The following is a 224544-nucleotide window of genomic DNA, read 5'->3' on the forward strand; positions in this document are numbered from 1 at the left end:
GCACCTCGATCCTGGTCAACGTCGGCAACGTGAAGACCGACGGCGTCGACGCCGCCTTTACGCTGCGCTTCGGCCGCATCCTGTCACTGTACAATGCCGCGTCGTACAATCTGTCCAAGTACAAGCGCGACTATACCTCGACCGCCAGCGGTATCGGTGCGGCGACGGACACCTGCATCGGCGGCTATCTGGTCAGCGGCGGCATTGTGCCCACCTGTGGCAAGCAGCTGCCCGGCATCCCCAAATGGATGAACAAGTCGGTCGCCACCCTCTCGCTCGACCCGGTCGAGGTGCAGGTGATCGGCGATTATGTCGGCGCGCGCTACGCGACGTTCAGCAATGATGCGAAGGTGCCCTCCTACTTCCTCACCTCGCTGCGCGTCGCGGCGCGGGTGCCGGATGGCGTCATCCCGCTGCGCAAGGCGGAGCTGGCGCTCAACGTCACCAACCTGTTCGACAAGAAGGGCATTTCGACCCTCGGCGTCGGATCGGCGACGAACAATTACTCGGGCTTCCCGATCCCGCCGCGTCAGTGGTTCCTAACACTGTCGGCCGCCTATTGAGGCCGCCCGCCAGCCAACATCACGCCGTCCTCAGCAGCGCCGATGCACCCATCGGCGCTGCTTTTCTATGGGCTGCATGCCCCACCAACCCGACATAACGATATAAAGATATCTTTATATCGCGCTTGACAAATGCCGCGCGATCCTGCCTAAGACGGGTGTCGAGGTTCCCCATCCCAGGCATGGCGATGGGGCTAAGACGGGAAGCCGGTGATGCCCCCTGCGGGCAAAATCCGGCGCTGCCCCCGCAACTGTAAGCGGCGAGCGGCGGTTCCAATTCGTGTCACTGGGCGCTGCACCCGCGCCCGGGAAGGCCGGAACCACCGCGTTGACCCGTGAGCCAGGAGACCTGCCTCCGACGCCATAACGTTCCTCGGACGGGGGTTCCTCCGGTGGATCGCGCTTGACGCGGACGGTCCACGGCGCACGCCATCCGGGCCTCGCTTACGCCTTGCGCGCTCTTCCATGCCCCTGTTCGTCAACAGCAGGTGAGTCATGACGAATAGCGGCTTTACGTTCACCACAAGCAGCATCCCGTTCGACGAGGACTATCGCCCCGCCGACACCACGCGCATCACCACCAATTTCGCCAACCTGGCACGCGGGGAGAGCCGCCGGGACAATCTGCGCAACACGCTGGTGATGATCGACCGGCGCTTCAATTCGCTGATGCATTGGGACAATCCGACGGGTGACCGCTACACCGTGGCGCTCGACATCGTGTCGGCCGCGCTGCGCATCGGCCCCGATGCGCAGGACGAGGCGTTTCCGCTGATCGAAATCCTGCACACGCGCGTCACCGACACGCGCAGCGGCGCGTGCATCGCCGGCATGGTCGGCAACAATTTCTCGTCCTACATCCGCGATTACGACTTCAGCGTCGTGCTGCCCGATCATCTGCGCCAGTCGGGCAACACCGGTGCGCCCGCCCAGTTCGGCGACCTGCACGGCAATCTGTTCAAGCATTTCCTGTCGTCGGACGCCTATCGTGAGCAATTCGACAAGCCGCCGGTCATCTGCCTCAGCGTGTCCAGCAAGCAGGTCTATCACCGGACGACCAACGTCCACCCCATCCTGGGGGTGGAATATGCGGCCGACACGCGCTCGCCCACCGATCTGTATTTTGCGAAGATGGGGATGACGGCGCGCTACTTCATGCCGCCGCACAGCGTCGCGCCGCTCGCCTTCTACCATATCGGCGATCTGGTCGACGGCTACACCAACCTCGAACTCGCCAGCACAATCAGCGTGATGGAGACCTTCCAGAAAATCTATCGCCCCGAAATCTACAACGCCAATTCGGCGGCCGCCGCCCGCTATCAACCCAGCCTGGACGAGCAGGATTATTCGCTGACCCGCATCGTCTACGATCGCGAAGAGCGCAGCCGCCTCGCCGTCGAGCAGGGCCGATTTGCCGAAGCCCATCTCATCAAACCGCATGGCCCCGCGCTGCAGCGCTGGTCCGCGACCTGCGGCCTGTGATCGCCCCGAACGCGAAGGTATCCTGATCATGACGACACTCCTGCCGACGACCACCGCGGGCAGCCTGCCCAAACCCGCCTGGCTCGCCCAACCCGAAACGCTCTGGTCGCCGTGGCGGCTGGAGGGCGACGACCTGATCACGGGTAAGCAGGACGCGCTACGCCTCGCGGTCGACGACCAGCGACAGGCGGGGATCGACATCGTCGGCGACGGCGAACAGACGCGCCAGCATTTCGTCACCACCTTCATCGAACATCTGGACGGCGTCGATTTCGAACAGCGCGAGACGGTGCGCATCCGCAACCGATACGACGCCAGCGTACCGACCGTCGTCGGTGCGGTGTCGCGCCCCGCGCCGGTCTTCGTCGATGATGCGCGCTTCCTGCGCGCGCAGACCCGCCAGCCGATCAAATGGACGCTGCCCGGGCCGATGACGATGATCGATACGCTCTACGACGCGCATTATCGCAGCCGCGAGAAGCTGGCCTGGGAATTCGCGTGCATCCTCAATGAGGAAGCCCGCGAGCTGGAAGCGGTGGGCGTCGATATCATCCAGTTCGACGAGCCTGCCTTCAACGTCTTCTTCGACGAAGCGAACGACTGGGGCATCGCCACGCTGGAACGCGCCGCACAGGGGCTGAAGGCCAAGACCGCCGTCCACATCTGCTATGGCTATGGCATCAAGGCGAACACCGACTGGAAGAAGACGCTCGGGTCCGAATGGCGGCAATATGAGCAGACCTTCCCCAATCTGCAGGCCTCGACGATCGATATCGTCTCATTGGAATGCCAGAATTCGCGCGTGCCGATGGACCTGATCGAGCTCATCCGCGGCAAGACGGTGATGGTCGGCGCGATCGACGTCGCGACGGATCGCGTGGAAACGCCCGAAGAGGTCGCAGACACGCTGCGCAACGCGCTGCGCTTCGTCGATGCGGACAAGCTCTACCCCGCCACGAATTGCGGCATGGCCCCCCTCGCGCGCAGCGTCGCCCAGGGCAAGCTGCACGCGCTGGCGGCAGGCGCCGCGATCGTCCGCGCGGAAGTGTCGGCCTGATCCTCCGGCACCGGGCTGACGGCGTTCGTCAGCCCAGTCCCTGCGACATCGCCCACTGCCGGAACAGCTCCGGCCACGCCGCCGCCGGCTTGCCGGCCGCGCGGCGCAGGCCGAAGCCGTGGCCGCCTTTCGCAAACAAATGGGTTTCCACGGAGACGCCCGCCGCCTTCAGCGCCGCGCGCATCGCCAGCGTGTTGTCGACGGCCACCGCGTCGTCGTCTTCGGCATGGACCAGGAAACAGGGCGGCGTATCGCGACGGACGTTCGAGGCCGGACTGTGCGCCGTCTCGAGAGCGGGCGAGGGATCGGGCCCGAGCAGGTGCGTCCGCGACCCCGCATGCGCGAGCGGCGGCGTCATCGACTGGACGGCATAGAGGAGCGCGGCGAGGTCGGGCCGTGCGGACAGCCGGTCCGCCGCATCGACCGGCGCGTAGGTCGACCGGGCGAAGCGCGTCGCCAGGTCGCCGCAGACGTGGCCACCCGCCGAAAAGCCCATCGCCGCGACGCGATCCGGGCGGATACCATAGGAATCGGCCCGCGCGCGGATCAGGCGCATCGCGCGCTGCGCATCGGACAGCGCGACATCGGGTCCTGCCGCCCACCCCTCGCCCGGCAGGCGATAGAACAGGACGAAGACCGTATAGCCTCGCTCCGCCAGCCAGCGGCCGATCTCATAGCCTTCCTTGTCGACCACGACCCAGCGATAGCCGCCGCCGGGCATCACCAGCACCGCACTGCCATTCGGCACGCGGGGCCGGAAGACCACGAGCCGCGGCCGGGTGATGCCATGGACCGCGCGGTCGCGGACCGCCGGGTCCGTGCTGCGCTCGTCGATCACCTCTTTGGGCGGAGAGGTGGGCATACCGGGGGCGCCGCCCGGCCACAGCAGGATGGTTTCGGACGGATCGGCGGGGACCGCCCCCGCCGCGGGGCTGCGCGCGCGCGTCGCTGCCGCCATGCCAGCCGCCGCAAGCGTTCCGAGCAATGCCTGACGGCGATCGATGCCAGCCACCCGCATGTCCTCCATCAACGCGTGCGCCGGCGTTGATGACCGGCGCACCCACCCCCTCACATCTTGAAGCGCGCGCCGATCAGCACCGTTCGACCGAAGTGATTGTATTCGTAGTTCCGGTTGGCATCGAGATCGGTGTAGCGATCACGATACTCGTCGGTCAGGTTGGTGCCCTCGAGCGACAGTTCGACATTCGGCGTCAGCTTGTAGCGGACGGAGGCATCGACGTTGATCGTCGAATTATAACCTTCGAAGATGTTGCCGGTGCCGCTGTTGGCATCGATATACGGCCCGCGATAGCTGATCGACCCGCGCGCCGAGAACTTGGCGTCCTCATAGTAGAGCGTGCCGTTATACTGCCGCTTCGACAGACCGAACAAGGTCGCATTGCGCGTCGAGCTGACGAGCGGCCCGAACGAGCAGGCCGCCGCCGGCGTGGCTCCCGGCACGCAGGCCGACACCGCCGGACCCTGTACCAGATAGTTCGCGTTCGAATCGACGAAGGTCGCGTTGGCGAGCACGCCGAAATTCTTGAGGAAGCCCGGCAGGAACTTGAACGTCGCCTGCAGCGCGATCTCCGCGCCCTTCAGCGAAGCGCCCGTGCCGTTCACCGTGGTGGTGATCGTCCAGATCGGCTGCGCCTGCTGCGCCGGATTGAGCGCCGCGGGCGAAGACGCCGCGAGCACCGAGGCCGGCAGGCCGGTCGAGGTGAAGGTCGCGTTGGTGATCGACTGCGAGACCGGGAAACTTTCGACGTTCTTTTTGAACAGCGCCACCGACAGGATCGACTGCGGCGCGAAATACCACTCCGCTGCGAGGTCGTAGGCGGTGGCACGGAACGGATTGAGCTGCGGATTGCCGAAAGACACGCGATAGTTGAAGCCGTCGGCCGAACCGCCGGGCGTCAGGTTGCCGAGCGTCGGGCGCGTCATCACCTTGGCGGCGGAGGCGCGCAGGATCAGCTTCTCGGTCGGGAACAGCGCGAGGTTCACCGCCGGCAGCCAGTCGTCATAGTCGCGCTTCACCGTCACGACCGCACCCGAGTTGATGCCCGTCGATCCCTGGGCGGTGTGCGCGTAGCGCATGCCCGCGTTGAGCGCGTAGCGGAGGCCGGCGAGTTCGCCCTTCGCATCGACCTGAAAATAGCCCCCGCTCACCTCTTCGGTCACGCTGCGGTTGTCACCGACGACCAGCGTCGGCGTACGGCTATAGAGCTTGGTGTAGGCGGTGGCGGCATCGAGATTGGGAACCAGCCATTGCGTCGTAGTGCCCGACGGCTGGCCCGCATTGCCGAGCGTGAACAGCTCGCTGAGTGCGGGCGTAACCTGATAGCCGTAGACGGCGTTGGGACCGAACGCGCTGGTCGGCGAACAGGTGATGGTGCCCAGCACCAGGTCCGTTCCGCCATTGCCGCAGATCGCCGTGTCGCGCTGGAACGAGACGCTGTCGAAATCGAAACGACGGTACATGCCGCCGAGCTTCAGCGTATAGCCTTCGGCGACGTCCCATTCGGTCCGCAGCTGCGCGGTGCGGAACTTATTGGTCACGGTGGACGGGCGATCGCGGATTTCGGCGAGCTGGAAGTTCGCCGGATCGGTGACGCTCGTGCCGAAGCTGAGCAGCGGCGTGCGGCTGTTGGTGTAATCGAACTTGTAGCCCTGCGCGTCGCGATCGTCGAACACGACGGTGGTTTCCACCGGAATGTCGGCGGTCGACTTCGAGAAGCCGCCGAGCACCGTGAAGCGGAACGTGTCCGTCACATCCTGATCCCAGCTGCCGCCGAGCTGGTAGAATTCCGTTTCCGATTGACGCTTGTAATGCTCGGTCCGCACCCACGCGTCATTGAGCGTGCCGGAGACGAGGTTGTTCTTCGAATCGTACACGGGGTTGATGAGATCGATCGAACGCTCGTTGGAACGCAGCAGCACCTCCGCCCATTTCTCCTCGCGCGTTTCCTTGAAGCGCGAATAGAGGCCGTCGATCGAGACCTTGGTTGCCTCCGACGGCGCCCATTGGACGCTGCCGGTGACACCGAGACGCTCGCGACCATGGAATACTTCGCCATAGCGCGGGATGCGCGGGTGGAAGGCGAGCGCCGCCTGGTCGCACGCTGCGCTGGAGCGGTAGAAGCCGCCCGCATTGGCGACCAGGGTCGTGCCGGTATTGCTGTTGTAGAAGCACGGCGTGCCGTTGACCGAATCGAACCGCGCCTGCGCCCAGCGCACCGTGTTGTTGCCGAGTTCGAGATTGTCGGTCTTCTGATACGCCGCCGATACCGACGCGCCGAAGGTGCCGTCGGGCGATTTGTACGACAGCAGCCCGGCGAGGCGCGGCCGCGTGTTCTTGCTCAGATCGTTGTAGCTCGCCTGCGCCGACAGCACGCCGGTGAAGCCCGTCTTGCCGCCCAGCGGGTTGCCGGTGTTGAGGTCGACGACCGCACCGAGCGAACCTTCGTCGAGGCTCGCCTCGGCGGTCTTGTGGACGACGATCGAGTTGAAGAGCTCGGAGGCGAAGACGTTGAAGTCGAAGGCACGATCACGGTTCGATGAGGCGCCGTCGGTCGAGGTCGCCACCGTCTCCAGGCCGTTGACGCGCACGCGGGTGAACTGCGCGCCAAGACCGCGGACGGTGATCGCGCGGCCTTCGCCGGCGTCGCGCTGGATCGAGATGCCGGGAATGCGCTGCAGCGATTCCGCGAGGTTCTGGTCTGGGAACTTCGCGATGTCTTCGGCGACGATCGCATCGACCGAAGACACCGATTCGCGCTTAACATTCAGCGCGGCGTCGAGGCTGCGGCGGAAACCGGTGACGACGATATCGGGCGCGGCGCCGTCGCCGTCCTGCTGCGGTGCGGTCACCGCCGCGCCGTCCGCGGCCTGCGGCGTCGCTTCCGTCGTCGTCGGCACGACGGCGGTCTGGGCGGGGGACGGATCGGTGTGGGTGGGCGTTCCCGGCGACGCGGTGGCCGGGATCTGCGCCGCCTGCGCCAGCGCTGCACCCGGCATCGCCAGCGCCAGGATCAGCGCGCCCGCCGAAATCCCGCGCAACTGCCCTGCGCGCACCGTCTTCCGTATCGCAACACCGTTCGCCATCTTGCTCTCCCCTGCGGCGAAACCGCACTGACACCGGTTACGGACACGAACGGTGCGACCGGAACCGAATTCATGATGAGGAGGGCCTTTTGCCGCGGATTTTCCGCGCGCCGTGTCGATCCTCCCCGGACATCGCAGGTCTTCGCCTGCTGATCCATGTCGTGTGTGCGTCCTGTGGTAACCGGTGTCAACAGCCTTTTTGGCTGATGCCTGTTAGTCTTGCGCCGATGTGGCGCGGTCGCCTCAGGTGCCGGGCTGGATGTAGGGCACGCGCGCGAACAGCTCGCGCTGCCAGCGGCGGGGATCGTTCTCGACGCGCGATTCGGCATCGAAGATCATCGTCGCGCGGCGACCCAGGTCATAGGCCGGCCAAGGCGCCAGGCCGGCGCGATTGGGCGTGCCGGTATGTGCAAAGGCGACGAAACGCTCCTGTATCGCCGCACTCGCCGCACGGGCGTCGGCAGCCTGCCCTGTCTGCGATCCGGTCGCCCCCAGCGTGCCGAACACCAGCGGGATGTCCATCGTATGGAAAGCACCGCGACGCGGATCGGTCCGCGAAGTGAAATCGACCTGGTAGACGAACCCCGGCACCCCCGCCGCCGCCCGCGCCTCGGCCTCGATCACCTGCCCGCGCCAGCTCCGCCCCGCGGTCGTCGCATCGTAGAAGACCTGCGTTGGCGACCAGGTCGGAAAATGCGCGCGATATTGCGCGACGACCCATTCGGGCAGGATGTCGATCTTCAGCTCGGGCGCCATCCGATCGGCGAGATTGTCCCAGCTCAGCCCGCGTACCGTTGGCGAGTCGGGCGACAGGAAGCCGCGCGTTTCGTCATGGACGTTGCCGAGCATCATCGGGATGACGTTGCCGATCGGATTGGCGTCGGGCCAGAACGGGTGGCGGGTCAGCCAGTGCATGTCGAGCACCGGTCCGAAATAGAGCCCGCCGCCCAGGATCGGATCGCGCGTGTCCAGCGCCTCCACCAGCCGCTGCGTCGGCACCGCCAGCACCGCCGACAGGTCGCGTTCGGGCACGCGCAGCGCGGCCAGATAGGCGCGGGCGCGCTCGGTCGCATGCAGCGGCCCCGAGGCGGTCACCTGCTGTCCGCTCATCGTCGCGGCGCGGTGGAACAGGCCGCGTGCGGCGGGCATCCCCATCAGCGTCGCGATCTTCGCGCCGCCACCCGACTGGCCGAAGACCATCACCCGCCCCGGATCGCCCCCGAAGGCGGCAATATTGTCGCGCACCCATTGCAGTGCCAGGATCAGGTCGAGCTGCCCGACATTGCCGCTATCGGCAAAGCGCGGGTCGAACCGCGCGAGATAGAGATAGCCCAGCGCGTTGAGGCGGTGGTTGACGGTCACGACCACCACATCGCCGCGCGCCGCCAGCGCCTGCCCATCGTTGAGCGGATCGGTGACGCTGCCGTTCGAATAGGCCCCGCCGTGGATGTAGAGCATCACCGGCTTGCGCGCGCGGGGATCGGCCTCCGCGGTCCAGATGTTGAGGTACAGGCAGTCTTCGTCCTGCGGGCCATAGGGGCCACGTTGCGGACAAACGGGCCCGAAGGCGTCCGCCGCGACGGTCTGGCCGGGTGCTGCGAAGGCGACCGGCGCGCGGAACCGTGGCGCGGTGCCGTAGCGGATACCGCGAAAGGCGCGCACCCCGCCGTCGCGCGTGCCGATGAAATTGCCTACGCGCGTACGAACCGCGCCCGGCGGCGCGGCCCCGGCCGCCGCGCTCGCGAGCAGAGCGGCGCCCCCGCCGATCGCCGCCCGCCGCGTCCAGCCCTCAGCGCCGGACATCGAGCCCGCCGGCGAGATAGGCGTCGAGATCGGCTTGGCGGAACAGCGCGGCGTCACCGGGCAGCGAATGTTTGAGCGCGGCGAGCGCCAGTCCCGTGCGCGCGGCGTCAGCGATCCCCGCGCCCGTCTCCAGCGCGTGCAGCACGCCGGCGGCAAAGGCGTCGCCGCCGCCGATCCGGTCCACGATGCCAGCAAGCACCACCGTCTCGGTCTGCGCCGTGTCGTCGCGCGTATCGATCCGCGCTGACAAGTGGTGCAGGTCGACATGCTCGACCTCGCGCGCGGTCGATGCGATCGTCTGAAGGCGGGGGAAAGCGGCAAAGGCCGCCTCGCTCGCGGCGCGGCGGCGATCCTCGCCCTCGCCCGCAAAATCGTCCCGGCCCAGCAGCAGCGCGATGTCGCGATGGTTGCCAAACATCAGGTCGGCGTGCGCGACGATGCCCGACAGGATCGCGCGCGGATCACCGTCCCAGCGCGCCCACAATTTGCCGCGCCAATTGCCGTCGAACGAAATCGCGATCCCACGCGCCGACGCCGCCTCGACGGCGGCAAGCGCGCTCCGCGCCGGGACCGGGCCGAGCGCAGGGGTGATGCCCGACAGATGCAGCCGGGTGACACCGGCGAGCAGCATGTCCCAGTCCCAATCCGTCGCCGACGCCTCGGCGAAGGCAGAGGCGGCGCGGTCGTACAGCACTTCGGTGGCCCGCAGACCCGCGCCCGACGTGACGAAATACAGCCCCATCCGGTCGCCGCCGCAGGCGATGCCGGACGTGTCGACGCCATGCCCGCGCAGGGTGGCGATCGCCGCGCGCCCCAGATCGTTGTCCGGCACCCGGCTGGCGAACCGCACGTCGTGCCCCAGCCGCGCGAGCTGGGTCGCGACATTGGCCTCCGCCCCCGCGACCCAGACGTCGAGCCGCGGCGTCTGCATCAACAGCTCGCGCCCCGGGGGCGACAGGCGCAGCATGATCTCCCCGAAGGCGAGCAGCCGGTTCATCGCGCCAGCCACCCGCCATCGACGGCGAGGATATGGCCCTGGACATAGGCTGCGGCGTCACTGGCGAGGAACACCGCCGCGCCGCCGAGGTCCGCGGCATCACCCCAGCGCCCCGCCGGGATGCGATCGAGGATCGCGGCATTGCGCGCTTCGTCGGCTTGCAGCGCGGCGGTGTTGTTGGTCGCGATGTATCCCGGCGCGATCGCGTTCACGCTCAGCCCATGCTTCGCCCATTCGTTGGCGAGCAGCTTGGTGAGACCACCGATCCCCGACTTCGATGCGGTATAGCTCGGCACGCGGATGCCGCCCTGGAAGGTCAGCATCGAGGCGATGTTGATGATCCGCCCCCTGCCCTGTGCGATCATGTGGCGCCCGACCGCCTGGCAGAGGAAGAACACCGACTTCAAATTGGTGTCGACCACCGCATCCCAATCCGCTTCGGTGAAGTCCACCGCATCGGCGCGGCGGATGATGCCGGCATTGTTGACCAGAATGTCGAGCCCGCCCAGCCCCGCCACCGTCTCGTCGACGATGCGCTGTACCGGCTCGATGCTCGACAGGTCGGCCGAGACGATCAGCGCGCGGCGGCCGAGGTCGCGGATCGCGGTGGCGGTGTCCTCGGCCGGCGTGCGGCCGACCAGTGCGACGTCCGCGCCCGCTTGCGCCAGCGCGATCGCGATCGCCTGCCCGATGCCGGTGTTCGCACCGGTCACGACCGCCACGCGGCCCGAAAGATCGAAGGGGTTCATCGTTATTCTCCTCCCCTCCCTGGAAGGGAGGGGCCGGGGGTGGGTAGGGTCCGGGGATACGGTGGCCGGCAGTGCTCGCCCGTCCGTACCGCGAGCACGCCACCCCTCCCCGATCCTCCCCTGTCAGGGGAGGGAGGATCGGCTTACGCCAGCTGGCAGATATCCAGCACGTTCATGTCGGTATAATCCTGGTTCTCGCCCGCCATCGCCCAGATGAAGGCATAGGCCTTGGTGCCGGCGCCCATGTGGATCGACCAGGGCGGGCTGATCACCGCTTCCTCGTTCTGCATCACGATGTGACGCGTCGCCTCGCCCTCGCCCATGAAGTGCATCACACGGTCGGTGTCGAGATTGTCGAGCTCGAAGTAGAAATAGATTTCACTGCGGCGGTCGTGGATGTGCGGCGGCATCGTGTTCCACACGCTGCCGGGCTTCAGCACGGTGAGGCCCATCACCAGCTGCGCGCTGTCGCAGATGCCGGGGATGACGAGCTGGAAGATCGTGCGCTCGTTCGACTCCGCCAAGCTGCCGCGCTCGAGCGCATTCGCATCGGCGATCCCGAGTTTGCGCGTGGTGTATGCCTGATGCGCCGGGCACGAGGCGAGGTAGAAGCGCGCGCCGTCACCCGAAAACTGAACGTCCTTCGCCCCCATCGTGACGTACAGGCAGTCCTTGTTGCCGAGCTCGAACGTCTCGCCATCGACCGTCACGGTCCCGTCGACCTTGCCGACGTTGACGATCGCCATCTCGCGGCGTTCGAGGAAGGGATGGCCCGCCGCCGATGCCGGCTCGGTCTGGTCGGGCAGCTTCACGCTGCCGCTCGCCACCGCGACGCCGCCGATCACGAAGCGTTCGGCGTGCGTGTAGTTCAACACGCACTCGCCGTCGCGGAACAGCCCCTGGATCAGATACCGATCGCGCAGTTCGTCGTTCGACACGCACTCCATCATGTCCGGATGCGTCGCGTAATAGGTCCGGTCGTACATGGTCACTCCTTCGGGCCGCGCGCGGCGGCCGTGCTCTGGTCGATACGATAGGCGCGGCGGACGAGGCCGGCGGTCAGTTCCTGCGCGAGGTCCGCCGCCTCCCAGTCCGCGATGCGATGTTCGGCGACGAGTCGCGCCAGGAAGGCACAGTCGACACGGCGCGCGACATCGTGCCGCGCGGGGATCGACAGGAAGGCGCGCGTGTCGTCGTTAAAGCCGACGGTATTGTAGAATCCGGCGGTCTCGGTCGTCATCTCGCGGAAGCGGCGCATGCCTTCGGGACTGTCGTGGAACCACCAGGACGGTCCCAGCTTCAGGCACGGATAATGGCCGGCGAGCGGCGCGAGTTCGCGCGCATAGGCGCTCTCGTCCAGCGTGAAGAGGATGATCGACAGATCGGTCGAGGTGCCGAACCGGTCGAGCAGCGGCTTAAGCGCGCGGACGTAATCGGTGCGCGTCGGAATGTCCGCGCCCTTGTCGCGGCCGTGACTGGCGAACAGACCGGCATTGTGGTTGCGGAAACTGCCGGGATGGATCTGCATGACCATGCCATCCTCCGCGCTCATCGCCGCCATTTCGGTCAGCATCTGCGCGCGGAACAGCTCGGCGTCCGCCGGGGTCCAATCGCCGCCGACGATCCGCGCGAACAGTGCTTCGCATTCCAGCGGCGTCAGATTGGCGGTCGCTGCCGTCGGATGGCCGTGATCGGTCGCGGTCGCGCCCGCCGCGCGAAAGTGGGTGCGGCGCTTGCGATGGGCGGCGAGATAGCCCCGCCAGCCATAGACGTCCTCGCCGGTCAGTTCGGCGAAGCGCGCCATCGCCGGCACGAACGCCTCATGCTCGACGTCGATCACGCCATCGGGGCGATAGGTGGTGACGACGCGCCCGCCCCAGCCCGATGCGTGGATCGCATGATGCGCATCGAGGCTGTCCTGCGCGCCCTCGGTCGTCGCGAGAAAATCGATGCGGAAGCGATCGAAGAGCGCGCGTGGACGAAACGCATCGGTGGCGAGCGCCTCACCGATCGCGTCGAAATACAGGTCGGCGGTCTCCGCCTCCAGCGCCACCTCGATCCCGAACACCTGGGCAAAGACATGATCGAGCCACAGGCGCGAGGGCGTCCCGCGGAACAGGTGATAATGGTCCGCGAACAGGCGCCATGCCGCGCGCGGATCGGTGGCAGGCACGCCGCCCTTGTGCGGGATCGCCAGCGCGTCGAGTGCGATGCCCTGGCTGTAGAGCATGCGATACAGATAATGATCGGGCGCCAGCAGCAGCGAGGTCGCGTCGGTCCAGTTCGCATTCTCGGCGAACCAGCGCGGATCGGTGTGGCCGTGCGGGCTGACGATCGGCAGGTCGGCGACACCTGCATAAAGCGTGCGCGCGATGCCGCGTGTCGTCGGATCAGCCGGAAACAGGCGGTCGGGGTCGAGGCGCAAAGCCCGGGCCATCTCTATCCTCTCGAAGCGCCCTTCGTCAGGCGGCTGGCAGCTTGGTAACCGGTGTCAAATCGCGACGCAACCCCCAGCCTCATTCGCGGGGCGCCGCGACCGACGCACGACGGATCAGCGTCGACAGGAAAAGCGAGGGTTCTTCCACGTCCGGCTCCTGCTCCATGCCGCCTGCGATCAGTTTCAGCGCCGCCGATCGCGCCATGGAGGCGATCGGCCAGCGCACCGTCGTCAGCGGGGGCCAGACATGCGCGGCGATCGGCGTGTCGTCGAAGCCGATGATCGACAGGTCGCGCGGAATCTCCAGGCCGCGCTGGCGGGCGGCATGGATCACGCCCGCCGCCATCTCGTCGTTCGAGGAAAAGATCGCCGTCGGGCGCGGCACGACATCGAGCAATCGCTCTGCCGCGACCAGCCCCGAATCGAACGTATAATTGCCGTCGGCGATCATCGATCGCGGCAGCGCGATCCCCGCCTCCGCCAGCGCATCCTCGAAGCCCTGCCGCCGCTCGCGCGCCGAGCGGAAGCCGTGCGGGCCCGCGACCAGGCCGATGCGCCGATGCCCCTGTTCGATCAGATAGGCGACCGCGCCCTGCACTGCCTCGCGGTCGTTGGAGGCGACCATATGGTCGGCCGCATCCAGCACCGCCGACCCCATGCGCACGTAACGGCAGCCGATATCGTCGCACAGTTTCGCCACCGAATCGTTCTCGCTGATCGGCGGCATCAGCAACACGCCGAACAGGCGCTGGCGTTCGAGGAAGTGGCGCAGATCCTCCAGCATCGTCGCCGAGCCGCGATCGAGCGGGCGCACCACCATTTCGAATTCGGTATCGTGCAGCGCCTCCAGCATACCCTGCTGGACGTTCATCACCGTCTGCGCATTGGGATTGTCGTGGACCAGGCCGATCAGGAAATTGCGGCGCAGCGCCAGCGCCCGTGCCTGCGGGTTCGGGATGTAGCTGAGATCCGCGATCACCTCTTCGACGCGCTTGCGCGTCTCTTCGTTGAGCAAGGGCGAGCGGTTGATGACCCGGCTGACGGTCTTCTTCGATACGCCGGCGACGCGCGCCACATCGTTGATCGTCGGCTGGCCGGTCTTCTGCATGGCACCGGGTGTAAAGCGGGCGAAACGATCCCGCCAGTCCCACGCCCTTGCAAAGATCGTCCGGACAGGACACATCTGACACCGGTTACCGAAACGAATGTCGAGAGGATGGCATGGCGAGGGCATGGAAGGTGGCGCCGACCGATACGGTCGCCACGATGCTGGACGATGCACGCGCCGGCGACACGCTGACGGTCGACGGCGCCGCCGAGGACGCGATCGGCAGCGCGATCACGCTCGCCGAGGATATCGCGCGGGGTCACAAGGTCGCGCTGCTGCCGATGGGCATCGGAGCGCCGGTCCTCAAATACGGCTTTCCGATCGGCCATGCCACGGCCGCCATCCGGCCCGGCGCGCATGTTCACAGCCACAATCTGTCGACCGCGCTCGATGCGACGCTAGACTATCGCTACGCGCCGGCGCCCGCGGCGACTTTGCCAACGGCGGAGGCGCCGACCTTCATGGGCTATCGTCCTGCGGACGGGCGGGTCGCGACGCGCAACGAGATCTGGGTGCTGCCGACGGTCGGTTGCGTCGCGCGGACGGCGCAGCGGATCGCGGCGGGCGCCTCGGCGCAGGTCGGCGATGCGGTGGATGGCGTCCATGCCTTCACCCACCCGCACGGCTGTTCGCAGCTGGGCGATGACTTGGGCGGCACCCGTGCGATCCTAGCCGGACTGGCGAGCCATCCCAATGCCGGCGGCGTCCTGATCGTCGGGCTGGGCTGCGAGGAGAATCAGGTCGCGGCGTTGCTCGATGCGGTTCCGGCGGCACATCGCAGCCGGGTTCGCACGCTGACCGCCCAGCTCAGCGCCGACGAGGTCGAAGAGGGCATCGCTGCGGTCGTCGCGCTTGCCGAGGCGGCAAGCGCGGACCGCACGCCGTGCCCGCTCAGCGATCTCGTCCTCGGCGTGAAATGCGGTGGATCGGACGGCCTGTCCGGCCTGACGGCCAACCCGCTGGTCGGGCAGATGAGCGACCGCGTCGTCGGGGCGGGCGGGCGCGTTGTCTTCACCGAAATTCCCGAGATTTTCGGCGCCGAACAGACGCTGATGGATCGCGCCGCCGCGCCGCAGGTGTTCGACCGGATCGTCGGCGTGGTGAACGGCTTCAAACGCTATTTCCTCGATCACGGCGAGCCGGTGTCGGAAAACCCCTCCCCCGGCAACGTCGCCGGCGGGATCACGACGCTGGAGGAAAAGTCGCTCGGTGCCGTGCAGAAGGCCGGGCGTGCGCGCGTCGGCGCGGTGATCGATTACGGCGAGGAGGCGACGCAGACTGGCCTGACCTTGCTGGAGGCGCCGGGCAACGATGCGGTATCCTCCACCGCCCTTGCCGCCGCAGGGGCGACGGCGATCCTGTTCACCACCGGACGTGGTACGCCGCTGGGTTTCCCGGTGCCGACGATCAAGATCGCATCGAACAGCGACCTTGCCGCGCGCAAGCCCGGCTGGGTCGATTTCGATGCGGGCGCGGTGCTCGACACCGGGTTCGACGCCGCATCCGAGGCCCTGCTCGCGCGCATCGTCGCGGTCGCGTCGGGCGAGACCACCGCCGCCGAACGCAATGGCGAGCGCGAGATCGCGATCTGGAAACGAGGCGTCACGCTATGAGACTATCCCGCGCCACCCTGCCCCAAGTGCCGGACGCCATCGCCGCGCCGCGCGAGCGGCCGGAGGGCAAGATCGGCATCGTACATTTTGGCCCCGGCGCCTTCCACCGCGCGCATCAGGCGACCTATATCGACGATCTGCTGGCACGCGACCCAGCCTGGGGCATCGCAGCCGTGTCGCTGCGCAGCGCCGGCACGGTCGAAGCCTTGGCCGCGCAGGACGGCCTGTATACGCTCGCGGTGCGCGACGCCGAGCCGGCCATGCGCATCATCGGGGCGCACAAACGCTTCCTGGGACCCGACGATCATGCGGACGTCGCGGCGCTGCTGGCCGACCCTGACGTCCGGCTGGTGACGATGACGGTGACCGAAAAGGGCTATTGCCTGCAGGCCGATGGCACGTTGGACGTGACCCACGCCGATATCGTCCACGATCTGGCGGGCCAGCCGCCGCGCAGCATCGTCGGCTGGCTGGTGGCGGGGCTCGCCGCGCGCCGGGCCGCCGGCGTCGCTCCGTTCGTGGCGATGCCGTGCGACAATCTGGCGAGCAACGGGCGCAAGCTGCACGCCGCGCTCGTCGCCTTCGCCGCCGCCCGCGATGCGGACCTGGCGGCATGGATCGCCGAGACGGTGCGCGTCCCGTCCACGATGGTCGATTCGATCACGCCGGCAAGCGATGCGACGTTGCTGACCGACGTGGCCAACACGATCGGCGTGGACGACGACGCTCCCGTCCAGCGCGAGGCCTTCGTCCAATGGGTGATCGAGGACGTCGGGGCGGACGCCATCACGGCCTTGGGCAGCGTGGGTGCGACGCTGACGCTGGATGTCGCCAGCTATGAGCGGGCCAAGCTGCGTATCCTCAACGGCGCGCATTCGACCCTTGCCTATATCGGCCTGCTGCGCGGCGCGACGAGTGTGGCCGAAGCGATGGCGGACGGCCCGCTCGCCGCGTTCGTCGCCGCGATGATCCAGCAGGATATCGCGCCGATGCTGACCCCGGTGCCGGGCTTCGACCTCGACGCCTATGCGGGTGCGATCCTGACGCGGTTCCGCAATCCCGCGATCGTCCACCGGCTGGACCAGATCGCGCAGGACGGTTCGCAGAAACTGCCCTATCGCCTCGGCGATACATTGGTCGCCAACCGGCAGGCGGGGCGCATGCCGGCCCATGTGGTCCGCGCGCTCGGCGGTTGGGTCGCATTCCTGATGGCGCGCGCACGCACGGACACGGCGATCGTCGATCCGGCGGCCGAAACGCTGCGGTCGATCGCGCGGGAACAGGACGTCGCGGCGGTGGTCGACACGCTGATCGCGGCCGGACATCTCGTGCCGTCCGCCATCGCTACCGACACCGAGGTGCGCGCGGCGATCGCCGCCGCTGCGGCTGCCGCCGCATCGGCGGACTGGCCGCGATTTTTCGCGTGAGGACGCTTGCGATGCTTGCCAATGACACCGGTTTCCCATATCGATCCGATAACGACGAATGACATGGGAGGGGCTGCGGTGAAGCCGGACAGCGATATCGCGCAGGTTGCGCAGGCGTTCGTGGAGGCGCGACGGACCGCCACGGCGTTGCCGGACTATCCGGGGACTATTCCGCACGATCTGGCGAATGCCTATGCGGTGCAGGATGCCGCGCTGGCGCTCAGCGATCGTCCGGTCGCCGGCTGGAAGGTCGGCCGGATCAACCCACCCGCCGAAGGGTTCGACCGCCTGGCCGGCCCGATCTTCGCCGATCAGGTCACCGACACCGAACATGGCGAGATGCCGATCTTCGCCGATGGCTTCGGCGCAGCGGAGGCGGAATTCCTGTTGCGCATCGGCCGCGCACCCGATCCGGCGCAGCGAGACTTTTCCATGGCGGACGCCCGCGCGTTGATCGATGCGGTGCATGTCGGCATCGAGATCGCGAGTTCCCCCTTCCCCGGGATCAACACCAACGGGCCGACCGTCACCATTTCGGATTTCGGCAACAACAACGGCCTCGTCATCGGCGCCGCGATCGACGGCTGGCAGGATACCGACCTCAATTGCTGGCCGGTCGCGCTCTACATCAACGATGCGGAGATCGGCACCGGCATCGCCGCCGACATGCTTGACGGCCCCTTCGGCGCGGCGCGCTTCCTGTTCCAGCATCTCGCCGCACGCAATATCCCGGTTACGGCGGGACAGTGGATTTCGACCGGTGCGGTCACCGGCGTCCATCAGGTCGCCGTCGGCGACCGGGTGGAGGCGCGGTTCGACGGCCGCCTGTCGATCCACTGCACGATCACCGCGCAATAACGCGCCATACCACGACGAACGGCCCGCCAAGAGGCCGCTGACACAGGAGAGACAGACCGATGGCTACGATCGAAGCGCCGGAGGTCACGGCCGCACCCGCCAGCGTCGGCCGCTATCGCTGGGTGATCTGCGGCCTGCTGTTCGCAGCGACCGCGATCAACTATGTCGACCGCCAGATGATCGGGGTGCTGAAGCCGACGATCTCGGCCGAACTCGGCTGGTCGGAAACGACCTATGCCGACGTCATCTTCTGGTTCCAGGCCGCCTATGCGATCGGCTATCTCAGCTTCGGGCGGATCGTCGACGCGGTCGGCGCGCGGATCGGCTATTCGATCGCCTTCGTCATCTGGACGCTCGGCCATACGCTGTGCGGCTTCGTCGGCTCGGCGTTCCAATTCTCGGTCGCGCGCTTCATTCTGGGCATCGGCGAAAGCGGCAATTTCCCCGCGGGCCTCAAATCGGTGACCGAATGGTTCCCGGCGAAGGAGCGCGCGCTCGCGACCGGCATCTTCAACGCCGGCGCCAATGTCGGCGCGGTGGTGACGCCATTGATCGTGCCGGTCATCACGCTCGCCTTTGGCTGGCGGATGGCGTTCATCGTGACGGGCGCCGTCAGCCTGTTGTGGCTGGTCGCCTGGATCGTGCTGTACCGCCGCCCGCGCGAGAGCACGAAGGTGTCCGCCGCCGAGCTCGCCTATATCGAAAGCGATCCCGCCGACCCGGTTCAGAAGATCGGCTGGCTGAAGCTGCTGGGCTATCGCGAAACCTGGGCCTATGCGCTCGGCAAGTTCCTGATCGATCCCATCTGGTGGCTGTTCCTCTTCTGGACGCCCGATTTTCTCGCCAAGACCTATCACCTCGACCTCGTCAGCTTCGGGCCGCCGCTGGTCGTCATCTATCTGATTTCCGACTTCGGCAGCATCGCGGGCGGCTGGTCGTCGTCGCGGCTGATGAAGCGCGGCTTCACCGCCAATGCGGCGCGCAAATGGACGATGTTCGCCTGCGCACTGCTGGTGACGCCGATCTTCTTCGCGCAATATGTCGACCATCTGTGGCTGGCGGTCGCGATCGTCGGCCTCGCCACCGCGGCGCACCAGGCCTTCTCGGCCAACCTCTACACCATCCCGTCGGACATGTTCCCGCGGGCGGCGGTCGGATCGGTGGTTGGCATCGGCGGCACGGTCGGGGCAATCGGCGGCATGATGATGGCGAAGTTCACCGGCTATATCCTGCAGACGACGGGCAGCTACACGATCATCTTCGCGGTGGCGGGCAGCGTCTATCTGATCGCGGTCGGCGTCGTCCATCTGCTCAGCCCACGCCTGGCGCGGGTCGACGCGTTGTGAGGGGCGGCAGGCGCTCGCTGACCTCCGCGCTCGCACTGGCGACCGCCGCCCTTACGGCAGCGACGGCGCAGGCGCAGGAGACATCGCCCGGCCTGCTGTTCCACGCGCCGCTCGACACCGGCTTCGACGCGACCGTCGCGCACGGGGAAGCGGTGCCCAACTTCCGCGCCAACGTGCGCATCGTGCCCGACGGCGCGATCGGCGGTGCGGCGCATTGGGCGGACGATGGCTATGTCGCGTGGCGGGCGCCGGGCAATATGCGAGGCACGCGCGGCACCCTCTCCTTTTTCTGGCGTGCGCGTGAACCGCTAGGCGAGGCGCCGTTCGTCATCTTCCGCGCCGGCTTCGCCGATCACACCAGCTGGGACATGGCGTTCCTGCGTATCGACTGGAACGGCCACGGCTTCGACGCTTTCGTCACCGACACGAACCTGTCGCGCATCCGCGTCTCGTGGCGCATGCCGACCATCCCCGATGCGAAGGCGTGGCAGCATATCGCCTTCGCCTGGGACGAGACGAAGGGCGTGACGCTCTACGTCGATGGCAAGGAGGTCGCGCGCAAGGATCAGACTGCCGACCTCGACACCGGCCTCGACCAGTTCGGCCTGGCGGGGCGCGTGCTGGCGCCGCATCAGGTGCAGAGCCGCTACAATTTCATGCGCGGCTCCGACGTCGACGATATCCGCGTCTATGACCGGATGCTCTCCCCCGCCAACATCGCCGCGCTGGCGGTGAAAGCGGAACCCGGGCCCCTGCCCGCTGCCGACCCGCAAGGGGAGCGGCAGGCATGGCTACACCGCTACGGCTGGGCCAAAGGCTTGCCGCCGCTGCTCGACGCGCCGGTTACCCGCGTGCGCAAGGTCGAATTCGCAGATGCGAAGGACCTGAAGGAGTGGATGTGGAAGGGCGTCGACGGCATCGCCGAAACGACGTGGCCCGGCGTCTACAACCGGTCGCGCCTGCCCGGTCGCGACGATTATTTCGAGCTGCCCGACTGGAACGTCTATGTCGAAGGCGGCAAGCGCTACGACCTGACCGTCCCGGCGGGCGAGAGGTTCAACCGCGTCGAACTGCGCGGCGCAGCCTATGGCAGCCTCAGCTGGACGGGTGACGGCAAGGACACGCTTCTCGCCACCCGGCCGAAGGGTGTTGTGCGCAGCGTCGACCAGTTCGCGCCCCGCACCGGTGGCACGCTGCACTTCACCAACGTGATGCAGGAACAGCCGATCCAGGAGCTGTGGGCCTATGACATCGGCGCCGGCACCGAACCGGCGGGCAGCTTCAAGCTCGACTATACGATCCGGGCCGACATGGCGCCGACGCTCGCGGCGCTGGCACCGCTCAACGGCTTCATCGCCGGCCGCTACGCCCCCGACGAGCGGGCGACGGTCGTCGCGATGCCGACCGCGGGCGTAAAGGCTGCGGTGGGCGCCGGCGCGGCGGGCGGTGGCGGCACCGTGGCGCGCCCCGCCGGCATGGCGCCGATCGTCCATATCCTGATCCCGGCGACCCTGGGCGATGCGCTGCCCGACCAGCCGGTCGCCCGCGCCTTCGATTACGGCTGGCAGAATCTGCGCGACGGGCTGGACGGCATCGCGATCGACCTGCCCGCGCTGCCCGGCACCAAGCCGGTCGCGCTCGACATCCGCGTCAAGGACCCGATCTGGCCCGAGCGTGACATGATCGACCTGTCGGTCACCGTCCCGCCGGGGCAGAAGCGCACGCTGTGGCTCGACCTGCGCGATCGCATCCTGCCCAACGACAGCCTGTACCTGTCGATCGCGGCGTCCGACCCCGCCTTCTCTGCCAAGAGCCTCGACGGCGCGCGCATCCGGTTGGTGTTCAAGCCCCGCGCGCAGGCGATCACCGAACATGTCGCGGACCGCTTCAACCAGGTGAAGGACAATTGGGCCTTCCTGGTCGAGGAGCATACTTCATCGAAGCGCATGGCGCTGTATCGCCGCCTGTTCGCTGACATCACCGACCTGCTGCGGGTCGATCCGGACCATAAGGAGGCGCAGGCCTATTGGGCGGATATCGACTATCGCCCCGAAAACCTGCCGCCCTTCACCCAGCCCGTCCCGACCAAGGGCGAGCCGCTGTGGGCGTTCCGCCAGCTCGAGGACCTGAAATACGTCCGCCGCTTCGTCGACTGGTGGATCGATCACCGCCAGGTCCCCTATGGCGACTTCGGCGGCGGCATTTCGGACGACACCGACCTGACGCAGCAATGGCCGGGCTTGGCGCTGATGGGGGTCGAGCCCGACAAGGTGAACGCCTCGCTGCGCGCGCTGTCCGATGCGGTCTACACCAACGGCATGCGCGTCAATGGCCTGGGCTATATCACCACCGACGAGCTGCACGCCTATGAGGAGGGGCTGAACTCCGACGCCGAACGCCTCTACCTCAACTGGGGCGAGCCCAAGGCGGTCGAGCGACTGATGGAAACGACGCGCGCCTTGCAGGGCGTGATCCTGAAGAATCCCGCCGGCCACCTGCATTTCGCCTCCAGCTGGTACGGCGGGCGCAAGATGTATCGCGACGCACCCTGGGCGTGGCAGAAACCCTATGCCTTCACCGTCATGCACGCGCCGATCCTGATCGGCCTGTACAACGGCAATCCCGCCGCGCGCGGGCTGGTGACCGGCGTGATCGACGGCTGGATGGCGCACGGCAAGCAGGATGCGAAGGGCGTCTGGAGCTATCCCAACGAAATCCACTGGGACAGCGACTCCGAGCGGGCCGGCGACGGCGGCGGCATCTCGACGCCGTTGCAGAGCGCGTGGAGCGCATGGCGCTTCACCGGCGATGCCAAATACCTCCGCCCGTTGACCAGCCGCATGGCCAAGTCGGGACCGGCATCGCTGGCCGAAATGAACGAAAATGCCTTCGCCGTCCTGCCCGAAGGCACGCGCTATCGCGACGCCATCGCCGCAGCGGCAAAGGACGATCCGTTCGCGCTCTACACGCGCTGGGATGCGACGGGCGACGTCACCGCGCTGGAACGGCTGCATGCCGACGCCATCGCCGACAAGGCGCAGCACGAATATATGTACACCGAAGGCCATTGGTGGTCCGACCGCGTCGAACAGCCCAATGAGATCCTGCAACGCGAACGGCTGGGTGGCATCGCGCTGCGCCGGAACCAGACGTGGCCGGGCAATACGGTATCGTGGCGCTTCGCCGAGCCAGACGCCGCCGGCGACGTCGCGATCCTGATGCCGAACGCGACGCCGAACCACTTCCGCGTCATCGCCTACAATCGCACCGACCGCGTGCAGCGGGCGGAGATGACGACGTGGAACGTCACCGCGGGCCAATGGACGATGCAGCGCGCGACGAGCAGCGACGGCGGCAAGACGTTGGTCCCCGATGGCGGCGCGGCCACGCTGCCGCTCGAACGCAGCCTCGGCACCACCGTCGCCTTCGCGCCGCACACCACCACCGTCTACGACGTCACCCTCGCCAAGCCGACCGGGCCCGTCGAGCAGCGTCCCGATATCGGCATCGGCCGCGACGACGTGGTGCGCAACGGCCGCGGCCTGACGGTGACCGTCCATAGTCTCGGCGCACAGCCGACCACCGGGGGCAGGCTGACCGTGCGCGGCGCCGACGGCGCGGTGCTGGCGACGTCGGCGATCCCGCCGCTCGCCGCGCCGACCGATCTGCGCCCCCGCACCGCCACGGTCCGTATCGCCGCCCCGGCCAAGGCGACGAGCGTCGAGATCGCCTTGCCCGGTGACGCCCCCGAAGTGACGCGGCTGAACAACCGGGTGGTGCTGGAGCCCACGCGATGATGCGGCGGCGGCAGGTCCTCGCGGCGCTCGGCACGGGGGCAGCCTCCGCCCTCGCCGCGCCGGTCTTCGCCCGAACGGATGACGACCAGACGATCGGCGTCGCGCTCGACACCGCGACGACGCTGCCCGCCGCCCAAGCGCTGGACCTGCTCGCCCCGCTCTCCGCCGCTGGCGCCAGCACCGGCCGCCGCCTCGACCTGCAGGCCGCCCGCGCCGGCCTTGCGATCGACGTCGCCCTGACGAACGCGAGCGACGCGGCGACGCGCTTTTCGTTGCAGACGCAGCGGGTCGCGGGCAACGACGCGCGGCTGGATATCGTCGCGCGCGACCTCGCCGCCGCCAAAGCCGCGCTGGACGCGCGCGCGACGCGCCTGTTCGACCGGCTGGGCATCGCAGGTGGCACGACGGGTGCCCGGTTCGAGACGCTGTGGCGCGATCCGCGCTGGCTGTTCGCCGACGATGCCGCCGGGCGCGAGGCGGCGGTGGCGGCGATGCGGGCAACGCTGGCGACGATCCGCCCGCAAATGCCCCGCCTGATCGGCCCCTTGCCCGCGGCCTGCCTGTCGGTCGACGTCCGCCCGCTCGACGCTGCCGAGATCGCCGCGGGCAAGGGCGGCTACCGCATCCTGCCCGCCACGGGCGTGCAGGGCCTGTACGTCGTCGACCTCAAGGACATCCGCCGCCGCCCGCGCTTTTCCCTCCCCAGCGTCGTCGCGCATGAGCTTCTGCCCGGCCATATGGCGCAGATGCCGCTGGAGGCGCTCGCCCACCCCCACCCGCTGCGGCTCCGCTATGCCGCCGGCTTCAGCGAAGGCTGGGGCGTCTATGCCGAAATGCTGATGGCCGACGCCGGCCTGTTCGGCGATCCGGCGACCATGCTGGGGCATATTCACTGGATGCTGTTCCGGGTGACCCGCGGCCTCGCCGACATCGACCTGCACGTGCGGGGCATCGACACGGACCGCGTCGCGGCCCGGATCCGTGAGAGCCTTGGCGAATCCGTTTATTTTGCCCCCATCGACCGCGACGTGGTGCGGATCGCCAGCGACCCCGGGCTGCGCGCCGCCGATGCGTGGGTGCCCTTGCGCATCACCGCGGCGCGCCCGCGCGCGCGCCAGCGCTGGCCGCAATTCCATACGCCCCTGCTCGCCTTCGGCCGGCGCAGGACCGAACAGATCGCCGGATAAGCGCCGCGGCGCGCGCGCGTTACAGCGCGCGGAACCGGAAATCGCGGAAGCGCGCCTCGCCCGCGCCGGCGGCATACAGCCCCGGCCGCAGCATCAGGAAACCGCCGCGGACATTGTGGTGGTAGCCCGACACCTCCATCCCCCGATCGAACCGCTGCCAGGTCGCGCCGCCGTCTCCCGAGGTGTGGATCGCCACGATGTGCCGTGTGTTGGCGATGCGGATCAGCATGCGGCGTCCGTGCGGATTGGCGGGGCGCCCGCGTTCGTTGCCATATTGATGGGTGACGAAGCGCTTTTCGTCGAAGCCGAGCCCGCAATAGAGCTTGTCGTCGTAGAACAGGATCAGACCCGCCGTACCACCCGGCGCAATCTCCACATCGCACTGGAATTCGTAGGCCTGATCGCCGGCGATCAACAGCAACGGCGCGGAATCCACAGGCGCCGTGCCGCGTGCCGTCAGATGCAGCGTACCTGCCTCGACGCGCACTCGCGCGTGTTCGGCAGGGCCGGGACGGAAGAAATTCCAATGCGCGCCGAGCGCCAGCGGCCGGGTGAAATCGTCCGACAGCGGCTGCCCGTGCGGACCGCCCTCGCCGCCTTTCGGTTTGGGCAGCGGCGTCGACAGGTCGCCGCCCGTCATGCGGAACCAACCGTCAGCGGTCCAGCGGACGGGATCGAGCAGCACCTGCCGCCCCAGCGTCCAGAACCCGTTCTCATAGCCGTGATACACCGACCACCAGCTGCCTTCCGGCCCCTCGACGAGGCTGGCATGGCCGCGGGACCACCATGTCTCGTCGTTGGAGACGGTGCGGACGACGGGATTGCCCGGATCGTTGACCCAGGGGCCGTGGATCGACCGCGATCGCGCGACGATCACCATATGCCCCGTCGGCGGCCCGGCGGTGCCGCCCACCGCGGTGATCATGTAGAACCAGCCGCCATGGCGATGGATCTTGGGCCCTTCGGGGCTGAAGCCCTCGACGTCCCAATCGTCGGGATAACGCCAGGGATCGTAGACATGCTCGACCGGTCCGACCGTCGACAGGCCATCGTCGGCCAGGCGGATGCGGTCGCCGCCGGACAGGAACAGCCAGCGCGAACCGTCCTCGCCCACGGCGTGGCAGGGATCGATATGGTCGTGGATGCCGAGGCTGATCGGGTCGGACCAGGGGCCATCGATATGATCGGCATGGATGACGTAGATGTCGTTCCGGGGGCTCGCCTTGACCGGGATATACAGGACATAGCGGCCGTCATGCTTGTCGAGGCTGACCGCCCAGACCGACCCGATGTTCCGGGTCAGCGCCGCCGTCCGCGGACGCCAGTTGACCAGGTCGCGGCTGTGCCAGATCGTCAGCCCCGGATAGCTGTCGAAGCTGGAAAAGGTCATGTAATACTCCGCGCCATCCTTCAGGATCGCGGGATCGGGCCGGTCGCCGCCGATCAGCGGATTGAGGAAGCGCCCATCGCCAAGGTCGGCGATCCGCTGCCCTTCGTACCCGCGGCGCCACGGCGAGGGCCTGGCGGCCGCACCGGCTGCGGCGGTCGGAGTGGCGGGGATCAGCGCACCGCCACTCGCCAGCGCGGCAAGGCCGAAGGCATCGCGCCGACTATATTCGGTCATGCCGCATCCCGGATCAGGCGGCGGAGCGACACGTCATACCGTTGCATGGGCACGCCTTTTTCCGAATAAAGCGACTCCGCATACCGTTACCGGTACACGGAGCCGAAGTCGCCCCCGGGGAGATGGGGAATGTCAGAAGCTGAAGCGCGCGCCCAGGCGATAGACGCGACCCGAGCTGCCATATTGCGACACCGCCTCCTGCCCGGAATAGGCGTAGCGATTGCTGGTCTGGTTGGTCAGGTTCAGCCCCTCGGCCGAAATCGACAGCCCCTTCATCAGGTTGATGTTGAGCGAAGCGTCGACGTTGGTCGTCGCCCGGCTGTAGGCGAAGTCGTTGATCAACGGGCTGTCGCAGCCGACGCTTTCAACGCTGCCACCGCCGACGGTGATCAGGCCCGGGCTGCACGATCCCGCCGCCAACGGATAGGTCGTGCTGTAGCCCGCCCGCTGCGCCAGCGACACGCGGGCGCGGAACCCCTTGGTTTCGTAGAACAGGGTGGCGTTGACCGCGTCCGGCGACACACCCAGGAACGGCCCCTTCCCCAGCAGTTGCGGCCGGATGGTCACGCCGGTCCCGGACACCGCGCCCGGATCGAGGATATAGTTCAGCTCCGATTTGATATGCGTGTAGTTGAACAGCACGCCGAAGTTGCGGAACACCCACGGCAGGAACGTGAGGTTCTGCTGAAAGTTGATCTCGATCCCCTTGATATACCCGCCCGGCGCATCGCGATACTGGCGGGCGATGAAGGGATTGTTGTTGTCGAGATAGGCGAGCTGATTGACATTGGTATATTGCGCGCGGATCGCGGCGCGCGTCGCATCGTCGACGAATTGCGACAGCGGCGCGGCGAACAGCACCGTCTGCGGGAAGTTCTCGACGTCCTTCTTGAACACCGCGACCGAGAACAGGCTGCTGCGCGTGAAATACCATTCGGCGCTGAGGTCGATGTTGGTCGAACGGAACGGCGCGAGCTTGGGATTGCCGATGGTGAACGACGCACCCTGATTATCGCCGTTGCTCGGGATCGAGATCGAGGTGATCGTGGGGGACAGATTGCCCAGCAACGGGCGCGCCATCACCTTCGACGCGCCGATCCGCAGGATGAGGTTGTGGACGATCTCGTAATTGAGGTTCATCGACGGCAGCCAGTCGGTATAGCTGTTCCGCCCGATGATCGGACGCCCGGCCTGCGAGGTCCCGGTCGACGTCACGTCGGTGAAGGCGACGCGCGTGCCCGCATTGCCGCGCAGCGATCGGCCGAAAATCTCCGTGTTGAAGTCGAACTGGAGGTAGAGCCCCTTGTCATATTCGTCGACGCCATAGCTCGCCGACCCGCCGTTGCGCTTGGTGGTCAGACGCCAGTCGCCATATTTGTTGATACAGTCGCACTGGAAGCCGAGCAGGTCGTTGAACTTCGCAAGGTCTGGCACGAGGAAGCGCGACACGGTGCCGGCCGGCGTCTGCAGCCCCTGGCCGAACGACACGATCTTGCTGTTCGCCGCGGTGGTCGACCCCGCCTCCAGCAGCGTCGGGTTGAGCGTATCCAGGTTGCGCTCGCCCTGCGACGTCTCGAAGCCGAAGCGGCGCAGCGTACCGCCGAAGCCGATGTTGAACTGGTCGTTGACCCGCCAGTCGAAATCGGCGCGCATCGCCTGATAGGTGTTGCTGACGTAGCGTTCGTAGTGACGGATCGCCGAAAAGCCCTTCACCGTCGTCCAGTTCGCCGGATTGGCGACGTCGAAGCCGAAGTCGAGAAACGGCATGTCGCCGTGGGCCCGATCGTCGTAGACGAAATTCTGGGGTGAATCCATGCGGTTGAATTCGACGAGCAACCCAGTGCTGTAGTTTACCGACTTCGATCGGCCATAGATGGCGGTCATCTTGAAATTGTCGGTGAATTCCTGATCCAGGCGGAACGTGCCCTGCCAGAACTTGGTCGTATATTCCGAATAATCGACCGCCGATCGCATGTCGACGTTCCGCAGCACCAGATAATCGGCCAGCCCGTTCGTCACGTTCGCATCGAGGACGTCGACGCTCGGCCGCCCGATCAGCTGGCCGCGATAGGCCAGGCCGTTGCTCGACGGAATATACCCGACCGAATTGGGGTTGTTGTAATAGTCGTACGGGTCGAGATTATAGGGATTGGTCGAGAAGATATTGGCGTTGCTCGGGTTGGTCGCACCCGGCACCACCGCCGCAGTGCCGAGGACCGAGGATACCAATTGCCCTTGCGCGTTGAGCGCCGTGGCGAACGCCGGCTTCGTCCCGTACAGTGACTGGCCGCAATCCTGTGACACGGCGATGTCGCTGCCTGCCGCCGGCGTGCAAAGCCCCGGATAGGCCGCGCGTGCCGCCGCCGGCGTCAGCCGCCCCGCCGCCGTATTGTAGGCGGCGCTGGTGTTGTTGCGATTGAGCCCGACCGGCGAGAGCTGGTCGTTTTCGCTGCTGTTGTGGAATCGCGAATAGAGGCCGTCGATCGAGATGCGCGTCTTGTCGGTCACGTCCCATTGATAGGCGGCGGTCAGGCCCAGGCGCTGGTTGCGCACGACCTGATGCGTCAGCGACGGCAGAGCGGGAATCCGCACCGTCGAATCGTCGAACCGGCCCGGCGTATTGTACGGCGCGCCCGGGTAGAGCTTGGCATAGGCCGTCGGGTCCGATCCCGTCTGGAAGGCCGTCGCGTCGGGATTGGCATAATTGATCGCGCCGACCGGCGCCGAAAAGCCGGCGCGCTGCGGCGTGCCTTCGCCGACGAACTGGCTGCTGCGGTACAGATAGTCCGACGCGCCGACGCCGCGGTTATACTGGTCGATGATATTGTCGGTTCGGTTGTACGCGCCCGACACGAGCAGCCCCATCCTCTTGTCCGCGCCGAAGCGGAAGGAGGCGAGCCCGGCAAGGCGCGGATTGGCCTTCTTGCTGTTCTCGTTATAGCTGGCGGTCGCCGACCCGCCGATGCGCGTTCCCTTGAAATCGAAGGGCTTGCCCGTCTCCAGATCGATCGTCGCGCCGAGCGAGCCTTCGTCGGTTTCCGCCGATGCGGTCTTCTGCACCTTCAGCGCGCTGAACAATTCGGAGGCGAAGGTCGAATAATCGAAACTGCGGCTGCGATTGGGGCTGGTGCCCGAATCGTTCGATCCCGCGGTGGACAGCGCCTCGATCCCGTTGAGGCGCGTGCGGTTGAAATCGCCGCCCAGGCCGCGAACGGTGATGCCGCGCCCTTCGCCATTGTCGCGATCGATCGACACGCCGGGCAGGCGCTGGAGCGATTCCGCCAGATTGGCGTCCGGAAAATCGGCGATGTCCTGCGCATTGATCGCATCGATCTGCACGTCCGAATAGCGCTTCTGGTTGAGCGAATTCTGGATCGACCCGCGAAAGCCGGTGACGACGATATCCTGGGTCGGATCGAAATTGTCGGCGTGCGCGCCCTTCTGGCCATCGACGATCGATGCCGTGTGCGTGGCCTTCGCCGCGGTGTCGTGAGCGCTTGAGGCCTTGCCGTCGGCGTGGGTCGGCGCGGGGGTGCCGCTGGTCGCGACCGGACCCGCCTGTTGCGCCGGGGCGATCGGGGTGGCCTGTCCCTGTGCCGATCCGGCGAACAGGCTGGCGAGCGACAGCGCGCCGAGCGACGCCCCGAGCTTGAGGAAGGGCATGGTCGGACAGGTCATCATCTTCTCCCAGGATATGGCCGGTGACCTCATGGGACCCGGCCTTGTCGACGTGTGTGCCGCGCGGGTCTATGCCCCGTCGCCGGTCAGATCGTTGCGTGAGGGGCTCGCCGTGCGAGCAGCGACGCGATGGCGATTCGCACCCGCCCGATGCAGGCGGCAGACCGGGCCACCGCAGCAAAAAACCCTTTGTTACCGGTGTCATAGCAAGTTGTTCGGGCGCTAAAGGAGGCTATCGACAGTCTAGAAACCGGTGCCCCCGCCGCGGCAACTATCGGACTGCGCCAGAGAGGGCGCGACAACTCAAACCGCTGTAAATGCGTCATACTATCTGTCATTGCCCCCTCCTTGCCAGCGGTCCCGTTGAACTCTGGTGGCAGCCTTAAAGCTATTCGATTCGAAGAAAGTCGCAAGCGTTTATTGTCACCGGTGTCATTGGCTGGCACGATGGTCTTCACAGACACGAACGGTGGAGAGGATCACGCGATGAAACGCTTTGTTCTGGCGTGTATATTGGCCACATCCATGGCCCCGGCAGCCGCCACGGTGATCGGGCATATGGCGCCGCCCCCGTCGCTGACCGTCGATCGACTGGCTGGCTTACCGCCGGCGCAGCGGAACGCGTGGGCAGACTATATCGCACGCTCGACCGCCGCGATGGCGCGCGACAAGGCGGCGCTGGCCGCCGAACGGCAGGGCCTCGCCACGATTCCGGCGCCGCCGCCCGAAGGCAAGATCAAGACGATGCCGCTCGATCGCGACCCCGCCTGGTATGCCGGCGACGCCGCGCGCGCGATCGCGGACAATATCGTCAGCTTCCAGACGCCCACCGGCGGCTGGGGCAAGAACCAGGATCGCAGCACGCCGGCCCGCGTCCGTGGCCAGATGTACATCCCCTTCGACAGCAAGGCCGGCGCGCATGCGGCCGCCGATCTCGCGGGCGGCTGGGGCTTCGTGGGTACGATCGACAACGATGCGACGACGACCGAACTCGCCTTTCTGGCGCGCGCGCAGGCGGGGCGGCCGGGCGCCGACGGCGCGCGCTATCGCACCGCTTTCGTCCAGGGCATCCGCTATCTGTTGCAAGCGCAGCAGCCGTCGGGCGGCTGGCCGCAGGTCTATCCGTTGCAGGGCGGCTATCACGACGCGCTGACGCTGAACGACGATGCGATGCTGCGGGCGACCGCGCTGCTGCAGCGTGTCGCCGCCGGGACCGGCGACTATGGCTTCGTGCCCCCCGCGCTACGCACCGCCGCGCGAGAGGCTGCGGCGCGCGCGATGGCGACACTGCTCGCGACGCAGGTGGTCGTGGACGGCCGGCGCACGATCTGGGCGCAGCAATACGACCCGCTCACGCTCCGCCCGGTCGGCGCCCGCAATTTCGAACCGATCGCGCTCGCCACTGCCGAAAGCGCCGCGGTCCTGCGCTTTCTGATGGCGGAACCCGACCCATCGCCGGCACTGCGCGCGGCGATCACCGCCGGCGCCGCCTGGTTCGCCGCCCATGGCATCGAAAACCATGCATGGACGGATGCCAGCGCGCCGGGTGGCAGGCGGCTGATCGACCAGCCCGGCGCGAAGACCTTATGGGCGCGCTTCTATGTCCCGGCCACCGAACGCCCAGTCTTCGGCGACCGCGACCGGTCGATCCACGACGACGTCAACGCCATCAGCCTGGAACGCCGCAACGGCTATGCGTGGTTCAACACCACCGGCGCGAACGTCGCCGCCGCCTATGCGAAATGGCGTCGCCGCTATGGCGGCTGAGCGCGAGCGCTGGTTGGGGCGCTTGCCGGAACAGGCGACCTCATCCGAGCGACGCCATGTTTGGCCCATTCGATAAAGTGATGGCCTGCCCCGCTCTTCCCCGCTGACGCGCAAGGTTCCACCCTGTCCTGCACGGCCGGCGTGATCGGCAACGGGAGAGGTGCATGTCGATCGACACGGCAGACACGATGGTGCGCAGGCCACCGCCACAGGCGCGCCCGGCAGCAGGCGAGGAACAGCGTGGCGCCGGCCGCCGATGGTCCGCCATCATCATCGGCACGGGCTTTGCCGGCATCGGCATGGCGGCGGGGCTGAAGCGCCAGGGCGTTGAGGACTTCGTCGTGCTGGAAAAGGCCGACACCGTGGGCGGGGTTTGGCGCGACAACACCTATCCCGGCGCGGCCTGCGACGTCCCGTCGCACCTCTATTCCTTTTCCTTCGCCCCCAATCCCGACTGGACGCGGGCCTTTGCCACCCAGGCCGAGATCCACGCCTATCTCGAACGCTGCGCCGACGATCTGGACGTGCGCCGCCATGTCCGGTTCGGGACGGAGGTGCTGGGCGCGGACTTCGATGAGGCCGAGGCGTGCTGGACCGTCCGGACCGCGGATGGCGGCATCCTTACCGCGGACCTGCTGATCAGCGCCGTCGGGCAATTGAGCCGCCCCGCCATCCCCGCGCTGAAGGGGCAGGAGGCCCTGCGCATCCCCGCCTTCCATTCCGCGTATTGGGATCACACCATCCCCCTGGCGGGCAAACGGATCGGAGTGATCGGCACCGGCGCCTCGGCCATCCAGTTCGTACCAAAGATCGCCGCCGATGCGGCCAAGGTCAGCGTCTTCCAGCGCTCCGCCGCCTACATCATGCCGAAGCCCGATCGTCCGTACACGGAGCGGGAGAAACGCCGGTTTCGCGCCCTTCCGTCGGTGATGCGGCTGCACCGGCTGGGCATCTACCTGCGCTATGAATCGCGCGCGCTGGCGTTCACGCGGTTCAAGGGACTGATGGAGATCGCCGCCGCGCGGCCGTTCCGCCGAATGCTCGCACGGGAGGTGGCGGACCCGCTAACGCGCGACAGGCTGAGGCCCGACTATCCGGTGGGATGCAAGCGGCTACTCCTCTCGGACGACTATCTCGCGACGATGGCGCGAGCCAATGTCGATCTGGTCACCGATCGCATCGCTCGCCTGACCGCGACCGGCGTCGAGACGGTCGATGGACGATCGCACGATGTCGATGTGCTGATCTACGGCACCGGCTTCGCCGCGACCGAATTCCTGTCGCCGATGACGATCCGGGGCCGGCAGGGCATTGCGCTGAACGATGCCTGGCGCGACGGCGCCAGCGCCTATTTGGGCATGGCCGTGCCCGGCTTCCCCAATTTCTTCATGCTCTATGGCCCCAACACCAATCTGGGCCACAACTCGATCGTCTACATGATCGAATCGCAGATCGCGCATGTCCTGCGGTGCCGCACGCGCATGCGGGTCACCGGCGCCGAAACGATCGAGGTCGAGGACGATGCATTCCGGCGCCACGACAGCCATGTGCAGGATCGGCTCGCGCGCACCGTCTGGGCGGGGTGCAAGAGTTGGTACGTCGACGCGCGCGGGCGCAACACGACCAACTGGCCGGGCTTTACCCTGTCGTATCGCGCGTTGACGCGGCGCCGCAGCCTGGATGCCTATACGTTCCAGAACCGGTCGGCCCGGTCGGGCGCGGTGACCCTGTTGCCGCCGTCAGGGATCGTCGAGCGGACGACGGCGCAGTCGCTCCGTCTGTTCCTGAGGATTGCGTTTCGGCCGCTGATCGGCCCGCCCTTCCCCATCGCGGTCCAGCGTGGCGTCGTGGCACTGCTGTCGGGCCTGATGCCGGGGGTGAAGGGCGTGACGCGACGCAGCGCGGACGTGAACGGTTTGCGGATCGAGGTGATCGCGCCGCGCGAGCGGAGCGCAATGCAATGAGCGCGCGGCACACGGGTGCGATCCTGTACCTCCACGGCGGTGCCTTCTGCCTCGGCAATGCGCATTCGCACCGCTCCGTCACCACGCGGCTGGCGGCAGCGGCGAGACTGCCGGTCTGGGTGCCCGAATATCGGCTTGCACCGGAACATCCCCATCCCGCCGGATTGCAGGATGCGCGATCCTGCTGGCGGGCGATGCGGGATGCCGGTTATCCGGCCGAACGGATCGTCGTTGCCGGCGATTCCGCGGGGGGCGGCCTCGCACTGGCGCTCACCCTGTCGCTGCGCGACGACGGGGAAGAGCTTCCCGCCGGCCTGGCGCTGCTGTCGCCGGTGACCGATCCGAGCCTGTCGGAATCCTTGCCGGGCAACGGCTCTGGTGTCGCCGATCCGATGATCCGGCGCGGATGGCTGCGCCAAGCGCTGGGCTGGTATCGGCTGCCCGCCAACGATGCCACCGGCCGACCGTTGGGGACCCCGCTGACGGGTCTTCCCCCCATGCTGATCCAGGCGGGCGATCAGGAAATCCTGCTGTCGGATGCCGTCCGGCTGGCAGCCCATGCGCGCCTATGCGGGGTCGAGACCCGGCTCGAAATCCATGCGCAGCGGTGGCATGTCTTCCACCTTCAGGCGGCATATCTCCAATCCGCCCGCCGGGCGCTGCGCACCGTCGCGGAATTCGCACGCGCGCGCGTCACGCCCACCATCGACGCCGGCGATTCCGCGGTCTGTCACCGGGCTCTTGCCGAGGAACGGGCATCATGAGCCGTGGCGGCGTCATCATCACCGGCGCGGCGCGCGGCATCGGCCGCGCGACCGCAGAGCTGTTCGCCGGACAGGGCTGGACGGTCGGCGTTGCCGATATCGACGCTGCGGAATGTGCCGCCGTGGCCGCGGCGATCGGCGGGCGGGCGATCCCGCTGCATCTGGATGTGGCCGACCAGACGGCCTGGATCGCGGCGCTCCGTCGATTCGTGGCCCATGCCGACGGTCTCGACCTGCTCGTGAACAATGCCGGTATCCTGATCTCGGGCCCCTTCGAGGATCAGCCCGTCGAACGTCACCTGTCGCTGATCGGGATCAACGTCATCGGCACGATCCTGGGGTGCCATAGCGCCCGCCCCTATCTGGCAGGCCGGCCCGGCGCCTGCATCGTCAACATGTCGTCCGCATCGGCGATCTATGGCCAGCCCGAACTCGCCACCTATTCGGCCAGCAAGTTCGCGATCCGGGGGCTGACCGAGGCCCTCAACATCGAATGGCAATCGGACGGTATCCGCGTCGTCGATGTCATGCCGTTGTTCGTCCGCACCGTCATGGTTCAGGGGATGACCGCGCGCAGCTTCGACCGCATGGGCGCCAGGCTGACGCCGTCCGACGTCGCACGCACCGTCCATGCGGCGGCCACGGCTAGGAACGATCCGGGCAAGGTGCATTGGCCTGTCGGCAGGATAACGGGCCTGATGCGTCGGCTCGTGGACCTCGCGCCCGACCGGCTCGTCCGCAGGATGATGAGCCAGACCAGCTAACGATCCCACGAAGGACAGGACGGCCCCGCCGCAAGAGCGGGCATCGAGAGGAGCAGGAAGATGATCGAGACGGCAGACTATATCGTGGTGGGAGCAGGCCCCGGCGGTTGCGCGGTCGCCGCGCGCCTTGCCGCCGCCCGTCCCGACCGCACGGTCGCGCTGCTGGAAACCGGACCGGCACGCGCGTCCATACTCTCCGATATCCCGCTCGGCATTGCCGGCCTCGTCGCCTTTCGGGGCCGCCACAATTACGCCTATCAGACCGAACCGCAGCCCGCGCTCGGCGGACGGCGTGGCTATCAGCCCCGCGGGCGCGGCCTTGGGGGATCGAGCCTCATCAATGCGATGATCTACATCCGGGGACAGCCGCAGGATTTCGACGGCTGGGCTGCCGAGGGATGTTCGGGATGGGGATGGCATGATGTCCTCCCCTATTTTCGGCGCGCCGAAGACAATGCCCGCGGCGCCGATGCGCTGCACGGCGCGGGCGGGCCGCTGCGCGTCGAGGATCTGCGCGAACCCAATCCCGCGACCGCGGCCTTTATCGAAGCCGCGCGCCAATGCGGCTATTCGCATAATGCCGACTTCAACGGCCCCGAGCAGGAAGGCATCGGCGCATATCAGGTGTTCCAGAAGGCCGGACGCCGGTTCAACGCCGCCGCTGCCTATCTGGGTATGGTGGCCGGCCACCAGAACCTGGTCGTCATTGCCGATGCACTCTGCACCGGCATCACGTTCGACGGCCTGCGCGCGGCCGGCGTCCGCTATCGGCGCGGCGGCGCGGAGCATCGACTTGCCGCGCGGCAGGAGGTCATCCTCGCCGCGGGGGCATTCGGCACGCCGCAACTGCTGATGACGTCCGGCGTCGGCCCGGCGGGCGAACTGGCGCGCCACGGCATTCCCGTCCTCCACGACCTCATGGGGGTCGGCCAGAATCTACAGGATCATATCGACTATACGATCAGCGCGCGCTCGGCCGCATCCGGGCTGTTCGGCGTCAGCGGTGCCACCGCGATCGGCGGTATACGCGGCCTGTATCCCTGGATGCGCAAGGGCCGCGGCATGCTGACCACCAATGTCGCCGAAGCGGGCGGGTTCGTGAAAAGCGATCCGGGTCTGTCCCGCCCCGACCTTCAGCTTCATTTCTGCCTGGGGGTGGTCGACGACCACAATCGCAAGGTCCATCTCGGTCGCGGCTATTCGCTCCACGTCTGCGCGCTACGCCCCTACAGCCGCGGCGAGCTACGGCTGCGCAGCGCCGACATGCGCGATGCCCCCGTCATCGATCCCCGCTTCCTGTCCGATCCGCGCGACATGGATACGCTGCTGGCGGGCGCGCGCATTTCGCAGAGGATCATCGCGGCCCCCGCGCTAGCCCGGCTGAAGGGGCGCCCGATCTACGGCACCGGCCAGGACGACGACGACACGTTGCGCCAGCTCATTCGCGACCATGCCGATACGATCTATCACCCCGTCGGTACGTGCCGCATGGGCAGCGATGCCGCCTCCGTCGTCGATCCGCAGCTGCGCGTTCGCGGTGTCGCCGGGCTGCGCATCGCGGACGCCTCGATCATGCCCCATCTCGTCAGCGGCAATACGCAGGCGCCGACCGCGATGATCGGCGAAAAGGCGGCGGACCTGATCCTCGGACCGTGCGCCTATGCGGCGGACCATCGGTCAGCCGCCTGAGGTCTCTGAGCCCAACGCCTGCCGACGGTAGGCGCTAGGCGCCACGCCCGTCCATCGCTTGAACGCTTGCGAAAAGCTCGACAGGTCGCTGAAGCCCAGCTCCGCGGCAATGTCGCCGATCGACAGGCGGTTGGCCGCCAACAGGGTTTCCGCCCGTGCGCGCCGGCTTTCGGCGGACAAAGCGCGGAAGGACGTGCCCTCCGCCTTCAGCCGGCGCTTGAGCGTCCGCTCGCTGACGTTCGTCATCCGTGCGAGTTCCGTCAGCCGGACCGGCGCGCTCGCCGGCGCAGCGTTGCGATAGTGGGATGCGAATCCGGCGATCGGCGGGCTGGCAGGCTGCCGGTCCAGCTGATGCCGACACAGCGTCTGGCACATCGCGGCGGTCGCGGCATTGGCTTGCGGCAGCGGTCGTTCCAGAAACACACGGTCGAAGACGATCCGATTGCACCCCGCGCCCAGTTCCACCTCGGCACCCAGGATGTCGGGCAGCGCTGCCGTGTCCTCGCACGATCGCGACGTCGCCAGGGTGAAGCGCCTGAGGACAAAGTCCGGCCCCACGACCTCACGCTGCAGTAGCGAGGCCGCGGCCATGTCCCGTGCGATCAGGAAGGCCTCCAGATCGGACGGCAGGCCCGGCTCGCCGAAGACCAATGCGGCGTGGTGCGCGGTTTCCTCATAGTCGATCGTCGTAAAGGCGTGGGTTAGCGGCAGCGACCGCAAGGCGAATTGCATCGCGTCCCGGCCGGTCGCGCTGCTGATCAGGGCCAACCCCCAGATGCCATAGGTCGCGAAATGAAAGCTCAGCCCCATGTCCAATCCCAGGCGCACGGGATCGCCGAGGCGCTGGACGATATTGGCGATGACGCGCAATTCCTGGATGGCCGCCACGTCCGCATTCGGCTGGCGGAGCTGCGCCTGCGTGATCCCGCTCTCCGCCAGCGTGTCGCTCAGCGACATGCCATGCCGCCTCGCGAAATCGATCAGCACCAAGATACCGCCCAATCCGCGCGAAAATGCCCAATGTTGCATCACATCTCTCGCAACCCCGCCCGCACGCCGCAATCCACCGCGGTGAGTGACACATCCTATGGCCTGCAGGCCGCAAAAGGGAGCCTGGGCGATGACAGATAGATTCGCAAAACCCCACATTAGGCTTTCACGAAAACCGAGGATGATATGTGGGTTCTAACGTTGGGCCGCCCATCCGACCTGGTCGAACCCATTAAGCCTTAAGATGTATTTGGAGATGTGGCGGAGCGGGAGGGATTCGAACCCTCGATACGCTTTTGGCGTATACTCACTTTCCAGGCGAGCGCCTTCGACCACTCGGCCACCGCTCCGCATGTCCTGGAAGGGGGCGCCTAGCCTGTCCGTCGGCGCGCTGCAAGTGATTGCGCGTGGCCGTGGGTTGCGTCAGTCTGGCGCCATGATCCTGAGCCTGCTTCTCGCCGCCGCGCCGCTTCAGGCAACGCCCCCCGCCCCGGCCGTAACGCCCGCCGATCCGATTGAGGCCGACTGGCGGGCGATCCCCGACGACGAGCTGCTGGTGATGACGCTCGCCAGCGGCAAGCAGGTCATCATCCGGCTCGCGCCGCGGTTCGCTCCCGCGCATGTCGGCAATGTCCGCACGCTCGCGCACGCGCGCTGGTGGGACGACGCCAGCGTCTATCGCGTGCAGGAAAATTGGGTCGCGCAATGGGGCGATGCGACCGAGAAGAAGCCGCTGCCCGCCGGTGTGACCGATCGGCCGGCGGCAGAGTTCGACATTGCCGCGTTCGACCCCGCGGTACGGATGACGCGGGCCGATCCCTATTCGACCGCCTCCGGGATCACCGCGGACGGCTGGCCGATCGCGACCAACGGGCGGCAGGCGTGGCTGACGCATTGCTATGGCATGGTCGGCGTCGCACGCGACGCCTTGCCCAGCACCGGGTCGGGGGCCGAGCTGTTCACCCCGATCGGCCAGTCGGCGCGGCGGCTGGACCGCAACTATACCGTCGTCGGGCGGATCATTGAGGGGATGGGCTATCTGTCCGGCCTGCCGCGCAGCGATGCGCCGATGGGGGTCTATGCGACACCGGGCGAGCGCACGGGCATCGTGTCGGTCCGGCTGGCGAGCGACACGCCGGCCGCCGAACGGCCGCACTTCCAATATCGTGCGGCGGACAATCCGCGCTTCGCCGCAGCGGTCGCCCGGCGCGAGAACCCCGACGCGCCGATGGTCAGCCTGGGCGGGGCAGCGATATGCGACGTCCTGCCGGCGGTGCGGCGGCGGCCCTAAGGCTGGGGGTGTTAGGCCGTTACCGTGAGATACCGGCCGTCGTGGGTTAGACGTTCGTGTCATCTGGCAGGGCGACCTACCGCCCTCCCGCTCATGCTAACACGTCACGCCAAGTCGGCAGCGATTGCCGCCCCCAGGATCAGTTCGCCGCGACCCAGGTCGCGACCTCACCAGCGACCCGATTGGCGGCGTTGCTGAGTGCGGGCCCGGCATTGGCCGCATCGATCGCGCCGATCGGGACGTGCGCCTCGAACCGGCGCTTGACGACATTGTCCTTGCCCGCGGGCGTCAGCGCCGCGTCATAGACCACCACCGCCTCACGCCGGGTCGCGTCGAGGCCGAAGCGGCGCAATTCGCCCGCCAGCGTCGCGGAGGGATCGGCGATCGACTGGACCGACGACAGCACGACCATGTTAGTGCGCGCCGTGACGGTGTCCGCCAGCAGCCGGGCGAACAGGCGCGCGGGCGGCTCGGCCCATTGCGCGTTCTTGACATAGGCGAGGCTGGTCGGCGTTTCTTCGACCGGCACGCGCGTCACCGCGATCGCAGCGGGCGTCGTCGGCACCTGGATCACGATCGAACGGGCGTTCGCCGAATTCTCGACCTTGCCGACCGCCGGCATCGCCGCCTCCTCCAGCGTCAGCAGCGAGGGCGGCGGCTTGGCACCGAAGCTGATGCAGCCGGCGAGCGGCAGGGCCGCGGCGAGAAGGAGAAGTCTGGTCTTCATGATCTCACTTGCCCTTGTAATCGGGGAGCTTCTGCTGGCCGATCAGCGATCCTGCCCCACCCTGATCGACCTTGTCGGCGATCGAGGACAGCGCGGTCGCGGTAACGCGCAGGTCGCGTACCAGACGGTTGGCTTCCGGAATCGTCTGCTTCGAGAAGGTCTGCAGGCCCGGCCGCGCATCCTGGATCGCCGAGTTGAGCGTTTCCGCGCTCTGCTTGGCCGCCGCGATCGTCTGGTTGAGGTTGGCGAGGGTCGGCTTCACGTCCTCCGCCAGCACGCCGTTCGTCGTGTCGGCAAGCTTGCCGATCGACTGCGCGGCATCGCCCGCCTGCTGGATCGCGATGCGGGTCTGCGCCAGCGTCGCCGCAATCTCCGGCCCGCGATCGGCAAGTGCGTCGGTCAGGCGGTTGGTGTTGTCGAGGATGCCGGCGATCGACGCCTGATTGCGATCGGTGAGCAGGCCGGTCAGCCGCTCGGTCAGCGTCGACAGGCGCTCGAGCAGCTGCGGCGCACTGTTCAGGATCGCGCCGATGCCGCCCTGCTTGGTCGGGATCACGGGCACGCCATAGGGGCATTGCGTCGGATCGGGCCGTTCGGGGCAGACGATCGGCGGCGCACCCTTGCGCGCGCCGTCCAGCGCGACGGTGCTGGTGCCGGTGAAGCTGCCCTGGATCGTCGCGGTCGTGCCCTGCAGGATCGGCGTGTCCTCGTTGAGCGACACGCGCACGCGCACGAACTGGGGATCGGGCTTCCACAGCGCGATCTTCTTTACCTGCCCCGTCGGCACGCCCGAATAGGTGACGGTCGATCCCGTCGCCAATCCGTCGACGGATTGCTTGAAGAAGATGTCGTATTCGTGCGTCTTCGCGCCGCCGAGACGGGCGATCCAGACGGTGAAGATCGCCAGCACGGCGAGCAGGATCAGCACGACCGCGCCGACGATCACATGGTTGGAACGGGTTTCCATCAGTCGCTTCTCGCCTGTTCGGCCGGTTCGGTCGCTGCGGCGGGACTTGCCGCGAGTTGGTTGGTCTTCACGTCGGTGGGGTGATCGCGCGCATTCGCCTCTTGCGTGGCGATAGCGGCGCGGCCGCGCGGGCCCTTGAAATATTCCTGGATCCAGGGGTGATCGAGCGCGAGCAGCTCGTCGATCGTGCCGACCGCGATCACCTTCTTGTCCGCGAGCACCGCAACCCGGTCGCAGATCGCGTACAGCGTATCGAGATCGTGGGTGATCAGGAACACCGTCAGCCCCAGCGTCTTCTGGAGTGATTGGGTGAGATCGTCGAACGCCGCGGCGCCGATCGGGTCGAGACCCGCCGTCGGTTCGTCGAGGAACAGCAGTTCGGGATCGAGCGCCAGCGCCCGCGCCAGGCCGGCGCGCTTCTTCATGCCACCCGACAGTTCGGCCGGATATTTCGGCCCGGCATCGGGCTTCAGGCCGGACATCACGACCTTGTAGGCGGCGATTTCCGCCATCAGCGCGGGGTTCAGGTCGCGATAGAATTCACGCAGCGGCACCTGGACGTTCTCGGCGACCGTCAGCGTCGAGAAGAGCGCGCCGCCCTGGAACAGCACGCCCCAGCGCTTGCGGATATTGGTCGCCTCGGTTTCCTCGCGGCCGATCGTCGGTTCGCCGAAGACGGTGATCTCGCCCTCGACCGGCGTCTGCAACCCGATGATCGAACGCATCAGCACCGACTTGCCGGTGCCCGATCCGCCGACGACGCCCAGGATCTCGCCGCGCCGCACGTCGAGGTCGAGCCCGTCGTGGATCACCGAATCGCCGAAGGCATTCTTCAGGCCACGGACCTGGATGACGTGCTCGCCGTCGTCACCGGGGGCGGTGTTGCGCTGCGCCATCAGTTCCACCCCACCCAGGTGAAGAACACCGCGAAGAAGGCGTCGAGCACGATGACGAGGAAGATCGCCTGCACCACCGCCGACGTGGTGCGCAGGCCGACCTGCTCGGCGTCCGATTCGACCAGCATGCCCTGGAAACAGCCGGCGATCGCGATGATCGCGCCGAAGACGGGCGCCTTGATCAGGCCGATATACAGATCGGTGATCGGCACGACTTCGCGGATGCGCTGGATGAACGTGACCGGCGGAATGTCGAGCGACGCCCAGGCCAGCAGGCAGCCGCCGATGATCGCGATCAGCGACGAATAGAAGCCGAGCAGCGGCATCAGTAGCACCGCCGCGATCGTGCGCGGCAGCACCAGGGCCTCCATCGGCGAGACGCCGATCGTCCGCATCGCGTCGATCTCTTCGGTCAGCTTCATCGTGCCGAGCTGCGCCGCGAAGGCGGAGCCCGAGCGACCCGCCACCATGATCGCGGTCATCAGCACGCCGAGTTCGCGCAAGGTCAGGCGCCCGACGAGGTTGATCGTGAATACCTCCGCGCCGAATTGTCGCAGCTGCACCGCGCCCTGTTGCGCGATGACGATGCCGATCAGGAAACTCATCAGCCCGACGATCGCCAGCGCCTGCACGCCGACCACTTCGAACCGGTGAACCGTCGCATTGAAGCGGAAGCGGCTGGGGTGGCGCACGACGTTGACGAACGCGATCGTCGTCGCGCCCAGGAAGCCAAGCAGGCCGTACAGCGTGCGGAAGGTGATGACGACCGCATCGCCCATCTCGCCCAGCAAGCGGACGAAGGCGTTGGACGGGCGCTGCGGCAGCGCGACCGGCTGGTCGGCGGCGACGACATGGTCGAGCAGGTAACGCCCGCCCTCGTCCAAGCCGTCGATTTCGGCGTCATGACGGGCGGCAAAGCGGTGGATCACCCAGGCGCCGACCGTATCAATCCGCCCGACGTCGCTGAGATCAATGCGCGAAACCGGCCCCGCGACGCCATCGAGGCGTTCGGGCAGCGTACCGATGGTACGCAGCAGCAGATCGCCGGAAAAGCGCAGCGTTCCGCCGCTATCCTGCTGGAAGTCCGGTGAGCCGCTCATCGCCATGGCTTGTGCGGCAAGTTGCCCTAAACGGCAAGGCGTTTCGAAGGTGCGACGGCCCACGGCGGGACGGTCGGTGTGTTCAGGTCAGGTTCGATCGGTCACGACACACGCGACAGGCTGCCCAAGTCAGAGCAGAACGTCGACGCTATGGATCACGAGGCCGACGAGCCCGCCCACCAGCGTCCCGTTGATACGGATATACTGCAGATCGCGGCCGACGGCGTTTTCCAGGCGGCTGGTGATCGTGCGGGTATCCCAGCCGCGCACGGTTTGCGACACGAGTGCGACGATGCCCTCGCCATAATCCGCAGCGATGCCCACGACGGCACGGCGGACGAAGCGATTGATCGTGCGGGCGAGGCGCGGATCGCTGGTCAGCGTTTGCCCGAGCTGGCGTAGCAGGTCGCCGATCTGGCCCTGCATCGCGCCTTCGGGGTCGCGGGCGATGCGCAACAGGCCGGCACGCGCGGACTCCCACAGGCCGTCCATCCAGCGCTGCATCGCGGGATTGGCGATCAGCTCGACCTTCATCGCCTCCACTTTCGCCTGCGTGTCGGGGTCGAATTGCAGGTCCCAGGCGAGCCGATCGAGCCCCTCCTCAACCTTCAGGCGCAGCGGATGCTGCGGGTCTTCGGCCATGTCGACGATCAGCCGGTCGAGCCCGTCGATCAATTTGTCCGCGACGGTTTCGTCGAGCCCCGTCCAGCGCAGGATCGATCCCGCGCGATCGTGCACCATCTGGCGGATCAGATGTTCGTTGGCGGCCAGCGCCTTGGCGCTCCAGCGGATCGCGCCGTCGAGCAGCGGGGCATGGCGATTGTCGGCGACCGTAGCGGTGAGGATTCGGCCGAGGATCGGCGATACCTCCGTCTCACGCAGCCGCGCGGCGATCCCCGCCTTCACCATGCCCCCCAGCCGCTGCGGATCGAGGCCGTCGAGCACCTGCGCCACCAGCTTCGATGCACCCTGACGGAATCGCCCCCCCGCCCCTTCCGGCGGATCGGTCAGCCAGCGGGCGATCGCCGTCGCGACATCGACGCGGCGCATCTGGCGCGCGATAATGGCGGGCAACAGGAAGTTGGTGCGTAGGAAGGTCGCGAGCGTGTCGCCGATCCGATCCTTGTTGCGCGGCACGATCGCCGTGTGCGGGATCGGCAGCCCCAGCGGATGGCGGAACAGCGCGGTCACCGCAAACCAGTCGGCCATGCCGCCAACCATCGCCGCCTCGCTGAACGCCTGCACGAACCCCGCCCAGGGGTAGAGGGGCGCATAATGGCGGCTGACGAGGAAGATCGCGGCCATCGCCAACAGCAATCCGCCCGCGATCCGCCGCATCCTGACGAGGGCTGGCGGGGCCGCCTCGCCGGCGCGGATACGGGAAACGGACGTCATCGGCGGAACAATCCCCGAAAGCCGGGGAAGTTCAAGAGGCGTGATGGATGAGGCATGCGGTGGTCATCACGTCGTCTGCTGCCGACGTCATTGCCGCTGCCCCTACTTCGCGCCGCCTTTCCGTCACGCCCTACTTCGTCATTCCCGCGAAGGCGGGAATCCAGACGCGCTACCCTTGCGAAAGAGTCGCCACCTTAGCGGTTATGGATTCCCGCCTTCGCGGGAATGACGCGGAGGGAAGCCGTGCAACCCTTCCCTCCGTCATCACAGCAAACGCCGGGTCCCGCCCCTATTCCGCCGGCTGGTCCCCATGGCCCAGCCGCCCGGGCACCGGCCCCAGCGTCGGCGTGTCCGGACCCGCAATGCCGACCACTGTGCTGCCGTCGTCGCCGGGACGGTAGGTGAGCAGGCGCCGGCCAAGCCGCGGGCCGACATAGCGCTCCACCCCCACCGCCAGACTGAACGCTGCGGGCACGATCACCAGCGTCAGGATGGTCGACAGGATCAGGCCGCCGATCACGACGATACCCATCGGCGCACGCCACGATCCGTCGCCGCCGATCGACAGCGCCGTCGGGATCATGCCTGCGACCATCGCGACCGTCGTCATCACGATCGGCTGCGCGCGCTTGTGCCCGGCGTCGATGATCGCGGTGAGCGTGTCGACGCCCTTGTTCATCTCCTCGAGTGCGAAGTCGATCAGCAGGATCGAGTTCTTGGCGACGATGCCGAGCAGCATCAGCAGGCCGATGAACACCGGCAGCGACAAGGGGTTACCCGTCGCCCACAACGCGATCAGGCCGCCCAGCGGCGCCAGCAGCAGCGACGCCATGTTGACGAACGGCGGCAGCGCGCGGCGGTACAGCAGCACCAGCACCGCGAACACGAGGAACGTCCCCGATATCACCGCCACGACGAAGTTCTGCAGCATCTCCGCCTGCCACTTCGCCTGCCCCAGCGTCAGCTTGTTCACGCCGATCGGCAGGTTCTTCATGATCGGCAGATTGTCGATCTGCTTCTGCGCGACGCCGGAGACGATACCCGGCGCAAGGTCTGCGCCCACCGCGATACGACGCTGCTGGTTGACCCGGTCGATCTGCGTCGGACCCGACCCCAGGCTGATATCGGCGATCAGGCTGAGCGGCACCGATCCGCCCGTCTGCGTCGCGACCGGCAGATTCTGGATCGTCGACAGCTCGGTCCGCGCACCCTGGTCGAGCGCGACGCGGATCGGCACCTGGCGATCGGCCAGGCTGAAGCGCGCCGAATTCTGGTCGATGTCACCCAGGGTCGCGATGCGGATCGCGCTGGACAGCGCCTGCGTCGTCACGCCCAGATTGGCGGCGAGGTCGAAGCGCGGCTTGATGATGATTTCGGGCCGCTGAAGGTTGCCCGAGATGCGCGGCTGGGTGATCGTCCCCAGTTTTGCCATCTGGTCGACCAGGGTGTTCGCGGTCTTCTGCAGCAGCTCGGGATCGTCGCTGCCGAGTACGACGGTCATGTCACGACCCGACGAGCCCCAGCCGAACTGCGACCGGAAGCCGACGCGCGCGTCGGGGATCTTGGCGAGCTCGGGCGCGAGCTTGCGTTCGAATTCCGTGCTGGTGACCTTGCGGTCGTCGCGTAGCGTCGCCGTCACGCGGCCATTGGCGACCGAGCCGTTCGATCCGGTGCGCGCGTAGACCGACTGCACCTCCGGCTGGCGACGGAGCAGATCGGCGACACGCGTCACCACCGCATCGGTCTGCGCGAGTGTGAAGCCCGGCACCATCTCGATCGTCGCGGTCGAATCGTCATTGTCCTGCGGCGGCGAGAATTGCATCGGGATGACGGTGAACATGAACAGCGTCGCGACGAATGCGGCGACGCCCAGGCCCATCACCCACATGCGATGGTCGCGCCAGCGGCTGGTGACGCGGTGATAGCTGCCCCGCGCTGCGCTCGCCTTTTGCCGCGTGCTGTCGAGCGTCCAGCGCAGGACCGCCATATAGGCGTCCATGAGCCTGCCCTCGCCGTGGCTCGCGTGGCCGAAGCTCTTGAGGAAATAGGCCGCGATCATCGGCGTGATGAGGCGCGCGACGGCGAGGCTCATCAGCACAGACACGACGACGGTCAGGCCGAAGTTCTGGAAATACTGGCCGGAAATGCCGGGCATCAGGCTGACCGGCATGAATACCGCGACGATCGACATCGTCGTCGCCAGCACGGCGAGGCCGATCTCGTCCGCCGCATCGATCGACGCCTGATAAGCCGATTTGCCCATGCGCATGTGACGGACGATATTTTCGATCTCGACGATCGCGTCGTCGACCAGCACGCCCGCGACGAGGCTGAGGCCGAGCAGCGTCATCTGGTTGAGGTTGAAGCCCAACAGCTCCATGAACCAGAAGGTCGGAATCGCCGACAGCGGGATCGCCAGCGCCGAGATCAAAGTCGCGCGCCAGTCGCGCAGGAACAGCAGCACGACCAGCACCGCCAGCACCGCGCCCTCGATCATCGCATGGATCGCGGACTTGTACTGCGCCTCGGTATATTTGACGCTGTTCGAACGCAGCACGAAATGCACGCTCGGGTTGCGCTTTTCGAGCGCTTGCAGCTTCTTCACCGCCTCGTTGAAGACGCTGACGTCCGAGGCCCCCTTGGCGCGCTGGAAGTCGAAGCTGATCGCCTGACGCCCGTCGACCGCGGCGCGGCTACGCTGTTCGGCGTAGAGATCGCGGACCGTCGCGATGTCCGCGAGGCGGATCGTCCGCCCATCCCCAACGCTGATCCGCGTCTGGGCGAGATCGTTGGCGTTGCGCGCATTGCCGAGCACGCGGACCGACTGTTCGGAGCCGGCGATCTCGGCGCGGCCACCGGCGGCGTTGAGGTTGATCTGCCTGAGCTGCGCGTTGACCTGCGCGGCGGTGAGGCCCTGCGCCTGCAGCTTCAGCGGATCGAGGATCACGCGGATTTCGCGGCTGACGCCGCCGTTGCGGTTGACCGCGGCCATGCCGGGCACAGACAGCAATTCCTTGGCGACCGTGTTGTCGATGTACCAGCTGAGCTGTTCGACCGTCATGTCGCTGGCGATCGCCGAATAGCTGGCGAGGTCGTTGTCCGTCGTGTCCGCGCGAAAGATCTGCGGTTCGAGGATACCTTCGGGCAAATTGCTGCGGATCTGCGCGATCTTGTCGCGCGTGTCGTTGACCGCGCGGTCGATCGGCGTGCCGATCGCGAGCTGGACGACGGTGGTCGACTGGCCCTCGGTCACGGTAGAGGTGATTTCGTCGATGCCTTGCAGCGACCGCACCGCCGATTCGACGCGGTTGGTGACCTGATTTTCCAGCTCCGTCGGTGCCGCGCCCGGTTGGCTGATGACGACGATGACGACCGGGAAGTCGATGTCGGGGTCGTTGTTGACGTCCATCCGCATGAAGCTGACGATGCCCGCCAGCGTCAGCGCGATGAACAGGACGATCGGCGGAACGGGGTTCCGGATCGCCCAGGCGGAGATGTTGCGAAAGCTCATGTCAGCTCGCCTTTCCCACGACCGGCTTCACCTTCTGGCCCGGGACGAGGAAACCGCCCGCCGCCCGCACCACGCGCTCGCTGCCGTCCAGCCCTGAGGTGATCGTCACGCCCGCGTCCGACACCTGGCCGATCTTGACGTTGCGACGTTCGACCTTGTCGTCCTTGCCGACGATATAGACGAAGCTGCCCTTGTCGTCGCTCTGGATCGCCGAATCGGGGAGCAGCGGCGCCACCGCCGCGCCGCCGACGATCGTCGCCGAGGCGAAGCCGCCCGGCCGCAAAGCGGGGTCGTACGGCAGCGCGACGCGGGCGATGCCCTGCCGCGTCTGCGTGTCGATGACCGGCGACACCTGCCACACCTCGCCGGCGAAGCTGCGATCGCTGCCGACCGGCGTCACCTGCGCCCGTGCGCCCGTGTGGAGCGTCGCGAGATCGGCTTCGGAGAGCTGCGCGCGCATTTCGATCTGGCCGCCCTGCGCCATACGGAACAGCACACCCGAACCGGCGCTGACGATCTGGCCGGGTTCGGCCTGACGCGTCAGAACGAGGCCCGCGGCGGGCGCGCGGATGTCGAGGCGGCCGTTGCGCGCCTGGGCCTCACGCAAGCCGGCAGCGGCGACCTGCACGCGCGCCGCGGCGGCGTCGCGCGTCGCGGCCTTGCGCTGGAGATCGGCCTTGGAAATGAAGCCGCGGTCGACCAGCTGCTGGGCGCGGTCGAGTTCGGCCTGGGCGATCGTCTGGTCGGAGCGCGCGACCGCGACCTGCGCGGCCAGGCTCTGCGCGGTCTGCGTCTGTACGGAGCGATCGACGGTGGCGAGCACCTGTCCCGCATTCACCCACTGACCCGGCTCGACCAGCACGCGGGTGATCATGCCGCCCTCGCCCGCGACGCCGACCGGCATCTCGCGACGCGCGGCCAGCGTACCGGTGGCGTTGATCGTGCGATCCACCGTCTTGCGACCCGGCACCACATAGGTGACGGCGGGCATCTGCTCGGTCTTCTTGCCGGCGTTGGGATCGGCCTTCTTGTGCCCGAACATTACATAAGCGAGCACGCCGAGGAGCGCGATCACGATCACGGTGATGACGATCGTCCGTCCGCGGCCCGACGGCGCCGGTTCGCCCGGCAGCGCCATCCGCTCTTCGTGACCGATCGACCCGTTATATTCGTTCATGCCCGTCCCATCCCCGTCCCGGCTTACGTCCGGCCTGTACTCGTCGAACTGTGTTATCGGAATATATCACCGCACTCAAGCCCTGGTCGCGACGATGGGCGGCACGGTCGCCGCGTCATGCCGCAAGCCATTGATCTACGCAACGGATCGACGTCGTTCAGCAACGGTTGACCTTATCGGCGGCAAAGACCGCCCCACACGCAACAACGGGAGTCTTGCGATGAAATATTGGACCGCGCTGGCCGGAGCCGCCGCCGGATTGGTGACGATGACGGGCGCCGCGCACGCGCAGAGCCTGCCGACCACGGTCGAGCCGCTGGTGCCCGCGCAGGGCACGATCCTCGACATCCAGGCGGAAGGCCGCACCACGCGCGTGCCCGACATTGCGACGATCCGTGCCGGCGTCGTGTCGCAGGCACCGACCGCCGCCGCCGCGCTGTCCGACAATGCGCAGCGCATGGCGCGCGTGATGGCGGGCCTGAAGCGCGCGGGCATCGCGCCCCGCGACATCGCGACGTCGAACGTCGGCCTCAATCCGCAATATCGCTACACCGACGGCCAGCCGCCGGCGATCACCGGCTATCAGGCGACCAACACGGTCAGCGTCCGCTTCCGCGACGTCGCGCGCGCCGGCACCGTGCTCGATACGCTGGTGGCCGAAGGCGCGAACCAGATCGAGGGCCCCAATCTCTCGATCGACAAGCCCGATGCCGCGCTGGACGAAGCCCGCGCCGATGCGGTGAAGCGCGCCCGCGCACGGGCCGATCTATACGCATCCGCGGCCGGCATGCGCGTGGTGCGCGTCATCTCGATTGCCGAAGCAGGCCAGAACGACGGCGGATCGCCGGTCGTGCCGGTGATGGTCCGCGCGATGAAGGCGGATGCCGCCACTGAGATCGCACCGGGCGAGAAGGACGTCACCGTCACGCTGTCGGTGCGCTACCTGTTGCAGTGAGGTGAAGCTGGGGCGGTGGCGATGAACCGCCCCGCCCCTTCGTCATCCCGGCGCACGCCGGGATCCATGGTTGCGACGCACTTGAAGGCAGGCACGCCCCTCGCCCCGGCACCGCCTCCATGGTTCCCCGCGTCCGCCGGGATGACGATCAAGTGGTGGATTCGGCACATAGAAAAAGGCCGCCCGGTTGCCCAGACGGCCCTTTCTTCAACCTTCGAGGGGGAAGCGGCGCTTAGCGCACGCTGCCACGACGCACGAGGTTCACGATCCCGAGCAGGATCACCGCACCCAGCAGCGACACCAGGAACGAGGTAACGTTAAGCGGCGCATTGTTGATCGAACCGCCCGAGATGATCAGGCCGCCGATGAAGGCGCCGACGATGCCAACGACGATGTTCAGGAAAATGCCCTGCTGCGCGTCGGTACGCATGATGATGCTGGCGAGCCAACCGATGACACCGCCGATGATGAGCCAAAGAATGATACCCATAAGTCCCTCCGTTTATCGCCCGGCGTGGGCTCTGGCGGAAAGACTCATGAGGCCGGATAAATGTTCCGCACGCGTTTCGGTCTAGCGTACGATATCGCTCAATATTTCTGCTGGCGCTCGTACAACGACTTATAGTGCTGGATGCGCGTGACGCGCAGGCCCGGCATGCCCGACCGGTCGATCGCGCGCTGCCAGCCGGCGAATTCCTCGACGGTCAGGCCGTAGCGCGTGCAGACCTCGTCCACCGTCAGCAGCCCGCCGTTCACCGCGGCGACCACCTCTGCCTTGCGGCGCACCACCCAGCGCGTCGTCGACGGCGGCGGCAGCGTATCGAGCGTCAGCGATTCGCCGAGCGGGCCGATGACCTTGGCGGGGCGGATTTTCTGATTTTCAATCATCATTCAACCTCGATCGGGGCGGGGGGCCCCCTCTCTGAAAGCAGCACTGTCCTTAGCGACACGGTCTTGAAGATCGGCTGAAACGCCGAGGTAAACGCCGTCTTCATGTTCGTGGGCATCGACGGTCCCGGCACCGGTCAACGTCCGCAGCAGCATCGCCACCGCGCCGTTAAAGGCACAGTCGAGCGGGTGCAGCAGCCGTGAGCGATGTCCCGTCCGGCCGCTCCGCATGTCGGAACGGAGCGCCGGTGGCACACCCTGCCGCGTCGCCACATCCGCCACGGCCGCGGACAGATCGCGGGGAAGCCGGCTGACTTCGCTGCGTCTGTCGAAACCGGGAAAGCTGAGATCCAACGCGGCTGCACTCGTGTTACTCACTAAGGAGAAACGGCTTTATCCCCGTTCGGGTGAAGGTCGGGTAAAGCCCGGTGCAAGAATATGTGAACCATCCTTACTTTGCGGTTCCACCGCCATCGGCGTATGGGAAGACCGTTATGGACGACACGGATTTCCAGCTGCCCGCCCCCCTGTCCGCGCGGCGCATCGTCGTCGCCATGTCGGGCGGCGTCGACAGTTCGGTGGTGGCGGCGCTCGCCGCGCGCACCGGCGCCGAGACGATCGGCGTGACCTTGCAGCTTTACGATCATGGCGAGGCGACGGGACGCTCGGGCAGCTGCTGCGCGGGCCGCGACATTCGCGACGCACGCGCGGTGTGCGACCGGCTGGGCATCGCGCATTACGTCTTCGACCATGAAAGCCGTTTTCGCGAGACGGTGGTCGATACCTTCGCCGACGCCTATCTCGCCGGCCAGACGCCGATCCCCTGCGTCCAGTGCAACACCGGCCCCAAATTCACCGACCTGCTCGCTTTGGCGCGCGATCTCGGTGCGGACTGCCTTGCGACCGGCCATTATGTCCGTCGCGTCGAAGGGGCCGCGGGCGCCGAGTTGCATCGCGGCGCCGATCCCGCGCGCGACCAGAGCTATTTCCTGTTCGCGACGACGCAGGATCAGCTGGATTATCTGCGCTTTCCGCTGGGCGGCCTGCCCAAGGCGCGGGTGCGCGAGATCGCGGCGGAGATGGGCCTTTCGGTCGCTGGCAAGCCGGACAGCCAGGATATCTGTTTCGTCCCCGACGGCGATTATGCCGGGCTGGTGCGCAAGCTGCGGCCCGAGGCGGACACGGCAGGCGATATCGTCGACCTCAACGGTACGAAGCTTGGCAACCATCGCGGCATCATCCACTTCACCGTCGGCCAGCGCCGCGGCCTCGAGATCGGCGGCAGCCCGGAGCCGCTCTATGTCGTGCGCGTCGATGCCGCGAGTCGGCAGGTCGTCGTCGGCCCCCGCGCGGCTTTGGCGGTGGCGGCGGCGCGGCTGAGCGGGGTGAACTGGATCGGCGGCGACCATGACGGGCCGCTCACCGCCAAGGTGCGCTCGATGGCCAAGCCAGTGCCGGCGCGACTGGCGGGCGACCGCCTGCTGTTCGATGCCCCCGAATATGGCGTCGCCCCGGGCCAGGCGGCGGTGCTCTACGCCGGCGACCGGGTGCTCGGCGGCGGCTGGATCGCAGCGACCGAGGCCGCAGCGCTCGCGGCGGCGGCATGACCGTTTCGATCGCGGCGCTGCAGGCGGAGATGGAGGCAGCGGCGGAAGCGCTCGATTTCGCGCGCGCCGCGGAATTGCGCGACCGCATCAGCCTGCTGCGCGTCGGCGGCGAGGACGCGGACCCGGCAGGCCTGACACGCCAGCAGCCCGGCGCGATGGGCCTCGGCACGAGTCGCCAGCAGGTCGAACCGCCGGCGGGATGGGTGAAGCCGAAGAAGCCCGATCCGATGACCAAGGGGCGGAAGCGGTAGACCCTCCCTACCCACGCCGTCATTCCCGCGCAGGCGGGAATCCAGAACCGCTAACGGCGCGGCTCTTTCGTGAGGTCCGCGCGTCTGGATTCCCGCCTCCGCGGGAATGACGTTGGTTATGAAACGGGGACCACCCTACGGCAGCAGGAACGTCCCCTCGATCACCGTCACGCACGCCCCGCCCAGCACCACACGCTCGCCCTCCAACGCGCAGGACAACAGCCCGCCGCGCTTGCTCGCCTGATACGCCGTGAAGCGATCCCGCCCCAGCGTCTGCGCCCAATAGGGCACGACCACCGCATGCGCCGCGCCGGTCACCGGGTCTTCGGAAATGTCGTAATAAGGCGTGAAGGCACGGCTGACGATGTCTGTCGCCTGCCCGCGCGCGGTGACGATCGCAACGATCGGGCCCTCTGCGGTCAGCGCGCGATCGTCCGGGCGGACGGCGCGCACCGCCGCCTCGTCGGCGAGCACGACCACGGCATAGCCCTTGTCATGCCACAGCGTCTCGACCGGGTCAGTCACACCCAGCGCCGCAACGACGCCATCCAGCGGCTTCGCGCTCGGCCCCCATGCCGGCAGCGCCACGCGATAGCGGTCGCCATCGCGCGCCACCTCCAGGATGCCGGCCTGCCGCGTCGCGAAGCGCACCCGCGTCAGCGCCGGGTCGGACGACAGCACGAAATGCCCGCTCGCCAGCGTCGCATGGCCGCACAGTGCCACCTCGGCGGCGGGGGTGAACCAGCGCAGATCGAAATCGGCGTCCTCCCCGTCGTGCGGCACGATGAAGGCCGTCTCGCTGAGGTTATTCTCGCTCGCGATCTGCTGGAGGACGTCATCGGCGAGCCACGCGGCGAGCGGCATCACCGCCGCCGGATTGCCGCCGAACGCGCGTTCCGCAAAGGCATCGATCTGGGCGAAGGGGATGCGCATCAATAGCCGACCCGCTTGCCGAACCAGTGCGGCGTCACGTCGGCCTCGACCAGCGGATTGTCGGTATCGACATGGCCTTCGGGATCGAGGTGGATCAGCACCTCAACCTTCGGGAACATCTGTCTGAGGTTGCGCTCGACGCCCTCGACGATGTCATGCGCCGCGCCGACCGTCAGGTTGCGATCGACCTCCATGTGGAATTGCGCGAAATCGTGGCTGCCCGATCGGCGCGTGCGGAAATCGTGGATGCCCTTGAGGCCCGGCTGGCGCGCGGCGACGTCGAGGAAGGCGGCGCGCTGATCCTCGGGCCATTCCTTGTCCATCAGCTGGTCGATCGCGTTGGACGACGCCTGGAACGCCCCCCAGGCGAGCCACAGCGCGATCGCGATACCGAAGATCGGATCCGCCTTGTGCCAGCCCAGATACTGGTCGACCACCAGCGCCAGGATCACCGATCCGTTGAGCAGCACGTCGGACTGATAATGGACGTTGTCCGCCATGATCGCGACCGAGCCCGTCGATCGGATGATGCGGCGCTGATACCAGAGCAGCACGATCGTCGCGACGATCGCGATCAGCGACACGCCGATGCCGAATTCCGCATCCGCCGTCGGCCCGTTCTCACCCAGCGCGGTGATCGCGCGCCATGCGATGCCCGCCGCCGATGCGGTGATCAGCGCGACCTGGAACAGGGCCGCCAGCGCCTCCGCCTTGCCATGGCCGAAGCGGTGATCGTGATCCGCCGGCGTCGCCGCGAGTCGCACGCCGTACAGCGTCACGAGGCTGGCGAGCAGATCGAGCGCGGTGTCGGCCAGACTGCCGAGCATCGCAACCGACCCGGTGTGCCAGGCCGCGAAGCTCTTCAGCGCCAGCAGGAAGCAGGCCATGCTGACGCTGGCGAGCGCGGCGCGGGTCGCCAGCGGCAGGAAACGGCGTTGTTCGTCGCGCGTCATGGGAACAGCAATCCTTCGGTCCAGCCCGTATCGGTCCGCGTGAACAGGCGGCGTTCGTGCAGCCGATGCGCGCGATCCTGCCAGAATTCGATCGTCTGCGGCGTCACGCGATAGCCGCCCCAATGCGGCGGACGGGGCACGTCGCCGCCCTCGAACCGGGCCTGCATCTCGGCGAAGCGCGCTTCGAACGCCTCGCGCGTATCGAGCGGCCGCGACTGGTCCGATGCCCAGGCGCCCAGCTGCGAATCGCGGCCGCGCGACGCGAAATACGCATCCGACTCGGCGTCGGTCGCTCGGGTCACCCCGCCCTCGATGCGAATCTGCCGGCGCAGCGACTTCCAGTGGAACAGCAGCGCCGCCTTGGGCAACGCCGCCAGATCGCCCGCCTTGCGGCTTTCGCGATTGGTATAGAAGACGAAGCCGTCGGGGCCATGCCCCTTCAGCAGCACCATGCGCACCGACGGCTGCCCGGCGGCATCGACGGTCGCGAGCGCCATCGCATTGGGGTCATTGGGTTCGCTGTCTTTCGCCTCGGCATACCAGGCATCGAACAGCGCGAAGGGATTGTCGGCCATGGCCGGCCCCTTAGCGGAAAAACATGCCAAGGGAAAATTCCTCCCCCGCCAGGGGGAGGTGCCAGCGCAGCTGACGGAGGGGGAGGACAGCGGTGTCCTATAAAATGACGTGCGCCGTTCACCTCCCCCTCCGTCACGGCTTCGCCGCGCCACCTCCCCTGGCGGGGGAGGACTTGGGGGGAACGACTCTTTCTCCCATGAATTGAATCGCTTCCGCAACGGAAAGCCCTCGCAATGCCCGCACGCGCCTATTGGCAAGGACAGATCCGGCTCGCGCTGGTGTCGATACCGGTCGAAATCTATTCGGCGACGAAAAGCGGTGCCAGCGTCGCCTTCAAGCAGATCCACGAACCCAGCGGCAAGCCGATCCATTACGAGAAGGTCGTCACCGGCGTCGGCCCCGTCGACACCGACGAGATCATGAAGGGCTATGAGGTATCGAAGGGCGAGTTCGTGCTGTTGGAGCAGGACGAGATCGACGCGGTGAAGCTCGAATCGAAAAAGACGCTGGAGCTGACCCAGTTCGTCGACGCCGACGAGATTCCCGTCCTCTATTATGAAAAACCCTATTTCGTCGTGCCCGCCGACGATCTGGCCGAAGAGGCGTTCATCGTGCTGCGCGAGGCGCTGCGGCGGACGAAAAAGGTGGGCCTGGGCCAGCTGGCGATGCGCGGACGCGAATATGTCGTCAGCCTGAAGCCATGCGGCCGCGGCATGGTGCTGGAAACGCTGCGCTACGCCGACGAGGTGAACAAGGCGCAGAGCTATTTCCGCGAGATCCCCGACGCCAAGCCCGACAGCGAATTGCTCGACCTTGCCGAAGCGTTGATCGACAAGAAGAGCGCTGCCTTTGATCCGCAGGAATTCCACGACCGCTACGTCGATGCGCTGAAGGACCTGATCGAGCGCAAGCGCAAGACGAAGGGCAAGGTGATCGAGGAGGTCGACGACGACACACCCGCCAAGAGCAGCAACGTCGTCGATCTGATGGCGGCGCTGAAGAAGTCGATGGAGAAATCGGGTGGGTCGGCAGCTAAGGCCGCGCCGGCGAAAAAGCCCGCCGCGAAGAAGGCCCCGGCCAAACGCGCCCCGGCGAAGAAACGTGCCTGAGACGGACCCGCTCGCGCGCTATAACGCCAAGCGCGATTTCGCGAAGACGGCGGAGCCGGCGGGTACGCTCGCGCCGGGCAACGGCAATAGCTTCATCGTCCAGAAGCATGACGCCACCCGCCTCCATTGGGATTTCCGCCTCGAAGCGGACGGCGTTCTTAAAAGCTGGGCAGTAACGCGCGGCCCCAGCCTCGATCCCGACGAAAAGCGGCTCGCGGTGCGGACCGAGGACCATCCTTTGTCGTATGCGACGTTCGAAGGCACGATCCCCGAAGGCGAATATGGCGGCGGCACGGTGATGCTGTGGGACCGCGGCACCTGGGCGCCGGTCGCGGGCAAGTCCGCCAAGGACATCGAGAAGGGCCATCTCCATTTCGTTCTCGATGGCGAGCGAATGAAGGGCGAATGGCTACTGATCCGCCTCAAACCGCGCGGTAAGGAGAAGCGCGAGAATTGGCTGTTGCGTAAGATCGACGACGCTCACGCCGGCGGGACGGACACGTTGGTCGAGGAAGGCCTCACCAGCGTCGCAACCGGCCGCACGATGGCGGAGATCGCCGACGGTAAGTCCTCCCCTGCTCCGCGGGGGAGGGGGACCGCCCGCGCAGCGGGTGGTGGAGGGGCAGCCCCGCACGCGACGCGTGCGAAAAAGGGCAAGAAGGCCAAACTCCCCGCCTTCCAGAACCCCCAACTCTGCACCTTGGTCGACAGCGTGCCCGCCGCCGCCGGCTGGCTGCACGAGATGAAATACGACGGCTATCGCGCCCTCGTCGCGGTCGCGGATGGGGCGGCAAGGGTCTACACCCGCAACGGCCTCGACTGGACGGACAAATTTGGGGGGATAGCAGAGGCCGCCGCCGCCCTCCCCGTGTCCTCCGCGCTGATCGACGGCGAGATCGTGGCGTTCAAGGACGGCAAGCCCGATTTCTCGACGCTGAAGGACGCGATCGGTGCAGGCGGCGCGATGACGCTGTTCGCCTTCGATCTGCTGTCGCTCGACGGCGAGGATGTGACCGGCCTGACGACGGTCGAGCGCAAGGAGCGGCTGCGCGGCATCGTCGGCGACGACGGACGCCTGCAATTCTCCGAACACGTTCTCGGGTCGGGCGAGCAATTGTTTGATGCGATGTGCCGCGAGGGGATGGAGGGCGTGGTGTCGAAGCGCGCCGACGCGCCCTATACCGGCGGCCGCAACCGGACGTGGCTGAAGGCGAAATGCACCCGTCGCCAGGAATTCGTCATCCTCGGCTGGGTGCCGTCCGACAAGCGGCGGGGGTTCAAGTCACTGCTGCTGGGTGTGCGCGAAGGCGATGGCAAGACCGGGGGGTGGCGCTACACCGGCAAGGTCGGCACCGGCTTCGATACCGCGACGATGGACGATCTGGCCGAACGCCTTGCGACGCTCAAGACGGACGCACCACCGGTCGACGCGACCGCATTGAAGCCCTTCCGGGCCGCCCTCCGCGGCGCGCGCTGGGTTCGCCCCGAATTGGTCGCGGAGATCGCCTTTGCAGAGACGACGCCCGATGGCCTGCTGCGCCACGCGAGCTTCCTGGGCCTGCGCGGCGACAAACCCGCCGATACGGTCGTCGCAGAAGTGCCCGACCCCGCCCCCGACCAAGGCGACACGCCGGAAATCCACGTCAAGGTCAGCAATCGCGACCGCGTGATCTTCCCCGAAAGCAACGTCACCAAGGGCGAGCTCGCCGATTATTACGCCGCGCTCAGCCCGATCATGCTGCCCTGGGTCGCCCGCCGCCCGCTCAGCCTTGTCCGCTGTCCACAAGGCCGCGCCAAACAATGCTTCTTCCAGAAGCACGACGCGGGCAGCTTCGGCGAACACGTCCACCATGTCGACGTCCGTGAAAAGGACGGCAGCGTCGAACCGTATCTGTATGTCGACAGCGCCGACGGCCTCGTCGCCTGCGTGCAGATGGGGGGCATCGAGTTCCACGGCTGGGGGAGCCACGTCGACGCGATCGAGATGCCCGACCGGCTGGTGATCGATCTCGACCCCGACGAGGGCCTGGGCTTCGCGGACACCAAAGCGGCGGCCGATCACGTCCGCGCACAGCTTGCCGAGATCGGCCTCGTCAGCTTCCCGTTGCTGTCGGGCGGCAAAGGCGTCCATGTCGTCGTGCCGCTCACGCCCCAGGCGGAATGGCCAGCCGTGAAAGATTTTGCCGACCGCTTCGCGCGCGCGCTGGCCGCGGTGGAGCCGGACCGCTTCGTCGCGGTCGCGACCAAGGCGAAGCGCAAGGGCCGCATCTTCATCGACTATCTGCGCAACCAGCGTGGCAGCACCGCGATCATGCCCTATTCGGCGCGGGCCCGGGCCGGCGCACCGGTGTCGGCGCCCGTGTCGTGGACCGAGCTGCGCGACATCGACACGGCGGCGCGCTGGACCGTATGCGACGCGGACGAATTGCTGAAGCGCGCGACGTCGCGGGCGCTGGCCGGCTGGGGCGTGGCGGATCAGGTGCTGCCGGACGTGTAAGGCGTTCAATTCCTCCCCCGCCAGGGGGAGGTGGCACCGCGAAGCGGTGACGGAAGGGAAGGATACGGCTTACCGGTCGAGCGCGGAACCGCCCCCTCCACCATTCGCTTCGCGAACGGTCCCCCTCCCCCGGCTTTGCCGAGGGAGGACGTGACGGCACATCCCTGTTGCATCCGCCCCAGCATGTGTAGACGGTGCGCCGCACCAAAGGCGGGGGACGAACGGACAGCGATGGCGACGCAGGCGGCGCCCATATTCGATGCCGAGACGCATGCCCGGCGCTGGATCGCCGACTATTGCGCGCGTACGCGCGGCGGCGACGTGTTGTGCGACAGCGGCGATCCTGCCTGGGCAGCGATGTTCGCCGAACTCGCCAGCGTCGCCTCCGACGACCTCGACCATGTCCGCGAACGCGTGCGCCGCCATGCCGCCGACATCGGCACCGGTTTTCGCATCATCGGCGAGGCGGACGAGCGCCCCTGGCCGGTTAGTCCAGTGCCGCTGCTGATCGAGGCAGACGAATGGGCCGGCATCGCCCGCGGCGTCACGCAGCGCGCCGAGTTGATGGAGACGGTGATCGCCGATCTCTACGGCCCGCAGCGCCTGGTCGAGCGCGGATTGATCCCGGCGGCGCTCGTCACCGGCAGCCCCTATTTCCTGCGGCCGATGGTGGGGCTGGATCCGCCGGGCGGCAAGCATCTGCACTTCATCGCGATCGACCTCGGCCGCGGGCCGACCGGCGAATGGCGCGTGCTCGCCGATCACCTGCGCGCGCCCGCAGGCGCCGGCTATGCGCTCGAGAATCGGCTGGCGGTCAGCCGCACGCTCGGCGGATTGCAGGCGCGGCTCAACGTGCAGCGGCACGCGCCCTTCTTCGCCGCCTTCCGCGCCGGCATCGCCGCCATGTGCCGCCGGGCCGACCCACGCATCGGCCTGCTGACACCGGGGCGGTACAACCCCAGCTATCCCGAACAGGCGCATCTCGCGCGCTATCTCGGCCTGCTGCTCGTCGAGGGCGCGGATCTCGCCGCGCTGGAAAACCAGCTCTACGTCCGCACCATCGCAGGCCTCAAGCGCATCGACGCGCTGTGGCGACGGGTCGATCCGCGCATGCTCGATCCGCTGGCGTTCGATTCGCACTCGCAGATCGGCGTCGCCGGTCTCATCGATGCCTATGCCGCGGGCAATGTCGTGCTGTCGAACGCGCCGGGCGCAGGCGTGCTGGAGGCGCCGGCGTTCGGCGCCTTCCTGCCGCAGCTCGCGACGCGGTTGCTGGGCGAGAGCCTGCATCTGCCCAATATCGCGACCTGGTGGTGCGGCCAGCCGACCGAGCGTGCGCGCGTGGCCGAAGACCTCGATCGCATGCTGATCGGCACCGCCTTCGGTCCCACCCCGCTCGGATTGCCGCAGGGGCGCACCGTGCATGGCGGCGAGCTGGACGACGATGCCAGGGCGATCCTCCTCGCCGACATGGACCGGCGCCCGCAGGATTATGTCGGGCAGGAGATCGTCCGCCTGTCGACCATGCCCGTCGTCATCGGCGATACGTTGGAACCGCGCCCCTTCACGCTGCGCGTCTTCGCGGCGCGCGACGCGAGCGGCGGCTGGACTGTCATGCCCGGCGGCTTCGCCCGCATTGGCGAGGCGACCGACCCACGCGCCAGCGTGCTGGGCGAAGGCCTGTGGTCCGCCGACGTCTGCGTCCATGGGGCCGAGGCGGTGGAGCCCGTCTCGCTCCTTCCCGCCCCCGATTCGCACAACGTCCGCCGCAACCCCGGCACATTGCCCAGCCGCGTTGCCGACAATGTCTATTGGCTCGGCCGTTACCTGGAGCGCGGCGAGGCGCTGCTCGCGGCGATCCGCGTGATGCTGGGCCATTCGATCGCGGCGGACGGCGGCGCGGCCTTGTCCGACGCCACCGTCGCCAAGCTGGTCGGATTGATCGCGGGCAATGGCGCCGCGCCCCATCCCGATTCGATGCGCCGCGGCGACCTCACCGCCTTCGCGCGCACCGCGATGGAGGACGAGGCCTGGCATTCGGTCGCGAAGATCAACCGCCTGGCCCGCGGCATCGGCGAAGGATCGCGCGACCGCCTGTCCGCCGACATGATGCGGCTGCTCGAAGCGCCCTTTCCCACCCACCGCGGCATGCTCGACCGGGCAGGCTCGCTCCAGCGCCGCTATGCCGCGATCCTCGGCCTGTCGGCGGAGCATATGGGGCGCACCGCGGCCTGGCGCTTCCACGACATCGGCCGGCGTATCGAACGCGCCATCGCGATGACGCGCGCGCTGCGGCTGTTCGGCATGCCCGGCGCGACCGCGGACGATCTGTCGACCCTGCTCGACCTCGCCGACAGCCAGATCAGCTATCGCCAGCGGTATCTGACCGGCATCGCGCGCGTCCCCGTCGTCGATCTCGTCGCGCTCGATCCCGGCAACCCGCGCAGCCTCGCCTATCAGGCCGAGCGCATTACCCAGCGGCTCGCCGACCTGCCCGTCCTGAGCGACGACGGCATGCCCGAACCGCAGCAAAGCCACGCCGCCGCGCTCGCCGCGACGCTGGCGATGACCGATGCGGCGGCGATCGACGCCGATGCGCTCGGCGATATCGAGCGGCGCCTTGCGCAATTGTCCGACGCGATCGCGCGCCGCTACTTCCTGCAAGGTGCCGAGCCGTTGCGCGCCGTCGGGCTTACCCTGGCATGACCACGCACCCGATGCGCTACGACGTCCGCCACGTCACCCGGTTCGACTATGGCGGCAACGTCAAGTTCGCGCGCTGCAACCTGCGGCTCAAGCCGATCGACTGGCCGGGGCAGGTACTGGAGGATTACCGCCTGACCGTCGAGCCCGCCGGGCGGACGAGCACCGGCCTTGCCGAAGCGGGCCTCGCCCATGTCACGCGGCTGGTGGTCGACACGCCAGTGCGCAGCCTGACGATCGAGAGCGTCGCGCGGCTGACGGTCGACCGGCTGGTGCCGGTGCCCGCCGCCGACGACCCGACGCTGGGCGAGATCGCCGCGCTGGCGCTGGCAAGTCGCGACCTGTCCGCGGCGGGACCGGCCAATTACCTGTTCCCCTCGCCGCTGATCCCGCTCGACCGCGCCATCGCGGACTATTGCGCGGAAGATCTGTCGCCCGGCCGCGGCAGCCTGGAGGCCGGGATCGCGCTCGCCCGCCGCATTCAGCGCGATTTCGCCTTTGATCCGCACGCGACGCTGGTCGACACGCCCCCGCGCGAGGCGTTCCGGCAACGCAAGGGCGTGTGCCAGGATTTCGCGCAAATCATGATCACCGGCCTGCGCGCCGCCGGCCTGCCCGCGGCCTATGCCAGCGGCTATATCCGCACCATCCCACCGGAGGGACAGCCGCGGCTGGTCGGCGCCGATGCAACGCATGCCTGGGTGTTGTTGTGGTGCGGCCCGGTGCTCGGTTGGATCGGGCTCGATCCCACCAACGGCATCTGGATGGCGGGCGACCATATCGTGATGGCGGTGGGCCGCGACTATGCCGAGATCGCGCCGGTCGATGGTGTGGTGCTGGGCTCGCAGGCGCAGAGCATGTCGGTCAGCGTGGACGTGGCGCCGCTCGCCTGACCCCTAGTTCGTCATCCCGGCGAACGCCGGGATCCATGGACAGGAAGCCGCCGACGTTGCGCGCGCCATCGGCCTCATCGCGACCATGGATCCCGGCGTGCGCCGGGATGACGAAGGTTAGGGAGCCGAGACTACTTCGTCACCGCATTCGCGTTACCGACATCCTCGTCCGTATCCCCATCGCCGGTGCCGGAATAATCCATCCCGCTCTGCCCGCCATGGCCCAGGAAGCCGCCGCCGACCCCGTCGCGGTCCTTCGCATCCTTGCCCGTATGCGGATTGGGATAGGCACCCCCGTTACTCTCGCTCGCGGATTTGCCGCCCGGCGCCTCGACGCCGTCGTTCGATCCGCCGCGATCCGTGCTCATCGCCTGCGTGGGCTGTGTGTCGGTCATCGTCGCTCTCCTCAATGACCCACCAACGAAGCAGCCACCGATTGCGTTGCGGCGCGGCCTCCCCCACATAGGTTCATAATACACCAACGGGGAACCAATGGCCGATCCATATCAGACTTTGGGCGTCGCGCGGGGCGCGTCCGAGGCCGACATCAAGAAGGCGTATCGCAAGCTCGCCAAGGAGCTGCATCCCGACCGCAACAAGGATAATCCGAAGGCGGCCGAACGCTTCAGCCAGGTAACCGGCGCCTACGACCTGCTGACCGACAAGGACAAGCGCGCACGCTTCGATCGCGGTGAGATCGACGGCGACGGCAACCCCGCCTCGCCCTTCGGCTTCGGTGGCGGCGCGCGGCCTGGCGGCGGGCGCACCAATGCCGGCGGCGGCTTCAGCAGCGCCGGCTTCGAATTCGGCGCCGGCGACGCCGACATGAGCGACATTTTCGAAGGATTGTTTGGCGGCGCACAGCGCGGCGGTGGTGGCGGCTTCGCCAGCGGCTTCGGCCGGCGCCCGCAGCCCAAGGGCGCGACGATCACCTACCGGTTGCAGGTGCCCTTCGTCGATGCAGCGACGCTGGCGCCACAGCGCGTGACGCTGGGCGACGGCAAGGCGATCGACCTGAAGCTGCCCGCCGGCGTCGAGACGGGCACACAGATGAAGCTCGCCGGCAAGGGCGAACCCGGCCCCGGCGGCGCGGGTGACGCGATCGTCGCGATCGAGGTGCAGGGCCATCGCTTCTTCACACGCGACGGCGACGACGTGCGGCTCGACCTGCCGATCACGCTCACCGAAGCGGTGAAGGGTGGCGCGGTGCGCGTGCCGACCGTCGACAAGGCGGTGATGCTGACGATCCCCAAGGGCACCAGCTCGGGCAAGACGCTGCGCCTGAAGGGCAAGGGCTTCCACAAGAAGGACGGCAGCCGCGGCGACCAATTGGTCACCCTGATGATCGACCTTCCGTCCGATGATGCAGCGTTGCAACAGTTCGCCGACGGATGGCAGGACCCACGGAACCCGCGCGCCGCGATGGGCGTCTGACGGGGGTAGTGACCGATACGACAGCCCTGACCCCCGAAGCCCGTGCGCATCTGCGCAAGGGCGCCCGTCATCAACTGGCCAAGCTGAAGCCCGGCCCCGCCGCGATCGAGGTCGTGAAGCGGGCCGGACTCGGCGTGTTCAACGACGGCTTCATCCACGCCGGCAACCTCGCCTATCTCGCGCTGATGACGGTGTTCCCGTTCTTCATCACCGCGGCGGCGGTGCTGTCGTTGCTGGGTCAGAGCGCGGAAACGCAACGCGCGGTCAGTTCCTTCCTCCACGTCCTGCCGCCCAACGTCGCCGATATCCTGCGCAAGCCGATCGCCGACGTACTCGTCGCGCGGACGGGATCGCTGTTGTGGCTTGGTGGCCTTGTCGGTCTGTGGACCGTCGGCAGCTTCGTCGAAACGATCCGCGACATCTTCCACCGCGCCTATGGTGTGAAGGCCAGCGTGCCCTTCTGGCGATCACGCCTGTCGTCGTCGGGCGTCATCATCCTGTCCGTCATCATCGCGCTGATGAGCTTCCTGGTGCAGGGTATCCTGACCGCGGCCGAACAGTTCATCTATCGCCTGCTGCCTTTCGCCCGCGACGCCGCGGGCTGGGTCGGCCTGTCGCGACTGATCCCCGGCCTCATCATGTTCGGGGCGCTCTATCTGCTGTTCTACTCGGTAACGCCGGGCAAATATCGCCACAGCGACTGCCCGAAATGGCCGGGCGCGCTGTTCACCGCAGGCTGGTGGGTCAGCATGACCGCGCTGTTGCCGCTCGTGCTCAGCCAGCTGGGCGGCTACGACCTCACCTACGGCAGCCTCGCGGGCGTCGTCGTCATGCTGCTGTTCTTCTATCTGATCGGTCTGGGCCTCGTCTTCGGCGCCCATCTCAACGCAGCACTGGCGGAACCCCCCGAACCGGCGCTACAGGAGGCCGCGACCACAGAATGAGGTAATGAGCGGGTGACGGGTTTGATGGCAGGCAAGCGGGGGCTGATCATGGGCCTCGCCAACGACAAGTCGCTGGCCTGGGGCATTGCCAAGCAATTGTCGCAGCAGGGCGCGGAACTTGCCTTTTCCTATCAGGGCGCCGCGATGGAAAAGCGCGTGCGTCCGCTCGCCGAACAGCTCGGCGTCGCCCGCCTGTTCGATTGCGACGTGTCGGACATGGCGGCGCTGGATGCGACCTTCGCGGCGCTGGCGCAGGAATGGCCGACGATCGACTTCGTCGTCCATGCGATCGGCTTTTCCGACAAGTCGCAGCTGCGCGGCAAGTTCTACGACACCACGCTCGACAACTTCCTGATGACCATGAACATTTCGGCCTATTCGCTGGTTGCCGTGGCGCAGCGTGCGCGCGCGATGATGCCGCAGGGCGGGTCGATCCTGACGCTCACCTATTATGGCGCGGAAAAGGTCATTCCGCATTACAACGTCATGGGCGTCGCCAAGGCCGCGCTGGAGACGAGCGTGAAGTATCTGGCGGTCGACCTCGGCCCGGAAAACATCCGCGTCAACGCCATCTCGGCCGGCCCGATCCAGACATTGGCGGCGCGCGGCATCGGCGACTTCAACTACATCCTGAAGTGGAACGAGCTGAACAGCCCGCTGCGTCGCACCGTGACGATCGAGGATGTCGGCGGCGCGGGCGTCTACATGCTGTCCGACCTGTCGGCGGGCGTCACCGGCGAAATCCACCATGTCGACGCCGGCTATAACGTCATCGGCATGAAGGCAGAGGACGCGCCCGACATCGCGCTGGCGTGATGCCGACGATCCGCCCCGCCGCTGGCCGCGACGTCGCCGCGATCGACGCGCTACTGCGCGACTGTTTCCCGGCGCCCGACGAGGCGACGCTGGTCCGCGACCTGTGCGTGGAGGGCGACATGGTGCTCGTCCTCGTCGCCGAGATCGACGGTGCGCTCGCCGGGCTCGTCGCGTTCAGCCGGATGCGGGTCGACGTCGGCGGCAAATCCGTTGCCGCGGTCGCGCTGGCGCCGCTCGCCGTCGCGCCGGAATGGCGGCGGCAGGGCGTGGCGGAGGCATTGGTCGCCGCCGGGGTCGAGCAGTTGGAGGCGGCGGGTATAGTGCTCTGCTTCGCGCTCGGCGAACCGGCCTTCTACACCCGTTTCGGCTTCGCCACCGATGTCGCGAGCGGGTTCGCGTCGCCCTATGCGGGCGACTATTTCATGGCGCTGCCGTTGCAAGGCGGACTGATCCCGTGCGGCGTGCGGGGCGAGGCGGCGCATGCACCCGCCTTTGCGCGACTGGGGGCAACGCAATGAGCATCAACAGCTTCGGCCATCTGTTTCGCTTCACCACTTGGGGCGAAAGCCACGGTCCGGCGATCGGCGCGGTCGTCGATGGCTGCCCCCCGGGAATCGCCTTGAGCGAGACCGACATCCAGCCCTGGCTCGACAAGCGTCGCCCGGGCACCAGCCGCTTCACCACGCAGCGGCGCGAGCCCGATCAGGTGCGCATCCTGTCCGGCGTGTTCGAGGGCAAGACGACCGGCACGCCGATCAGTCTGATGATCGAGAATGTCGACCAGCGTTCGAAGGATTATTCCGAGGTCGCGCTCGCCTATCGCCCCGGCCATGCCGATTACGCCTATGACGCAAAATATGGCTTTCGCGACTATCGCGGCGGCGGGCGGTCGTCGGCGCGCGAGACGGCGAGCCGGGTCGCGGCGGGCGCGGTGGCGCGCGCAGTGATCCCGCAGGTCAAAATCCGCGCTTGGGTCGAGGCGATCGGCGGCGACCGGATCGATTACGCCGCATTCGACGATGCGCAGATCGACGCCAACCCCTTCTTCTGCCCCGACGCTGCCGCCGCCGCCCGCTGGGAAGCGATCGTCGATGCGGCGCGCAAGTCCGGGTCGTCCGTCGGCGCGGTCGTCGCGTGCGAGGCGACGGGCGTGCCGGCCGGCTGGGGCGCACCTCTCTATGCCAAGCTGGACAGCGAACTCGCGTCGGCCTGTATGAGCATCAATGCGGTGAAGGGCTTCGAGATCGGAGACGGCTTCGCCGCCGCCGCGCTGACCGGCGAACAGAATGCAGACCCGATGCGCGCCGGCAATACCGGCCCCCGCTTCCTCGCCAATCATGCGGGCGGCATTGCGGGCGGCATCGCCACCGGCCAGCCGGTCACCTTGCGCGTCGCGTTCAAGCCGACCAGTTCGATCCTGACCCCCGTCGACACGATCACGCGCACCGGCGAGGAGACGCAAATCGCCACGAAAGGCCGCCACGACCCCTGCGTCGGCATCCGCGGCGTGCCCGTCGTCGAGGCGATGACGGCATTGGTTTTAGCCGACCAAGCGTTGCTTCACCGGGGCCAGATGGGCGGCTGAGGCCGCGAAGGGAGGAACACTCTCCATGCTAACCCGTTGGGGTCAAGCAATTTTTGCAGGAGAGAACAATGCGTAAGGTCCTTCCGTTCATGGCAGCTGCCATGCTGATCCCGACCGCCGCTTTCGCCCAGACCACGATGGGCGGTTCGACCATCGGCTCCATGGGTGGCCAGACGACGGCCACGTCGCCGACCGACCAGAGCACCACCACCACCACGACGCAAAGCCGTTCGTCCAAGTCGATGAAGCGTGGCCGTAGCGGCACCGCCGGCATGAACGGCAGCACGACCGGCACGACGAATTCGACGACGACCACCACCCCCGCCCCGGGCACGACCGACACGATGGGCAACATGACCGGCACCGGCACGGGTAGCACCACCGGTACGATGGGCGGCACCGGCACGACCGGCACCATGGGCGGCACGTCGACGACGGGTACGATGGGCGGCACCATGGGTGGCACCACCGGCACCACCACGCCGACCCCGTAATCTTTGGCTAACGCCTCAAAAAAAGAGGGCCGGGTGGCTTGGCTACCCGGCCCTTTTTCGTGTCGTCAGTCGGCGAAGGGATCGCGGACCAGGATCGTGTCCTCCCGTTCGGGGCTGGTCGATACCAGCGCAACCGGGCAGCGGATCAGCTCCTCGACGCGGCGGATATACTTGATCGCCTGCGCCGGCAGGTCTGCCCAGCTGCGCGCGCCGGCGGTCGATTCCTGCCAGCCTTCCATCTCTTCGTAGATCGGCTCGACATTCGCCTGATCCGCGGCATGCGCCGGAAAATAGTCGAGCTCCGCGCCATTCAGGCGATAGCCGGTGCAGATCTTCACCGTCTCGAACCCGTCGAGCACGTCGATCTTGGTCAGCGCGATGCCGGTAATGCCGCCGACCGCGGCCGACTGACGCAGCAGCACGGTATCGATCCAGCCGCAGCGCCGCTTTCGCCCCGTTACCGTGCCGAACTCATGGCCGCGCTGTCCCAGCCTCTCACCGGTCTCGTCGTCCAGCTCGGTCGGGAACGGCCCCGATCCGACGCGCGTCGTATAGGCCTTGGCGATGCCGAGCACGAAGCCGACCGCCGCCGGCCCTAGGCCCGAACCGCCCGCCGCAGTGCCCGCGATCGTGTTCGACGAGGTGACGAACGGATAGGTGCCATGGTCCACGTCGAGCAGCACACCCTGCGCGCCTTCGAACAGGATGCGCTTGCCGCGGCCGCGCGCCTCGTTGAGGTCGCGCCACACCGGCTTGGCGAAAGGCAGGACGAAGCCCGCGATCGCGCGCAGTTCCTCGAGTAGCCCCGCCCGGTCGATCGGCGCCGCGCCGAACCCCGCGCGCAGTGCGTCGTGATGCGCCAGCAGCCGGTCGAGCTGCGGCCCCAGATCGTCAAGATGCGCCAGATCGCACACGCGGATCGCGCGGCGACCGACCTTATCCTCGTACGCCGGACCGATGCCACGGCGCGTGGTGCCGATCTTGCCCGCGCCCGAGGCATCCTCGCGCAGCCCGTCGAGGTCGCGGTGCAGCGGCAGGATCAGCGCGCAGGTGTCGGCGATGCGCAGCGTCTCCGGCGTCGCTGAGACGCCCTGCTCGCCCAGCCGCTCGATCTCGGCCTTCAGCGCCCAGGGGTCGAGCACCACGCCATTGCCGATGACCGACGGCGTGCCGCGCACAATGCCCGAGGGTAGCAGCGACAATTTGTAGACGTTCTCGCCGACGACGAGCGTGTGGCCGGCGTTGTGCCCGCCCTGGAAGCGCACGACCATGTCGGCGCGCTCGGCGAGCCAATCGACGATCTTGCCCTTGCCCTCGTCGCCCCATTGCGCGCCGATGACTGCTACGTTGGCCATGGATACAGGTCTCCGCCTGCCGGCGTGATCCCCTGCGCCCTTCGACAGGACTCGGCGCAACGGATGGTCCTGAAATACGAGCGCGCAGCTACCGGCATGCGTGCGGCGGGTCAACCGGGTAGTGGTAGATCCCCCTCACCCTCCTAGGCTGGCAAAGGGTGAGGGCGAGGACGAAACGATCGTTGGAACTAGAGCGCCCGCGCCGTACCGTCTGCGTACACATGCGTCGCCAGCTGCGCCTCGGGCGTATCGTTCGCCTCCAACGCCGCGACCGTCACCCAGCCCGCCGCGCGCATCGCCGCGCCCGCCTCGGCAGGCGTGCCGAAGGGGAGAAACAACCGCCGCCGCTCGACCGGACCAGCGGTCGCCAGAATCGCGTCGGCGTAGAGCGAGAAGCCAGTGGCTGCTTCTTCCGCACCGCGTTCGTGCATCACCGTATAGGTCCCGCCCCGGCCCACCTCGCGCGGCGCCCCGGCGATGAACAGCGAGAACCCCAGCCACGTCTGATATTCGAAGCCATGCCGCTCGGTCGGATCGAGCGTCAGCGTGACGCCCTCCCCCAGGCCGGCCGCGATCGCGGCAAGGCCATCGAGCCGGCTCGCCAGCACGCCATCACGATCAAAGGCGCGCAGTCGCTCCAGCGCCGACGCGAACGGCCCCGCCGCCTCGACCAGCGGCAGATAGTCCGGCGCCAGTGCCGCCACCGCGCCGGCATCCTTGGCGTCCAGCCGCTCGCGCAACGTATCGATCTTGTCCGCCGCGACCGGGAATGGCCCGGCAGCCAGCGTATCGACCAGGTCGGGCAAGGTGAAATCGATCGACAGGCCGCTCGCCCCCGCCGCGGTCAGCGCCGACACCGCGACCGCCACCACTTCCTGCGCTGCGGGGATCGAATCGAGGCCGATCAGCTCGCAGCCGATCTGCCGCCATTCGCGCGCCGGTGCGAGTTCGGGACTGCGCAGCTTCAGCACCGGCCCGGCATATGACAGGCGCACGGGCCGCGGATGATGCCCCATCCGCGTCGCGGCGATGCGCGCGATCTGCGCGGTCACGTCCGGCCGGATCGCCAGCGTCCGCTGCGACACGGGATCGACGTAGCGCACCGCATCGGTCAGCGCGCCGTCCTTCAACCGCGATCCCAGCGCATCGGCATATTCCACCAACGGCGGATCGGCGCGTTCATAGCCGTAGAGGCGCGCCGCCTCCAAGGCGCGCGCCTCGATCGCCGCGGCGGCATCGGCATGGGGCGGCAGGCGGTCGCGAAAACCTTCGGGAAGCAGGGGAGTCATGATCACGCCGCCCTATCGCCAGCCGCGGGACCGGGCAACGCCGTATCGCGGCGCCGCCCGGCCCATCATCAGAACGCCAGGCCCATTGCGGTCTTGACGCCCGGCAGCGCCTTCACCTTCGCCAGCAGGTCCGCGCTCACCGCTTCGTCGACCGACAGCAGCAGCACCGCCTCACCGCCTGCCGAACGGCGGCCGAGGTGGAAGGTGCCGATGTTGACGCCCGCCTCGCCCAGCGTGGTGCCGAGGCGACCGATGAAGCCCGGCGCGTCCTCGTTGACGACATAGAGCATGGGACCGGCGAGATCGGCCTCCACCTTGATGCCGAACAGCTCGACCAGGCGCGGCGCCTGATCGCCGAACAGCGTCCCCGCGACCGAGCGCTCGCCGTCCGCGGTCTTCACCGACACGCGCAGCAGCGTGTGGTAATCGCCCTCGCGCTCGGTCCGCACCTCGCGCACCTCGACACCACGATCGCGGGCGAGCAGCGGCGCGTTGACCATGTTCACCGTGTCGGTCTGGTTGCGCAGGAACCCGGCGAGCACCGCGCTGACGATCGGCTTGGCGTTGAGGTCCGCCGCCGCGCCTTCGGTATGCACCGAGATGCGGCTGATCGCGCCGGTGGTGAGCTGCCCGACCAGCGAACCCAGCTTCTCCGCAAGCGCCATGTACGGCTTCAGCTTCGGCGCTTCCTCGGCCGACAGGCTCGGCATGTTGAGCGCGTTGGTGACGCCGCCCGACACCAGGAAGTCGGCCATCTGCTCGGCGACCTGAATCGCCACGTTGACCTGCGCTTCGGTGGTCGACGCGCCCAGGTGCGGCGTGCTGACGAAGTTCGGCGTGCCGAACAGCGGCGACGCCTTGGCCGGCTCCTCGACGAACACGTCGAGCGCGGCGCCGGCGATATGCCCCGAATCGAGACCCGCCTTCAGCGCCGCCTCGTCGATCAGGCCGCCGCGCGCACAATTGATGATACGCACGCCCTTCTTCGTCTTGGCGAGATTCTCGGCCGACAGGATGTTGCGGGTCTGGTCGGTCAGCGGCGTGTGCAGCGTGATGAAATCGGCGCGGGCGAGCAGTTCGTCGAGCGTCACCTTCTCGACGCCCATCTCGATCGCACGTTCGGGGGTTAGGAACGGGTCGAACGCCACGACCTTCATCTTCAGGCCGCGCGCGCGGTCGGCGACGATGCTGCCGATATTGCCGGCACCGATCAGGCCCAGCGTCTTGGCGGTCAGCTCGACGCCCATGAAGCGGTTCTTTTCCCACTTGCCCGCCTGCGTCGAGGCATCCGCCTCGGGCAGCTGACGGGCGAGCGCGAACATCAGCGCGATGGCGTGTTCGGCGGTGGTGATCGAATTGCCGAACGGCGTGTTCATCACCACGACGCCTTTGGCGCTCGCCGCGGGGATATCGACATTGTCGACGCCGATGCCGGCGCGGCCGACGACCTTCAGGTTGGTCGCGTGCTCGAGGATGTCTTTGGTGACCTTGGTCGAGCTGCGGATGGCGAGGCCGTCATACTGGCCGATGATCGCCTTCAGTTCGTCCGGCGTCTTGCCTGTGATCTCGTCGACCTCGACGCCGCGCTCGCGAAAGATCTGCGCGGCCTTGGGGTCCATTTTGTCGCTGATGAGGACTTTGGGCATAAGAATGTCCTTGAACAGATACGCCGTCACCCCGGCCTTGAGCCGGGGTCCCGCTTAATTGCAGCGGGCGGCGGGAAGAAGCGGGACCCCGGGTCAAGCCCGGGGTGACGATGGGGGTTAAGCCGCCTTCGCGGTCGCGTAGGCCCAGTCGAGCCACGGACCGAGCGCCTCGATATCCGCGGTGTCGACCGTCGCGCCGCACCAGATGCGCAGGCCCGCCGGGGCATCGCGATATCCGGCGACGTCGAAGGCGGCGCCTTCCTTTTCCAGCGCGCCGGCCATCGCCTTGATGAACGCCTCATCGGCGCCCTCCACGGTCAAGCACACGCTGGTCTTCGACCGCGATGCGGGGTCCGCAGCCAGATGGCCGAGCCAGTTGCGCGTCTCGACGATCCGGTCGAGCGCCGCCGCATTGGCGTCCGATCGCGCGATCAGCCCGCCCTCGCCCAGCGACTTCGCCCATTCGAGGCTCGCGATGCAATCCTCCACCGCCAGCATCGACGGCGTGTTGATCGTCTCGCCCTTGAAGATACCCTCGGTCAGCTTGCCCTTGGACACCAGGCGGAACACCTTGGGCAAAGGCCAGGCGGGCGTATAGCTTTCCAGCCGCTCGACCGCGCGGGGCCCGAGGATCAGGACGCCATGACCGCCCTCGCCGCCCAGCACCTTCTGCCAGCTGAACGTCGCGACATCGATCTTCGACCAGTCGATATCATAAGCGAATACGCCGCTGGTCGCGTCGGCGAAGGACAGGCCCTCGCGGGTGTCCGGGATAAAGTCCGCGTTCGGCACCCGCACGCCGCTGGTGGTGCCGTTCCAGGTGAACAGCACGTCGTTCGTCCAGTCGATCTGGCCGAGGTCGGGCAGCTGGCCATAATCGGCGCGGATGACGGTGGGGTCGATCTTGAGCTGCTTGACGGCATCCGTCACCCAACCTTCGCCGAAGCTTTCCCAGGCGAGCGCGGTCACGGGCCGCGCGCCCAGCATCGTCCACATCGCCATCTCGAACGCGCCCGTGTCGCTGCCCGGCACGATGCCGATGCGGTGCGTGTCGGGCAGGTTCAGCAGCTCGCGCATCAGGTCGATGCAATATTGCAAGCGCTGCTTGCCGATCTTGGAGCGATGCGAGCGGCCGAGCGAATCGGTGGCGAGCTTCGACGCATCCCAGCCGGGAGGCTTGGCACAGGGACCGGAGCTGAAGAAGGGGCGTGCCGGCTTGGTGGTCGGCTTGGTCGCACCCGTAACGTCGGGTGCGGTGGCGGTATCCGTCAATGTATCTCTCCTCACAGAGAGCGCGCGCCGCGTTGGGACGGCGTGGCCCGCCGACGCCCCTAGTGGCACGTGCCGACGCTGGCAACTCAAAAGGCGCGCAAAAGTTCGGATCGACCATTTGCGCGGGCTGCACGATACTAACCTGACAGGGCGAAGGGGGATGAGGCCATGGACATTGCGGCAGCGCCGAAGACAGGCGCGAAGGCGACCGTGGCGTGGCTATGGATATGGCTGGCCTGTCAGGCCGCGGTCGCGGCCTATGCCGTCTTCGCCCTGAACAGCGTGGCGGCCTTCGGCGGCACGCCCTCACCCGACCGTCTTGCCCAAGCGGCACCGGTCGGCGAGGCGATCGGCTGCGTCGCGATCCTGGTCCATCTCGTCACGATCGTGATGGTCCTGCGCTGGGTGTATCGCGCCGCCGTCCGTGCGCACGCGTTGAGTGACCGGATCACGGTGTCGCCGGGCTGGGCGGTCGGGCGATTCTTCCTTCCCGTGCTCAACCTGTGGCGCCCGTTTCGCGGCATCGTCGAAATCTGGCGGACGAGCGTCGATCCGGTCGCGCCCGACACGGTGCCGGTGCCCGCGCTGCTGCGCTGGTGGTGGGGGTTGTGGCTGCTCGCCAATCTGTTCGGACCGATCGGCGGACTGCTGATGGATGAGGCGCACCGTGCGTCGCACCTCGCGGCCGCACGCTGGGCGGACGTGGTGCTGCTCGCGATCGACGTACCGCTCGTCATCCTGCTGGTGCGGATCGTCACGCAGGTTTCGGCGCGACAGGCCGCGCTGCTGACGCAACAGGGCACGACCGCGCGCTGATCCCGGCCATCGGCAGGAAAGCCCCTCGACAGGGCACCCTCGATTGGGGAATGTTCGAATCGGACACATTGCCGATAGGAGCCGTCATGACGACAGACCCTACACGCCCCGCGCGCCGTGCCATCATCCTCGTCTGGCTCTGGCTGGCCAGCGATATCGCCATCGCGCTGGCCAGCCTGTGGCAGATCCACGTCCTCGGCGGGTTCGGCGGCGCAATGCGCGATCATGCCGCCATCGAACTGTCCGACGATATCGCGGCGGTGATCGGCGGCCTGTTCATGCTGATGTTTCTCCTCAGCGGTGTCGCCGTCCTGCGCTGGATTTTCCTGGTCAACCGCAACGCACATCAGTGGAGCGAGACCATGACGGTCTCGCCCGGCTGGAACGTCGGCTGGTTCTTCGTGCCGATCGCGACGCTGTGGAAGCCGTTCGTCGGCGTGCGCGAGAGCTGGGCGGCGACCGTGTCAACCGACGATCCGCAGTCGGTGACCACGCCCTATTGGATGCGCGTCTGGTGGGGCCTGTGGCTCGCGACCAACGTGTTCGGCCAGGTGACCTTCCGCGCGACGATGGCGGCGAAGGACGTCGCCACCGCGATCGAGGCCAATTGGCTGTATGTGCTCGGCCTCGCCATCGACGTCCCGCTCGCGATCCTGTTGGTAAAGCTGATGACCGAGCTGTCGTCGCTCCAGCGGCACCGGTTGTCGTAACCCCCCTATCGCCGAGCGTGCCGATCGCCGAACGTCCCCGGGCTGGGACTGGGGGGCATGTGCGTATTGCGGTGAACAGGGTTTGGACGGCGGCGGCCTTGCTCGCGCTGGCCGGGTGCGGCAGCCGCGAGCGGCCCGCGCCCGCCCCGGCGCGCCCCCCCCACGCGTCGATCGCGACCCCGTCGATTCGCGAGACCGCGCAATGCCTCGCCGACCTGCGCGCCATGAACGTCGCCTATCGCGTGCTGCCGGACAAGGATTACGGCAACGGCTGCGGCCTGTCGGGCGCGGTGCAGCTGGTCGAGATCGGCGTGCCCGTCCCCGGCCTGGGCGCGGTCCGCTGCGGCGAGGCACGCGCCTTTTCGGCCTGGGTGCGCAATGCGGTGGCCCCGGCGGCCTATCAGATCCTGGGCAGCGAACTCGCGAGCGTGCAGAGCATGGGCAGCTATGCCTGCCGCAACGTCGTCGGCACGGTGCACGGCAACCGCCGCTCCGGCCACGCGATCGCCAACGCGATCGACATCGGCGGCGTCACGCTGAAGGACGGGCGGCGCGTCTCGATCCTCAATGACTGGACCTCGCCCGACCCTGCGGTGCAACGCTTCCTGACGACGATCCACGCATCGGCCTGCCGGCGGTTCGGCACTGTCCTGTCGCCGGCCTATAACGCCGCGCACCGCAACCATCTGCACCTGGAAGACGATCATGCCGGCCTGTGCCGATAGGCCGTTGAGCGGGCCGAAGCTTTGCTCTACTTCCCTCGGATGACCGATACACGCGTACCCGAGCGGGTCTTCCCCCGCGCCAGCCAGGATGCCGCCTCCGCCCAACAGGCGATCTCGACGCCGCAGACCGAGCACCCCGCCTACAAGCTCGCCTTTCAGGACATGGACTTCCTGCTGCGCGAGGATCTGCGCCCCGTCCGCTTCCAGCTCGAACTGCTGAAGCCCGAGCTGCTGCTGGAAGAGGCGAAGATCGCCTCCACCTTCGTCATGTACGGCTCGGCGCGCATTCCGGAGCCTGCCAAGGCGCAGGCGATGCTGGAGCTCGCCACCGACGACACGAGCCGCGCCATCGCGCAGCGGCTGGTCGACAAGAGCCGCTATTACGAGGTCGCACGCGAACTCGCCCAGATCGCCAGCCGCGTGCCGCGCGACCAGAAGGGGATGCGCCAGTTCGTCGTCTGCTCCGGGGGCGGCCCGTCGATCATGGAAGCGGCCAACCGCGGCGCGACCGATGTCGGCGCCGAATCGATCGGCCTCAACATCGTCCTGCCGCACGAACAGGCGCCCAATCCCTATGTCACGCCCTCGCTGAGCTTCCAGTTCCACTATTTCGCGCTGCGCAAGATGCACTTCCTGCTCCGCGCCCGCGCGCTGGCCGCCTTCCCCGGTGGGTTCGGCACGTTCGACGAACTGTTCGAACTGCTGACGCTGATCCAGACCGGCAAGATCAAGCCGATCCCCGTGCTGCTGTTCGGCCGCGAATTCTGGGAAAAGGTGGTGAACTTCCAGGCGCTGGTCGACGAAGGCGTCGTCAGCCAGCGCGACCTCGGGATCTTCACCTATGTCGAGACCGCCGAAGAAGCGTGGGACGTGGTGCGCGCCTTTTACGAGGAACAGGCGAAGCAGGAGGGCTGAGCGCGGGCTCGCCCGTCCTCACGGCATCGCCCTCTGACGGAGTATGCGCCTTCCTCGACCTTTCGCAACACACCGTCACCCCGGGCTTGACCCGGGGTCCCGCTTTTGACGTCACGTAAGCCTGCGTTGCTACCGGAGGCGAAGCGGGACCCCGGCTCAAGGCCGGGGTGACCGGTGATGGTCAACTGCCGCCCGCTGCGGCACGTCCCTCCCCGGAGGGACAATTATTCTACTTCCCCGCCTTCGCGCCTTCCTTGGCGGCATTGGGATCGACCGACGGTGCGCCCGACGCGGGCGTGCCGGTGTTGCCGAGGTTGTTCGCGGCGTCGGTGTTGGTGATCGAATCCTTTGCGGCGTTGGTCGCAGGCTTTTCCGCGCCTTCCTTCGCCGGCGCAGCGCCTGCGGCCGGTGCCGCCGGCAGCGGCAGGTTCGAACCCTGGCTGTTCAGATAGGCGATGACGTTGGCACGATCCTGCGCATTGCCGAGGCCAGCGAAGGTCATCTTCGTGCCCGGCGCGAACTTGCGTGGGGATGTCAGCCACGCGTTCATCTTGTCGAAGTCCCAATTGCCGCCGACGCCCTTCAGCGCGTCGGAGAAGGCAAAGCCGCCCTTGCCTTGGCCGATCGGTTCGCCGAGCGTCGCGTACAGGTTCGGGCCGATGCCGTTCGCCCCGCCCTGGTTGACGGTGTGGCAGGCGGCGCATTTCTTGAACACTTCGGCGCCCTTGGCGACGTCGGCGGTCGGCAGCAACGTCGCGATCGGCACCGCCGCGGCCTCGCCGCCGCCACCGGCTTCCTCGACGCCCTCGATCGCATAGCCCATCTTTTCGGGGCGCTCGCTGTGGAAGGCCATGCCGCCGACGATCGACAGACCGAGCGCGAGCCCGCAGGCTGCCAGCGTCCACCCGGCGATCGTATTGGTGCGGTTATCCATCTGCCTAACGCTGCCCCTGTTTTATACTTTGCGCAGCGAACCCATAGGAAAGCCGCGGGCCGTCCGCAAGCATCGCTTGCCGGTCAGCCCCCACGCCACTAGGCCCGCGGCCCCATGGAGACCTACGCCGCCCCCGCCCGCCCGATCGTCGCCGCGATGACCGCCGCCGCCGCCGCCGAGCCGGAACGCGCCGTCGCCTTTCAGGGCGCGCCGGGCGCGAACAGCCATGTCGCCGTCACCGAAACCTTTCCCGGCGGCCTGCCGCTGCCCTGTTTCAGCTTCGAAGATGCGATCGACGCGGTACGCGACGGGCGGGCCGATTGTGCGGTGATCCCGATCGAAAACTCGCTGCACGGCCGTGTCGCCGACATGCATTTCCTGCTGCCGGAATCGGGGCTGGTCATCACCGGCGAACATTTCCTGTCGATCCGCCACGCCCTGATGGGACCCGGCACGCGCGACCAGGTGCGCGAGGCGATGAGCCACCCGCAAGCGCTGGGCCAATGCCGTCACTGGCTGAAGGCGCACGGCATCGCCCAGGCCGCCTATCCCGATACCGCCGGTGCCGCGGCCTATGTGGCCGAGCTGGGCGATCCGGCGATTGCGGCGCTCGCCCCGCCGGGCGCGGCGGCGATCTATGGCCTCAACCTGCTGGGCGTCGACATCGCCGATGCCGAACACAATACGACGCGCTTCGTCGTGCTGGCGCGGGGCGGCAAGCCGCCGGTCGGCGAGGGCCCGTGGATGACGACGCTGATCTTCGAGGTGAAGAATATCCCCGCCGCGCTCTACAAGGCGATGGGCGGCTTCGCGACCAACGGCGTCAACATGACCAAGCTGGAAAGCTATCAGCGCGGCGGCCAGTTTGTGGCGACTGAATTCTTCTGCGATATCGAAGGCAAGCCGGGCGACCCCGCGGTCGACCGCGCGCTGGAGGAACTGGGTTTCCATTCCAAATGGGTGCGCGTGCTCGGCACCTATCGCCGGGCGCGGGCGCGGGGCTGATCAGCCCGGATCGCGGTCGACGATGTCATAGTGGATGCGCACCCACGCGCCGATCTGCGGCTTGCCGTTGATCCGCGGCGGGCGGACCTTGAACTGCCACGCCGCCTCGCGCAGCGCGCGGGCCAGCCCCAGGCCGGGGCGCGAATCGCCGAGCTGAACGCAGTCCTCGACACGGTAATTGGGCGCGGTCTTGCACGCGATCTCGCCCCACGATCCCGCCGGCAGCTCGCGCGGCATGTACGGGCCGGTCTGCGATGCGCTGGGCCGCACATACCATTCGGCGGCGTAGAGCCGCTGACCGCCGGGGCCGATGCCCGCCGACGCGCTCGGCTCGCCCGCGTCGCCGTCACCCTGTCCGTCCGCCGCGGCCAGCTGTTTGCCCGCGCTGCCGCCCGATCGGGTCGAGGGCATCTTGCCCACATCGGACGCGCGGAAATCGTTGCGGCTGAGCACCAGATAGCCGGGGAACGGCGTCTCGACCGGGGGCGGCACCGGCGTGTCGTCGGCGGGCGTCCGGGGTGCGGCGGGCGGTTCGGGCGCGGTGCGGCGGCTCGCCTGGGCAGCGCGCGCGGGCGCCTTGGCGCTCTTCGTCGCGGTCGACTGATTATCCCCTATCGGCAGCATGTTGACGGTGAGCGAGCGGCCCAGCTCCTTCTGCACGTCGAACACGGGCGCCAGATGGATCAGCAGCCAGACGAGCAGCAGGTGCGCGGCAATGGTCAGCGCCAGCGACAGCGCTCGACGACGGTCCGACGATGGCTGATAGGACCGCATCGAAGGCCGCGCCTAGCGCGCGGCGATGACGGCCGCAATGGGCCGGCCGCTCGGCAAACGAAAAGGGTTTAACGCGCCGGCAGACGCGCGATGGCGATCCCGCCGGCCAGCACGGCGGCATCCTCGACGAAGCCGGTCACGGTCTGTCCCCAGCGCCGCATGCCATAGCGCCGCAGCGCGAGACCCGCATAGGCCGCGGCCACCGCGGTCGTGGCGGCGACGAGCGCACCCGTCATGCGCCGCCGCTCCGCAAGCGCTGCGCCAGCGAATCCAGCGCTCATCACGCGGGCGATCAGGCCCGGCGGGATGGTGCGATCGGGGGCGGTCGCCATCTTGTCCCCCGCCATCTCCGCCGCCGCCATCGCAACCGCGCCGCCGGCGGCGACCGGATGCACCAACAGGCGAGCGCCCGGCGCGCCGGCCGACAGTGTCCCCCGCCGTGCCGCACCCGCGACCACCGCCAGCGGCGTCATGCCGCGCTGGCCCGCGACGAGGCCGATCAGGAAGGATCGTAGCATGAAGGACATCCCATAATGGCGTTGCCCGGGTCATAACCCGCGCTGCGCCAACGGGTTGCCCGGGGCTCAGCCGAGCGCCGCCATCTTTTCCTCGGCTTCGCGATCCATTTGCGCGCGGCTCTTCTTCTCCGCGGCGGTCTTCAGCTGACCGCAGGCGGCGTCGATGTCCCGGCCGCGCGGGGTACGCACCGGCGCCGAGATGCCCGCTTCGAAGATGATGTCGCTGAACCGGCGCACCCGCTCCGGCGTCGACGTATCGTACGGCGCGCCCGGCCAGGGATTGAACGGGATCAGATTGACCTTGGCGGGCAGCTTGTACTTGCGCAGCAGGCGGACGAGCTCGTGCGCTTCCGCGTCCGAATCGTTCTTGTCCTTCAGCATCACATATTCGAACGTGATGCGGCGCGCATTGTTGGCGCCGGGGTAGTCGGCGCACGCCTGCAACAGCTCTTCGATGCCGTATTTCTTGTTCAGCGGCACGATCTCGTCGCGCACTTCCTTGGTCACGGCATGCAGCGACACGGCAAGGTTGACGCCGATCTCTTCGCCCGCGCGCGCCATCATCGGCACGACACCGCTGGTGCTGAGCGTGATGCGGCGCTTCGACAGCGCCAGGCCGTCGCCGTCCATCACCAGCTTCAGCGCATCGCGGACGCTGTCGAAGTTATACAGCGGCTCGCCCATGCCCATCATCACGATGTTGGTGAGCATCCGCCCCTCGGGCTGGCTCGGCCATTCGCCCAGCGCGTCGCGCGCCAGCATCACCTGCCCGACGATCTCGCCCGCAGTCAGGTTGCGGACGAGGCGCATCGTGCCGGTGTGGCAGAAGCGACAGTTGAGCGTGCAGCCGACCTGGCTGGACACGCACAACGTCCCGCGATCGGCATCGGGGATGAATACCGCCTCGTAATCCTGCCCGTCGGGCGATCGCAGCAGCCACTTGCGCGTGCCGTCGGTCGATACCTGTGCCTCGACCACCTCCGGCCGGCCGATGACGAAACGCTGCTCCAGCCAGGGGTGCTGCGCCTTGGCGATATCGGTCATCGCCGAAAACTCGGTCGCGCCGCGATTGTACAACCAGTGCCAGATCTGCTTGGCGCGCAGCTTCGCCTGCCGCGGCTCCATGCCGGCGTCGAGCAGCGTCTGGCGCAGTTCGTCCTTGCCGAGGCCGATGAGGTCGATCCGGCCATCCTCGCGCAGCGTCTTCGCGCGCGGGACGGGCACAGGATCGATATGGCCCGGAATGGGCATGGGAGGCGCAACGCTGTCGAGCATCGCGGGCATATAGCGGAAAACCGCGTCCATTTCCATCCCGCCGCCGGGATGGGCTATCCGACGCACCCCAGGGTCGCCGCATCGATCGCGGTGGCGGCACCGGCGAGCAGATAGACGTCGGCGAAGGGGCGCCCTCCGCCGCCCACTGCCTCGACGCTCATGCTGCGGCCCGAGCGCAAGGCGGCCACGATCGCGCGGTCGCTGGGTGCATCGGTCGCCCAGGCGTCGAGCCCGCCCGCGGCGAGTTCGAACCGGCGCTCGCCGATGGTCAGCGTGACGGGGGCGGAGCGGTCGCGCTCCCGCGACAGGCGGATGTGGAGCGAGGCGCTGAGGCCGCGGTCCGGCCAGGTCGCGACGCTCGCCCAGCCCGCGCTGCGTCCACCCGCCGTCACCGGCCGGGCGATGGCATAGCAGCGGTGCGGCGCCGCATCACGGAACGCGCCCCAGCCCTTGTAGACGCCCAGCGTCTCGCGTGCCGCCGCGGGCCCCGCGACCGCCATCGCCAGCAGCAGGACCGCCCCCAGCCTCACGCGGGGGCGTGGCCCGTACCGCGGTGTACGAGCGTTTCGACGCCGCCTTCGATCATCACCAGCGATCCTTGCGGCAGGCCGTCGGCGATCGGCGCGCGCCATTCGGGGTGATCGGGCAGGCCGGTCATCACGCCGCGCAGCACCCGGCTGGAGATGCCGTGCATGATGATCAGCCGGTCGCCGGGATCGTCCGCGGTCGCCGCGAGCCATGCGGACACCCGCGCGGCGATTGACGGATAATCCTCGCCATCCGGCGCCGGGCGCAACAGGCCCTCGGGCGTGATCACCGGCCCCACCTCGCCCACGACATCGGCATAATAGCGCCCGCCCCAGCGCCCCATGCCGATCTCCACCAGCCGCGCGTCATGATGCGCGCCATGCCAGTCGAGTTCCAGATGTTCGGCGATCACCGCCAGCGTCTGCAACGCGCGGCCCGTCGGCGAGGCCCACATGGTCAGCGCCGGCGCCGCCCCCAGCGTATCGCGCAACGCCCGCCCCATCTCGTCGGCCTGCGCAAAGCCCGCGCGGGTCAGCGGCGTATGCGGGGCATCGCCCTGCAACCGCCGGGCGGCATTGAACACCGTTTCGCCATGTCGCGCGATAAAGTCGCGGCCCTTGCGGACCGGCAGAGAGGTGGACGTCATCCCGGCTGTCTCGGATCGCTGTGGCGCAAAAGCAACGGTTTTCCGTGTTTAGCTGAGGTTCATGCAACGCCGTTCCGTCTGGGCCATTGACCCATCGCGCCCCAGCGTTCGGGGCGCCCGTCATACGGAGTAGCTTATGCGTAACCTGATTCTCGCCGCGGTGGCCACCACCGCCCTCGCCGCCCCCGCCTTCGCGCAGACCACCGCCGGCGCCCCCTTCACCGGCCTGCGCATCGAAGGCGTCGCCGGCTATGACGCGCTGAAGGACGGCCACGATACCAGCGATGGCTTCGTCTACGGCGGCGCAGTCGGCTATGACGTGCAGCTCAACAACCTCGTCGTCGGCGCCGAGGGCGAGCTGACCGGATCGACCACCGACACGCGCACCGACAACCTGATCAACCAGGGCGATCGCTTCCGCGTCGGCATGGGCCGTGACGTCTATCTCGGCGCGCGCGTCGGCGTGCCGCTCAACCCGACCACGCTCGCGTATGCCAAGGGCGGCTATACCAACGCCCGCGTGGACACCCGCTACACGCAGGGGACGACCGAGACGCGCGATCACACCGATCTCGACGGCTTCCGCCTCGGTGCGGGCCTGGAGCATCAGATTGGCGCGAACACCTATATCAAGGGCGAATATCGCTACTCGAACTACGGCAAGGCCGACAATTCGGTCGGCCGCTACAATATCGACGTCGATCGCCACCAGCTTGTTGCCGGCGTCGGCATGCGCTTCTGACGGCCAGCCCTCCCCCGTCACCCCGGGCTCGACCCGGGGGCCCGCTTCTTCCTGCGGCGTGGCGGTAAAGCGGGACCCCGGCTCTTAGGCCGGGGTGACGGGCAAGGGGCAGGACGGCGCCGGATTCGCGGCCAATCCGCTAACCGGCTGTTAACCGGAATCGCCCGAGGGGTCGGAGTGCTTGCTCCGACCCCTTTTTCGTGGGTAGGACTGATGAGGAACACGCCCCGGACTCGGGGGACGGGGGATATCCATGAAGGCGACGATCGAACGTGCAACGCTCCTCAAGGGACTGAGCCATGTCCAGTCCGTCGTGGAGCGGCGCAACACCATCCCGATCCTGTCGAACGTGCTGCTCGAGGCGACGGCCGAGGGCCAGCTGCGGCTGATGGCGACGGACCTCGATTTGCAGATCAACGAATCGGTGCAGGCCGCGGTCGACCAGCCGGGTTCGACCACCGTGTCGGCCCACACCCTGTTCGACATCGCCCGCAAACTGCCCGAAGGCGCGCAGGTGCAGCTGACCGCCGCCGAAGGCCGCATGACGATCGTCGCCGGCCGCGCGCGTTTCAGCCTCGGCACGCTGCCGCGCGACGACTTCCCGGTGATCGCCGAGGGCGAGCTGCCGACGCAGTTCGAAATTCCGGCGGACACGCTGAAGCAGATCATCGACAAGACGCGCTTCGCCATCTCGACCGAAGAGACGCGCTATTACCTCAACGGCATCTTCCTGCACGTCCAGGACGAAGCATCGGAGCCGACGCTGAAGGCCGCCGCCACCGACGGCCACCGCCTCGCCCGCGTCACCCTGCCCCGCCCCGAGGGCGCCGCGGGCATGCCGGACGTGATCGTGCCGCGGAAGTGCGTCGGTGAATTGCGCAAGCTGCTCGACGAGATCGACGGCTCGGTCGGCGTCTCGCTGTCGGGCACCAAGATCCGCTTCGACCTGGGCAATGCCATCCTGACCAGCAAGCTGATCGACGGCACGTTCCCCGATTACAGCCGCGTCATCCCGACCGCGAACGACAAGATCCTGAAGCTCGATCCCAAGAGCTTCATGGAGGGCGTCGACCGCGTGTCGACCATCGCGACCGAAAAGACGCGCGCGGTGAAGATGGCGCTGGATCGCGACAAGATCACTTTGTCGGTCACCAGCCCCGAAAACGGCACCGCCGCCGAAGAGGTGCCGGGCGATTATGCCGCGATGCCGTTCGAAATCGGCTTCAACAGCCGCTATCTGCTCGACATCCTCGGCCAGATCGATGGCGACGTGGTGGAAGTGCATCTCAACGACGCCGCAGCCCCGACGCTGATCCGCGAAAACGACAAGGCGCCCGCGCTCTACGTGCTCATGCCAATGCGCGTCTGATTCGGCTAAGCGGCGGGGTCTGCGCGCATCCTTGCGTGCGTCCCGCCGCTGCCCCATAGCGACGCGCATGGATACGCCGATCGAAACCCTGTCGTTCGAAGACGCTTTGAAGGAACTGGAACGCATCGTCAGCCGCCTCGAAAGCGGTGAAGCGACGCTCGACGAATCGATCCAGCTGTATGAACGCGGCGATCGGCTGCGCCAGCGCTGCGCCGATCGGCTCGACGCAGCCCAGGCCCGGATCGAGGCGATCCGCCTCGATGCCGAGGGCAAGGCCGCCGGCACCCGCCCCTTTGCAGCCGGCTGATCCGATGACCAGCGCGACCGCGCCCTCGCTCGATCATGCGCTCGCCGCCGTCGCCGCGGATATCGACGCACGCTTCGACCGGCTGCTCACTGTACCCGAGGATCCGCGCGCCGACCTCTACAAGGCGATGCGCCATGCCGCGATCGGTGGCGGCAAGCGACTGCGCCCGCTGCTGCTGTGCGCGACGGCCGACCTGTTCGGCGTCGACCGCGACTGCGCGGGCGAGGTCGCGATGGCCGTCGAGGCGATCCACGTCTATTCGCTGATCCACGACGATCTGCCCGCGATGGACGACGACGACATGCGCCGCGGCAAGCCGACGGTCCACAAGGCGTTCGACGAGGCGACCGCGATCCTGGCGGGCGATTGCCTGCACGCCCTCGCCTTCGAAGTGCTCGCCGACCCCGCGACGCACGCCGACCCCTTCGTTCGCGCCGAACTGGTGATGGAACTAGCACGCGCCTCCGGCCCCTCGGGCATGGCGGGCGGGCAGATGATGGACCTGGTCGCCGAACGCATGACGTTCGACCTCGCCACCGTCACCCGGCTGCAACAGATGAAGACCGGTGCGCTGATCGGCGTGTCGGTGGAAATGGGCGCAATTCTGGGCCGCGTTCCGCCAGAGGGGCGCCGCAGCTTGCGCGGCTATGCGCACGACCTGGGCCTCGCCTTCCAGATCGCCGACGACCTGCTCGACGCCGAGGGCGACGAGGCGGTGGTCGGCAAGGCGCTGCGCAAGGACGGCGCGGCCGGCAAGGAGACGTTCCTGTCGCTGCTCGGCGTCGACCGCGCGCGCGACCAATGCCGGATGCTGGTCGACCAGGCGATCGCGCACCTGCATGGTTTCGGGCCGGAGGCCGATGTGCTCCGCGCGATTGCACGCTACGTCGTCGAGCGGGATCGCTGACCGACATTCATCCAACACGATAATGATCGAACACAGGGGGCGGACATGAGCGAGCGGATCGGCGTCTATCCGGGCACCTTCGACCCCATCACTTTGGGTCACATGGACATCATCCGCCGTGGCGCCAAGCTGGTCGACCGGCTGGTGATCGGCGTGACCACCAACCCCTCCAAGTCTCCCATGTTCAGCCTCGACGAACGCATGGCAATCGTCCGCCGCGAGGTGGAGGGGATCGCCGGATCGATCGACGTCGTCGCCTTCGATTCGCTGCTGATGGACTTCGCCGAGCGCGAGGGCGCCAAGGTCATCGTCCGCGGCCTGCGTGCCGTCGCCGATTTCGAGTATGAATATCAGATGGCGGGCATGAACCAGCAGATCAATCCGCGCGTCGAAACCGTCTTCCTGATGGCCGATGTCGCACTGCAGCCGATCGCCAGCCGTCTGGTCAAGGAAATCGCGATGTTCGGCGGCCCGATCCAGCGCTTCGTCACGCCGACCGTGTGCGAGGAAGTGGTGGCACGCGTGGAGAAGTTGGGCCGGCGGGGCAGCTGACGCCCCCTTCCCCTCCCCGTCACCCCGGACTCGTTCCGGGGTCCACCGGACCGCGGGGGAATGGCAAGAGGCTCAAACCACCCCCTCGCCGCAGAGTGGACCCCGGAACCAGTCCGGGGTGACGAAAGAGTGAGGCACCCGCCCGCCCCATTGCCGCCACGATGTTCAGTTTGGTGCAACCTGCGATTTGCTCTAAGCCGCACCGCATCACCTAGGTTGGGAATCTCATGCGCCCGTTCGCCCGTCTGTTTGCGTTTCTGTTGTGCCTGTTCGCCGCGCCTGCCTTTGCGCAGAGCGTACCCGGCACCGACGACGTCACCCAGCGCGCGACGCCGCCGCTGACCACCGATAAGGAAAACCTCTGGCTGCTCGACCTGTCGGACGGTGGCCGCGTTACCATCTGGCTGCGTCCCGACGTGGCGCCCAAGATGGTCGAGCGGATCAAGACGCTGACCCGCCAGCATTTCTATGACGGCCTTGCCTTCCACCGCGTGATCGACGGTTTCATGGCGCAGGGCGGCGATCCCAAGGGCGACGGCACCGGCGGATCGACGCTGCCCAACGTACCGTCGGAGTTCAACTATCTGCCCCACGTCCGCGGCGCGGTGTCGGCGGCGCGTGCGGACGATCCGAACAGTGCGAACAGCCAGTTCTTCATCGTCTTCCAGCCGAAGCTCAGCCTCGACAAGAAGTATACCGTCTTCGGCCGGGTGATCGATGGCATGCAGTACGTTGACGCGATTCAGCGTGGCGAGCCGCCCGCGGATCCGACCAAGATCGTCCACGCGTACATCGCCGCCGACAATCCTCCGGCCTACACCCCCGCGCCTGCTCCGGCCCCGGTGACGCTCGGCGCGCCGGTGACATTGCCCGGCGGCGAATCGGCTGGCACCGCGGCGCCGAAGAAGGCGAGTGCCCCGGCCCGCAAGACGGCACCCGCCAAGAAGGCGCCTGCCCGCAAGTGAAGGTCGAGCTTTTCGATTTCGAGCTGCCGGCCGAGCGGATCGCGCTGCGGCCGGCATCGCCGCGCGATTCGGCACGGCTGCTGGTGCTCGACGGCGATGCGACGCGCGACCGCATCGTTCGCGACCTGCCGGCTGAATTGCGTGCCGGCGACTGCCTGGTGTTCAACGACACGCGCGTGATCCCCGCGCAACTCGAGGGGCGACGCGGCGAGGCGAAGATCGGCGCGACGCTGCACAAGCGCGAAGGACCGCGCCGCTGGCGCGCTTTCGTCCGCAACGCGCGCCGCCTGCGCGAGGGCGACAGCATCGATTTCGGGTCGGGCGTCACCGCCATCGCCACCGATCGCGGCGAGGATGGCAGCCTCGCGCTCGACTTCGCGGGGGACGAGCCGGTCGAACTGCTGCTCGAACGCGCCGGCCGCATGCCGCTGCCGCCCTATATCGCCGCCAAGCGCCCGACCGATGCGCGCGATGCCGACGATTACCAGACGATGTTCGCGGCTGAACCGGGCGCCGTCGCCGCGCCCACGGCGGCGCTGCACTTCACGCCCGATCTGATCGCCGCGCTGGACGCCGCCGGCATCGGCCACGAGACGCTGACGCTGCACGTCGGCGCCGGCACCTTCCTGCCCGTCAAGGCAGACGACACCGACGACCACCAGATGCACGCCGAATGGGGCCGCATCGGCGCCGCCACCGCCGACCGCCTGAACGCCGTCCGCGCCAGCGGTGGCCGGGTGATCGCGGTCGGCACCACCTCGCTCCGCCTGATCGAAAGCGCGAGCGGCGAAGACCAGGTGATCCGCCCGTTCGAAGGCGACACCGCGATTTTCATCACCCCCGGCTACACCTTCCGCGGCATCGACGGCCTGCTCACCAACTTCCATTTGCCCAAATCGACGCTGTTCATGCTCGTCTCGGCGTTGATGGGGCGCGAGCGGATGCAGGCGGCCTACGCCCACGCCATTGCCGAGGGATACCGTTTCTATTCCTACGGCGACGCCTCGCTGCTGCTGCCGGCGCGCACATAGCGATGGCGCGCGGGACGGCCCGCTGGCATGATCGCCGCCGATGCTGCTGACGCTTCTTCTCCAGGCGGCGACGCCTGTTGCCGCCCCGGCCCAGCCACCCGCAACGCTGGTGGTCGAGCCGGTCGCGATGGCGATCGCCGCGTTCGACAGCGACGGCGACGGCCGCACCACCCGCGCCGAGCTTGCCGCCGGCGTAGCGCGCAGCTTTGCCGCGATCGACACCGCTCACACCGGCTCGCTCGGCTATATCGACTTCGCCGACTGGTCGACGCGCTGGCTGGGCGATCCCAATGCGCTGCCCAGCCCGTTCGAAGTGGATAGCGACGGCGACAATCGCATCACGCTCGCCGAATTGCAGGCGGCGATGGCGCGGGTGTTCGCCCGGCTCGACGTCGACAGGGATGGCGTCGTCACGCGGAAAGAATGTTTGACGATCCGCAGCATGGCGACCCGCGCCCCCGATCCGCGCGGCGACAAGCGCAAGCGGTAGCGGCGGCTCGACACCGCTGACCGCTTTCGCCAAAGCGCACGACATGTCTTCCCGTTTCGCCTTCACCATCGCCGCCACCGACGGCCGCGCCCGCACCGGCACGATCCAGATGCAGCGTGGCGTCATCCGCACGCCTGCCTTCATGCCGGTCGGCACCGCCGCCACCGTGAAGGCGATGAAGCCCGCCGATGTCGCCAATGCGGGCGCCGACATCATCCTGGGCAACACCTATCATTTGATGCTGCGCCCCGGCGCGGAACGGGTCGCGCGGCTGGGCGGCCTCCACGGTTTCATGGGCTGGGACAAGCCGATCCTGACCGATTCAGGCGGCTATCAGGTGATGAGCCTCGCCGACCTGACCAAGCGATCCGAAGAGGGCGTGTCGTTCAAGAGCCACCTCGACGGCACGCGCCACCTGCTCAGCCCGGAGCGATCGATCGAGATCCAGCGGCTTTTGGGCTCCAATATCGTGATGGCGTTCGACGAACTGGTTCCGACCACCTCGACGCGCGAGGTGCAGGCCGCGGCGATGGAACGCTCGATGCGCTGGGCGAAGCGCAGCCGCGATGCGTTCAACAGCGGTGGCGAGCATGCCGAGAACAATGCGATCTTCGGCATCCAGCAGGGCGCGCTCGACGAGGGCCTTCGCAAGGCGAGCGCCGACGCGCTGATCGACATCGGCTTCGATGGCTATGCGGTCGGCGGCCTCGCGGTCGGTGAGGGGCAGGAGGCGATGTTCGGCTGTCTCGACTTCGCACCCGGGCAATTGCCGCAGGACAAGCCGCGCTACCTGATGGGCGTCGGAAAGCCCGATGATATCGTCGGCGCGGTGGAGCGCGGCATCGACATGTTCGACTGCGTGATGCCGACGCGCTCGGGGCGGACCGGCCAGGCATTCACCCGCAACGGCCCGATCAACCTGCGCAATGCGAAGTTCGGCGAGGATCAGGCACCGCTCGACCCGACGTGCGGCTGTCCGGTCTGTGCGACCTGGAGTCGCGCCTATATCCACCACCTCGTCCGCGCGGGCGAAATTCTGGGTGCGATGTTGATGACCGAACATAACATCTGGTTCTACGAAGCCTTGATGGCGGACCTGAGAGCCGCCATTGCGGCTGGTGAACTGACCTCGTTCGCGAATGGTTTTCGCGCAGCGTATCAACGGGGCAAGGGAGAGTGAGTATGTCGGATCAGCCCAACGAGATCCTCGAAGCCGCCGCTGCCGCCAAGGCGCAGCAGGATGCCGCCGCGCAGGCCAAGGTGCAGGGCCGCAAGAGCCATTGGCCGATGCGCATCATCGGCGTCGGTATCGGATCAGCCGCGGTCGCCGCGGCGGTGCTGTTCGCCAATTCGGGGAAGAAGAAGGACTGACCTCAAGCCATCGTCATCCCCGCGCAGGCGGGGATCCAGACGCGCAGGTCCCGCGATGAGGCCGAGACGGTAGCGGTTCTGGATTCCCGCCTTCGCGGGAATGACGACGCAGCCTGAGGGGCGATTGACACGATCCCCAAGCTCCGGTTCAACCGACGGCATCATCCCGTCCTAACCGGAGCATCCCATGCGCCTCGTTCGTGCCGCCCTTCTGCTCGGGGCCGCGCTGCTCCCCCTCGCCGCCACCGCGCAAACCGCCGCGCCCGCGGCGACCGCCGTCAAGCCGATCGCCTATACCGAACGCACGCTGGCGAACGGCCTGCGCGTCTATGCGCTGCGCGATACGTCGACGCCCAATGTCGCGGTGCAGGTATGGTATGACGTGGGGTCGAAGGACGATCCCAAGGGCCGTTCAGGCTTCGCGCACATGTTCGAACATCTGATGTTCAAGGCGACGCGCAATCTCGTCTCCGAACAGATGGACCGCCTGACCGAGGACGTCGGCGGCTATAACAACGCCTCGACCAACGACGATTACACCAATTATTACGAGGTCGTCCCCGCCAACCATCTGCAGCGGCTGCTGTTCGCCGAAGCCGATCGCATGGCGAGCCTGGTGGTCGAACCCAAGAGCTTCGCATCCGAGCGCGACGTGGTGAAGGAAGAGCTGCGCCAGTCCACACTCGCCCGCCCCTATGGCAAGCTGTTCTCCACCTATCTGTCGGCCGCATCCTACACGACGCACCCCTATGCGCGCTCGACGATCGGCAGTATCGAGAATCTGGAAGCGGCCTCGATCGACGACGTCCGCGCCTTCCACGCCACCTATTACCGCCCCGACAATGCGATCCTGGTCGTCGCCGGCAATTTCGATCCCAAGCAGCTCGACGCCTGGGTCGACCGCTATTTCAGCAAGATCGTGCGGCCGACGACGGCGATCCCGCGCGTCACCGTGCAGGAACCGATGCGCGCCAAGCCGGTGAGCTACACCGTCTACGAACCCAATACGCCTCTGCCTGCGGTCGTCATGACCTGGCACGTCCCCGCCGACCGGAGCGCCGACATTCCCGCGCTGACCGTGCTCAACACGATCCTGTCGACGGGCGAGAGCAGCCGGATGTACGAAAGCCTCGTCTATCGCGACCAGCTGGCGCAGGATGCCTCGTCCTTCCTCGACAGCAAGCAGGGGACGGGTAACCTCGTCGCGTATGCGATCCTGGCCGACGGCAAGACCGCGGACCAGGGCGAGGTCGCGCTGAAGCGCGAGATCGCACGCTTCCGTGACGCACCGGTCAGCGCCGCCGAACTCGCCGAGGCGAAGAACGAGATCGTCACCGCCGCGATCAAGAGCCGCGAAACCGCGGAGGGCAAGGCACGCCTGCTCGCTTCGTCGGTGATCATCGATGGCGACCCCCGCGCCGCCGATCGCCAGCTCGCCGCGATCCAGCAAGTCACCGCCGCCGACGTCCAGCGCGTCGCGCGTCAGTATCTGGGGGATGCCCAGTCCGCGACGATCCGTTATCTACCCGATAGCGCCAAGCCTGCCGGCCAGACCGGTGACAGGATCGCGGTCGCCCCGACCGTGCGGACCGAAGCACTGACCCCGCCTGCCGACATCGCGATCGTCACGCCCGCGCCCGAGGGCCAGCGCATCCTGCCGCCCGCCCCCGGCGCGCCGGTTACCGCCAATTTGCCGCAGCCGGTCGAGACGCAGCTCGCCAACGGCCTGCGCGTCGTCACGGTCGAGCGCCACGACCTGCCGATCGCCACCGCCTATCTGGTCGGCACGGGCGGCCAGGCGCTCGATCCGGCGGACCGTTCGGGCGTCAGCAGCCTCGCCGCCAATCTGATGACCAAGGGCACGACGACCCGCTCGGCGACCGAGATCGCGCGTCAGGTCGAAAGCCTGGGCGGCTCGATCGGTGCCAATGCGGCAAGCGAGGGCGGCAGCGTCGAAGTGACGGTAAAGTCCGATCAGCTCGCCCCGGCCCTCAACATCCTCGCCGACGTGGCGCAGCATCCCGTCTTCGCGCCCGAGGAACTGGAGCGCGCACGGACGCAGCAGGTCGACGCGGTGAAGGTCGCGATGAAGAATCCGGCGCAGCTCGCCGCACTGGTCGCCGATCGCGCGACCTTCGGCGCCTCGCCTTATGGTGCGCCCGGATCGGGCACGCCGGCCTCGCTGAAGGCGATCACCCGCGCCGACGTCACCGCCGCCTATGCGCGCACGTGGCGACCCGATCAGGCGACGCTGATCCTGGTCGGCGACGTGACGCCGGCGCAGGCAGAGGCGCTGGCCAAGGCGCAGTTCGGCGGCTGGCGGGCTCCGGCCGGCGCGCCGACGCCACTCCCGGCGGTCGGCACGCTGCCGGCGCCGCGTACCGTCGTCGTCGACATGCCGGGCGCGGGCCAGGCGGGCGTCGTCGTCGAACGCGTCGCCATCCCGCGGTCCGATCCGCGTTATTATCCCTTTGCGGTCGCCAACACGGTGCTGGGCGGCGGCTTCTCGTCGCGGCTGAACCAGGAGGTGCGGATCAGGCGCGGCCTCGCCTATGGCGCGGGCAGCAGCGTCGATGCGGCGCGGAAAACGGGCAGCATCGCGGCGCGAACGCAGACCAAGAACCAGACCGCGGCAGAGGTCGTCTCGCTGATGACCGCCGAAATGGCGCGGATGGGCGCGACGCCGGTGCCCGAGGCGGAGCTGTCGACGCGCAAGGCGGTGCTGGTCGGTAATTTCGGTCGAGGCGTCGAGACGACCGACGGGATCGCCGGGATCATCGGCGAATATGTGCTCGACGGCGTGCCGCTGACCGAATTGCAGCGCTACACCGCAAAGGTGGAGGCGGTGACGCCGGCGGCGGTGCAGGCGGCATCAGCGGCGCTGCTCGATCCCAAGGCGGCGAGCGTCGCCGTGGTGGGCGACGCCAAGCAGTTCCTCACGCCGCTGAAGGCCGCGCGTCCAACCACGGAAACGCTGACCGAGAGCGAACTGAAGCTGGACAGTCCGACGCTCAAGTAACCGCATGGGCAGCGGGGGCAGCGGGGGCAGCCGACGTCTGCCCCGCCCGGCGCGTCACCCCGGCCATGTTCCGGGGTGACGCATCGAGGGCACAGCCCATCCCCAAAAGTCCTACCGTACCGCCCCGTCGTACCACTCCGGCACGCCCGGAAATCCATGGCGGACGCCGCACGTGCCTTACGCTATGGCGGCGGTATGCAGGTCCGCAGGCAGACGATCCGGAGGTTAACGCGGGCGTGGATCGCGCTCGTGGCCATCGGGCTCGGCATCCTCGCGTTGCTGGCGGCGCAGGGCGCATGGCGGGCGATCGCGGCGCATGGGGCAGGCGATCCGCCGCCAATGCCCGCCCCCGCCGGCTATGAGGCGGAGGATCATTTCCCCGGCGCGGCCCTGCTCTACACCGATGTCGCCCTTCCCGCAGCGTCGACGGCGAGCGACGGCGCCGCCCCCGCACCGGGCGTGACCGGTACGATTGCGCTGCCCGCCACGCCGGTCTCGCCGTCGCTCGCAGCCGCGGCGATGCGCGCCGATGCCGGCGTGGTCGCCGCGGCGCCCTTTTCCACGAAAGCCGCCTCCAGCGTCGATCGCGCCCGCGCGCTCGAATGCCTCACCGCCGCCATCTATTACGAGGCGGCGTCCGAACCCGACGCCGGCCAGCTCGCCGTGGCGCAGGTGATCCTGAACCGCGTGCGCCATCCCGCCTTCCCGCATACGGTGTGCGGCGTCGTCTATCAGGGGTCCGAGCGGTCAGGCTGCCAGTTCAGCTTCGCCTGCGACGGCGCCATGGCCCGGGTGCCGTCGCGGGCGGCCTGGATCAGGGCGGCACGCCATGCCGGCATGGCGCTCGCCGGCTATGTCTACGCATCGGTCGGGCTGGCGACGCATTACCACACCTATGCCGTGACGCCCGCCTGGAACCGCAGCTTGGTGATGACCGACGTGGTCGGCGCGCATCTGTTCCATCGGTGGAAGGGCTATTGGGGCACCAGCGCCGCGTTCAGCGCGCCCTATCGTGGCGGCGAGCCGGTCCCCGGCCCGCACATGCCCCTGATCGCGCCGCCCGTCGCGACGTCGCCGGCGTTGATCGCCAGTGTCGCGCCGGTGCCGCCGATGACGCGGCCCGAGCAGGTTCAGCCCGGCTATGCGGCGAGCGGCAGCCCTATCGCTCCGCCCGCCGCCACACCGGATAAGGCGCGCCCGACCGACAACCTGCCCGCCGCACCCCAGGTGCTCGACCGGTTCAAGGATTCGGGCAAGCCCCTGCTCTGACGCCTTACTTGGCGTTCTTCACGTATGTGTCGAACCACGCGATCGCCCGTGCGCGTACGTCGGCGGCCTGTGCCGGCGCGGTCACGCAATGGCCGGCATCGGGATAGATCACCAGGCTGACCGGCACGCCCTTGGCCTTCAGCGCGTGCCACCATTCGACCGACTGGGTCGGCGGCACCTCGATATCGCGCTCGCCGACATAGATGAACGTCGGCGTCTGCGCGCTCTTCAGGCGGTACACCGCCGACACGTCCTCATAGGCCTTCATGTCGTCGTACATCGACTTGCCGAAGAACGGCAGCATCCACTGGTCGATGCCGTTGGTGCCGTAATAGCTGATCCAGTTGGAAATGCCGGCGCCCGCGACGATGCCCTTGAACCGGTTCGTCTGGGTGTTCGCCCACATCGTCATGAAGCCGCCATAGCTGCACCCGCCCAGCCCCAGCCGGTTGTCGTCGATCGGCGCAACGCGCTCGACCGCGTCGATCCCGGCGAGGATATCGCGCAGATCGCCGCCGCCGAAGTCGCGCTTGTTGGCGGCGGTGAACGCCTCGCCCTGGCCGAAGCTGCCACGGGCATTGGGCAGGAAGACGTAATAACCCGCCTTCAGCAGCGCGCCGTTCATCGAATTGGGCGTGACATAGCCGGGCACCGACGCCGACGACGGGCCGCCGTGGACCATCGTGATCATCGGCGCCTTGCCGGTGGGCGCATTCAACGGCGCGAGCAGCCAGCCCTGCACGTCATAGCCCTCGTTCTTCCAGCTGACGCTCTTCGCTCGGGTCAGTGCGGGCGCGGCGTCATTGTCGTGCGTGACCTGCCGCACCGCGGCGATCGGCCCGGCGTAGATCGCCGGCGCATGTTCGTAATCCTGCACCACCGCGGCAACCGAGCGCCCGTCAGCAGAGAAGGCGGCGCGGCCGTCGCCGGCGCTGGCCGTGGCAGGCTTGGTGAAACCGGGGGCGACGGGCTTGCCGGGCACGAGCGTGCCGAATTGCGTCGCGTCGCCCGCCAGCGTCACCGTACGCAGACCGCCCGCGGTCCAGTCCAGCGTCGTCACCGTCGACTTGGCGCCCGCGGTGATGTTGGTCGGCGTACCGCCCGCGAGCGGTACGGTGAAGACGTCGCCGCCGATCGAGCCGTAATCGCTCATCAGGCCGCCGATATAGGCCACCGTTCGGCCGTCGGGCGAGACGCGCGGATGCTTGATCTGCGTCGCGGGCTTGGCGATCGAGCGCACCGCGCCGCTCTGCGCGTCGATCGCGTCGAGCGTCGCCACCCACCAATTGTTGTCGCCATTGCCCAGCGCCGTCGTCGCGACGAAGCCGCGCCCGTCCGGCGTCCAGTCATATTCGTAGACATAGCGGCCGGCCGGCGACAGCGGCGTCACGGTCGACGACGGGCTGGCGACATCGAACACGGCGAGCCGCTGTTCGTCGTTCTTCCCGCCGATCTCGCCGATCATGCGCACGCCCGGCTGCGTCGCGCCCGCTTCCTTCTCGGCGCCCAGCGTCACCAGCAGCGCGATGCGCTTGCCGTCGGGCGAGACGCGCGGCGTTTGCGCGATACCGGGGATGGTCGCGATCGTCCGCGTCGCGGTGCCGCTCGCATAGTCGAGCATCACGCCCTTGCTGGCCGGATCGCGCGCAAGGAAGACGAGGTCGCCATTGGGCGCGAAGCTCAGGTCCGAATAGCCGCAGGTCGCGCAGGGATCGATCGTTCGCAGCACGCGCCCGTCGGTCGCATTGCGCAGCGTGATGACGTTGTGGCTACCGCTGCTTTCGATCGTCGCGGTACGGCTGCCGTCGGGGGCGATGGCGAGGCCGTAATATTGGTGAAGCCCCTGCGCGACGGCGGGCGCGGCGACGGCGGTGGCGAGCAGGGCGGCGAACAGGGTCTGACGCATCGGAACTCCGGGCAAGGCAGGATATCCCCGCCATGCTTAACCGAAGAGCGCGGCGCGGCAAGCGGAACGGCGGCCTGTCGCCAGCCGTTCGTGCCGTCATAAGGAGAGACAGCATGCCCCATTCGTCCGACGACGCCACCGCGCCTACCACCGAAACGCGCGCGCCCAATCTGTCGACCGAACATCAGCGCGACGGTGACGCACGCCGGCCCAGCGAAACGCTCGACAAGGGGCAGCCCAAGGGCGAGACGATCCCGCGCAAATCCTCGTTGCTGGGTAACGACTGACACGAAAAAGGGCGGCCCGCCAAGGCCGCCCTTCGCCGCATCAGCCGCCGTCGATCAGCGGCAGCGCACGTTGTTGCGGTCGACCGACTGACCCAGCGCCGCACCCGCTGCGCCGCCAAGCAGCGCGCCAAGCAGGCCCGATCCACCCGGCGCGATCGCCGCACCCAGCGTACCGCCCGCGGCCGCGCCGACGATCAGGCCGGTCGTGCCGTCGTTGCGGCGACAGTAATAGCGCCCATCCTGCCCGCGATAGATGCGATCGTTCGACGACAGGCGGCGTTCGCGATAGCGCGCATTGTCGACATAATAGCGATCGGCGTAATAGCCGTTATAGCTCGGATCGACCCGGTCATAGTCATAGGCCGAATAGCTCCGATAGCGGTCGTCGCCATAGGTCGCGCATCCCGCCAGCGTCGTCGCTGCCGCCATTACCGCCAAAATCGCTGTCCGCATTGCATCCTCCTGTTCCCCGCAGTGAGGCCAGAATGTCCCGGCCCACCGAAAGGTTTCACGCGATCAGGCCGCTCCGGTCGCTTCGCTGAAGCCGCTGCCGCGATCGGCGACCAGGGTCGGGGCGGGGCCGGTGGCGGGGCGCAGGGCCTCTTTCTCGTCCTCGGTCGGCACCGCGGTGGGATCGGGACGGAAGGGTTCGGCCGCCCGGCTGTCATTGCCGGGGTGCGTGTCGCCCATCAGATCGGTCGGCACATGCTCCGCCGCGGGATTGCCGGCACGTTCGGTGAAATGCTTGTCGGTCTCCGCCATGCCGACCGGGGCCGCCGCCATCGTCGCAGGGCGCGGCGCGATCGGGCTAGTCGTGCTGTCACCCGGCACGGCGCCCGCGCCGTCGTCGTCATTGGACGCCGCGCGCCGTGCCCCGACCTTCGGGCCGATCAGTGCCGTCCCGGCGGTCCAAGCCGCCGCGCCCACTGCAAAGGCCCCGAGCCCAAAGCCGATCTTCTTGTAATCCATGGCATATCGTCCCGTCGTTGCTCGCAATCTCGAACCGAACCAACCACAGGCCGCGACCGCTTGTTCCGATCGATGTGCGATCGGCCGCATCATCGGTGCGGCAACCGCTTGCCTAGCCACGACTTCCGCGTCATGCTGACATCATTGTCAGTAAAGGAGTCGGTCCGATGGCCAAGCTTCCTCCCTTCCCCGGCACGACCGGCCGCCGCGACTGGCGCACCGCCTTCGGTGCGTTGCGCAAGCTGCTCGCCAATGGCGACGACACCGGTCAGGTGTTCCGCATCATGCGCTCGCTGAACGTGGGCGACACGGCAGAGGCCTATGCCCGTCTGATCGCGACGCCCGAGGGCGGCCGCATGGCCTATGAACGGGTCGAGCTGGCGCGTCGCTTTGCGGACCGCGACTGGGTAAACGGCTTCGCGCCCGGCACGGTGGGCGCCGCCTATCGCGATTTCCTCGACACCACCGGCTATTCCGCCGACGGGCTGGTGGAGGTCAGCCGGCTCGATCCGTCCGAAACCGACGTCATCCACCCTTATGCCTGGATAGGGCGGCGCACCCGCGACGTGCATGACATCTGGCACGTCCTCACCGGCTACAAGGCCGATGAGACGATGGGCGAGGCGTGTCTCGTCGCCTTCTCCTACGCGCAGACGCGGGGCCTCGGCTGGGCGTTCATCGCCACCGGCGCGGCGCTGAAGTCGATCCGCGAGACCGGCGGCACCCTGCTCGCGAAGGCGGTGCGCGAAGGCTATCGCAACGGCAAACGCGCCGCGTGGCTGCTGGGCGAGGATTATGAGGCGCTGATGCACGAACCGCTCGACGCGGCGCGCGCGCGCCTTGGGATCGTCGATCCGGTGATCTACCGCCATGCGCAGGTCGCGCTGGGGCCGCAGCTCGCCTCCTATGCCTCCACGCAAAAGGCGCGGGCGCAAGCCGCGCTCGCCTAAGCGCTTCAGAACCTGCTAGGCGCGACCGCGATGCTGTCGCGCCTGATCCTCACCGATTTCCGCAACCACGCGGAGCTGGTGCTGGCGCCCGCCCCCGGCTTCGTCGTGCTGACCGGCGAGAATGGCGCGGGCAAGACCAACGTGCTGGAGGCCGTGTCTTTACTGTCCCCCGGCCGTGGCCTGCGCCGCGCTTCGCTGTCGGCGATGCAGCGGCAGGACGGGCCGGGCGGGTTCGGCATCGCGGCGACGCTGGCGCTGCCCGAGGGCGATGTCGAGATCGCGACCGGCACGCTGGCGGCGGCGCCCGAACGGCGCCAGCTGCGCATCCAGGGCGCCGCCGCGACCGCCAATACGCTGGCCGAATGGTTGACCGTCCTGTGGCTGACGCCCGCGATGGACCGGCTGTTCGTCGAGCCGGCGGGCGAGCGCCGCCGCTTCCTCGACCGGCTGACGCTGGCGCTGGTGCCGGCGCATGCGCAACATGCCGCGCGCTACGACGCCGCGATGCGCGCGCGCACCCGGCTGTTGACGGCGGACGAACCGGCCGATCCGCAATGGCTCTCCGCGCTCGAGGCGCAGATGGCGCAGCATGGCGCGGCGGTCGACACCGCGCGGCGTGAGACGGTAGCGGCACTCGGCGAGCGGCTGGCGGAGCAGCCCGACGGGCCGTTCGCACGCGCGGCGCTGCTGCTGGAGGGGTGGAGCGGCACCGCCGACGCGCTGCTTGCCGATCTGCGCAACGGCCGCGCCCGCGATGCGGCGGCCGGCCGCGCGCTCGCTGGGCCCCATCGCGCCGACCTTGTTGTGACACACCTTGGCAAGGGGCAGGCTGCGGCGCTTGCCTCCACCGGTGAACAGAAGGCGCTGCTGCTCGGCATCGTCCTCGCCCATGCCGAACTGGTCGCCAGCCGCACCGGCCATGCGCCGATCCTGCTGCTCGACGAGGTGGCGGCTCACCTCGACCCCCTTCGCCGTGCCGCGCTGTTCGAACGGCTCGCGGGCCACGGGCAGGTGTGGATGACCGGCACGGAGCCGGCGCTATTTGCCGCGATCGGCGCGGATGCGACGCGGATCGCGCTCCGCTGAGCGGCCCTTGGAGGCACACGCGCGGCTGAACCCCGGCTGTCGGAGCGGCTCACGGAACGTTCAAGCCACATCGGCCATTCGGCTCGCCATCGGGCGTGGGGCCAATGGAGAATATCATGAGCAAATCCATCATCATCGCCGCCATGCTGGCCGCCGGCATCGCCACCCCGGCGCTGGCGCAGGACCGCTGGGACTGGAGCGGCGGCCGACCGGGCGATCGCCCCTATCGCCTGATCGGCGCGGGCGTGCAGGGCCTGATCCCCGAATTGCGCGACACGCCCCGCGGCCGTGCGTTCGTGATGCGCAATTTCGATCGCAATCGCGACGGCCGCATCTCGCCTGCCGAGGCGGCCGACGCCAATGGCGCCTTCCTGCGGATCGCCGGCCCGCGCCGCGATCGCTTCGATTGGGATGCGCGCGACCGTACCGTGGTGGTCGAGACGCGCGAGGTGCTCGCCCCCGGTTGGGATCGCCGCGCGATGCACGATTACGGTTTCCGCCAGACGCCGCGCGGCGCGACGCTGACGCTGTCCGAAGACGTGCTGTTCGCGACCGACAGCGATCGTCTGCGTCCCGGCGCGATCGAGAAACTGCGTCCGCTCGCACGCTACCTGCGCGACAATGGCGGCGTGCGCGTTGCGATCGACGGCTACACCGATTCGCGCGGCACCGACGCCCACAACCAGGATCTGTCGGAACGCCGCGCCGCCAGCGTCCGCGCCGCCTTTGACGCGATGGGCGTGACGCGCGCCCGCTTCAGCGTCGTCGGCCATGGCGAGCGCGATCCCGTCGCGACCAACGCCACCGCTGCCGGCATGCGCCAGAATCGCCGCGTCGAAGTGACGCTGCTCGGCCGCCGCGCGACGGAATTCGCGCGCTATTGATCCCAATCACTCCTCCCTCGCTTCAGCGGGGGAGGGGGACCATTCGCAAAGCGAATGGTGGAGGGGGCGTTTCCGCCAGCACAGAGTTCGCCGTATCCGCCCCCTCCGTCAGCCTGCGGCTGCCACCTCCCCCTGGCGGGGGAGGACTTGGAGGCCCCATTTCGCTTTCGTTACAGCCGTCCCGCCCCTATATCGGCACGATGGCAGAACCCCAGAATGCGAACGAATACGGCGCCTCGTCGATCAAGGTGCTGAAGGGCCTCGACGCGGTGCGCAAGCGGCCGGGCATGTATATCGGCGATACCGACGACGGATCGGGCCTCCACCACATGGTGTTCGAGGTCAGCGACAATGCGATCGACGAAGCGCTCGCCGGCCATTGCGACCGGATCGACATCCAGCTGAACGCCGACGGATCGGTCAGCGTGACCGATAACGGCCGCGGCATCCCGACCGGCATCCATCCCGAAGAGGGCGTATCGGCGGCCGAGGTCATCATGACCCAGCTCCACGCCGGCGGTAAGTTCGAAAACACCAGCGACGACAACGCGTACAAGGTGTCGGGCGGCCTGCACGGCGTCGGCGTCTCGGTCGTCAACGCATTGAGCGAGTTCCTCGACCTCACCATCTGGCGCGATGGCGAGGAGCATTACATGCGCTTCGCGCACGGCGACGCGGTCGCACCGCTCAAGGTCGTCGGCCCGTCGGAGGGCAAGAAGGGCACGCGCGTCACCTTCCTGCCCTCGCCCGCCACGTTCAAGATCACCGAATTCGACTTCGACAAGCTCGAGCATCGCTATCGCGAGCTGGCGTTCCTCAATTCGGGCGTGCGCCTGTTCCTCACCGACGCGCGGCACGACGAGCCGAAGACGGTGGAGCTCTATTACGAGGGCGGCATCGCCGCATTCGTAAAGTGGCTCGACCGCGCCAAGACGCCGCTCTTCCCCGAACCGATCGCGATCAACGGCCAGCGTGACGCGATCGGCATGGACGTGGCGCTGGAGTGGAACGACAGCTATTACGAGAACGTCCTCGCCTTCACGAACAACATCCCCCAGCGCGACGGCGGCACGCACATCGCTGCCTTCCGCGCGGCGCTGACCCGCACGCTCAACAATTATGCCGAAAAGTCAGGCCTTCTCAAAAAGGAGAAGGTGACGCTGACCGGCGACGACATGCGTGAAGGCCTGACCGCGATCGTCTCGGTCAAGCTGCCCGATCCCAAGTTCAGCAGCCAGACCAAGGACAAATTGGTCAGCTCCGAAGTGCGGCAGCCGCTCGAAAGCCTGATGGCAGACAAGCTTGCGGAATGGCTGGAGGAGAATCCGGCGCACGGCCGTTCGATCGTCGGCAAGATCATCGACGCCGCCGCCGCACGTGAGGCGGCGAAGCGCGCGCGCGAACTCACCCGCCGCAAGGGCGTGATGGATATCGCCAGCCTGCCCGGCAAGCTTGCCGATTGTCAGGAGAAGGACCCCGCCAAGTCCGAACTGTTCCTCGTCGAGGGCGATTCGGCGGGTGGTTCGGCGAAACAAGGTCGCGATCGCCACTTCCAGGCGATCCTGCCCCTCCGCGGCAAGATCCTCAACACCGAACGTGCGCGTTTCGACCGGATGATCTCGTCGAAGGAAATCGGCACGCTGATCCAGGCGATGGGCACCGGCATCGGCCGCGACGACTTCAACGCCGACAAGCTGCGCTATCACAAGATCGTCATCATGACCGACGCAGACGTCGACGGCGCGCATATCCGCACGCTGCTACTGACCTTCTTCTACCGCCAGATGCCTGAGCTGATCGAGCGTGGGCACCTCTTCATCGCGCAGCCGCCGCTGTACAAGGCGACGCGCGGACGGTCGGAAGTGTATCTGAAGGACGATGCCGCACTCGACGATTATCTGGTCGAGGCGGGCGCGTCGTCGATGGTGTTCGAAGCGCCGGGCGGGCCGCGTTCGGGGGCCGACCTCAAGCATCTGGTCGATCATGCCCGCCGCATGCGCACGCTGATGCGCTACGTGCCGCGCCGCTACGACGCCGGGATCATCGAGGTGCTGGCGCTCGCCGGTGCCCTCGACCCGACCTTCACCCGCGAACAGCGCGCCGCGACCGTCGCCGAGGTGACGCGCCGGCTTGACGCGGGCGACGAGGAAGCCAAGTGGACCGCGCGCCTGACCGAGGACGGCGGCATCCACTTCGAACGGCTGTGGCGCGGCGTCACCGACCATCACATCGTCGAGGCGACGTTCATCGCCAGCGCCGAGGCACGCAAGCTCCATGGGCTGGCAGCGGAACAGGCGGAAAGCTTCGCCCATGCCGGCAAGCTGATCCCCGCCAAGGGCGCGGCCGCCGTGGAGGCCGAGCCGGTCGCTGACGGAGACGGCCAGATCGGCAGCGTCAACACCACCGTCGGCCGCGGCGAAAGCCTGGTCGCACGCCCGTCCCAGCTGCTCGAGGCGATCCTGGCCGCGGGCCGCAAGGGCCTCGCGATCCAGCGCTACAAGGGGCTGGGCGAAATGAACGCGGAACAGCTGTGGGAAACCACGCTCGATCCGTCGAACCGCACGATGCTGCGTGTCACCAGCGATGATGTGTCGGCCGCCGACATGATCTTCACCCAGCTGATGGGCGAAGTCGTGGAGCCGCGCCGCGAGTTCATTCAGGACAATGCGCTGAACGTCGCGAACCTGGACGTGTAATCCGTCAAGTCCTCCCTCGCTTTGGCGGGGGAGGGGGACCGTTCGCGCAGCGAATGGTGGAGGGGGCGTTTCCGCGAACGCGGCGCATGCCGTATCCGCCCCCTCCGTCACGCCTTCGGCGCGCCACCTCCCCCTGGCGGGGGAGGATTTGGCTACACGAACCGCCCACGCTGCGCCGTCACCAGCGCGGTCAGCCACTCCCGAAACGCTCGCACCCGCTTCGCCCCACGCGTGTCCTGGTGCGTCACCAGCCAGAACGACCGGCGGATCGTCCGCTCGGGCAGCACCCGCCTGAGCGACTTGTCCGCGTCGCCGATGAAGCGCGGCAGCACCCCCAGCCCTGCCCCCGCGGCGATCAGCCGATATTGGCCGTTGATGCTGGAGCTGCGGATGCGCGGGGACAGCCCCTCCTCGATTTCGGCGAGATAGCGTAGTTCGGGCGCGTACAGCAGGTCGGGAACGTAGCCGACCAGCGGATGGTCGCGCACCTCCGCCGCGATCGTCGGCAGCGCGTGGCGGGCGGCATACAGATCGCCGGCATATAGCCCCAAGGTGTAGTCGGTCAGCTTGCTGCTGACGAGCGGCCCGGTCTGCGGCCGGGCCAGCAGGATCGCGACATCCGCCTCGCGGCGTGAGGGATTGAGGAAGCCGCTCGACGCGACGAGGTCGATCGTCAGGTCGGGATGGCGCGCGGTGAAATCGGGCAGGTGATGTGCCACGAACCACGTGCCGAACCCCTCCGATACGCTCACCCGCAGGACGCCGGACAGGCGGTCGGGATCGTCGTCGGTCGGCACGATCCCCGCCGCCGCCTGCCCCATGGCCTCCACCGCAACCAGCAGCGCCTCCCCCGCCGCGGTCAGCACCTGCCCCTCGCGCGACTGTTCGAACAACGTCTGGCCGAGCGCGCCCTCCAGCCGGCGCAGGTGGCGTGCCAGCGTCGTCGCATCGACCCCCGCCGCGGCCGCCGCGCGCGCGATCTGGCCAGCGCGGGCGACGCGCAGAAAATCCTGAAGGTCATCCCAACGCGGCTGCATAATTGCAGCTATGGGTCGCACTTTACGCCCTTGCCTGCAATCCTGCGCAGGCCGATCCTATGCACAAACGGAGAGGCATCATGCGCGACATCGACCATTTCATCGTCGGCCATGCCGGCGGCACCGCCACGCGCCATGGCGACGTATTCGACCCCAATAGCGGTAGCGTGCAGGCGCGCGTCGCGCTCGGCGAACAGGCCGACCTTGATCGCGCCATCGCCGCCGCGCAGAAGGCGCAGTCCGGCTGGGCAGCGACCAACCCGCAGCGCCGCGCCCGCGTCATGTTCCGTTTCAAGGAACTGGTCGAGGCGAACATGGACGCGCTCGCCCACCTGCTCAGCTCCGAACACGGCAAGGTCATCGCCGACGCCAAGGGCGACATTCAGCGCGGGCTGGAGGTCATCGAATTCTGCTGCGGCATCCCCCATGTCCTGAAGGGCGAATATACGCAGGGCGCCGGCCCCGGCATCGACGTCTATTCGATGCGCCAGCCGCTGGGCATCGGCGCCGGCATCACGCCGTTCAACTTCCCGGCGATGATCCCGATGTGGATGTTCGGCGTCGCGATTGCATGCGGCAACGCCTTCATCCTGAAGCCCAGCGAACGCGACCCGTCGGTGCCCGTCCGACTCGCCGAACTGATGCTGGAAGCGGGCGCGCCCGAGGGCATCCTGCAGGTCGTCCACGGCGACAAGGCGATGGTCGACGCGATCCTCGATCACCCGGCGATCAGCGCGGTCAGCTTCGTCGGCTCGTCCGACATCGCGCATTACGTCTACCGCCGCGGCGTCGAGGCGGGCAAGCGCGTCCAGGCGATGGGTGGCGCGAAGAACCACGGCATCGTCATGCCCGACGCCGATCTCGACCAAGTCGTCGCCGATCTGTCCGGCGCTGCCTTCGGCTCGGCGGGCGAGCGCTGCATGGCGCTGCCGGTGGTGGTGCCGGTGGGCGACAAGACCGCCGATGCGCTGCGCGCCAAGCTGATCCCGGCGATCGAGGCGCTGCGCGTCGGCGTCTCGACCGATGCGGAGGCGCATTACGGCCCGGTCGTGAACGCCGCGCACAAGCAGCGCGTCGAAAACTGGATCCAGACCGGCGTCGACGAAGGCGCCGAGCTGGTCGTCGACGGCCGCGGCTTCACGCTCCAGGGACACGAGGAGGGCTTTTTCGTCGGCCCGACTTTGTTCGACCGCGTCACGCCGGACATGTCGGCGTATAAGGAGGAAATCTTCGGCCCCGTCCTCCAGATCGTCCGCGCGGCGAGCTTCGAGGATGCGGTGCGCCTGCCCAGCGAGCACCAGTATGGCAACGGCGTCGCGATCTTCACGCGCAACGGCCATGCCGCGCGCGAATTCGCGGCGCGCGTCAACGTCGGCATGGTCGGCATCAACGTGCCGATCCCGGTGCCCGTCGCCTATCACACCTTCGGCGGCTGGAAGCGCAGCGCCTTCGGCGACACCAACCAGCACGGCATGGAGGGCGTCAAATTCTGGACCAAGGTGAAGACGGTAACGCAGCGCTGGCCCGATGGAGCGGTCGAGGGCGGCAATGCGTTCGTCATTCCCACCATGGGATGAAGACAATGCGCACGACACTGATCCTCGCCACCGCGCTGACCCTCGCCGCCTGTTCGGGCGGCGAGAGCCTCGACAATCAGTCGGGCGGCAGCGCCGCCGTCGAGCCGACGCCGTCCAACCTGACCGACGATCCGCAGAACATGGTCGTGCCGCTCGAGGCGCCGGGCAATCAGGCGGCGCCGGTGCCGCTGCCGACCGCCTCGCCCGTGGCGCTGACCGCGATCCCGCAAGGGTTCCAGGGCCGCTGGGGCGTCAACGCCGGCGATTGCGATCCGTCGACCGGCGCCGACAAGGGCAAGCTGACCATTACCGGCAATACATTGTCCTTCTTCGAATCGCGCGGCACCGCCACGGCGATCACGCGCACGCAGGCCGACCAGATCGCCTTCGACCTGCCGATGAGCGGTGAGGGCATGACGTGGAGCGAACCCACCACGCTCACCCTGCTCGACAATGGCAAGACGCTGGTCCGCGCGGTGAAAAGCCCCGCCGATCGTGCCACCACCGACCGCTACAGCCGCTGCCCGGCCTAGGACAATCATGACCGACCAGTTCGACCTGACTGCAGACCAGCGCGAGATTCAGGATCTCGCGCGCCGCTTTACCGCCGATCGGATCACGCCGTTCGCGGCGGAATGGGACGAGACGCACCATTACCCCGTCGACGTCTGGAAGGCGGCGGGCGACCTCGGCTTCGGCTCGATCTACGTCAGCGAGGAATCGGGCGGCATCGCGCTCGGGCGGCTGGAGGCGGCGCTGATCATGGAGGCGATGGCCTATGGCTGCCCCGCCACCAGCGCGTTCATCTCGATCCACAATATGGCCGCGTGGATGATCGACCGCTTCGGTTCGGCCGAGCTGAAGGCGCGATTCCTGCCCGATCTCGTCAGCATGGAAAAGATCGCCAGCTATTGCCTGACCGAGCCGGGTTCGGGCTCCGACGCCGCGGCGCTGAAGACGATCGCCCGCCGCGATGGCGACGATTTTGTGCTGAACGGCACGAAGCAATTCATCTCGGGCGCCGGCTATAACGACGTCTATGTCGTGATGGTCCGCACCGGTGAGGAAAAGAGCCGCGGGATCAGTGCGCTGGTGGTCGAAAAGGACACGCCCGGCCTGTCGTTCGGCGCGCCCGAGAAGAAGCTCGGCTGGAACGCCTCCCCCACCGCGCAGGTGATCTTCGAGGATTGCCGCGTGCCGGCCGCCAATCTCGTCGGTGGCGAGGGCGAGGGGTTCAAGATCGCCATGGCGGGCCTCGACGGCGGCCGCCTCAACATCGGTGCCTGCTCGCTGGGTGGCGCACAGCGCTGCCTCGACGAGGCGATCCGCTACACCAAGGAACGCCAGCAGTTCGGCCAGCCGGTCGCGGAGTTCCAGAACACGCAGTTCACGCTCGCCGACATGGCGACCGACCTCGAAGCCGCACGCGCATTGCTCTATCTCGCCGCCGCCAAGGTGACCGCCAACGCGCCCGACAAGTCGCGCTTTTCGGCGATGGCCAAGCGGCTGGCGACCGATAACGGCTCGGCGATCGTCGACGCGGCGCTTCAGCTCCACGGCGGCTATGGCTACCTGAAGGACTATCCGATCGAGCGCTTCTGGCGCGACCTGCGCGTCCATTCGATCCTGGAGGGGACCAATCAGGTCATGCGCATGATCGTCGGCCGCGACCTGCTGCGGCAGTAAGACAACAGAACACCATCCGACCGTTCGTGCTGAGCCTGTCGAAGCACAGGTGAGTCTCAGGGCCTTCGACAAGCTCAGGCCGAACGGCACACTTGAGGAGAGCATCAATGGCACGCGTCGCCTTCATCGGCCTGGGCAATATGGGCGGCGGCATGGCCGCGAATCTCGCGAAGGCGGGGCATGACGTCCGCGCCTTCGACCTCAGCCAGGATGCGCTCGACAAGGCGAAGGCGGCCGGCTGCCTGCCCGTCGCCAGCGCCGCCGAGGCGGTCGAGGGCGCCGAGGCGATCGTGACGATGCTGCCCGCCGGCAGCCACGTCGAGGGCGTCTACAATGATGCGGTCTTCGGTCGCGCGCAGCCGTCGGCGATCCTGATCGACTGTTCGACGATCGACGTCGCCACCGCACGACGCGTCGCCGAAGCCGCCGCGGCCAAGGGGCTGACGGCGGTCGACGCCCCCGTCTCGGGCGGGATCGCGGCGGCGAATGGCGGCACGCTCACCTTCATGGTCGGCGGCAGCGCGGAGGGGTTCGATCGCGCGCAGCCCTATCTGGCGCAGATGGGCAAGGCGGTGATTCACGCCGGTGCCAGCGGTTCCGGTCAGGCGGCCAAGATGGCGAACAACATGCTGCTCGGCGCGACGATGATCGCGACGTGCGAGGCGTTCCGCCTTGCCGAGCGGCTGGGCCTCGACCCGCAGACCTTCTACGATATCTCGTCGGTCAGTTCGGGGCAGAGCTGGTCGATGACCAGCTATTGCCCGGTCCCCGGCGTCGGTCCCGAAACAGCCGCTGATCGTGACTATCAGGGCGGGTTCGCCGCGGCGCTGATGCTGAAGGATCTGCGCCTCGCGATGCAGGCAGCGGACGAGGCCGGCGCGTCGACGCCGCTCGGCGCACACGCCGCGCAGCTTTATGAAGCGTTCGTCGCCGACGGCCACGGCGGCACGGACTTTTCCGGCATCATCAAGACGCTGTAAGCCTGTCCGCCCGATCGCGCAGCTGTTCGTGCGCCACGCGTTGCAGCGACGCGGCGAGATCGGGCGACAGGCCCAGTTCGTCCGCCGCCCGCTCGCCCCGGCCCAGGCTGCGCGGATCGACGCCGGTCACCGCGCCGAAGACGGTCAGCGCCTCGAGATAATAACCGGCAGTGCTGGCGTGATATTGGTCGTACGACCACAAATTCGCCTGGCCGAAGGTGATGCCGTCATAGGGGTTGGGATCGGCGATGCCGAGCGCGAAGGCGCGGGTCCAGGCCTGGCCCACCGGCACGACGCCCGCGACCCAGGGATGCGCGCGGCGGGCGCGGTCGGCGGCGCGGCGCAGGTCGTCCGCCATCGCCGCGATCGGCCGGCCATACCAGCGGCCCGCGGTCAGATACGTCAGGTCGGCGCGGCTCCACGTCGCGGTCAGATGGACGCGCACCGCCGGATTGCGCGCCCGGAAGAGCGTGCCGAGCAGGCCCACCGCGCGGATATAGGCGGCGGGATCGCCCGGCCGGTCGCGGTCGAGCGTGCTATATTCCTGCAGGACCACCGCATCCCACGGCCGGTCGAACAGCTGGCGCCGCTGGTCGTAGTGGAAGGTGAGGCTCTGCCCCCCCTGCGTTTCCAGGCTGACGGCATAGTTGAGGCCGGATTCGTCGGCGAATTCCTTGAACAGCGCCGGCACGCCGCCATAGCCTTCGCGGTTGAGATCGGTGACGCGGTTTGCGTGCCAGTTGCGGACCGCCGAATGCGCGCCCTGGGTGAAGCTGTTGCCCAGGAACAGGATCGTCCGCGGCGGCGCGACGACGGGGACCTGTTGCGCCCCACCCTTCGCATCGGCCGCCGCCGTGTGACCCGCCAACGCGATGGCCAGCATCATCCCCAGCAGCCGCATCCTCGCCATCATCATCCACCCTGCCGTGACATCGCCCGCCGCCTACCGGATCGCGGCCCCACAAGACCAGCCCCGTCGTCGCGGACTGGAACGGGGCGGCCGAGTTGCTAAGGCGGCGCGATGCTGGACTTCTACCGCGACGATTTGTCCCGACTCGATGGTGCCGGACGATTGCGCCGGCTGCGCGGACGGACGGGGCACGACTTCACCTCGAACGACTATCTCGGCATCGCCCAGTCGGCGCGGCTGCGGGACGCCGTGGCGGCAGCGCTCGACCGCGGCGTGGCGGTGGGATCGGGTGGATCGCGACTGTTGCGCGGCAACGATCCCGAACATGAGGCGCTGGAAGCCGAGGCGGCGGCACATTTTGGCAGCGAGGCGGCGCTGTTCTTCGCCAACGGCTATGGGGCCAACATAGCGGCGCTGGCGACCTTGCCGCAGCGCGGCGATCTCGTCCTGCATGACGCGCTGATCCACGCCAGCGCACATGACGGCATGCGGCTGGGCCGGGCACCCGTGCGGTCGGTGGCGCACAATGATGTAGGCGCGTTCGAGGATGCGATTCGGGCGTGGCGTGGCGATGGCGGCACGGGCCTGCTCTGGATCGTCGTGGAAAGCGTGTACGGCATGGACGGCGACCGCGCGCCGCTGGCCGAACTCGCCGCGCTGGCCGACCGGCACGGTGCGATGCTGATGATCGATGAGGCGCATGCGACCGGCGTCTTCGGCGCAGGCGGGCGCGGACTGGCAGCGGACCTTCATGGCCGCGAGAATGTCGTCAGCCTGCACACCTGCGGCAAGGCGCTGGGCGCGGAGGGCGGGCTGCTGTGCCTGCCCGCCGTATTGCGCGACTTTCTGGTTAACCGCGGGCGTGGCCTCATCTTTTCGACCGCGCCCTCGCCGCTGATGGCGGCCGCGGTGCGCGAGGGGCTGCGGATGATCGCCGACGAACCCGAACGGCAGGCGCGGTTGTGGGAGCTGGTGCGGCTCGCCGAAGCGGCACTGGGCTTTTCGACGGGATCGCAGATCCTGCCGGTGATCGTCGGCGACGACGGCGCGGCGGTCGAGCGGGCCGCACGGCTGCAGGCCGCGGGATATGACGTGCGCGCGATCCGGCCGCCGACGGTGCCGGTGGGCACGGCACGGCTGCGACTGTCGATCACGACGCAGGTCGACGCGGCGGCGATTACGGGACTGGCGGAGGCTTTGCGATGACCGATACGATCGTGGTGACGGGGACGGATACCGATGTCGGCAAGACGGTGTTCGCCGCCGCGCTCGCCGCCGCGCTGGGGGCGACCTATTGGAAGCCGGTGCAGGCGGGGCTGGCGGACGGCACCGACGAAGGCACGGTGCAGCGGCTGGGCGTGACCCGCGTGCTGCCCGAGGCCTATCGGCTGGTGACGCCCTGTTCGCCGCATCGCGCCGCGAGACTCGACGGCGTGACGATCGATGCGGATCGGCTGGCGCTGCCGCAGGTCGCGGGCCCGCTGGTCGTCGAGGGCGCCGGCGGCGCGCTGGTGCCGCTGACCGACGACCTGCTCTACGCCGACATCTTCGCCCGCTGGGGGGCGCCGGTGGTGCTGGTCGCCCGCACGCAGCTCGGCACGATCAATCACAGCCTGTTGAGCCTGGAGGCGTTGCGCGCCCGCGGCGTGCCGGTGCTGGGCGTCGCGTTCAACGGTCCGCCCGAGCCGGACAGCGAAGCGACGATCGCCCGCATCGGACGGGTGAAGCGGCTGGGGCGGCTCGACCGGGTGGAGCATCTCGACGCCGCCAGCCTCGCCGCCGCTTTTGCCGCCGGATTTAACGTGGAGGATTTCCGGTGAGCTCGTCGATCTGGCACCCCTTCACGCAGCATGGCCTGCGTGAGCCGATCCCGGTGGTGACGCGGTCGGAGGGCGCGGCGCTCTATACCGTCGACGGGCGGCGGATCGTCGATGCCATTTCCAGCTGGTGGGTGACGACGCACGGGCACCGCGAGCCCCGGATCATGGCGGCGATCGCCGAGCAGGCGGGGAAGCTCGACCAGATCATCTTTGCCGGCTGGAGCCACGAGCCGGCCGAGGCGGTGGCGGCGGGCCTCCGGCGGATGATGCCGGCCGAACTGACGCGGGTGTTCTTTTCCGATTCGGGATCGACCGCGGTCGAGGTGGCACTGAAGATGGCGCTGGGCTTCTGGCTCCACCGCGGCGAGGACCGGCACCGTATCCTGGTGCTGGAACATGGCTATCACGGCGACACGATCGGCACGATGTCGGTGGGCGCGCGCGGGGCGTTCAACCGGGCATACGAGCCGCTGCTGTTCGACGTGGAGACGATCCCCTTCCCTGGCGCAGGCGCGGAGCAGGCGACGCTCGACGCGCTGGAGGCGGCATGCCGCGCGGGGCCGGCGGCGCTGATCGTCGAGCCGCTGATCGTCGGTGCGGGCGGCATGCTGATCTATCAGCCCTGGGTGCTCGCCGAGATGCGGCGCATCTGCGCGCGGCACGACGTGCTGTTCATCGCCGATGAGGTGATGACCGGCTGGGGTCGGACGGGCACCCTGCTCGCCTGCGAACAGGCCGATGTCGTGCCCGATATCCTGTGCCTGTCGAAGGGGCTGACCGGCGGCGCGGTGCCGCTGGCGGTGACGATGGCGCGCGAGGACATCTATCAAGCGCATTATTCCGACGACCGCGCGAAGATGTTTTTCCATTCGTCGAGCTACACCGCCAACCCAATCGCCTGCGCGGCGGCGGCGGCGAATATCGCAATCTGGGAAGACGAGCCGGTGCTGGCGCGCGTCGCCGATCTGGCGGCGCGGCAGGCCGAGCGGCTGGCGGCGCTGAAGGGCGTGCGCAACGCACGCGCGCTGGGCACGATCGCCGCGGTCGACCTGGGGACCGAGGCGGCGGCCTATCTGTCGACGCTGGGGCCGCGGTTGCTGGCGTTCTTCCGGGAGCGCGACCTGTTGCTGCGGCCGCTGGGAAATACGGTGTACGTGATGCCGCCCTATTGCATCGAGGATGCCGATCTGGACGCGATCTATGCGGCGATCGGCGAGGCAGCGAAGACGGTTGCAAGGTGAACATGGGCAGCATGAACACCTTGGCGGAAACGATGAAGGGCTATCGTTTCGGATTTTGCGACGATGAGACAGAGCGCGATATGAGGGGTGCGGCGTAACAGGCGCGGAGCATGTAGGATAGAGGGGCAGGTTTTAGCGTTCCGCGTCAGTCGGTTAGCCACAAGCCCGTCCAACACCCCCACGCCGTCACCCCGGACTTGTTCCGGGGTCCACTCGTCCGCGCGGGGACGGCAGGAGGCTCCAGCCATCCCCCTCGCCGCGGAGTGGACCCCGGAACAAGTCCGGGGTGACGGCGTGGGTGGGGCGACGTGTGCCCCCTGAATGAACCGGCTATTCGACGAACGGCTCCACCACGTTGCGTGTGCCGCGCAGGAAAGCGTCGGCGACGTGGCGCAGGGGGGCGATGTCGACGTCGCTCTCCCCTGCCCGCACCAGTTCGGCGAAGCGGCGGTAGAGGCCGGCATATTCGCCGTGAAGCGCGGCCGCCGTCGTCGGGGAGCTGCCGTCGGGCAGGATCAGGCGGGCGCCGCCGTCGTGGAGCGTCAGCGTACCCCTGTCCGTCTCGACGACGATGTCCCAGCTTTGCGGGCCTTGCTGGCGGAAGTCGAAGTCGGCGGCGATGCTGAGGCCGGCATCGTCGGTGAACGCGATGCGCGCGGCGATGGGGGAATCGCGGTTTTCGGGGTAATCCAGCTCCGCTTCGGTGACGAAGAACGGGCGCGGCAGGATGCGGGTGACGATCGAGAGGGCGTTGATGCCGGGATCGAACACGCCGAAGCCGCCCGCGTCGAGGATCCACGCCTGGCCCGGGTGCCAGACGCGAATGTCCTCGCGCCACGTCACCGTCACCCGGTCGATCCGCGCGTCAGCCAATGCGGCGCGGGCGGGTTCGACGCCGGGGGCGTAGCGCGAATGCCAGCTGGCGAAGAGAGTGACGCCCGCCGCCTGCGCGGCGGCTTCGAGATTGGCGATCTCTGCCAGCGTCGCGCCGGGTGGCTTTTCGAGAAAGACGTGCCAACCGGCCTGGATCGCCTGCATCGCGATGGCGCGGCGCACCTGCGGCGGCGTGCAGAGCGCGACGGCATCGATCCCCTGCCCGCTCGCGATCAGATCGGCGATGTCGTGAAAGTGCTGCACGCCCTCGACGCCTTCGCCGTTGCGGCTGACGGTCGCGGCGAGCGCGATGGCGGGCTCGCCGGCGATGGCGGGGACATGCTGGTCGTGGGCGATCTTGCCCATGCCGATCAGCGCGAGGCGGATCGGCGCGCTCACAGCGGCTTCACCGTGACGGTGTCGGCCGGAGCGGTGGCAAGGGCGTTGCGCAAGGGCAAGGTGAAGGGTGCCGCCTCGATTTTGAAGACGTCGCCGTCCTGCGTCTGGATGTTGTCCGCGCACGACAGCGTCGCGGTGCCGAAGAAGTGGACGTGGATATCGCCCGGCCGGCGGAAGGCGGCGTATTTGAAGTGATGGTGTTCGAGGTTGGCGAGGCTGTGCGACATGTTCGCTTCGCCGGTGAGGAACGGCTTTTCCCACAATGTGTCGCCATCGCGGACGATACGGCTCGTGCCGCGGATATCTGCCGGCGGTTCGCCGAGCAGCAATTCGGGGCCGAGCGACGCCTGGCGCAGCTTCGAATGCGCGAGCCACAGGTAATTGTGGCGTTCGGTGACGTGATCGCTGAATTCGTTGGCGAGTGCGATCCCCAGGCGGAAGGGCGTGCCGTCGTCGCCGATCAGATAGATGCCGGCGAGTTCGGGTTCCTCGCCGCCGTCCTGCGCGAAGGCAGGCGAGGCGAAGGGCGCTTCGGGCGCGACGAGGCCCTGGCCGTCGCCCTTGTAGAACCACTCGGGCTGCGCACCGATTTTACCCGCGGCGGGGCGGCCGCCCTCCATGCCTTCGAGGAACAGGCGCATCGAATCGGTCTGCTTCCCCTCGGCGGCGGCCTTGTGCATCGCATCGCGGCCGGCGGCCGAGCCCAAGTGGGTGAGGCCGGTGCCCGCGAGCATCAGCCGGGCGCTGTCCGGATGGTCGATCGCGGGGAGCAGTTCGCCCGCCTCCAGCGCGGCAACGAGATCGACGCTATCGTCCGACCGGCGCGCGCGGGCGGCGTCGAGCAGGCTGACGCCCTCCGCAATCGCGGCCTGCGCGAGGTCGCGGGTGGTGGCGACGCCGGTGAGGACATGCGCGGCGTCCTCGGCCAGGATCACGCGGCGCGTGCCGTCGGGCAGGCGCTGTTGGAGCAGGCGGGCAGCGGTCATGCGAGATCCTTTACGGCTTGGACGAACGCCGCGGCATCGCGCGCGACGTCGGCGGCGGACTTGCCGGCGCGGTAGAGGTTGGAACCGAGGCCGAAGCCGTCCGCGCCCGCCGCGTGCCATTGCGGCATCGTGTCGGGGGTGATGCCGCCGACCGCGAGCACCTTGGTCGTTTTGGGCAGGACGGCGCGCTGGGCCTTCAGGAAGGCGGGCGCGGCACCTTCGGCGGGGAACAGCTTCAGGCCGTGCGCGCCGGCAGCGAGCGCGGCGAAAGCTTCGCTGGGGGTGAAATAGCCGGGGAGCGAGATGAGGCCCCGCTCCACCGACGCACGGATGACGGCGGGGTCGGTGTTGGGCGAGACGATGAGGGCGCCGCCCGCGTCGGCGACGGCGGCAACGTCCTGCGGGGTGAGGACAGTGCCCGCGCCGACGGTCGCGCGCCCGGCGTAGCGCTTGGCCATGGCGGCGATGCTGGCGAGCGGGTCGGGCGAGTTGAGCGGGACTTCGAGCAGCGTGAAGCCGGCATCGACTAAAGCGTCGCCGATGGGGGCGGCTTCGTCCGGCGTGAGGCCGCGGAGGACCGCGACGAGCGGACAGGTGGCGAAGGCCTCGGCGAAGCGGGGGGCGGGGTCGGTCATGCGTGGGGCTCCGGGTGGAATGCGGGTCGGTTGCCGACCCACACCGTCACCCCGGGGTTGGGCGGGGGTCCCGCTTCATCCGAGCGGCGGTGAGAAAAGCGGGACCCCGGCTCAAGGCCGGAGTGACGATGTGGGTGGGGCAATCGGTGTTTCCCCTCTTTCGTCATCCCGGCGAAAGCCGGGATCCATGGATGCGGGCCGCCGAAGGAGCGCGCTATCGCTGGCCGCACCGGGTCCATGGATCCCGGCGTGCGCCGGGATGACGAAGAGAGGACGGGGAGCGTCACGCCAGAAACGCCCGCAGGTGATGGATGCCGGCGACGAACGCCGCCGTCGCGTCGATCGGCACCACCGCGCCGCCGCGCATAACGATCGCGGCGGCGTAGAGGTCGGCCAGCGCGCCGGTGGCGAGCAGGTGGACCGCGCGGCCGGCCACATCACGGGCGCCGACGTCGTTGCCGATCAGCACGCCGCTGGCATAGGCCGCGGCCTCCTCCGCCGTCCGGCGGCCGAGCAGCACGCCGCTGCGCACCTCGAATAGCGCAGCACCGAGGTCGCATGCCCCTGCGCCGCGCGCGATGCCGTCGCGGAAGGCCGGCCCGTCCGCCACCGCGCCATCGAGCATGCCGGCGAGAATGCCGTGGCTTTTCAGCAGCGCGAACAGTTCGCCGGTCATCACCGTGGCAATGTCGGTAATGCGGCCGCCGTCGGTCGCGACCCATTTGTTATGCGTGCCGGGCTGGCAGAACAGCGCGTCGGCGGGTGCGAGGCCGGCGGCGATCGCGCCCAGCACCTGCACCTCTTCGCCGCGCATCACGTCGGCGCGCGGACCGTCCAGCAGCGCGACGCCGGGGACGATCGTCGCGCGCTGGGGTTCGATACGGAGCGCCGCGGCGGCGAGCGCGGCGAGGTCGGCGGGCGCGGCCGCATAGGGTGCCTCGTGCCATCCGCGCGTCGAGCCGACCATGCCGGCGGCGATCACCGGCAGGTCGCCGAGCCGCGCGCGCAGATCGGCGAGCGCCGGGGCATAGTCGCCCGGCGCCAGCCCGAGCACGCCTGCCCCGCCCTCGACGCGGTCCCCGATGCGGCCATCGGGCTCGATCCGATAGGCGCGCCGGTTGGTCGTGCCCCAGTCGATGGCGATCACCGCGCCGTTGGCCATGCCCTGCGTCATCGCCTCAGACGGTCGGCTCGACATTTTCCTCGATGACGTGCGTCGGGGCCTTCAGCGCCGCGCGCGCATACCAGAGGACGTAGAGATAGCAGACCAGCGGCACGACGAAGGCGAGCGAGCGTGCGCCGTCGGGTGCGAAGCCGGCGAAGGCGTCGATCACCGCGCCGTACAGGATCGACACGAAGCCACCGCCACAGATCGCCATGCACATCAGCCCCGACGTCGCCGAGGCGGGTGCGGTCGATCGCTCCAGCGTCAGCGTGAAGATCGTCGGGAACATGATCGAGTTCATCAGGCCGAGCAGCAGCGCCGCAACCGCGGGGACGAAGCCCATGGTCAGCGGCGCGACATAGCCGCCGGGCAAGGTGATCGTGCCGCCGAGCGGCGTCGCCGCCATGTCATAGGTCGCGATGATGACGAGGCACAGGATCGACGCGCCCGCACCGACCAGCGTCAGCAGCGTCGTCGCCTTGGCATAGCGCAACAGCACGCTGCCGCCGAAGCGGCCGATCATCGCGAGCAGCATGAACAGCGGCGCGATATAGCCGGCGATCTGCGCCGGCACGTCGAGGATGTGGCGCTGTTCGAGGAAGAAGATCATGCCCGAAATCACGCAGACCTCGGCGCCGACGTACAGGAAGATGGCGACCGAGCCGAGGTTCGCCCAGCGCGAGCGCAGCGCCGACAGCGGCGATTCGACGTTGGTGGCGAGCGCCGGCGCGTGCGCGTTGATCGTGCGCTTGGCGAAGAAGACGAGGCCGGTGAAGACCGCGAGGATCACCGCGATCATCAGATAGACGTGGGTGACGAAGCCCAGGCTGTCCGCCTTCAGCGCTGGGGTCAGCACCGCATCCTTGGCGAACAGGTCGCCGCGCAGCAGATAGGCCGCGCCGAACGTGCCGCCGACATAGGCGCCGAGCGAGTTGAACGCCTGGCTGAGGTTGAGGCGGAAGTGCGAGCCCTTGGGATCGCCCATCGACGCGATCAGCGGGTTGGCCGCGACCTGCAGCAAGGTGACGCCCGACGCGGCGACGAACAGCCCGAGCAGCACGGTGACGAAGCTGTTCGACCAGGCGGTCGACCAGGCGACGAGACAGCCGGCGACGACGCCCAGCAGGCCGAGAACGATCGAATTGGCGTAGCCGCGGCGCGACAGATACCAGGCCGACGGAATCGACATGACGCCATAAGCGATGAAGAAGGCGAACTGGTTGAGCTGCGTTTCGAAGTCGCTGAGCGTGTAGATGACCTTCATGCTCTTCACGAGCGGGTCGATCAGGTTCGTCACGAACGCCCAGATGAAGAACAACGTCGTCACATAGACGAGCGCGAGCGCGACCCCCGCCTTGCGTCCACCCGCCACGCCGCCGCCTGCGGCCGCGGGCGGTGGTGCCATCATCGGTCCAGCCATGTCCTCTCCCCTATTTGTATCGCTACCACAGGCTGCCTTGCGCCCCGGCTATTTGTCTGACTATATAGCGAAGAACCACCGGGTCAATGCCGGGGACGAACGGGGAGAGGCGCAACATGAAAGTGGGTTTCGCGTTCCAGATGGCCTGTGCGGGGATATTGACGATCGCGTCGGCCGATGCCGCCTGCGCCGCGACCGCGACGCGCGCCGATTTCGGCCGATTGCCCGACGGCACCCGGATCGAGGCGGTGACGCTGACCGGAGCGAATGGCGTGCGCGCGCGGGTGATGACGCTGGGCGCGACGTTGCAGGCGTTCGAGGCGCCGGACCGCAACGGCAGGCTCGCGGACATCACGCTGGGCCATGACACCGCCGCCGCTTATGTCACGCAGCCCAATTTCTGGGGCCAGACCGTCGGCCGCTACGCCAACCGGATCGCGGGCGGTCGCTTCACGCTGGACGGCAAGACGTATCAGCTGCCGCTCAACGACAAGACCAACTCGCTCCACGGCGGCACCACCGGCTTCGACAAGGCGGTGTGGCGGATCGTGTCGGTCACGCCGAGCGGCCCCCGCGCGAGCGTGACGATGGCGCTGACCAGCCCTGCGGGCGACCAGGGCTATCCGGGCAAACTCGACGTCGAAGTGACCTATGCGCTGGACGACGCGGGCGCGCTGACGATCGATTTCACCGCGACGACCGACGCGCCGACGATCGTCAATTTGACCAACCATGCGCTGTTCGATCTGGCGGGCGAGGGATCGGCGGGCGGCATCTACGCCCAGCGGATGACGATCCCCGCCGCGCGCTACACACCGGTCAACGCGGCGCTGATCCCGACGGGCGAACTGAAACCGGTGGCGGGCAGCGTGTTTGACTTCACCAAGCCGCGCGCCATCGGCCAGAGCATCCGCGACGGCCGCGATCCGCAGATCGTCATCGGGCGCGGCTACGATCATAATTTCGTGCTCGATGCCGGCCGCACCGCGCAGCCCAAGCTCGCCGCGCGGGTGGAGGATCCGGTATCCGGCCGCGTGCTCGAAGTGCTGTCGACCGAACCGGGCGTACAATTCTATTCGGGCAACTTCCTCGACGGGACGTTCGTGGGGAAGCAGGGCCACGTCTATCGCATGGGCGATGGCTTCGCGCTGGAGCCGCAGACCTTTCCGGACACGCCCAACCAGCCCGCGTTCGGATCGGCGCGCGTCGATCCGGGCAAGCCGTACCACCATCAGATGATCTATCGCGTCTCCGTGGCGCGCTGACCGGAGCTTTTATGACCACCGACACGCCCAAACGCCCCAGCGCCCTGCGGTCCCGCGCCTGGTTCGACAATCCGGACAATATCGACATGACGGCGCTGTATCTGGAGCGCTATCTGAACTTCGGCCTCAGCCTGGACGAGCTGCGCTCGGGCAAGCCGATCATCGGCATCGCGCAGACGGGCAGCGACCTTAGCCCCTGCAACCGCCACCATCTGGTGCTGGCGGAGCGGGTGCGCGAGGGCGTGCGCGAGGCGGGCGGCATCGTTCTGGAATTCCCCGTCCATCCGATCCAAGAGACGGGCAAGCGCCCGACCGCGGGGCTTGACCGCAACCTCGCCTATCTCGGCCTGGTCGAGACGCTGTACGGCTATCCGCTGGACGGCGTGGTGCTGACGATCGGCTGCGACAAGACGACGCCCGCCATGCTGATGGGCGCGGCGACGGTGAACATCCCGGCAATCGCTTTGTCCGTGGGGCCGATGCTGAACGGCTGGCACAAGGGCGAGCGCACCGGATCGGGCACGATCGTGTGGAAGGCGCGGCAGATGCTGGCGGCGGGCGAGATCGACGATGCCGAGTTCATCCGCCTCGTCGCCAGCTCGGCGCCGTCGACGGGCTATTGCAACACGATGGGCACGGCGACGACGATGAATTCGCTGTGCGAGGCGCTCGGCATGAGCCTGCCCGGTTCGGCGGCGATCCCCGCGCCGTATCGCGACCGGCAGGAGGTCGCATACCTGACCGGCAAGCGCATCGTCGCAATGGTGGCGGAGGACCTGAAGCCGTCCGACGTGCTGACCAAGGAGGCCTTCCACAACGCGATCCGCGTCAATTCGGCGATCGGCGGATCGACCAACGCGCCGATCCATTTGGCCGCGATCGCGCGCCATATCGGCGTCGATTTGCCGATCAAGGATTGGGAGACGGAGGGGCACAAGGTACCGCTGCTCGTCAACCTGCAGCCGGCGGGCGAATATCTGGGCGAGGATTATTATCGCGCCGGTGGCGTCCCCGCGGTGGTCAACCAGCTGATCGGCCAGGGCCTCATCGACGAAGGCGCACTGACCGTCAACGGCAGGACGATGGGCGACAATTGCCGCGGCGTCGCGATCGAGGACGAGAAGGTCATCCGCCCGTTCGACCAGCCTTTGGTCAAGAACGCGGGCTTCATCGTGCTGTCGGGCAATCTGTTCGACGCGGCGGTGATGAAGACCAGCGTGATCTCGAAGGAGTTCCGCGACCGCTACCTCTCCAACCCCGACGATCCCAATGCCTTCGAAGGACCGGCGGTCGTGTTCGACGGGCCGGAGGATTACCACCACCGGATCGACGATCCCGCCACCGGCATCACGCCGGAGACACTGCTGTTTATGCGCGGCGCCGGGCCGATCGGCTATCCGGGCGCTGCCGAGGTCGTGAACATGCGGCCGCCGGCGTATCTGATCACCGAGGGCGTGCATGCGCTGCCGTGCATCGGCGACGGCCGCCAATCGGGGACGAGCGGATCGCCATCAATCCTCAACGCCTCGCCCGAAGCGGCGGCGATGGGGGGCCTCGCGCTGCTGAAGACGGGCGACCGGGTGCGGATCGACCTCAACACCGGCAGCGCCGACGTGCTGATTTCGGACGCGGAGCTGATGGAGCGTCGCCGCGCGCTGGAGGCGGCGGGGGGCTATGCCTATCCCGCGTCACAAACGCCGTGGCAGGAAATCCAGCGCGCGGTCGTCGGCCAGATGAACACCGGTGCGATTCTGGAAGGCGCGGAAAAGTACCAACGCATCGCGCAAACGATGGGCCTGCCGCGCGATAACCATTGATGGTGGGGGGCGCTCCCTTTTGATGCACGCGCCCCCACCCCACCGTCATTCCCGCGAAGGCGGGAATCCATAACCGCTACCGCTGGTGATGGCATCGAGACGGTAGCGCGTCTGGATTCCCGCCTCCGCGGGAATGACGATTCTGGGGGTACAGACCGTGCGCCCTCTCGTCCCGTCATCCCGGCGGACGCCGGGATCCATGGACCCGCTCGGCTCATGGTTATGCGCCTACGATAGCCCACCGCGTCCATGGATCCCGACGTTCGTCGGGATGACGAATGGGGGTCGGGCGCCTCTTCCTCCATAACCGCGGCAGGATGCCGGCCGTTAATGGTGCGGCGGCAGATCCCCACCCCGTCATTCCCGCGAAGGCGGGAATCCATAACCGCTACCGCTGCTGATGGAGCCGGAACGGCAGCGCGTCTGGATTCCCGCCTTCGCGGGAATGACGGTTGGGGAAGGGTGCCCCATTCCTCATTCGTGATCCCGACATTCGGCGGGAGGACGAAACGGCCCCTCACTCCAGCAGCGAGCGTTCCGTGTCCTCGTGCGCCTGTTCCAGCAGCACGAGCGTCGCGGCGCGGGCCGATACGGTGTCGCGGGCGCGGATCGCTTCGTACAGGCGGTGGTGCTGCGGCATCGAATCGCGCGGTTTGGTGCGGCGGCGAAACTTGAAGATCGTCGTCCAGCGCACCGCGGCGCCGATGCTGCCCGACAGGCTGACGAGCAGTTCGTTGTCGGTCGCCTCCAGGATCGTATTGTGGAAGCTCTGGTCGGCCGCCTGCCCCTCCGCCGTGCCGAGGCCATGACGCCGCATCCCGTCGAGCGCCGCCGCCATCCGCGCGAGCTGTTCATCGGTGCGGAAGGTCGCGGCCATTTCGGCGGCGGCGGGTTCGACGATCATCCGCAGCTGGAACAGGCTCCGCACGAAGCTGGCGGGCGGTTCGCCTTCGAACATCCAGGCGAGCAGGTCGGGATCGAGCAGGTTCCACTGCGCGCGCTCGCGCACCCGCGTGCCGGCCTTGGGCCGGCTTTCGACGAGGCCCTTGGCCGACAGCATGCGCAGCGCCTCGCGCACGACGCTGCGCGAGATACCGCGCTGCGCGGCGAGATCAACCTCGCCGGGGATGATGCCGCCGGGCGGATAGCGGCCGGTGACGATCGCGATGCCGAGGTCGCGGGCGATCAGCGTGTGGGATGGCTCGCGTCGTTCGCTCTTGGTCAACTCGCGGCTCTCCCCTCTCGTCGTGCGTGCGTAAGCCGTGGCGGTGCGCTTGGGAAGAGCGTCGCCCCTACCCCGGCCGGCGCATGGCGAAGCGATTGGCCTCGGTGATCTCGAAATAGTCCGCCGGTCCGCCGCCGCGCAGGATCGGGCGGGCGCGGGCGGTCTGGTAGACGCCGTCGTCGAGCAGCGCGGTGTCGATGTGGATGCCGACCGCTTCGCCGATCACCAGATATTGGTCGAGTTCGCGCCCCTCCTTGGTCTGCAGGCGGACGATCTGGGTGAGCTTGCATTCGAACGCGACCGGGCTGGCCACGACGCGCGGCGGCGCGACGAGGCGCGAGGGCGCGGTCTCCAGCCCGGCGAGGGCGTGCTCGTCGACCTCCGGCCCGACACCGGCCGAGGTCGCATTCATCGCCTCGGCCAAGTCGCGCGTCGCGAGGTTCCAGACGAACTCGCCCGTCGCGTCGATATTGGCGACGCTGTCTTTCCACCCCATCGACGAAAAGCCGATCAGCGGCGGCCGGTAATTGAGCAGGTTAAAGAAGCTGTAGGGCGCGAGGTTGGGCACCCCGTCCGCCGAAACGCTGCCGATCCAGCCGATCGGGCGCGGCGCGACGATCGCGTTGAGGGGGTCGTGGGCCAAGCCATGGCCGTTCGCGGGTTCGTAGAAATGCCAGCTAGTCGTCATGGTGCTGCCCCTGCTACACGGATGATATGGCTGCGCAAACGCCCGGAACGACGATCTTGCGCCACGCGCTCGCGACGCGGCTGTGGCATTGGGTGAATGCGGTGTCCGTGTTCATCCTGCTGGGCAGCGGGCTCGGCATCTCCAACGCCCATCCGCGGCTGTATTGGGGGCGCTACGGCGCGAATTTCGACCATGCCTGGGCGCAACTGCCACGCTTTCCGGCGTGGATCACGATTCCGGCGAACTACAATCTGGCGATCTCGCGGCGCTGGCACCTGTTCTTTGCCTTGGTCTTCGCCTTCGGCCTGCTGGCGTTCATGATCGTAAGCCTGCTCAACCGGCATTTCGCGCGGTTGAAGCTGACCCGCAAGGACGTGAGCGCCGCGCATCTGGCGGCGGACGTGCGCGATCACTGGAACTTCCGCTTCCACGATGCGGACGATCCCAAGGCGTACAACAGCTTGCAGAAATGGAGCTACATTCTCGTCCTGTTCGTCGCGTTGCCGGTGATGATCTTTACCGGTCTCGCGCTGTCGCCGGGGATGGATGCGGCATGGCCGTGGCTGCTCGATGTGTTCGGCGGGCGGCAGTCGGCGCGCTCGATCCACTTCATCGCGGCGAGCCTGATCGGCGGGTTCATCATCGTGCATCTGGTGCTCGTGATCTTGGCGGGCGCGTGGAACGAGGTGCGATCGATGCTGACCGGTAAATGGCGGGTGCCGGAATGATTCTAGCACGACGCAACCTGATCGTCGGATCGGCGGGGCTGCTGCTCGCCGGGTGCGACAAGGTCGTGGCGAACCCGCAGGCGCGCAAAATCCTGTTTGCGGGCGAGGACATGCACAAGGGGCTGCAGCGCGCGCTGATGAACCGGGGGGCGCTGGCGCCCGAGTTCACGCGCGATCAGATGTCGCCGGTGTTCCGCGCCAACGGCACGCGCGATCCGGGGACGCCGGCCTATGCGGCGATGGTGGCGGACGGGTTCGCGAGCTATCGGTTGCAGGTGGGCGGATTGGTCGACCGGCCGCTATCTTTGAGCCTCGCACAGCTCGCGTCGATGCCGTCACGCTCGCAGATCACGCGCCACGATTGCGTCGAGGGGTGGAGCGCGATCGGCCAGTGGCAGGGGCCGATGCTGGGCACGGTGCTGAAGGCGGCGGGGATGCGCCAGAGCGCGCGCTACGTCGTGTTCACCTGCGCCGATCTGTACAATGGCGAGCCTTATTACGAATCGATCGACACGATCGACGCCTTCCACCCCCAAACGATCCTGGCGCTGAAGATGAACGGAGCGCGACTGACCGTGCCGCACGGCGCGCCGGTGCGGCTGCGCGTCGAGCGGCAGCTGGGTTACAAGCACGCCAAATACGTGACCGGAATCACCGCGGTCAGCGATCTCAAGAGCATAGGCAAAGGCAAAGGCGGCTATTGGGAGGACAATGTCGATTACGATTGGTATGCCGGCATCTAGGGCATAGTAGCTTCCTTATGGCGCTGATCGACATGTTCCTCAGCCGCGCCGTCAAGCGTGGCCAACTCACCCTCCACCGGCCCGGAAAGGCCCCCGCGACCTTCGGAACGCCCGACCCGGCGTTCGGGCACATCACCATCCGCTTCGCCGATTCGGGCGTCGCCGGCCGCATCATCCGCAACCCCGCGCTCGCCGCGGGCGAAATGTACATGGACGGGCGGCTGACCGTCGACGGCGACGACATCATGGGGCTGGTCAAGCTGATGACCGGCAATTCCCCCTGGGAGCGCGGGCAGAACGCCTTGCAACCCTCCGCCTTTGTGCGGGGCCTCGGCGCGGTGAAGCACCGGCTCGACCGGATCAACATGGAGCGGCGATCGAAGCAGAATGTCGCGCACCATTACGACCTGTCGGCGCGATTGTACGACCTGTTCCTCGACGCCGACAAACAATATAGCTGCGCCTATTACACCGATCCCGACAACAGCCTGGAGCAGGCGCAGAGCGACAAGCTGGCGCATATCGCCGCCAAGCTGGCGCTGCGGCCGGGGATGCGCGTGCTCGACATCGGCTGCGGCTGGGGCGGGATGGCGCTGTACCTCAACACGCATTTCGGCGTGGAGGTGCTGGGCGTCACCTTGTCCGAGGAACAGCTGAAGATCGCCCGCGAGCGGGCCGCGGCGGCGGGCGTGGCCGACAAGGTCAAGTTCGAGCTGATCGATTACCGGCGCGTCGAGGGCCGGTTCGACCGGATCGTGTCGGTCGGCATGTTCGAACATGTCGGGCCACCCCAGTACAAGACGTACTTCCGCAAGTGCCGCGACCTGCTGACCGACGACGGCGTTGCGCTGGTGCATACGATCGGCCGGTTCGGGCCGCCGAGCGTCACCGACGACTGGACCACCAAGTACATCTTCCCCGGCGGTTACAACCCGGCGCTGTCGGAAACGATCGCGGCGTTCGAGGGGCTGTCGATGTTCCTCACCGACGTCGAGGTGCTGCGGCTGCACTATGCCTATACGCTGCACGAATGGTATGCGCGCACGCTGAAGGCGCGCGATGCGATCGTCGCGCTGTACGACGAGCGCTTCTACCGGATGTGGACCTTCTACCTCGCCGGCGCCGCGATGGCGTTCGAAAATGGCGGCCTGTGCAATTTCCAGATCCAGTTCAGCCGCAGCCGGACGGAGCTGCCGATCGTGCGGGATTATATGGTCGAAGGCGAGCGGGCGCTCAGGGGGCGGTAACGCCTTCCACGTTCGTCATTCCCGCGCAGGCGGGAATCCAGACGCGCTACCGTCGCGCCTCTTGCCGAGACGTCAGGGGTTATGGATTCCCGCCTTCGCGGGAATGACGGATTCGGCGGGGTTTGCGGTCATGCCCCCCTCCCGTCACCCCGGCCTTGAGCCGGGGTCCCGCTGTATCCGGCGGCGAAGAAGAAGCGGGACCCCGGCTCAAGGCCGGGGTGACGGATGGGATTGGGGCGACCTATGCGCGCGCTCACCGCCCCTGCGGCAGCGCCTTGGCGGGGCCGCCCATCACCGCGGCGCGGGCGGCGGCGCGTTCGTCGAGGCTGATGACGCCGTCGTGGTTAAGGTCGTAGCGCGAGGCGATCGCGCGGAAGAGGCCCTGCATCTCGGCGGGCGACACCTTGCCGTCATGATTGGCATCGGCGGTGTTGAACCACGCATCGGCCATCGCCTTCGCCTTGGCGGCGGGCATCTGCGTCTTGCCGACATCCATGCGCGCGACGCGAGCGTCGACCTCGGCCCGGCTGATGAAGCCGTCGTGATTGGTGTCGGTCTTGTCGAAATCCGCCTTGATGCGCGGATCGATCTTCGCCGCCGCTTTGGGATCGGCCTTGCCGGCCGCGAGCGCCGGCGTGGCGATGAGCAGCGGCAGGATGACGAGTGCGGTGCGGATCATGGGAACTCCGGAATACATGTTCGAAACGGGCCTGTAGGCCGCCGCGCCTAAACCCGCGGTGAACGCAGACGTTGCACCGCAGCGCTGTGGGCCGTAGGGGCGCGGCCATCCATTCCATGGTCCAAGGAACCCGTGCCGTGACCGATCAGATCAACCGCGTCGTCCTCGCCTATTCGGGCGGTCTGGATACGAGCGTGATCCTGAAATGGCTGCAGCAGACGTATAACTGCGAAGTCGTCACCTTCACCGCCGACCTGGGCCAGGGCGAGGAGCTGGAGCCGGCGCGCCAGAAGGCGCAGATGGCGGGCGTCAAGCCGGAACACATCTTCATCGACGACCTGCGCGAGGAATTCGTGCGCGATTACGTCTTTCCGATGATGCGCTCGAACGCGCTGTACGAGGGGCTGTACCTGCTCGGTACGTCGATCGCACGCCCGCTGATCGCCAAGCGCCAGATCGAGATCGCGAAGATGGTCGGCGCCGACGCGGTTAGCCACGGCGCGACCGGCAAGGGCAACGACCAGGTCCGCTTCGAACTGGGCTATTACGCGCTGAACCCGGACATCAAGGTGATCGCGCCGTGGCGCGAGTGGGACCTCACCAGCCGTACCAAGCTGATCGAGTTCGCCGAGCAGCACCAGATCCCGGTCGCCAAGGACAAGCGCGGCGAATCGCCCTTCTCGACCGACGCGAACCTGCTGCACACCAGTTCCGAGGGGAAGGTGCTCGAGGATCCGTGGCAGGAGGTGCCCGATTACGTCTATTCGCGCACCGTGAACCCCGAGGACGCGCCCGACGCGCCTGAGTATATCACGATCGATTTCGAGCGCGGCGACGGCGTGGCGCTGAACGGCGAGGCGACGTCGCCCGCGACGCTGCTGACCAAGCTCAACGAGCTGGGCCGTCGTCACGGCATCGGCCGGCTCGACCTGGTCGAGAACCGCTTCGTCGGCATGAAGAGCCGCGGCATGTATGAAACGCCGGGCGGCACCATCTATCACCTCGCCCACCGCGGCATCGAGCAGATCACGCTGGATCGCGGCGCGGCGCATCTGAAGGACGAACTCGCGCCGCGCTATGCCGAACTGATCTACAACGGCTTCTGGTTCTCGCCCGAGCGCGAGATGCTGCAGGCGGCGATCGACCACAGCCAGGCGAAGGTGAGCGGCACCGTGCGGCTGAAGCTGTACAAGGGCGGCGTCTATATCGTCGGCCGCAAGTCGCCCAATTCGCTCTATTCGGAAAAGGTCGTGACGTTCGAGGACGATCAGGGCGCCTACGACCAGCGCGACGCGGCCGGCTTCATCAAGCTCAACGCGCTGCGGCTGCGCCTGCTGGGGCGGCGGGACGCGTAAACCGTCGCTCGTCGTCATTCCCGCGCAGGCGGGAATCCAGAACCTCTGACGGTTGCGATTGTGCCGCACCGGTAGCGCGTCTGGATTCCCGCCTTCGCGGGAATGACGGTTGGGAGTGGGCGTTCGCCACGCACCCCCCGTCACCCCGGGCTTGACCCGGGGTCCACCGGGCCACACGGGCACGGCTCGAACCTCTGCCCCCCCCCTCGCCGCGAAGTGGACCCCGGACCAAGTCCGGGGTGACGGTATAGGTGGGGCGAGGCGCGTGCCCTCCCCTCTCGTCACCCCGGGCTTGACCCGGGGTCCCGCTTTTTCAAGTTTAGCGGAGGAAAGAAGCGGGACCCCGGCTCGGGGCCGGGGTGACGGAGAAAGGCCCGCGCCCCCCACGTAGATCAACAAAATCCTCGCTTCATCGCACACGCGCGGGAACTTTTTGCGACAATGCTTGTCGTGGCCACCCCGTAGCCCCTAAGGCGGCGCGATGCAGGGGCCTAGGCTGCACTGGTGGCAAACGCGAACATTCGTCGTGGCGGTGGTGATCGCGACGATGATCCCGCTCGTGTGGCCGACGATCCCGCCGCTGGTCGATCTGCCCGGCCATATGGGCCGCTATCGCGTCCAGCTGGACGATGGCGCGCATCGCTGGTTGTACGACTGGTATAATTTCCAATGGTCGATGATCGGCAATCTGGGCGTCGATCTGCTCATCGAGCCACTCGCGCCGATCTTCGGCCTCGAACTGGCGGTCAAGCTGATCGTGATGGCGATCCCGGCGCTCACCGTGTCGGGCCTGCTGTGGATCGCGCGCGAGGTGCATGGGCGCATCCCGGCGACCGCGCTGTTCGCCCTCCCCCTCGCCTATTGCTACCCCTTCCAGTTCGGCTTCGTGAACTTCGCGCTGTCGATGGCGCTGGCGCTCAACCTGTTCGCGTTGTGGCTGCGCATGGGGCGGCTGGGCAAGGTGCGGCTGCGCGCGGTGCTGTTCGTGCCGCTGTCGTGCGCCTTGTGGATCTGCCACACCTTCGGCTGGGGCGTGCTCGGCATCCTCGCCTTCTCGGCCGAGATGATCCGCCAGCACGACCGGCGCAAGGACAGCCAGAGCGGCCATTGGCTGGAAAGCTGGGTGCGCGCCGGCATCGGCTGCCTGCCGCTCGCGCTGCCCTTCCTGATGATGGTGCTGTGGCGCTCGGGTGACCATGTCACCGGCAAGACGATGGACTGGTTCAACTGGCGCGCGAAGGTGGGCTGGGTGATCATGTCCCTGCGCGATCGCTGGATGGCGTTCGACCTCGCCTCCGTCACCGTGCTGTTCGTCATCCTGCTGAAGGGCGTGCGCGACGAGCGGATCGAATATTCGCGCAACCTGCTGCTGTCCGCGCTGTTCCTGTCGGTCATCTATGTGGTGCTGCCGCGGATCGTGTTCGGATCGGCCTATGCCGATATGCGACTCGCGCCGTTCGTCCTTGCCATCCTGCTGATCGCGCTGCGGCCGAAGCGCGGCCTGTCGTTCCGCGGCGCCGCGACGCTGGCGGCGCTGGGCCTCGCCTTCTTCGGCGTGCGGCTGGCGGCGACGACGATCAGCTATTGGCAGTTCAGCAAGGAATACGACCGCACGCTGACCGCGCTGGACCATGTGCCGCAGGGCGCGCGGCTGCTGACCATGGTGGGGCGCACCTGCCACGACGAATGGCTCTATTCGCGCGAGGAGCATATCGCCGGCATCGCACTGGAGCGTCGCCTCGCTTATGCCAACGACCAATGGTCGATGGCGGGCGGGCAGCTGCTGACCGTGCGCTACACGCCGGCCGGCGCCTTCGCGCACGATCCCTCGCAGCTCGTCACCGACCGGCGCTGCCGCGGCGAATGGTGGCGGCCGTTGAAGGTGTCGCTCGCCTTCCTGCCGCGACAGGCGTTCGATTACGTCTGGCTGGTCAACCCGCCGCCCGTGGGCCCTGAGTTCCTGACCGGCCTGACGCCGATCTGGCGCAGCGGCACGGACGTGCTCTACCGGATCGACGATCGCACGCCGCCGGCCGTGACGCTGGACCCGGCGCTGCTGCCGCCGCGCCGCCGCGTGATGCTTACCCCCCGTCCTTCCTGAACGGGGCGAGCTCGGCCAGATACGCCTGCTCTTCGGTGACGGCGGCGCGCTCGCGCACCAGGAAGTCGGCGACCGCACGGCGGAACCCCGCATCGGGCAGATAATGCGCCGACCAGGTCGGCACCGGCACATAGCCGCGCGCGAGCTTGTGCTCGCCCTGCGCCCCCGCCTCGACGGTCTTCAGCCCGCGCGCGATCGCGGCGTCGATCGCCTGATAATAGCAGAGTTCGAAATGGAGGAAGGGCACGTCCTCGGTGCAGCCCCAATAGCGGCCGTACAGCGTATCCGCGCCGATCAGGTTGAGCGCGCCCGCGATGGGCTCGCCGTCGCGCATCGCAAGGATCAGCAGCACGCGATCCCCCATCGCCTCGCCCAGCAAGGGGAAGAAGCTGCGCGTCAGATAAGGCCGGCCCCATTTGCGGCTGCCGGTGTCCTGGTAGAAGGTCCAGAAGGCATCCCATTCCGCCTCGCCGATCTCCGCCCCGGTTAGGTGGCGGATGGTGAGGCCCTCGACCGCCGCCGCGCGCTCCTTGCGGATCGCCTTGCGCTTGCGGCTGGCGAGTTGCCCCAGGAAATCGTCGAAGCTGGCGTAGCCCTGATTCGCCCAATGGAATTGCGTGCCTTCGCGGATCAGCCAGCCCGCCGCCTCGAACGCCGCCACCTGATCGGGCGCGACAAAGGTGGCGTGCGCGGAGGACAGGCCGTTCTGCTCGGTCACCGCCTCCAGCGCGCCGATCAGCGCGGGCGCGGCGGCGGGATCGCGCAACAGCAGGCGCGGCCCCGGCACCGGGCTGAACGGCGCGGCGACCTGCAATTTGGGGTAATAGGCGCCGCCCGCCCGCTCCCACGCATCCGCCCAGGCGTGGTCGAAGACATATTCGCCCTGGCTGTGGCTCTTGGCATAGGCCGGCGCGATCGCGGCCGGCGCGCCGTCCGCCCCATCGACCACGATCGGCACAGGCTGCCAGCCGGAGCGCCCGCCGACGCTGCCCGATTCCTCCAGCGCGGCGAGGAACGCGTGGGACACGAAGGGATTGGCGGTGCCGGCGCACGCGTCCCATTGCGCGGCCGGAATGGCGCGCACGCCCTCCACCATGCGAGCGGTGAGCGCGGTCATGCGGCGACGGGACTGACAGTCATCGCCGCCAATATAGGGCGCGACGGACGCTTGCCGAGGGGGTGGCGCGACGAAGACTGGACGCCGCGGTGCCCCCTTGCGAGGGTGGCGGTTCATGACGCTGCCTTCCTCCCTGCGATCCCCACCAGCGACCGCCGCCATCCTGCTTGCCGTCGCCCTCGCCATCCGGGCGTGGCAGTTCGGCAATCCAGTGGTTCATATCGACGAGCAATTCTACCTGCTGGTCGGCGACCGGCTGTGGCAGGGGCGCGGTCTGCCCTTCGTCGATTTCTGGGATCGCAAGCCGTTCGGCCTGTTTCTGGTCTATGCGGCGACCCGGATGTTCGGTGGCGATGCGGTGATCGCCTATCAGCTTGCCGCGACGCTGTGCGCGGCAGCGACGGCGTGGGTCGTGCAGCGGCTGGCATGCCGGATCGCGGACGGCTGGGGACCGCTGTTCGCCGGGATCGCCTATCTCGTCTATCTGTCGGTCAACGGTGGCGATGGCGGGCAGAGCCCGGTCTTTTACAATCTGCCGGTCGCGCTGGCGGCCTGGGCCGTGGTCCGCGTCTACGAACGGCCCGCGTTCGATCGCATGGCGGCCGGATTCGCCGCGCTGGCGATGGTGCTGTTCGGCGTAGCGCTGCAGATCAAATATTCGGTGTTGTTCGAAGGCGTCTATTTCGGCGTCGCGCTGCTGGTCGCGGCCCGCAGACTGCCGGTGTTGTGGATCGTGGGCTGGGCGCTTCTGTGGTGCGTGCTGGCGCTGCTGCCGACCGCAGCGGTGTTCGCGCTCTACTGGCATGTGGGCGAGGTCGACGCGCTGGTCTTCGCCAATTTCCAGTCGGTATTCCTGCGCAAGGCGCCGGAGAGTGCGCTGATGGCGGAGCGGCTGGCGATGATCGCGCTCCACCTGCTGCCGCTGCTGATCGTCGCGGGACTTGGCGTGACCGGCGTCGCGCGTCTGAGGCCGGCGGGACGCCTGCTGATCGGCTGGGCTGGGGCGGCGATCGCCGGACTGCTGCTGTTCGGCACCTATTTCGACCATTACGCCCTGCCGCTGGTCGTTCCGCTGGCCGTGCTCGCCGCGCCGGTACTCGGGCGGCCGATCCAAGCGCTGCGCCGTTCCGTCCCCGTCGCTGTGCCCGTGCTGGCGGTCGGCTTGTGCTATGTGCTGGTCAATACCATCGTGCTGCGCGGCACGCGCGGCGACGGCCGCGGAGCCTACCGCCTCGCCGCGACGATTGGCCGGGCACCGGATGGCTGCCTGTTCGTCTTTCAGGGCGATCCCATTCTCTACCAGCTGACCGACGCCTGCGTGCCGACCGCATACAACTTCACGACCTTCCTCAGCGAAATGGGCGACAGCCGCACGCTGGGCATCGATCCGCATGCCGAGCTCGCCCGCGTCATGGCCGCCCGCCCAGCCTATGTCGTCATCAGCAGCGTCGATCCCGAAGCCACGGACATAGAGGCACGCGGCTTCGTGATGCGGCAGCTCGCGCGCCATTATCGACTGGTCGACCAGTTCGCGCTCTCGGAACGGGTCGACCAGCTGTATCGTCGGGTGGATTAAACCCGCACCAGCATCTTGCCGGTGTTGCCGCCCGAGAACAGGCCGAGGAAGGCGTCGGGGGTCGATTCCAGACCGTCGAACACCGTCTCGTTGCGCTTGAGCTTGCCGTCCTTCAGCCAGCCGCCCATGTCGCGGTAGAATTCGCCCGCGCGGTCCATGTAATCGCTGACGATGAAGCCCTGGATGCGCATCCGCATGCCGATGAGGCGCGCTAGATAGCGCAGCTCGGTCGGCTTGGCGCTGTTGTACACGTCGATCATGCCGCAGATCGCGAAGCGGGCGTGCAGGTTGCCGTGCGCCAAAGCGGCGTCGAGATGGTCGCCGCCGACATTGTCAAAATAGACGTCGATGCCGTTGCGCGCGACCTCGCCCAGCGCCTTCACCACCGGCGTGCCGCCCTTATAGTCGATCACCGCATCGGCGCCGAGCGACTGGACCCAGGCGCACTTGTCGGCGCCGCCGGCCGAACCGATGACGTGGCAGCCCTTGGCCTTGGCGATCTGCACCACGGTGGACCCGACCGCACCCGCCGCTGCCGAGACGAAGACGGTGTCGCCTTCCTTCGCGCCCGCGACCTCCAGCAGGCCGAAATAGGCGGTCATGCCGGGCATGCCGAGCTGGCCGAGAAACGCCTGCGGATCGACGTCGAGCTGGGGCAGCGCCTGCACCTGATCGGCAGGCAGGATCGCTTCGTCCCGCCAGCCGGCGAAATGCTGGACGGTATCGCCCTGCTTGAACCGGTCGGACCGGCTTTCGACGACGGTGCCGATCGCGCCGCCCTGCATCGGCTGGTCGAGTTCGAACGGCGGCGTGTAGCTCTTCACGTCGTTCATCCGGCCGCGCATGTACGGGTCGACCGACAGCCACGTATTGGCGATGCGTACCTCGCCATCGTTCAGGTCACGCGCGGGCAGATCGACCAGCGCGAAATTGTCCATCGTCGGCAGCCCCTGGGGGCGTGAGGTCAGCGTCCAGGCACGGGCCATCATGTCTCTCCTGCAAGAATCTCAGCATGATCTGGCGCAACAGGTTTCAATATGCAACGCAAAAAGGCCCGGGATCGCTCCCGGGCCTTTTCCGTCGTTACCGCTCGGGATCAATAGGTGCCCGAGAAGCTCCGATTGAGCGTCTTGCCATCGGCATCGGCGGAACCGCTCGTTCCCGTCGTGCCGGTGGTCGTTGCGCTGGACGTCGTGGTGCTGGTCGAGCCGGTCGACTGGCCGCCATACGGATTGGTCGTGCGGTTCTGGTCGCGGTCGCGATCGTCACCAAACATCGCGCCGTTGCGCTCTTCGTCGCGCCACGCGGCCTTCGCCTCGCTGGCGGTCTTGCGCAGCGTCACCTTGCCGTCGACCGAGTCGAGCCAGCTCGACGGGATCGAGTGGTGATGACCACCGGCAGCGGGATCGTTCTTGGTCAGGATGATGCGATCGCCGCGCACCTTGTCGACCGTACCGACATGCTCACCATCCGAGCCGACGACGTCCATATGCTCATCGACCTTGTTCAGCAGGTCGCGCTGGCCCTGACGGCCGGTGCGCCACGCACTGAATTCATTGCTGAACTTGGTGCGGTTTTCCTGGCGATATTCGTGATAGTCGCGGTCCAGCGCCTCGATCTGACCACGGCGCCAGCTGTGGTAATCGTCGTCCTGCGCGCCATAGGAACGCTCGTCCATGCGCGAATCATATTCGCGGCGACGCTCCGCTTCCTCGTCACCGAACCACGAGCGAACCTCGTCCCCGGCGCGTGCGAAGAACCCGCGCTCTTCATAGTCATAGCCCTGCGGCTGACGGCCATAGCCCTGCTGCTGCGAGCGGCCATAGGCCTGCTGACCACGATCGCCGCGGTCGCCACGATAGTCGCGGCTATACCGGTCGCGATAATTGTCGTCGTCGGCATGCTTCGAGGCACCGAAGTCTTCGAACCGGCGGCCGCCCGAACCATAGCTGCCGTGATATTCGCTGGAATAGCCGCGGTTCGCATCCGCGCCATAGCGGCCACGCTCGCCGTAGCGGTCGGTCTGCATGCCATAGCCGCCACCGCTGCGGCCGGTTTCGTAGCGCGACTGCTGATCGCGCTGGCCATAGCGCTGGTTGCCATAGTCGCGGCCGCCATAGGGACGATCATCGCTGTATTGGCGATCGCGGTTACCCATCATGCCTGCGGATTCGTAATCGCGTGCGCTCGAATAGGTGTAGTCGCGGCCTGAGCCATAGTCCCGGGTGTAATCGTCACCACCGGAAAAACTGGCGCCGGGATAGCGGTCGTAGCCCATGATCGTCTCCTTGAAAGCAAACATCCTGCGGGGTGGGCACATCGTGTCGCGTGCGCCTGCTCCGGACCTAACAAGCATCAAGGGAGAGCTTCGTTCCTGTCATTAAACCTGCGGAACAACTTTGCGTCGCGCCGGACGAACGGGCTGCCGCAGGCGGGATCGACCGCATTTTTTGTGGGGAGATGTATCGCCGTTGTTGCATCGCCCGAATGGGGCGGCTAAGGGCAGCGCTCCCGGGCACGACCCGGGCCCGGGGTGCGGGGCTGTAGCTCAGATGGGAGAGCGCTGCAATCGCACTGCAGAGGTCAGGGGTTCGATTCCCCTCAGCTCCACCACCACCCCGTTTCTTGCTTTCCTACGATCGCCGGCTCCCATCGCACGCATGACGCGTTAGGATGCGCGATGGCCGACACTCCCATTCCCGCCGCTACCCTGGTGCTGTTTCGCGAACGGGCGGAGGCGCCGCCTGAGGTGCTGATGACCGAACGCGCGCGGGCGATGGCCTTTGCCGGCGGCGCGATGGTGTTTCCAGGCGGGCGCATCGATCCGGGCGACCACGCGCTCGCGACGCTGATCGGCGGGGGCGCGGATGCCGCCGCCCGAATTGCGGCGATCCGCGAGACGATCGAGGAGGCGGGCGTCGCGGTGGGCGTCACGCCGGCGCCATCGGCCGAACGGCTCGCGGCGATGCGCGCGGGGCTCAACGCGGGCGAGGCGTTTGCGGACATATTGCACGCGGCAAGCCTGACGCTCGACCTCGCGGCGCTGGTGCCGTTCGCGCGCTGGCTGCCCGACCATCCCGGCATCCGTATTTTCGACACGCTCTTCTTCCTCGCCCGCGCGCCGGACGATGCCGCGCCGACGGTGGACGCCACCGAAACGGTGCGCCTGCTCTGGACGACCGCGGCGGACATGCTGGCAGCAGCGGACAGAGGGGATGCCGCGATCATCTTCCCGACGCGTCGCAACCTCGAACGCCTGGCGCAATTCGACAGCTTCGATGCCGCCGTGGCGAATGCCCGCGCCTATCCGGTGCGGACGATCACGCCGCATATGGAAGTGCGCGACGGCGTACCGCACCTCTGCCTGCCCGAGGATAGCGGCTATCCCGTCACCGCCGAACCGATCGAGGCGGTGCGGCGCGGGTGAGCGCCCAGCGCGCCCTCCGCCGTACGATCGGCTGGATCGCCGCAATTGCGGTGATCGGCACGGTGGCGCTGCTGCTCTGGGGCATGGCGCGCGGCCGGCCGCAGGACCTGCCGTGGACGCCGCTCGATTTGGGGGCGCCGATCGGGATGTTCACCGGGGCGAAGCTCGCCGCGCTGGGGCGCGACTTCCCGCAGTGCCGCGCCAAGCTGGACGCGGCGGGCGTCCGCTACACCGCCCTGCCACCGCGGCGCGACGGCGCGCAATGCGGTTATGACGATGGCGTGCGCTTTACCGCGGGCGGCGCGCGGCAGATCGGGTTTCGCCCGGCAAGCCTGGGCATCGCCTGCCCGGTCGCCGCGGCACTGTCGGTGTGGGAATGGCAGGTGGTGCAGCCCGCGGCACAGCGCCATTTCGGCAGCCGGGTCACCGCCATCGATCATTTCGGCAGCTATTCCTGCCGCCGCATCTATGGGCGCGACACGGGCACGTGGAGCGAACATGCCACTGCCGATGCGGTCGATATCGCCGGCTTCCGGCTCGCCGATGGCCGGCGGATCACCGTCGTCGGCGACTGGACGGGATCGGGGGACAAGGCCGCCTTCCTGCGCGAGGTACGCGACGGGGCGTGCCGGCTGTTCGCGACGACGCTGTCCCCCGACTATAACGCCGCGCACCGCGATCACCTGCATCTGGACCAAGCGGATCGCGGCGCGATGGGCTGGCGTGCCTGCCGCTGAGGCCGTTACCGGCCCTCAGTGCGGCAGCGCGGCGGAGCCGTTGTCGACCTTTTCCACCCAATGCGGGAAGAACGCCGGCTGCCGGTTCGACCAGCCCGATGCGGTCGCCGCCGCCTCGCTGATCGACTGGAGCAGCTTGCGCCGCAATTCGGGATGGAGGTGCGGCAGCGCCGCCGCCGCGCAGAAGGCGCTGGGCAGCCACGGCCGCGCTTCGGCGCCGATCAGCCGCTCGTAGAGGAACCGAAACGCCGAGAAGCTGGTCAGCCGCCCCTGCCCCAGGTCGAACCCGGCCAGCGTCACCAGCGGCGCGAGGAACGGTTCGACGAGTGCAAGATCGGCATCGTCGGGCACCATCTGGCGCAGCGCCGGCAGCCCGCGGTACAGCCGCGCCTGCGCCCGGATGCTCGCCGCCTCGACCACATCGCGCGACCAGCGCGCCATGGCGTCGTCTCGGTCCAGCCCGATATCGAGACTGCGCCGGATGTAGCGCTGCGTCGCGGCCGGAAAGCTCGCGAATTCCTTCATTTCAGCCAGCGTCATCGCGCCTTCGGCTCTCTTGGCACCCATGATCCGTCTACCCCGCCCCATGCCTTACCAATCGCCCGACCTTGCCACAGGTTGGTTAACAACCCGATGAATGGCGGGGGTCGAAGCAGTCATAAAAGCATCATGAAACGCGCTGCATCGCAACATGCTTTGCGATGGGTGGAGTGCGGCTCGTCGCAAAAGCGGATTTGTGTCGCCGTGGCGTAATTATCGTGCGCGGCACTCCCTTCCGTCACCCCGGACTCGTTCCGGGGTCCACCGGGCCACAGGGGGGAGGCAGGAGGCTCCAACCACCCCCCTCGCCGCAGAGTGGACCCCGGAACGAGTCCGGGGTGACGGAGTGGGTAGGGCGAGGTCCCGAATACAAACCGGCGGCCCCTTCCGGGACCGCCGCGCCTTACACCAACCAACCCGCGTCACTTATGCCGCGCGCGCTCCGCGTCTTCGTCATAGCCCGACGAGGGCGCCGGGTCCTGGCTGTGGACCGGCTGCGTCGACGACAGCGGATCGCTCGCGTCCATCGACTGGTCCAGCCCGGCGTCGAGCCGTGCGTCCTGGTCTTCCGGATTCTCTTCCAGACGCGCGTTGATGGCTTCGTCCTGCCCCGCGTCCTGCCGCGGATTGCGTTCCTGGTTGCTCGCCTGTTCGCCGTCCGGCGCCACAGACAGGCTGTCTAGCGCGCGCTCATCGATCCCGTTCGTCATCCCATCCTCCTGTGAGTACAGGGGAAGAACGATTGCCCGATCGTTTCCGTTCCTAGCCGGCGGACCGTCAGCCCTGCGTCACCCGCACGGTCTGCGCGACGAATTGCGCGGTGCCGAACACGGTCATGAAGGCGATGTCGGTGGCGTCGCGCCCCGCACACACACGCGCGATCGTGTCTGCCGTTGCCATGCCGGTCGCATCGACCAGCCGCCACGCGCCGTCCAGCCACAGTTCCGCGACCGCATGGAAATCGGGCGGATCGACCCCCGGCGCATAGGCCGCGACGCAGCGCGCCGGAATCTCCCCCGCCCGCGCCAATGCGACGAGCAGATGCGCATAATCGCGGCACACGCCCGACCGGCTGGCGAAGGTATCCAGCGCGGTCGTTTCGCCGCTGCTGGTGTTGCTGCGATACTCCAATTCCGCCTGCACCCAGGCGGCGAGCGCAGCGGCGAGCGCCCCGCCCTCCAGCCCGGCGAAGCGGCGACGGACGAAGCCTTCCAGCCGGTCCGACTGGCAATAGCGGCTGGGCAGCAGATAGGGGACGAGCGCGCCGGCGAGTTCGCGCACCGGCGTCGCGCGCAGCGGCGCGAGGTCGACCGGCGCCCGCTCCACATCCACGGTCGCGCGATATTCCGCCTTCAGCCATTGCTCCGCGCGGATCCAGCAGCGCTGGCCGACGCCATCCTCGCCCGCCACCGCGGCGATCGGATGGTCGCTCCAGATCGTCAGCCGTTCGTCGACGATGTGCTGGTCGGGCGTCGCCGCCGCCTCAATCTGCAGCAGTACGTCGGTCGGCGGGCCGATGATCGCATAATCGAGATCGACGGCGATAGTGAGCCGCATCGCTTGGCGTCCTTCACCCAAAAGAAAAGCCCGGCGGCAGCGCCACCGGGCTCGTATCCGTTACGCCGGACCGTCGATCAGTTGCGCTGCGAACCGAACAGGCGGAGGACGAAGAGAAACATGTTGATGAAGTCGAGGTACAGCGACAGCGCCGACATGATCACGGCCTTGCCGACCATGTCCGTACCGGCGACCTGGAAATACAGGCTCTTGGTACGCTGCGTGTCGTAGGCGGTCAGGCCGGCGAAGATCAGCACGCCGACCGCGCTGATGACCAGGCTCATGACGCCCGACTGCAGGAACAGGTTGATCAGGCTGGCGACGATCAGGCCGACGAGGCCGACGATCAGGAACGTGCCGAACGCCGACAGGTCGCGCTTCGTGGTGTAGCCGTAGAGGCTCAGCCCCGCGAAGCCCGCCGCGGTGGCGAAGAACGCACCGGCGATCGAGGTGCCGCTGTAGACGAGGAAGATCGTCGAGAGCGACATGCCCATCAGCACCGCAAACGCCCAGAACAGCAGTTGCAGCGTCTGCGTCTTCATGCGGCCCTGGCCGAAGCTCATCGCGAACACGATGGCGAGCGGCGAGAAGGCGACGATGAAGCCCAGACCGTTGGTACGGCCGGTCGGGCCGACCAGCGCGTTCACCGCGCCGCTGGTGGCGAACAGCAGGGCGACGATGCCGGTCAGCAGCACGCCCGAAGCCATGTAGTTGTACACCGACAGCATGTACGAGCGCAGACCCGCGTCATACGCGCCGCTGCGCGCGGCATCGGCGCGTGAAGCCCCGAACGGCGCGGCGCTCTGCCGGGGGTCGGACCAGTTGGCCATGGTATCCAAAACTCCTTTGCCGGCGACACTGCCGGCTATCCGAAATATCGGCCCCGACCCGTCCCATTTCAAGCGAAACCGGCTAGGATCGATCGATACGGCAACAGAACATTACAAAGGGCTTTTCGTTCATCATGTTGCGTCTCTTCGTCGCGCTTCGCCCGCCCCGCGCCATCCGAGAATCGCTGATCGCCGCGATGGGCGGCGTGCCGCACGCGCGCTGGCAGGATGACGAGCAGTTGCACTGCACGCTGCGCTTCCTCGGCGAGGTCGACCGGCCGCAGGCGGAAGACGTCGCGGCGGCCCTCGGCGGCATCCACGCGCCCGCGCCCGTGGTACGGATCGCGGGCGTCGGGCGGTTCGAGCACAAGGGGCGGACGGACACCTTATGGGCCGGCCTCGCCCCGCATGACGCGCTGCGCCATCTGGCGCGCAAGGTCGATCAGGCGTGCGTGCGCGCCGGGTTGACGCCGGAACGCCGCGCCTATCTGCCGCACATCACGCTCGCCCGGCTGCCGCGCAGTGCGGGCATGGCGCCCGAGATCGAGGGCTGGCTGGCGGTGCATGCGGGCCTTGCCAGCGCCGACTTCGCCTGCCCGCATATCGTGCTGTACCAGAGCCACCTGGGCCATGGCGGCGCCAGTTACGAACCCGTCGCGCGCTGGCCGCTGGTGACGGCGGCGGAACCGGCACTGTTGCTGCCGGGTTCGGCCGGGTAAGAACCGGACAACTTTCAGGGAGAATTCCGATGCGCGCGATGCTGATCCTCGGCCTGTCCACGGCGGCGCTGGCCGCCTGTGCCCCCAAGGACGAGGTGGCGGTGGGCAGCCCGGTAGCGGGCGGCGCGCGCGCTGTCGCGATGCTGAAGACCGCGACCGGCGCCGATGCCGGCCGCGCGACCGCGACCGAAGTGGCGGGCGGCATCCGCTATACGCTCGACGTGAAGGGCCTGCCCGCCGGCACGCATGGCGCGCATATCCATACGGTCGGCCGCTGCGACGCGCCCGACTTCACCACGGCGGGGGGGCATTGGAACCCGACCGCGATGAAGCACGGCAGCATGAACCCGCAAGGGCCCCACGAGGGCGATCTGCCCAATCTGATCGTCGACAGCGCCGGCCGCGGCACGATCGGCATGACCGTGCCCGGCGCGACCATGGCGCAGATGCTGGATGCCGATGGCGCCGCGATCGTCGTTCACGCCGGCCCCGACGATCTGATGACCGATCCCTCGGGCAACAGCGGCGGCCGCATCGCGTGCGGCGTGTTCACCGCGGCATAAAAACGCAGGCCCAAGGCCCCAGCCCTCACCCTTCCGCCCTGCGCCGCTCCCTCCCTCTCCCGCCGGGAGAGGGAAGGGGCCCGCGACCGAAGGTCGTGGGAAGGGTGAGGGTGTCGCCGCCGAGAACCGACTACTCCGCCACCGACACCCGCCGATACGCCGCGACCGCGATCAACACGCCCGCGATCTGCGCCAGCGTCGCCACGCCCGCCGCGAACGCATGGACGATCGCGACGGCCAGCGGATTGGCCCCGCCGCCCTCCGCCGCCGTGCCGCCCAGCCACCGCGCGACGAGCATGAACGGCTGACCTGCCAGAACAGCGCCGAGATAGACGGTGACGATCGCGCCGAGCAGAGAGAATTGCGCCTTGCGCGTCAGCCGCCACGATCGGCCGACCGCCGCCATCGCCCCCACCGGCGCTTCGGCGAACAGGATCGGGCCGGCCAGCATGAAGCGGCTCATCAGCCACAGGCCGGGCAGCAGCAGCAGATACATGCCCGCCCCCGACGGGATCGACACGACCACCATCGCCAATAGGTAACGCGGAAACATCACCGCGGTTCGTTTCAGCGCCTCGCCCACCGTCGGCCGGGTACGGTCGAGCAGGAGGCAATAGAGCAGCGCCGTACCGAAATAGGTGATCGCATAGGCGACGACCGAGCCCAGCCCGTAATCGCCGACCCAGACGTCCAACTTGTCCATCCACGCCTGCGCGCGCGCCTGCGTGTCGGCGATGTCGGGATCGGGGAACGGCAGCGGCCCAACCAGCAGCAACAGCGCATAGGTCGGCACGAACAGGAACAGGCCCGCGGCGCGCACCAGCACGTCGGCCTCACGCCGGAACAGCGCCCAGGCATCGCTCAGCAAGGCGGCAAGCGTGATCCTCACGCCGCGGCCCGCGCCCGCAGCATCGCGTCGCGCGCGACGAACGCGACATAGGCCTGCGCCGAAAAGACGATCGCCACCAGCGTCAGCGCGGTCGATGCCGCCTGTGCCGCCACCGTGCCGACGAACCGCACCGTCGCCGTGGCATCGCCGCCCAGCACCAGCGCGGTGACGAGGCCCGCGACCGCCTGCGCCGCCCAGCTCGCGATCATCACGACGATCATGAACAGCAGCACCGCGCCGACCAGCCGCCACGTATGCCGCCGCGTCAACCGCCAGGCGCGGCCGATCGCGCCTAGCCCCAGCCGCTCGCGCAGCACCACCGCGTACAGCGGCAGCAACCGCGCGCCGACGAACAGCAGCACGACAAAGGCGACCAGCATATACAGGCCAGCGAGCAGCAGCGGCCCGGATGCCTCGGGGCTGGCCGGCGGTGTACCGTTCGCCATGGCGGCAAAGTCCAAGTGCGACATCACCAGCAACACGATCGCCGGCAGGAAGGCGATGGTCGCAACGATGCCGAGCACCAGCATCACGCCCAGCGCGGGCAGCAGCCGTTCGGTCGCCTGCCGCTGCGCCACGGGGCGCGTCGTCGCCGGATCGGTAGCGGCGGCGATGATCGCCAGCTGCCCCCAGATCGACGCGATCGTGACCGCGATCAGCAGCAGCACGACGATCGCCGATCGCAGGCCGCCGGCCGGCGCATAGGATGTATAGGCCGCATTGATCACGCCCGGCACGAACACGGTCAGGATCGCGATGCCGGCCAGCATGCCGCCACGCCCGCCCAGCACCTCGCTGGTCCGGTCCCACACGTCACCCATCTTGACCATCGGCTCGCCCCCTTCGCGGTTCGCGCGCCGGACTAGCCCAACGTCCGCGGCTTGGCCACTCGCAACCGGTCCCGCACGACTTGCCAGCGTGCCGCCGCTGCCACACATGGCGACGATGAGCGAGATCGACGTCGGCACGATGCATTCCAATACTATAGACGGGGGCCGCATCGAATGGCGCGTGTCGCCCGGCCTCACCCCCTATGACGTGGCGCTGGCCGAGATGGAGGCGCGCGCCGCCGCCGTCCTGGCGGGCGAAGCGCGCGAGCTGATCTGGCTGCTCGAACACCCGCCCGTCTACACCGCCGGCACCAGCGCCGCGCCCGGCGAGCTGATCGACGCGCGCTTTCCCGTCGTCGCGACGGGCCGCGGCGGCAAATACACCTATCACGGGCCGGGGCAGCGCATCGTCTATATGGTGCTCGATCTCGGCCAGCGCGGGAAGGACGTGCGCTGCTTCGTCCATGGCGTCGAAGGCTGGGTCATCGCGGCGCTCGCGGAACTGGGCGTCTCGGCGTTCCGCGCGGAGGGGCGCGTCGGCATATGGACGACGGACGGCGGCCCCGAGGCGAAGATCGGCGCGATCGGCGTGCGCGTGCGGCGCTGGATCACGCTCCACGGCCTTGCGGTGAATGTCGCGCCCGACCTGTCCCATTTTGGGGGCATCGTGCCCTGCGGCCTGCCGGAATTCCCCGTCACCAGCCTTAAGGCCCTGGAACGCAACGCCGATCTCGCAACCTTTGACGCCGCCCTCGCGTTGACCGCCCCGGCCTTCCTGTCCTCCCTCGCCTGCCCCGCATCCCCCCGGGGAGAAAACGAGGCTTGAGGGCGGGCCGTTATGCGATTAATGTCTACCGTGATTTGGGAATTAAAGGGCCAGCAAGCCGTCCAAATCCTATTCTAGGGAGCTTCCAATGCGTGCAACCATCTCCAAGATCCTGACCGGCTCGCTGATCGCCGGCGCCGCTCTCGCCGTGTCGGCCTGCGGCCCGAAGACCGAGACGACCACCGAGAACACCATGGTCACCGACATGAACTCGACCGACGACATGGGCACCATGAGCGACAACATGACCGCCGTCGACGGCGCGTCGAACGGTGGCATGATGGCCAACGACACCATGATGGCGAACGACACCATGATGACGTCAAACACCACCACGACCACGAACGCGATGTAATTTCCCGCTTCGGGTTATTTCATTTGCGAAACGGCCGTCCGGGCAACCGGGCGGCCGTTTTCGTATCGGCGTGCCCGGCAAGAGCTTTGGCACACACCCATGGCCGAACCGGGCAACGCTTTGGCGCATTCGCGACGAAATTTGGCGGAACATGCTTAATCAGGGATTGGGTCGCCCGCCAAAACCATCTAGAATTGCCCGATATTGCTTCGGCGAGGATGGGTTCAGATGAGTAAGTTGCGGATGGGGCTCGCGCTGGGATGCGCGGCGACCAGCCTGGTGGCGGCGGCGCCCGCGTCGGCGCAGTTCTTCCTGCGATCGCACGATTATCACGGCGAGGAAGTGACGGGGACGGAGGCCAATCTGGGCCAGGTGCTGCCCGGCGCCACCCCGGTGGAACTGCGGGCGGCGATGGCGTGGAACCTGCGCGCGGCGCTCAACGTCGCGGCGCTGCAATGCCAGTTCGAACCGACGCTGCTGACGCGCGAAAACTACAATGCGGTGCTGCTCGACCATAAGGATGAGCTCGCCGGCGTCTGGCAGACGCTGACGAAATATTTCACCCGCACGTCTAAGACTCCGCGCGACGGGCAGAACGCGCTCGACCAGTTCGGCACGCGCACCTATTCGAATTTCGCCACCGTCTCCGCCCAGCTCAACTTCTGCCAGACCGCCAGCGAGATCGGCCGCGACGCCGTCTTCGCGCCGCGTGGTGGCTTCGGCCCGCTAGCGCTGTCGCGCATCCGCGAATTGCGCAACAGCCTGACGCCGTATGGCGAACAGCATTTCCAGCGCTATTTGGGCCGCGATTACGCCTCCAAGCCGCGGTTCGACCCGATCTGCTGGAACAAGAAGGGCGAATGGGTCACCAAGAAGTGCGGCGCCTTCGCCTGGCCACCCGCCGCCCCCACCACGGTCGCGGCCACCGCAAAGGGCACCGAGACGGCGCAGCGCTAAGGCGAACGGGCGCGGCTCGCCGCGCCCGCTCCATCACCCGGACGTGGTCCGGGCTCGAATTATCAGTGCGGCAAGCCGTCAGCGCCCTTCGCCGCCGCCCCATCCTAATCGTCATCCCCGCGAAGGCGGGGATCCAGAGCCGCTAACCTTGCGGTTCTTTCGAAGACCTGCGCGTCTGGATTCCCGCCTCCGCGGGAATGACGGTTTTTGAGGACCGAGGGCGCCCCGCGCCCCTATCGCAACCCCAGCAGCTTGTGCGTCTGGAGCGACAGCCGCCAGTGCGGGCGTTCCATCACCAGCGCGATCGCGGCGTCGACATTCGCCTGACCGGCGGCATCGTCCATCGGCTGAAGCAACCGGTGCGCGAAGTCCCAGGTTTCGATCGCGTCGATGTCCGTGCCCGGCTGCGGCCAGACGAGCTTCAATTCGTCGCCCGATCGCTGCACCACCACGCTCCCCGCCTTGGGGCTGATGCACACCCAGTCGATACCGGGATGGACGGGCAGCGTGCCGTTGCTCTCGATTGCGATGCGGAAGCCCGCATCATGCAGCGCATCGACCAGCGCATCGTCGACCTGCAACATCGGCTCGCCGCCGGTCAGCACAACGAAGCGATCCGCCTGCCCCGTGCCCCAGAAGCCCGCGACCGCCGCGACCAGCGCGCCTGCATCCGCGAACTTGCCGCCGCCAAGCCCATCGGTGCCGACGAAATCGGTGTCGCAGAAGCGGCAGACCGCAGAGGCGCGATCCTGCTCGCGCCCGCTCCACAAATTGCAGCCGGCAAAGCGCACGAACACCGCGCGCCGGCCGGCATTGACGCCCTCGCCCTGCAGGGTGAGGAACATCTCCTTGACCGCATAGCTCATCGCATCACACCCGGACGGCGTATACCGTGGGATCGGGAATCCCCGCGTCCTCGAACCCCTTGGACCGCAGACGGCAGCTGTCGCAGGTGCCGCAATGCACGCCGCCGGGCGCGGGATCGTAGCACGACCAGCTCAGCCCCATGTCGACGCCCAGCCGCTGGCCCTCGCGCACGATATCCGCCTTGGTCATATGCTGGAGCGGCGCATGGATCGTGAAGCGCTGGCCCTCGACGCCCGCCTTGGTGGCGATCTCCGCCAGCCCTTCGAACGCCGCGATGAACTCCGGCCGGCAGTCGGGATAGCCCGAATAATCCAGCGCATTGACCCCGATGAACAGGTCGCGCGCGCCCGCCGCCTCCGCCCAGCCGAGCGCGAGGCTGAGGAAGATCGTATTGCGCGCAGGAACATAGGTGACGGGAATGCCGCCGCCCTCCTCGGTGCCGACGCCGTCCTTGGGCACGGCGATATCGTCGGTCAGCGCCGATCCGCCGAAGGCCGACAGGTCGAGCGGCAGGATGATGTGGCGTTCGGCGCCGAGCACATTGGCGACGCGGCGCGCGGCCGCCAGCTCGACACGGTGGCGCTGGTTATAGTCGACCGACAGCGCGAGCACGCGATAGCCCTGCTCTCGCGCGCTGGCGGCGGAGATCATCGAGTCGAGCCCGCCGGAGACGAGCACGACGGCCAACGGTGCGGCCTGGTTCTGGTTCATCATGATCCGCCGCCCGCTAGGCGAATCGCGGCCAAAAGAAAAGGCCCGCACGGGGGGCGCGGGCCTCAAAGGGAAGGGCGCAAGCGCCCTTTTAGGGAGAAAAGCGTGCGACGCTGAAGCATCCACACGCCTGTATTAGCGGGAAATCCTTACCATCCGGTGCAGATTCGCCTCATGGCTCACGCCACCGCGGCGGCATCCGCCGGAATGGGGAATTTGGTCGCGCAGAATGCGCAATCGACCTGGATCAGCCCATTCTCGTCCGCCATCTCGCGCCGTTCCTCGGGCGTGAATTTCGCGAGCACGCTGGCGATATAGTCGCCGGTGCAGCGGCAGCCGCGCGACAGCGGTGTCGAGGCGAGTGCGCGCACCTCTTCCTCCTCGTTGAACAGGCGCCAGACCAATGTCTCGAGCGGCAGCGCCGGATCGGCGAGTTCGTCGACCCCCATCGTGCGGCCCAGCGCCTCGACATGCTCCCATTCGGGATGGTCGAGCCGCGTGTGCAACCGCTCGCGCCCCACCTCGCCCTCGGGCAGGTGCTGGAGGAACAGGCCGCCGGCGACCGTATGCCCCTCGCCGTCGCGGGCAATGCCGACACTGACCAGGCTCGGGATCTGCTCGGACTGGACGAAATAGCTCTCGGCCGCCTGCGCCAGCGTGTCACCGTCCAGCGGCACGATGCCCTGATAGCGCTCGCCGGTGGTGGCGAGGTCGAAGGTGATGGCGAGATAGCCCTGGCCGAACAGCGCGAACAGCGTCGGCTTTTCCGGCATTTCGGCGAACTTGTCCGCGTCGTAATCGATATAGCCGCGCACTTCGCCACCGCGATAGTCGCACACCAGCAGGCGGACGACGCCGTTTTCGGTGCGCGTCTGCATCGTCAGCTGGCCGCTCGGGTCCTTCAGCGTCGAGCCGATCAACGCGGCGAGCGTCAGCGCCTCGGCGAGCAGCGCCTCGATCGCGGGAGGATAGGCGTGGGCGGCGAGCACGCTGTCGAGCGCCGGCCCGAGCCGCACGACACGGCCGCGCGCCGAGCGGCTGGGGATCGCGAAGCCGAGCGCGCGATCGAGATCGATAGTGGATTGTTGCATGCCCGCGAGATGGGGCGTGGCACGGCGGGGGTCAACCGGTTGGCGTTGCGTGCCCATCCGCACCTTTCCGCTCCCTCCCTCTCCCATTGGGAGAGGGAAGAGGCGCGCAGCGCCGAAGGGTGAGGGCGGGTGCGGAGCGGTTGTTGCAGCCCTACCGCCGCACCGCGTTCGCCAGCGCCCGCAGCCGCGGGTGGCCCATCGCCCGCTTCGCCACCGCCACCGCGCCATCGAACCCCGCCAGCGCCGCCAGCGTCGCGCGATTGGCCAGCGTGGGCGTCAGCACCAACAGGTCGACGCATTCCACACCGCCGGTCGCGAACAGCCGCTTGTGCTGCCCCTCCCCTTCGGTGAAATCGAATCGTGCGAACCGATCGAGGAACAGATCCTCGAATGCCGCCGCCTGCAGCACCGTGCCCGGCGACAAATCACCGAACGCCGGATCGTGACCGACATAATCGTAGCGCAGCGCGTCCCCCTCGACCGTGCAGCACAGATAGGCCGCCGGCGCTCCGCCGATCAGCAGCAGCCACGCGCGCAGGCCATCCGCCGCCGCCAGCGCGCGCAGCCGCGCGACCGCCTCGGGCGCGGCAGGCAGGCCCGAATCAAGCAACCGCTCCTGATAGGTTCGTGCCGAAATACCGCGCGCGATCGGATGAAAGGCATCGAAGTCCGCTGCGTCGCGATAGGCGCGCACCGCCATCCCCGCCGCCGCCGCCTTCTTAACCTTACGCCGCAGCGTCGCCCGCGCCGATCCCGACAGGCTCGCCAGCCACGCCGCATGCCCGATCGAAAGGTCAGTAAAATACCGCGTGTAGCGCTGGCGCTCCCGCACGATCCGTCCGCTCGCCTGAAGCGTATCGGCGAGTGCCGCGGGCAGCGAGGTCACCAGATAGCCGTCGCCCCGCGTCGGCGGCAACGCCGGCAGCGTCCCGGCCAGCACGTCATCCAGCGCCAGCGGCACGCGCACCAGATCGCGCCGCACCGTGGCGAGCGTCCGCGCACCCACCTGAAAGCGTAAGCGAATCGCGCTCACCGGCGCCGTTCCGACACCCAGTTCGACCAGGCCTGCTCCGCCTGCCGCGCGCGGCGGCGCCACAGGGCGGGGCCCAGCGGCCGGTCGTTTGCATCCAGCGCCAATACCGGCCGGTCGGCGAAATGCCGCGTCGGCAGCTCCGCCGCGCGCTCCGCCAGCCGCCGGCACAGCGCATCGAAGCGCCGGACATGCACGGCATTGGCATGCGTGCCGGCGCGATTGGCGAGTTCGAAGCCATGGCTGACGATCGTCACCGCCTGATGCGCCTCGGCCGTCGCGTGATCCAGCGCCGCCGCCGCCTCATGCCGCGACAGCGCGCACAGCTGGAACGTGCGCAGCCGCCCGGGCAATTCCTCGATTACCGTCACCGGCACCTCGACCAGATCACGCATCACGGGTGCGATCTGCGTCGGTGCCAGCTGGATGCGGCTCACCTGCGCCTCGCCGCCATTGTGGCTGCTGTCATAGACGAAGCCCAGATCGGCGAGCGCCCGCAGCGTGTCGTCGTTCGCGGAATAGCTGCCCGCGCGAAACGCGATCGGCGGCGGTGCGCCAGCCGCGACCAGCAGCTCGGTCGCAGTGACGAGCAAGTCGCGCTGCTCGTCGGCTCCATATTCGTGCAGCTGGAACCGGCCGTAACGGGTCTTGCGATCGCTCTCGTCGGCCCCGCGCCAATTGGGGTGGATGTGCAGCTGCACCTCCTGCCCCGCCGCCAGGATCGTCTCCACCATCCGCCGCACCGGATCGATGCCGAAGACCAGCGCCGGCATCGGATCGACGAAGAAGCACGCCTTCAGCCCATGGCGAGCCAGTTGCGCCAGTTGAAAGGACAGCCCCACCCCCGCCGGCTCGATCGAACGGGCATAGATCGTATCGACGTCATATCCCGCAGCATAATGGCGCCACGCAAATTCGACATCGACGGTCAGGAAGACGGAGGTCGTCATCCTCTCCGCCCTACCCGCCGCCCATGAACAAATGCCTAGGCCGGGTCATATTTTAGACCATAATGGCCGTAACAAATTATGTCTCGGCCGCTTGTGCGCTGCCCCACCATCGGCCTGCCATGCACCGATCACGCAAAACCGCCATCGTGGACCCGCTCGATCGCGTAGGGTGACCCGGCCCGGTCGCCCTCCCGCGTGGCGGCAAGGGCCATCACGGCTGGATGCCGTAGCGCTTGTAATCCTCGTCGATCCGCGGGTTGATCAGGCGCGCGGCGGCGAGATCCGCCTTGCCTTCGGCCTTGCCCTGCCGCCCCAGGATCAGCCCGCGCATGTACAGGCTCGCCGCCAGCCCCGGCGCATTGTCGAGCGCGGCGTTGAGGTCGGCGAGCGCATCGTCGAAGCGGTTCATGCGAAAGAACACCATCGCCCGGCTATCGAGCGCCGCGGTGGTCGAATCGCTCAGCTCGATCGAGCGCGTGCAATCCTTCAATGCGGTATCGAGCGCGACGTTCAGCGTACCCTTGATCCAGCATCGGCTGTTGAGCAGCCGCGGATTGCCCGGCCCTGCCGCCACCGCCTGGTCGATCGCCGCGATCGCCCCGTCCTTGTCGCCGGTGCGTGCGAGCACGTCGGCCTTCAGCGCGATCATGCCCGGCTTGCTCTTGCCGCCCGCGTCGATCCGTTCCTGTACCAGCTCGATCGCCGCGTCCTTCTCGCCGCGATCGGCGCGCAGCGTCGCCAGCGCCTCGACGGTATCGTCGTCCGACGGGTCGATGCCGCGCGCGGCGGTCAGATCGGCGAACGCTTTGTTGAGGTCGCCGGTCTGCCGATACAGCGCGGCGCGCCGGGTATAGGTGCTGGCATCGGGCGTGATCGCGATCGCCCGCGTCAGATCGGCGATCGCCTTGGGCCGGTCGTACGTCTGCTCGTAGAACCAGGCGCGATTGGTATAGACCTCCGCCTCGTCGGGCTGGTCGGCGACGCCGCGATCGTACAGCGCGGCGAGCTTGGCGAACCCGCCGGCGCGTTTCGTCGCCTCCACCCGGGCGGGCAGGTTGGGCAGATCGGCGGGCGCGACGACGCTGAGCAACCGGTTCTTGGCGGCGCTGATCGCGGCCCGGTTGGCAGCGATCTCGTTCGCTGGCACCTCGGCGCCCGACAGGACCGAGCGGTCGTCGATCGTCACCACGCCATTCGCCTCCGCGACGGTCCGCGTCACCGTCACCCCCGCCATCGGCTTGGCGAAGCTGCGATCGCCTTCCAGCGTATAGCCCTTGCCGCTATCGGGCAGGCGGATGCGGGTCAGGCTGCGATAATAGGCCCCGTCGCCCGTCGCGACCGGCATCGCCGCCCAGGCCGCGCGCGCACGATCGGGTTCGAAGGTCATGCCCGCCACCGTCCGGTCGATCACGCTGCGATAGCGTTGGTCGACGCGATTCCAGTCGGGATAGGCGATGCCGGTGACGGTCACCGTCGCTAGGCCCGTCGCGGCGTCATATTTCAACGTGCGATCGACCACAGTCGCGGAGCCAATGATCCCCTGCGTCATCTTGTCCGCCATCTTGCGGATATCCTCGCGGCTCGCCTGCGCCTGCGCCGCCTGCAGCATCTGGCCGATGCGACCGCGCAGGTTGACCGTCGCGGTCAGCACCGCCGGCAGGTCGACGCCGGCGCTCTCATCCAGATCGATCGTCGCCTCAATATGCGGCCGCGCCGGCGTGCGCATCGGCAGCGCGAGCAGCGGCGCTCCCGCCGCGCGCACCGGCAGCGTCCAGCGGAACGGCGGCGTATCGCGCAGGTCGGCCAGCCGGGCGCCGGCATCGGTGCCGTCCAGCCACAAGGTTTCGCCGTTCACGCTCGCGCGCACCAGGATATGATCGAACGCGCCGGGCGTCGGCAGGCGATCGGGCAGCAGGTCGCCCAGCTTGCTGCTCGCCAGCACCGGCTCCGCCTCGATATCCAGCGCGCGCAGGATCGACAGCAGCAGAAGCGTCTTCGCCTTGCAGTCGCCATAGCGCAGCTGCCACGTCTGCGCCGGGCTCTGCGGCTTGTAATTGCCCTGGTCCATGCCGTTGAACAGATAGCGGACCTGTTCCTGCACCAGTTGCAGCGCCGCCGCCGTCCGCTGCATCGGGTCGCTGCTCGACGCCTTGATCTTGGCGACCTCCGCGGACAGCGCCGGATCGGCGGCGATCAGCCCGTCGGTCGTATAGAGCGGCGCCATCACCTTTGACACCGCCGCCCAGTCGGCAAAGCTTGTTGCCTCCAGCAGCCCCAGCCGCTGGAACCGCACCGGTACGTCATTGGGCAGGTCGGGCTGCTTGGCGAGCGGCAGCGGCACGCTGATCTCGCGATAGCCGCCCACGACGCTCTCCACCGGCTTGGGCGCCTCGGCATAGAGCTTCCAGCGCACCTGATCCGTCGCCGGCCACAGCACGCGGGCCCGCGCATAGCCGATCTTCAGCGGCGCCGACGGCAGCGGCTGGAAGCCCTGCATCGCGCCCTGCAACACCGCGTCCTTGCGCGTGATCGAGACGACGACGTGCAGGATATCGCCGACGCGCAGGCCCTCCACCGCCATCGTCGCGGTCAGCATGCCATCCAGCTGGCGCTGTTCCAGCTTCTGTTCGCGACGCAGCACGTCGAACCCCGCCTTGGCGCCAGCCGCGTTCGCCTTCAGCAGGTCGATACGCTCGGGTCCGCGGATGATCTCGGCGCGGTGGACGATCAGGTCGCCCGCCGCCGGCTGCCATTGCAGGCTGACCGTCCCCGCCTGCCCCAGCATCTCCGCCGTCGCGATCCGCGTCGCGGTGTCGGTATATTGCCACACCGTGCCGCCCTCCAGCCGCTGCTGGTTGTCGAGCACCATCAGCACCGGCGAATCGGGCGTGACGCTGGCGGGATCGACCGCCGGCGCCGGCTTCACCCAGGCCGGCACCGGCTGGTACAGCACCTTGTCGGCCGCCTGCGCCGCCCAACTGGTCGACCCGAACAGCGCCACCAGCGCCAGTCGCCGCATCTTCATCATAATCCCCCCTGCCATCCCAAAAGCAGATGACGTCACACCACACGCCGTTCGTGCTGAGCCTGTCGAAGCACGCCCCTCCCCAAGCATGACGCTCGCGGCGACGGGCCCTTCGACAGGCTCAGGGCGAACGATGCAAGCGATCACCCCCGGATGACCCCCGCCCCCGATATCGATCAGTCTAGCGACCCACGGTGCAGCGGCAACGCAGAAAAGATGAGGATGCGGTGGAAGAGCACGTATCGCTCTTCTTGGTCACCCCGGACTTGGTCCGGGGTCCACTCTGCGGCGAGGGGGACGGCAGGAGGTTCTTGCCACCCCCTAGCGGCCCGGTGGACCCCGGACCACGTCCGGGGTGACGGGGGGAGTTGCATCACCGCGCGTGGTAGAAGTCGTACACCTGCTGCGCGACGCCCGCCGACACGCCAGGCGCCTTCTTCAGATCCTCCAGGCTCGCATTGCGCACCGCGCGGCCGGTGCCGAAGTGCATCAGCAGCGCCTTCTTGCGCGCGGGGCCGATGCCGGGCACCTCGTCCAGCGGGCTCGCCCCGATCGCCTTCGCGCGCTTGTCGCGATGCGCGCCGATCACGAAGCGGTGGACCTCGTCGCGCAACCGCTGGAGGTAGAACAGCACCGGCGCATTGACCGGTAACTGGAATTCGCGCCCGTCGAGCAGGTGGAACACCTCGCGCCCCTCACGGCCGTGGTGCGGCCCCTTGGCGATGCCGACCAGGCACACGTCCTCGATCCCCAGGTCCTCCAGCACCGCCTTCGCGGCGCCCAGCTGCGGCTTGCCGCCGTCGATCAGCACCAAGTCGGGCCAGGTCCCGTCATCGCGGTCGGGCGCTTCCTCCAGCTGGCGGGCGAAGCGGCGGCGGAACACCTCGCGCATCATGCCGACGTCGCTGTCGGTCGCCGCCTCATTCCCCTTGATGTTCCACTTGCGATACTGGCCCTTGCGGAACCCCTCCGGCCCCGCGACGACCATCGCACCCACGGCGTTGCTGCCCTGGATGTGGCTGTTGTCGTAGATTTCGATGCGGTCGGGCGGGTCGCCCAGGTCGAACAGCTCCGCCACCTCGCGCAGCAGCTTGGCCTGCGTCGTGCTCTCCGCCAGCCGCCGCTCCAGCGCCTCGATCGCGTTGCGCTTGGCCTGGTCCATCAGCCGTCGCCGGTCGCCGCGCTGCGGCACCGACAGCGCGACCTTATAGCCCGCACGCTCGCCCAACGCCTCGCCCAGCAGCGCGCCCTCGCCGAGCTCGCGGTCGAGCAGGATCGTCTTGGGCGGCGGCACTTCCTCGTAGAATTGGGTGAGGAAGCTCGCCAGCACCTCATCCTCGGGCACGTCATTGGTATGCTGCGGGAAGAAGCTGCGATGCCCCCAATTCTGGCCGCCGCGGATGAAGAAGGCCTGGATGCCGATCACCCCGTCCTTGCACGCCAGAGCGAAGACATCGGCATCGCCCACGCCCTCCGCATTGATCGCCTGCGTGCCCTGCACGAACGTCAGCGCCTTCAACCGGTCGCGCAGCAGCGCGGCCAGTTCGAAGTCCATATTTTCCGCCGCCGCCTGCATCTGCGCGCCGAGCTTGGCCTGCACCTTGGTCGACTTGCCGGCCAGGAAGTCGCGGCAATCGTCGACCAGTTCCTTATACCCGTCCTTGTCGATCCGCCCGACGCACGGCGCCGAACAGCGCTTGATCTGGTACAGCAGGCACGGCCGGTCGCGCGTCTTGAAGAAACCATCGGTGCAGCTGCGCAGCAGGAACAGCTTCTGCAACGCATTCAGCGTGTTGTTGACGCTGCCCGCACTGGCGAACGGCCCATAGTAATTGCCCGGCGCGCGCCGCGCCCCACGATGCTTCTGCACGCGCGGAAAATCATGGTCGCCCCGCAGAAGGATGAATGGGAACGACTTATCGTCGCGCAGCAGCACGTTGTACGCGGGGCGATAGCGCTTGATCAGCTGCGCCTCGAGCAGCAGCGCCTCCGCCTCGTTGTTCGTCGTGACGATCGTCATCGACCGCGTCTGCGCGATCATGCGTTGCAGCCGCTTGGTGAGGCCCTTCACCTGCGTGTAATTCGCCACGCGCTGCTTCAGCGAGCGCGCCTTGCCGACGTACAGCACGTCGCCCTTGGCATCGTGCATGCGATAGACGCCGGAGCGCGTCGGCAGCGTTTGCAACACGTTACGGATCGCGGCGACCCCCGCCTCGATATCGGGGGTATCCGATCCGCGGACGGCGTAGGTGGCGCGTTCTTCGTTGAATCGATCGGGCGGACCGTAGGACGACATGCCGGCCCATGTAGGAGTCGGCCGGGGTCGGGGCTAGAGGTTAACGCCCGCTCGGCAATCCCTTGCGCGACACCGGCGGCGGCGCGCCACCGCCCAGCGCGGCGAGGTCATAGGCGAGCTTGCCCATCAACTCCGCCGTCATCTGCCCGCCGCTCAATGGCGCGAGCCGGCGCAGCGACAGCGCCTGAAACTTCGACAGATTCTCGTCGTCGCTCAGGCCCGGCATATCCTTATCGAGCACCGCCTTGGCGCGGGGATCGGCGAGCAGGTCGACGATCGGCGTGTCGAGCGAGAAATGCGCGCGGGATGCCGGTGCGGCTGCCGCTGGAGCTGGCGCGTCCGCCGGCGCGGGCAACGATTCGGTCGCGGTATCGGGCTTCGCCTCGACCGGTTGCGCCTCGGGCTTCGGCGTCTCTTCGGTTGCGGCTTTGGGTTCGGCCGGGGCGGTGACCGTCTCGTCCGCCGGGATGTCGAGCGAGAATTTCCCCGCACGGTCCGCCGCCTGCGTCTGGGTTCCGATCAACAGCAACGACAGCAGGATCGACATGGCTACACCTCACCTCGCGCCGTGGCGCGTGCGACGTGTGTACCGTGCGACACTCCCCACGTCACCCCGGACTTGGTCCGGGGTGACGGCGTGGGTGGGGCCATCGCCCCTCACGCCTGCGCGAACAGCTTCGTCCCCACGATTCCCACCACGGTCACCGCCATGAAGCACGCCTGTACCAGGCTCACCTTGTCGCCGAACAGCAGCACGCCGCCGATGATCACACCCACCGCGCCGCAGCCGGTCCACACGGCATAAGCGGTGCCCGCGGGCAAGCCGCGCATCGCCAGCGCGAGCAGCCCCATATTCACGAACGACAGCACGATCGGCACCGCCGACGCCTGCCACGTCGCCAGCGTCGCCGCCCATTTCAGGCTGAGCGCCCAGCAGATTTCGGTAAAAACGGCAATTGCGAGGATAAGCCACGACATCGGATTGCTCCTGTGCGGGCTCGGACAGATGGGACGGCGCCGGAAACCCGTGAAGAGACGCACGTCGGAAAAGAAAGTCCTCCCCCGCCAGGGGGAGGTAGCAGCGCATCAGCGCTGACGGAGGGGGAGGATACGGTGAGGCGCATGGGCGGCCCGTCGTGCCTAATCCAGGCGCCGCGCCTGCGGAAACGCCCCCTCCACCACGGCCTGTCGGCCGCGGTCCCCCTCCCCCGCTGACGCGAGGGAGGATCGAAAGGTCAGTTCGGCCGGCCCAATCCGGCGATCGAACGATCGATCATCGCGCGGTCGGCATCGGCGTCGAGCGTTTCGGCGATCACCAGCGCGGCTGCCTTGGACGCGGTCTCCGCCGCCAGCGCGCGGACTTCGGCAATCGCGGCGCGTTCGGCGGCGGCGATCTTGTCCTCGGCGCGCTTGGTGCGGCGGGCCATCAGCTCCTCCGCATCGTGCTTGGCCTTGGCGATGATCTGGTTCGCCTCGGCCTGGGCATGCGCGCGCATCGTCGCGGCGTCGGCTTCGGCGGCCTTGGCCTTCGCCTCATATTCGCCGCGCAGCCGCTCGGCCTCGGCGCGCAGCGCCTTGGCTTCGTCCAACTGGGCGCGCACGCCGGCGATCTGCTTGTCCAAGCTCGCGGCGATCTTCGCCGGCACCTTCACGAACAGCATGCCGATCAGCACGACCAGTGCGGCGATCCCGACCCAGCCGGTGGTGTTCAGGCCGAGGGCGGTCGGCTCCTCGACGTGATGCGCCGCGGGTTCGGAGACGTTGGCGGTCAGCTGGCTGCCGTCACGCACGTTCTGCGTCTGTAACCCCTGCGCGGTGGCGGCATCGGCAAGGTTGGCGGCGACGGCGGCATCGCCCGCGTCACCGGCCGGCGTGTTCTGGGGGGCGGCCTCAGCCATGCGCGTTGCTCCTGCGCACCGCATCCGCGGCGGCATCGATGCCGACGGTCAGGCCCGACACCTTGGCCACCAGATCCTGCGTCACCTCGGCGGCGACCGCCTGCAGGTTCAGCATCGCCTGCGCCTTGGCATTGCCGACCGCGAGGTCGTGATGCGCGAGACGTTCGGCGAGTTCGACGTCGATCGACTTGATCTGGCTTTCGGTCGCCTTGACCGCCTGCGCCTTGGCGGCGGTGGTCTCGGCATGCGCCGCGGCGCGTGCCTCGTCCATCTTGGCGCGCCACGCCGCTTCGACCTGGTCGGCGGCGAGGCGGGCCTGTTCGGCCGCGGCAAGGTCGCCCGCGATCTGGCCTTCACGCGCGTCCACGGTCGCCATGACCTTCGGGACCATCATCTTGCCGATCCCGAAATACAGGATGCCGAAGGTGATGAGCAGCCAGAAGATCTGCGAAGCGTAGGTGGCGGCGATCTGCGAAATCTGAGGCATCGAAACCCTTTAGCGCGACCTCGAACGATCCGCCGGACGCGCGTGTGCGCCCGGCGAACGCATCCGATGTTAGGCGACGAACAGCAGGATGATCATCGTCACGAAGGCGAGCAGGCCGAGCAGCTCGGCGCCCGCGAAACCGATGAACAGACGGCCCTGCTGGCTGTCCGCCGCACCCGGATTGCGCAGCGCGCCTTCGAGGAACTTGGCGAACACGTTGCCCACGCCCAGCGAGGCAAGGCCCATGCCGATCGCGGCCAGGCCGGCGCCGATCATCTTGGCGGCTTCTGCGTCCATGTCAAAACTCCCGTATCAAACAGTTGGGTTGAAACTAAAAACGAAACTCAGTGCAGGTTGACGGCGTCGTTCAGATACACGCTCGTCAGCAGCGCAAAGACATAGGCCTGGATCGCGGCGACCAGCAGCTCGAGCAGCGTGATGCCGATCATCAGCACGAAGCTGGGCAGCGACACGAGCAGGCCATAGCCGACGCCCAGGTTCATGCCGGTGATCACGAAGGCGGCCAGCACCTTCAGCAGGATGTGCCCCGCGGTCATTGCGACGAACAGTCGCAGACCCAGCGAGAAGGGGCGCACCAGGAAGCTCATCAGCTCGACGATGAAGATCAGCGGGATCATCAGCGGCGGCGTGCCGTGCGGCACGAACAGGCTGAAGAAGTGGAAGCCGTGCTTGCCGAAGCCCACGATCAGCACGATCGAAAAGCTGATGATCGCCAGCACGCCGGTGACGGTCAGGTGGCTGGTGACGGTGAACGGATGCCAACCCGGCACGACGCCGACCGGCGACAGGCCCCACAGGTTGGCGAACAGGATGAACATGAACAGCGAGAAGACGTAGGGCACGAAACGCTTGCCCGCCGGCCCGACGTTCGACGTCAGCATGTTCGACACGAAGCCGGTGAAGCCTTCGACCGCGGCCTGCCAGCGGCCGGGGACGAGCTCGCGCTTCATCCCGCCCAGCATGAACAGCCACAGGCTGACCAGCGTCACGACCATCCACAACGCGGAGTTGGTGAACGAGATGTCGTATCCCGCGACGACCCAATGCCGACCGAACAGGGGTTCGATCAGGAACTGGTGCATCGGATCGATTCTGCTGCCCGATTCTGCCGCCACGTGTGGCCTTTCGCTCCCTGATACGACAAACGCCCGGTTTACTCCGGGCGCTCGCCTGCAATCCGTAAGATCTGCCTGAACGCGACCGCGATTCCGAGGAACAGCATCACGATCAGCGCCCATGGGGTCGTGCCGAACCAGCGGTCGATACACCAGCCGATCAGGGCACTGCCGACGAGGCTTCCGATCAAAGCGGCGAGCACGCGATTGCCGAGCGAATATCCCGCATCGGCCGTCGGCGCCCCCTGCCCCGTCCGCAACGCTTCGGCGTGCCGGGCTTCCCTCAACCGCTCGTCGAGCGCGGAAAGCCGCGGATCCTCCGCGCTGGTGAAGTCTCGTCCGGTATCGTCATCCGCCACGCGCATCCCCTCGCCTGTATCGTTCAACCGGGGGAGAAAGCGCGCAGGGCGACCGATCCCGCCAAGGCGTGGTCCGTTTAGGTGGGGGTGCCGAGGGTGTCAACCGGTGAGTAACCCACAAGCAATTCCTCCCCCGACAGGGGGAGGGGCGCCCCTCAACCACCGTTCGCCCTGAGCCTGTCGAAGGGCGCGTTGCCACGAGCGTGACACTTGCGGAGGGCCGCCCTTCGACAGGCTCAGGGCGAACGGAACACAGATTCGTCCGCGCCTCGGGCGATCACTCGCACCGCCCTCACCCTTCCGCGCCGTCGGCGCTCCCTCCCTCTCCCGGCGGGAGAGGGAAGGGGCCCGCCCGGCGCAGCCGGGTGGGAAGGGTGAGGGTCGACAGCGGCTCTACCGCGTCACTTGCACCGCCCGTCCAGCTCCGGCGTGCCGGTATTTTCCTTCCACTGGCCCGACGGCGTCTTGTACATCTCGCCCACCGGCACGCGCGCGACGAGGTTGCAGCCGGTGGTGAAGGCGAACTGCTCGACCGTCGAACCATTGGCCTGCGCGCTCTGCGTATAGGCTGCCTTGCGCTTGATGTTGATGTCGCGGACCAGCGCCTGGATCGCGGGGCCGCCCTTCACCACGCCGAGATAGCCGTCGGGCTGTTCGCCGACTTCCTTCGCCTCACGCGCGGCCGCATAGGCCGGGTCGCGCTGCGCGAACGCCGCGCCCGACAGGCCCGCCAGCGCCATGGCGGCGGCTCCGATCATCATCATGGTCTTGGTCATCAGAAAATCCCCGGTTGCTTGTCGATCAGCGCCTTCGCCTCGCCATCCAGGCGGTACACCACCTGCTGCGTGACGCTGATGTTGAGGTTGATCTGGATCGGCTTTTCGGGTGCGGACACGTTGATGCAGCCGCCCAGCGTCGCCGCCATACCGATCCCGGCCATCCCCATCGCGATCCGCAATGTCGTGATTCGCTTCACCATCTTCAATCCTGTTTCGGTTGTGGCACGGTTGCGCTTGCGGGAGGCTGAATGACCGCCTTGCGCCGTTCGCGGTCGATCAGCTGGGGCAGCAGCCGACTCGGGTCGTAGAAGCTTTGCGCACTGTCCAGCAGGCCGCGGAACGGCGCCTTGATCGTGATGTTGAACACGAAGGGCAGCTTCTGCAGCCGGCGGACGATGAAGTTGCTCTTCGCGCCCTCGCCCTGCGTTACCCCGGCAAAGCGCACCGCGGTCACCATCTCGCCCGCCAGCGGGCCGTTCATCGATATGGTAAGGTTACGATAGCGCAGCGATTTGAGCGCCTGGAACGCGATATTGCCCCAGATCCCCAGATCCTTCTGCGTCAGGTCGCCTACATAGGCGATGCTGCCCCCGCCCGGCCGCACCGTCAGCCGCCCGCCCTCGATCCGCCCACCGTTGTCGTCGAAGATCATCGGCAGCTCGCCGTCGAAGATGCCGGTGGCGTCGAGGTTCTTGAAGTCGAACTGCTGGAGGAACTGGTCCGCCGCCACCCCGTCCAGACGGAAGGTCAGCCGCCGCTGTCCCGCCTGCGCGAAATCGAGCGTCGTCGGCAACAGCGTCATCGTGCCGCCCGCGAACGGCCAGACGCCGCTGTCGATCTGCACGCGCTGTTCGGGCAGCAATTGGTAGACGATCGTGCCGTCGGTCACGGCGATGCCGGGGTTGATCGTCTTCACCGTCGCCACCTGCGCGGGCGCGCTGGCCAGGCTGAGCAGGTCGCTGAAATGGATCGTCGTGCTCAGGCCCGACACCGGGCCGAACGCCGCGGCCAACGCCGCATCCTTGGTCGCGAAGGTGCCGGAGGACGTGACGCCCTCGGGCGTCCAGCCGATGTGCGCATCGCCGGTGACGGTCGCACGCACCTCGGCGACGACGCCGAAAGTCAGCCGGGTCAGCAGGTCGGGCTGGAAATCCTTGGTGAAGACGATGCCCGGCACGGTGAGATCGGCGGTGCCCGCCCCCGCCGACAGGCGATGGACGATGCGCACGTCGGCGACCTTCACCGCCTTCGTCGGCTCGTACAGCGTGCCCCCCGCGGTGATCGTGCCATCGGCGAGGCGCAGCGTGACATCGCGCGCCGCGAGCGTCTTGAAGCGCGGATCGGCCGCCGCATCGTCCACCGTCATCGCGCCGGTCAGCGCCAGCACGCCGCCGCGCAGGCTCCAGTCGCCCGCCGCCGCGCCCAGCAGCAGCGGCACGTTGCCGATCTGGCCCGATCCGCCGGCGAACTGACCGGCGACCCCGCCACCCGCGATCCGGCCGGTCAGCTGCCCCAGATCGATCCGCGTCACCCGCTCCGGACTGCCCAGCCGCGCCGCGACGCCGCTCAGGGCGAACCCGTTATCCTCCAGCCGCAACTCGCTGCCGCTCGCCGCCAGCGTCAGCGGCGTGCCGCCCAGTCGCCCGGTCAGCCGCGTCGCGGGCAGGCGCACGCCGCCGCCGATCCGCCCGCGCTCCACCGTCACCACCGCCGCCGCACCGCTGCGCGGGCACACGCGAGTCCGCAGCGGATCGAGCACCAGCCCCGCCACCGCGAGCCGCTGAATCGCGACGGCCACGCACCCCGGATCGACGCGCAACCGCCCGCGCCCGTCCCAGTCGAGATCGAGCGGCGCCTGCAACCCGTCGATCCGCCCGTCGCCCAGCGGCCCGCTAAGGTCGATCCGCGTCGTGATCCGCGTGACGCCGCCGCTGCCCGCGCTGAACGTCACGGGGGCCAGCGCCAGCCTTGCCCCACCCGCGGCATAAGGCGCGACGATCGCGCGTCCGCGGATCGGCGCGCCCGCGCGGGCCTGTGCCAGCTGCACGTCCGCCTGCGGCAGGCCACCGCCCGCGGTCTGCACCGCGGTATCGATATGCACGCGCGCCTGCGGCCAGCCGTAGGCGATGCCGCTGCCGCCCCCCAGCCGCAGCCGCGCGCCGCTCGCCGCCGCCAGCGCCGCGCGCGTCACGCGCAGCTGGCCGCTGCCACCCGCCTGTCGCACCGCCAGATCGGCGCTGCCGTCGATCGCCTGCCCCGCTTGGCGCAGCGCCAGGCTGAGCTGACGCACCAGCGGCGCGACCGGCGATCCCGCGCCCGTCCGGGCGTCGAGCACCGCCAGCATCCGCGGCGCGATCTGCCCCCCGGCCACCGTCACCGTACCCGCAAACAGCTGCTCCGCCCCGATTCGGTAGCGCCCCTGCACCGCCAATGTACGCGCCACACCACCCGGCGCACGCACCGCCGATGCGGCAAGGTCCGCCTGCCCCTCGGTCGCCGTCGCATTGCCGTCGAACGTCGCCGATCCCTTCAGCGCCTTGGCGGACGCACCCGCCCCCGCCACCGTCCCGCTCGCCAGCCGCGCCGAGCCACGCCACGCATCGAACGCCGGCGACAATCGCGCGTCGATGTCGGCCGCTACGCTCGCGATTCGGTTCGTCCCGCACGCGCCGCGCGCCAGTCGCACCGGCCCGGCCACCGTCGGCGCGCCCTTGGCGACCGTCACCCGCAGCGCCGCCTGCACGCCGCGCGCAACGCAATCGTTCAGCCGCAGCGTATCGCCGACCAGCGCGACATTCCCCGCAAAGCCGTCGTCCAGCCGCCCGCGCCCGCTGACCTTCAGCCCCAGCACGCCCGCCGGCGTTTCGACCCGCAGCCGCGCATCCTCGGCTTCGACGAACAACGCCGGCAGCGCGAAGGGCGTCGCCTGGCCCGACGGCGCCGGCAGCAGCCGGTCGATCGCCCCGAACGACAGCTTGCCGCCCACCCAGCGTGCGCGCAGCCGGACATGCCCCGCCCGCACGCCGACCACCTTGGCGCCGTCCAGCCCGATCCGCGTCTCCGCCTCCAGCCAGTCGGCGACGAGGTCGGGGTCGGCCGGATCGCCGAGCACCACGTTCTTGAGCCGCTGCCGCCCCGTCCCGAAGGTGCCGATCGTATAGCGCGCCGGCACGCCCAGCTTCGCCAGTTCGCGGTCGATGACGCGCGCCGCGATCGGCCGCCGCGCGCTCCACAGCGCGATCAGCGCCGCCAGCACCACCAGCGCCACGCCGAGCGCGATGCTGCGGCGCCGGCTGAACGCACCGAAGCCCCGTCGCCGGCGGGGCAGCGTCTCGCGCGGCGGGTGGGCGGCATCGTCCATCACCGCCTTCATAGGCTTGGGCCAAGCGCGGGCGCAATCGTTGCACCCGCTCCGGCCGCGTCATAGGATCGCAGGCCATGGCCCCCGCCCCGCCCCCCGACGATGCCGCCGGTCACCGCAAGCGCCTGCGCGGGCGACTGCTCGCCGGGGGTGGCGACGCGCTGCTCGACCACGAGCTGATCGAATATCTGCTCACGCTCGCGCTGCCGCGCATCGACACCAAGCCGATCGCCAAGGCGTTGTTGCGCGAATTCGGCGGCATCGGCGGGCTGCTGACCGCCGATCCGGAAGCGCTCGCCCGCGTGCCCGGTGTCGGCGACAGCGCCGCGGCGGCGATCAAGATCGCGCACGCCATCGCCATCCGGCTCCTGAAGGCAGAGGTCGCCGAGCGCCCCGTGCTCGGCAATTGGCAGGCCTTGCTCGATTATCTGCGCGCCGACATGGCGCATCACGTCATCGAGCGCTTCCGCGTGCTCCACCTCAACACCCGCAACATGCTGATCCGCGACGAGGTGATGAGCGAAGGTTCGATCGACCAGGCCGCCGTCCACGTTCGCGAAGTGATCCGCCGTGCGATGGACCTGGGGTCGGCGGCGATCATCCTCGTCCACAATCACCCCTCGGGCGATCCCTCCCCCAGCCGCGCCGATGTAGCTATCACCCGCGCCATCGCCGACGCCGGCGCACCGATGGGGATCGTCGTCCACGATCACATCATCATGGGGCTCAGCGGCCACGTCAGCCTGAAGGCGCAGGGGCTGATCTGACCCCCCTCGTCACCCCGGACTTGATCCGGGGTCCCGCTAAACCTTCGGCGGCGGAAGAAGCGGGACCCCGGATCAAGTCCGGGGTGACGGGAAGGCGGAGGGCGCCCGCCTGCCTCAAAAATCCGGCGCCGGATCGGCCGGCCCCACGATCGTCGCAGGCACGTACATCCGCCCGCCATTGGCGAAGTTCAGCGTCAGGTTGAAGATCTTGCCCGGCTTCGCCCGCGGGTTGATGTCGAACAGCATCACATGCTTGCCGCCCGGCGCGAACACCACCTTCGCTCCCGCCGGCACCGCCACGCTCGCCAGCGGCTTCATCCCCGCCATGCCGCCCGCGCCGCTCATGCTTTCGTGAATCTCGGCACGGACCGCGACATCGGCGCTGACGTCGATCAGCGTCGCATCGCTGCGGCCGCCATGCAGCGTGAAATAGGCCGCCCCCGGCCGCCCCGGCGCGGCAGGCAGGCGGATCCACGCATCGTCCGCGGTCACGCGATCCGGTCCGCCACAGCCCGACAGACCCGCGGCCATCACGCCAGCCAGAACCATCGCCCCCATAGCCTCGCGCCGTCGCATGTCCATATCCCTTCCCGAAACGGGATCGTTTCACCCGCAGTTCCTATGGCCCGCCCCGTCTTGCGGCAAGCGCAACCCCACCTATATCGCGCCCATCAACGGGCACCTTTCGTCGCCGTAACGGGGCAAAAGGTTCCCTTCTCGTTTGTATTTTTTTGTTCGTGAGGGGCTCAGCAAGCACACATGGCTAAAGTAATCGGCATCGATCTCGGCACCACCAACAGCTGCGTCGCAGTGATGGAAGGCGGCAAGCCCAAGGTGATCGAGAATGCGGAAGGCGCGCGTACCACGCCGTCGATCGTCGCCTTCGCCAAGGACGGCGAGCGTCTGGTCGGCCAGCCGGCGAAGCGCCAGGCCGTCACCAATGGCGACAACACCATCTTCGCGGTGAAGCGCCTCATCGGCCGTCGCTTCGACGATCCGATCACCAAGAAGGACACCGAGCTGGTTCCGTACAAGATCGCACGCGGCCCGAACGGCGACGCGTGGGTTTCGGCGGGCGGCAAGGATTACAGCCCGTCGCAGATCAGCGCCTTCACGCTGCAGAAGATGAAGGAAACCGCCGAATCGTATCTCGGCGAGACGGTCACGCAGGCGGTAATCACCGTGCCGGCCTACTTCAACGACGCGCAGCGCCAGGCGACCAAGGACGCCGGCCAGATCGCGGGCCTCGAAGTGCTGCGCATCATCAACGAGCCGACCGCGGCGGCGCTCGCCTATGGCCTCGAGAAGCAGGACGGCAAGACGATCGCCGTCTACGATCTCGGCGGCGGTACGTTCGACGTCTCGATCCTCGAGATCGGCGACGGCGTGTTCGAGGTGAAGGCGACTAACGGCGACACCTTCCTGGGCGGCGAAGACTTCGACAACAAGCTGGTCGATTACCTGGCAGAGGGCTTCAAGAAGGATGAGGGCATCGACCTCACCAAGGACAAGCTCGCGCTGCAGCGCCTGAAGGAAGCCGCGGAAAAGGCGAAGATCGAGCTCAGCTCGGCAGCGTCGACCGAGGTAAACCTGCCCTTCATCACCGCCGACCAGAACGGCCCGAAGCACCTCGTCAAGACGATCAGCCGCGCCGACCTGGAGCGTCTGGTCGACGACCTGATCAAGCGCACGATCGAGCCGATGAAGAAGGCGCTCGCCGATGCCGGCGTCAGCACCAGCGACATCAGCGAAGTCGTCCTCGTCGGCGGCATGACCCGCATGCCGAAGGTGCGCGAGGCGGTGAAGCAGTTCTTTGGCAAGGAGCCGCACACGGGCGTCAACCCGGATGAGGTCGTCGCGATGGGCGCCGCCATCCAGGCGGGCGTGCTGCAGGGCGACGTCAAGGACGTGCTGCTGCTCGACGTGACGCCGCTATCGCTGGGCATCGAGACGCTGGGTGGCGTGTTCACCCGCATGATCGACCGCAACACGACGATCCCGACGAAGAAGTCGCAGACCTATTCGACCGCCGACGACAACCAGGGCGCGGTGACGATCCGCGTGTTCCAGGGCGAGCGCGAGATGGCGGCGGACAACAAGCTGCTCGGCCAGTTCGACCTGGTCGGCATCCCGCCGGCGCCGCGCGGCGTGCCGCAGATCGAGGTCACGTTCGACATCGACGCCAACGGCATCGTCAACGTCAGTGCCAAGGACAAGGGCACGGGCAAGGAACAGCAGATCCGCATCCAGGCCTCGGGCGGTCTGTCGGATGCCGACATCGACCAGATGGTCAAGGATGCCGAGCGCTTCGCCGAAGAGGACAAGAAGCGTCGTGCCGGCGCCGAGGCGAAGAACAACGCCGAATCGCTGATCCACACCACCGAGCGTCAGCTCGCGGACAATGGCGACAAGGTCGATGATTCGCTGAAGTCGGAAATCCAGTCGGCGATCGACGCGGCCAAGGCGGCGGTCGAGGGCGGCGATGCCGACCAGATGAACGAAAAGGCGCAGGCGCTCGCGCAGGTTGCCATGAAGCTCGGCCAGGCGATCTACGAAAAGTCGCAGGCGGCAGAGGCGTCTCCGCAGGGCGACGCCGGTGCCGAAGCGCCCAAGGACGACGTGGTCGACGCCGAATTCTCGGAAGTCGACGACCACAAGGCGTAAAAGCCACCCTGTCCCCCTGCCCGCAAAACACATGCTTCGGCGTGACTTTTGTGACTTTCCGGCAGGGGGACAACGGGGTGGAACGTGGGGTGATATGACGGCAGCCTACCCCCAACCCGTTCGCCCTGAGCCTGTCGAAGGGCGTGTGCCCCAAGCGAGGCGCTCGCGGAGAGCCGCGCTTCGACAGGCTCAGCGTGAACGGAATACTGGTATGGCCGTCCGATCGTCTCGCGCTAGAGGACGGGCATGAGCACCACAATCGACTATTACGAGCTGCTCGAATGCGAGCGGAATGCCGACGGCGCGACGATCAAATCGTCGTACCGCAAGCTCGCGATGAAATACCATCCGGACAAGAACGCCGGGTGCAAGGATAGCGAAGCGCGCTTCAAGGCGATCAGCGAGGCCTATGACGTCCTGAAGGACCCGCAGAAGCGCGCCGCTTATGATCGCTTCGGCCATGCCGCCTTCCAGAACGGCGGCGGCGGTGGCGGCGGGGCGCAGGACTTCGGCGGCTTCTCCGACATCTTCGAATCCGTCTTCGGCGAATTCATGAACGGCGGCCGCGGCGGCGGGCGTCAGCCGCAGCGTCGCGGTGCCGACCTGCGCTACGACATGGAAGTGACCCTCGAAGAGGCCTACCATGGTAAGGCGACCGAGATCACCGTCGACGTCTCGGCGCAGTGCGATACCTGCCACGGCACGGGCGCCAAGCCCGGCACGCACGCCTCCACCTGCCGCCATTGTAACGGCCATGGCAAGGTGCGCGCGCAGCAGGGCTTCTTCGTCGTCGAACGCGCCTGTCCCGTCTGCCAGGGCTCGGGCGAGATCATCGCCGATCCCTGCCCCGATTGCCGCGGCGAAGGCCGGATCGAAAAGACCAAGACGCTCAGCGTCAACGTCCCCCCCGGCGTCGACGAAGGCACGCGCATCCGCCTGAGCGGCGAAGGCGAGGCCGGTCCGCGTGGCGCCCCTCCGGGCGACCTCTACATTTTCCTCCACGTCGCGCGGCATCCGATCTTCGAACGCGAAGGCACGACGCTGTTCGCACGCGCGCCGATCAGCTTCACCACCGCGGCGCTGGGCGGCACCTTGTCGATCCCCGGCCTCGATGGCGCCCGGCACGACATCAAGATCCCCGCCGGCATCCAGTCGGGCAAGCAGCTGCGCCAACGCGGCGCCGGCATGCCCGTGCTGCAAGGCCGCGGCCAGGGCGACCTCGTCATCCAGATCGAGGTCGAAACCCCGACCAAGCTCTCGACCCGCCAACGCGAACTGCTCGAACTGTTCCGCGAAACCGAAACCGGCGACGAATGCCCCGAAAGCCAGGGTTTCTTCGCCAAACTGAAGAGCGTCTTCGCGGGCGAATAAGCCGGGATGGGGGGCGGCGGGGCGCATGGTCCCCCATCCCGTCACCCCGGACTTGATCCGGGGTCCCGCTTCTCCACCGCAGCAGAAGAAGAAGCGGGATCCCGGCTCAAGGCCGGGATAACGGAAAGAGGCAATGGGCGCACTCAGCCACCCCGCCAGCCACCGCGACATCACTTTCCAATCCGAAAAATTATCACTTGCCGAATCGGAAAGTCGCCGCCACTCTCTTTCCAACTTGGAAAGGGAACGTCATGGACCATAACAGCGCGAACGCCGCAGAGGCGCTGGCCTTCATCGAACAGTCGCGCCTGCGCCTCGCCGCGGCGTCGGACGTGCCGCCGATCCGCCATGCCGCCTTCGCCGCGCTGATGGGCGGGATGGTCGCGAGCACAGCCGTGCCCTTCCCGCTCCGCTTCGCGATGATCGCCGGCCTGTTCGCCGCCATCGCCTGGATCGTCCGCTGGGACCGGCGGCGGATGGGTATGTTCATCAACGGCTATCGCGCGGGCAAGACGCGGCGGGTCACCGCGGTGATGCTGCTCGTCATCCTGCCGATCCACCTGCTCGGCGTCTGGCTCGCGGCCGATCGGGGCGTGACCTGGGCCCCGCTTCCCCTCGCGCTCGTCGCCGCCGCCATCGCCTATGCCGGCAGCCTGTGGTGGTGCCGCGTCTTCCGCCGCGAACTGCTCGGCAGCCTCGCATGAGTGGCTTCGATCCGGTCATCCACCCGCCCGCCCGCCTGCAGATCATGGCGGTGCTGACGGAGGTGCAGGATGCCGAATTCGCCCTGCTGCGCACCACGACGCAGGTCAGCGATTCGGTGCTGTCGAAACATCTGTCGGCGCTGGTCGACGCGGGCTACGTCAGCCTGCGCAAGGCGAGCAGCGACGGCCGCTCGCGCACCTGGGCCGCGGCCACGCGTGCCGGACGCAAGGCCTTTGCCGCGCATGTCTCCGCGCTCACCACGCTCGCCCGCCTGACCGAACGCCTCGCCGCCGAGTAGCCTCTTGCGCGCCGGCGCCTGATCGCCACAATACACCGCGAACGAGCCGGGGAGTGGGCATGCGCGGACAGGTGTTGGGTGTGGATACGCGGAGCGGCGAGGGGCTGGTCGCGGGCGATGACGGCAAGCGCTATCGCTTCACCCCCGAAGACTGGGCGCAGCGCGGCGAGCCCAAGATCGGCGTGAAGGTCGATTTCGAAGCGGAGGGCGACCGCGCGCTCAGCGTCTTCCCGATGCCCGCCGACGAGGGCACCCGCCACGTCCTGGCACCCCCGCCGCCCCGCGCGCCGGTGAACGATCGCAACAAATATGTCGCCGCGATTCTCGCCTTCCTGCTCGGCACGCTCGGCATCCATCGCTTCTACACGGGGCGGACCGGATCGGGGATCGTGATGCTGGTCCTCAGCATCACCGTCGTCGGCCTGCTCGTCACCGCGCCTTGGGCGTTCGTCGACATGATCCGCTATCTGATCATGTCCGACGACGAATTCGCCGCCCGTTACGAACGCAGGCGCTAGCGGAACAGCGAGCCGATCGCCTGGATCACCGTCGCGCCGCCGATCGGCGCGACCAACAGCAGCAGCACGTTGACGCCGATGATCGCCGCCAGCGCATTCTGCTGGCGCGGCGTCAGTTGCGGCCGCGGATCGGGCCGCTTGGGCGGCTGCCACGGCGGTGGCGGCGGCACATCGCGAAAGTCGACGAACATGGCGCGACGACGCGCAGGCGCAGCGCTGGTTCCGGCGGCCAACGAAAACCCCGCCGGCCCTAGCCGCCCCCTCGACGCCATCAGGCGAAAAGCGGGCGGACGGGCTGATGGGTTACAGGGCGGAAATGATCACCCCGACCACCAGCGCCTGGGCCGCGATCGCCAGCACCGAGCTGGCCGCGGTTTCGAACATGCGCATGGAAGGTCTCCGTGCCGGCGGAATGGCCGGCCCCCGCGATATGTAGATCGTTACACAATCACGCAATATTGTTGCTTGCAATGACGGATGCGCTTCACGCAACTGTAACAAACCTACGACGCCGCGGCGGTGGCGGCCGAGAAAGCCGCGCTTTCCGCCGGTGCAGCACGCGCCACCTTGCCAACGCGGACGCCAGCGGCTGAGATCGGCCTTTCCCTTGTCGGAGGTGTCGATGTCCCGCCCGCTCATGCTCGCCCTTGCGCTCGCCGCTACCCTGCCGGCGGTTGCCGATGCCCGCGTCGCCGCGCCGCGCGTCGCCATCGCGACGCTCAACCAGCTGCCGCAGCCGCTGCCCCTGCCCTATGACGGCACCGCCGACGCCAAGGCGCAGGTCGCCGCCGCCAAGGCGCGCGCGCTGAAGGGCCACAAGAAGCTGCTGATCGACATGGGCGGCAATTGGTGCCTCGACTGCCGCCTGCTCGCCGGCGTCATGGAGCTGCCCGCGATGCGCGGCTTCATGGCGAAGCATTATGAGGTCGTGACGGTGGACATCGGCCGCTTCGACAAGAACCTCGAGATTCCCGCGAGCTACGGCATAAAGGGGCGCCTCGCCGGCGTGCCGGCGTTGCTGATCGTCGACCCGAAAACCAACCGCGTCGTCAACGCCGGCCGCGAAACCGCACTCGCCGACGCCCGCTCGCTCTCCCCACAGGGCCTCGCCGACTGGCTCGCGCAATGGGCGTAATCCAAATCCTCCCCCGCCAGGGGGAGGTGGCAGCGCGCCAGCGCTGACGGAGGGGAGGACAGGGTGCCCTCCGCCTCGAAGCGCATCGCGGACCGCCCCCTCCACCATTCGGCTGACGCCGAACGGTCCCCCTCCCCCTGGCGGGGGAGGACTTAGGATCAGCCAAACACCCGCGCGAAGATCGTGTCGACGTGCTTCAGGTGATAGCCCAGGTCGAACTTGTCCTCGATCTCCGCCGGCGACAGCGCCGCCGTCACCTCGGCATCGCCCTTCAGCAGCTCGAGCAGCGACAGCTGCCCGTCCGACTCCCACACCTTCATCGCGTTGCGCTGCACCAGGCGGTAGGCGTCCTCGCGGCTCACCCCCGCCTGCGTCAGCGCGAGCAGCACGCGCTGCGAATGGACCAGCCCGCCCATCTTGTTGAGATTCTTGTCCATCCGCTCCGGATAGACGAGCAATTTCTCGATCACGCCCGTCAGCCGCGCCAGCGCGAAGTCGAGCGTGATCGTCGCGTCCGGCCCAATGTACCGCTCGACCGACGAATGGCTGATGTCGCGCTCATGCCACAGCGCGACATTCTCCAGCGCCGGCGTCACATAGCCACGCACCATGCGGGCGAGGCCGGTGAGGTTCTCGGTCAGCACCGGGTTGCGCTTGTGCGGCATCGCCGACGAGCCCTTCTGGCCGGGCGAGAAATATTCCTCCGCCTCCAGCACCTCGGTGCGCTGCAGATGGCGCACCTCGGTCGCCAGCCGCTCGATCGAGCTCGCGATCACGCCCAACGTCGCGAAGAACATCGCATGCCGGTCGCGCGGGATGACCTGCGTCGAGACGGGCTCGACCGACAGGCCCAGCTTGGCGGCGACATGCTCTTCCACCGACGGATCGATGTTGGCGAACGTGCCGACCGCGCCACTGATCGCGCAGGTCGCGATATCAGCGCGCGCCGCGATCAGCCGCGTACGGCAGCGATCGAACTCGGCATAGGCCTGCGCCAGCTTCAGCCCGAACGTCACCGGCTCGGCATGGATGCCGTGGCTGCGGCCGATCGTCGGCGTCATCTTATGCTCGATCGCACGCGTCTTGAGCACGCCCAGCAGCTTATCGAGATCGGCGATCAGGATGTCCGCCGCCTGCGCCAGCTGCACCGCCAGCGCGGTGTCGAGCACGTCGGACGAGGTCATGCCCTGGTGCATGAAGCGCGCCTGATCGCCGACATTGTCCGCGACCCAAGTCAGGAAGGCGATGACGTCGTGCTTGGTCACCGCCTCGATCGCGTCGATCGCAGCGACATCGATCGCGGGGTTGGTGTTCCACCACGCCCACAGCGCCGCGGCGGCATCCTTGGGCACCACGCCCAGCTCGGCGAGCGCGTCGGTGGCGTGCGCCTCGATCTCGAACCAGATGCGGAACCGGTTCTCGGGCGTCCAGATCGCGGTCATTTCGGGGCGGGAATAGCGGGGGACCATGGTGTTCCTTCGTCCTGACGGCTGCACGGTTCGTCGTGGCCGCATCGGCCGCGACTCGCGGATTTCCGCGGGTTCCTAGCAGCGGGGGTCGCAAGCCGTAAACCCGTCAGACTTGCGTTCAAATTATAATTCCCCATTTTAAGACGACGCGGCGCACGGTGAAATGATGCGCGCCGCTCAGTTTGAATGACGATGGGAGACCAGCAATGCTGAAATATGCTCTTCTCGCCGGAGTGATGACGATTGCTTCGCCGGCACTGGCGCAGCAAACGACCAATACTGCGCCGACCCAAGCCACGACGCAGACCGCGCCGCAAACTCAGGCACCCGCCGGATCGCCGGTAACCGACGCCCAGCCCGCGGCCACGCCGATGGATTCGGCAACGGCAGCAGCAGCGCCCGCCGACGCGACGCAGACCGCGGCTGCGCAGCCGGCCACCACGCAGCCGGCGACCGGCGCGGATCAGGTGGCGAGCGTCGTCGAAACCGAGTTCCCGACCTATGACGCGAACAAGGACGGCAAGCTGGAAAAGGCCGAATTCGCCAGCTGGATGGTCAAGCTGAAGCAGGCGAGCGACCCCAAGGCGACCGCCACCGACGCCAAGACCAAGTCCTGGGTCAATTCCGCCTTCGCCCAGGCGGACAAGGACAAGAGCAAGTCGGTGTCCAAGCCCGAACTGATCGGCTTCCTGAGCCAGGGTCAGTCCTGATCCTGACCGATCGATGAGAGGGGCCGCCGGAGCGATCCGGCGGCCCTTTTCGTATGCGCCCTCCGTGGAGGGCGAGAGCCTCCGCCCTCCCACTCCGTCATTCCCGCGAAGGCGTGAATCCAGACACGCTACCGTCGCCCCTCCAGCCGCAAGGTCAGAGGTTATGGATTCCCGCCTTCGCGGGAATGACGAATGGGCAAGTCTAGTGCGCGACCGGGCGCGGGCCGAAACTGCCAGAAGGACCGCCCACCACCCCCGTCACCCCGGACTCGTTCCGGGGTCCACCGGGCCGCAGGGGGTGGCAAGAGGATGGAACCACCCCCTCGCCGCAGAGTGGACCCCGGACCAAGTCCGGGGTGACGGAGAATAGGTGTCAACGCGCCCCACCACTGGCACACCCCCACCCCGCCCCCTATCTCCGCCGGCAATGCCGCACCCCACCCGCCCGCTCACCGACGGCGAACGCGCCCTCGCAGCGTCGGTCTTCCACGACACGATCGACTATGACCGGGTGACGCTCTCGCGGAGCAAATGGGCCTTCTTCCAGCCCCGCGACACGGTGATGGCGCCACGCGGCTGCATCCATTTCCACCCCAAGGGCCAGGGCTGGCGCGACGACTTCGCCGCCGCCGCGCTGACCGACCAGGGGCTCTTCATCCACGAGATGGTGCACATATGGCAGCATCAGCGGGGCATCTGCCTGCCGCTCGCCCGCCACCCCTTCTGCCGCTACGATTATGCGTTGAAGCCCGGCCAGCCGCTCCACCGCTACGGCATCGAACAGCAGGGCGAGATCGTCCGCCACGCGTTCCTGCTCCGCCAAGGCGCCCGCATCCCCGGCGCGCCGCCCCTCGCCCAATACGAAACGCTGCTACCGTTCGGCTAAGCCCCCGTCACCCCGGCCGAAGAGCCGGGGTCCCGCGTCTCCTCAACGTCCCGAAAAAGCGGCCCCCCAGCTCGTCGGCCGGGATGACGATCACAACGCGCCGAGGTCGATCGCCCCATGCCGATCGAGCCACGCCGGCGCCTCCGGCATCGGATATTTCAGCCCCGTCGCGCAGTTAAACAGCACGACGCGCTCCTCCTCATCGACCTCGCCATCCCGCAGCGCCTGACGATAGGCCGCCAGCGTCGCGCCGCCCTCGAGACACAGCAGCAACCCGTCCTTCTTCGCGCAATCGTCCACCGCGGCCAGGATCGCGGGGTCGCCGACGCCCACCGCCTTGCCGCCGCTCTCGCGCACCGCGCGCAGGATCAGGAAGTCGCCGACCGCGCGCGGCACGCGGATGCCCGCAGCGACGGTATGCGCGTCCTCCCACCGCTCCGCATGCTCCTCGCCCGCCTCGAACGCGCGCACGATCGGCGCGCAGCCCGACGCCTGCACCGCATACATGCGCGGCCGCTTCGGCCCGATCCAGCCGAGCCGCTCCAGCTCGTCGAACGCCTTCCACATGCCGATCAGCCCGGTGCCGCCGCCGGTGGGATAGAAGATCGCGTCGGGCAATTCCCAGCCCATCTGCGCGGCCAGTTCCAGCCCCATCGTCTTCTTGCCCTCGATGCGATAGGGCTCCTTCAGCGTCGAGAAATCGAACCAGCGCCCCTCGGCGGCGCCCTTGCCGACGATCGCGCCGCAATCGTCGATCAGCCCGTTGACGCGATAGACGCGCGCGCCCTGCATCGCGATCTCGCGGACGTTCACCTCGGGCGTATCCTCGGGACAGAAGACGATCGTCTCGATCCCCACCCGGCTGGCATAGGCCGCCAGCGCCGCGCCGGCATTGCCGTTGGTCGGCATCGCGATGCGCGTGACGCCCAGCTCCTTCGCCATCGCGACCGCCATCACCAGCCCGCGCGCCTTGAAGCTGCCCGTCGGCAAGCGGCCTTCGTCCTTGACGAGGACGTTGCCACCGCCACCGCTCTTCACCAGCGGGATCAGTGGCGTCTCGATCTCGCCCAGGCTGACGACATTCTCCGTGCGCCGGACGGGCAACAGCTCGCGCCACCGCCACAGATCGGTCGGCCGCGCCGTAAGTGCGTCCTTCGCCAACGCATGCGCCACGCCGTCGAGGTCGTAGCGCACCAGCAAGGGCCGTCCGGCGCGCGACAGGCCATGCAACTGGTCCGCCTCATAGCGCTCGCCGGTCAGCGAGCATTCCAGATGGGTGACGAACGTCTGGCGATCGGCGGTGAGATTGGAGTGCATGCCAATCTCTTAACCCGACCTAGTCGCCAAACTCCAGTGCCGCCGCGGCGCCGCCCGACAGGTCGAGCGGGCGGTTCGGTTCGACCGGGCAAGGCTCGCCACCCGGCTCGTCGCGGCGCCGCGGCGTGTGTCGCCGGCGGCGCGATGCCCATGATCGTGCGAACGTATCCAGCGCCTCGGCCAGCGACAGTTCTACGGGCCGGCCACTGGGCGGATCATGGCGCGGCCTCATCGGATCAATCCGGCTTCTTCGCCACGCCGACCAACGCCGGGCGGAGCAGGCGGTCCTTGATCATATAGCCCGCCTGCATTTCCTGCACGATCGTGCCCGGCGCGGCATCGCTCGGCACTTCCATCATCGCCTGGTGCTTGTTGGGATCGAGCGTCGCGCCCATCGCCTCGACCTTCACGATGCCGTTGCGCGCAAACACGCTGTCGAGTTCGCGGCCGGTCGCTTCCAGCCCGGTGACGAGGCCCTTCAGCTTCTCGTCCGCCCGCAGCTCGGCCGGAATCGCCGACAGCCCGCGCGCCAGATTGTCCGCCACCGACAGGATGTCGCGCGCGAACGACGTGGTCGAATAGGCGCGCGCATCGGCGATTTCCTTCTCGGCGCGACGGCGCACGTTCTGGATTTCGGCCTGCGCGTACAGCACCTGCTGCTTCGCGTCGGCCAGCTGGTTCTCCAGCTCGGCCACGCGGTCATGCTCCGCCACTTCGGGCGCCGCCGCCGCCGTATCCTGGCGCAGCGCCTCGGCGTCGGTCTTCGTCTCTTCGGTCATGTACATCCCTGTTTGTCGTCGTCAGCCCATCAGACGGGCAAGCGTTGCCGCCGTGAAATCCACCATGGGCACGACGCGCGCATAGTTCAACCGCGTGGGGCCGATCACGCCGACCACGCCGACCACACGCCCGCCGGGACCGCGGAACGGCCGCGCGATGACGGAGCTGCCCGACAGCGCGAACAATTTGTTCTCCGCGCCGATGAAGATGCGCGTCGCATCGCCCGCGCGTGCGCTGTCGAGCAGCTGCGCGATCTCCTGCTTGCCCTCGAGATCATCGAGCAGGTCGCGCAGGCGTTCCAGGTCGGCGGCGGCGGCCGCGTCGATCAGCCGCCCCTGCCCGCGCACGATCAGCACCGGGCGGCGCGCATCGTCCTCGCTCCACACCACCAGCCCCGCCTCGACCAGCGCGCGCGCCGCACCGTCCAGCGCATGGCGATCGGCGGCCAGCTGCCGCTCGATCCGCGCGCGCGCCTCGCCCAGCGTCAGCCCGGCGAGCGTTGCGGTCATGTAATTGCCCGCCTCGATCAGCGCGGACGGCGTCATGCCGGCAGGCAGTGCGATGACGCGATTCTCGACGCTGCCGTCCTCGCTGACCAGCACCGCCATCGCCTGCGTCGGCGACAGGCCGATGAAGCCGATCGAGCGCAACGGCACCTCGCGCTTGGGCACCATCACCAGGCCGGCACAGGCCGACAGGCCGGACAAGGCTGCGGTCGTCGCCGCCAGCGCCTCCTCGACCGGGCCATGGTGCCCCGCACGCGCCTCGATCGCCGCGCGTTCCTCGGCGGAGGGTTCCAGCGCCTGCATCATACCGTCGACGAACAATCGCAGGCCGCGCTCGGTCGGGATGCGCCCCGCGCTGGTGTGCGGGCTGGCGAGCAGCCCCAGCTCCTCCAGCTCCTGCATCACCCCGCGGATCGACGCGGGCGACAGGTTGAGCCCCGATGCCGCGGCGATCGTCTTCGACCCCACCGGCATGCCGCTCTCGACATAACCATCGACGACGGCACGAAAGATATCGCGCGCGCGGTCGGTCAATTCGGTGACGGGCGGAGCCATAGGTGCAATCTAGGGCAGTTTGCGGGGCGGGCAACTGCCCCTTCTTCGTCTCCTCTTCGTCACCCCGGCCGAAGAGCCGGGGTCCCGCTTCTTCCCCTCGTCCACGATAAAGCGGGACCCCGGATCACGTCCGGGTGACGAAGGAAAAGGCACCAATAGCAACACCGCTGGCATCCCCCCGCCGTCCGGTCTATCGCCACGCCACATCCCAAGGAGACCCCCATGCGCCCCAGCGGCCGCGCGCCAGACCAGATGCGCGACATCACCATCACCCCGAACTTCACCCGCCACGCCGAAGGATCCGTGCTGGTCGCGTTCGGCGACACCAAGGTGCTCGTCACCGCCAGCGTCGAAGAGCGCGTGCCGCCGTTCCTCCGCGGCAAAGGCGAAGGCTGGGTGACCGCCGAATATGGCATGCTGCCCCGCGCGACCCACACCCGCGGCAACCGCGAAGCCGCCAAGGGCAAGCAGTCGGGCCGCACCCAGGAAATCCAGCGCCTGATCGGTCGCAGCTTGCGCTCGGTCGTCGACATGAAGCTGCTCGGCGAACGCCAGATCACGCTCGACTGCGACGTCCTCCAGGCCGATGGCGGCACGCGCACCGCGGCGATCTCGGGCGCCTGGGTCGCGCTGCGCCTCGCGGTCAACACGCTGCTCGCCAGCGGCAAGCTGACCGCGGACCCGATTCTGCAAAAGGTCGCCGCGGTAAGCTGCGGCATCCACCAGGGTACGCCCGTCCTCGACCTCGACTATCTCGAGGATTCGGCCGCCGACGCGGACGGCAATTTCGTGCTGCTCGAAAACGGCAACATCGCCGAAGCGCAGGCGACCGCGGAACACGCGACCTATGACGAAGAGGCACTGCTGCGCCTGCTCCGCCTCGCCCGCATCGGCTGCGCCGAGATCTTCGCCGCGCAGGATCGCGCCGTCCGATGAGCGGCGAGGGCGACATCCCGCAGGCGATCCGCAAGCTGCGTCCCGGCCAGCTCGTCATCGCCAGCCACAATCCCGGCAAGGTGCGTGAGATCGCCGAGCTGCTCGGCCCCTATGGCATCGAGCCGATCTCGGCGGGCGAACTCGACCTGCCGGAGCCCGAAGAGACGGGCACCACCTTCGTCGCCAATGCCGAGCTGAAGGCGCGCATCGCCGCCGACCTCAGCGGCCTGCCCGCACTTGCCGACGACAGCGGCCTGTGCGTCGATGCGCTGGGCGGCGATCCGGGCATCTTTTCGGCACGCTGGGCCGGTGAATCGAAGGACTTCGACATGGCGATGCGCCTGGTCGAGGATCGGCTGAACGAAGAACCCGACATGGCACGCTCGGCGCATTTCGTCTGCGCGCTGGCGCTCGCCTGGCCCGACGGCCATGTCGAATGGTTCGAAGGCCGCGTCGACGGCACGCTCGTCTGGCCGCCGCGTGGGGGCAATGGCTTCGGCTATGACGCGATGTTCCTGCCCGACAATGGCACCGAGACGTTCGGCGAAATGGACGCCGCCGCCAAGCACGCGATCAGCCACCGCGCCGACGCCTTCCGCCAGCTCGTCGCCGCGGTGTTCTGAGGCAAGGGTGGGGAGCGCACTCTCTCCACCCACACTTCGTCACCCCGGACTCGTTCCGGGGTCCATCGGGCCACGGGGAGTGGCCGGAGCTTCCAGCCTCCCCCTCGCCGCAGAGTGGACCCCGGACCAAGTCCGGGGTGACGGAGGGGAGCAGGCGAGGCCACCCCACCCCATGACGCCCCACCCAGACCCCGCCCTCGTCCGCGGCTGGCTCGCCGCCCGCTCCCTCGCCCGCGGCCTCCCCGCCCCCGTCGCAGACCACGGCGGCTGGCGCGTCGACACCGGCACCGAGCCCGAGCGCCAGCGCTACGTCTTCGCTGCAGCCGGCCCCGGCCTCGCCCATCTCGCCGCAACGATCACCGAACCCGCCACCTTCCTCAAACTCTGCGCCGATGCCGCTACGTTGCGCGCGATCCTGCCGCCGCGCTGGACGATCACCGACGCCAACCGCATGATGGTGACCGACGGCCCGCCGCCGCCCCGCCGCCCGCTCCCCGCCGGCTATATCGCCACCACCACGCACACTGCGGGCGTCGCCCATGTCGCGATCACCGGCCCCGCCGGCGACCTCGCCGCGAGCGGCTATGCCGCCGAATTGGACGACGTCTTCGTCTACGACCGCATCGTCACCGCCGAAGCCCACCGCCGGCGCGGTCTCGGCCACGCGCTGATGACGACGCTCGCCACCACCCGCCGCTCACCCCGCGCGCAACAGATCCTCACCGCCACCGACATGGGCGCAGCGCTCTACGCAAGCCTCGGCTGGCGCGAATATTGCCCGTACACGAGCGCCGCGATCGTTTGAGTTCACGCGAAGACGCAAAGACGCAAAGATGTGATCGCTCGCCGCGACAGCGGCTTCTCATCGAAAGCGACACGCAGGGCGGGAGCGCTGCCGCGCTCGAGCCATCTTTGCGTCTTCGCGTCTTCGCGTGAGTTCACCCCTCCGCAGCAAACGCCTAAAACGCTACCTGCCCGAATACATTCCCCGGCGGCGCATAGCGGCACACCAGAAAATCATCCGTCCGGCTGCTCGCGATCGCGCAGCCGACCGCGGTCGATCCGCGCCACACCATCTGCGTATAATGCCCCACGTCCTGCCACCGCCCGGTCCGGCTGAAGTTGGGCGTCGGCAGGTTCACGAAGTCCCGCTTCTCCGCGATCCAATGCCCCGCCATCTCGTCAAAGCGATAGGCGCCGCGCGTGCCCGTCCACAGATTTTCGCCCTGCCGCCCCGGCCCCATCGGCTGCGCGGCATGTTCGAACCGCCCGGTCCGCGCCATCTCTTCGGCATAGCCGCGCGCCGAGCTGGCAAGCGTATCGCTCCACACCAACGGCGCCACGCCCACCTCCCCCCGCGCGCGATTGTGCGCGGCAAGCATCACCGACTTCAGCAGCACCGACCCGCGCGGCGCGGCGGAGGCACTCACCCGCGGCTCGATCACCCGCTCCGGCCCCTCGGGCGCCTGCGCACAGGCCAGTAACAAGAGCGGCAGCGCAAGCGCGCGGTAGCGTTTCGCGATCATCGCCGCCATATCGGCACCATCATGACCCCCGACAAGACGCCGGCAGCCCGGCCCCTGGCGCTCTACGTCCACTGGCCGTTCTGCGTTTCCAAATGCCCCTATTGCGACTTCAACAGCCACGTCCGCGAGAGCGTCGACCAGCAGGCGTGGCGCGACGCGCTGCTCGCCGACCTCGCGCATGAAGCCGCGGCACTGCCCGGCCGCACGCTCGGATCGATTTTCTTCGGCGGCGGCACGCCGTCGCTGATGCCCCCTTCGACCGTCGCCGCAATCCTCGACGCCGCGCAGACGCATTGGACGCCCGCCCCCGATATCGAAATCACGCTGGAAGCAAACCCCTCGTCGGTCGAGGCCGCACGCTTCGCCGATCTCGCCGCCGCCGGCATCAACCGCGTCTCGCTCGGCCTGCAGTCGCTCGACGACGCGGCGCTCGCTTTCCTCGGCCGCGCGCACAGCGTCACCGAAAGCCTGCGCGCGCTCGACACCGCGCAGGCACATTTCGGCCGCGTCAGCGTCGATCTGATCTACGCTTTGCCCGACCAGAGCCTCGCCGCGTGGGAACGCGAACTCACCCGCGCGCTCGGCTTCGGCACCGAACATCTGTCGCTCTACCAATTGACGATCGAACCCGGCACCCGCTTCGCCACCGAAGCCGCACAGGGCCGCCTGACGATCCCCGACGGCGACACCGCCGCCGATTTGTTCGAGATGACCCGCGCGACGACCGCCGCCGCCGGCCTGCCCGCCTACGAAACCTCGAACCACGCCCGCCTGGGGGCGGAGAGCCGCCACAACCTCACCTATTGGCGCTACGGCGATTACGCGGGCGTCGGCCCCGGCGCGCACGGCCGCCGCGACGGCCTCGCCACGCAGCGCCGCCGCAAGCCCGAAAACTGGCTATCCGCCGTCGCGCGCAACGGCCACGGCCTCGAGGTGGAAGAGCCGCTCGCCCCACACGACCGCGCCAGCGAAGCGCTCGTCATGGGCCTGCGCCTGCGCGAAGGCGTCGACCTGGACTATGTCGCCGCCCTGGCCGGCGGCACCGCCCCAATCGACTGGCGCGCGGTCGAGCGCCTGTCGCGCCAAGGCATGATCGTCCACGAAGGCCACCGCCTCCGCGTCACCGAAGCCGGCGCACTCCTCCTCGATTCGATCCTGCCGCGGGTCGTAGCCGACGCCTAACCCAGTCCTCCCCCGCCAGGGGGAGGTGGCAGCGCGCCAGCGCTGACGGAGGGGGAGGACACGAAACGCCTGCTCCGTATCCTCCCCCTCCGTCACGGCTACGCCGCGCCACCTCCCCCTGGCGGGGGAGGACTGGAGTCACGCAAAGCCGCGAAGCCGCAAAGAGGGCACGCCCGCGGCGCAGCCGCCGCTCTTCATCACGGTCGCACCAAGCGGTGCCGCGTGAATGGAGAAAGTCTGCGGCAGCAAACGCAACACCTTAGCGTCTTCGCGTCTTCGCGCGAAAACCCCTTACTTCCCGAACCCCGAAGGCGCCGGCGATACCGTCACCAGCCCGCCCGCCTGGATCTCCTGCACCTCCAGCGCCCGCTCCGCCACGCCGTCGCGACCGAAGCGGAACGCGCCGTCGATGCCCGCAAAGCCATCGCCATCGCGCAGCTTGCCCTCCGGGAACGCCCGACCCACCGGCCAGTCGCGCGCGATCCGCACCGTCAGCAGCACCGCGTCATAGCCCAGGCTCGACAGCCGATACGGCCCGGCATTGTAGCGCGCACGGTACTTGGCCGCATATTGCCGGTACAGCGTGTTGGACACGCTCGCGAACCACGCCCCGCTGAGTGCCGGCTTGGCCGCCAACCCGTTCTCCGAATTCCACAATTCGGTGCCCAGGATGCGCGTCGACGCGCCGCTGCCGCGCTTGATCAGCGGCGCCGCCACCGCCGCGGTCGTGCCCGCATCGGCGACCAGCACCGCGTCATACGGCGCCTTGGCGTTGAGCCGCGTCACCGCGCCGGTCACGCCGCCCGCGGTCCGGCCATAGGTCTGCAACGACACCACCGATCCGCCAGCGCCCTCCACCGATCGCAGGAACGCGGTGGACGCGCGCTCGCCGTACAGGCCGTTGGGAATCAGGCCCGCAAAGGTCGAAACCCCGCGGCTACGCGCATATTGCACCACGCGATCGATGGATTGGCCGGGCACATAGCCCATCAGATACACGCCATTGCCCGCCACCGACACGTCGTTGGAAAAGCTCAGCACGGGCACGCCCGCCGCCTTCGCGATCGGCGCGACGGCGCGCACGTCGTCGGCCAGCAGCGGCCCCAGGATCAGCTGCGCGCCCTCGGCGATCGCACGCTGTGCCGCGGCCCCCGCGCCGGTCGCGGTATCGTAATTGGTGATGCGCACCTTGTCGGTGCCGGTGTCGAGCACCGCCAGCATCGTCGCATTGGCGATCGATCGGCCGACGCCCGAATTGGCGCCCGACAGCGGCACCAGCAGCGCGACGCGGTTGCGCTGCGTGTCGCGCGGCAGCCCGGCCTCGACCGGCGCATCGGGTCGCTGCGCCTGCGGGCGGCCCGGCCGGGTCGGCGCCTCCACCGGTCCGCGCGGCACCACGGTGGAACAGGCCGCGAGCAGCCCCGCCCCCAGGATCGCCAGCCAGCGCTTGACGCCGCCGCCCTTCGCAGGCTGTCCAACCGCGCTCGCCTCTGTCATGACGTTCCCCGTGACCATCGTCGAAAATCCCCTACAGCCCGGTCTTTATATCGTTGCGACCCCGATCGGCAATCTTGCTGACCTATCGCCCCGCGCCGCCGACATCCTGTCGCGCGCCGACGTCGTAGCGGTCGAGGACAGCCGAGTCACCGCCGGCCTGCTCCGCCATATCGGTGCAAAGCGCCCGATGGTTCCCTATCACGACCATAATGCCGAAGGCGTCCGCCCCGGTCTGATCGCGCGCATGGGGACGGAGGCGGTCGCACTCGTCTCGGACGCGGGCACGCCGTTGATCTCGGATCCCGGCTACAAGCTCGTCCGCGACGCCCGCGCCGCCGGCCATACCGTCGTCACCATTCCCGGCCCCTGCGCCGCGATCGCCGCGCTGACGCTGGCGGGCCTGCCCACCGATCGCTTCCTGTTCGCCGGCTTCCTGCCGAGCAAGGCCAAGGCCCGTGCCGACGCCATCGCCGAAATCGCCCCGATCCGCGCGACGCTCGTCCTCTACGAATCCGGCCCGCGCCTCTCCGCCTGCCTCACCGCCCTGGCAGACGGCCTCGGCGACCGCGAGGCCGCGGTGACGCGCGAGATCACCAAACGCTTCGAGGAAGCGGTAACGGGCACGCTATCGACCCTCGCCACCCGCTACGCCGACGCGCCACCCAAGGGCGAGATCGCCATCGTCATCGCCCCGCCGGGCGAAGCCCCGCCCGCCGCGATCGAAGACGCCGACGCCGCTCTGGCCGACGCCCTAACCCGCCTACCGGTCGCAAAGGCGGCAGGCGAGGTCGCCAAGGCTTTCGGCCTCGACCGAAAAGAACTGTACGCGCGCGCGCTGGCGATGAAGGGGGAAGGTTAGACTTCAGAACGGCCGAAGGCGCGCCAGCAGATCGCGTGCGTCACTGACCCGCGCGTCGTTCACCGATCTCTGCAGCGATCAACAGCAAGGCACCACCAGCCACACCCAAGCCCCACGCCACCCAATGCATCCGATCCGAATGCCGGAAAAAGGGTGCTGCAGCGATCACCACAGGCAACGGTGCCGCCCGTCGCATCCACGTCCAGCCACCCGTGCGATCCAAGACATGACCTAACTATCCCGCCCGGTGGCCGGCCGACGCCAACGCATTGCACTGTCCCACGAAGCGCGAATGTCGGCAAATAGGAGGAAAGCTGCCGATCCTATCACCACGGCGGCAAAGGATAGTGTTTGTGGTTCCAATCGACGCTCACCCGGCCAAACCCGGCGCGTCTAGCCGCTTCGGCAGCAAGGGACGCACACTGCTTCGGCACGCGTCCGTCAAACCAGATACGGATGGGAATTGATTTGTCCCTCCAGCCTACAAAAAACATGTGGAGGTCGTCGGGCACGCTCATCATCAAACGTGGAGGAAAGCTTGCGACACAATTACCCTCGACTAAAGATAGATCGACTTGAAGTGTCGTTTGGACTTTGGTTGCGACAGATTTTGCAGCAGGGCCCGTGTCATCATGCATCGCTAACAGTGCTATCAGAACGGCATAGAGCATCGCGCTTAGTACCAGTCTAAACATTCACGAGCAATGTCCGCTATTGGGCGGAAGCTGCCCGTCGGCTTCTCGACGACACGGCCCACCCAAAACCTTGCGACCGTCGGCGTACTGCGCCACCCTCCCCCCATGCCCCGCCCGCCCCGTCGCCGCACCACCCAGGCGCGCCAGTCCGCCGAAGCCGCTGGCCGACGGGCTGAACGGATCGCAGGCTGGTGGTTGCGACTGAAGGGCTGGCGCATCCTTGATCGCCGCGTGCGCACGCCGGCGGGTGAGGTGGACATCGTCGCCCGCCGCGGTGCGCTGATCGCCTTCGTCGAGGTGAAGACCCGCGCCACCGCCGCAGACCTCGACCACGCGATCGACGAACGCCGCCTCGCCCGCGTCGCCGCGGCGGCGGAGGTGTTGATGCCGCGCTATGCCGGGCCGGGCGACGACATCCGCGTCGACGTCATCCTGCTCGCCCCCGGCACCCGGCCGCGGCATATCGAGAATGCCTGGATCGGCTGAGCGTGTTGGATCACCCGCACCGCAAGTGACGGATCGGGCGACGGAAAGCGGGACACGCTGTCCTACGCGCCGCGGCGTCGATAGCCTTCACCCATGCCCGTCCCGTCGCCCCGCCCCACAGCGCGTCCCGTCCAAGACGCCCAATCCATCCCCCCTGCCCCATCGTCATCCCAGCGCAGGCTGGGATCTCCCGATTATCGCGCAGCAAGCGCCGCGAGAGACCCCAGCCTGAGCTGGGGGTGACGGTTGGGGGCGATCTCACCACAGGTCGAAAGGCAGGACGATGCTCGCGCAGAGGCGCGGAGACCGCAGAGGGGCGCGCCTGCCGTACCGATGCGATCCGCCACCCCCGTCGGCTATAAAGCGAAACGCTGCGTCGCGCGACACACCTCCGCGCCCTCCGCGCCTCTGCGCGCAAACCCCTTGGCCTCCCTCACAAAAAAGACGTTCCGTCCCCCGCCTCCCGACAACGACGTATCGTCCACTTCGTCCACTTCCGCGCGCGCTCCGGGTGACATTCCACCGCCCGGCCCCTAAGTCCCACCCCGAACCAACCCACTCGCGAGTGTGCCCATGACCCTCACCGTCGCCGTTCAGATGGACCCGCTCGATCAGATCAACATCGCCGGCGATTCGAGCTTCGCGCTGATGCTGGCAGGCCAGGCGCGCGGGCACCGGCTGTTCCATTACCTCGCCGAGGACCTGAATTACGCCGACGGCCGCGTTTGGGCGAAGGCGCATCCGGTGACGGTACAGCGCCCGGCGGCATCGGGCGCGGGCGAGCATTTCCGCTTCGACGCGCCCGCCAGCCTCGATCTCGGCGAGCAGGCCGACGTTGTGCTGATGCGGCAGGACCCGCCCTTCGACCTGGGCTATATCACCGCCACCCACCTGCTCGAGCGCATCGCCGATCGGACGCTGGTGGTGAACGACCCGCACAGCGTCCGCAACGCACCCGAAAAGGTGTTCGTGCTCGACTATGCGCAGTTCATGCCGCCGACGCTCATCACCCGCAGCCTCGACGAAGCACGCGCCTTCCTGGCGCAGCATGGCGAGATCGTCGTCAAGCCACTGCACGGCAACGGCGGCAAGGCGATCTTCCGTGTCGGATCGGACGGTGCGAACCTGTCCGCGTTGATCGAGGTGTTCAACCAGACCTGGCGCGAACCGCATATGATCCAGGCGTTCCTGCCCGCGGTGGCGAAGGGCGACAAGCGGATCGTGCTGATCGACGGCGAGGTCGCCGGCGCGATCAACCGCCTGCCGGGTGAAGGCGAAATCCGATCGAACCTCGCGGTCGGCGGCTCGGCGGTCAAAACCGAACTGACGGAGCGCGAGCGCGAGATCTGCGCCGTGCTCGGGCCGGAATTGAAGCGCCGCGGGCTGCTGTTCGTCGGCATCGACGTGATCGGCGGCGAATGGCTGACCGAAATCAACGTCACCAGCCCCACCGGCATCGTCGCGATCCAGACGTTCGACGGCACCGACGTCGCCGGCCTGATCTGGGATGCCATCGAGCGCCGCGTCGCGCAGCGCGCATCGAATGGCACTGCAGCGGAACGCGGCTGACCCCCGCGCCGTTACCCCGGGCCATGACCGAGTTCATCCTCAACGCCATCGCCCAGGGCGGCTATATCGGCATCTTCCTGCTGATGGCGCTGGAGAATATCGTCCCGCCCATCCCGTCGGAGGTGATCATGGGCCTCGGCGGCATGGCGGTGGCGCGCGGCGACATGGCGATCGTGCCGCTGGTCCTGTGGGGCACCGCCGGCACCACCGCGGGCAATTACTTCTGGTATTTCATCGGCCGCCACATCGGCTACCAGCGCTTCCGCCCGTTCATCGAACGCCACGGCCGCTGGCTGACGATGGAGTGGGAGGATGTCGAAAAGCTCCACCGCTTCTTTTGCAAGCGTGGCGGCGGCGTGGTGTTCGTGTTCCGCTTCATGCCCACCTTCCGCACGCTCGTATCGCTGCCTGCGGGCATGACCTGCATGCCGCTGTGGCGCTTCCTCGTCTGGACCTTTGCGGGCAGCCTGATCTGGAACAGTATGCTCGCCGCCGCCGGTGTCTATCTCGGGTCGAATTTCGAGGCGATCGACCGCTATGTCGGCCCCGCCGCCGTCGCGCTCAGCGTCGCGATCGTCCTGGCCTACCTCTATCGCGTCGTCACCTGGAAACCGCGCGCACGATAGGATCGGGACGCCGGTAAGGACCTGAATGCGTTCAGAAATGCTAGGCCCGCTGTCCTACAGCTACCCAATCCGCTAACGCCAGCGATCCGCGATTCCCGCGTCATTGCGAGCGGCTGAACAGCTCTTTCGATGGGTGCAACAATGGAAACGATCACCCGCAATCGTTTCGCCCAAGGTGTTCCAGTCGTCCATCTTCGCCGGCCATCAAGCCCGAGGATGCGCGTTCCGGTACACGTCCAGCAGATGCGCCGCATCGACGGCGGTATAGATTTGCGTCGAGCTGAGGCTCGCATGCCCCAACAGCTCCTGCAACGCGCGCAGGTCGGCGCCGCGGCCCAGCAGATGCGTCGCGAAGCTGTGGCGCAGCGCATGCGGTGTGGTCCGCTCGCCGAGCCCCAGCCGCCCGCGCGCCGCACGCACCGATCGCCGGATCATCCCCGGCGACAGCGGCCCGCCCTTCACGCCACGGAACAGCGGCTCATCCGGCGCCAGCGCCCAGGGCATCTGCGCCGCATAGGCCTCCACCGCGGCGCGCACCTGCGGCAGCAGCGGCACGATCCGCGTCTTGTCGCGCTTGCCCGTCACCGTCAGCGTCTCCCCCAGCGGCAGCACGCGCGCCGGCAGCGCGATCGCCTCGCCGATGCGCAGCCCTGCGCCATACAGCAGCAGCAGCACCGCCCAGTCGCGCGCGCCCACCCAGGGTTCCGCCGCCTCCTCCGCCACCTCGCCGGCCAGCGCCATCACCTCGTCCGGCGCGATCGGCCGCGGCACGCCGGGTTTGACGCGGGGGCCGCGCAGCCGGGGCATTGCCGCATCGGGCGCCACGAACGCCAGGAACCCGCGCACCGCCGACAGCTCACGCGCGGCAGAGGCATTGCCCAGCCCCTCGCCACGCCGCGCCGCCAGAAAGGCCCGCAGGTCCGCCGCGCTCACCCGTGCCAGCGCCGCCGCCGTCGGCCGCTCGCCCCAATGCGCCTGCAGGAACGCGACCAGCCGCTCCGCACTGGCGCGATAGGCGCGCACGGTATGCGCCGACCGACGCCGGTCGCGCGCCAGATGCGCCGCCCATTGCATCGTCAGGGGCATCGTTTCGTAAGGATCGGTCTCGCTCATTCCGTCGCGGTTGTGGCTCGGACCGCCCCGTGGGGGAAGGACATTTTAAGACCTTGGATGGCATGGGAAATGTCATGAACGATGCTGTCCTTCCCCCACAGGCGGCCTATGACGAAGCCGGTCGCCTGGCGGCGCTGCACGCGCTCAACCTGCTCGACAGCGAGCCCGAACGCGAATTCGACGCGGTGGTCGCGCTGGCCGCAGACCTGCTCGGCTGTCCCACCGCGCTGATCAGCCTCGTCGATCGCGAGCGAATCTGGGTCAAGGCGATGAACGCGCCCGGCCCGAACGAACTTGGGCGCAACGTCGCGATGTGCGACCGCACCGTGCGACAGAATGAGCTGATGGTTATCACCGACATGACGCTGGATGCGCACTATCGCACCAGCCCGGTGGTGACGGACGCGGGCAACCGCTTCTACGCCGGCGTGCCGATCCATGTCGTCGATGGCCAGGGCGTGACGCAGCCGATCGGGACGTTGTGCGTGCTCGATGTCACGCCGCGCTCGCTCAACGCGGCGGGCGAAGCGGCGCTGCGCCACCTCGGGACACTGGCCGAGGTGCTGATCGCCGCACGGCGGAATGCGATGGAGGCGATCCGCATCGCGACGACGGGCGAACAGCTGGTCCGCGACCTTGCGCGGCAGGACAAGATCTTCCGCCAGGCCGAACGTATCGCGCGGATCGGATCGTGGCGCCTGTCGCTCGGCGATTCGCAGCTCGAATGGTCGGAAAATGTCTTTCACATCCACGGTGTGCCGACCGGCGACCAGCCCCCGCTCAGCAAGGCGCTGGAATTTTACCCGCCGTATATGCGCGATCAGATTTCGGAAACGATCAGCCGCACGGTGCGGACCGGCGAGCCCTTCGACTTCGAATCCGCGCTGCACACCGCCGACGGGCGGCTGTTGCAGGTGCGCGCGGCGGGCGAGGCGGAGCGTGGCGAGGACGGCAGCGTCCAGGCGCTGGTCGGCGTGTTCCAGGACATTACCGAACGCCATCGCCTCGAAACGCAGCTGCGCCGATCGGCCGATACCGACGCGCTGACCGGCATCGCCAACCGCGCCGCCTTCGACCGTGAGCTCGATGCCGCAATGACCCGCGCCCGCGCCGACGGCAGTCCGCTGATGCTGATGCTGATCGACCTCGACGGGTTCAAGGCGATCAACGACGCGCTGGGCCATGATGCGGGCGACGACGTGCTACGCCTGACCGGCGCGGCGCTGACCCAGCCGTGGCTACGCGACTGTTTCGCGGCGCGGATCGGCGGCGACGAATTTGCCCTGATCGTCACTGCGACCGCGCTGATCGCCGATCCGGAACGGCTGTGCCGCGGCCTGGAAGCCGCGCTGCGAGTCCCCGTCACTGCGGACGGCATCACGATGACGAGCGCGGGGTCGATCGGCCATGCGATGTTCGATACCGACTGCCACTCGCTGCGCGACTTCGCCCGCCGCGCCGACGCGATGCTCTACGCCGAAAAGCGCAAGCGCATCGGCCGCACGCCCACGGCACAACGGCGCGCGGGTTAGCGCGCCGCCTCCAGCATGCGCCTGCCGCGCAGGTACATCTCCAGCCGCTGCGCCGCGAACAGGCCCAGCGCCAGCGCCATCAGCACGTCGGTCGCTGCCATCGGATCGAACGCGCCGCCGCTGTAGCTCATTGCCCCCCGCGCCCCGCTGCGCACGACGATGAGGACGACGATGAACAGCAATGCGGCGGGCGACGATGTCTGGTTCAGCGTATGCGTTTCGGGATCGAACATGATCCGCATCATCTTGCCCCGCTGCCAGCCCAGCGCCGCGCCAAGCCCCAGCGCCAGCAGGCAGAAAAGCCACGCCAGCCCCTTGGGCGGGTGCATCGCAAAGGCGAAGACGACGAGTGCGGCATAGGCGGCGGGCAGCATCCACAGCCGCTCCAGCTTCAGCGGCGTCACCCGGCTCATTCGCTTCCACCGGATCGCCACGACGATCGCGATGACGACGAACGGGATCGCATAGCTGATCCAGCCGCCCGCCTGATGTACCTGCATTCGCTACCCCTGCCCTGTTCGGACGCAGGGTAGCGAGGGCAGGGACCCGACGGAAGGGGAGACGCCGTTACTCCGCCGCCGCGGCCAGCGGCTGCTCCTTCCACACCAGCACCGGCTTGCGCGCCGCCAGCGTTTCGTCGAGCCGGGCCCGGGGGGCGAAGTGCGGTGCGGTCTTCAGGCTGGCATCGCCGGCCTTCGCCCGCTCCGCCACGCTGCGCAGCGCGCCGATGAACTGGTCGAGCGCCGCCTTCGATTCGGTCTCGGTCGGCTCCACCAGCATCGCGCCATGGACGACGAGCGGGAAATAGACCGTCATCGGGTGGAAGCCCTCGTCGATCAGCCCCTTGGCGACGTCGAGCGTCGAGAAGCCCTCAGCCAGGTTGGCGTCGCTGAAGATCGCCTCGTGCATGCACGGCCCCGCCTTCGCGAACGGCGCGTCGAGCGTGCCTTCCAGGCTGCGCAGCACGTAATTGGCGTTGAGCACCGCGTCCTCGGCGACTTGGCGCAGGCCGTCGGCGCCATGACTGAGGATGTAGGTGAGCGCCCGGGTGAACATGCCCATCTGGCCGTGGAAAGCGGTCATTCGCCCGAACGTGTCGGGATGGTCGTCGCCCGCCGTCTCTTCCTCGATCAGCTGGATATGACCGTCCGCCATCCGCGCGGTGAACGGCAGCGGCCCGAACGGCGCCAGCGCTTCGGACAGCACCACCGGCCCGGACCCCGGCCCGCCGCCGCCGTGCGGCGTCGAGAACGTTTTGTGCAGGTTGATGTGCATCGCATCGACGCCCAGATCGCCCGGACGCACCCGCCCCACGATCGCGTTGAAGTTCGCGCCGTCGCAATAGACGTAGCCGCCCGCCGCATGCACCGCGTCCGAAATGCGCTTCAGATCGCGTTCGAACAGGCCGCAGGTGTTGGGATTGGTGATCATCACCGCCGCCACGTCCGGCCCCAGCCGCGCTTCGAGCGCCGCGGTGTCGATACGGCCGTCGGGCGTCGCGGGAATGTCCTCGACGGTGAAGCCCGCGAAGGCGGCGGTCGCCGGATTGGTGCCGTGCGCCGATTCGGGCACCAGCACGACCTTGCGATGCCCCTCGCCGCGCTTCTCCAGCGCCGCCTTGATGCACAGGATGCCGCACAGCTCGCCATGCGCGCCCGCCTTGGGGCTCATCGCGACGCCGTACATGCCGGTCAGCTTGATCAGCCACACCGCCAGTTCGTTGATGACGCCCAGCGCGCCCTGCACGGTATCGACTGGCTGCAACGGATGGACGTCGGCAAAACCCGGCATCCGCGCGACGCGTTCGTTGAGGCGCGGATTGTGCTTCATCGTGCACGAGCCGAGCGGGAACAGCCCCAGGTCGATCGCGTAATTCTGGCGGCTGAGCCGCGTATAATGACGGATCGTTTCCGGCTCGGCGAGGCCCGGCAGCCTGATCGGCTGCTTGCGCGTCAGGTCGCCCAACCGCGATCCCGCGACGTCGCCGTCCGGAAAGTCGACGCCGGTCGTCTCGGTCGAGCCGATCTCGAAGATCAACGGCTCTTCCAGCATCAGCGCGCGATTGCCGGTGAAGGTCTGGCCCGCCGCATCGTCACGCGCAGTCATCTCGGGGCGCCAGCCGCTCTGGTTGATGCTCATGCCAAAACCTCCTCGAGTGCGGCGGCAAGGGTTTCGACGTCCTCCGCGGTCGTCGTTTCGGTGACCGCGACGATCAGCCCGTTGGCGAGGGCATCCTCGCCTGGATACAGCCTGCCAAGCGACACGCCCGCCAGGATGTCACGATCCGCCAGCGTGCGGACGACGGGACGCGCTTCCTTGGGCAGCTTCAGCGTGAATTCGTTGAAGAAGCTCTGCGTCACCAGCTCGACGCCCGGCACCTTGCTCAGCCGATCTGCCGCACGGCACGCGCCGGCGTGGTTGATCGCGGCGAGCCGGCGCAGGCCTGCCTCACCGAGCAGCGTCATGTGGATCGAGAAGGCGAGCGCGCACAGGCCCGAATTGGTGCAGATGTTGCTCGTCGCCTTTTCGCGACGGATATGCTGTTCGCGCGTGGACAGCGTCAGCACGAAACCGCGCTTGCCATCGGCGTCCACCGTCTCACCGCAGAAGCGACCCGGCATCTGGCGGATATACTTCTCCTTGCAGCCCATCAGCCCGACGTACGGACCCCCGAACTGCAGGCCGACGCCCAGCGACTGGCCTTCGCCGACGACGATATCGGCGTCCATTTCGCCTGGGCTACGGATCGCACCCATCGCCACCGGCTCGGTAACGACTGCGATCAGCAGCGCCTTGTTCTTGTGGCAGGCGTCGGCCAGCGGCGTCAGGTCGGCGATGCGGCCGAGGATGTCGGGATATTGGACGACGACGCACGACGTATCGCCGTCGATCTTCTCAATCAGCCGGTCGATGTCCATCTCGCCGGTCAGCCAGGGCGTCGTCGTGTCCAGCGTATCGCCGGTATATTTCGCCATCGTCTTGGCGACGCTGACGTAATGCGGGTGCAGGCCAGCCGACAGGATCGCCTTGCCGCGCTTGGTGATGCGCCGCGCCATGCCGATCGCTTCCCAGCAGGCGGTCGAGCCGTCGTACATCGACGCGTTCGCCACGTCGGTGCCGAGCAGGCGCGCGACCTGCGTCTGGAACTCGAACAGCATCTGCAGCGTGCCCTGCGCGATCTCGGGCTGGTACGGCGTATAGGCGGTCAGGAACTCGCCGCGCTGGATCAGGTGATCGACCGTCGCCGGCACATGATGCCGATACGCGCCCGCACCGAGGAAGAAGGGCACTTCGCCCGCGACCGTGTTCGCCCGCGCGAGCTTGGCCATATGCCGCTCGACCGCGAGTTCGGTGGCGTGATTGGGCAGGCCATGGACGGGGCCGTCGAGCCGGGCAGCCTTGGGCACGTCGACGAACAGATCGTCGATGCTGGCGGCGCCGATGACGGACAGCATCGCCTCACGGTCGGTTTGGGTAAGCGGCAGGTAGCGCATCATAGGCTCCTCCCCTCCCTGGAAGGGAGGGGTCGGGGGTGGGTAGCGTCCTGGTGGTACGGCAAGGCTTGCCCGGCGCGGCGGCCGTATCGCAAGCACTCCACCCACCCCCAGCCCCTCCCTTCCAGGGAGGGGAGCAGGTCTTACAGCTTCGCGACGAACGCTTCGTAGGCGGTCTCGTCCATCAGCGTTTCCAGCTCGGACGGATCGCTCAGCGTGATCTTGAAGAACCAGCCCTCGCCCTCGGCGTCCGAGTTGACGAGGCTGGGATCGTCGGCGAGCTGGCTGTTGCCTTCCAGCACGTTGCCCGACACCGGCGAATAGACGTCCGACGCCGCCTTCACCGATTCGACCACCGCGGCCTCGTCGCCCTTCGACAGCGCCTTGCCGTCTTCGGGAACGTCGACGAACACGATGTCGCCCAGCTGGCTCTGCGCATATTCCGAGATGCCGACCGTGCCGATGTCACCATCGACGTCGACCCATTCGTGATCTTCGGTGAAGTAACGGCTCATCTTGACTGGCTCCAGAAAGCCTACGCCTTGCGGACGTAGCGGTGGGGAACGAAAGGCATCGGGGTGACGATGCCCTCATGGATCTTGCCGCGCTGGACGAGGCGGACGGCGGTGCCGGCGCTCGCCAGATCGGCGGGGATATAGGCCATCGCGATCGGCGCGCCGACGCTGGGGGCAAAGCCGCCGCTGGTGACGCGGCCGATCACCGCACCCTCCGCATCGACGACGCTCGCGCCCTCGCGCACCGGTTGGCGCCCGGCGACCGACAGGCCGACGCGCTTCACCGCCGCGCCGCTCTCGCGCTCGGCGAGGATGCGGCCGGCACCGGCGAAGTCACCCGCCTCGCGACGCCGCTTCGACAGCGCGAAGCCAAGGTCCGCCATCACCGGCGTCGTTTCGGGATCGAGGTCGTGACCATACAACGGCAGCCCGGCTTCGAGCCGCAGCGAATCGCGCGCACCCAGGCCGATCGGCTTCACCTCGGGCTGTTCGCACAGCGCATCGGCGAAGGCCGCGGCTGCCTCGGCAGGGATCGAAATCTCGACGCCATCTTCCCCAGTATAGCCCGAGCGGCTGATCCACAGCGCATGGCCGTTCCACTCGAACGCACCCGCGGTCATGAACACGAGGCTCTCGACACCCGGCACCAGCCGCGCGACCGCTTCGACCGCCTTCGGCCCCTGCACCGCGAGCAATGCCTGCTCGTCCATCAGGTTCAGCGTCACATCGTCGGGCAGCACGTCGAGCAGATAGGCGAGGTCGTCGTATTTGGTCGCGCCGTTGACCACGACGTAGTAGCTCGCCTCGCCGAACGGATGCGCGCCGTCTGCCGGCAGCGTCGTCACCATCAGATCGTCGAGGATGCCGCCCTCGTCGTTCAGCAGCAGCGAATAGCGGATCTTGGTCGGCGCCAGGCCGGCGATGTCGCCCGGCAGCACCGCTTCCAGCGCCTTGGCGATCGCCGCCGCATCCAGGCCGTCCCCGGTCAGCGTCACCTGCCCCATGTGGCTGACGTCGAACAGACCGGCCGACTCGCGCACCCACAGATGCTCGGCCATGATCCCTTCATACTGGACGGGCATTTCGTAGCCGGCAAACGGCACCATGCGGCCGCCGCGGGCGCGGTGCCAGGCGTCGAGCGGCAGGTCCAGGATGGCGGGTTCGTCGCCCTCGTCGATCCCATCGAGCGGGTCGGGCAGGGTTTCCGTCAGCGTCTCGCTCATCAACCGTCTCCAGATCAAGGCCACGCGACCGTTCCTGCGGGGGCATACCCGCCGTCACGATCCGTCGAACCCCCTCTGTCACGGGAACCTGAGAGCTTTCGCCGGCACCGCCGGCTTACCCCTTCGGTGGCCCCTAGAAGGGGCGCTTTCCAGAGTATCGATAAGGCCTGCGCGGTCCGTTTGCCTGAGAGATTCCGGGGTGGTTGCTCCTTCGGCGGCCCCTTTCGTGAGGGGCTCTCTCCCGCGCATGCCCATGACGGTTTGCACCGCCATCGACAAGCGCCGCTCTGGCGAGCGAGGCCGGTTTAGTCAATTGAGAAAGCGGCCGATCGGGCCAAGTTGGGTAAACGAGACGACCGCGCCATCTCCCCCGTCACCCCGGACGTGTTCCGGGGTCCACCGGGCCGCGGGGGAAGGCCAAGAGCCTCGAAACATCCCCCTCGCCGCGAAGTGGCCCCCGGAACACGTCCGGGGTGACGACGGGAAGGCGGTGACCGCCCCGGCCCTTACCGCTGCGCGTTATACTTGAGCTGGTCGTCGGTCAGCTGGAAGCCGACGAGCGCTTCGAACGTCGCGCGCAGCACGGCGCTGCGCACCTCGGGCTTGGTCAGCGGATCGACCGCGGCGTCCTCGTCGCCGGCCTTGCGCTTCTTGGTCAGTTCCTCGCGCACCGACTCCGGCAGCGTCGCCGCGGCACGACCAATCGTGGTCGATGCGGTGCCGCTCGCCTGTGCGCGGGTCTGGCCGGCATCGAAGTGCACCGTCACCGTTCCCTTGCGCTTCGCGGTCACCGCCGTGCCGCCGCGCACGATCGCGATATAATAGGGGAGCGTCAGGTCGCGCGCCGCATCGGCGCGAGCACGACGGGCGAGCACGTCGAAGGTGATCGTCGTCGTGATGTCGTCGCCCACATCGGCGCAGGTGCCGCGGACGTGCGTCATGTTCGCGACCACGTCGATCGCATTCTCGTCGCGGCTGGTCGCCGGATCGAACAGCGTGACGTCGCCGGTGCCCGCCGCGACGCCCACCGTCGGGCAGGCCGAACGCACGGCGGTGATGCCGCCTTCCACGATCTCGCCCTTGCCCGCGCAACCGGACAGGATCAACGCGAGGGCGCAAAGGCCGATTGCCGGGGTTTTCACGAGGACGCGTACCTTTGTCGAACGAGCAGGACCAGCGCCGGCACGGGGCCGGCGTTGCGGCGCGCACCATAGGAACCGCCTTTCGCGCGCGCAAGCAATCGCGTAAGCGGCAGGACATGGCCTCCATCCCCGCAGACGCCGCCGCCGGCACCGCCCGGCTTCCGCTCGACCTGCTGATCGCCGCGCCGCGCGGCTTTTGCGCCGGGGTCGACCGCGCGATCCGCATCGTCGAACTCGCGATCGAAAAGCACGGCGCGCCCGTCTATGTCCGGCACGAGATCGTCCACAACAAGTTCGTCGTCGATACGCTGAAGGCGAAGGGCGCGATCTTCGTCGAAGAGCTGGACCAGGTGCCCGACGGTGTGCCCGTCGTTTTCTCCGCGCATGGCGTGCCCAAGTCCGTGCCCGCCGCCGCCGAGGATCGCGGCCTGTCCTATCTCGACGCGACCTGCCCGCTGGTGTCGAAGGTGCATCGCCAGGCCGAACGGCTGGTCGATGCCGGCCGCCATATCGTCTTCATCGGCCATGCCGGCCATCCGGAGGTCATCGGCACGTTCGGCCAGGTGCCCGAAGGCGCTATGTCGCTGATCGAGACGGTCGAAGACGCCGAGGCTTTCACCCCACCCGATCCCGCCAACCTCGCCTTCCTGACGCAGACGACGCTGTCGGTCGACGATACCGCCGCGGTCGTGGCGACGCTTCAGCGCCGCTTCCCGCTGATGCAGGCGCCGCGCGGCGAGGACATCTGCTATGCGACGTCGAACCGACAGGCCGCGGTCAAGGCGATCGCCGGCCAGTGCGATGCGATGCTGGTGATCGGCGCGCCCAATTCGTCCAACTCCGTCCGCCTCGTCGAGGTGGCGGAGCGCGAGGGCATCCCCGCGCGCCTGATCCAGCGCGCCGCTGATCTCGACTGGTCGTTCCTCGACGGCGTCGGCACGCTCGGCATCACCGCCGGCGCGTCGGCGCCCGAACAGCTGGTGCGCGAACTCGTCGACCTGCTCGCCACCCGCTACGACGTCACCGAGCGCGAGGAAGAGACGACGCGCGAAACGATCGCCTTCAAGCTGCCGCGCGGGCTGGAAGCGGCGTAGGCGCTTCTCCCCTCCCTATGAGGGAGGGGACGGGGGTGGGTGGTGTCCAGGCAAAACGGCCACCGGGCGCCCGACGCCGCCGCATCACGAGCACGCCACCCACCCCCAGCCCCTTCCTGAGAGGGAGGGGAGAAAGAGAGACCGTCATGGCCGTCTACACGCAGGTGTCCGCCGAATCCCTCGACGCCTTCCTGCGCCGCTACGACGATGTCGGTGATCTCGTCTCGGCCAAGGGCATCGCCGAAGGGGTGGAGAACAGCAATTACCTCGTCGACACCACCACTTCGCGCTTCATCCTGACGCTGTACGAAAAGCGCGTGGATGCGGGCGACCTGCCCTTCTTCCTCGCCCTGCTCGATCACCTCGCCACGCGCGGTCTGCCGGTTCCGCCGGCACTCGCCGATCGCGAAGGCGTCGCGATCCAGACGCTGGAAGGGCGCCCCGCCTGCCTGATCCGCTTCCTGACCGGCATCTCGCTCTCGCGCCCCACGCCGCAACAGGCGGTCACCGCGGGCGCCGCGCTCGGCCGGATGCACGGCGCGGTTGCCGATTTTGCCGGGCAGCGGCCCAACACGCTGGGGGTGGCCGACTGGCGCCCGCTACTCGACCGCTGCGGTCGCGACCTCGATGGCATCGCACCCGGCCTCTACGGCCGCATCGACGCCGCGCTGGCCGCGGTCGAGGCCGCCTGGCCACGCGATCTCGCCACCAGCGTCATCCACGCCGATCTGTTTCCCGACAATGTCCTGATGCTGGGCGACCAGGTGACCGGACTCATCGATTTCTACTTCGCCTGCAACGACATCCGCGCCTATGACGTCGCGGTGATGCACACCTCCTGGGCCTTCGATTCCATCGGCGCGCCGCTCGATGGCGTCGGCTCCGCGGTGCTCGCCGGTTATGACGCGGCATTCGGCTTGTCTGCCGAGGAGCGCGCGGCACTGCCCGTGTTGGCCAAGGGTGCGTGCATCCGGTTCCTGCTGACCCGCGCGTGGGACTGGCTCAATACCCCAGCCGATGCGCTGGTGACGCGCAAGGATCCACTCGCCTATCTGCGCCGCCTCGACTGGTATGACGCGCATCCGGAGGCTTTCGCATGACCGAATCGCAACTCGTCGAAATCGCCACCGACGGCGCGTGCAAGGGCAATCCGGGCCCCGGCGGCTGGGGCGCGCTGCTGCGCTTCGGCACCCACGAAAAGGAATTGTCGGGCGGCGAGACGCTCACCACCAACAATCGCATGGAGCTGACCGCCGCGATCGAGGCGCTGCGCGTCCTTACCCGCCCGTGCCGCATTCGCCTGTCGACCGACAGCAAATATGTGATGGACGGCCTGACCCGCTGGATTCACGGCTGGCGCAAGAACGGCTGGCGCACCGCCGACAAGAAGCCGGTGAAGAATGCCGAACTGTGGCAGGCGCTGTTCGCCGAAACGCAGAAGCACGAGATCGAATGGGTCTGGGTCAAGGGTCACGCCGGCCACCCCGACAACGAACGCGTCGACAAACTCGCAAGCGATGCGGCGCTGGCAGCGAGCCGCCCGGCGAGCTGACGCATCCCGCCCGCTACCCCGGCCGCGGAGCCGGGGCGGCGACAAGAGGCTGCCCCTCAGTCCTCCTGCACCTCGGCGGTCGGCCCATTCTTCAGGATCGAAGCGATCGCGTTGCGCGCCGAGGCACGGCTTTCATAGCCCTCGGTCCACCAGATCAATTCGTTGTTGAACTTGAACTTGGCGACGAACTCGCCCGCCTTGTTCTTCTCGATCACGAACCTGTGCGCCACGACGACACTCCCGCTGATACGATGCGCAGCGCCATAGCAAAGAAACGGGCGCGCTAGAAGCGCGTCGGCGCGTACCGCTCCGGGTCTACGCCCACCAGCCAGTCGGGCAGGCTGCGCCCCAACAACAGGCTCGCCGCCAGCGCGGCCGCGGCGGGCGCGGTCTGGATACCGAAGCCGCCCTGGCCAGCGCACCAGAAGAGGCCCGGCACGTCGCGATCGAAGCCGTACACGGGCAAACGGTCCGGCGCGAAGCTGCGTAGCCCCGCCCACCGCCGCTCGACCGCATCGACGCGCCAGTCGACGACGCCCTCGAACCGTTCGATCGCGATGGCGACGTCCATTTCGTCGGCAGCGGCATCGCCTGGTTCGACCGGCGTCTCGTCATGCGGGGTCAGCCACAGCCGACCGCCCACCTCCGGCTTGAAGTAGAAGCGCCCGCCGATGTCCTTGACGTGCGGCATTGCCGGCGGTGCGGCGGGATCGGTGCGCAGTTGCACCATCGTCCGCCGATAGGGGGCGATGCCGAGCGGCCGGGCGCCCGCCCGCACCGCCACCGCATCCGCCCACGCCCCCGCCGCATCCACCAAGACGCGGGCCCGATAGGGGCCGGCCGCCGTCTCGATCGTCCATACGCCGTCCGCGCGATGGGCTGCGATCAGTCCGGCCCGTGTCACGATCGCGCCGCCCATCCGCCGAACGATGCCGAGGTACGCGAGGTGCAAAGCGGCGACGTCGATATAGGCGCAGCTCGGCTCGATTACGCCCAGCGTCCAGTCGGCACGCAGGCCGGGTACGTATTCGCGTGGATCGACCCGCGCCAGCGCGACCGGCGTATCGGCGAAGGCGGCGAGCAGCGCGTCGATCGCGCCCCCATCCTCGGCGCGCCCGATATGCAGCGACCCCAGCGGCGTCAGCACGTCATGCGCGCGCAAGCCCGCCTCCGACGCGCTGGTCAGCGGCTGGATGCCCGGCCCGCCATAGGTTTCCGACCAGAACGCTGCCGACCGACCCGTCGCATGGTATCCAGGCTGATCCTCCGCCTCGAGCAGCAGTACGCGGGCATCGCGCCCGATCGCCGCGGCAAGGCTCGCGCCGGCGATCCCTGCACCGACGATGGCGATGTCATGGATCATGCCGCCAGCCGCTTGGCGAGGAAGGCATCGATCAGGCGATAGGCCCGCAGCCGCACCCCATCCGCCTCGCGCAGGATCTCATGCGCCGATTCGGGCCCGAACCGCACCAGCTCGACATCGGGCAGCCGCCCGGCGAGCCGCACCGCGGCGGCGGGATCGACCAGACCGTCTTCGTCGGCGACCAGCATCAGGATCGGCGTCGTCAGCGTGGCGAGCCGCGGATCGGCCTGCAACCGTGCGCCCGACGCGAACGCCTCGGCCACCCATCCCCAGCTCGGCGGCCCCAGCCGCAGCGCCGGATCGCGCGCATACCAATAGGCCTCGTCCGCATAGCGTGCGTGCGAATGCGTCAGCAGCCGCTCGCGATGCCCGGCGGAGGCCGCATCGCCGCGGACCTTCCACGCCGCCCGCGTCGGATCGAGCCGCGCCAGCGCCCGCGCCAGCAGCGCGCCCAGCCGGTTGCCGATCGGCGAACGGATGCCGACCATCGGCGCGACCAGCACCGCAGCATCGGGATCGACCCGCCCCTCGATCAGCGCCCGCAGCACCAGATGCCCCCCCATCGAATGGCCGAGCAGCGCCACCGGCGTATCCGCCTCCGCCCGCCACGCGCGCCAGAAATGGCCGAGGTCCTCGACCCAGGGCGCAAAACTCGCCGCATGGCCGACGTGGGGATCGGCACACAGCCGGCCCGACCCACCCTGCCCGCGCCAGTCGAATGCGGTCACCGACCAGCCGTGATCATGCAGCCACCCCATCGTCTCGACGAATTTCTCGATGATGTCGGCCCGCCCGCCCTGCACCAGGATGCGCCCGCGCGGGGCGGGATGCGTCCAGTCGAACCGGCGATGGCGCCAGCCGTCGGGCGCCACCCATTCGGACAGGCGCGACCCCGCAGGCCAGTCGCGGCGCAGCGCGTCGGGATCGGGGGATACGGTCGTGCTGGCGGCGGTCATGGCGATGGAGTCATGCACATCAGGGTCATCGCCATCATGGTTACGGTTTGGCAAGCCATGCCGTCTACCAGTGATCGCGTGATGGGATGGAACGCTTTCGCGATCGTCGGACTCGCCGTGGTCCTGGCCGCACTGCTGCTGGCGGCGGGGATCGAGGATGCGCGCACCCGCGAGATCGCCAATGCCAAGAATGCGGCGATCGCGCTGCTCGCGCCACTATGGTGGTGGGCCCTGGGCTTGGGCTGGACCGACGTCGGCGTGCAACTGCTCGTCGCCGCCATCGTCTTCGGGGTCTTCGTCGGCGCCTTTGCCGCCGGCTGGATGGGCGGCGGCGACGTCAAGATGATCGCCGCCATCTCGCTGTGGCTGCCGCTCGGCAGCCTCGTCGACATGCTGATGGTGATGGCGGTGCTGGGCGGCGCGATCACCGTGCTGATGATGATCGACCAGCGCCGCCGCCGCGCCTTCGGCACGATCGAGGTGCCCTATGGCGTCGCCATCGCAGCCGCCGCGCTGCTGGTGCTGCCGGCGATCCTGCCGATCGACGGTCCTGTGCCGGCTGCGGCCCAAGTGGCGCAAACCCGATCTTAACCACTCCGCTGCAATGATTACCGTCGGATCAACCACCGGCGACCTGAAAGGCCCGATGAGACATGGATAGTCGCAAGATCGTTTTGCTGGTGGGCGCGCTGTTCGTGGCCGGCATTACGGCATTCTTTGCTCGCACGCTCGTCGCCGGGTCCGCGGCACCGCAGGCGGCTGCCATGGGCACGCCGCCGCCACCGCCGCCCGTCACCGGCCCCGAAGTGCTGGTCGCGACGCGGGCGCTGCCCGTCGGCACCATCCTGGATGCGACCGCGCTGAAGTTTCAGCCTTGGCCCAAGGAACTGGTCGACGGCGCCTATTATCTGAAGCCGACGACGGACATCACCAAGCTGCAGGGCACGGTGGTGCGCAACGCGATCACTGCCGGCCAGCCGCTCACCAAGGGCGCGCTCGTCTTGCCCGGAGACCGCGGCTTCCTGGCCGCGGCGCTCGGCCCCGGCATGCGCGCGGTCACCGTCGCCGTGTCGAATCAGGCCGCGGTGGCGGGCTTCGTCTTTCCGGGCGACCGGATCGATCTGGTCCTGACGCAGACGGTTGCCGGCGGTGGCGACGGTCCGCCGCTGAAGGTGTCCGAAACGATCATGCGCAACGTCCGCGTGCTCGCCACCGACCAGCGCACCGACAATGTCGTCGGCGAGGACGGCAAGACCAAGGTCAGCACCTATTCCACCGTGACGCTGGAGGCGACGCCCAAGATGGCCGAGCAGGTCGCCGTCGCGCGCACGATCGGCGAACTGTCGCTGTCGCTGCGCGCGCTGGCCGACAATCCCAGCGAACTCGAAGAAGCGATCGCCAATGGCGCGGTGAAGGTGCCGGGCGATGCGAAGGGCGAAAAGGCGATGATGCTGCGCGTCGCTGCCCAACCGCAAAGCGGCAGCTCCAGCTTCGCCACCGGCGCCGACGTGTCGCGCTACCAGCGCAGCACGGTGCCGAGCGGCAAGGGCAATGGCCCCGCCTCGGTCCAGGGCGTGCCCCTACCGGGTGCGGGTGCGCCGGGTGCGGCAGCGGGAAGCACCGCCGTCGCCATGGGACCCGTCGTGCGCGTCGCGCGCGGCAACAACGTGACCGTCGTTCCGGTCGGGGGGAAGAATTAAGATGCGCACCACCGTATCTGCCGACGCACGCCGGCGCATCGCGCCGCCGCGCACGGCATCGCTCGGACTGGCGCTGGGCCTCGTGCTCGCGGCCGGCAGCCTCGGCGGCAGCGCCGATGCGCGCCTGCCCGCCGGCGGCGCCAGCGTGGCGGGATCGTCGATCGTGCAGGTCAACACCGGCCGCGGCCGGCTGGTGACGCTGCCGCGCGCGATGAGCGACGTGTTCGTCGCCGACGAGACCATCGCCGATGTGCAGGTCCGCTCGCCGACCCAGCTTTATATCTACGGCAAGAAGACCGGCGAGACGACCATCTCCGCCACCGCCAAGGGCGGCGCGGTCGTCTATGCGACCACGGTCCGCGTCGGCCAAAACCTCGATTCGATCGGCACGATGCTGCGTCTGGCGATGCCCGATGCGCAGTTGACCGCGACGCCGATGAACGGCCTTGTCCTGCTCACCGGCACGGTTGCGGGGCCCGGCGATGCGGCGGAAGCGGAGCGCCTCGTCCAGGCCTATGTCGGCGATACCACCAAGGTCCTCTCTCGCCTGCGCACCGCGACGCCGCTGCAGATCAATTTGCAGGTCCGCGTGGCGGAGGTCAGCCGCAACTTCATCAAGAACGTCGGCGTCAACTGGCAGACCAACGACGCCACCAGCGGCTTCAAATTCGGCCTCGCGCAGGGCCGCGGCGCCAGCACCAATTTCACACCCGGCGGGCAGTTGGGCACGGGCTTCACCACCCCCGCCACCGGCAGCAGCATCATCACCCAGGCCGCGAACAGTGCGACTTTGGGCCTCGCCAGCAAGCTGTTCGGCGTCGACGTGATCGGCGCGCTCGACCTGGGCGAAACGACGGGTCAGGTGACGACGCTCGCCAACCCCAACCTCACCGCTTTGTCGGGTGAGACCGCCACCTTCCTCGCCGGCGGCGAAGTGCCGGTGCCGATCGCGGGCGGCTTCGGCACGACCTCGGTCGAATACAAGCAATATGGCGTCAGCCTGGCCTATACGCCGACGGTGCTGTCGGACGGGCGCATCTCCCTGCGCGTCCGCCCCGAAGTGTCGCAGCTCGATTACGCCAATGCCGTCCAGCTCAACGGCACGCGCGTGCCCGGCCTCACCACCCGCCGCGTCGAAACGACGCTGGAACTGGGATCGGGCCAGAGCATGATGATCGGCGGCCTGCTGCAGAACGGCCACAACAACACGATCCAGAAGACGCCGTTCCTCGGCGACCTGCCGATCATCGGCTCGCTGTTCCGCTCGAACGGCTTCCAGCGCAACGAGACGGAACTGGTCATCATCATCACCCCGTATCTGGTGAAGCCGGTCAACAGCCTGTCGCAGATCGCGATGCCGACCGATGGCTATCGGGCACCGACCGACGCCGAACGCCTGCTGCTCGGGCAAATATCCGGCACGCCGGGTGGCCCGCGACCGGGACCGGTGATGGTGCCGGGTTCGCCGATGGCGGTCTCGCCGACGATCGGAGCCGCCGCCGCGGTGCCGGTCGGCCGCGCGCCCGTCCCCGCCTCGCCGCGCACCAGCGCCGATCCGCGCGCGACCGTGCGCCGGGCCGGAGCGGCGCCCGTCCCCGGCTTTTCCAACTGATGGCTTGCTCCAAGGACATGGCTGCGATGACCAAGCGTTCGATCCTTCCTGCCACGCTGCGCGCGACGCTCGCTGCGCCGGCCTTGCTGCTCGGCGGCTGCATGGGCACGCAGAATCCGGGGATCACCTCGGTGCATCAGCCCGTCGTCTCCCGGCAGGATTATGCTCTCGACGTCGCCACCGTGGGCGGGCGGCTCGCCCCCAGCGAAGCGCGCCGCCTGTCGGACTGGATGAACACTATGCATCTGGGCTTCGGCGATCGCGTCGGCGTCGATGCCGGCGGCCCGATCCCGGTCGCGGCGCGCGACGAAGTCGCCGCCGTGGTCGCCAGCTATGGCCTGCTGCTGTCGGACGATCACCCGGTCACTGCCGCCCCCGTGACGCCGGGCACGATCCGCGTCGTGGTCAGCCGCATGCACGCCCGCGTTCCCGGCTGCCCCGACTGGAGCCGCGACGCCTCGCACGAATTCGACTCCAATACCTCGTCGAACTTCGGCTGTGCGGTGAACACCAATCTGGCCGCCATGGTCGCTCGTCCGGGCGATCTGGTGCGCGGCGTCGATCACGATCCGATCAGCGATCCGGTGCTTACCGCCAAGGCGATCGACGCCTATCGCAAGAAACCGGCGACCGGCGCAGGCGCGCTGGAACAGGTCAGCGCCAAGGGGGGCCGTTGATATGAACGCGCCGTGGAAACCGGCCGGCATCGTCAGCCGCGATCCCTTCGCCGCCTATGTCTGCGACGAGGCCAGCGCCGAAGCGCTGCGCCCGATCGCCGGCGACATGGGCTGGTCGATCGACAAGGTCTACAAGGGTGGCCTGCGCAACGCGGTGCAGTCGCTGTCGGTCTCGGCAAGCCCGCAGATCCTGTTCGTCGACCTCGCCGAATCGGGCGATCCGCTCAACGATATCAACGCGCTGGCCGAAGTCTGCGAGCCCGGCACGGTGGTGATCGCCGCGGGCCAGGTGAACGACGTGCGCCTGTATCGCGATCTGATCGCGAGCGGCATTCAGGACTATCTGCTCAAGCCCTTGCAGCCCGACGCGCTGCGCGAATCGCTGGGCCACGCGCATGCGATGCTCAACGCGCCCAAGCCGATCGAAGCGAGCCTCGACCGGCCGCATAGCGCGATCGCCGTGATCGGCACGCGTGGCGGCGTCGGTGCGTCGACGATCGCGACCTCGCTCGCCTGGCTGGTCAGCGACAAGGAAAAGCGCACGACCGCGCTGCTCGACCTCGACGTGCATTTCGGCACCGGCGCTCTGACGCTCGACCTCGAACCCGGCCGCGGCCTCACCGACGCGATCGAAAACCCCAGCCGCATCGACGGCCTGTTCATCGAACGCGCGATGGTGAAGGCCAGCGAAAAGCTCGCGGTCCTCTCCGCCGAAGCGCCGATCAACACGCCACTGATGACCGACGGCACCGCCTTCCTCCAGTTGCAGGAGGAAATGCGTGCGGCGTTCGAGGCGACCGTGGTCGATCTGCCGCGCAGCATGCTGATCCTCTACCCGCACCTCATCCGCGACACGCAGTCGATGGTCGTGGTGACCGAGCTGACGCTCGCCGCCGCGCGCGACACGATCCGGCTGCTGTCCTGGCTGAAGGCCAACGCACCGCAGACGCAGGTGACCGTCGTCGCCAATCGCGTCCACGCCGCCGGCCAGCTCGAAATCAGCCGCAAGGATTTCGAAGGGTCGATCGAACGCAAGATCGATTTCCTAATCCCCTTCGACCAGAAGCTCGCGGCGCAGGCGGCCAAGCTCGGCAAGCCGCTGGCCGAGGCCGGCAAGAATTCGCGCACCATCGCGCCGATCATCGCGCTGACCCGCCATGTGCTCAACGCCGCCGACGACATGGTCGTGGGTGACGATGACGGCGGCACCGGCAAGCCCAAGAGCAAGTCCTTGCTCGGCGGCATGTCGGCGATGCTGTCGAAGCGCAGCAAGAAATAACGTCGGGCAAGGGCGCCGCGATGGATCTGTTCTCCCTTCTGATGCTGGGTCTCGGCGCGACGATCTCGCTGGGCATGGTGCTGTTCGTGTTCGCCGGCCCCTCGCCGCAGCGCGCACAGACGCGGCGCATCGCCGCGATGCGCGAACGGCACGGCGACAGCGGCGTCGTCGCCGATGCGCAGATGCGACGGATCGCGGCGGGGCGTGAACAGACGCGGTCCGACATTGCCTTCGGCCGCCTGCTGCCCAACCCCGAACAGCTCGCCAAGCGACTGGCGATGACCGGTCAAGACTGGACGGTCGGCCAATATGGCATGGTCAGCGCCGGACTGGTCGCCGTCATGACCGGCCTGCTGTGGCTGAAGGGCGCGCCACTGCTGCTCGCACTGCTGTTCGGCCTCGCGGTCGGCGCAGGCATACCGCATTGGCTCGTCGGCCAGTTCATCAAGCGCCGAATCGCCAAATTCACCGCTAAATTCCCTGACGCGATCGAACTCCTGGTCCGGGGTCTGCGATCGGGCTTACCCGTCAGCGAGACGATTCAGGTCGTCGGCAACGAAGTGGAAGGCCCTGTCGGCGAGGAATTCCGCATGGTCGCCGACAAGATGAAGATCGGCAAGTCGATGGACGCGGCGTTGCAAGACACCGCCGATCGGCTCGGCACGCCCGAATTCCAATTCTTCGTCATCACCATCGCGATCCAGCGCGAAACCGGCGGCAACCTTGCCGAAACGCTCGCCAACCTCGCGACGGTGCTGCGCCAGCGCGGCCAGATGAAGCTCAAGATCCGGGCGATGTCGTCGGAATCGAAGGCGTCGGCCTATATCGTCGGTTCGCTGCCCTTCATCGTCTTCACGATGATCTGGTTCATCAACACCAGTTACATGCAGAACTTCTTCGTCGACCCGCGTCTCATCATCACCGGCCTCGGCGGGCTGCTGTGGATGGGAATCGGCGTATTCATCATGGCCAAGATGGTCAGCTTCGAAATCTGACGGCGGGAACGGGTAGAGACATGCAGGCTTCCGGTCCGACACTGATGGGTATCGACGTGCTGTGGGTCGCGACGATCCTGTCGGGCGTCGCCGCCTTCGCGGTGATGATCGCAATCTACGCGGCGACGACGGTCAGCGACCCGATGAGCAAACGTGTCAAGTCGTTGAACGACCGGCGCGAACAGCTAAAGGCCGGCATCACCGCCTCCACCAAGCGGCGCGCCAAGCTGATCCAGCGCAACGACACCACCGACCTGATGCGCACGATGCTGTCGTCGCTGAAGGTGCTGCAGGACAGCCAGGTCAAGGAAGCGCAGCTCAAGCTGATGCGCGCCGGCATCCGGTCAAAGGATTGGGCCGTCGGCGTCATCTTCGGGCGAATGGTGCTGCCGATCGTGTTCGGTGGGATCATGGCGTTCATCGTCTACGGCACCTCGACCTTCGACGATTGGTCCGCGTTGAAGCGCTATGCTTTGGTCGCGGGGACGCTGGTGCTGTCGTACAAGGCGCCCGACATCTATCTCAAGAACGCCATCACCAAGCGCACCGATGCGATCCGAAAGGGGCTGCCCGATGCGCTCGACCTGCTGGTGATCTGCGCCGAAGCCGGCCTGACGGTCGACGCCGCCTTCCATCGCGTCGCCAAGGAACTGGGCCGCGCCTATCCCGAGTTGGGCGACGAATTCACGCTGACCGCAATCGAGCTGGGCTTCCTCACCGAACGGCGTCAGGCGTTCGAGAATCTCGCCACGCGCGTCGAGCTCGATGCGATCAAGGGCGTGGTCACGACGATGATCCAGACCGAGAAATACGGCACGCCGCTCGCGTCGGCCTTGCGCGTCCTGTCGGCGGAATTCCGCAACGAACGCATGATGCGCGCTGAGGAAAAGGCCGCGCGCCTACCCGCAATCATGACGATCCCGCTGATCCTGTTCATCCTGCCGACGCTGTTCATCGTCATCCTCGGCCCGGCGGCCTGTTCGATCAACGACGCCTTCTGACGGATGGGTGGGGTTCGAGGGCTTACCCCTCGAACCGCCATCCCACCGTATCGCCGGCCAGGAACGGCACGACCGACGTCTCGCCCTCGCCGATCCGCTCGGGCACCGTCACCGTCTCGCGCACCAGCGTCACCGTGCCCTCGTTCAGCGGCAGGCCGTAGAAGCGCTGGCCATGTTCCGACGCGAAGCCTTCGAACCGGTCGATCGCCCCGTCCTCGTCAAAGGCCTGCAGATACGCCTCGAGCGCAAAGGGTGCGTTGAAGATGCCCGCGCAACCGCAGCTCGACTCTTTTGCGCCGACGACGTGCGGCGCGCTGTCGGTCCCCAGAAAGAATCGCGGACTGCCCGACGTCGCCGCGCGCCGCACGGCCAGCCGATGCGCCTCGCGCTTTAGCACCGGCAGGCAATAGGCATGGGGCCGCAGGCCGCCGTCGAACATCGCGTTGCGGTTGATCAGGATATGCTGCGGCGTGATCGTCGCGGCGATCGGATGATCGACTTCACCGACGAAAGCGGCCGCTTCCGCGGTCGTGATATGCTCCAGCACGACCTTCAGCGCCGGATAGTCGCGGATTAGCGGCATCAGCACGCGCTCGATGAACACCGCCTCGCGATCGAAGATATCGACCGACGTGTCCGTCACCTCGCCATGGATCAGCAGCGGCATGCCGATCCGCTGCATCGTCTCCAGCACATCGGCCAGCGCGCGGATATCGGTGACACCATGCGCCGAATTGGTCGTCGCATGGGCCGGGTATAATTTGCAGGCGGTGAAGACGCCGGCCGCATGTCCCGCCGCAATTTCCGCGGCGTCGATGCCGTCGGTCAGATAGCAGGTCATCAGCGGCGTGAAGCCGCCACCGTCGCCGACCGCTGCCAGGATCCGCTGCCGATAGGCCTCCGCCGCGGCGACGCTCGTCACCGGCGGGGTCAGGTTCGGCATCACGATCGCCCGGCCGAATTGCCGCGCGGTGTGTCGCGCGACCTGCGTCAGCATCGCGCCATCGCGCAGGTGAACGTGCCAGTCGTCGGGGCGGCGGATGGTCAGGCGATCGGTCATGCGCCCTCCTATCGTCGTCGGCGCGGTCTCGCCACCTTGGAAAATGGCGGCGACAGCCTAGGTGCAGTGGCATGAACGCCACCACGCTCACCGATCGCGCCGTCATCCGCCTGTCCGGAGACGATGCACGCGGCTTCCTGCAGGGCCTCGTCACCAATGATGTCGCCGGCGCCTTGCCGGTCTGGGCGGCGCTGCTGACGCCGCAGGGTAAGGCGCTGTTCGATTTTCTCGTCTGGGCCGATGGCGACGACCTGCTCCTCGACGTCGAAGCGTCGCAGGCGGAGGCGCTCGTCCGACGGCTGACGCTCTATCGCCTGCGCCGACCGATTCGGATTGCGATCGACACGGGGCTGGCGGTGCATTGGTCGCGCGATGGGACGGAAGGGGTCGCCGACCCCCGCCTGTCCACACTCGGACAGCGCTGGATCGCGCGCCCCTCGCCACCCGTCGACGGGTGGCAGGCCCACCGCCTGTCGCTCGGCGTGACCGAAGGGATCAGCGAACTCGGCAATGGCGAAACGCTCTGGCTCGAATGCAATGCGCGCGAACTCAACGGCGTCAGCTTCACCAAGGGCTGCTACATCGGCCAGGAAAACACCGCGCGCATGCATCACCGTGCCAAGGTCAACCGGCGCCTGGTCGTTGCGCCATTGACGGAGCCGGGCGATCGCACGCGGGCGACCTATCCCGACCTCGGCCTCATGATCGAACACCGCCGGGTCGAGGCCCTCGGCGATGCGCTGATCCCCGGCTGGCTCGCCCCGGCGCTCGCCTGACGCTCAGCGCCCGACGGCGGTATAGGCGAAGCCGGCGGCTTCCACCTCTTCGCGGCGGTAGACGTTGCGCAGGTCGACCAGCACCGGCGCGGTCATCAGCGTCTTGAGCCGCGTCAGGTCGAGCGCGCGGAAGGCATCCCATTCGGTGACGATCACCACTGCGTCGGCGCCCTCGGCCGCATCATAGGCGTCGCTGCAATAGGTGAGGTCCGGCATCATCCGCCGTGCCGGCTCGACGCCTTCGGGATCATAGGCCCGCACCGTCACGCCCTCGTCGAGCAGCGCCTGCGCGATCGCGATCGACGGCGCGTCGCGCATATCGTCGGTGTTGGGCTTGAAGGTGAGGCCCAGCAGCGCGACCGTCTTGCCCTTGGGCGCATCGCCCAGCGCGTGCAGGACCTTGCGACCCATCGCACGCTTGCGGCTGTCGTTCACCTTCACCACCGCCTCGACGATGTGGATCGGGCTTTCGAAATCCTCGGCGGTCTTGAGCAGCGCCAGCGTGTCCTTCGGGAAGCACGATCCGCCATAGCCCGGGCCGGCATGCAGGAATTTCTTGCCGATGCGGTTGTCGAGCCCGATGCCGCGGCTGACGTCCTGCACGTCCGCCCCCACCGCTTCGCACAGGTCGGCGATCTCGTTGATGAAGGTGATCTTGGTCGCGAGGAAGGCGTTGGCCGCATATTTGATCAGCTCGCTGGTGCGGCGGCTGACGAACAGGATCGGTGATTCGTTGAGGTAGAGCGGGCGGTACACGCCGCGCATCACCCGCTGCGCGCCCTCGTCATCGGTGCCAATGACGATGCGGTCGGGACGCTTGAAGTCGCCGATCGCGGCGCCTTCGCGCAGAAATTCGGGGTTGGAGACGACCTGGACATCGACCTCGGGGCGCTTCTCCCGCAGGATCGCCTCCACCTTGTCGCCGGTGCCGACGGGGACGGTCGACTTGGTGACGACGACGGTCGGGCCGGTGACCGCCGCGGCGATCTCTTCGGTCGCGGCAAACACGTAGCTGAGGTCGGCATGGCCATCGCCGCGGCGCGAGGGCGTGCCGACCGCGATGAAGATCGCATCGGCGCCCGCCACGGACGAGGCCAGATCGGTGGTGAAGGTCAGCCGCCCCGCCGCCACGTTGCTCGCGACCAGCGTATCGAGACCCGGCTCGTAGATCGGCATCCGCCCCGCCTTCAGCGCGGCGATCTTGCCCTCGTCCTTATCGACGCAGATCACCTCATGCCCGAAATCGGCAAAGCAGGCGCCCGACACCAGGCCGACATAGCCCGAACCGATCATCGTAATGCGCATCGATACCTCGTCGTGGAGGGGTGATCCCCAATCACGCGCTCTCTAGCGAAACAGGGCGCGATTGCCACCCTCCCAACCGGAAGGGCAGGAAACGCCTCATCGTCAGCACATTACGACACGAGCGTGGATCGTACGAAGCGAACATCATGATCGATACGCGTGCGCTTGACGGTAATTACCGACCCCAAACGAAAGGGGAGGCCGGCTTGCGCCGACCTCCCCGATCGTAATCCCAACGGTGGGACTGGTCTTACTGACCAGCGCCCGGACCGTAGGTGATCTCGACGCGACGGTTCTGCACTTCGCGAACGCCGTCGGCGGTCTGAACGCGCAGACGGGTTTCGCCGAACGCTTCGGTCGAAATCTGCGTGGCCGGGACGGCGTGCGAGGTCATGTACGCCTTGACCGAGTCGGCGCGACGCTGAGACAGACCCAGGTTGTACTTCGGCGTACCCGACGTGTCGGTGTAACCCGCAACCATAACCTGCGCGTTGTTGCAGTTCTGGTACTGGCTGACCGCGTTGTCGAGGATCGACGCTGCTTCCGGCGTGATGTCCGACTTGTTCCACTCGAAGAACACGATGAACGGACCGGGCGAGCAGGTCGGTGCTTCGGCCACCGGGGGCGGCGGAGCAGGAGTCGGCTCCGGAGCGGGCGGCGGCGCCGGCGGCGGCGGCGGCGGGGTCGGCGAACCGAAGTTGTAGGTGATGCCGCCCAGGATGCTGTGCGAACGGAAGCGACCGTCGAACGTGCGGTTGGTGACGTCGACCAGTTTGACGTTGTCGGCGTTGAAGAAGCGATACTTCAGCGTCGCGTCGATGTGGTCGGTCAGCGGAGCGCGAACGCCCGCCAGGCCCTGCCATGCGAACACGGTGTCCGAATCGTCGACGAAGTTACCGCGCTGGTTCAGCTGATAGTTCGCCTTGACGCGAGCGACACCGACACCGCCGCCGACGAAGCCCTGGATGCCGTCATCGTCACCGAAGTCGAGCAGGCCGTTCAGCATGAAGCTGAGCGCCGAGGTACGGCCGCCAGCGTAGCTGTACGAACCGGCCGGAACGTTCACGAGCGCACCCGTCGACGTGTAGGCCGGGGTGGTCAGCGTCGAGGTGTAGCCATCGACGGTCGCGCTGCGATAGCCGACTTCGGTTTCGACGCGGAACCCGCCGAAATCGTAGCCGATCACGCCATCGACGTCATAGCCATAGTTGTGATCGACGGTGGCCGCATTGCGCGACGCGCCGATGTCATAGTTGATGTCTTCGACGATCATCGCACCGCCTTCGACGCCGACGTACCACGACTTGTCGCGGGCGAGGGCGGGAGTGGCGAGTGCGGTGGAGGCCAGTGCCAGAACGACGGCAAGCTTCCGCATAGAAGTCCCCTTTCTTGAGTGTCACTACGGACAGCGCAAACTCACTATCGGAGGGTTGGTTTCCACGCAAGCCGACAAAAGGTTGGAACTGTTGCGCCAATGTCACAGGTCAGCTGGTGCCGATCAGACCGTGGCTGCGCAGCGCAGCAAGGATCGCGACCAGGGTGGAGCGCGCGACGTCGTCGATCGTGCCTCCGCCCTGCGGGTCGGCAATCGCGCCCTTGCGGCTGCCGACGACCTGCTGCCCGCCCACCGTCAGGCGCGCGCCGCGGACGTCACTTTCTTGCCACAGCCCTCCCCGATAAGCGATTGGTATCGCTTGCGAAACGTCCCATACGATCAGGTTCTCGCGTGGGTCGACGAAGCGCCATCCCCCCTCGCTCCAGCCTGCCAGTCGATTGGCCTGGCCCTCCCACGTGCCGGTCGGATTGGCCCCGACAACCCAGCATTGCCCGACGCCGGGCGTAGTCGGCGGAACCGACAGCCCGACCGCCTGGACGAGCGGATGCAACAGCATATCGATCCGCGTCAGCGCCTCATTGTGCGTCAGCTCCTTGTCCGCCTGCCCCGCTGCCAGCAGCGGCAGGGCGAATCGCGACGTCGTCAGACTGTTCATCGATCAAGCTCCCAGATCGGAAAATGTCACGTGCCCCGGCGGCGAGATCGCGAGCGTTCCCTGTTGCACGACGGTGACGACGGCACCGGCATCGCCTGCCTCGATCGACAGCGTTGGCGGCGTCGTCTCGACGCTGCGCACGCCGCCATCCGGCCGCGCGATCGTCACGCGATAGCGTTCGCTCTCTTCCCCCACGGCCGCGTCGAGCCCATCGCGCCAGGTCCATCCCGCGCGACTGCGCCGGATCCAGCCCAGCCGCCGCCCGCCGTCCGCATCGCGCTGCAGCCCCAGATGCACCGGCGACGGCGGCGCCACGGACGCGCCGGTCACGATCACCGCGGCGGTGGCGGGCGCGGCGGCATCGCCCACCCCGCTGGCCATCAGCCGCACGCGCCGCCCGATCGCCGTCACCGGCAGGTCGATCGTCGCCACCGCATCGCGTTCGATCAGCGCAAAGCGATCGCCCGGCCGCTGCGTACCGATCGCCGCCTCGGTTCCCCGCACGCCACGCCGCAGCCCGGTCAACGCCCAGCGCCCCGCACCCAGCGGCTCGGCAATTGCGAACCGGATCAGCTCGTCACCGACCAGCGCCAGATTGCCGCCCTGTGCCAGCCGCGTCGCGTCGGCATCGCCGAGCACCATGTCAGCCCGCATCAGCCGCACGATCAGCCGGCTGCGCGAATCGATCAGCCAGGGAGACGCTACCTCCGACACCCCCTCGATCACCCCGATCGTCGCCGGCGCCGCCGTCCCGCCCGCGCCCGTCCAGCTGGCGCCATCGTCGAGGCTGTAGAGCAGCGCCGCCTGTCGCCACCCCGCCCCCTCACCACAGGCCAGAACCGACACCCGCGGCTGGCTCAGCGGCGGATCCTCCAGCCCCGGCCATTCCGCGGCGACCAGCAGCGTCCGGCCGATGCGCACGTCCGCCGCCGCCGCGACCGTCCCGCTGCTCGCCCGCATCGGCAACGCGGCCGGCGCGAGCGGCACCAGGTCCAGCGTCGTCGCCAGCCCCACCATAGCGGCCTGCGCCACGCGCCACCGCCCCGCCTCTCCGGCGATCGTCACGATCGCACCCGGCGCAATCCCCAGCCCTTCGCGACCCAGCGTCACCCGTCGCCGCGTCCGCTCGCTTTCGCCCCGCGCCAGCAGCGCCGCCGCCACGCGCTTCGCTTCACTCGCGGCCAGCACCACCGGCAGATCGACGCGATCGACCGTCTGGCCCGCCCCCGGCCGCCGCACGCGCTGCACGCCGATCTGATAGTCCCGCGCCGGGTCATGATGCGCCACCGCCACCTCGCGCACGGTTCCGCCCGCCGCCGCGACGCTGCGCCTGCGTTCCTTGCCGGTATCGGCGATCGCCACCGCCGCCCCGCCGGCATCGCTCCGCACCAGCGTCGCGCCCTCCGCCCGCCACCAGCCGCCATCGATCGTCGTCAGCGTGTCCAGCACGCCGCGCACGCTCGCGCCCGACGCCGCAAAGCCGCCCAGCATCACCCCGTCCGCGCCGCGCACCTCGGGCGCCAGCGCTGCCGCGACCGCCCCGCTCGCCACCGGCGCCGCGTCGGCCTCCACCTCGAAGGTCAGCGAGGGGATGCGGTTACCGTAATCCGCCAGTTGCATCCCCTCGAACACCGCATAGGCGATGCCACGATACGCCGGCACCGCCCCCAGGGCCGAAGCGATCAGCGGATCGGCCGCCTGATCCTCGCCACCCGTATGCAGCCGAAACCCCGTCACGCTCTTCCAGTCGCCCGCCGCCCCGCGCAGCAGCTTGCCCTCCGCCCAGATCCGCCGGACGCTGCGGATCGGCCGCGCCGACAGCGCCACGGCGAAGGACACGCTATAACTATAGGTGTTGGTCCCCGGCTGGCCCTTGCCGCCGCGGCTGGTGGTGCGCGTCTCGATCAGGTCGGTCGACCAGATCACCGTCCCCGCCACCCGGATCGTGCCGAACAATTTGGGGATCGGCGTGCCATAGCTCGACGTCTGCACCGACAGGTCGCTCAGCCGCGGCCCCTCGCGCGCCGCCCCGCGGAACAATCGCCCGTCGATCGCCTGCCCCGCCAGCGCACCCAGCGCACCCCCGATCGGTCCGCCGATCGCCCGCCCGACCGTCGTCAGCACCAGCGTCGCCATCCGCCCCTCCCCTGATATAGCGCCACGCCCCGATCAGCGGCCAGTCCGCCGCCCCCGGTCGCTCGACCACGCAGCGCAATCCCGCATCGGCATGGACGAAACCCGCCGCCGTCTTCACCGCGCCGTGAATCTGCCCCGGCCCCACCGCGAACAGCAGCGCATCGCCCGCTCGCCGTCCGTCGCCCCGCGCCAGCACCGCATCGAAGCCCGCCGCCACCACCGCCGGATCGCCGCCGCGCAACGGATAGCCGCTCGGCACCTCCCCCTCCCAGCCGGCACCCCGCAGCGCCGCCGCAATCACCCCAATGCAATCGAGCCCATACAAAGCATCCCGCCCGTGCAACCGGAACCGGGTGCCGACCAACGCCAGCGCCGCGGCCGCAACCGCATCCGCCGCGCCCTCACCCACCGGGATAGCGCGTCAGCAGATCGATCCCCGGCAGATGCGGCTCGCCGCGAAAGTTCACGCCATTGCCGAACCGCGCCACACAGGTGGCAAAGCTCTTGTCGCATCCCTCGCTCACCTCGACCAACGTGCCCGCCGCCACCGCAAAGGCGGGCACCGCGCGCAGCGTCACCGTCGCGCCGTCCGACGCATCGATGCTCTGCGACAGCCCCGCATTGCCGTCGCCGAACCAGCGCAGCACGCCGCCCGCATAGGCCCCCGCCACCGGCTCGCCCGCATCCAGCGTCACCACCCGCTCGACCGCCGACACCACCCGCGCGAACCGCCGCCGCCCCGCCATCGCGACCCGGCAGCGCGCATCGCCCAGATCGGCGCGGCATTCGGCGGACGTCTCCTCCACCACCGCGCGCGCTAACGCCGCGCTCACGCCCGCCAGCTCCGCGGTAAAGCCATGGTCGGTCAGCTCGACCGCGCCGATCCGCCCCTCGCCCAGTTCGGCCAGCCGATCGCCCGTCTCCCAGTCGATCGCAAACACCCGCACCCGCGCCCCGTCCCAGCGCCCCGCGAGCAGGTCCGCCTCACCGATCGCCGCGCTGGTCAGCGCGCCGCCGATATCCATCGTGTCCGCCTCCAGCCCATCGGAGCGCTCGATCGCGGACGGCACCATGCCCGGCGCGGCGCGATGGATCAGGCCGTCGACCGTCAAATCACGGTCATGCGTCGTCAGCCCGATCGCGACCCCGTCACGCCGCTCCACCCGCCAACACAGGGCGATGCACGACAGCGCGCTCACCCGCGCACCTCGATCAGCGGCACCGACACCGCCTCGCCCGCCAGGAAGGTCGATCGCGCCACCCGCAACCGATCCTCGGCAAAGCGCACCATCACGTCAAAGGTGAAGCTCGCCCGCACCACCGCGCCCTTGGCCGGCGCCACGTCGAGCACCACCACGCCATTGGCCTCGACGCTAAAGCCCTGCGTCGCAACGCCATCCACGCCAATCCGCACGCTGCCCGCCACCGGCCGGACGATCCGCCGCGTCGCCGCGCCATAATGGCGGACCAGCTCGAACCGCCGCGTCGCGCCGTCGCCCGTACCGATCACCTCGTCCACGCCGCTCGCATCGAACGGATCGCGCAGCCGGAACGCCCGCGCCGGCCCCATCCGCGCGCGGAAGAAGGCGAGCAGCGTCGCGATATCGGCCTCGGACCGTATGCCCGGTCCGACATCGTAGCTCGTCCGCGCTTCCGCCCAGCCCGCACTGCGCTGCTCCGCGCCACCCGCCGCGGTCAGGATCGCGGTGGAAAAGGCCGGCGCCACCTCCGCCTCGCGCCCCAGCGCCAGCGGGAACAGCACATCGTCATAATCCTGCATGTCGTCTTCCCCCTCGAAGCGGACGAAGCCGTCGCGCATCACCTGCGGCAGCGCCCACAGCACCACCGACGCGACGCCGCGGGCGCGCGCCACCTGTCCCGCCGTCTCGATCAGCGCCCATTGCGCCGCCTGGTCGGGGCGCAGCACGAAGCCCGACAGATAATGCTGCCGGTCGCGCGGATAGCCCAATCGCGCCTCCGCCGCCGCGACACCCCGCGCGGTCGCCGCGGCATCGCCCTCCGTCACCCAGTCGTAATCCTCCAGCTGCAACACGTCGAAGGCGGGATACGCCCAGCCCAGCGGCATGTTGGCGCGCTTCAGCTCCGGCGCCGCCCGATCGAGCACCGTCGGCAGATAGGTGAGCAGCAACGTCTGCGTCCCCGGAAACGCCGCCTTCACCCATCCCGCCAGCGCCGCGGTCGAGGCGGACAGCGCCGCCCCCGCCCGATCCATCGTCGCGCGCTGGCTGGCGTCCATAGCCCTACGCACGCTCGGAATCGCCACCGGCGCCAGCGCCGCCACCGCGGCGGCGTCGTACAGGCACGGCCGCCCGTCCGGCATCGTCCACCACCAGGGCTCGCCGATCTGGAACTTCGGCCGCAATCCCGCCGCGACCCCGATCCCGACGAAGGCCGCCGCCACCTGCCGCAGATAGCTCATCGCGCCCTCGTGGCACGGCGACAGCAAGGTCGACGGCGGCTCCCACCCGGTCAGCGCCGGCGCGCCATCGGCCGCGCGCTGCTTCCAGTCGTTCCAGCAATGCGCGTCGAATAGTTCGTAGCTCAACGACCAGATGACGTCATAACCCAGCGCCTTCGCGCGGGCCGCAAAGTCGCGATGCCACGCCGCGCACGCCACGTTCAGCACGCCGCCGGTCAACCCGACGTAGAAGCCGCCGTACAGCGCATCGAGCCGGAAATAATGGCTCATCCCGACATAATGCGTGATTGCCCCGCGATAGCCGAGGTGCAGCGCATTGCGCAGCAACCGCGCCGGCGTCAGGTTATAGCTGTCGTCATAGCCGCTCGCGATCTGGAAGCCGTGTTCGGGCAGCACCGCCTCGCCGATGCCGATCACCGCCCCCGGCCCCTCGCACGCCATCCCGGTCAGCTCGACCCACGCCTCCTGCGCTGCGGCCAGCGGCACGTCGGTCTCGTCGAACTCGGGCGCGACCAGCGATACGAACATCCGGTCGACATCGCCCGCCCATACCGGGTCCGCCTCGCTCGGCAGCGCAAAGCCGCCCACGACGCTCGCAAAGTCGATCGCGACACTGGCATCCTCCGGGTTGCCGGTCGCATAATTCCACAGCCGCACATGCCACACGCGCGCGTTGCCCGCCGCATCGCGCCCCTCGATCGTAAGTGTCGGCCCCCGGATCGCGTCCAGCGGCTTCACGCCTGCCGACCGCCAGCGGAACCGGAGCCGACAGCCCCGAAAATCCCGCGCCGTCTCGTACCGCAGCAGCGGATGGTCGAACCGATCCTCCGCCTCCCAGATCAGCCCGGCCAGATCGCTCCGCCGATAGAAGACGGCATCCACCCGCAGCGCATCCGGCGCCGGATTGGTCACCGCCGCCATCATCGGCCGCGGGAAATTGACCGTCCAGAACCGTGGATCGAACCGGCTGAGCACCCCCGCCTCCTGCTCCACCCGCTGCGAACACAGCCAATGCGCCATGATGATGTCTCCCGATGATGAGGGGAGGCGACGGAAGCAGCGACCCTCGCCCAACCCACCCCGTCACCCCGGCCTTGAGCCGGGGTCCCGCTTCTTCTCCCCCGCCCGTAAAAGCGGGACCCCGGATCAAGTCCGGGGTGACGCGGGATCGCAGCGCCCCAAAATTCCTCCCTCGCGTCAGCGGGAGCGCAGGGTTGGATTGCCCCCAGCAATCCAAGATCATGCCGGGGGCATGATCGACCGTGCGCTGGGACCGTTCGCGAAGCGAATGGTGGAGGGGGCGCTTCCGCACGCCTCGACGGTCGTGACGTACCGCCCCCTCCGTCACCGCTTCGCGGCGCCACCTCCCCCTGGCGGGGGAGGATTGGAAAGCCCCCTACCCCTCCAACGCCGCCCGCACCGCGCGCGCCACCTGCCGGCTCGACCGCTGCAACGCCGCCGGCGCGTCCCCCGCCCCCGCCTGCACATGGATCGTCACCCGCACGTCGCGCGCCGCCGACGGCACCGCCGACGGCACCGCCGCCTCCACCCGCCCGCTCGTCGTCGGCACGAACAGCTCCGGCCCACGCTCGCCGACGACATAGCCGCGCCCCGGCGTCACCGGCCCGCCGGTCGCCCGCCCCGGCAGCCCACCCAGCAATCCGGCCAGCACGCCGCCCAACGATCCCCCGCCCGACGCCGCCTGCACCCCGCCACGCACCGCCGCGCGCGCGATCTCTGCCAGCACCCCCAGCGCGGTCGCCTTCAGGTCGTCGAACCCGAACTGCCCGGTCCGCGCCGCACGCAGCAGCGCGCGTTCGATCGACCGCCCCGCCCGATCGGCCCCCGCGCCCAGCTCACCCTCCAACGTCGCGCGCATCGTCTCCACCTCGCGCGCGAAACCCGCGGTGTCGGCGCGCACGCCCACCGCCATCCGCTCCACCTCATCCATCAGGATCGGCCCTCCGCATCGCGGCGATCGTCGTGGCATCGGGCGGCGTCACCGCCGCCGCACCGCCACCACTCGCCGCCGTCACCACCGCCGCCAGCTCGGCCGGCGTCGCCCGCCAAAAGGCATCGGGCGTCCAGCCCAATGCCGCGCCGGCAAAGCCCGCCAGCCGCACCGCACTCATCCGGAAGTCGCTCACCGCCCGGCCAGGATCTGGCCGAGCAGCACGCGCAGCACCGGGGTCAGCTTGGCAAGCCCCAGCGCCGCGAGCGCCTCACCCAGCACCTCGCGCGTCACCTCTTCCGGCACCTCGCGCAGGCAGTGCCAGAACAGCGCGACCAGCTCGCCGAACCCCAGCTTCCCCGCCGCCGCCCGCTCGACCAGGGCGAACAATGGTCCCAGCTCCGCCTCCGCCGCGACCAGCGCCTGGAAACTCGGCCGCAGCACCAGGTCGCAGCCGTTGACCCGCACCGCGCATTCCCCCCGCGCCTCGTTCGCCCCGCTCATGCCGCCACCACCGGGCCGGAGCTTTCCAGCGCGATCATGTACGACCGCTCGCCATTGAAATCGCCGGCATAATCCAGCCGCGTGACCAGGAACCGGCCGGTCATGCTCTCGCCACTCTCGAAGCTCAGCCGATAATCGTCGATAATACCGCCGAGCGCGCTCGCCTTGATCCGCGTTTCCGCCGCCGATCCGGTAAAGACGCCCGCGCCGCTCACGCTGACGCTGCGCACGCCCGCGCCCGACAGCAGCTGCCGCCAGCCGCCCGAATCCTTGGTCGTCACCACCACCGCTTCGCCGTTGACGCTCAATTGCGTCGTGCGTAGCCCCGCCACCGTCGCGAAGGCCGGCGTCGCCGCCCCATCGCCGACCTTCAGCAGGAACGCACTGCCCCGTTCCACCGCCATCACGATTCTCCTGTTATTGAACCCGGTACATCCGCACCGCGAATTCGCTCGACGCGACCCAGCGGTCGCCCTTGCCGCGCTGGATCCGGCTTTTGGTCAGCCGCAGCCCGGTGAGCTGCCAGCCTTCGCCCAAGGCCCGCGGCACGCCCGCCGCCGCAGCCTCGACCGCGCCGACCAGCGCGCGCAGCCGCGCCGGGCTTTCGCCCGTGTCGACATAGTCGACCGCGATCGTGCCGGTCCGCCCGCTCACCCCAGTGGCATCGCTGGCGCCCAACACCGCCTCGCCCAGCACCGCGACCGGCATCGCCGCCCGCGCCGTCGGCGCGTCGAACACGCGGCACGCCGCTTTCAGATGCGCGAGCACCGCCGCATGCAGCACCGCCCCCGCGCTCATGCCCGCGCCTCCACGCTCAGCCGCATCCGCCGATACGGCCGCCACAGCGCCGCCACCGCCGCGGGCGGCATCGCATCGCCATCGCGCCGCTCGAACAGATGCGCCGCCAGCAGCACGACGCCCTGCATCACCGCTTCGGGCAGCGCCTCCCACGCCGCCGCCAGCCCCGCCGAATAGCGCACCACGATCTCGCCGCCGTCGACCTTCACCCAGCCGACCCCGCCCGCATCGATATCGATCCCCAACCCGGCGCCTCCGGTGATCGCACGCACCGGCATCGCCGCCAGCCGCTGCCATCCGGCGCGCGGTTGCAACCGCTCCTCGCAGTCGCGCGCCACCAGCATCTGTCCGCAAAATGCCTCCGCCAGCCCCAACGCCGTGCCGCTCGCGCGCAGCAGCACTGCATCGGGTGCCTCGCCGGTCCGCAAATAGGTCGCCGTCGCAGCCGCCGCGTTCGCGACCGCCGCGGCCGGCATCGCCGCCGCTCCCATCCCGCTCTCCCCGCAAAAGAAAGCGGCCCCCACCCATCCCGACGGGGGCCGTACGCCATCAGGCGGTGGCGATCTTCATCAGCTTGATCGCCGCGCTGTCCGCGACACAGCCGCCGACGCGCTTGGTCGCGTAGAAGCTGACGAACGGCTTGTTGCTGTACGGATCGCGCAGGATCGCCGTCTCGCCGCGTTCGGCGATCAGATAGCCCGCCTGGAAATTGCCGAAGGCGATGCTCAGCGCATTGGCGGCGATGTCGGGCATGTCCTCCGCCTCGACCACCGGATAGCCGAGCAGCGTCGCCGGCTGCCCCGCCGCCAGGCTCGGCTGCCACAGCGGCATGCCGTCCGCGGTCTTGAACTTGCGGATGCGCGCCAGCGTGTTGGCGTTCATCACGAAGCTCGCACCCTGCCGGTATGGCGCCCGCAGGCTATGCACTAGGTCGAGCAGCCGCTCGTCCGGCGCCGTGCCGAAATCCTCCGCCGCGCCCGACGGCAGATATTGCAGCGTCCCCAGCGCCCGCGTCGCGTCCTTCGCGGTGGAGATCGGCGCGGTCAGGAACCCCTTGGGCCGGTTGACGCCGTTGCCGCCGACGAACGCCGCCCCTTCCGCGCGCGCGAACTCGGTGGCGATCTCGCCCGCCAGCCACGCCTCGACGTCGAACGCCGCATCGTCCAGCATCGCCTGGCTGGCGGAGGGGTTGGCGTACAGCTCGCCCATCGGCGGCACCAGCTCGGCGAACACCGGGCTCGCCGTCTCGGGCCGCGCCGCCGTTTCGCTCGCCCAGCCCGATGGCGTGCCGCCGGTGGTGATCAGCTTGCGATAGCCCGCCGACCCCACCGTCACGACATTGGCGATCGCGCGGATCGGCGAGATGCCCTTCAGCACCCGCGCGATCTCGCCGTCCACCTCGCGCGGCACGGCATAGCCGCCCGCATCGCCGGTGACGCCGGTGAAGGCCTTCATCTCCAGCGCCGTCCCCGTCCGCACGAAGCCCGCAAACGCCCCGTCCGTCTGCTCCACGCGTGCGCCATCCAGCGCCGGCCTTTCGACCACGTCCATACGTCTTCTCCTCGTTGAAACATTCTGAGGGCGGTGCTGGCCCGCCGACCGAAATCAGCCGATCTGCGTGATCCGCGCGAGCGTCTGCATCGGCACCGCCACCAAACTCACCTCGGCCAGCGCCACGCGCAGCAGCTCGCGCCGCGCACCCTGCCGCACCACCAGTGGCCGATACCCCACCGACAGCCCATCGACCGCGCGCGCCGTCACCAGCCGCGCAACCTCCGCATCGTCGATCACCCCCGCGACCAGCAGCCCGCGCGCGTCTTCGGCCAAAACGTCGATCCGCCCCACCGCGCGCCCACGATGCTGCCACAGCAGCGGCACCGGCCCGGCGCCCGCAAAGGCCCCCGACCGCACCACATCCCCCGCCCGATCGACGCAATCGAACACCGCGGCGTATCCGGCGAACCTCACTCCAGCCACCCGCCGAACCCCAGCTTCACCGCCAGCCCCGTCAGCAGCAGCGCGCCCGCCAGCCGCACGCACCACCCCGCTACCGCCTTCCAAGCCGACCGTTTGGCATCGCGCCACGCCCCCAGCAGCTCGCGCAGTTCGGCCAGGTCCCCCCGCGCCGCCTCGTCGCTGAGGCCCAGCCGGGTCAGCGCGCGCATCGCCGACAGCTCGCCCGCCTCCTCGGCGATGCCGCGCATCGTCGCCAGGTCCGCGCCCTCGCGCGCCGCCTGCGCCATCAGCTGCGCCAGCACCCCCGTATCCTGTGCCGGCCCGCTCATGCCCCCACTCCCAGCATCGCCCGCTTCTCCTCGACGCTCAGGAAATCGGCACCCGACACGCTGCGCCACAGCCGCTCGCGATCCTCCGCCAGCGCCGGCACGCGGTCGAGGTCGACCGACAGCGCCGCCCCCTCGAACCAGCCCCCCAGCCCTTGCGCCAAGGCGGTCAGGATCGTCCCCGCCAGCGGCAGCACCGTGAGCCGCCACAGCGCCCGGTTCGCCTCGCGATAATTGGCATAGGTCGCGTCCCCGGGCAGGCCAAGCAGCATCGGCGGCACCCCGAACGCCAGCGCGATCTCACGCGCCGCCGCTGCCTTCAGCCCGACGAAATCCATATCGGCGGGCGACAGCGACAGCGCCTGCCACTTCAGCCCGCCTTCCAACAGCATCGGCCGCCCGGCGTTGGTCGCGCCCGCGAACCCCGCCTCCATCTCCGCCTTCAACCGCTCGAACTGTTCCGCCGACAGCGCCGCGCCATCGCCCGGATCGTAGACCAACGCGCCCGACGGTCGCGCCGCATTGTCGAGCAGCGCCTTGTTCCACTTGCCCGCCGCATTGTGGACCGCGACCGCCCCGGCGGCGGCACCCAGGCACCCCATGCCGTAATGATCGTCGATCGGATTGAAGCTGCGGATATGGATCACGTCCGGCCGCGACCCCTCCGCATCCAGCCGCACCCGCCGCTCGCCCACCGCATAGCGATAGGCGGTCGGCCAGCCGCCCGCGTCCACCTCGACGCTCACCCGCTCGGGCCGCAACGCATATAGCGCGCCGACCTGCCCCTCGGCATCCCGCAGCACCTGGACATAAGCATTGCCGTGCAGCAGCAGCTGCGCCGCCACCGCCTCCAGCAGCACCTGCCCGCCCGATCGCGCCGCCAGCAATGCCATCATGTCGGGCACGCTCGCCACCACAGGCGCACCCGCCACGCTTTCGGCCACCAGCTTCACCGCCCGCTGCGCGATCGCATTGCCCGCATAGGCCTCGCGCACCTGCGCCTCATAGCTGCGCGGCCATTCCCCCAAGGCCACGCCCGCGCCGCCACGCGACAACGCCGGCCGCGCACCTTCGCGCAGCCCCTTCCGCCCGAACAACCACATGTCGAATCTCCCGTAATGCCGTTCCGGCAAGGGCGAGCCCACGCCCCCGCCTCGTCATCCCGGCGCACGCCGGGATCCATGGTCGCGGGCGGCCAATGGGTACGCGCCGACGCCAGCGTCGCGTATCCATGGATCCCGGCGTACGCCGGGATGACGAAGGGAAACGCCGACGCCCCGCCCTACAGCCCCCGCACGCCGGCCTTGCCCTGCGGTCGCAGCATCAGTTCGCTGACCGCCCACACCAGCGCATCCGCGCGATCCGGCGACCGCCCCGGCCCCTGATAGCCGCCCCCGGCCACCAGCCCGCACATCTCGTCCTCCAGCGCGGCGAACCGTCCGCAATGCCGCACCCGCCCGCGCGCGTAGAGTGTCGCCACCGGCTCGGCCCGTGCCACCTTGCCCCGGCTCGCGCGCACCAGCGTCAGCGGCAGCGTCACGTCGGCGGCCATCAGCACCGATCGCACCATCGCCCCGCCCTGGTTCGCCTCCGCCACCACCCGGTCGGCGCGATGTTGCGCGGCGCAACCCGCCACCGCGCGCGCCCAGCCCTCGGGCGAAGCGGCGGAGACGCTTGCATCGTCCAGCACATGCGCGACGCCGTCGCCGTCCAGCCCGACCGCGACGATCCCGCAGGCATCGCCCGTCGCGCCGTCCTCCAGTCCCCCCGCCGGCGGATCGACGCCGACCACGACGCGCACCAGATCGTCGGGTAGGTCGCCCCGGCACGTTTCCAGCAGCGCGCGCGACCACAAGGCGCCGGCCAGATCCTCGACCATCTCGCCGTCCAGCTCCTGCCGGCCCAGCGCCGTGCCGGCATAGGCCTCTTCGATATGATCGACGAACACCTGCGGCAGGAACGGATTGTCGCGCGTCGTCCCGCGCGTCTCGACCAGCCCCTTCGATCGTAGCACGCGCTTCATCAGATTGGTCGGCCGCGGCGTCGTCGTCACCAGCACGCGCGGGTCGGTCCCGCGCCTGAGGCCCATCATCAGATTGTCCCAGGCGGCATCGCCGCGCCGCCACTTGGCCAGCTCGTCGCACCAGGCCGCGCTATGCTCGGGCCCGCGCAGCTGCTCGGGCGCATCGGCCGAATAGACATAGG

213 protein-coding genes, 2 tRNA genes and 2 riboswitches (2 of these 217 running past the window's edge) are annotated in these 224544 nt (G+C 68.2%); of the genes, 102 read left to right on the forward strand and 113 right to left on the reverse strand.

Annotation, left to right across the window (positions count from 1 at the left end; all coding sequences use genetic code 11):
- The 3 genes from ACP7A3_RS05030 to ACP7A3_RS05040 form a co-directional block, all read left to right on the forward strand.
- On the forward strand, positions 1 to 563 hold the 3' end of the coding sequence (locus ACP7A3_RS05030) for a TonB-dependent receptor (RefSeq protein ID WP_426255114.1). Its footprint begins 2002 nt before the window's first position; only the last 563 of its 2565 coding nucleotides appear in the window; the start codon falls outside the window, past its left edge; its stop codon occupies positions 561 to 563.
- A gap of 148 nt (positions 564 to 711) precedes the next feature.
- A riboswitch (cobalamin riboswitch) is annotated at positions 712 to 934 on the forward strand.
- A gap of 124 nt (positions 935 to 1058) precedes the next feature.
- A complete protein-coding gene (locus ACP7A3_RS05035) occupies positions 1059 to 2045 on the forward strand; it encodes a putative oxygenase MesX (protein WP_426255113.1) in 987 nt (328 codons plus the stop codon).
- 28 nt (positions 2046 to 2073) lie between these two features.
- Positions 2074 to 3102 (forward strand): methionine synthase, encoded by a 1029-nt coding sequence (locus ACP7A3_RS05040; RefSeq protein WP_426255112.1) that lies wholly within the window; start codon positions 2074 to 2076, stop codon positions 3100 to 3102.
- Positions 3103 to 3130: 28 nt separating this feature from the next.
- Here ACP7A3_RS05040 and ACP7A3_RS05045 read toward each other — a convergent pair whose 3' ends face one another.
- The 8 genes from ACP7A3_RS05045 to ACP7A3_RS05080 all read right to left on the reverse strand — a co-directional run bounded on the left by ACP7A3_RS05045 (position 3131) and on the right by ACP7A3_RS05080 (position 14300).
- A complete protein-coding gene (locus ACP7A3_RS05045; RefSeq protein WP_426255111.1) occupies positions 3131 to 4120 on the reverse strand; it encodes an alpha/beta hydrolase in 990 nt (329 codons plus the stop codon).
- A gap of 50 nt (positions 4121 to 4170) precedes the next feature.
- Positions 4171 to 7206, reverse strand: a complete 3036-nt coding sequence (locus ACP7A3_RS05050; protein WP_426255110.1) for a TonB-dependent receptor — start codon at positions 7204 to 7206, stop codon at positions 4171 to 4173.
- Between the two features lie 243 nt (positions 7207 to 7449).
- Entirely contained in the window at positions 7450 to 9009 is a 1560-nt protein-coding gene (locus tag ACP7A3_RS05055) for a carboxylesterase/lipase family protein (RefSeq protein WP_426255109.1), read from the reverse strand.
- Positions 8996 to 10006 carry a sugar kinase gene (locus ACP7A3_RS05060; RefSeq protein ID WP_426255108.1) on the reverse strand — a complete coding sequence of 337 codons (1011 nt, stop codon included), beginning with the start codon at positions 10004 to 10006 and terminating at the stop codon, positions 8996 to 8998. The genes ACP7A3_RS05055 and ACP7A3_RS05060 overlap by 14 nt, the downstream gene beginning before the upstream one ends.
- Positions 10003 to 10755, reverse strand: coding sequence for a 2-dehydro-3-deoxy-D-gluconate 5-dehydrogenase KduD (kduD, locus tag ACP7A3_RS05065; protein ID WP_426255107.1), 753 nt, complete (start codon positions 10753 to 10755; stop codon positions 10003 to 10005). Before kduD ends, ACP7A3_RS05060 begins: the two co-directional genes overlap by 4 nt.
- Before the next feature lie 143 nt (positions 10756 to 10898).
- Positions 10899 to 11741 (reverse strand): 5-dehydro-4-deoxy-D-glucuronate isomerase, encoded by an 843-nt coding sequence (kduI, locus tag ACP7A3_RS05070; protein WP_426255106.1) that lies wholly within the window; start codon positions 11739 to 11741, stop codon positions 10899 to 10901.
- A 2-nt stretch (positions 11742 to 11743) separates the two neighbouring features.
- Entirely contained in the window at positions 11744 to 13192 is a 1449-nt protein-coding gene (gene uxaC, locus ACP7A3_RS05075; protein WP_426255105.1) for a glucuronate isomerase, read from the reverse strand.
- 79 nt (positions 13193 to 13271) lie between these two features.
- On the reverse strand, positions 13272 to 14300 hold the full coding sequence (locus ACP7A3_RS05080) for a LacI family DNA-binding transcriptional regulator (RefSeq protein ID WP_147037164.1): 1029 nt from the start codon (positions 14298 to 14300) through the stop codon (positions 13272 to 13274).
- Positions 14301 to 14413: 113 nt separating this feature from the next.
- Between ACP7A3_RS05080 and ACP7A3_RS05085 the strand changes: the two genes are divergently transcribed.
- The 6 genes from ACP7A3_RS05085 to ACP7A3_RS05110 all read left to right on the forward strand — a co-directional run bounded on the left by ACP7A3_RS05085 (position 14414) and on the right by ACP7A3_RS05110 (position 24528).
- Positions 14414 to 15913 carry a UxaA family hydrolase gene (locus tag ACP7A3_RS05085; RefSeq protein WP_426255104.1) on the forward strand — a complete coding sequence of 500 codons (1500 nt, stop codon included), beginning with the start codon at positions 14414 to 14416 and terminating at the stop codon, positions 15911 to 15913.
- Positions 15910 to 17340, forward strand: a complete 1431-nt coding sequence (locus ACP7A3_RS05090) for a mannitol dehydrogenase family protein (RefSeq protein ID WP_426255103.1) — start codon at positions 15910 to 15912, stop codon at positions 17338 to 17340. Before ACP7A3_RS05085 ends, ACP7A3_RS05090 begins: the two co-directional genes overlap by 4 nt.
- 78 nt (positions 17341 to 17418) lie before the next feature.
- A complete protein-coding gene (locus ACP7A3_RS05095) occupies positions 17419 to 18198 on the forward strand; it encodes a 2-keto-4-pentenoate hydratase (protein WP_082898480.1) in 780 nt (259 codons plus the stop codon).
- A gap of 59 nt (positions 18199 to 18257) precedes the next feature.
- On the forward strand, positions 18258 to 19544 hold the full coding sequence (locus tag ACP7A3_RS05100) for an MFS transporter (protein WP_426255102.1): 1287 nt from the start codon (positions 18258 to 18260) through the stop codon (positions 19542 to 19544).
- Positions 19541 to 23341, forward strand: a complete 3801-nt coding sequence (locus ACP7A3_RS05105; RefSeq protein WP_426255101.1) for a LamG-like jellyroll fold domain-containing protein — start codon at positions 19541 to 19543, stop codon at positions 23339 to 23341. The genes ACP7A3_RS05100 and ACP7A3_RS05105 overlap by 4 nt, the downstream gene beginning before the upstream one ends.
- Positions 23338 to 24528: a DUF885 family protein gene (locus ACP7A3_RS05110; protein ID WP_426255100.1), complete on the forward strand. Its 1191-nt coding sequence runs from the start codon at positions 23338 to 23340 to the stop codon at positions 24526 to 24528. Before ACP7A3_RS05105 ends, ACP7A3_RS05110 begins: the two co-directional genes overlap by 4 nt.
- Before the next feature lie 19 nt (positions 24529 to 24547).
- Here ACP7A3_RS05110 and ACP7A3_RS05115 read toward each other — a convergent pair whose 3' ends face one another.
- Together ACP7A3_RS05115 and ACP7A3_RS05120 are read right to left on the reverse strand one after the other, a co-directional pair.
- The gene (locus ACP7A3_RS05115) at positions 24548 to 26152 is read right to left on the reverse strand and encodes a family 43 glycosylhydrolase (protein WP_426255099.1); all 1605 of its coding nucleotides are present in this window, start codon (positions 26150 to 26152) and stop codon (positions 24548 to 24550) included.
- Between the two features lie 132 nt (positions 26153 to 26284).
- Positions 26285 to 29830 carry a TonB-dependent receptor domain-containing protein gene (locus tag ACP7A3_RS05120; RefSeq protein ID WP_426255098.1) on the reverse strand — a complete coding sequence of 1182 codons (3546 nt, stop codon included), beginning with the start codon at positions 29828 to 29830 and terminating at the stop codon, positions 26285 to 26287.
- A 525-nt stretch (positions 29831 to 30355) separates the two neighbouring features.
- On the opposite strand from ACP7A3_RS05120, the gene pelA reads away from it, so the two are divergent.
- The 5 genes from pelA to ACP7A3_RS05145 all read left to right on the forward strand — a co-directional run bounded on the left by pelA (position 30356) and on the right by ACP7A3_RS05145 (position 36778).
- On the forward strand, positions 30356 to 31597 hold the full coding sequence (pelA, locus tag ACP7A3_RS05125; protein WP_426255097.1) for a pectate lyase: 1242 nt from the start codon (positions 30356 to 30358) through the stop codon (positions 31595 to 31597).
- 164 nt (positions 31598 to 31761) lie between these two features.
- Complete coding sequence (locus ACP7A3_RS05130; RefSeq protein ID WP_426255096.1) at positions 31762 to 33561, forward strand: flavin-containing monooxygenase; 1800 nt, start codon at positions 31762 to 31764, stop codon at positions 33559 to 33561.
- On the forward strand, positions 33558 to 34325 hold the full coding sequence (locus tag ACP7A3_RS05135) for an alpha/beta hydrolase (RefSeq protein ID WP_426255095.1): 768 nt from the start codon (positions 33558 to 33560) through the stop codon (positions 34323 to 34325). Before ACP7A3_RS05130 ends, ACP7A3_RS05135 begins: the two co-directional genes overlap by 4 nt.
- A complete protein-coding gene (locus ACP7A3_RS05140) occupies positions 34322 to 35089 on the forward strand; it encodes an SDR family oxidoreductase (RefSeq protein WP_426255094.1) in 768 nt (255 codons plus the stop codon). Before ACP7A3_RS05135 ends, ACP7A3_RS05140 begins: the two co-directional genes overlap by 4 nt.
- A gap of 60 nt (positions 35090 to 35149) precedes the next feature.
- The gene (locus tag ACP7A3_RS05145) at positions 35150 to 36778 is read left to right on the forward strand and encodes a GMC family oxidoreductase (RefSeq protein ID WP_426255093.1); all 1629 of its coding nucleotides are present in this window, start codon (positions 35150 to 35152) and stop codon (positions 36776 to 36778) included.
- On the opposite strand, the gene ACP7A3_RS05150 is transcribed toward ACP7A3_RS05145, so the two are convergent.
- Both ACP7A3_RS05150 and ACP7A3_RS05155 read right to left on the reverse strand, forming a co-directional pair.
- Entirely contained in the window at positions 36767 to 37807 is a 1041-nt protein-coding gene (locus ACP7A3_RS05150) for an AraC family transcriptional regulator (protein WP_426257131.1), read from the reverse strand. The genes ACP7A3_RS05145 and ACP7A3_RS05150 overlap by 12 nt on opposite strands.
- A gap of 220 nt (positions 37808 to 38027) precedes the next feature.
- Positions 38028 to 38118, reverse strand: a tRNA-Ser gene (locus tag ACP7A3_RS05155).
- An 86-nt stretch (positions 38119 to 38204) separates the two neighbouring features.
- On the opposite strand from ACP7A3_RS05155, the gene ACP7A3_RS05160 reads away from it, so the two are divergent.
- On the forward strand, positions 38205 to 39059 hold the full coding sequence (locus tag ACP7A3_RS05160; RefSeq protein WP_426255091.1) for a peptidylprolyl isomerase: 855 nt from the start codon (positions 38205 to 38207) through the stop codon (positions 39057 to 39059).
- Positions 39060 to 39198: 139 nt separating this feature from the next.
- On the opposite strand, the gene ACP7A3_RS05165 is transcribed toward ACP7A3_RS05160, so the two are convergent.
- From ACP7A3_RS05165 to ACP7A3_RS05195, 7 genes are all read right to left on the reverse strand, one after another.
- Complete coding sequence (locus tag ACP7A3_RS05165; RefSeq protein ID WP_043061226.1) at positions 39199 to 39786, reverse strand: ABC-type transport auxiliary lipoprotein family protein; 588 nt, start codon at positions 39784 to 39786, stop codon at positions 39199 to 39201.
- A 4-nt stretch (positions 39787 to 39790) separates the two neighbouring features.
- The gene (locus ACP7A3_RS05170; protein WP_017979885.1) at positions 39791 to 40753 is read right to left on the reverse strand and encodes an MlaD family protein; all 963 of its coding nucleotides are present in this window, start codon (positions 40751 to 40753) and stop codon (positions 39791 to 39793) included.
- A complete protein-coding gene (locus ACP7A3_RS05175) occupies positions 40753 to 41649 on the reverse strand; it encodes an ABC transporter ATP-binding protein (RefSeq protein WP_426255090.1) in 897 nt (298 codons plus the stop codon). The genes ACP7A3_RS05170 and ACP7A3_RS05175 overlap by 1 nt, the downstream gene beginning before the upstream one ends.
- Positions 41649 to 42755, reverse strand: coding sequence for an ABC transporter permease (locus ACP7A3_RS05180; RefSeq protein ID WP_017979887.1), 1107 nt, complete (start codon positions 42753 to 42755; stop codon positions 41649 to 41651). Before ACP7A3_RS05180 ends, ACP7A3_RS05175 begins: the two co-directional genes overlap by 1 nt.
- Positions 42756 to 42878: 123 nt before the next feature.
- Positions 42879 to 44144 (reverse strand): DUF445 domain-containing protein, encoded by a 1266-nt coding sequence (locus ACP7A3_RS05185; RefSeq protein ID WP_426255089.1) that lies wholly within the window; start codon positions 44142 to 44144, stop codon positions 42879 to 42881.
- Positions 44145 to 44433: 289 nt separating this feature from the next.
- Positions 44434 to 47655, reverse strand: a complete 3222-nt coding sequence (locus ACP7A3_RS05190) for an efflux RND transporter permease subunit (protein ID WP_426255088.1) — start codon at positions 47653 to 47655, stop codon at positions 44434 to 44436.
- Between the two features lies 1 nt (position 47656).
- On the reverse strand, positions 47657 to 48832 hold the full coding sequence (locus tag ACP7A3_RS05195) for an efflux RND transporter periplasmic adaptor subunit (protein ID WP_063686210.1): 1176 nt from the start codon (positions 48830 to 48832) through the stop codon (positions 47657 to 47659).
- Positions 48833 to 49052: 220 nt separating this feature from the next.
- On the opposite strand from ACP7A3_RS05195, the gene ACP7A3_RS05200 reads away from it, so the two are divergent.
- Positions 49053 to 49787, forward strand: coding sequence for an SIMPL domain-containing protein (locus ACP7A3_RS05200; RefSeq protein ID WP_426255087.1), 735 nt, complete (start codon positions 49053 to 49055; stop codon positions 49785 to 49787).
- Positions 49788 to 50019: 232 nt separating this feature from the next.
- On the opposite strand, the gene ACP7A3_RS05205 is transcribed toward ACP7A3_RS05200, so the two are convergent.
- The 3 genes from ACP7A3_RS05205 to ACP7A3_RS05215 form a co-directional block, all read right to left on the reverse strand.
- The gene (locus ACP7A3_RS05205; protein ID WP_017979892.1) at positions 50020 to 50277 is read right to left on the reverse strand and encodes a GlsB/YeaQ/YmgE family stress response membrane protein; all 258 of its coding nucleotides are present in this window, start codon (positions 50275 to 50277) and stop codon (positions 50020 to 50022) included.
- Between the two features lie 98 nt (positions 50278 to 50375).
- Positions 50376 to 50675, reverse strand: coding sequence for a DUF1153 domain-containing protein (locus tag ACP7A3_RS05210; RefSeq protein WP_024310369.1), 300 nt, complete (start codon positions 50673 to 50675; stop codon positions 50376 to 50378).
- A gap of 3 nt (positions 50676 to 50678) precedes the next feature.
- Positions 50679 to 51029, reverse strand: coding sequence for a hypothetical protein (locus ACP7A3_RS05215; protein WP_426255086.1), 351 nt, complete (start codon positions 51027 to 51029; stop codon positions 50679 to 50681).
- A gap of 140 nt (positions 51030 to 51169) precedes the next feature.
- Between ACP7A3_RS05215 and mnmA the strand changes: the two genes are divergently transcribed.
- Entirely contained in the window at positions 51170 to 52282 is a 1113-nt protein-coding gene (gene mnmA, locus ACP7A3_RS05220) for a tRNA 2-thiouridine(34) synthase MnmA (RefSeq protein WP_426255085.1), read from the forward strand.
- Positions 52279 to 52533, forward strand: coding sequence for a UvrB/UvrC motif-containing protein (locus ACP7A3_RS05225; RefSeq protein WP_426255084.1), 255 nt, complete (start codon positions 52279 to 52281; stop codon positions 52531 to 52533). Before mnmA ends, ACP7A3_RS05225 begins: the two co-directional genes overlap by 4 nt.
- A gap of 135 nt (positions 52534 to 52668) precedes the next feature.
- Here ACP7A3_RS05225 and ACP7A3_RS05230 read toward each other — a convergent pair whose 3' ends face one another.
- Genes ACP7A3_RS05230 through pdxH form a run of 3 tightly spaced genes read right to left on the reverse strand, consistent with a single transcriptional unit; the run spans position 52669 to position 54994 of the window.
- On the reverse strand, positions 52669 to 53466 hold the full coding sequence (locus ACP7A3_RS05230) for a PhzF family phenazine biosynthesis protein (RefSeq protein ID WP_426255083.1): 798 nt from the start codon (positions 53464 to 53466) through the stop codon (positions 52669 to 52671).
- Positions 53466 to 54419 (reverse strand): cation diffusion facilitator family transporter, encoded by a 954-nt coding sequence (locus ACP7A3_RS05235; protein ID WP_017979898.1) that lies wholly within the window; start codon positions 54417 to 54419, stop codon positions 53466 to 53468. The genes ACP7A3_RS05230 and ACP7A3_RS05235 overlap by 1 nt, the downstream gene beginning before the upstream one ends.
- Positions 54416 to 54994: a pyridoxamine 5'-phosphate oxidase gene (pdxH, locus tag ACP7A3_RS05240; protein ID WP_426255082.1), complete on the reverse strand. Its 579-nt coding sequence runs from the start codon at positions 54992 to 54994 to the stop codon at positions 54416 to 54418. The genes ACP7A3_RS05235 and pdxH overlap by 4 nt, the downstream gene beginning before the upstream one ends.
- Before the next feature lie 234 nt (positions 54995 to 55228).
- Here pdxH and ACP7A3_RS05245 point away from each other — a divergent pair, with 234 nt between their 5' ends.
- The 4 genes from ACP7A3_RS05245 (at position 55229) to ACP7A3_RS05260 (ending at position 62197) form a co-directional block, all read left to right on the forward strand.
- The gene (locus ACP7A3_RS05245; RefSeq protein WP_426255081.1) at positions 55229 to 56104 is read left to right on the forward strand and encodes a Ku protein; all 876 of its coding nucleotides are present in this window, start codon (positions 55229 to 55231) and stop codon (positions 56102 to 56104) included.
- Complete coding sequence (gene ligD, locus ACP7A3_RS05250) at positions 56097 to 58601, forward strand: DNA ligase D (RefSeq protein ID WP_426255080.1); 2505 nt, start codon at positions 56097 to 56099, stop codon at positions 58599 to 58601. The genes ACP7A3_RS05245 and ligD overlap by 8 nt, the downstream gene beginning before the upstream one ends.
- A gap of 231 nt (positions 58602 to 58832) precedes the next feature.
- Positions 58833 to 61307: a circularly permuted type 2 ATP-grasp protein gene (locus ACP7A3_RS05255; RefSeq protein ID WP_426255079.1), complete on the forward strand. Its 2475-nt coding sequence runs from the start codon at positions 58833 to 58835 to the stop codon at positions 61305 to 61307.
- 11 nt (positions 61308 to 61318) lie between these two features.
- On the forward strand, positions 61319 to 62197 hold the full coding sequence (locus ACP7A3_RS05260) for a transglutaminase family protein (RefSeq protein WP_426255337.1): 879 nt from the start codon (positions 61319 to 61321) through the stop codon (positions 62195 to 62197).
- A 131-nt stretch (positions 62198 to 62328) separates the two neighbouring features.
- Here ACP7A3_RS05260 and ACP7A3_RS05265 read toward each other — a convergent pair whose 3' ends face one another.
- Entirely contained in the window at positions 62329 to 62592 is a 264-nt protein-coding gene (locus ACP7A3_RS05265) for a hypothetical protein (RefSeq protein WP_288414145.1), read from the reverse strand.
- A 97-nt stretch (positions 62593 to 62689) separates the two neighbouring features.
- On the opposite strand from ACP7A3_RS05265, the gene ACP7A3_RS05270 reads away from it, so the two are divergent.
- From ACP7A3_RS05270 to ACP7A3_RS05295, 6 genes are all read left to right on the forward strand, one after another.
- Positions 62690 to 63631: a DnaJ C-terminal domain-containing protein gene (locus ACP7A3_RS05270; protein WP_043061215.1), complete on the forward strand. Its 942-nt coding sequence runs from the start codon at positions 62690 to 62692 to the stop codon at positions 63629 to 63631.
- Positions 63589 to 64575 carry a YihY/virulence factor BrkB family protein gene (locus tag ACP7A3_RS05275; RefSeq protein ID WP_147036657.1) on the forward strand — a complete coding sequence of 329 codons (987 nt, stop codon included), beginning with the start codon at positions 63589 to 63591 and terminating at the stop codon, positions 64573 to 64575. Before ACP7A3_RS05270 ends, ACP7A3_RS05275 begins: the two co-directional genes overlap by 43 nt.
- Before the next feature lie 24 nt (positions 64576 to 64599).
- Positions 64600 to 65391 carry an enoyl-ACP reductase FabI gene (fabI, locus tag ACP7A3_RS05280; protein WP_017979907.1) on the forward strand — a complete coding sequence of 264 codons (792 nt, stop codon included), beginning with the start codon at positions 64600 to 64602 and terminating at the stop codon, positions 65389 to 65391.
- Positions 65391 to 65909 (forward strand): N-acetyltransferase, encoded by a 519-nt coding sequence (locus ACP7A3_RS05285; protein WP_331361504.1) that lies wholly within the window; start codon positions 65391 to 65393, stop codon positions 65907 to 65909. Before fabI ends, ACP7A3_RS05285 begins: the two co-directional genes overlap by 1 nt.
- The gene (gene aroC, locus ACP7A3_RS05290; RefSeq protein WP_426255078.1) at positions 65906 to 66976 is read left to right on the forward strand and encodes a chorismate synthase; all 1071 of its coding nucleotides are present in this window, start codon (positions 65906 to 65908) and stop codon (positions 66974 to 66976) included. The genes ACP7A3_RS05285 and aroC overlap by 4 nt, the downstream gene beginning before the upstream one ends.
- Positions 66977 to 67044: 68 nt before the next feature.
- The gene (locus ACP7A3_RS05295) at positions 67045 to 67470 is read left to right on the forward strand and encodes a hypothetical protein (RefSeq protein WP_426255077.1); all 426 of its coding nucleotides are present in this window, start codon (positions 67045 to 67047) and stop codon (positions 67468 to 67470) included.
- A gap of 65 nt (positions 67471 to 67535) precedes the next feature.
- On the opposite strand, the gene ACP7A3_RS05300 is transcribed toward ACP7A3_RS05295, so the two are convergent.
- The 4 genes from ACP7A3_RS05300 to ACP7A3_RS05315 all read right to left on the reverse strand — a co-directional run bounded on the left by ACP7A3_RS05300 (position 67536) and on the right by ACP7A3_RS05315 (position 73032).
- Positions 67536 to 68825 carry an adenylosuccinate synthase gene (locus ACP7A3_RS05300; RefSeq protein WP_017979911.1) on the reverse strand — a complete coding sequence of 430 codons (1290 nt, stop codon included), beginning with the start codon at positions 68823 to 68825 and terminating at the stop codon, positions 67536 to 67538.
- A gap of 188 nt (positions 68826 to 69013) precedes the next feature.
- A complete protein-coding gene (locus tag ACP7A3_RS05305; RefSeq protein ID WP_426255076.1) occupies positions 69014 to 70114 on the reverse strand; it encodes an ATP phosphoribosyltransferase regulatory subunit in 1101 nt (366 codons plus the stop codon).
- Between the two features lie 68 nt (positions 70115 to 70182).
- Complete coding sequence (gene serA / locus ACP7A3_RS05310) at positions 70183 to 71760, reverse strand: phosphoglycerate dehydrogenase (RefSeq protein WP_017979913.1); 1578 nt, start codon at positions 71758 to 71760, stop codon at positions 70183 to 70185.
- Positions 71761 to 71877: 117 nt separating this feature from the next.
- A complete protein-coding gene (locus tag ACP7A3_RS05315; protein WP_426255075.1) occupies positions 71878 to 73032 on the reverse strand; it encodes a phosphoserine transaminase in 1155 nt (384 codons plus the stop codon).
- Positions 73033 to 73200: 168 nt separating this feature from the next.
- Here ACP7A3_RS05315 and ACP7A3_RS05320 point away from each other — a divergent pair, with 168 nt between their 5' ends.
- The 4 genes from ACP7A3_RS05320 (at position 73201) to ACP7A3_RS05335 (ending at position 76198) form a co-directional block, all read left to right on the forward strand.
- Positions 73201 to 73848, forward strand: a complete 648-nt coding sequence (locus ACP7A3_RS05320) for a DUF4328 domain-containing protein (protein ID WP_426255074.1) — start codon at positions 73201 to 73203, stop codon at positions 73846 to 73848.
- Between the two features lie 86 nt (positions 73849 to 73934).
- Positions 73935 to 74558 carry a DUF4328 domain-containing protein gene (locus tag ACP7A3_RS05325; protein ID WP_426255073.1) on the forward strand — a complete coding sequence of 208 codons (624 nt, stop codon included), beginning with the start codon at positions 73935 to 73937 and terminating at the stop codon, positions 74556 to 74558.
- 98 nt (positions 74559 to 74656) lie between these two features.
- A complete protein-coding gene (locus ACP7A3_RS05330) occupies positions 74657 to 75283 on the forward strand; it encodes an extensin family protein (protein ID WP_426255336.1) in 627 nt (208 codons plus the stop codon).
- A 39-nt stretch (positions 75284 to 75322) separates the two neighbouring features.
- Complete coding sequence (locus tag ACP7A3_RS05335) at positions 75323 to 76198, forward strand: TIGR00730 family Rossman fold protein (protein ID WP_017979919.1); 876 nt, start codon at positions 75323 to 75325, stop codon at positions 76196 to 76198.
- A gap of 229 nt (positions 76199 to 76427) precedes the next feature.
- Here ACP7A3_RS05335 and ACP7A3_RS05340 read toward each other — a convergent pair whose 3' ends face one another.
- The gene (locus ACP7A3_RS05340) at positions 76428 to 77132 is read right to left on the reverse strand and encodes a c-type cytochrome (protein ID WP_017979920.1); all 705 of its coding nucleotides are present in this window, start codon (positions 77130 to 77132) and stop codon (positions 76428 to 76430) included.
- A 114-nt stretch (positions 77133 to 77246) separates the two neighbouring features.
- On the opposite strand from ACP7A3_RS05340, the gene ACP7A3_RS05345 reads away from it, so the two are divergent.
- Complete coding sequence (locus ACP7A3_RS05345; RefSeq protein WP_043061204.1) at positions 77247 to 78137, forward strand: prephenate dehydratase; 891 nt, start codon at positions 77247 to 77249, stop codon at positions 78135 to 78137.
- On the opposite strand, the gene ACP7A3_RS05350 is transcribed toward ACP7A3_RS05345, so the two are convergent.
- The 5 genes from ACP7A3_RS05350 to ACP7A3_RS05370 form a co-directional block, all read right to left on the reverse strand.
- Complete coding sequence (locus ACP7A3_RS05350) at positions 78138 to 78911, reverse strand: hypothetical protein (protein ID WP_426255072.1); 774 nt, start codon at positions 78909 to 78911, stop codon at positions 78138 to 78140. It lies immediately after the preceding gene.
- 68 nt (positions 78912 to 78979) lie between these two features.
- Positions 78980 to 79429, reverse strand: a complete 450-nt coding sequence (locus ACP7A3_RS05355) for a DUF4126 domain-containing protein (RefSeq protein WP_426255071.1) — start codon at positions 79427 to 79429, stop codon at positions 78980 to 78982.
- Between the two features lie 66 nt (positions 79430 to 79495).
- Positions 79496 to 80734, reverse strand: a complete 1239-nt coding sequence (gene rlmN / locus ACP7A3_RS05360; protein ID WP_241890134.1) for a 23S rRNA (adenine(2503)-C(2))-methyltransferase RlmN — start codon at positions 80732 to 80734, stop codon at positions 79496 to 79498.
- Between the two features lie 23 nt (positions 80735 to 80757).
- The gene (locus ACP7A3_RS05365) at positions 80758 to 81234 is read right to left on the reverse strand and encodes a hypothetical protein (protein ID WP_426255070.1); all 477 of its coding nucleotides are present in this window, start codon (positions 81232 to 81234) and stop codon (positions 80758 to 80760) included.
- Positions 81231 to 81878, reverse strand: coding sequence for a histidine phosphatase family protein (locus tag ACP7A3_RS05370; protein WP_426255069.1), 648 nt, complete (start codon positions 81876 to 81878; stop codon positions 81231 to 81233). The genes ACP7A3_RS05365 and ACP7A3_RS05370 overlap by 4 nt, the downstream gene beginning before the upstream one ends.
- Positions 81879 to 82014: 136 nt before the next feature.
- On the opposite strand from ACP7A3_RS05370, the gene ACP7A3_RS05375 reads away from it, so the two are divergent.
- From ACP7A3_RS05375 to ACP7A3_RS05430, 12 genes are all read left to right on the forward strand, one after another.
- Positions 82015 to 82620: an outer membrane protein gene (locus ACP7A3_RS05375; protein ID WP_063686258.1), complete on the forward strand. Its 606-nt coding sequence runs from the start codon at positions 82015 to 82017 to the stop codon at positions 82618 to 82620.
- A gap of 253 nt (positions 82621 to 82873) precedes the next feature.
- Positions 82874 to 83989 carry a DNA polymerase III subunit beta gene (gene dnaN / locus ACP7A3_RS05380; protein ID WP_017979928.1) on the forward strand — a complete coding sequence of 372 codons (1116 nt, stop codon included), beginning with the start codon at positions 82874 to 82876 and terminating at the stop codon, positions 83987 to 83989.
- Positions 83990 to 84056: 67 nt separating this feature from the next.
- Positions 84057 to 84296, forward strand: a complete 240-nt coding sequence (locus tag ACP7A3_RS05385; protein ID WP_017979929.1) for an exodeoxyribonuclease VII small subunit — start codon at positions 84057 to 84059, stop codon at positions 84294 to 84296.
- 4 nt (positions 84297 to 84300) lie between these two features.
- A complete protein-coding gene (locus ACP7A3_RS05390; protein ID WP_426255068.1) occupies positions 84301 to 85203 on the forward strand; it encodes a polyprenyl synthetase family protein in 903 nt (300 codons plus the stop codon).
- Positions 85204 to 85248: 45 nt separating this feature from the next.
- Positions 85249 to 85755: a pantetheine-phosphate adenylyltransferase gene (gene coaD / locus ACP7A3_RS05395; protein ID WP_017979931.1), complete on the forward strand. Its 507-nt coding sequence runs from the start codon at positions 85249 to 85251 to the stop codon at positions 85753 to 85755.
- Positions 85756 to 85982: 227 nt separating this feature from the next.
- A complete protein-coding gene (locus ACP7A3_RS05400) occupies positions 85983 to 86720 on the forward strand; it encodes a peptidylprolyl isomerase (protein ID WP_426255067.1) in 738 nt (245 codons plus the stop codon).
- Positions 86717 to 87751, forward strand: coding sequence for a tRNA preQ1(34) S-adenosylmethionine ribosyltransferase-isomerase QueA (queA, locus tag ACP7A3_RS05405; protein ID WP_426255066.1), 1035 nt, complete (start codon positions 86717 to 86719; stop codon positions 87749 to 87751). The genes ACP7A3_RS05400 and queA overlap by 4 nt, the downstream gene beginning before the upstream one ends.
- Before the next feature lie 40 nt (positions 87752 to 87791).
- Entirely contained in the window at positions 87792 to 88241 is a 450-nt protein-coding gene (locus ACP7A3_RS05410) for an EF-hand domain-containing protein (RefSeq protein ID WP_426255065.1), read from the forward strand.
- A gap of 43 nt (positions 88242 to 88284) precedes the next feature.
- Positions 88285 to 89421 (forward strand): tRNA guanosine(34) transglycosylase Tgt, encoded by a 1137-nt coding sequence (tgt, locus tag ACP7A3_RS05415; protein WP_426255064.1) that lies wholly within the window; start codon positions 88285 to 88287, stop codon positions 89419 to 89421.
- A 2-nt stretch (positions 89422 to 89423) separates the two neighbouring features.
- Positions 89424 to 89612, forward strand: a complete 189-nt coding sequence (locus ACP7A3_RS05420; RefSeq protein WP_017979936.1) for a hypothetical protein — start codon at positions 89424 to 89426, stop codon at positions 89610 to 89612.
- A 187-nt stretch (positions 89613 to 89799) separates the two neighbouring features.
- Positions 89800 to 92631, forward strand: a complete 2832-nt coding sequence (locus tag ACP7A3_RS05425) for a M16 family metallopeptidase (protein WP_426255063.1) — start codon at positions 89800 to 89802, stop codon at positions 92629 to 92631.
- A gap of 195 nt (positions 92632 to 92826) precedes the next feature.
- Complete coding sequence (locus ACP7A3_RS05430) at positions 92827 to 93900, forward strand: cell wall hydrolase (RefSeq protein WP_426255335.1); 1074 nt, start codon at positions 92827 to 92829, stop codon at positions 93898 to 93900.
- A 4-nt stretch (positions 93901 to 93904) separates the two neighbouring features.
- Here ACP7A3_RS05430 and ACP7A3_RS05435 read toward each other — a convergent pair whose 3' ends face one another.
- Entirely contained in the window at positions 93905 to 95806 is a 1902-nt protein-coding gene (locus ACP7A3_RS05435; RefSeq protein ID WP_426255062.1) for a S9 family peptidase, read from the reverse strand.
- A gap of 113 nt (positions 95807 to 95919) precedes the next feature.
- On the opposite strand from ACP7A3_RS05435, the gene ACP7A3_RS05440 reads away from it, so the two are divergent.
- A complete protein-coding gene (locus ACP7A3_RS05440; protein WP_017979940.1) occupies positions 95920 to 96093 on the forward strand; it encodes a hypothetical protein in 174 nt (57 codons plus the stop codon).
- 54 nt (positions 96094 to 96147) lie between these two features.
- Here the strand turns inward: ACP7A3_RS05440 and ACP7A3_RS05445 are convergent, their stop codons facing one another.
- Together ACP7A3_RS05445 and ACP7A3_RS05450 are read right to left on the reverse strand one after the other, a co-directional pair.
- Entirely contained in the window at positions 96148 to 96546 is a 399-nt protein-coding gene (locus tag ACP7A3_RS05445; RefSeq protein ID WP_024310365.1) for a glycine zipper 2TM domain-containing protein, read from the reverse strand.
- A 63-nt stretch (positions 96547 to 96609) separates the two neighbouring features.
- Entirely contained in the window at positions 96610 to 97062 is a 453-nt protein-coding gene (locus ACP7A3_RS05450; protein ID WP_147037003.1) for a hypothetical protein, read from the reverse strand.
- A gap of 167 nt (positions 97063 to 97229) precedes the next feature.
- Here ACP7A3_RS05450 and ACP7A3_RS05455 point away from each other — a divergent pair, with 167 nt between their 5' ends.
- The 4 genes from ACP7A3_RS05455 (at position 97230) to gyrB (ending at position 102678) form a co-directional block, all read left to right on the forward strand.
- Positions 97230 to 98012 carry a Coq4 family protein gene (locus ACP7A3_RS05455; RefSeq protein ID WP_426255061.1) on the forward strand — a complete coding sequence of 261 codons (783 nt, stop codon included), beginning with the start codon at positions 97230 to 97232 and terminating at the stop codon, positions 98010 to 98012.
- Positions 98013 to 98042: 30 nt separating this feature from the next.
- Positions 98043 to 99098 carry a DNA replication/repair protein RecF gene (gene recF, locus ACP7A3_RS05460; protein ID WP_426255060.1) on the forward strand — a complete coding sequence of 352 codons (1056 nt, stop codon included), beginning with the start codon at positions 98043 to 98045 and terminating at the stop codon, positions 99096 to 99098.
- A 116-nt stretch (positions 99099 to 99214) separates the two neighbouring features.
- On the forward strand, positions 99215 to 99982 hold the full coding sequence (locus ACP7A3_RS05465) for an OmpA family protein (protein ID WP_147035748.1): 768 nt from the start codon (positions 99215 to 99217) through the stop codon (positions 99980 to 99982).
- A gap of 200 nt (positions 99983 to 100182) precedes the next feature.
- Positions 100183 to 102678 carry a DNA topoisomerase (ATP-hydrolyzing) subunit B gene (gene gyrB / locus ACP7A3_RS05470; RefSeq protein WP_426255059.1) on the forward strand — a complete coding sequence of 832 codons (2496 nt, stop codon included), beginning with the start codon at positions 100183 to 100185 and terminating at the stop codon, positions 102676 to 102678.
- 152 nt (positions 102679 to 102830) lie between these two features.
- On the opposite strand, the gene ACP7A3_RS05475 is transcribed toward gyrB, so the two are convergent.
- Positions 102831 to 103715 carry a LysR family transcriptional regulator gene (locus ACP7A3_RS05475; RefSeq protein WP_426255058.1) on the reverse strand — a complete coding sequence of 295 codons (885 nt, stop codon included), beginning with the start codon at positions 103713 to 103715 and terminating at the stop codon, positions 102831 to 102833.
- Between the two features lie 80 nt (positions 103716 to 103795).
- Between ACP7A3_RS05475 and ACP7A3_RS05480 the strand changes: the two genes are divergently transcribed.
- The 4 genes from ACP7A3_RS05480 to mmsB all read left to right on the forward strand — a co-directional run bounded on the left by ACP7A3_RS05480 (position 103796) and on the right by mmsB (position 107958).
- Positions 103796 to 105292, forward strand: a complete 1497-nt coding sequence (locus ACP7A3_RS05480; RefSeq protein ID WP_426255057.1) for a CoA-acylating methylmalonate-semialdehyde dehydrogenase — start codon at positions 103796 to 103798, stop codon at positions 105290 to 105292.
- A 5-nt stretch (positions 105293 to 105297) separates the two neighbouring features.
- On the forward strand, positions 105298 to 105825 hold the full coding sequence (locus ACP7A3_RS05485) for a hypothetical protein (RefSeq protein WP_426255056.1): 528 nt from the start codon (positions 105298 to 105300) through the stop codon (positions 105823 to 105825).
- 7 nt (positions 105826 to 105832) lie between these two features.
- Positions 105833 to 106978, forward strand: coding sequence for an acyl-CoA dehydrogenase family protein (locus tag ACP7A3_RS05490; RefSeq protein ID WP_426255055.1), 1146 nt, complete (start codon positions 105833 to 105835; stop codon positions 106976 to 106978).
- Between the two features lie 92 nt (positions 106979 to 107070).
- On the forward strand, positions 107071 to 107958 hold the full coding sequence (gene mmsB / locus ACP7A3_RS05495) for a 3-hydroxyisobutyrate dehydrogenase (RefSeq protein WP_426255054.1): 888 nt from the start codon (positions 107071 to 107073) through the stop codon (positions 107956 to 107958).
- On the opposite strand, the gene ACP7A3_RS05500 is transcribed toward mmsB, so the two are convergent.
- Complete coding sequence (locus ACP7A3_RS05500) at positions 107945 to 108874, reverse strand: hypothetical protein (RefSeq protein WP_043060194.1); 930 nt, start codon at positions 108872 to 108874, stop codon at positions 107945 to 107947. The two genes, mmsB and ACP7A3_RS05500, sit on opposite strands and share 14 nt — an antisense overlap.
- Before the next feature lie 105 nt (positions 108875 to 108979).
- Between ACP7A3_RS05500 and ACP7A3_RS05505 the strand changes: the two genes are divergently transcribed.
- Genes ACP7A3_RS05505 through ACP7A3_RS05515 form a run of 3 tightly spaced genes read left to right on the forward strand, consistent with a single transcriptional unit; the run spans position 108980 to position 111929 of the window.
- Positions 108980 to 110074, forward strand: coding sequence for an 8-amino-7-oxononanoate synthase (locus ACP7A3_RS05505; RefSeq protein WP_426255053.1), 1095 nt, complete (start codon positions 108980 to 108982; stop codon positions 110072 to 110074).
- On the forward strand, positions 110071 to 110688 hold the full coding sequence (bioD, locus tag ACP7A3_RS05510) for a dethiobiotin synthase (protein WP_426255052.1): 618 nt from the start codon (positions 110071 to 110073) through the stop codon (positions 110686 to 110688). Before ACP7A3_RS05505 ends, bioD begins: the two co-directional genes overlap by 4 nt.
- The gene (locus tag ACP7A3_RS05515; RefSeq protein ID WP_426255051.1) at positions 110685 to 111929 is read left to right on the forward strand and encodes an adenosylmethionine--8-amino-7-oxononanoate transaminase; all 1245 of its coding nucleotides are present in this window, start codon (positions 110685 to 110687) and stop codon (positions 111927 to 111929) included. Before bioD ends, ACP7A3_RS05515 begins: the two co-directional genes overlap by 4 nt.
- A gap of 330 nt (positions 111930 to 112259) precedes the next feature.
- Here ACP7A3_RS05515 and ACP7A3_RS05520 read toward each other — a convergent pair whose 3' ends face one another.
- The 5 genes from ACP7A3_RS05520 to ACP7A3_RS05540 form a co-directional block, all read right to left on the reverse strand.
- Positions 112260 to 113201, reverse strand: a complete 942-nt coding sequence (locus tag ACP7A3_RS05520; RefSeq protein ID WP_426255050.1) for a Gfo/Idh/MocA family protein — start codon at positions 113199 to 113201, stop codon at positions 112260 to 112262.
- The gene (gene araD1, locus ACP7A3_RS05525) at positions 113198 to 114187 is read right to left on the reverse strand and encodes an AraD1 family protein (protein WP_426255049.1); all 990 of its coding nucleotides are present in this window, start codon (positions 114185 to 114187) and stop codon (positions 113198 to 113200) included. Before araD1 ends, ACP7A3_RS05520 begins: the two co-directional genes overlap by 4 nt.
- The gene (locus tag ACP7A3_RS05530; protein ID WP_426255048.1) at positions 114184 to 114822 is read right to left on the reverse strand and encodes a 2-dehydro-3-deoxy-6-phosphogalactonate aldolase; all 639 of its coding nucleotides are present in this window, start codon (positions 114820 to 114822) and stop codon (positions 114184 to 114186) included. The genes araD1 and ACP7A3_RS05530 overlap by 4 nt, the downstream gene beginning before the upstream one ends.
- Positions 114823 to 115105: 283 nt before the next feature.
- Entirely contained in the window at positions 115106 to 115996 is an 891-nt protein-coding gene (locus tag ACP7A3_RS05535; protein WP_426255334.1) for a 2-dehydro-3-deoxygalactonokinase, read from the reverse strand.
- A 4-nt stretch (positions 115997 to 116000) separates the two neighbouring features.
- A complete protein-coding gene (locus ACP7A3_RS05540) occupies positions 116001 to 117407 on the reverse strand; it encodes an MFS transporter (RefSeq protein WP_426255047.1) in 1407 nt (468 codons plus the stop codon).
- 116 nt (positions 117408 to 117523) lie between these two features.
- Here ACP7A3_RS05540 and ACP7A3_RS05545 point away from each other — a divergent pair, with 116 nt between their 5' ends.
- Together ACP7A3_RS05545 and ACP7A3_RS05550 are read left to right on the forward strand one after the other, a co-directional pair.
- Complete coding sequence (locus tag ACP7A3_RS05545; protein WP_426255046.1) at positions 117524 to 118672, forward strand: aldose epimerase family protein; 1149 nt, start codon at positions 117524 to 117526, stop codon at positions 118670 to 118672.
- 11 nt (positions 118673 to 118683) lie between these two features.
- Positions 118684 to 120489, forward strand: coding sequence for an IlvD/Edd family dehydratase (locus ACP7A3_RS05550; RefSeq protein ID WP_426255045.1), 1806 nt, complete (start codon positions 118684 to 118686; stop codon positions 120487 to 120489).
- A gap of 517 nt (positions 120490 to 121006) precedes the next feature.
- Here ACP7A3_RS05550 and ACP7A3_RS05555 read toward each other — a convergent pair.
- Positions 121007 to 121714, reverse strand: coding sequence for a FadR/GntR family transcriptional regulator (locus ACP7A3_RS05555; protein ID WP_043060185.1), 708 nt, complete (start codon positions 121712 to 121714; stop codon positions 121007 to 121009).
- A gap of 67 nt (positions 121715 to 121781) precedes the next feature.
- The gene (locus ACP7A3_RS05560) at positions 121782 to 122402 is read right to left on the reverse strand and encodes a flavin reductase family protein (RefSeq protein ID WP_426255044.1); all 621 of its coding nucleotides are present in this window, start codon (positions 122400 to 122402) and stop codon (positions 121782 to 121784) included.
- Positions 122403 to 122428: 26 nt separating this feature from the next.
- Here ACP7A3_RS05560 and ACP7A3_RS05565 point away from each other — a divergent pair, with 26 nt between their 5' ends.
- Genes ACP7A3_RS05565 through ACP7A3_RS05575 form a run of 3 tightly spaced genes read left to right on the forward strand, consistent with a single transcriptional unit; the run spans position 122429 to position 125120 of the window.
- Positions 122429 to 123130, forward strand: coding sequence for a cytochrome b/b6 domain-containing protein (locus ACP7A3_RS05565; protein WP_426255043.1), 702 nt, complete (start codon positions 122429 to 122431; stop codon positions 123128 to 123130).
- Complete coding sequence (locus ACP7A3_RS05570) at positions 123127 to 123873, forward strand: molybdopterin-dependent oxidoreductase (RefSeq protein WP_426255042.1); 747 nt, start codon at positions 123127 to 123129, stop codon at positions 123871 to 123873. Before ACP7A3_RS05565 ends, ACP7A3_RS05570 begins: the two co-directional genes overlap by 4 nt.
- 17 nt (positions 123874 to 123890) lie before the next feature.
- The gene (locus ACP7A3_RS05575; RefSeq protein WP_043060182.1) at positions 123891 to 125120 is read left to right on the forward strand and encodes an SAM-dependent methyltransferase; all 1230 of its coding nucleotides are present in this window, start codon (positions 123891 to 123893) and stop codon (positions 125118 to 125120) included.
- A gap of 253 nt (positions 125121 to 125373) precedes the next feature.
- On the opposite strand, the gene ACP7A3_RS05580 is transcribed toward ACP7A3_RS05575, so the two are convergent.
- A complete protein-coding gene (locus ACP7A3_RS05580; RefSeq protein WP_017979968.1) occupies positions 125374 to 125799 on the reverse strand; it encodes an EF-hand domain-containing protein in 426 nt (141 codons plus the stop codon).
- Positions 125800 to 125936: 137 nt separating this feature from the next.
- Here ACP7A3_RS05580 and ACP7A3_RS05585 point away from each other — a divergent pair, with 137 nt between their 5' ends.
- Together ACP7A3_RS05585 and ACP7A3_RS05590 are read left to right on the forward strand one after the other, a co-directional pair.
- On the forward strand, positions 125937 to 127154 hold the full coding sequence (locus ACP7A3_RS05585; protein WP_063686321.1) for an argininosuccinate synthase: 1218 nt from the start codon (positions 125937 to 125939) through the stop codon (positions 127152 to 127154).
- Between the two features lie 481 nt (positions 127155 to 127635).
- The gene (locus ACP7A3_RS05590; RefSeq protein WP_043060181.1) at positions 127636 to 129255 is read left to right on the forward strand and encodes a hypothetical protein; all 1620 of its coding nucleotides are present in this window, start codon (positions 127636 to 127638) and stop codon (positions 129253 to 129255) included.
- Here the strand turns inward: ACP7A3_RS05590 and ACP7A3_RS05595 are convergent.
- Positions 129236 to 130372, reverse strand: a complete 1137-nt coding sequence (locus ACP7A3_RS05595; RefSeq protein ID WP_426255041.1) for a GNAT family N-acetyltransferase — start codon at positions 130370 to 130372, stop codon at positions 129236 to 129238. The genes ACP7A3_RS05590 and ACP7A3_RS05595 overlap by 20 nt on opposite strands.
- 115 nt (positions 130373 to 130487) lie before the next feature.
- Here ACP7A3_RS05595 and ACP7A3_RS05600 point away from each other — a divergent pair, with 115 nt between their 5' ends.
- Positions 130488 to 131948 (forward strand): hypothetical protein, encoded by a 1461-nt coding sequence (locus ACP7A3_RS05600; protein WP_426255040.1) that lies wholly within the window; start codon positions 130488 to 130490, stop codon positions 131946 to 131948.
- Here ACP7A3_RS05600 and ACP7A3_RS05605 read toward each other — a convergent pair.
- Together ACP7A3_RS05605 and ACP7A3_RS05610 are read right to left on the reverse strand one after the other, a co-directional pair.
- Positions 131945 to 132937 (reverse strand): NADP-dependent oxidoreductase, encoded by a 993-nt coding sequence (locus tag ACP7A3_RS05605; protein ID WP_294283918.1) that lies wholly within the window; start codon positions 132935 to 132937, stop codon positions 131945 to 131947. The genes ACP7A3_RS05600 and ACP7A3_RS05605 overlap by 4 nt on opposite strands.
- Before the next feature lie 107 nt (positions 132938 to 133044).
- Positions 133045 to 134226 carry a DUF2171 domain-containing protein gene (locus ACP7A3_RS05610; RefSeq protein ID WP_426255039.1) on the reverse strand — a complete coding sequence of 394 codons (1182 nt, stop codon included), beginning with the start codon at positions 134224 to 134226 and terminating at the stop codon, positions 133045 to 133047.
- A gap of 259 nt (positions 134227 to 134485) precedes the next feature.
- Here ACP7A3_RS05610 and ACP7A3_RS05615 point away from each other — a divergent pair.
- The 3 genes from ACP7A3_RS05615 (at position 134486) to ACP7A3_RS05625 (ending at position 136112) form a co-directional block, all read left to right on the forward strand.
- Positions 134486 to 134561: transfer RNA gene (locus ACP7A3_RS05615), tRNA-Ala, on the forward strand.
- Between the two features lie 67 nt (positions 134562 to 134628).
- Entirely contained in the window at positions 134629 to 135375 is a 747-nt protein-coding gene (locus tag ACP7A3_RS05620) for an NUDIX hydrolase (protein ID WP_426255038.1), read from the forward strand.
- Entirely contained in the window at positions 135372 to 136112 is a 741-nt protein-coding gene (locus tag ACP7A3_RS05625) for an extensin family protein (protein WP_294218809.1), read from the forward strand. Before ACP7A3_RS05620 ends, ACP7A3_RS05625 begins: the two co-directional genes overlap by 4 nt.
- Before the next feature lie 15 nt (positions 136113 to 136127).
- Here the strand turns inward: ACP7A3_RS05625 and ACP7A3_RS05630 are convergent, their stop codons facing one another.
- The 4 genes from ACP7A3_RS05630 to ACP7A3_RS05645 all read right to left on the reverse strand — a co-directional run bounded on the left by ACP7A3_RS05630 (position 136128) and on the right by ACP7A3_RS05645 (position 139039).
- On the reverse strand, positions 136128 to 136679 hold the full coding sequence (locus ACP7A3_RS05630) for a hypothetical protein (protein ID WP_017979977.1): 552 nt from the start codon (positions 136677 to 136679) through the stop codon (positions 136128 to 136130).
- Positions 136680 to 137074: 395 nt separating this feature from the next.
- Positions 137075 to 137362, reverse strand: coding sequence for a hypothetical protein (locus ACP7A3_RS05635; RefSeq protein ID WP_426255037.1), 288 nt, complete (start codon positions 137360 to 137362; stop codon positions 137075 to 137077).
- Between the two features lie 67 nt (positions 137363 to 137429).
- Positions 137430 to 138209: a transglutaminase-like domain-containing protein gene (locus tag ACP7A3_RS05640; RefSeq protein ID WP_426255036.1), complete on the reverse strand. Its 780-nt coding sequence runs from the start codon at positions 138207 to 138209 to the stop codon at positions 137430 to 137432.
- Positions 138210 to 138286: 77 nt separating this feature from the next.
- A complete protein-coding gene (locus ACP7A3_RS05645) occupies positions 138287 to 139039 on the reverse strand; it encodes a Bax inhibitor-1/YccA family protein (RefSeq protein ID WP_043060200.1) in 753 nt (250 codons plus the stop codon).
- 134 nt (positions 139040 to 139173) lie between these two features.
- Here ACP7A3_RS05645 and thpR point away from each other — a divergent pair, with 134 nt between their 5' ends.
- Both thpR and ACP7A3_RS05655 read left to right on the forward strand, forming a co-directional pair.
- Positions 139174 to 139758 carry an RNA 2',3'-cyclic phosphodiesterase gene (thpR, locus tag ACP7A3_RS05650; RefSeq protein ID WP_426255035.1) on the forward strand — a complete coding sequence of 195 codons (585 nt, stop codon included), beginning with the start codon at positions 139174 to 139176 and terminating at the stop codon, positions 139756 to 139758.
- Positions 139759 to 139787: 29 nt separating this feature from the next.
- Entirely contained in the window at positions 139788 to 140321 is a 534-nt protein-coding gene (locus tag ACP7A3_RS05655) for a superoxide dismutase family protein (protein ID WP_043060171.1), read from the forward strand.
- A gap of 130 nt (positions 140322 to 140451) precedes the next feature.
- On the opposite strand, the gene ACP7A3_RS05660 is transcribed toward ACP7A3_RS05655, so the two are convergent.
- A complete protein-coding gene (locus ACP7A3_RS05660) occupies positions 140452 to 141210 on the reverse strand; it encodes a hypothetical protein (RefSeq protein WP_426255034.1) in 759 nt (252 codons plus the stop codon).
- On the reverse strand, positions 141207 to 142040 hold the full coding sequence (locus ACP7A3_RS05665; RefSeq protein WP_426257130.1) for a hypothetical protein: 834 nt from the start codon (positions 142038 to 142040) through the stop codon (positions 141207 to 141209). Before ACP7A3_RS05665 ends, ACP7A3_RS05660 begins: the two co-directional genes overlap by 4 nt.
- A 115-nt stretch (positions 142041 to 142155) precedes the next feature.
- On the opposite strand from ACP7A3_RS05665, the gene lipB reads away from it, so the two are divergent.
- From lipB to ACP7A3_RS05680, 3 genes are all read left to right on the forward strand, one after another.
- Complete coding sequence (gene lipB, locus ACP7A3_RS05670) at positions 142156 to 142866, forward strand: lipoyl(octanoyl) transferase LipB (protein WP_426255032.1); 711 nt, start codon at positions 142156 to 142158, stop codon at positions 142864 to 142866.
- Positions 142867 to 142954: 88 nt separating this feature from the next.
- Complete coding sequence (locus ACP7A3_RS05675; protein WP_017979986.1) at positions 142955 to 143221, forward strand: hypothetical protein; 267 nt, start codon at positions 142955 to 142957, stop codon at positions 143219 to 143221.
- Positions 143222 to 143449: 228 nt separating this feature from the next.
- The gene (locus tag ACP7A3_RS05680; RefSeq protein ID WP_024310360.1) at positions 143450 to 144178 is read left to right on the forward strand and encodes a hypothetical protein; all 729 of its coding nucleotides are present in this window, start codon (positions 143450 to 143452) and stop codon (positions 144176 to 144178) included.
- A 233-nt stretch (positions 144179 to 144411) separates the two neighbouring features.
- Here ACP7A3_RS05680 and queE read toward each other — a convergent pair whose 3' ends face one another.
- From queE to ACP7A3_RS05765, 17 genes are all read right to left on the reverse strand, one after another.
- Positions 144412 to 145044, reverse strand: a complete 633-nt coding sequence (queE, locus tag ACP7A3_RS05685) for a 7-carboxy-7-deazaguanine synthase (RefSeq protein ID WP_426255031.1) — start codon at positions 145042 to 145044, stop codon at positions 144412 to 144414.
- A gap of 4 nt (positions 145045 to 145048) precedes the next feature.
- Complete coding sequence (gene queC, locus ACP7A3_RS05690; protein ID WP_043060167.1) at positions 145049 to 145759, reverse strand: 7-cyano-7-deazaguanine synthase QueC; 711 nt, start codon at positions 145757 to 145759, stop codon at positions 145049 to 145051.
- Between the two features lie 176 nt (positions 145760 to 145935).
- Positions 145936 to 146847: an Hsp33 family molecular chaperone HslO gene (locus ACP7A3_RS05695; protein ID WP_426255030.1), complete on the reverse strand. Its 912-nt coding sequence runs from the start codon at positions 146845 to 146847 to the stop codon at positions 145936 to 145938.
- Positions 146848 to 146998: 151 nt separating this feature from the next.
- Positions 146999 to 147880 (reverse strand): GNAT family N-acetyltransferase, encoded by an 882-nt coding sequence (locus ACP7A3_RS05700; protein ID WP_426255029.1) that lies wholly within the window; start codon positions 147878 to 147880, stop codon positions 146999 to 147001.
- Entirely contained in the window at positions 147877 to 148827 is a 951-nt protein-coding gene (locus tag ACP7A3_RS05705; protein WP_426255028.1) for a polysaccharide deacetylase, read from the reverse strand. The genes ACP7A3_RS05700 and ACP7A3_RS05705 overlap by 4 nt, the downstream gene beginning before the upstream one ends.
- Before the next feature lie 211 nt (positions 148828 to 149038).
- Positions 149039 to 151852 carry a DUF3857 domain-containing protein gene (locus ACP7A3_RS05710; RefSeq protein WP_426268127.1) on the reverse strand — a complete coding sequence of 938 codons (2814 nt, stop codon included), beginning with the start codon at positions 151850 to 151852 and terminating at the stop codon, positions 149039 to 149041.
- A gap of 373 nt (positions 151853 to 152225) precedes the next feature.
- Positions 152226 to 154148, reverse strand: a complete 1923-nt coding sequence (gene uvrC, locus ACP7A3_RS05715; protein ID WP_294314483.1) for an excinuclease ABC subunit UvrC — start codon at positions 154146 to 154148, stop codon at positions 152226 to 152228.
- 40 nt (positions 154149 to 154188) lie between these two features.
- The gene (locus ACP7A3_RS05720) at positions 154189 to 154695 is read right to left on the reverse strand and encodes a hypothetical protein (protein WP_426255026.1); all 507 of its coding nucleotides are present in this window, start codon (positions 154693 to 154695) and stop codon (positions 154189 to 154191) included.
- A gap of 110 nt (positions 154696 to 154805) precedes the next feature.
- Complete coding sequence (locus ACP7A3_RS05725) at positions 154806 to 155126, reverse strand: DMT family transporter (protein ID WP_017979997.1); 321 nt, start codon at positions 155124 to 155126, stop codon at positions 154806 to 154808.
- Positions 155127 to 155383: 257 nt separating this feature from the next.
- Positions 155384 to 156046, reverse strand: coding sequence for a hypothetical protein (locus ACP7A3_RS05730; RefSeq protein ID WP_426255025.1), 663 nt, complete (start codon positions 156044 to 156046; stop codon positions 155384 to 155386).
- Entirely contained in the window at positions 156039 to 156533 is a 495-nt protein-coding gene (locus ACP7A3_RS05735) for a hypothetical protein (protein ID WP_017979999.1), read from the reverse strand. Before ACP7A3_RS05735 ends, ACP7A3_RS05730 begins: the two co-directional genes overlap by 8 nt.
- 69 nt (positions 156534 to 156602) lie before the next feature.
- Positions 156603 to 156830 carry a F0F1 ATP synthase subunit C gene (locus tag ACP7A3_RS05740; protein ID WP_038662560.1) on the reverse strand — a complete coding sequence of 76 codons (228 nt, stop codon included), beginning with the start codon at positions 156828 to 156830 and terminating at the stop codon, positions 156603 to 156605.
- Between the two features lie 47 nt (positions 156831 to 156877).
- Positions 156878 to 157669, reverse strand: coding sequence for a F0F1 ATP synthase subunit A (locus ACP7A3_RS05745; protein WP_017980001.1), 792 nt, complete (start codon positions 157667 to 157669; stop codon positions 156878 to 156880).
- A gap of 38 nt (positions 157670 to 157707) precedes the next feature.
- A complete protein-coding gene (locus ACP7A3_RS05750; protein ID WP_017980002.1) occupies positions 157708 to 158034 on the reverse strand; it encodes an AtpZ/AtpI family protein in 327 nt (108 codons plus the stop codon).
- 395 nt (positions 158035 to 158429) lie between these two features.
- Positions 158430 to 158804, reverse strand: coding sequence for a YdbL family protein (locus tag ACP7A3_RS05755; protein WP_017980003.1), 375 nt, complete (start codon positions 158802 to 158804; stop codon positions 158430 to 158432).
- Complete coding sequence (locus ACP7A3_RS05760; protein WP_017980004.1) at positions 158804 to 159007, reverse strand: YnbE family lipoprotein; 204 nt, start codon at positions 159005 to 159007, stop codon at positions 158804 to 158806. Before ACP7A3_RS05760 ends, ACP7A3_RS05755 begins: the two co-directional genes overlap by 1 nt.
- A gap of 2 nt (positions 159008 to 159009) precedes the next feature.
- Positions 159010 to 162180, reverse strand: coding sequence for an intermembrane phospholipid transport protein YdbH family protein (locus tag ACP7A3_RS05765; RefSeq protein WP_426255024.1), 3171 nt, complete (start codon positions 162178 to 162180; stop codon positions 159010 to 159012).
- Positions 162181 to 162245: 65 nt separating this feature from the next.
- Between ACP7A3_RS05765 and radC the strand changes: the two genes are divergently transcribed.
- Entirely contained in the window at positions 162246 to 162935 is a 690-nt protein-coding gene (gene radC, locus ACP7A3_RS05770) for a RadC family protein (RefSeq protein WP_426255023.1), read from the forward strand.
- Positions 162936 to 163049: 114 nt separating this feature from the next.
- Here radC and ACP7A3_RS05775 read toward each other — a convergent pair whose 3' ends face one another.
- On the reverse strand, positions 163050 to 163511 hold the full coding sequence (locus ACP7A3_RS05775) for a copper chaperone PCu(A)C (RefSeq protein WP_426255022.1): 462 nt from the start codon (positions 163509 to 163511) through the stop codon (positions 163050 to 163052).
- A 183-nt stretch (positions 163512 to 163694) separates the two neighbouring features.
- Between ACP7A3_RS05775 and dnaK the strand changes: the two genes are divergently transcribed.
- From dnaK to ACP7A3_RS05800, 5 genes are all read left to right on the forward strand, one after another.
- The gene (gene dnaK, locus ACP7A3_RS05780; RefSeq protein WP_426255021.1) at positions 163695 to 165599 is read left to right on the forward strand and encodes a molecular chaperone DnaK; all 1905 of its coding nucleotides are present in this window, start codon (positions 163695 to 163697) and stop codon (positions 165597 to 165599) included.
- Between the two features lie 246 nt (positions 165600 to 165845).
- Complete coding sequence (gene dnaJ / locus ACP7A3_RS05785; protein WP_426255020.1) at positions 165846 to 166970, forward strand: molecular chaperone DnaJ; 1125 nt, start codon at positions 165846 to 165848, stop codon at positions 166968 to 166970.
- 251 nt (positions 166971 to 167221) lie between these two features.
- Positions 167222 to 167674: a hypothetical protein gene (locus ACP7A3_RS05790; RefSeq protein ID WP_426255019.1), complete on the forward strand. Its 453-nt coding sequence runs from the start codon at positions 167222 to 167224 to the stop codon at positions 167672 to 167674.
- On the forward strand, positions 167671 to 167973 hold the full coding sequence (locus ACP7A3_RS05795; protein ID WP_426255018.1) for a transcriptional regulator: 303 nt from the start codon (positions 167671 to 167673) through the stop codon (positions 167971 to 167973). Before ACP7A3_RS05790 ends, ACP7A3_RS05795 begins: the two co-directional genes overlap by 4 nt.
- A gap of 59 nt (positions 167974 to 168032) precedes the next feature.
- A complete protein-coding gene (locus ACP7A3_RS05800) occupies positions 168033 to 168491 on the forward strand; it encodes a TM2 domain-containing protein (protein ID WP_294211969.1) in 459 nt (152 codons plus the stop codon).
- Here ACP7A3_RS05800 and ACP7A3_RS05805 read toward each other — a convergent pair.
- Positions 168488 to 168724, reverse strand: a complete 237-nt coding sequence (locus ACP7A3_RS05805; protein ID WP_426255017.1) for a hypothetical protein — start codon at positions 168722 to 168724, stop codon at positions 168488 to 168490. The genes ACP7A3_RS05800 and ACP7A3_RS05805 overlap by 4 nt on opposite strands.
- Before the next feature lie 70 nt (positions 168725 to 168794).
- Positions 168795 to 169130 carry a hypothetical protein gene (locus tag ACP7A3_RS05810; protein WP_426255016.1) on the reverse strand — a complete coding sequence of 112 codons (336 nt, stop codon included), beginning with the start codon at positions 169128 to 169130 and terminating at the stop codon, positions 168795 to 168797.
- Between ACP7A3_RS05810 and ACP7A3_RS05815 the strand changes: the two genes are divergently transcribed.
- Positions 169114 to 169626, forward strand: a complete 513-nt coding sequence (locus ACP7A3_RS05815; RefSeq protein WP_426255015.1) for a thioredoxin family protein — start codon at positions 169114 to 169116, stop codon at positions 169624 to 169626. The two genes, ACP7A3_RS05810 and ACP7A3_RS05815, sit on opposite strands and share 17 nt — an antisense overlap.
- A 158-nt stretch (positions 169627 to 169784) precedes the next feature.
- Here ACP7A3_RS05815 and purB read toward each other — a convergent pair whose 3' ends face one another.
- On the reverse strand, positions 169785 to 171095 hold the full coding sequence (gene purB, locus ACP7A3_RS05820; RefSeq protein WP_116460536.1) for an adenylosuccinate lyase: 1311 nt from the start codon (positions 171093 to 171095) through the stop codon (positions 169785 to 169787).
- Between the two features lie 206 nt (positions 171096 to 171301).
- On the opposite strand from purB, the gene ACP7A3_RS05825 reads away from it, so the two are divergent.
- Both ACP7A3_RS05825 and ACP7A3_RS05830 read left to right on the forward strand, forming a co-directional pair.
- Positions 171302 to 171805, forward strand: a complete 504-nt coding sequence (locus ACP7A3_RS05825; RefSeq protein ID WP_426255014.1) for an EF-hand domain-containing protein — start codon at positions 171302 to 171304, stop codon at positions 171803 to 171805.
- A gap of 427 nt (positions 171806 to 172232) precedes the next feature.
- Positions 172233 to 172691, forward strand: coding sequence for a vgr related protein (locus tag ACP7A3_RS05830; protein WP_426255013.1), 459 nt, complete (start codon positions 172233 to 172235; stop codon positions 172689 to 172691).
- A gap of 90 nt (positions 172692 to 172781) precedes the next feature.
- Here the strand turns inward: ACP7A3_RS05830 and ACP7A3_RS05835 are convergent, their stop codons facing one another.
- From ACP7A3_RS05835 to hrcA, 4 genes are read right to left on the reverse strand one after another with little or no spacing between them, the layout of a single operon-like run.
- Positions 172782 to 174008 (reverse strand): threonine synthase, encoded by a 1227-nt coding sequence (locus ACP7A3_RS05835; RefSeq protein ID WP_426255012.1) that lies wholly within the window; start codon positions 174006 to 174008, stop codon positions 172782 to 172784.
- A gap of 19 nt (positions 174009 to 174027) precedes the next feature.
- Entirely contained in the window at positions 174028 to 174240 is a 213-nt protein-coding gene (locus ACP7A3_RS05840; RefSeq protein WP_426255011.1) for a hypothetical protein, read from the reverse strand.
- A 4-nt stretch (positions 174241 to 174244) separates the two neighbouring features.
- On the reverse strand, positions 174245 to 174793 hold the full coding sequence (grpE, locus tag ACP7A3_RS05845; RefSeq protein WP_017980020.1) for a nucleotide exchange factor GrpE: 549 nt from the start codon (positions 174791 to 174793) through the stop codon (positions 174245 to 174247).
- Positions 174794 to 174808: 15 nt separating this feature from the next.
- Positions 174809 to 175849: a heat-inducible transcriptional repressor HrcA gene (gene hrcA / locus ACP7A3_RS05850; RefSeq protein ID WP_017980021.1), complete on the reverse strand. Its 1041-nt coding sequence runs from the start codon at positions 175847 to 175849 to the stop codon at positions 174809 to 174811.
- Positions 175850 to 176071: 222 nt separating this feature from the next.
- Here hrcA and rph point away from each other — a divergent pair, with 222 nt between their 5' ends.
- From rph to ACP7A3_RS05865, 3 genes are all read left to right on the forward strand, one after another.
- Positions 176072 to 176785 (forward strand): ribonuclease PH, encoded by a 714-nt coding sequence (rph, locus tag ACP7A3_RS05855; protein ID WP_294283851.1) that lies wholly within the window; start codon positions 176072 to 176074, stop codon positions 176783 to 176785.
- Entirely contained in the window at positions 176782 to 177408 is a 627-nt protein-coding gene (gene rdgB / locus ACP7A3_RS05860) for an RdgB/HAM1 family non-canonical purine NTP pyrophosphatase (RefSeq protein WP_426255010.1), read from the forward strand. Before rph ends, rdgB begins: the two co-directional genes overlap by 4 nt.
- A 172-nt stretch (positions 177409 to 177580) precedes the next feature.
- On the forward strand, positions 177581 to 178213 hold the full coding sequence (locus ACP7A3_RS05865; RefSeq protein WP_426255009.1) for a GNAT family N-acetyltransferase: 633 nt from the start codon (positions 177581 to 177583) through the stop codon (positions 178211 to 178213).
- A 154-nt stretch (positions 178214 to 178367) separates the two neighbouring features.
- On the opposite strand, the gene ACP7A3_RS05870 is transcribed toward ACP7A3_RS05865, so the two are convergent.
- Positions 178368 to 178943, reverse strand: a complete 576-nt coding sequence (locus ACP7A3_RS05870) for a CAP domain-containing protein (protein WP_426255008.1) — start codon at positions 178941 to 178943, stop codon at positions 178368 to 178370.
- Between the two features lie 12 nt (positions 178944 to 178955).
- Between ACP7A3_RS05870 and hemW the strand changes: the two genes are divergently transcribed.
- The gene (hemW, locus tag ACP7A3_RS05875; RefSeq protein ID WP_426255007.1) at positions 178956 to 180116 is read left to right on the forward strand and encodes a radical SAM family heme chaperone HemW; all 1161 of its coding nucleotides are present in this window, start codon (positions 178956 to 178958) and stop codon (positions 180114 to 180116) included.
- A 291-nt stretch (positions 180117 to 180407) separates the two neighbouring features.
- On the opposite strand, the gene ACP7A3_RS05880 is transcribed toward hemW, so the two are convergent.
- Positions 180408 to 181613 carry a penicillin-binding protein activator gene (locus ACP7A3_RS05880; RefSeq protein ID WP_295563235.1) on the reverse strand — a complete coding sequence of 402 codons (1206 nt, stop codon included), beginning with the start codon at positions 181611 to 181613 and terminating at the stop codon, positions 180408 to 180410.
- On the opposite strand from ACP7A3_RS05880, the gene rsmI reads away from it, so the two are divergent.
- From rsmI to ACP7A3_RS05900, 4 genes are all read left to right on the forward strand, one after another.
- Positions 181612 to 182472: a 16S rRNA (cytidine(1402)-2'-O)-methyltransferase gene (gene rsmI / locus ACP7A3_RS05885; RefSeq protein WP_426255006.1), complete on the forward strand. Its 861-nt coding sequence runs from the start codon at positions 181612 to 181614 to the stop codon at positions 182470 to 182472. The genes ACP7A3_RS05880 and rsmI overlap by 2 nt on opposite strands.
- 800 nt (positions 182473 to 183272) lie before the next feature.
- On the forward strand, positions 183273 to 183653 hold the full coding sequence (locus ACP7A3_RS05890) for a YraN family protein (protein ID WP_294313841.1): 381 nt from the start codon (positions 183273 to 183275) through the stop codon (positions 183651 to 183653).
- 573 nt (positions 183654 to 184226) lie between these two features.
- Positions 184227 to 185222, forward strand: a complete 996-nt coding sequence (gshB, locus tag ACP7A3_RS05895; RefSeq protein WP_426255005.1) for a glutathione synthase — start codon at positions 184227 to 184229, stop codon at positions 185220 to 185222.
- A 23-nt stretch (positions 185223 to 185245) separates the two neighbouring features.
- Positions 185246 to 185848 carry a DedA family protein gene (locus tag ACP7A3_RS05900; RefSeq protein WP_147036742.1) on the forward strand — a complete coding sequence of 201 codons (603 nt, stop codon included), beginning with the start codon at positions 185246 to 185248 and terminating at the stop codon, positions 185846 to 185848.
- 204 nt (positions 185849 to 186052) lie between these two features.
- On the opposite strand, the gene ACP7A3_RS05905 is transcribed toward ACP7A3_RS05900, so the two are convergent.
- A complete protein-coding gene (locus tag ACP7A3_RS05905; RefSeq protein WP_426255333.1) occupies positions 186053 to 186922 on the reverse strand; it encodes a tyrosine recombinase XerC in 870 nt (289 codons plus the stop codon).
- 113 nt (positions 186923 to 187035) lie between these two features.
- On the opposite strand from ACP7A3_RS05905, the gene ACP7A3_RS05910 reads away from it, so the two are divergent.
- Complete coding sequence (locus ACP7A3_RS05910; RefSeq protein WP_426255004.1) at positions 187036 to 188493, forward strand: diguanylate cyclase domain-containing protein; 1458 nt, start codon at positions 187036 to 187038, stop codon at positions 188491 to 188493.
- Here the strand turns inward: ACP7A3_RS05910 and ACP7A3_RS05915 are convergent.
- The 6 genes from ACP7A3_RS05915 to ACP7A3_RS05940 form a co-directional block, all read right to left on the reverse strand.
- Entirely contained in the window at positions 188490 to 188993 is a 504-nt protein-coding gene (locus ACP7A3_RS05915) for a CcdC protein domain-containing protein (protein ID WP_017980037.1), read from the reverse strand. The genes ACP7A3_RS05910 and ACP7A3_RS05915 overlap by 4 nt on opposite strands.
- A gap of 67 nt (positions 188994 to 189060) precedes the next feature.
- A complete protein-coding gene (gcvPB, locus tag ACP7A3_RS05920; RefSeq protein WP_426255003.1) occupies positions 189061 to 190632 on the reverse strand; it encodes an aminomethyl-transferring glycine dehydrogenase subunit GcvPB in 1572 nt (523 codons plus the stop codon).
- Positions 190629 to 191987 (reverse strand): aminomethyl-transferring glycine dehydrogenase subunit GcvPA, encoded by a 1359-nt coding sequence (gcvPA, locus tag ACP7A3_RS05925; RefSeq protein ID WP_426255332.1) that lies wholly within the window; start codon positions 191985 to 191987, stop codon positions 190629 to 190631. The genes gcvPB and gcvPA overlap by 4 nt, the downstream gene beginning before the upstream one ends.
- Positions 191988 to 192130: 143 nt before the next feature.
- Positions 192131 to 192502, reverse strand: a complete 372-nt coding sequence (gene gcvH, locus ACP7A3_RS05930; RefSeq protein ID WP_017980040.1) for a glycine cleavage system protein GcvH — start codon at positions 192500 to 192502, stop codon at positions 192131 to 192133.
- A 20-nt stretch (positions 192503 to 192522) separates the two neighbouring features.
- Entirely contained in the window at positions 192523 to 193725 is a 1203-nt protein-coding gene (gene gcvT / locus ACP7A3_RS05935; protein WP_426255002.1) for a glycine cleavage system aminomethyltransferase GcvT, read from the reverse strand.
- A 162-nt stretch (positions 193726 to 193887) separates the two neighbouring features.
- Positions 193888 to 193979, reverse strand: a riboswitch (glycine riboswitch).
- Positions 193980 to 194231: 252 nt separating this feature from the next.
- The gene (locus ACP7A3_RS05940; RefSeq protein ID WP_426255331.1) at positions 194232 to 194831 is read right to left on the reverse strand and encodes a hypothetical protein; all 600 of its coding nucleotides are present in this window, start codon (positions 194829 to 194831) and stop codon (positions 194232 to 194234) included.
- A 152-nt stretch (positions 194832 to 194983) separates the two neighbouring features.
- Between ACP7A3_RS05940 and ispH the strand changes: the two genes are divergently transcribed.
- The 3 genes from ispH to rnhA all read left to right on the forward strand — a co-directional run bounded on the left by ispH (position 194984) and on the right by rnhA (position 197513).
- Complete coding sequence (ispH, locus tag ACP7A3_RS05945) at positions 194984 to 195961, forward strand: 4-hydroxy-3-methylbut-2-enyl diphosphate reductase (RefSeq protein ID WP_198526657.1); 978 nt, start codon at positions 194984 to 194986, stop codon at positions 195959 to 195961.
- Positions 195962 to 196107: 146 nt separating this feature from the next.
- A complete protein-coding gene (gene thrB / locus ACP7A3_RS05950; protein WP_426255001.1) occupies positions 196108 to 197061 on the forward strand; it encodes a homoserine kinase in 954 nt (317 codons plus the stop codon).
- Positions 197058 to 197513: a ribonuclease HI gene (gene rnhA / locus ACP7A3_RS05955; protein ID WP_426255000.1), complete on the forward strand. Its 456-nt coding sequence runs from the start codon at positions 197058 to 197060 to the stop codon at positions 197511 to 197513. Before thrB ends, rnhA begins: the two co-directional genes overlap by 4 nt.
- Before the next feature lie 56 nt (positions 197514 to 197569).
- Here rnhA and ACP7A3_RS05960 read toward each other — a convergent pair whose 3' ends face one another.
- Genes ACP7A3_RS05960 through ACP7A3_RS05970 form a run of 3 tightly spaced genes read right to left on the reverse strand, consistent with a single transcriptional unit; the run spans position 197570 to position 199832 of the window.
- Positions 197570 to 197743 carry a YegP family protein gene (locus tag ACP7A3_RS05960; protein ID WP_017980046.1) on the reverse strand — a complete coding sequence of 58 codons (174 nt, stop codon included), beginning with the start codon at positions 197741 to 197743 and terminating at the stop codon, positions 197570 to 197572.
- Positions 197744 to 197796: 53 nt separating this feature from the next.
- Entirely contained in the window at positions 197797 to 198876 is a 1080-nt protein-coding gene (locus ACP7A3_RS05965; protein ID WP_426254999.1) for an NAD(P)/FAD-dependent oxidoreductase, read from the reverse strand.
- Positions 198873 to 199832 (reverse strand): alpha/beta fold hydrolase, encoded by a 960-nt coding sequence (locus ACP7A3_RS05970; protein WP_426254998.1) that lies wholly within the window; start codon positions 199830 to 199832, stop codon positions 198873 to 198875. Before ACP7A3_RS05970 ends, ACP7A3_RS05965 begins: the two co-directional genes overlap by 4 nt.
- A gap of 81 nt (positions 199833 to 199913) precedes the next feature.
- On the opposite strand from ACP7A3_RS05970, the gene ACP7A3_RS05975 reads away from it, so the two are divergent.
- The 7 genes from ACP7A3_RS05975 (at position 199914) to ACP7A3_RS06005 (ending at position 207096) form a co-directional block, all read left to right on the forward strand.
- Positions 199914 to 200423 carry an A24 family peptidase gene (locus ACP7A3_RS05975; RefSeq protein WP_017980049.1) on the forward strand — a complete coding sequence of 170 codons (510 nt, stop codon included), beginning with the start codon at positions 199914 to 199916 and terminating at the stop codon, positions 200421 to 200423.
- 62 nt (positions 200424 to 200485) lie between these two features.
- Positions 200486 to 201532 carry a Flp pilus assembly protein CpaB gene (gene cpaB, locus ACP7A3_RS05980; RefSeq protein WP_426254997.1) on the forward strand — a complete coding sequence of 349 codons (1047 nt, stop codon included), beginning with the start codon at positions 200486 to 200488 and terminating at the stop codon, positions 201530 to 201532.
- Position 201533: 1 nt separating this feature from the next.
- Positions 201534 to 203144: a pilus assembly protein N-terminal domain-containing protein gene (locus ACP7A3_RS05985; RefSeq protein ID WP_426254996.1), complete on the forward strand. Its 1611-nt coding sequence runs from the start codon at positions 201534 to 201536 to the stop codon at positions 203142 to 203144.
- A 17-nt stretch (positions 203145 to 203161) separates the two neighbouring features.
- Positions 203162 to 203821, forward strand: coding sequence for a CpaD family pilus assembly protein (locus ACP7A3_RS05990; protein ID WP_426254995.1), 660 nt, complete (start codon positions 203162 to 203164; stop codon positions 203819 to 203821).
- A gap of 1 nt (position 203822) precedes the next feature.
- Positions 203823 to 205100: a Flp pilus assembly protein ATPase CpaE gene (locus ACP7A3_RS05995; protein WP_017980053.1), complete on the forward strand. Its 1278-nt coding sequence runs from the start codon at positions 203823 to 203825 to the stop codon at positions 205098 to 205100.
- 20 nt (positions 205101 to 205120) lie between these two features.
- Positions 205121 to 206095 (forward strand): type II secretion system F family protein, encoded by a 975-nt coding sequence (locus ACP7A3_RS06000; RefSeq protein WP_426254994.1) that lies wholly within the window; start codon positions 205121 to 205123, stop codon positions 206093 to 206095.
- 20 nt (positions 206096 to 206115) lie between these two features.
- On the forward strand, positions 206116 to 207096 hold the full coding sequence (locus tag ACP7A3_RS06005; protein ID WP_024310354.1) for a type II secretion system F family protein: 981 nt from the start codon (positions 206116 to 206118) through the stop codon (positions 207094 to 207096).
- Positions 207097 to 207118: 22 nt separating this feature from the next.
- Here the strand turns inward: ACP7A3_RS06005 and pyrC are convergent, their stop codons facing one another.
- A complete protein-coding gene (gene pyrC, locus ACP7A3_RS06010) occupies positions 207119 to 208156 on the reverse strand; it encodes a dihydroorotase (protein WP_426254993.1) in 1038 nt (345 codons plus the stop codon).
- Between the two features lie 71 nt (positions 208157 to 208227).
- On the opposite strand from pyrC, the gene ACP7A3_RS06015 reads away from it, so the two are divergent.
- A complete protein-coding gene (locus ACP7A3_RS06015) occupies positions 208228 to 208932 on the forward strand; it encodes a YgfZ/GcvT domain-containing protein (protein ID WP_426254992.1) in 705 nt (234 codons plus the stop codon).
- A 3-nt stretch (positions 208933 to 208935) separates the two neighbouring features.
- On the opposite strand, the gene ACP7A3_RS06020 is transcribed toward ACP7A3_RS06015, so the two are convergent.
- From ACP7A3_RS06020 to ACP7A3_RS06100, 17 genes are all read right to left on the reverse strand, one after another.
- Positions 208936 to 210237, reverse strand: a complete 1302-nt coding sequence (locus ACP7A3_RS06020) for a UDP-glucose dehydrogenase family protein (protein WP_426254991.1) — start codon at positions 210235 to 210237, stop codon at positions 208936 to 208938.
- 250 nt (positions 210238 to 210487) lie between these two features.
- The gene (locus ACP7A3_RS06025; RefSeq protein WP_426254990.1) at positions 210488 to 211612 is read right to left on the reverse strand and encodes an OmpA family protein; all 1125 of its coding nucleotides are present in this window, start codon (positions 211610 to 211612) and stop codon (positions 210488 to 210490) included.
- Between the two features lie 109 nt (positions 211613 to 211721).
- Entirely contained in the window at positions 211722 to 212228 is a 507-nt protein-coding gene (locus tag ACP7A3_RS06030; protein WP_426254989.1) for a DUF2793 domain-containing protein, read from the reverse strand.
- A gap of 3 nt (positions 212229 to 212231) precedes the next feature.
- Positions 212232 to 214364, reverse strand: coding sequence for a phage tail baseplate protein (locus tag ACP7A3_RS06035; RefSeq protein ID WP_426254988.1), 2133 nt, complete (start codon positions 214362 to 214364; stop codon positions 212232 to 212234).
- A 401-nt stretch (positions 214365 to 214765) separates the two neighbouring features.
- Positions 214766 to 215563, reverse strand: a complete 798-nt coding sequence (locus ACP7A3_RS06040; RefSeq protein WP_426254987.1) for a DUF2163 domain-containing protein — start codon at positions 215561 to 215563, stop codon at positions 214766 to 214768.
- A complete protein-coding gene (locus tag ACP7A3_RS06045; protein ID WP_426254986.1) occupies positions 215560 to 217824 on the reverse strand; it encodes a DUF2460 domain-containing protein in 2265 nt (754 codons plus the stop codon). The genes ACP7A3_RS06040 and ACP7A3_RS06045 overlap by 4 nt, the downstream gene beginning before the upstream one ends.
- Before the next feature lie 376 nt (positions 217825 to 218200).
- On the reverse strand, positions 218201 to 218755 hold the full coding sequence (locus ACP7A3_RS06050; RefSeq protein WP_426254985.1) for a tail tape measure protein: 555 nt from the start codon (positions 218753 to 218755) through the stop codon (positions 218201 to 218203).
- Positions 218748 to 218936 carry a phage tail assembly chaperone gene (locus ACP7A3_RS06055; RefSeq protein ID WP_147035405.1) on the reverse strand — a complete coding sequence of 63 codons (189 nt, stop codon included), beginning with the start codon at positions 218934 to 218936 and terminating at the stop codon, positions 218748 to 218750. Before ACP7A3_RS06055 ends, ACP7A3_RS06050 begins: the two co-directional genes overlap by 8 nt.
- Before the next feature lie 11 nt (positions 218937 to 218947).
- The gene (locus ACP7A3_RS06060; RefSeq protein WP_426254984.1) at positions 218948 to 219259 is read right to left on the reverse strand and encodes a gene transfer agent family protein; all 312 of its coding nucleotides are present in this window, start codon (positions 219257 to 219259) and stop codon (positions 218948 to 218950) included.
- Positions 219256 to 219663 (reverse strand): phage major tail protein, TP901-1 family, encoded by a 408-nt coding sequence (locus tag ACP7A3_RS06065; protein ID WP_426254983.1) that lies wholly within the window; start codon positions 219661 to 219663, stop codon positions 219256 to 219258. The genes ACP7A3_RS06060 and ACP7A3_RS06065 overlap by 4 nt, the downstream gene beginning before the upstream one ends.
- A gap of 13 nt (positions 219664 to 219676) precedes the next feature.
- On the reverse strand, positions 219677 to 220057 hold the full coding sequence (gene gp17, locus ACP7A3_RS06070; protein ID WP_426254982.1) for a tail completion protein gp17: 381 nt from the start codon (positions 220055 to 220057) through the stop codon (positions 219677 to 219679).
- A complete protein-coding gene (locus ACP7A3_RS06075) occupies positions 220054 to 220533 on the reverse strand; it encodes a hypothetical protein (RefSeq protein WP_426254981.1) in 480 nt (159 codons plus the stop codon). Before ACP7A3_RS06075 ends, gp17 begins: the two co-directional genes overlap by 4 nt.
- 73 nt (positions 220534 to 220606) lie before the next feature.
- On the reverse strand, positions 220607 to 221608 hold the full coding sequence (locus ACP7A3_RS06080; RefSeq protein WP_426254980.1) for a phage major capsid protein: 1002 nt from the start codon (positions 221606 to 221608) through the stop codon (positions 220607 to 220609).
- 54 nt (positions 221609 to 221662) lie between these two features.
- Positions 221663 to 222025, reverse strand: a complete 363-nt coding sequence (locus ACP7A3_RS06085) for an HK97 family phage prohead protease (protein WP_426255330.1) — start codon at positions 222023 to 222025, stop codon at positions 221663 to 221665.
- The gene (locus ACP7A3_RS06090) at positions 222022 to 222342 is read right to left on the reverse strand and encodes a DUF6127 family protein (protein ID WP_426254979.1); all 321 of its coding nucleotides are present in this window, start codon (positions 222340 to 222342) and stop codon (positions 222022 to 222024) included. Before ACP7A3_RS06090 ends, ACP7A3_RS06085 begins: the two co-directional genes overlap by 4 nt.
- Positions 222339 to 223442 (reverse strand): phage portal protein, encoded by a 1104-nt coding sequence (locus ACP7A3_RS06095; protein WP_426254978.1) that lies wholly within the window; start codon positions 223440 to 223442, stop codon positions 222339 to 222341. The genes ACP7A3_RS06090 and ACP7A3_RS06095 overlap by 4 nt, the downstream gene beginning before the upstream one ends.
- Positions 223443 to 223621: 179 nt before the next feature.
- Positions 223622 to 224544 carry the 3' portion of a DNA-packaging protein gene (locus tag ACP7A3_RS06100; RefSeq protein ID WP_426254977.1) on the reverse strand. The gene runs 409 nt beyond the window's last position, so the window shows 923 of its 1332 coding nt (coding positions 410–1332); its start codon lies off the right edge, out of view; its stop codon occupies positions 223622 to 223624.

Origin of the sequence: Sphingomonas sp. DC5200-1 (assembly GCF_049897245.1) — a bacterium.
Lineage (GTDB): Bacteria > Pseudomonadota > Alphaproteobacteria > Sphingomonadales > Sphingomonadaceae > Sphingomonas > Sphingomonas aquatilis.

What these genes read in the sequence shown, in the direction of transcription:
- ACP7A3_RS05035 (WP_426255113.1), top strand. Translation starts at nt 1,059, where the DNA reads ATGACGAATAGCGGCTTTACGTTCACCACAAGCAGCATCCCGTTCGAC.
- ACP7A3_RS05040 (WP_426255112.1), top strand. Translation starts at nt 2,074, where the DNA reads ATGACGACACTCCTGCCGACGACCACCGCGGGCAGCCTGCCCAAACCC.
- ACP7A3_RS05045 (WP_426255111.1), bottom strand. Translation starts at nt 4,120, where the DNA reads ATGCGGGTGGCTGGCATCGATCGCCGTCAGGCATTGCTCGGAACGCTT.
- ACP7A3_RS05050 (WP_426255110.1), bottom strand. Translation starts at nt 7,206, where the DNA reads ATGGCGAACGGTGTTGCGATACGGAAGACGGTGCGCGCAGGGCAGTTG.
- ACP7A3_RS05055 (WP_426255109.1), bottom strand. Translation starts at nt 9,009, where the DNA reads ATGTCCGGCGCTGAGGGCTGGACGCGGCGGGCGGCGATCGGCGGGGGC.
- ACP7A3_RS05060 (WP_426255108.1), bottom strand. Translation starts at nt 10,006, where the DNA reads ATGAACCGGCTGCTCGCCTTCGGGGAGATCATGCTGCGCCTGTCGCCC.
- kduD (WP_426255107.1), bottom strand. Translation starts at nt 10,755, where the DNA reads ATGAACCCCTTCGATCTTTCGGGCCGCGTGGCGGTCGTGACCGGTGCG.
- kduI (WP_426255106.1), bottom strand. Translation starts at nt 11,741, where the DNA reads ATGTACGACCGGACCTATTACGCGACGCATCCGGACATGATGGAGTGC.
- uxaC (WP_426255105.1), bottom strand. Translation starts at nt 13,192, where the DNA reads ATGGCCCGGGCTTTGCGCCTCGACCCCGACCGCCTGTTTCCGGCTGAT.
- ACP7A3_RS05080 (WP_147037164.1), bottom strand. Translation starts at nt 14,300, where the DNA reads ATGCAGAAGACCGGCCAGCCGACGATCAACGATGTGGCGCGCGTCGCC.
- ACP7A3_RS05085 (WP_426255104.1), top strand. Translation starts at nt 14,414, where the DNA reads ATGGCGAGGGCATGGAAGGTGGCGCCGACCGATACGGTCGCCACGATG.
- ACP7A3_RS05090 (WP_426255103.1), top strand. Translation starts at nt 15,910, where the DNA reads ATGAGACTATCCCGCGCCACCCTGCCCCAAGTGCCGGACGCCATCGCC.
- ACP7A3_RS05100 (WP_426255102.1), top strand. Translation starts at nt 18,258, where the DNA reads ATGGCTACGATCGAAGCGCCGGAGGTCACGGCCGCACCCGCCAGCGTC.
- ACP7A3_RS05110 (WP_426255100.1), top strand. Translation starts at nt 23,338, where the DNA reads ATGATGCGGCGGCGGCAGGTCCTCGCGGCGCTCGGCACGGGGGCAGCC.
- ACP7A3_RS05115 (WP_426255099.1), bottom strand. Translation starts at nt 26,152, where the DNA reads ATGACCGAATATAGTCGGCGCGATGCCTTCGGCCTTGCCGCGCTGGCG.
- ACP7A3_RS05120 (WP_426255098.1), bottom strand. Translation starts at nt 29,830, where the DNA reads ATGACCTGTCCGACCATGCCCTTCCTCAAGCTCGGGGCGTCGCTCGGC.
- pelA (WP_426255097.1), top strand. Translation starts at nt 30,356, where the DNA reads ATGGCCCCGGCAGCCGCCACGGTGATCGGGCATATGGCGCCGCCCCCG.
- ACP7A3_RS05130 (WP_426255096.1), top strand. Translation starts at nt 31,762, where the DNA reads ATGTCGATCGACACGGCAGACACGATGGTGCGCAGGCCACCGCCACAG.
- ACP7A3_RS05135 (WP_426255095.1), top strand. Translation starts at nt 33,558, where the DNA reads ATGAGCGCGCGGCACACGGGTGCGATCCTGTACCTCCACGGCGGTGCC.
- ACP7A3_RS05140 (WP_426255094.1), top strand. Translation starts at nt 34,322, where the DNA reads ATGAGCCGTGGCGGCGTCATCATCACCGGCGCGGCGCGCGGCATCGGC.
- ACP7A3_RS05145 (WP_426255093.1), top strand. Translation starts at nt 35,150, where the DNA reads ATGATCGAGACGGCAGACTATATCGTGGTGGGAGCAGGCCCCGGCGGT.
- ACP7A3_RS05150 (WP_426257131.1), bottom strand. Translation starts at nt 37,807, where the DNA reads ATGCAACATTGGGCATTTTCGCGCGGATTGGGCGGTATCTTGGTGCTG.
- ACP7A3_RS05160 (WP_426255091.1), top strand. Translation starts at nt 38,205, where the DNA reads ATGATCCTGAGCCTGCTTCTCGCCGCCGCGCCGCTTCAGGCAACGCCC.
- ACP7A3_RS05165 (WP_043061226.1), bottom strand. Translation starts at nt 39,786, where the DNA reads ATGAAGACCAGACTTCTCCTTCTCGCCGCGGCCCTGCCGCTCGCCGGC.
- ACP7A3_RS05170 (WP_017979885.1), bottom strand. Translation starts at nt 40,753, where the DNA reads ATGGAAACCCGTTCCAACCATGTGATCGTCGGCGCGGTCGTGCTGATC.
- ACP7A3_RS05175 (WP_426255090.1), bottom strand. Translation starts at nt 41,649, where the DNA reads ATGGCGCAGCGCAACACCGCCCCCGGTGACGACGGCGAGCACGTCATC.
- ACP7A3_RS05180 (WP_017979887.1), bottom strand. Translation starts at nt 42,755, where the DNA reads ATGGCGATGAGCGGCTCACCGGACTTCCAGCAGGATAGCGGCGGAACG.
- ACP7A3_RS05185 (WP_426255089.1), bottom strand. Translation starts at nt 44,144, where the DNA reads ATGACGTCCGTTTCCCGTATCCGCGCCGGCGAGGCGGCCCCGCCAGCC.
- ACP7A3_RS05190 (WP_426255088.1), bottom strand. Translation starts at nt 47,655, where the DNA reads ATGAGCTTTCGCAACATCTCCGCCTGGGCGATCCGGAACCCCGTTCCG.
- ACP7A3_RS05195 (WP_063686210.1), bottom strand. Translation starts at nt 48,832, where the DNA reads ATGAACGAATATAACGGGTCGATCGGTCACGAAGAGCGGATGGCGCTG.
- ACP7A3_RS05200 (WP_426255087.1), top strand. Translation starts at nt 49,053, where the DNA reads ATGAAATATTGGACCGCGCTGGCCGGAGCCGCCGCCGGATTGGTGACG.
- ACP7A3_RS05205 (WP_017979892.1), bottom strand. Translation starts at nt 50,277, where the DNA reads ATGGGTATCATTCTTTGGCTCATCATCGGCGGTGTCATCGGTTGGCTC.
- ACP7A3_RS05210 (WP_024310369.1), bottom strand. Translation starts at nt 50,675, where the DNA reads ATGATTGAAAATCAGAAAATCCGCCCCGCCAAGGTCATCGGCCCGCTC.
- mnmA (WP_426255085.1), top strand. Translation starts at nt 51,170, where the DNA reads ATGGACGACACGGATTTCCAGCTGCCCGCCCCCCTGTCCGCGCGGCGC.
- ACP7A3_RS05225 (WP_426255084.1), top strand. Translation starts at nt 52,279, where the DNA reads ATGACCGTTTCGATCGCGGCGCTGCAGGCGGAGATGGAGGCAGCGGCG.
- ACP7A3_RS05230 (WP_426255083.1), bottom strand. Translation starts at nt 53,466, where the DNA reads ATGCGCATCCCCTTCGCCCAGATCGATGCCTTTGCGGAACGCGCGTTC.
- ACP7A3_RS05235 (WP_017979898.1), bottom strand. Translation starts at nt 54,419, where the DNA reads ATGACGCGCGACGAACAACGCCGTTTCCTGCCGCTGGCGACCCGCGCC.
- pdxH (WP_426255082.1), bottom strand. Translation starts at nt 54,994, where the DNA reads ATGGCCGACAATCCCTTCGCGCTGTTCGATGCCTGGTATGCCGAGGCG.
- ACP7A3_RS05245 (WP_426255081.1), top strand. Translation starts at nt 55,229, where the DNA reads ATGCCCGCACGCGCCTATTGGCAAGGACAGATCCGGCTCGCGCTGGTG.
- ACP7A3_RS05255 (WP_426255079.1), top strand. Translation starts at nt 58,833, where the DNA reads ATGGCGACGCAGGCGGCGCCCATATTCGATGCCGAGACGCATGCCCGG.
- ACP7A3_RS05260 (WP_426255337.1), top strand. Translation starts at nt 61,319, where the DNA reads ATGCGCTACGACGTCCGCCACGTCACCCGGTTCGACTATGGCGGCAAC.
- ACP7A3_RS05265 (WP_288414145.1), bottom strand. Translation starts at nt 62,592, where the DNA reads ATGACCGACACACAGCCCACGCAGGCGATGAGCACGGATCGCGGCGGA.
- ACP7A3_RS05270 (WP_043061215.1), top strand. Translation starts at nt 62,690, where the DNA reads ATGGCCGATCCATATCAGACTTTGGGCGTCGCGCGGGGCGCGTCCGAG.
- ACP7A3_RS05275 (WP_147036657.1), top strand. Translation starts at nt 63,589, where the DNA reads ATGGCAGGACCCACGGAACCCGCGCGCCGCGATGGGCGTCTGACGGGG.
- fabI (WP_017979907.1), top strand. Translation starts at nt 64,600, where the DNA reads ATGGCAGGCAAGCGGGGGCTGATCATGGGCCTCGCCAACGACAAGTCG.
- ACP7A3_RS05285 (WP_331361504.1), top strand. Translation starts at nt 65,391, where the DNA reads ATGCCGACGATCCGCCCCGCCGCTGGCCGCGACGTCGCCGCGATCGAC.
- aroC (WP_426255078.1), top strand. Translation starts at nt 65,906, where the DNA reads ATGAGCATCAACAGCTTCGGCCATCTGTTTCGCTTCACCACTTGGGGC.
- ACP7A3_RS05295 (WP_426255077.1), top strand. Translation starts at nt 67,045, where the DNA reads ATGCGTAAGGTCCTTCCGTTCATGGCAGCTGCCATGCTGATCCCGACC.
- ACP7A3_RS05300 (WP_017979911.1), bottom strand. Translation starts at nt 68,825, where the DNA reads ATGGCCAACGTAGCAGTCATCGGCGCGCAATGGGGCGACGAGGGCAAG.
- ACP7A3_RS05305 (WP_426255076.1), bottom strand. Translation starts at nt 70,114, where the DNA reads ATGACTCCCCTGCTTCCCGAAGGTTTTCGCGACCGCCTGCCGCCCCAT.
- serA (WP_017979913.1), bottom strand. Translation starts at nt 71,760, where the DNA reads ATGCCCAAAGTCCTCATCAGCGACAAAATGGACCCCAAGGCCGCGCAG.
- ACP7A3_RS05320 (WP_426255074.1), top strand. Translation starts at nt 73,201, where the DNA reads ATGGACATTGCGGCAGCGCCGAAGACAGGCGCGAAGGCGACCGTGGCG.
- ACP7A3_RS05325 (WP_426255073.1), top strand. Translation starts at nt 73,935, where the DNA reads ATGACGACAGACCCTACACGCCCCGCGCGCCGTGCCATCATCCTCGTC.
- ACP7A3_RS05335 (WP_017979919.1), top strand. Translation starts at nt 75,323, where the DNA reads ATGACCGATACACGCGTACCCGAGCGGGTCTTCCCCCGCGCCAGCCAG.
- ACP7A3_RS05340 (WP_017979920.1), bottom strand. Translation starts at nt 77,132, where the DNA reads ATGGATAACCGCACCAATACGATCGCCGGGTGGACGCTGGCAGCCTGC.
- ACP7A3_RS05345 (WP_043061204.1), top strand. Translation starts at nt 77,247, where the DNA reads ATGGAGACCTACGCCGCCCCCGCCCGCCCGATCGTCGCCGCGATGACC.
- ACP7A3_RS05350 (WP_426255072.1), bottom strand. Translation starts at nt 78,911, where the DNA reads ATGCGGTCCTATCAGCCATCGTCGGACCGTCGTCGAGCGCTGTCGCTG.
- ACP7A3_RS05355 (WP_426255071.1), bottom strand. Translation starts at nt 79,429, where the DNA reads ATGCTACGATCCTTCCTGATCGGCCTCGTCGCGGGCCAGCGCGGCATG.
- rlmN (WP_241890134.1), bottom strand. Translation starts at nt 80,734, where the DNA reads ATGGACGCGGTTTTCCGCTATATGCCCGCGATGCTCGACAGCGTTGCG.
- ACP7A3_RS05370 (WP_426255069.1), bottom strand. Translation starts at nt 81,878, where the DNA reads ATGACGTCCACCTCTCTGCCGGTCCGCAAGGGCCGCGACTTTATCGCG.
- ACP7A3_RS05375 (WP_063686258.1), top strand. Translation starts at nt 82,015, where the DNA reads ATGCGTAACCTGATTCTCGCCGCGGTGGCCACCACCGCCCTCGCCGCC.
- dnaN (WP_017979928.1), top strand. Translation starts at nt 82,874, where the DNA reads ATGAAGGCGACGATCGAACGTGCAACGCTCCTCAAGGGACTGAGCCAT.
- ACP7A3_RS05385 (WP_017979929.1), top strand. Translation starts at nt 84,057, where the DNA reads ATGGATACGCCGATCGAAACCCTGTCGTTCGAAGACGCTTTGAAGGAA.
- ACP7A3_RS05390 (WP_426255068.1), top strand. Translation starts at nt 84,301, where the DNA reads ATGACCAGCGCGACCGCGCCCTCGCTCGATCATGCGCTCGCCGCCGTC.
- coaD (WP_017979931.1), top strand. Translation starts at nt 85,249, where the DNA reads ATGAGCGAGCGGATCGGCGTCTATCCGGGCACCTTCGACCCCATCACT.
- ACP7A3_RS05400 (WP_426255067.1), top strand. Translation starts at nt 85,983, where the DNA reads ATGCGCCCGTTCGCCCGTCTGTTTGCGTTTCTGTTGTGCCTGTTCGCC.
- ACP7A3_RS05410 (WP_426255065.1), top strand. Translation starts at nt 87,792, where the DNA reads ATGCTGCTGACGCTTCTTCTCCAGGCGGCGACGCCTGTTGCCGCCCCG.
- tgt (WP_426255064.1), top strand. Translation starts at nt 88,285, where the DNA reads ATGTCTTCCCGTTTCGCCTTCACCATCGCCGCCACCGACGGCCGCGCC.
- ACP7A3_RS05420 (WP_017979936.1), top strand. Translation starts at nt 89,424, where the DNA reads ATGTCGGATCAGCCCAACGAGATCCTCGAAGCCGCCGCTGCCGCCAAG.
- ACP7A3_RS05425 (WP_426255063.1), top strand. Translation starts at nt 89,800, where the DNA reads ATGCGCCTCGTTCGTGCCGCCCTTCTGCTCGGGGCCGCGCTGCTCCCC.
- ACP7A3_RS05430 (WP_426255335.1), top strand. Translation starts at nt 92,827, where the DNA reads ATGCAGGTCCGCAGGCAGACGATCCGGAGGTTAACGCGGGCGTGGATC.
- ACP7A3_RS05435 (WP_426255062.1), bottom strand. Translation starts at nt 95,806, where the DNA reads ATGCGTCAGACCCTGTTCGCCGCCCTGCTCGCCACCGCCGTCGCCGCG.
- ACP7A3_RS05440 (WP_017979940.1), top strand. Translation starts at nt 95,920, where the DNA reads ATGCCCCATTCGTCCGACGACGCCACCGCGCCTACCACCGAAACGCGC.
- ACP7A3_RS05445 (WP_024310365.1), bottom strand. Translation starts at nt 96,546, where the DNA reads ATGCGGACAGCGATTTTGGCGGTAATGGCGGCAGCGACGACGCTGGCG.
- ACP7A3_RS05450 (WP_147037003.1), bottom strand. Translation starts at nt 97,062, where the DNA reads ATGGATTACAAGAAGATCGGCTTTGGGCTCGGGGCCTTTGCAGTGGGC.
- ACP7A3_RS05455 (WP_426255061.1), top strand. Translation starts at nt 97,230, where the DNA reads ATGGCCAAGCTTCCTCCCTTCCCCGGCACGACCGGCCGCCGCGACTGG.
- recF (WP_426255060.1), top strand. Translation starts at nt 98,043, where the DNA reads ATGCTGTCGCGCCTGATCCTCACCGATTTCCGCAACCACGCGGAGCTG.
- ACP7A3_RS05465 (WP_147035748.1), top strand. Translation starts at nt 99,215, where the DNA reads ATGAGCAAATCCATCATCATCGCCGCCATGCTGGCCGCCGGCATCGCC.
- gyrB (WP_426255059.1), top strand. Translation starts at nt 100,183, where the DNA reads ATGGCAGAACCCCAGAATGCGAACGAATACGGCGCCTCGTCGATCAAG.
- ACP7A3_RS05475 (WP_426255058.1), bottom strand. Translation starts at nt 103,715, where the DNA reads ATGCAGCCGCGTTGGGATGACCTTCAGGATTTTCTGCGCGTCGCCCGC.
- ACP7A3_RS05480 (WP_426255057.1), top strand. Translation starts at nt 103,796, where the DNA reads ATGCGCGACATCGACCATTTCATCGTCGGCCATGCCGGCGGCACCGCC.
- ACP7A3_RS05485 (WP_426255056.1), top strand. Translation starts at nt 105,298, where the DNA reads ATGCGCACGACACTGATCCTCGCCACCGCGCTGACCCTCGCCGCCTGT.
- ACP7A3_RS05490 (WP_426255055.1), top strand. Translation starts at nt 105,833, where the DNA reads ATGACCGACCAGTTCGACCTGACTGCAGACCAGCGCGAGATTCAGGAT.
- ACP7A3_RS05500 (WP_043060194.1), bottom strand. Translation starts at nt 108,874, where the DNA reads ATGATGATGGCGAGGATGCGGCTGCTGGGGATGATGCTGGCCATCGCG.
- ACP7A3_RS05505 (WP_426255053.1), top strand. Translation starts at nt 108,980, where the DNA reads ATGCTGGACTTCTACCGCGACGATTTGTCCCGACTCGATGGTGCCGGA.
- bioD (WP_426255052.1), top strand. Translation starts at nt 110,071, where the DNA reads ATGACCGATACGATCGTGGTGACGGGGACGGATACCGATGTCGGCAAG.
- araD1 (WP_426255049.1), bottom strand. Translation starts at nt 114,187, where the DNA reads ATGACCGCTGCCCGCCTGCTCCAACAGCGCCTGCCCGACGGCACGCGC.
- ACP7A3_RS05530 (WP_426255048.1), bottom strand. Translation starts at nt 114,822, where the DNA reads ATGACCGACCCCGCCCCCCGCTTCGCCGAGGCCTTCGCCACCTGTCCG.
- ACP7A3_RS05535 (WP_426255334.1), bottom strand. Translation starts at nt 115,996, where the DNA reads ATGACGCAGGGCATGGCCAACGGCGCGGTGATCGCCATCGACTGGGGC.
- ACP7A3_RS05540 (WP_426255047.1), bottom strand. Translation starts at nt 117,407, where the DNA reads ATGGCTGGACCGATGATGGCACCACCGCCCGCGGCCGCAGGCGGCGGC.
- ACP7A3_RS05545 (WP_426255046.1), top strand. Translation starts at nt 117,524, where the DNA reads ATGAAAGTGGGTTTCGCGTTCCAGATGGCCTGTGCGGGGATATTGACG.
- ACP7A3_RS05550 (WP_426255045.1), top strand. Translation starts at nt 118,684, where the DNA reads ATGACCACCGACACGCCCAAACGCCCCAGCGCCCTGCGGTCCCGCGCC.
- ACP7A3_RS05560 (WP_426255044.1), bottom strand. Translation starts at nt 122,402, where the DNA reads ATGACGACTAGCTGGCATTTCTACGAACCCGCGAACGGCCATGGCTTG.
- ACP7A3_RS05565 (WP_426255043.1), top strand. Translation starts at nt 122,429, where the DNA reads ATGGCTGCGCAAACGCCCGGAACGACGATCTTGCGCCACGCGCTCGCG.
- ACP7A3_RS05570 (WP_426255042.1), top strand. Translation starts at nt 123,127, where the DNA reads ATGATTCTAGCACGACGCAACCTGATCGTCGGATCGGCGGGGCTGCTG.
- ACP7A3_RS05575 (WP_043060182.1), top strand. Translation starts at nt 123,891, where the DNA reads ATGGCGCTGATCGACATGTTCCTCAGCCGCGCCGTCAAGCGTGGCCAA.
- ACP7A3_RS05580 (WP_017979968.1), bottom strand. Translation starts at nt 125,799, where the DNA reads ATGATCCGCACCGCACTCGTCATCCTGCCGCTGCTCATCGCCACGCCG.
- ACP7A3_RS05590 (WP_043060181.1), top strand. Translation starts at nt 127,636, where the DNA reads ATGCAGGGGCCTAGGCTGCACTGGTGGCAAACGCGAACATTCGTCGTG.
- ACP7A3_RS05595 (WP_426255041.1), bottom strand. Translation starts at nt 130,372, where the DNA reads ATGACCGCGCTCACCGCTCGCATGGTGGAGGGCGTGCGCGCCATTCCG.
- ACP7A3_RS05600 (WP_426255040.1), top strand. Translation starts at nt 130,488, where the DNA reads ATGACGCTGCCTTCCTCCCTGCGATCCCCACCAGCGACCGCCGCCATC.
- ACP7A3_RS05605 (WP_294283918.1), bottom strand. Translation starts at nt 132,937, where the DNA reads ATGATGGCCCGTGCCTGGACGCTGACCTCACGCCCCCAGGGGCTGCCG.
- ACP7A3_RS05610 (WP_426255039.1), bottom strand. Translation starts at nt 134,226, where the DNA reads ATGGGCTACGACCGCTATCCCGGCGCCAGTTTTTCCGGTGGTGACGAT.
- ACP7A3_RS05620 (WP_426255038.1), top strand. Translation starts at nt 134,629, where the DNA reads ATGGCCGACACTCCCATTCCCGCCGCTACCCTGGTGCTGTTTCGCGAA.
- ACP7A3_RS05630 (WP_017979977.1), bottom strand. Translation starts at nt 136,679, where the DNA reads ATGGGTGCCAAGAGAGCCGAAGGCGCGATGACGCTGGCTGAAATGAAG.
- ACP7A3_RS05635 (WP_426255037.1), bottom strand. Translation starts at nt 137,362, where the DNA reads ATGACGAACGGGATCGATGAGCGCGCGCTAGACAGCCTGTCTGTGGCG.
- ACP7A3_RS05640 (WP_426255036.1), bottom strand. Translation starts at nt 138,209, where the DNA reads ATGCGGCTCACTATCGCCGTCGATCTCGATTATGCGATCATCGGCCCG.
- ACP7A3_RS05645 (WP_043060200.1), bottom strand. Translation starts at nt 139,039, where the DNA reads ATGGCCAACTGGTCCGACCCCCGGCAGAGCGCCGCGCCGTTCGGGGCT.
- thpR (WP_426255035.1), top strand. Translation starts at nt 139,174, where the DNA reads ATGTTGCGTCTCTTCGTCGCGCTTCGCCCGCCCCGCGCCATCCGAGAA.
- ACP7A3_RS05655 (WP_043060171.1), top strand. Translation starts at nt 139,788, where the DNA reads ATGCGCGCGATGCTGATCCTCGGCCTGTCCACGGCGGCGCTGGCCGCC.
- ACP7A3_RS05665 (WP_426257130.1), bottom strand. Translation starts at nt 142,040, where the DNA reads ATGGTCAAGATGGGTGACGTGTGGGACCGGACCAGCGAGGTGCTGGGC.
- lipB (WP_426255032.1), top strand. Translation starts at nt 142,156, where the DNA reads ATGAGCGAGATCGACGTCGGCACGATGCATTCCAATACTATAGACGGG.
- ACP7A3_RS05675 (WP_017979986.1), top strand. Translation starts at nt 142,955, where the DNA reads ATGCGTGCAACCATCTCCAAGATCCTGACCGGCTCGCTGATCGCCGGC.
- ACP7A3_RS05680 (WP_024310360.1), top strand. Translation starts at nt 143,450, where the DNA reads ATGAGTAAGTTGCGGATGGGGCTCGCGCTGGGATGCGCGGCGACCAGC.
- queE (WP_426255031.1), bottom strand. Translation starts at nt 145,044, where the DNA reads ATGAGCTATGCGGTCAAGGAGATGTTCCTCACCCTGCAGGGCGAGGGC.
- queC (WP_043060167.1), bottom strand. Translation starts at nt 145,759, where the DNA reads ATGATGAACCAGAACCAGGCCGCACCGTTGGCCGTCGTGCTCGTCTCC.
- ACP7A3_RS05695 (WP_426255030.1), bottom strand. Translation starts at nt 146,847, where the DNA reads ATGCAACAATCCACTATCGATCTCGATCGCGCGCTCGGCTTCGCGATC.
- ACP7A3_RS05705 (WP_426255028.1), bottom strand. Translation starts at nt 148,827, where the DNA reads ATGACGACCTCCGTCTTCCTGACCGTCGATGTCGAATTTGCGTGGCGC.
- ACP7A3_RS05710 (WP_426268127.1), bottom strand. Translation starts at nt 151,852, where the DNA reads ATGAAGATGCGGCGACTGGCGCTGGTGGCGCTGTTCGGGTCGACCAGT.
- uvrC (WP_294314483.1), bottom strand. Translation starts at nt 154,148, where the DNA reads ATGTCGTCCTACGGTCCGCCCGATCGATTCAACGAAGAACGCGCCACC.
- ACP7A3_RS05720 (WP_426255026.1), bottom strand. Translation starts at nt 154,695, where the DNA reads ATGTCGATCCTGCTGTCGTTGCTGTTGATCGGAACCCAGACGCAGGCG.
- ACP7A3_RS05725 (WP_017979997.1), bottom strand. Translation starts at nt 155,126, where the DNA reads ATGTCGTGGCTTATCCTCGCAATTGCCGTTTTTACCGAAATCTGCTGG.
- ACP7A3_RS05730 (WP_426255025.1), bottom strand. Translation starts at nt 156,046, where the DNA reads ATGGCTGAGGCCGCCCCCCAGAACACGCCGGCCGGTGACGCGGGCGAT.
- ACP7A3_RS05735 (WP_017979999.1), bottom strand. Translation starts at nt 156,533, where the DNA reads ATGCCTCAGATTTCGCAGATCGCCGCCACCTACGCTTCGCAGATCTTC.
- ACP7A3_RS05740 (WP_038662560.1), bottom strand. Translation starts at nt 156,830, where the DNA reads ATGGACGCAGAAGCCGCCAAGATGATCGGCGCCGGCCTGGCCGCGATC.
- ACP7A3_RS05750 (WP_017980002.1), bottom strand. Translation starts at nt 158,034, where the DNA reads ATGCGCGTGGCGGATGACGATACCGGACGAGACTTCACCAGCGCGGAG.
- ACP7A3_RS05755 (WP_017980003.1), bottom strand. Translation starts at nt 158,804, where the DNA reads ATGACCAAGACCATGATGATGATCGGAGCCGCCGCCATGGCGCTGGCG.
- ACP7A3_RS05760 (WP_017980004.1), bottom strand. Translation starts at nt 159,007, where the DNA reads ATGGTGAAGCGAATCACGACATTGCGGATCGCGATGGGGATGGCCGGG.
- ACP7A3_RS05765 (WP_426255024.1), bottom strand. Translation starts at nt 162,180, where the DNA reads ATGAAGGCGGTGATGGACGATGCCGCCCACCCGCCGCGCGAGACGCTG.
- radC (WP_426255023.1), top strand. Translation starts at nt 162,246, where the DNA reads ATGGCCCCCGCCCCGCCCCCCGACGATGCCGCCGGTCACCGCAAGCGC.
- ACP7A3_RS05775 (WP_426255022.1), bottom strand. Translation starts at nt 163,511, where the DNA reads ATGCGACGGCGCGAGGCTATGGGGGCGATGGTTCTGGCTGGCGTGATG.
- dnaK (WP_426255021.1), top strand. Translation starts at nt 163,695, where the DNA reads ATGGCTAAAGTAATCGGCATCGATCTCGGCACCACCAACAGCTGCGTC.
- dnaJ (WP_426255020.1), top strand. Translation starts at nt 165,846, where the DNA reads ATGAGCACCACAATCGACTATTACGAGCTGCTCGAATGCGAGCGGAAT.
- ACP7A3_RS05790 (WP_426255019.1), top strand. Translation starts at nt 167,222, where the DNA reads ATGGACCATAACAGCGCGAACGCCGCAGAGGCGCTGGCCTTCATCGAA.
- ACP7A3_RS05795 (WP_426255018.1), top strand. Translation starts at nt 167,671, where the DNA reads ATGAGTGGCTTCGATCCGGTCATCCACCCGCCCGCCCGCCTGCAGATC.
- ACP7A3_RS05800 (WP_294211969.1), top strand. Translation starts at nt 168,033, where the DNA reads ATGCGCGGACAGGTGTTGGGTGTGGATACGCGGAGCGGCGAGGGGCTG.
- ACP7A3_RS05815 (WP_426255015.1), top strand. Translation starts at nt 169,114, where the DNA reads ATGTCCCGCCCGCTCATGCTCGCCCTTGCGCTCGCCGCTACCCTGCCG.
- ACP7A3_RS05810 (WP_426255016.1), bottom strand. Translation starts at nt 169,130, where the DNA reads ATGAGCGGGCGGGACATCGACACCTCCGACAAGGGAAAGGCCGATCTC.
- purB (WP_116460536.1), bottom strand. Translation starts at nt 171,095, where the DNA reads ATGGTCCCCCGCTATTCCCGCCCCGAAATGACCGCGATCTGGACGCCC.
- ACP7A3_RS05825 (WP_426255014.1), top strand. Translation starts at nt 171,302, where the DNA reads ATGCTGAAATATGCTCTTCTCGCCGGAGTGATGACGATTGCTTCGCCG.
- ACP7A3_RS05830 (WP_426255013.1), top strand. Translation starts at nt 172,233, where the DNA reads ATGCCGCACCCCACCCGCCCGCTCACCGACGGCGAACGCGCCCTCGCA.
- ACP7A3_RS05835 (WP_426255012.1), bottom strand. Translation starts at nt 174,008, where the DNA reads ATGCACTCCAATCTCACCGCCGATCGCCAGACGTTCGTCACCCATCTG.
- ACP7A3_RS05840 (WP_426255011.1), bottom strand. Translation starts at nt 174,240, where the DNA reads ATGAGGCCGCGCCATGATCCGCCCAGTGGCCGGCCCGTAGAACTGTCG.
- grpE (WP_017980020.1), bottom strand. Translation starts at nt 174,793, where the DNA reads ATGTACATGACCGAAGAGACGAAGACCGACGCCGAGGCGCTGCGCCAG.
- hrcA (WP_017980021.1), bottom strand. Translation starts at nt 175,849, where the DNA reads ATGGCTCCGCCCGTCACCGAATTGACCGACCGCGCGCGCGATATCTTT.
- rph (WP_294283851.1), top strand. Translation starts at nt 176,072, where the DNA reads ATGCGCCCCAGCGGCCGCGCGCCAGACCAGATGCGCGACATCACCATC.
- rdgB (WP_426255010.1), top strand. Translation starts at nt 176,782, where the DNA reads ATGAGCGGCGAGGGCGACATCCCGCAGGCGATCCGCAAGCTGCGTCCC.
- ACP7A3_RS05865 (WP_426255009.1), top strand. Translation starts at nt 177,581, where the DNA reads ATGACGCCCCACCCAGACCCCGCCCTCGTCCGCGGCTGGCTCGCCGCC.
- ACP7A3_RS05870 (WP_426255008.1), bottom strand. Translation starts at nt 178,943, where the DNA reads ATGGCGGCGATGATCGCGAAACGCTACCGCGCGCTTGCGCTGCCGCTC.
- hemW (WP_426255007.1), top strand. Translation starts at nt 178,956, where the DNA reads ATGACCCCCGACAAGACGCCGGCAGCCCGGCCCCTGGCGCTCTACGTC.
- rsmI (WP_426255006.1), top strand. Translation starts at nt 181,612, where the DNA reads ATGACGTTCCCCGTGACCATCGTCGAAAATCCCCTACAGCCCGGTCTT.
- ACP7A3_RS05880 (WP_295563235.1), bottom strand. Translation starts at nt 181,613, where the DNA reads ATGACAGAGGCGAGCGCGGTTGGACAGCCTGCGAAGGGCGGCGGCGTC.
- ACP7A3_RS05890 (WP_294313841.1), top strand. Translation starts at nt 183,273, where the DNA reads ATGCCCCGCCCGCCCCGTCGCCGCACCACCCAGGCGCGCCAGTCCGCC.
- gshB (WP_426255005.1), top strand. Translation starts at nt 184,227, where the DNA reads ATGACCCTCACCGTCGCCGTTCAGATGGACCCGCTCGATCAGATCAAC.
- ACP7A3_RS05900 (WP_147036742.1), top strand. Translation starts at nt 185,246, where the DNA reads ATGACCGAGTTCATCCTCAACGCCATCGCCCAGGGCGGCTATATCGGC.
- ACP7A3_RS05905 (WP_426255333.1), bottom strand. Translation starts at nt 186,922, where the DNA reads ATGCAATGGGCGGCGCATCTGGCGCGCGACCGGCGTCGGTCGGCGCAT.
- ACP7A3_RS05910 (WP_426255004.1), top strand. Translation starts at nt 187,036, where the DNA reads ATGAACGATGCTGTCCTTCCCCCACAGGCGGCCTATGACGAAGCCGGT.
- ACP7A3_RS05915 (WP_017980037.1), bottom strand. Translation starts at nt 188,993, where the DNA reads ATGCAGGTACATCAGGCGGGCGGCTGGATCAGCTATGCGATCCCGTTC.
- gcvPB (WP_426255003.1), bottom strand. Translation starts at nt 190,632, where the DNA reads ATGAGCATCAACCAGAGCGGCTGGCGCCCCGAGATGACTGCGCGTGAC.
- gcvPA (WP_426255332.1), bottom strand. Translation starts at nt 191,987, where the DNA reads ATGCGCTACCTGCCGCTTACCCAAACCGACCGTGAGGCGATGCTGTCC.
- gcvH (WP_017980040.1), bottom strand. Translation starts at nt 192,502, where the DNA reads ATGAGCCGTTACTTCACCGAAGATCACGAATGGGTCGACGTCGATGGT.
- gcvT (WP_426255002.1), bottom strand. Translation starts at nt 193,725, where the DNA reads ATGAGCGAGACGCTGACGGAAACCCTGCCCGACCCGCTCGATGGGATC.
- ispH (WP_198526657.1), top strand. Translation starts at nt 194,984, where the DNA reads ATGGCCTCCATCCCCGCAGACGCCGCCGCCGGCACCGCCCGGCTTCCG.
- thrB (WP_426255001.1), top strand. Translation starts at nt 196,108, where the DNA reads ATGGCCGTCTACACGCAGGTGTCCGCCGAATCCCTCGACGCCTTCCTG.
- rnhA (WP_426255000.1), top strand. Translation starts at nt 197,058, where the DNA reads ATGACCGAATCGCAACTCGTCGAAATCGCCACCGACGGCGCGTGCAAG.
- ACP7A3_RS05965 (WP_426254999.1), bottom strand. Translation starts at nt 198,876, where the DNA reads ATGATCCATGACATCGCCATCGTCGGTGCAGGGATCGCCGGCGCGAGC.
- ACP7A3_RS05970 (WP_426254998.1), bottom strand. Translation starts at nt 199,832, where the DNA reads ATGACCGCCGCCAGCACGACCGTATCCCCCGATCCCGACGCGCTGCGC.
- ACP7A3_RS05975 (WP_017980049.1), top strand. Translation starts at nt 199,914, where the DNA reads ATGGGATGGAACGCTTTCGCGATCGTCGGACTCGCCGTGGTCCTGGCC.
- cpaB (WP_426254997.1), top strand. Translation starts at nt 200,486, where the DNA reads ATGGATAGTCGCAAGATCGTTTTGCTGGTGGGCGCGCTGTTCGTGGCC.
- ACP7A3_RS05985 (WP_426254996.1), top strand. Translation starts at nt 201,534, where the DNA reads ATGCGCACCACCGTATCTGCCGACGCACGCCGGCGCATCGCGCCGCCG.
- ACP7A3_RS05990 (WP_426254995.1), top strand. Translation starts at nt 203,162, where the DNA reads ATGGCTGCGATGACCAAGCGTTCGATCCTTCCTGCCACGCTGCGCGCG.
- ACP7A3_RS05995 (WP_017980053.1), top strand. Translation starts at nt 203,823, where the DNA reads ATGAACGCGCCGTGGAAACCGGCCGGCATCGTCAGCCGCGATCCCTTC.
- ACP7A3_RS06000 (WP_426254994.1), top strand. Translation starts at nt 205,121, where the DNA reads ATGGATCTGTTCTCCCTTCTGATGCTGGGTCTCGGCGCGACGATCTCG.
- ACP7A3_RS06005 (WP_024310354.1), top strand. Translation starts at nt 206,116, where the DNA reads ATGCAGGCTTCCGGTCCGACACTGATGGGTATCGACGTGCTGTGGGTC.
- pyrC (WP_426254993.1), bottom strand. Translation starts at nt 208,156, where the DNA reads ATGACCGATCGCCTGACCATCCGCCGCCCCGACGACTGGCACGTTCAC.
- ACP7A3_RS06015 (WP_426254992.1), top strand. Translation starts at nt 208,228, where the DNA reads ATGAACGCCACCACGCTCACCGATCGCGCCGTCATCCGCCTGTCCGGA.
- ACP7A3_RS06020 (WP_426254991.1), bottom strand. Translation starts at nt 210,237, where the DNA reads ATGCGCATTACGATGATCGGTTCGGGCTATGTCGGCCTGGTGTCGGGC.
- ACP7A3_RS06025 (WP_426254990.1), bottom strand. Translation starts at nt 211,612, where the DNA reads ATGCGGAAGCTTGCCGTCGTTCTGGCACTGGCCTCCACCGCACTCGCC.
- ACP7A3_RS06030 (WP_426254989.1), bottom strand. Translation starts at nt 212,228, where the DNA reads ATGAACAGTCTGACGACGTCGCGATTCGCCCTGCCGCTGCTGGCAGCG.
- ACP7A3_RS06035 (WP_426254988.1), bottom strand. Translation starts at nt 214,364, where the DNA reads ATGGCGACGCTGGTGCTGACGACGGTCGGGCGGGCGATCGGCGGACCG.
- ACP7A3_RS06045 (WP_426254986.1), bottom strand. Translation starts at nt 217,824, where the DNA reads ATGGCGCATTGGCTGTGTTCGCAGCGGGTGGAGCAGGAGGCGGGGGTG.
- ACP7A3_RS06050 (WP_426254985.1), bottom strand. Translation starts at nt 218,755, where the DNA reads ATGGATGAGGTGGAGCGGATGGCGGTGGGCGTGCGCGCCGACACCGCG.
- ACP7A3_RS06055 (WP_147035405.1), bottom strand. Translation starts at nt 218,936, where the DNA reads ATGAGTGCGGTGCGGCTGGCGGGCTTTGCCGGCGCGGCATTGGGCTGG.
- ACP7A3_RS06060 (WP_426254984.1), bottom strand. Translation starts at nt 219,259, where the DNA reads ATGAGCGGGGCGAACGAGGCGCGGGGGGAATGCGCGGTGCGGGTCAAC.
- ACP7A3_RS06065 (WP_426254983.1), bottom strand. Translation starts at nt 219,663, where the DNA reads ATGGCGGTGGAACGGGGCAGTGCGTTCCTGCTGAAGGTCGGCGATGGG.
- gp17 (WP_426254982.1), bottom strand. Translation starts at nt 220,057, where the DNA reads ATGAGCGCGGGGGCGGTGCTGCATGCGGCGGTGCTCGCGCATCTGAAA.
- ACP7A3_RS06075 (WP_426254981.1), bottom strand. Translation starts at nt 220,533, where the DNA reads ATGCCGGCCGCGGCGGTCGCGAACGCGGCGGCTGCGACGGCGACCTAT.
- ACP7A3_RS06080 (WP_426254980.1), bottom strand. Translation starts at nt 221,608, where the DNA reads ATGGACGTGGTCGAAAGGCCGGCGCTGGATGGCGCACGCGTGGAGCAG.
- ACP7A3_RS06090 (WP_426254979.1), bottom strand. Translation starts at nt 222,342, where the DNA reads ATGAGCGGGCCGGCACAGGATACGGGGGTGCTGGCGCAGCTGATGGCG.
- ACP7A3_RS06095 (WP_426254978.1), bottom strand. Translation starts at nt 223,442, where the DNA reads ATGTGGTTGTTCGGGCGGAAGGGGCTGCGCGAAGGTGCGCGGCCGGCG.